The sequence below is a fragment of the Rudaea cellulosilytica DSM 22992 genome (assembly GCF_000378125.1).
GTDB classification, from domain to species: domain Bacteria; phylum Pseudomonadota; class Gammaproteobacteria; order Xanthomonadales; family Rhodanobacteraceae; genus Rudaea; species Rudaea cellulosilytica.
The window spans coordinates 806122-1036807 of the sequence record NZ_KB899242.1; the positions used below are offsets into that span (position 1 = coordinate 806122).

At 63.0% G+C, this 230686-nt stretch carries 185 protein-coding genes and 1 tRNA gene (2 of these 186 running past the window's edge); 92 read left to right on the plus strand and 94 right to left on the minus strand.

The features are described from left to right. From F455_RS0113380 to F455_RS0113410, 7 genes are all read left to right on the plus strand, one after another. Nucleotides 1–119 carry the final stretch of a response regulator gene (locus tag F455_RS0113380; protein ID WP_018973810.1) on the plus strand. Its footprint begins 586 nt before the window's first position, so 119 of the gene's 705 nt are visible here — the last part of the coding sequence; its start codon lies beyond the left edge, outside the window; it ends in the stop codon at nucleotides 117–119. Between the two features lie 379 nt (nucleotides 120–498). Further along, on the plus strand, nucleotides 499–2643 hold the full coding sequence (gene fusA, locus F455_RS0113385) for an elongation factor G (RefSeq protein ID WP_018973811.1): 2145 nt from the start codon (nucleotides 499–501) through the stop codon (nucleotides 2641–2643). A gap of 145 nt (nucleotides 2644–2788) precedes the next feature. Further along, nucleotides 2789–3505 (plus strand): YebC/PmpR family DNA-binding transcriptional regulator, encoded by a 717-nt coding sequence (locus F455_RS0113390; protein ID WP_018973812.1) that lies wholly within the window; start codon nucleotides 2789–2791, stop codon nucleotides 3503–3505. 32 nt (nucleotides 3506–3537) lie between these two features. Continuing rightward, nucleotides 3538–3614, plus strand: a tRNA-Arg gene (locus F455_RS0113395). 165 nt (nucleotides 3615–3779) lie between these two features. Next, a complete protein-coding gene (locus tag F455_RS0113400) occupies nucleotides 3780–4625 on the plus strand; it encodes a cyanophycinase (protein ID WP_018973813.1) in 846 nt (281 codons plus the stop codon). A gap of 83 nt (nucleotides 4626–4708) precedes the next feature. Then, nucleotides 4709–7501, plus strand: a complete 2793-nt coding sequence (gene cphA, locus F455_RS0113405; protein ID WP_018973814.1) for a cyanophycin synthetase — start codon at nucleotides 4709–4711, stop codon at nucleotides 7499–7501. 152 nt (nucleotides 7502–7653) lie between these two features. Further along, entirely contained in the window at nucleotides 7654–9429 is a 1776-nt protein-coding gene (locus tag F455_RS0113410; RefSeq protein ID WP_018973815.1) for a Mur ligase family protein, read from the plus strand. On the opposite strand, the gene F455_RS20880 is transcribed toward F455_RS0113410, so the two are convergent. Beyond that, nucleotides 9424–11472 (minus strand): PD40 domain-containing protein, encoded by a 2049-nt coding sequence (locus F455_RS20880; RefSeq protein WP_018973816.1) that lies wholly within the window; start codon nucleotides 11470–11472, stop codon nucleotides 9424–9426. The genes F455_RS0113410 and F455_RS20880 overlap by 6 nt on opposite strands. 220 nt (nucleotides 11473–11692) lie before the next feature. Between F455_RS20880 and F455_RS22130 the strand changes: the two genes are divergently transcribed. Continuing rightward, nucleotides 11693–12301 carry a cupin domain-containing protein gene (locus F455_RS22130; protein ID WP_157578795.1) on the plus strand — a complete coding sequence of 203 codons (609 nt, stop codon included), beginning with the start codon at nucleotides 11693–11695 and terminating at the stop codon, nucleotides 12299–12301. Nucleotides 12302–12447: 146 nt separating this feature from the next. On the opposite strand, the gene F455_RS20890 is transcribed toward F455_RS22130, so the two are convergent. Then, a complete protein-coding gene (locus F455_RS20890; RefSeq protein WP_169337344.1) occupies nucleotides 12448–13956 on the minus strand; it encodes a glycosyltransferase family 39 protein in 1509 nt (502 codons plus the stop codon). Between the two features lie 128 nt (nucleotides 13957–14084). On the opposite strand from F455_RS20890, the gene amaB reads away from it, so the two are divergent. Continuing rightward, nucleotides 14085–15620 (plus strand): L-piperidine-6-carboxylate dehydrogenase, encoded by a 1536-nt coding sequence (amaB, locus tag F455_RS0113430; RefSeq protein WP_018973819.1) that lies wholly within the window; start codon nucleotides 14085–14087, stop codon nucleotides 15618–15620. A 72-nt stretch (nucleotides 15621–15692) separates the two neighbouring features. Here amaB and F455_RS0113435 read toward each other — a convergent pair whose 3' ends face one another. From F455_RS0113435 to F455_RS0113445, 3 genes are all read right to left on the minus strand, one after another. After that, on the minus strand, nucleotides 15693–18089 hold the full coding sequence (locus F455_RS0113435) for a heavy metal translocating P-type ATPase (protein WP_018973820.1): 2397 nt from the start codon (nucleotides 18087–18089) through the stop codon (nucleotides 15693–15695). Continuing rightward, on the minus strand, nucleotides 18089–18493 hold the full coding sequence (locus F455_RS0113440) for a heavy metal-responsive transcriptional regulator (protein ID WP_018973821.1): 405 nt from the start codon (nucleotides 18491–18493) through the stop codon (nucleotides 18089–18091). The genes F455_RS0113435 and F455_RS0113440 overlap by 1 nt, the downstream gene beginning before the upstream one ends. Before the next feature lie 99 nt (nucleotides 18494–18592). Further along, a complete protein-coding gene (locus F455_RS0113445; protein WP_018973822.1) occupies nucleotides 18593–18823 on the minus strand; it encodes a GDCCVxC domain-containing (seleno)protein in 231 nt (76 codons plus the stop codon). Between the two features lie 97 nt (nucleotides 18824–18920). Between F455_RS0113445 and F455_RS0113450 the strand changes: the two genes are divergently transcribed. From F455_RS0113450 to murB, 5 genes are all read left to right on the plus strand, one after another. After that, entirely contained in the window at nucleotides 18921–19211 is a 291-nt protein-coding gene (locus F455_RS0113450) for a DUF4190 domain-containing protein (RefSeq protein ID WP_018973823.1), read from the plus strand. A 134-nt stretch (nucleotides 19212–19345) separates the two neighbouring features. Beyond that, nucleotides 19346–19630: a plasmid mobilization protein gene (locus F455_RS0113455; protein ID WP_169337345.1), complete on the plus strand. Its 285-nt coding sequence runs from the start codon at nucleotides 19346–19348 to the stop codon at nucleotides 19628–19630. Next, nucleotides 19630–19830, plus strand: a complete 201-nt coding sequence (locus F455_RS0113460) for a hypothetical protein (RefSeq protein WP_018973825.1) — start codon at nucleotides 19630–19632, stop codon at nucleotides 19828–19830. The genes F455_RS0113455 and F455_RS0113460 overlap by 1 nt, the downstream gene beginning before the upstream one ends. Before the next feature lies 1 nt (nucleotide 19831). Then, nucleotides 19832–20854: a quinone-dependent dihydroorotate dehydrogenase gene (locus tag F455_RS0113465; protein ID WP_018973826.1), complete on the plus strand. Its 1023-nt coding sequence runs from the start codon at nucleotides 19832–19834 to the stop codon at nucleotides 20852–20854. After that, nucleotides 20851–21930: a UDP-N-acetylmuramate dehydrogenase gene (gene murB / locus F455_RS0113470; RefSeq protein WP_018973827.1), complete on the plus strand. Its 1080-nt coding sequence runs from the start codon at nucleotides 20851–20853 to the stop codon at nucleotides 21928–21930. Before F455_RS0113465 ends, murB begins: the two co-directional genes overlap by 4 nt. 25 nt (nucleotides 21931–21955) lie before the next feature. Here murB and F455_RS0113475 read toward each other — a convergent pair whose 3' ends face one another. Then, nucleotides 21956–22942 (minus strand): SLAC1 anion channel family protein, encoded by a 987-nt coding sequence (locus tag F455_RS0113475; protein WP_051084191.1) that lies wholly within the window; start codon nucleotides 22940–22942, stop codon nucleotides 21956–21958. 11 nt (nucleotides 22943–22953) lie between these two features. Next, entirely contained in the window at nucleotides 22954–23295 is a 342-nt protein-coding gene (locus tag F455_RS0113480) for a carboxymuconolactone decarboxylase family protein (RefSeq protein ID WP_026293361.1), read from the minus strand. A 113-nt stretch (nucleotides 23296–23408) separates the two neighbouring features. Here F455_RS0113480 and F455_RS0113485 point away from each other — a divergent pair, with 113 nt between their 5' ends. Further along, a complete protein-coding gene (locus tag F455_RS0113485) occupies nucleotides 23409–24347 on the plus strand; it encodes an AraC family transcriptional regulator (RefSeq protein ID WP_020684084.1) in 939 nt (312 codons plus the stop codon). 64 nt (nucleotides 24348–24411) lie between these two features. Here the strand turns inward: F455_RS0113485 and F455_RS0113490 are convergent, their stop codons facing one another. The 8 genes from F455_RS0113490 to F455_RS0113525 form a co-directional block, all read right to left on the minus strand. Continuing rightward, on the minus strand, nucleotides 24412–24828 hold the full coding sequence (locus tag F455_RS0113490) for a P-loop NTPase family protein (RefSeq protein ID WP_018973831.1): 417 nt from the start codon (nucleotides 24826–24828) through the stop codon (nucleotides 24412–24414). Nucleotides 24829–24921: 93 nt separating this feature from the next. Continuing rightward, nucleotides 24922–26223 carry a serine hydrolase domain-containing protein gene (locus tag F455_RS0113495; protein WP_169337346.1) on the minus strand — a complete coding sequence of 434 codons (1302 nt, stop codon included), beginning with the start codon at nucleotides 26221–26223 and terminating at the stop codon, nucleotides 24922–24924. 294 nt (nucleotides 26224–26517) lie between these two features. Continuing rightward, the gene (locus F455_RS20895; protein ID WP_018973833.1) at nucleotides 26518–27411 is read right to left on the minus strand and encodes an adenylate/guanylate cyclase domain-containing protein; all 894 of its coding nucleotides are present in this window, start codon (nucleotides 27409–27411) and stop codon (nucleotides 26518–26520) included. A gap of 83 nt (nucleotides 27412–27494) precedes the next feature. Next, nucleotides 27495–29765: a thiamine pyrophosphate-dependent enzyme gene (locus F455_RS0113505; protein ID WP_018973834.1), complete on the minus strand. Its 2271-nt coding sequence runs from the start codon at nucleotides 29763–29765 to the stop codon at nucleotides 27495–27497. A gap of 76 nt (nucleotides 29766–29841) precedes the next feature. Further along, a complete protein-coding gene (locus F455_RS0113510) occupies nucleotides 29842–31005 on the minus strand; it encodes a hypothetical protein (protein WP_157578797.1) in 1164 nt (387 codons plus the stop codon). A gap of 2 nt (nucleotides 31006–31007) precedes the next feature. Beyond that, the gene (locus F455_RS0113515) at nucleotides 31008–31610 is read right to left on the minus strand and encodes a glutathione S-transferase family protein (RefSeq protein WP_018973836.1); all 603 of its coding nucleotides are present in this window, start codon (nucleotides 31608–31610) and stop codon (nucleotides 31008–31010) included. A 60-nt stretch (nucleotides 31611–31670) separates the two neighbouring features. Next, nucleotides 31671–32213: a GNAT family N-acetyltransferase gene (locus F455_RS0113520; protein ID WP_018973837.1), complete on the minus strand. Its 543-nt coding sequence runs from the start codon at nucleotides 32211–32213 to the stop codon at nucleotides 31671–31673. 4 nt (nucleotides 32214–32217) lie between these two features. Further along, nucleotides 32218–33390, minus strand: coding sequence for an acyl-CoA dehydrogenase family protein (locus F455_RS0113525; RefSeq protein WP_018973838.1), 1173 nt, complete (start codon nucleotides 33388–33390; stop codon nucleotides 32218–32220). A gap of 167 nt (nucleotides 33391–33557) precedes the next feature. On the opposite strand from F455_RS0113525, the gene F455_RS0113530 reads away from it, so the two are divergent. Next, on the plus strand, nucleotides 33558–34379 hold the full coding sequence (locus tag F455_RS0113530) for a polysaccharide deacetylase family protein (protein WP_157578799.1): 822 nt from the start codon (nucleotides 33558–33560) through the stop codon (nucleotides 34377–34379). Between the two features lie 9 nt (nucleotides 34380–34388). Here the strand turns inward: F455_RS0113530 and F455_RS23230 are convergent, their stop codons facing one another. Continuing rightward, nucleotides 34389–36266: a hypothetical protein gene (locus F455_RS23230; protein WP_018973840.1), complete on the minus strand. Its 1878-nt coding sequence runs from the start codon at nucleotides 36264–36266 to the stop codon at nucleotides 34389–34391. Between the two features lie 124 nt (nucleotides 36267–36390). On the opposite strand from F455_RS23230, the gene F455_RS23235 reads away from it, so the two are divergent. The 3 genes from F455_RS23235 (at nucleotide 36391) to F455_RS0113555 (ending at nucleotide 38357) form a co-directional block, all read left to right on the plus strand. Further along, entirely contained in the window at nucleotides 36391–36915 is a 525-nt protein-coding gene (locus tag F455_RS23235) for a hypothetical protein (protein WP_018973841.1), read from the plus strand. A gap of 26 nt (nucleotides 36916–36941) precedes the next feature. After that, on the plus strand, nucleotides 36942–37517 hold the full coding sequence (locus F455_RS23240; RefSeq protein ID WP_018973842.1) for a cytochrome b: 576 nt from the start codon (nucleotides 36942–36944) through the stop codon (nucleotides 37515–37517). Between the two features lie 183 nt (nucleotides 37518–37700). Beyond that, nucleotides 37701–38357: an ECF-type sigma factor gene (locus tag F455_RS0113555; protein ID WP_018973844.1), complete on the plus strand. Its 657-nt coding sequence runs from the start codon at nucleotides 37701–37703 to the stop codon at nucleotides 38355–38357. A gap of 26 nt (nucleotides 38358–38383) precedes the next feature. On the opposite strand, the gene F455_RS20900 is transcribed toward F455_RS0113555, so the two are convergent. Beyond that, nucleotides 38384–39724, minus strand: coding sequence for a hypothetical protein (locus tag F455_RS20900; RefSeq protein WP_169337347.1), 1341 nt, complete (start codon nucleotides 39722–39724; stop codon nucleotides 38384–38386). A 151-nt stretch (nucleotides 39725–39875) separates the two neighbouring features. Here F455_RS20900 and F455_RS22135 point away from each other — a divergent pair, with 151 nt between their 5' ends. From F455_RS22135 to F455_RS0113580, 4 genes are read left to right on the plus strand one after another with little or no spacing between them, the layout of a single operon-like run. Beyond that, a complete protein-coding gene (locus F455_RS22135; RefSeq protein WP_018973846.1) occupies nucleotides 39876–42461 on the plus strand; it encodes a serine/threonine protein kinase in 2586 nt (861 codons plus the stop codon). Between the two features lie 57 nt (nucleotides 42462–42518). Next, nucleotides 42519–43364 (plus strand): SDR family NAD(P)-dependent oxidoreductase, encoded by an 846-nt coding sequence (locus F455_RS0113570; RefSeq protein WP_018973847.1) that lies wholly within the window; start codon nucleotides 42519–42521, stop codon nucleotides 43362–43364. A 3-nt stretch (nucleotides 43365–43367) separates the two neighbouring features. Then, complete coding sequence (gene dbpA, locus F455_RS0113575) at nucleotides 43368–44756, plus strand: ATP-dependent RNA helicase DbpA (RefSeq protein ID WP_018973848.1); 1389 nt, start codon at nucleotides 43368–43370, stop codon at nucleotides 44754–44756. Nucleotides 44757–44760: 4 nt separating this feature from the next. Then, entirely contained in the window at nucleotides 44761–45354 is a 594-nt protein-coding gene (locus tag F455_RS0113580; RefSeq protein ID WP_018973849.1) for a DUF1415 domain-containing protein, read from the plus strand. A gap of 305 nt (nucleotides 45355–45659) precedes the next feature. Here F455_RS0113580 and F455_RS22990 read toward each other — a convergent pair whose 3' ends face one another. The 3 genes from F455_RS22990 to F455_RS0113600 form a co-directional block, all read right to left on the minus strand. After that, a complete protein-coding gene (locus tag F455_RS22990) occupies nucleotides 45660–45830 on the minus strand; it encodes a hypothetical protein (RefSeq protein WP_157578805.1) in 171 nt (56 codons plus the stop codon). Nucleotides 45831–45938: 108 nt separating this feature from the next. After that, the gene (locus F455_RS0113595; protein ID WP_018973852.1) at nucleotides 45939–46424 is read right to left on the minus strand and encodes a hypothetical protein; all 486 of its coding nucleotides are present in this window, start codon (nucleotides 46422–46424) and stop codon (nucleotides 45939–45941) included. A gap of 141 nt (nucleotides 46425–46565) precedes the next feature. Next, nucleotides 46566–47285: a pseudouridine synthase gene (locus F455_RS0113600; RefSeq protein ID WP_026293364.1), complete on the minus strand. Its 720-nt coding sequence runs from the start codon at nucleotides 47283–47285 to the stop codon at nucleotides 46566–46568. 117 nt (nucleotides 47286–47402) lie between these two features. Between F455_RS0113600 and F455_RS0113605 the strand changes: the two genes are divergently transcribed. Further along, nucleotides 47403–48176, plus strand: a complete 774-nt coding sequence (locus tag F455_RS0113605; protein WP_018973854.1) for a nuclear transport factor 2 family protein — start codon at nucleotides 47403–47405, stop codon at nucleotides 48174–48176. Nucleotides 48177–48201: 25 nt separating this feature from the next. Here the strand turns inward: F455_RS0113605 and F455_RS0113610 are convergent, their stop codons facing one another. Both F455_RS0113610 and F455_RS20910 read right to left on the minus strand, forming a co-directional pair. Further along, on the minus strand, nucleotides 48202–49575 hold the full coding sequence (locus F455_RS0113610; RefSeq protein WP_018973855.1) for an alpha-L-fucosidase: 1374 nt from the start codon (nucleotides 49573–49575) through the stop codon (nucleotides 48202–48204). Continuing rightward, complete coding sequence (locus F455_RS20910) at nucleotides 49572–51056, minus strand: alpha-L-fucosidase (protein WP_018973856.1); 1485 nt, start codon at nucleotides 51054–51056, stop codon at nucleotides 49572–49574. The genes F455_RS0113610 and F455_RS20910 overlap by 4 nt, the downstream gene beginning before the upstream one ends. Before the next feature lie 234 nt (nucleotides 51057–51290). Between F455_RS20910 and F455_RS0113620 the strand changes: the two genes are divergently transcribed. The 10 genes from F455_RS0113620 to F455_RS0113665 all read left to right on the plus strand — a co-directional run bounded on the left by F455_RS0113620 (nucleotide 51291) and on the right by F455_RS0113665 (nucleotide 70102). Beyond that, nucleotides 51291–52016 carry a copper homeostasis protein CutC gene (locus tag F455_RS0113620; protein WP_018973857.1) on the plus strand — a complete coding sequence of 242 codons (726 nt, stop codon included), beginning with the start codon at nucleotides 51291–51293 and terminating at the stop codon, nucleotides 52014–52016. A 47-nt stretch (nucleotides 52017–52063) separates the two neighbouring features. Then, complete coding sequence (locus tag F455_RS0113625; protein WP_018973858.1) at nucleotides 52064–54514, plus strand: GH92 family glycosyl hydrolase; 2451 nt, start codon at nucleotides 52064–52066, stop codon at nucleotides 54512–54514. 31 nt (nucleotides 54515–54545) lie between these two features. Beyond that, nucleotides 54546–55595, plus strand: a complete 1050-nt coding sequence (locus F455_RS0113630; RefSeq protein ID WP_018973859.1) for a LacI family DNA-binding transcriptional regulator — start codon at nucleotides 54546–54548, stop codon at nucleotides 55593–55595. Continuing rightward, nucleotides 55592–56620 carry a carbohydrate kinase family protein gene (locus tag F455_RS0113635; RefSeq protein WP_018973860.1) on the plus strand — a complete coding sequence of 343 codons (1029 nt, stop codon included), beginning with the start codon at nucleotides 55592–55594 and terminating at the stop codon, nucleotides 56618–56620. Before F455_RS0113630 ends, F455_RS0113635 begins: the two co-directional genes overlap by 4 nt. Continuing rightward, nucleotides 56607–57857, plus strand: coding sequence for an AGE family epimerase/isomerase (locus F455_RS0113640; RefSeq protein ID WP_018973861.1), 1251 nt, complete (start codon nucleotides 56607–56609; stop codon nucleotides 57855–57857). The genes F455_RS0113635 and F455_RS0113640 overlap by 14 nt, the downstream gene beginning before the upstream one ends. Next, the gene (locus tag F455_RS0113645; protein WP_018973862.1) at nucleotides 57854–60514 is read left to right on the plus strand and encodes a beta-glucosidase; all 2661 of its coding nucleotides are present in this window, start codon (nucleotides 57854–57856) and stop codon (nucleotides 60512–60514) included. The genes F455_RS0113640 and F455_RS0113645 overlap by 4 nt, the downstream gene beginning before the upstream one ends. A gap of 288 nt (nucleotides 60515–60802) precedes the next feature. Then, nucleotides 60803–63670: a TonB-dependent receptor domain-containing protein gene (locus F455_RS0113650; RefSeq protein WP_018973863.1), complete on the plus strand. Its 2868-nt coding sequence runs from the start codon at nucleotides 60803–60805 to the stop codon at nucleotides 63668–63670. Nucleotides 63671–63860: 190 nt separating this feature from the next. Beyond that, entirely contained in the window at nucleotides 63861–66077 is a 2217-nt protein-coding gene (locus F455_RS20915) for a family 20 glycosylhydrolase (protein WP_169337348.1), read from the plus strand. Nucleotides 66078–66079: 2 nt separating this feature from the next. Beyond that, the gene (locus tag F455_RS0113660; RefSeq protein WP_018973865.1) at nucleotides 66080–68689 is read left to right on the plus strand and encodes a beta-mannosidase; all 2610 of its coding nucleotides are present in this window, start codon (nucleotides 66080–66082) and stop codon (nucleotides 68687–68689) included. 33 nt (nucleotides 68690–68722) lie between these two features. Beyond that, the gene (locus F455_RS0113665) at nucleotides 68723–70102 is read left to right on the plus strand and encodes a glycoside hydrolase family 47 protein (protein WP_018973866.1); all 1380 of its coding nucleotides are present in this window, start codon (nucleotides 68723–68725) and stop codon (nucleotides 70100–70102) included. An 84-nt stretch (nucleotides 70103–70186) separates the two neighbouring features. Here the strand turns inward: F455_RS0113665 and F455_RS0113670 are convergent, their stop codons facing one another. Both F455_RS0113670 and F455_RS0113675 read right to left on the minus strand, forming a co-directional pair. After that, nucleotides 70187–71134, minus strand: coding sequence for a Dyp-type peroxidase (locus tag F455_RS0113670; RefSeq protein ID WP_033410128.1), 948 nt, complete (start codon nucleotides 71132–71134; stop codon nucleotides 70187–70189). A gap of 115 nt (nucleotides 71135–71249) precedes the next feature. Continuing rightward, the gene (locus tag F455_RS0113675) at nucleotides 71250–72203 is read right to left on the minus strand and encodes a LysR substrate-binding domain-containing protein (protein ID WP_157578809.1); all 954 of its coding nucleotides are present in this window, start codon (nucleotides 72201–72203) and stop codon (nucleotides 71250–71252) included. Nucleotides 72204–72327: 124 nt separating this feature from the next. Between F455_RS0113675 and F455_RS0113680 the strand changes: the two genes are divergently transcribed. From F455_RS0113680 to F455_RS20925, 9 genes are all read left to right on the plus strand, one after another. Continuing rightward, complete coding sequence (locus F455_RS0113680; protein ID WP_018973869.1) at nucleotides 72328–73833, plus strand: ribulose-bisphosphate carboxylase large subunit; 1506 nt, start codon at nucleotides 72328–72330, stop codon at nucleotides 73831–73833. Between the two features lie 16 nt (nucleotides 73834–73849). After that, nucleotides 73850–74284, plus strand: coding sequence for a ribulose bisphosphate carboxylase small subunit (locus tag F455_RS0113685; RefSeq protein WP_018973870.1), 435 nt, complete (start codon nucleotides 73850–73852; stop codon nucleotides 74282–74284). 10 nt (nucleotides 74285–74294) lie between these two features. Beyond that, nucleotides 74295–75230 (plus strand): CbbX protein, encoded by a 936-nt coding sequence (gene cbbX / locus F455_RS0113690; RefSeq protein WP_018973871.1) that lies wholly within the window; start codon nucleotides 74295–74297, stop codon nucleotides 75228–75230. A gap of 69 nt (nucleotides 75231–75299) precedes the next feature. Further along, nucleotides 75300–76379, plus strand: a complete 1080-nt coding sequence (locus F455_RS0113695; RefSeq protein WP_018973872.1) for a class 1 fructose-bisphosphatase — start codon at nucleotides 75300–75302, stop codon at nucleotides 76377–76379. Nucleotides 76380–76391: 12 nt separating this feature from the next. Continuing rightward, nucleotides 76392–77273, plus strand: a complete 882-nt coding sequence (locus F455_RS0113700; RefSeq protein WP_018973873.1) for a phosphoribulokinase — start codon at nucleotides 76392–76394, stop codon at nucleotides 77271–77273. A 25-nt stretch (nucleotides 77274–77298) separates the two neighbouring features. Continuing rightward, nucleotides 77299–79350, plus strand: a complete 2052-nt coding sequence (tkt, locus tag F455_RS0113705) for a transketolase (RefSeq protein WP_018973874.1) — start codon at nucleotides 77299–77301, stop codon at nucleotides 79348–79350. Then, on the plus strand, nucleotides 79347–80069 hold the full coding sequence (gene gph / locus F455_RS20920) for a phosphoglycolate phosphatase (RefSeq protein WP_018973875.1): 723 nt from the start codon (nucleotides 79347–79349) through the stop codon (nucleotides 80067–80069). Before tkt ends, gph begins: the two co-directional genes overlap by 4 nt. A 28-nt stretch (nucleotides 80070–80097) precedes the next feature. Further along, nucleotides 80098–81135 carry a class II fructose-bisphosphate aldolase gene (fba, locus tag F455_RS0113715; protein ID WP_018973876.1) on the plus strand — a complete coding sequence of 346 codons (1038 nt, stop codon included), beginning with the start codon at nucleotides 80098–80100 and terminating at the stop codon, nucleotides 81133–81135. Then, the gene (locus F455_RS20925) at nucleotides 81135–81872 is read left to right on the plus strand and encodes an HAD-IA family hydrolase (RefSeq protein ID WP_018973877.1); all 738 of its coding nucleotides are present in this window, start codon (nucleotides 81135–81137) and stop codon (nucleotides 81870–81872) included. Before fba ends, F455_RS20925 begins: the two co-directional genes overlap by 1 nt. A 264-nt stretch (nucleotides 81873–82136) precedes the next feature. Here F455_RS20925 and F455_RS22595 read toward each other — a convergent pair whose 3' ends face one another. From F455_RS22595 to F455_RS0113775, 12 genes are all read right to left on the minus strand, one after another. Continuing rightward, nucleotides 82137–82337, minus strand: a complete 201-nt coding sequence (locus tag F455_RS22595) for a DUF2188 domain-containing protein (RefSeq protein WP_083918953.1) — start codon at nucleotides 82335–82337, stop codon at nucleotides 82137–82139. A gap of 164 nt (nucleotides 82338–82501) precedes the next feature. After that, nucleotides 82502–83872 carry a hypothetical protein gene (locus F455_RS22995; RefSeq protein ID WP_157578811.1) on the minus strand — a complete coding sequence of 457 codons (1371 nt, stop codon included), beginning with the start codon at nucleotides 83870–83872 and terminating at the stop codon, nucleotides 82502–82504. After that, nucleotides 83866–90492: an FG-GAP-like repeat-containing protein gene (locus F455_RS22600; protein ID WP_083918954.1), complete on the minus strand. Its 6627-nt coding sequence runs from the start codon at nucleotides 90490–90492 to the stop codon at nucleotides 83866–83868. Before F455_RS22600 ends, F455_RS22995 begins: the two co-directional genes overlap by 7 nt. A 772-nt stretch (nucleotides 90493–91264) precedes the next feature. Then, entirely contained in the window at nucleotides 91265–92299 is a 1035-nt protein-coding gene (locus tag F455_RS0113735; protein WP_026293367.1) for a DUF4365 domain-containing protein, read from the minus strand. A gap of 136 nt (nucleotides 92300–92435) precedes the next feature. Continuing rightward, nucleotides 92436–93278: a phospholipase D-like domain-containing protein gene (locus F455_RS23590; RefSeq protein ID WP_018973881.1), complete on the minus strand. Its 843-nt coding sequence runs from the start codon at nucleotides 93276–93278 to the stop codon at nucleotides 92436–92438. Then, nucleotides 93262–95487 (minus strand): hypothetical protein, encoded by a 2226-nt coding sequence (locus F455_RS0113745; protein ID WP_033410136.1) that lies wholly within the window; start codon nucleotides 95485–95487, stop codon nucleotides 93262–93264. The genes F455_RS23590 and F455_RS0113745 overlap by 17 nt, the downstream gene beginning before the upstream one ends. Nucleotide 95488: 1 nt before the next feature. Further along, nucleotides 95489–99298 carry a helicase-related protein gene (locus F455_RS0113750; RefSeq protein ID WP_018973883.1) on the minus strand — a complete coding sequence of 1270 codons (3810 nt, stop codon included), beginning with the start codon at nucleotides 99296–99298 and terminating at the stop codon, nucleotides 95489–95491. A gap of 393 nt (nucleotides 99299–99691) precedes the next feature. Continuing rightward, complete coding sequence (locus F455_RS0113755) at nucleotides 99692–102400, minus strand: hypothetical protein (protein ID WP_018973885.1); 2709 nt, start codon at nucleotides 102398–102400, stop codon at nucleotides 99692–99694. A gap of 71 nt (nucleotides 102401–102471) precedes the next feature. Next, entirely contained in the window at nucleotides 102472–104229 is a 1758-nt protein-coding gene (locus F455_RS20960; RefSeq protein ID WP_083918956.1) for an Eco57I restriction-modification methylase domain-containing protein, read from the minus strand. Between the two features lie 125 nt (nucleotides 104230–104354). Further along, nucleotides 104355–104873 carry a hypothetical protein gene (locus F455_RS0113765; protein ID WP_157578813.1) on the minus strand — a complete coding sequence of 173 codons (519 nt, stop codon included), beginning with the start codon at nucleotides 104871–104873 and terminating at the stop codon, nucleotides 104355–104357. 377 nt (nucleotides 104874–105250) lie between these two features. Continuing rightward, nucleotides 105251–106444 carry an SseB family protein gene (locus F455_RS22140; protein ID WP_018973888.1) on the minus strand — a complete coding sequence of 398 codons (1194 nt, stop codon included), beginning with the start codon at nucleotides 106442–106444 and terminating at the stop codon, nucleotides 105251–105253. A gap of 1 nt (nucleotide 106445) precedes the next feature. Continuing rightward, nucleotides 106446–107240 (minus strand): hypothetical protein, encoded by a 795-nt coding sequence (locus F455_RS0113775; protein WP_018973889.1) that lies wholly within the window; start codon nucleotides 107238–107240, stop codon nucleotides 106446–106448. Nucleotides 107241–107353: 113 nt separating this feature from the next. Here F455_RS0113775 and F455_RS0113780 point away from each other — a divergent pair, with 113 nt between their 5' ends. Further along, complete coding sequence (locus F455_RS0113780; protein ID WP_018973890.1) at nucleotides 107354–107644, plus strand: helix-turn-helix domain-containing protein; 291 nt, start codon at nucleotides 107354–107356, stop codon at nucleotides 107642–107644. A gap of 139 nt (nucleotides 107645–107783) precedes the next feature. Continuing rightward, nucleotides 107784–108035 carry a hypothetical protein gene (locus F455_RS22605; RefSeq protein ID WP_083918957.1) on the plus strand — a complete coding sequence of 84 codons (252 nt, stop codon included), beginning with the start codon at nucleotides 107784–107786 and terminating at the stop codon, nucleotides 108033–108035. A gap of 216 nt (nucleotides 108036–108251) precedes the next feature. Here F455_RS22605 and F455_RS0113785 read toward each other — a convergent pair whose 3' ends face one another. From F455_RS0113785 to ssb, 5 genes are all read right to left on the minus strand, one after another. Beyond that, nucleotides 108252–108656 (minus strand): hypothetical protein, encoded by a 405-nt coding sequence (locus F455_RS0113785; protein ID WP_018973891.1) that lies wholly within the window; start codon nucleotides 108654–108656, stop codon nucleotides 108252–108254. Then, on the minus strand, nucleotides 108656–110677 hold the full coding sequence (locus tag F455_RS23000; RefSeq protein WP_033409827.1) for a hypothetical protein: 2022 nt from the start codon (nucleotides 110675–110677) through the stop codon (nucleotides 108656–108658). The genes F455_RS0113785 and F455_RS23000 overlap by 1 nt, the downstream gene beginning before the upstream one ends. After that, nucleotides 110670–112229 (minus strand): site-specific integrase, encoded by a 1560-nt coding sequence (locus F455_RS0113795; protein ID WP_018973893.1) that lies wholly within the window; start codon nucleotides 112227–112229, stop codon nucleotides 110670–110672. The genes F455_RS23000 and F455_RS0113795 overlap by 8 nt, the downstream gene beginning before the upstream one ends. Beyond that, a complete protein-coding gene (locus F455_RS0113800) occupies nucleotides 112226–113515 on the minus strand; it encodes a tyrosine-type recombinase/integrase (RefSeq protein WP_018973894.1) in 1290 nt (429 codons plus the stop codon). Before F455_RS0113800 ends, F455_RS0113795 begins: the two co-directional genes overlap by 4 nt. 127 nt (nucleotides 113516–113642) lie before the next feature. Next, nucleotides 113643–114152, minus strand: a complete 510-nt coding sequence (gene ssb, locus F455_RS0113805; RefSeq protein WP_018973895.1) for a single-stranded DNA-binding protein — start codon at nucleotides 114150–114152, stop codon at nucleotides 113643–113645. A gap of 184 nt (nucleotides 114153–114336) precedes the next feature. On the opposite strand from ssb, the gene F455_RS0113810 reads away from it, so the two are divergent. Next, nucleotides 114337–114903, plus strand: a complete 567-nt coding sequence (locus F455_RS0113810) for an ECF-type sigma factor (protein ID WP_051084213.1) — start codon at nucleotides 114337–114339, stop codon at nucleotides 114901–114903. Between the two features lie 13 nt (nucleotides 114904–114916). Here the strand turns inward: F455_RS0113810 and F455_RS0113815 are convergent, their stop codons facing one another. Beyond that, a complete protein-coding gene (locus F455_RS0113815; protein WP_018973897.1) occupies nucleotides 114917–117739 on the minus strand; it encodes a serine/threonine-protein kinase in 2823 nt (940 codons plus the stop codon). Between the two features lie 171 nt (nucleotides 117740–117910). On the opposite strand from F455_RS0113815, the gene F455_RS0113820 reads away from it, so the two are divergent. From F455_RS0113820 to F455_RS22155, 6 genes are read left to right on the plus strand one after another with little or no spacing between them, the layout of a single operon-like run. Next, entirely contained in the window at nucleotides 117911–119212 is a 1302-nt protein-coding gene (locus F455_RS0113820) for a hypothetical protein (RefSeq protein WP_211212324.1), read from the plus strand. 34 nt (nucleotides 119213–119246) lie between these two features. After that, the gene (locus tag F455_RS0113825; protein ID WP_157578818.1) at nucleotides 119247–120089 is read left to right on the plus strand and encodes a fibronectin type III domain-containing protein; all 843 of its coding nucleotides are present in this window, start codon (nucleotides 119247–119249) and stop codon (nucleotides 120087–120089) included. Nucleotides 120090–120117: 28 nt separating this feature from the next. Next, on the plus strand, nucleotides 120118–121149 hold the full coding sequence (locus F455_RS23005) for a hypothetical protein (RefSeq protein ID WP_157578820.1): 1032 nt from the start codon (nucleotides 120118–120120) through the stop codon (nucleotides 121147–121149). Nucleotides 121150–121195: 46 nt separating this feature from the next. Continuing rightward, nucleotides 121196–121615, plus strand: a complete 420-nt coding sequence (locus F455_RS0113835; RefSeq protein ID WP_157578822.1) for a hypothetical protein — start codon at nucleotides 121196–121198, stop codon at nucleotides 121613–121615. Further along, nucleotides 121612–122187, plus strand: a complete 576-nt coding sequence (locus F455_RS0113840; protein WP_020684087.1) for a jacalin family lectin — start codon at nucleotides 121612–121614, stop codon at nucleotides 122185–122187. Before F455_RS0113835 ends, F455_RS0113840 begins: the two co-directional genes overlap by 4 nt. Before the next feature lie 45 nt (nucleotides 122188–122232). Beyond that, on the plus strand, nucleotides 122233–123600 hold the full coding sequence (locus F455_RS22155; protein WP_018973902.1) for an LGFP repeat-containing protein: 1368 nt from the start codon (nucleotides 122233–122235) through the stop codon (nucleotides 123598–123600). A gap of 244 nt (nucleotides 123601–123844) precedes the next feature. Here the strand turns inward: F455_RS22155 and F455_RS0113850 are convergent, their stop codons facing one another. Both F455_RS0113850 and F455_RS23650 read right to left on the minus strand, forming a co-directional pair. After that, nucleotides 123845–125770, minus strand: a complete 1926-nt coding sequence (locus tag F455_RS0113850; RefSeq protein ID WP_018973903.1) for a CocE/NonD family hydrolase — start codon at nucleotides 125768–125770, stop codon at nucleotides 123845–123847. Nucleotides 125771–125863: 93 nt separating this feature from the next. After that, a complete protein-coding gene (locus F455_RS23650; protein ID WP_018973904.1) occupies nucleotides 125864–128728 on the minus strand; it encodes a pseudouridine-5'-phosphate glycosidase in 2865 nt (954 codons plus the stop codon). 76 nt (nucleotides 128729–128804) lie between these two features. On the opposite strand from F455_RS23650, the gene F455_RS0113860 reads away from it, so the two are divergent. Both F455_RS0113860 and F455_RS0113865 read left to right on the plus strand, forming a co-directional pair. Next, entirely contained in the window at nucleotides 128805–129812 is a 1008-nt protein-coding gene (locus F455_RS0113860) for a polyprenyl synthetase family protein (RefSeq protein WP_026293371.1), read from the plus strand. Between the two features lie 15 nt (nucleotides 129813–129827). Continuing rightward, nucleotides 129828–130349, plus strand: a complete 522-nt coding sequence (locus F455_RS0113865) for a molybdopterin-dependent oxidoreductase (protein WP_018973906.1) — start codon at nucleotides 129828–129830, stop codon at nucleotides 130347–130349. 90 nt (nucleotides 130350–130439) lie between these two features. Here F455_RS0113865 and F455_RS0113870 read toward each other — a convergent pair whose 3' ends face one another. Further along, on the minus strand, nucleotides 130440–130901 hold the full coding sequence (locus tag F455_RS0113870) for a low affinity iron permease family protein (protein ID WP_157578824.1): 462 nt from the start codon (nucleotides 130899–130901) through the stop codon (nucleotides 130440–130442). A 32-nt stretch (nucleotides 130902–130933) separates the two neighbouring features. Next, the gene (locus tag F455_RS0113875; RefSeq protein WP_018973908.1) at nucleotides 130934–131725 is read right to left on the minus strand and encodes a dienelactone hydrolase family protein; all 792 of its coding nucleotides are present in this window, start codon (nucleotides 131723–131725) and stop codon (nucleotides 130934–130936) included. Between the two features lie 120 nt (nucleotides 131726–131845). Here F455_RS0113875 and F455_RS0113880 point away from each other — a divergent pair, with 120 nt between their 5' ends. Then, on the plus strand, nucleotides 131846–132328 hold the full coding sequence (locus F455_RS0113880) for a c-type cytochrome (protein WP_245539991.1): 483 nt from the start codon (nucleotides 131846–131848) through the stop codon (nucleotides 132326–132328). A 72-nt stretch (nucleotides 132329–132400) separates the two neighbouring features. Here the strand turns inward: F455_RS0113880 and F455_RS0113885 are convergent, their stop codons facing one another. The 5 genes from F455_RS0113885 to F455_RS0113905 all read right to left on the minus strand — a co-directional run bounded on the left by F455_RS0113885 (nucleotide 132401) and on the right by F455_RS0113905 (nucleotide 139531). Continuing rightward, the gene (locus tag F455_RS0113885) at nucleotides 132401–133093 is read right to left on the minus strand and encodes a cytochrome b/b6 domain-containing protein (protein WP_018973910.1); all 693 of its coding nucleotides are present in this window, start codon (nucleotides 133091–133093) and stop codon (nucleotides 132401–132403) included. An 8-nt stretch (nucleotides 133094–133101) separates the two neighbouring features. Further along, entirely contained in the window at nucleotides 133102–133998 is an 897-nt protein-coding gene (locus F455_RS20990; protein ID WP_033410159.1) for an N-acyl homoserine lactonase family protein, read from the minus strand. Nucleotides 133999–134212: 214 nt separating this feature from the next. Beyond that, a complete protein-coding gene (gene murD / locus F455_RS0113895) occupies nucleotides 134213–135580 on the minus strand; it encodes a UDP-N-acetylmuramoyl-L-alanine--D-glutamate ligase (protein WP_018973912.1) in 1368 nt (455 codons plus the stop codon). Further along, on the minus strand, nucleotides 135567–136943 hold the full coding sequence (gene murL, locus F455_RS0113900; protein ID WP_018973913.1) for a UDP-N-acetyl-alpha-D-muramoyl-L-alanyl-L-glutamate epimerase: 1377 nt from the start codon (nucleotides 136941–136943) through the stop codon (nucleotides 135567–135569). The genes murD and murL overlap by 14 nt, the downstream gene beginning before the upstream one ends. Beyond that, nucleotides 136940–139531 carry a bifunctional aspartate kinase/diaminopimelate decarboxylase gene (locus F455_RS0113905; protein ID WP_018973914.1) on the minus strand — a complete coding sequence of 864 codons (2592 nt, stop codon included), beginning with the start codon at nucleotides 139529–139531 and terminating at the stop codon, nucleotides 136940–136942. The genes murL and F455_RS0113905 overlap by 4 nt, the downstream gene beginning before the upstream one ends. Before the next feature lie 223 nt (nucleotides 139532–139754). Between F455_RS0113905 and F455_RS0113910 the strand changes: the two genes are divergently transcribed. The 4 genes from F455_RS0113910 to F455_RS0113925 all read left to right on the plus strand — a co-directional run bounded on the left by F455_RS0113910 (nucleotide 139755) and on the right by F455_RS0113925 (nucleotide 147378). Then, nucleotides 139755–142994: a TonB-dependent receptor gene (locus tag F455_RS0113910; protein WP_018973915.1), complete on the plus strand. Its 3240-nt coding sequence runs from the start codon at nucleotides 139755–139757 to the stop codon at nucleotides 142992–142994. Between the two features lie 138 nt (nucleotides 142995–143132). After that, nucleotides 143133–144458, plus strand: coding sequence for an APC family permease (locus tag F455_RS0113915; protein WP_018973916.1), 1326 nt, complete (start codon nucleotides 143133–143135; stop codon nucleotides 144456–144458). Nucleotides 144459–144559: 101 nt separating this feature from the next. Beyond that, nucleotides 144560–145111, plus strand: coding sequence for a (2Fe-2S)-binding protein (locus F455_RS0113920; RefSeq protein WP_018973917.1), 552 nt, complete (start codon nucleotides 144560–144562; stop codon nucleotides 145109–145111). Beyond that, complete coding sequence (locus tag F455_RS0113925; protein ID WP_018973918.1) at nucleotides 145108–147378, plus strand: xanthine dehydrogenase family protein molybdopterin-binding subunit; 2271 nt, start codon at nucleotides 145108–145110, stop codon at nucleotides 147376–147378. The genes F455_RS0113920 and F455_RS0113925 overlap by 4 nt, the downstream gene beginning before the upstream one ends. Nucleotides 147379–147481: 103 nt before the next feature. Here the strand turns inward: F455_RS0113925 and F455_RS22160 are convergent, their stop codons facing one another. Next, nucleotides 147482–147976: a glycine zipper 2TM domain-containing protein gene (locus tag F455_RS22160; RefSeq protein ID WP_157578826.1), complete on the minus strand. Its 495-nt coding sequence runs from the start codon at nucleotides 147974–147976 to the stop codon at nucleotides 147482–147484. 130 nt (nucleotides 147977–148106) lie between these two features. Then, nucleotides 148107–148853 (minus strand): alpha/beta hydrolase, encoded by a 747-nt coding sequence (locus F455_RS0113935; protein WP_018973920.1) that lies wholly within the window; start codon nucleotides 148851–148853, stop codon nucleotides 148107–148109. A 241-nt stretch (nucleotides 148854–149094) separates the two neighbouring features. On the opposite strand from F455_RS0113935, the gene F455_RS22165 reads away from it, so the two are divergent. Next, nucleotides 149095–149448, plus strand: coding sequence for an EF-hand domain-containing protein (locus F455_RS22165; protein WP_018973921.1), 354 nt, complete (start codon nucleotides 149095–149097; stop codon nucleotides 149446–149448). A gap of 161 nt (nucleotides 149449–149609) precedes the next feature. On the opposite strand, the gene F455_RS23010 is transcribed toward F455_RS22165, so the two are convergent. Beyond that, nucleotides 149610–149963 carry a hypothetical protein gene (locus tag F455_RS23010; protein WP_157578828.1) on the minus strand — a complete coding sequence of 118 codons (354 nt, stop codon included), beginning with the start codon at nucleotides 149961–149963 and terminating at the stop codon, nucleotides 149610–149612. Here F455_RS23010 and F455_RS23370 point away from each other — a divergent pair. The 4 genes from F455_RS23370 (at nucleotide 149928) to F455_RS0113960 (ending at nucleotide 155021) form a co-directional block, all read left to right on the plus strand. Continuing rightward, entirely contained in the window at nucleotides 149928–150464 is a 537-nt protein-coding gene (locus F455_RS23370) for a hypothetical protein (protein WP_157578830.1), read from the plus strand. The genes F455_RS23010 and F455_RS23370 overlap by 36 nt on opposite strands. A 93-nt stretch (nucleotides 150465–150557) precedes the next feature. Beyond that, nucleotides 150558–151616, plus strand: coding sequence for an NADH:flavin oxidoreductase/NADH oxidase (locus tag F455_RS0113950; protein WP_018973923.1), 1059 nt, complete (start codon nucleotides 150558–150560; stop codon nucleotides 151614–151616). Nucleotides 151617–151796: 180 nt separating this feature from the next. After that, on the plus strand, nucleotides 151797–153839 hold the full coding sequence (gene fusA, locus F455_RS0113955; protein WP_018973924.1) for an elongation factor G: 2043 nt from the start codon (nucleotides 151797–151799) through the stop codon (nucleotides 153837–153839). An 87-nt stretch (nucleotides 153840–153926) separates the two neighbouring features. Continuing rightward, complete coding sequence (locus F455_RS0113960; RefSeq protein WP_211212325.1) at nucleotides 153927–155021, plus strand: GGDEF domain-containing protein; 1095 nt, start codon at nucleotides 153927–153929, stop codon at nucleotides 155019–155021. Here F455_RS0113960 and F455_RS0113965 read toward each other — a convergent pair. Together F455_RS0113965 and F455_RS0113970 are read right to left on the minus strand one after the other, a co-directional pair. Further along, entirely contained in the window at nucleotides 154976–155866 is an 891-nt protein-coding gene (locus F455_RS0113965) for a TIGR01777 family oxidoreductase (RefSeq protein WP_018973926.1), read from the minus strand. The genes F455_RS0113960 and F455_RS0113965 overlap by 46 nt on opposite strands. Before the next feature lie 68 nt (nucleotides 155867–155934). Further along, the gene (locus tag F455_RS0113970; RefSeq protein ID WP_018973927.1) at nucleotides 155935–156612 is read right to left on the minus strand and encodes a hypothetical protein; all 678 of its coding nucleotides are present in this window, start codon (nucleotides 156610–156612) and stop codon (nucleotides 155935–155937) included. A 136-nt stretch (nucleotides 156613–156748) separates the two neighbouring features. Between F455_RS0113970 and F455_RS0113975 the strand changes: the two genes are divergently transcribed. Beyond that, nucleotides 156749–157432 (plus strand): YceH family protein, encoded by a 684-nt coding sequence (locus tag F455_RS0113975; RefSeq protein ID WP_018973928.1) that lies wholly within the window; start codon nucleotides 156749–156751, stop codon nucleotides 157430–157432. Between the two features lie 35 nt (nucleotides 157433–157467). On the opposite strand, the gene F455_RS0113980 is transcribed toward F455_RS0113975, so the two are convergent. Next, complete coding sequence (locus F455_RS0113980; protein WP_169337355.1) at nucleotides 157468–159414, minus strand: outer membrane protein assembly factor BamB family protein; 1947 nt, start codon at nucleotides 159412–159414, stop codon at nucleotides 157468–157470. A gap of 201 nt (nucleotides 159415–159615) precedes the next feature. Between F455_RS0113980 and F455_RS0113985 the strand changes: the two genes are divergently transcribed. Next, nucleotides 159616–160746 (plus strand): prephenate dehydrogenase, encoded by a 1131-nt coding sequence (locus F455_RS0113985; RefSeq protein WP_018973930.1) that lies wholly within the window; start codon nucleotides 159616–159618, stop codon nucleotides 160744–160746. Between the two features lie 46 nt (nucleotides 160747–160792). Here F455_RS0113985 and F455_RS0113990 read toward each other — a convergent pair whose 3' ends face one another. Next, a complete protein-coding gene (locus F455_RS0113990) occupies nucleotides 160793–162250 on the minus strand; it encodes an MFS transporter (protein WP_018973931.1) in 1458 nt (485 codons plus the stop codon). A 392-nt stretch (nucleotides 162251–162642) separates the two neighbouring features. On the opposite strand from F455_RS0113990, the gene F455_RS22620 reads away from it, so the two are divergent. Next, nucleotides 162643–162792 carry a DUF3096 domain-containing protein gene (locus F455_RS22620; protein ID WP_018973933.1) on the plus strand — a complete coding sequence of 50 codons (150 nt, stop codon included), beginning with the start codon at nucleotides 162643–162645 and terminating at the stop codon, nucleotides 162790–162792. Between the two features lie 215 nt (nucleotides 162793–163007). On the opposite strand, the gene F455_RS0114010 is transcribed toward F455_RS22620, so the two are convergent. Next, entirely contained in the window at nucleotides 163008–163475 is a 468-nt protein-coding gene (locus F455_RS0114010; RefSeq protein WP_018973935.1) for an SET domain-containing protein, read from the minus strand. A gap of 151 nt (nucleotides 163476–163626) precedes the next feature. Between F455_RS0114010 and F455_RS0114015 the strand changes: the two genes are divergently transcribed. Then, on the plus strand, nucleotides 163627–164316 hold the full coding sequence (locus tag F455_RS0114015) for a ribonuclease T2 family protein (RefSeq protein WP_018973936.1): 690 nt from the start codon (nucleotides 163627–163629) through the stop codon (nucleotides 164314–164316). Between the two features lie 430 nt (nucleotides 164317–164746). Here the strand turns inward: F455_RS0114015 and pgm are convergent, their stop codons facing one another. The 8 genes from pgm to grxD all read right to left on the minus strand — a co-directional run bounded on the left by pgm (nucleotide 164747) and on the right by grxD (nucleotide 176405). After that, entirely contained in the window at nucleotides 164747–166405 is a 1659-nt protein-coding gene (gene pgm, locus F455_RS0114020; protein WP_018973937.1) for a phosphoglucomutase (alpha-D-glucose-1,6-bisphosphate-dependent), read from the minus strand. Continuing rightward, a complete protein-coding gene (gene tal / locus F455_RS0114025; RefSeq protein WP_018973938.1) occupies nucleotides 166402–167496 on the minus strand; it encodes a transaldolase in 1095 nt (364 codons plus the stop codon). The genes pgm and tal overlap by 4 nt, the downstream gene beginning before the upstream one ends. A 114-nt stretch (nucleotides 167497–167610) precedes the next feature. After that, nucleotides 167611–168981: a nucleotide 5'-monophosphate nucleosidase PpnN gene (gene ppnN, locus F455_RS0114030; RefSeq protein WP_026293379.1), complete on the minus strand. Its 1371-nt coding sequence runs from the start codon at nucleotides 168979–168981 to the stop codon at nucleotides 167611–167613. 193 nt (nucleotides 168982–169174) lie between these two features. Further along, entirely contained in the window at nucleotides 169175–172591 is a 3417-nt protein-coding gene (locus F455_RS0114035; RefSeq protein WP_026293380.1) for a TonB-dependent receptor, read from the minus strand. Nucleotides 172592–172838: 247 nt separating this feature from the next. Further along, nucleotides 172839–174545, minus strand: coding sequence for a bifunctional ornithine lipid synthase OlsF (gene olsF, locus F455_RS0114040; protein ID WP_018973941.1), 1707 nt, complete (start codon nucleotides 174543–174545; stop codon nucleotides 172839–172841). Between the two features lie 96 nt (nucleotides 174546–174641). Continuing rightward, nucleotides 174642–175244, minus strand: a complete 603-nt coding sequence (locus tag F455_RS0114045) for a YhgN family NAAT transporter (RefSeq protein ID WP_018973942.1) — start codon at nucleotides 175242–175244, stop codon at nucleotides 174642–174644. A gap of 61 nt (nucleotides 175245–175305) precedes the next feature. Continuing rightward, the gene (locus tag F455_RS0114050) at nucleotides 175306–176088 is read right to left on the minus strand and encodes an SDR family NAD(P)-dependent oxidoreductase (protein WP_018973943.1); all 783 of its coding nucleotides are present in this window, start codon (nucleotides 176086–176088) and stop codon (nucleotides 175306–175308) included. After that, nucleotides 176085–176405, minus strand: coding sequence for a Grx4 family monothiol glutaredoxin (grxD, locus tag F455_RS0114055; protein ID WP_018973944.1), 321 nt, complete (start codon nucleotides 176403–176405; stop codon nucleotides 176085–176087). Before grxD ends, F455_RS0114050 begins: the two co-directional genes overlap by 4 nt. A 131-nt stretch (nucleotides 176406–176536) precedes the next feature. Between grxD and F455_RS0114060 the strand changes: the two genes are divergently transcribed. Together F455_RS0114060 and F455_RS0114065 are read left to right on the plus strand one after the other, a co-directional pair. Beyond that, nucleotides 176537–177115, plus strand: a complete 579-nt coding sequence (locus tag F455_RS0114060; protein ID WP_018973945.1) for a superoxide dismutase — start codon at nucleotides 176537–176539, stop codon at nucleotides 177113–177115. A 135-nt stretch (nucleotides 177116–177250) separates the two neighbouring features. After that, nucleotides 177251–178630, plus strand: a complete 1380-nt coding sequence (locus F455_RS0114065) for an aspartyl protease family protein (protein WP_018973946.1) — start codon at nucleotides 177251–177253, stop codon at nucleotides 178628–178630. Between the two features lie 33 nt (nucleotides 178631–178663). Here the strand turns inward: F455_RS0114065 and F455_RS0114070 are convergent, their stop codons facing one another. Together F455_RS0114070 and purE are read right to left on the minus strand one after the other, a co-directional pair. Continuing rightward, entirely contained in the window at nucleotides 178664–179788 is a 1125-nt protein-coding gene (locus F455_RS0114070; protein ID WP_033409830.1) for a 5-(carboxyamino)imidazole ribonucleotide synthase, read from the minus strand. Continuing rightward, nucleotides 179785–180288, minus strand: coding sequence for a 5-(carboxyamino)imidazole ribonucleotide mutase (purE, locus tag F455_RS0114075; protein WP_018973948.1), 504 nt, complete (start codon nucleotides 180286–180288; stop codon nucleotides 179785–179787). The genes F455_RS0114070 and purE overlap by 4 nt, the downstream gene beginning before the upstream one ends. 61 nt (nucleotides 180289–180349) lie before the next feature. Here purE and F455_RS0114080 point away from each other — a divergent pair, with 61 nt between their 5' ends. After that, nucleotides 180350–180616 carry a Trm112 family protein gene (locus F455_RS0114080; RefSeq protein ID WP_018973949.1) on the plus strand — a complete coding sequence of 89 codons (267 nt, stop codon included), beginning with the start codon at nucleotides 180350–180352 and terminating at the stop codon, nucleotides 180614–180616. A gap of 4 nt (nucleotides 180617–180620) precedes the next feature. Then, the gene (gene nadC / locus F455_RS0114085) at nucleotides 180621–181481 is read left to right on the plus strand and encodes a carboxylating nicotinate-nucleotide diphosphorylase (RefSeq protein WP_018973950.1); all 861 of its coding nucleotides are present in this window, start codon (nucleotides 180621–180623) and stop codon (nucleotides 181479–181481) included. 19 nt (nucleotides 181482–181500) lie between these two features. Here the strand turns inward: nadC and F455_RS0114090 are convergent, their stop codons facing one another. Next, a complete protein-coding gene (locus F455_RS0114090) occupies nucleotides 181501–182964 on the minus strand; it encodes a M61 family metallopeptidase (protein WP_018973951.1) in 1464 nt (487 codons plus the stop codon). Nucleotides 182965–183034: 70 nt separating this feature from the next. Between F455_RS0114090 and uvrD the strand changes: the two genes are divergently transcribed. From uvrD to F455_RS0114105, 3 genes are all read left to right on the plus strand, one after another. Beyond that, complete coding sequence (gene uvrD / locus F455_RS0114095) at nucleotides 183035–185227, plus strand: DNA helicase II (RefSeq protein WP_018973952.1); 2193 nt, start codon at nucleotides 183035–183037, stop codon at nucleotides 185225–185227. A 102-nt stretch (nucleotides 185228–185329) separates the two neighbouring features. Then, nucleotides 185330–186385, plus strand: coding sequence for a hypothetical protein (locus tag F455_RS0114100; RefSeq protein WP_018973953.1), 1056 nt, complete (start codon nucleotides 185330–185332; stop codon nucleotides 186383–186385). Between the two features lie 3 nt (nucleotides 186386–186388). Continuing rightward, nucleotides 186389–187453 carry a peptidoglycan -binding protein gene (locus tag F455_RS0114105; protein WP_018973954.1) on the plus strand — a complete coding sequence of 355 codons (1065 nt, stop codon included), beginning with the start codon at nucleotides 186389–186391 and terminating at the stop codon, nucleotides 187451–187453. 31 nt (nucleotides 187454–187484) lie between these two features. On the opposite strand, the gene mazG is transcribed toward F455_RS0114105, so the two are convergent. The 7 genes from mazG to bioA form a co-directional block, all read right to left on the minus strand. Next, the gene (gene mazG / locus F455_RS0114110) at nucleotides 187485–188339 is read right to left on the minus strand and encodes a nucleoside triphosphate pyrophosphohydrolase (protein ID WP_018973955.1); all 855 of its coding nucleotides are present in this window, start codon (nucleotides 188337–188339) and stop codon (nucleotides 187485–187487) included. Next, nucleotides 188336–189148 (minus strand): 3'(2'),5'-bisphosphate nucleotidase CysQ, encoded by an 813-nt coding sequence (gene cysQ / locus F455_RS0114115; protein ID WP_018973956.1) that lies wholly within the window; start codon nucleotides 189146–189148, stop codon nucleotides 188336–188338. Before cysQ ends, mazG begins: the two co-directional genes overlap by 4 nt. A 2-nt stretch (nucleotides 189149–189150) precedes the next feature. Continuing rightward, the gene (nudE, locus tag F455_RS0114120; protein WP_018973957.1) at nucleotides 189151–189711 is read right to left on the minus strand and encodes an ADP compounds hydrolase NudE; all 561 of its coding nucleotides are present in this window, start codon (nucleotides 189709–189711) and stop codon (nucleotides 189151–189153) included. A gap of 75 nt (nucleotides 189712–189786) precedes the next feature. Further along, nucleotides 189787–192237: a beta strand repeat-containing protein gene (locus F455_RS0114125; protein ID WP_169337356.1), complete on the minus strand. Its 2451-nt coding sequence runs from the start codon at nucleotides 192235–192237 to the stop codon at nucleotides 189787–189789. Nucleotides 192238–192483: 246 nt separating this feature from the next. After that, nucleotides 192484–193218 (minus strand): 16S rRNA (uracil(1498)-N(3))-methyltransferase, encoded by a 735-nt coding sequence (locus F455_RS0114130; protein ID WP_018973959.1) that lies wholly within the window; start codon nucleotides 193216–193218, stop codon nucleotides 192484–192486. A gap of 69 nt (nucleotides 193219–193287) precedes the next feature. Then, on the minus strand, nucleotides 193288–195147 hold the full coding sequence (locus tag F455_RS0114135) for an alpha-amylase family glycosyl hydrolase (RefSeq protein ID WP_051084214.1): 1860 nt from the start codon (nucleotides 195145–195147) through the stop codon (nucleotides 193288–193290). 122 nt (nucleotides 195148–195269) lie between these two features. Next, nucleotides 195270–196703: an adenosylmethionine--8-amino-7-oxononanoate transaminase gene (bioA, locus tag F455_RS0114140; RefSeq protein ID WP_020684089.1), complete on the minus strand. Its 1434-nt coding sequence runs from the start codon at nucleotides 196701–196703 to the stop codon at nucleotides 195270–195272. Nucleotides 196704–196750: 47 nt separating this feature from the next. Here bioA and F455_RS0114145 point away from each other — a divergent pair, with 47 nt between their 5' ends. Further along, a complete protein-coding gene (locus tag F455_RS0114145; RefSeq protein WP_026293383.1) occupies nucleotides 196751–197530 on the plus strand; it encodes an inositol monophosphatase family protein in 780 nt (259 codons plus the stop codon). A gap of 240 nt (nucleotides 197531–197770) precedes the next feature. Here the strand turns inward: F455_RS0114145 and F455_RS0114150 are convergent, their stop codons facing one another. The 7 genes from F455_RS0114150 to tldD form a co-directional block, all read right to left on the minus strand. Beyond that, nucleotides 197771–198544: a class I SAM-dependent methyltransferase gene (locus F455_RS0114150; RefSeq protein WP_018973964.1), complete on the minus strand. Its 774-nt coding sequence runs from the start codon at nucleotides 198542–198544 to the stop codon at nucleotides 197771–197773. 153 nt (nucleotides 198545–198697) lie between these two features. Continuing rightward, nucleotides 198698–199450 carry a class I SAM-dependent methyltransferase gene (locus tag F455_RS0114155; RefSeq protein ID WP_018973965.1) on the minus strand — a complete coding sequence of 251 codons (753 nt, stop codon included), beginning with the start codon at nucleotides 199448–199450 and terminating at the stop codon, nucleotides 198698–198700. After that, nucleotides 199447–199998, minus strand: a complete 552-nt coding sequence (locus tag F455_RS0114160; RefSeq protein WP_018973966.1) for a pseudouridine synthase — start codon at nucleotides 199996–199998, stop codon at nucleotides 199447–199449. The genes F455_RS0114155 and F455_RS0114160 overlap by 4 nt, the downstream gene beginning before the upstream one ends. Nucleotides 199999–200060: 62 nt before the next feature. Continuing rightward, a complete protein-coding gene (locus F455_RS0114165) occupies nucleotides 200061–200909 on the minus strand; it encodes a class I SAM-dependent methyltransferase (protein ID WP_018973967.1) in 849 nt (282 codons plus the stop codon). A gap of 31 nt (nucleotides 200910–200940) precedes the next feature. Next, nucleotides 200941–202731, minus strand: coding sequence for a bifunctional isocitrate dehydrogenase kinase/phosphatase (gene aceK, locus F455_RS0114170; RefSeq protein WP_018973968.1), 1791 nt, complete (start codon nucleotides 202729–202731; stop codon nucleotides 200941–200943). Between the two features lie 21 nt (nucleotides 202732–202752). Next, nucleotides 202753–203988 carry a hypothetical protein gene (locus F455_RS0114175; RefSeq protein ID WP_033410177.1) on the minus strand — a complete coding sequence of 412 codons (1236 nt, stop codon included), beginning with the start codon at nucleotides 203986–203988 and terminating at the stop codon, nucleotides 202753–202755. A gap of 11 nt (nucleotides 203989–203999) precedes the next feature. Then, on the minus strand, nucleotides 204000–205439 hold the full coding sequence (gene tldD, locus F455_RS0114180; protein WP_018973970.1) for a metalloprotease TldD: 1440 nt from the start codon (nucleotides 205437–205439) through the stop codon (nucleotides 204000–204002). 197 nt (nucleotides 205440–205636) lie between these two features. On the opposite strand from tldD, the gene F455_RS0114185 reads away from it, so the two are divergent. After that, nucleotides 205637–206224 carry a BPSL1445 family SYLF domain-containing lipoprotein gene (locus tag F455_RS0114185; RefSeq protein ID WP_026293384.1) on the plus strand — a complete coding sequence of 196 codons (588 nt, stop codon included), beginning with the start codon at nucleotides 205637–205639 and terminating at the stop codon, nucleotides 206222–206224. Between the two features lie 161 nt (nucleotides 206225–206385). Further along, on the plus strand, nucleotides 206386–208422 hold the full coding sequence (locus F455_RS0114190) for an NADPH-dependent 2,4-dienoyl-CoA reductase (RefSeq protein WP_018973972.1): 2037 nt from the start codon (nucleotides 206386–206388) through the stop codon (nucleotides 208420–208422). Between the two features lie 96 nt (nucleotides 208423–208518). Here the strand turns inward: F455_RS0114190 and F455_RS0114195 are convergent, their stop codons facing one another. Next, nucleotides 208519–209643, minus strand: coding sequence for a TIGR03118 family protein (locus F455_RS0114195; RefSeq protein ID WP_018973973.1), 1125 nt, complete (start codon nucleotides 209641–209643; stop codon nucleotides 208519–208521). 121 nt (nucleotides 209644–209764) lie between these two features. Then, nucleotides 209765–211138: an MBL fold metallo-hydrolase RNA specificity domain-containing protein gene (locus tag F455_RS0114200; protein WP_018973974.1), complete on the minus strand. Its 1374-nt coding sequence runs from the start codon at nucleotides 211136–211138 to the stop codon at nucleotides 209765–209767. 219 nt (nucleotides 211139–211357) lie between these two features. Between F455_RS0114200 and F455_RS0114205 the strand changes: the two genes are divergently transcribed. Further along, the gene (locus tag F455_RS0114205) at nucleotides 211358–211996 is read left to right on the plus strand and encodes a M15 family metallopeptidase (protein WP_211212326.1); all 639 of its coding nucleotides are present in this window, start codon (nucleotides 211358–211360) and stop codon (nucleotides 211994–211996) included. A gap of 335 nt (nucleotides 211997–212331) precedes the next feature. Here F455_RS0114205 and prpC read toward each other — a convergent pair whose 3' ends face one another. The 3 genes from prpC to prpB are packed head-to-tail and all read right to left on the minus strand — an operon-like array spanning nucleotide 212332 to nucleotide 215004. Then, nucleotides 212332–213489, minus strand: a complete 1158-nt coding sequence (gene prpC / locus F455_RS0114210; RefSeq protein WP_018973976.1) for a bifunctional 2-methylcitrate synthase/citrate synthase — start codon at nucleotides 213487–213489, stop codon at nucleotides 212332–212334. A 58-nt stretch (nucleotides 213490–213547) separates the two neighbouring features. Then, complete coding sequence (locus F455_RS21005; protein WP_018973977.1) at nucleotides 213548–214114, minus strand: hypothetical protein; 567 nt, start codon at nucleotides 214112–214114, stop codon at nucleotides 213548–213550. Further along, nucleotides 214111–215004: a methylisocitrate lyase gene (gene prpB / locus F455_RS0114220; protein ID WP_018973978.1), complete on the minus strand. Its 894-nt coding sequence runs from the start codon at nucleotides 215002–215004 to the stop codon at nucleotides 214111–214113. Before prpB ends, F455_RS21005 begins: the two co-directional genes overlap by 4 nt. A gap of 192 nt (nucleotides 215005–215196) precedes the next feature. Between prpB and F455_RS0114225 the strand changes: the two genes are divergently transcribed. Next, on the plus strand, nucleotides 215197–216003 hold the full coding sequence (locus tag F455_RS0114225; protein ID WP_018973979.1) for a hypothetical protein: 807 nt from the start codon (nucleotides 215197–215199) through the stop codon (nucleotides 216001–216003). 65 nt (nucleotides 216004–216068) lie between these two features. Here F455_RS0114225 and prpE read toward each other — a convergent pair whose 3' ends face one another. Further along, nucleotides 216069–217970 carry a propionate--CoA ligase gene (gene prpE / locus F455_RS0114230; protein ID WP_018973980.1) on the minus strand — a complete coding sequence of 634 codons (1902 nt, stop codon included), beginning with the start codon at nucleotides 217968–217970 and terminating at the stop codon, nucleotides 216069–216071. A 174-nt stretch (nucleotides 217971–218144) separates the two neighbouring features. Here prpE and F455_RS0114235 point away from each other — a divergent pair, with 174 nt between their 5' ends. The 5 genes from F455_RS0114235 (at nucleotide 218145) to F455_RS0114255 (ending at nucleotide 220384) form a co-directional block, all read left to right on the plus strand. Beyond that, nucleotides 218145–218369: a hypothetical protein gene (locus tag F455_RS0114235; RefSeq protein ID WP_018973981.1), complete on the plus strand. Its 225-nt coding sequence runs from the start codon at nucleotides 218145–218147 to the stop codon at nucleotides 218367–218369. A gap of 114 nt (nucleotides 218370–218483) precedes the next feature. Further along, nucleotides 218484–218816: an ArsR/SmtB family transcription factor gene (locus F455_RS0114240; protein ID WP_018973982.1), complete on the plus strand. Its 333-nt coding sequence runs from the start codon at nucleotides 218484–218486 to the stop codon at nucleotides 218814–218816. Further along, nucleotides 218813–219271 (plus strand): SRPBCC family protein, encoded by a 459-nt coding sequence (locus tag F455_RS0114245; protein ID WP_018973983.1) that lies wholly within the window; start codon nucleotides 218813–218815, stop codon nucleotides 219269–219271. Before F455_RS0114240 ends, F455_RS0114245 begins: the two co-directional genes overlap by 4 nt. 23 nt (nucleotides 219272–219294) lie before the next feature. Continuing rightward, nucleotides 219295–219750 carry an SRPBCC family protein gene (locus tag F455_RS0114250; RefSeq protein ID WP_018973984.1) on the plus strand — a complete coding sequence of 152 codons (456 nt, stop codon included), beginning with the start codon at nucleotides 219295–219297 and terminating at the stop codon, nucleotides 219748–219750. Nucleotides 219751–219811: 61 nt separating this feature from the next. After that, nucleotides 219812–220384, plus strand: a complete 573-nt coding sequence (locus tag F455_RS0114255) for a dihydrofolate reductase family protein (protein WP_018973985.1) — start codon at nucleotides 219812–219814, stop codon at nucleotides 220382–220384. 131 nt (nucleotides 220385–220515) lie between these two features. Here the strand turns inward: F455_RS0114255 and F455_RS0114260 are convergent, their stop codons facing one another. After that, complete coding sequence (locus F455_RS0114260; protein WP_018973986.1) at nucleotides 220516–221502, minus strand: malate dehydrogenase; 987 nt, start codon at nucleotides 221500–221502, stop codon at nucleotides 220516–220518. Between the two features lie 50 nt (nucleotides 221503–221552). Next, on the minus strand, nucleotides 221553–222752 hold the full coding sequence (locus F455_RS0114265; RefSeq protein ID WP_026293387.1) for a pyridoxal phosphate-dependent aminotransferase: 1200 nt from the start codon (nucleotides 222750–222752) through the stop codon (nucleotides 221553–221555). A gap of 216 nt (nucleotides 222753–222968) precedes the next feature. Between F455_RS0114265 and F455_RS0114270 the strand changes: the two genes are divergently transcribed. Further along, a complete protein-coding gene (locus tag F455_RS0114270; protein WP_018973988.1) occupies nucleotides 222969–223226 on the plus strand; it encodes a GlsB/YeaQ/YmgE family stress response membrane protein in 258 nt (85 codons plus the stop codon). A gap of 67 nt (nucleotides 223227–223293) precedes the next feature. Here the strand turns inward: F455_RS0114270 and F455_RS0114275 are convergent, their stop codons facing one another. Next, a complete protein-coding gene (locus F455_RS0114275) occupies nucleotides 223294–223812 on the minus strand; it encodes a peptidylprolyl isomerase (protein ID WP_018973989.1) in 519 nt (172 codons plus the stop codon). Nucleotides 223813–223920: 108 nt separating this feature from the next. Beyond that, a complete protein-coding gene (locus tag F455_RS22170; protein ID WP_157578838.1) occupies nucleotides 223921–224628 on the minus strand; it encodes an SEL1-like repeat protein in 708 nt (235 codons plus the stop codon). Nucleotides 224629–224767: 139 nt separating this feature from the next. Here F455_RS22170 and typA point away from each other — a divergent pair, with 139 nt between their 5' ends. From typA to F455_RS0114310, 6 genes are all read left to right on the plus strand, one after another. After that, nucleotides 224768–226600: a translational GTPase TypA gene (gene typA, locus F455_RS0114285; protein WP_018973991.1), complete on the plus strand. Its 1833-nt coding sequence runs from the start codon at nucleotides 224768–224770 to the stop codon at nucleotides 226598–226600. A gap of 193 nt (nucleotides 226601–226793) precedes the next feature. Next, nucleotides 226794–227201: a cupin domain-containing protein gene (locus F455_RS0114290; RefSeq protein ID WP_018973992.1), complete on the plus strand. Its 408-nt coding sequence runs from the start codon at nucleotides 226794–226796 to the stop codon at nucleotides 227199–227201. Nucleotides 227202–227209: 8 nt separating this feature from the next. Further along, entirely contained in the window at nucleotides 227210–227617 is a 408-nt protein-coding gene (locus F455_RS0114295) for a hypothetical protein (protein ID WP_018973993.1), read from the plus strand. A gap of 13 nt (nucleotides 227618–227630) precedes the next feature. Continuing rightward, nucleotides 227631–229223, plus strand: a complete 1593-nt coding sequence (locus tag F455_RS0114300) for an amidase (protein ID WP_018973994.1) — start codon at nucleotides 227631–227633, stop codon at nucleotides 229221–229223. A gap of 285 nt (nucleotides 229224–229508) precedes the next feature. Continuing rightward, nucleotides 229509–229706, plus strand: a complete 198-nt coding sequence (locus tag F455_RS0114305) for a hypothetical protein (protein ID WP_018973995.1) — start codon at nucleotides 229509–229511, stop codon at nucleotides 229704–229706. Between the two features lie 76 nt (nucleotides 229707–229782). Then, nucleotides 229783–230686 carry the 5' portion of a carbohydrate porin gene (locus F455_RS0114310; protein WP_033410192.1) on the plus strand. 434 nt of this gene lie beyond the right edge of the window, so 904 of the gene's 1338 nt are visible here — the first part of the coding sequence; it begins with the start codon at nucleotides 229783–229785; its stop codon lies off the right edge, out of view.

Below are 230686 nucleotides of genomic sequence, written 5' to 3' on the forward strand. Positions count from 1 at the left end.
CGCCGCACTACCTGCGTATCTATCTGCGCGCGCTGCGGCACAAGATCGAGGCCGACCCGGCCCAGCCGAAACACCTGCTGACCGAGGTTGGCGTCGGTTATCGCTTCGCCGACGACTGATTTTGGCTGAACGCCTGCCACGGAAAGCCGCCCCGCAAGCAAAACCCCATCAAATCCGGTATAATCAGCGGGTTGTGCGGCCGTGTGGCCGCGATTTACGCACCGCAGCGGCCTCATCGCCGCAGATTTCGTGTCGCGTCAAACGACTTTCATCCGCCTCCGGCATCCTTGATCGGTTGCCGCGGGCGATTGCATTTTCGCAAACGTTGAAAGAACCAAATCGGCACATGGATGTGCCGACGCAATGAGCGCTTTTTGCTCATTGCGACAAACGTGGCGCGGCTTTGCCGCGACCGTTTGTGAGCCCGATTCTAATCAAGATCGGGCGGCAGGATGCCCAGTTTTGCACTCCAATTACTTAACCTTACGAGTTACGACCATGGCCCGTACCAAAGACCTCAAGTTCTACCGCAACATCGGCATCATCGCGCACATCGACGCCGGCAAGACGACGACGACCGAGCGCGTGCTCTATTACACCGGCAAGAAGCACCAGATCGTCGACGTGCACGACACCAAGGATGGCAAGGGCTCGACCACGACCGACTACCTCGAGCAGGAACGCAAGCGCGGCATCACGATCCAGTCCGCCGCGGTGTCGACCGAGTGGAAGGGCTACCAGATCAACGTCATCGACACCCCGGGACACGTCGACTTCACGATCGAAGTGAACCGCTCGCTGCGTGTGCTCGACGGCGCGGTCGTCGTGTTCGACGGCGTCGCCGGCGTGGAGCCGCAGACCGAGACCAACTGGCGCCTCGCCGACCAGTACCGCGTGCCGCGCATGTGCTACGTCAACAAGATGGACCGCATCGGCGCCAACTTCGCCCATTGCGTCAAGGGCATCCGCGAACGCCTCGGCGCCAACGCCCTGCTCTGCCAGGTTCCGCTCGGCAGCCATGACGAGTTCTGCGGCATGGTCGACCTCGTCGCCGGCGTCGGCTACAAGTGGGATTCGCACGACAAGGATTCGACCTGGGAAACGATCCCGCTCGACCAGATCAAGGACAAGGTCACGTTCGCCGCCACGGCCGACAACGAGTGGGTCGCGAACCTGCCGAAGCTGCGCCAGGATCTGCTCGAATCCGCGCTCGCGATGGACGACGAAGCGTTCGAGAAGCTGCTCGAAACCGGCGAATTCGACCCGGCCGTGCTCAAGAAGTGCATCCGCAAGGGTTGCATCGAAGGCAAGCTCGTACCGATCTTCTGCGGCTCGTCCTATCGCAACAAAGGCGTGCAGCAACTGCTCGACGGCGTCATTGACTACATGCCGGCGCCGGGCGAGAACGGTGGCATCGCGATGGTCGACGAGGACGGCAAGGCGATCGGCATGCAAGAAGTGACCGACGACGCGCCGGCGCGCGCGCTCGCGTTCAAGGTCATCAATGACCAGTTCGGCACGCTCACTTTCGTGCGCGTCTATTCGGGCGTGATCAAGAAGGGCGACACCCTGCTCAACGTCACCCGCGACAAGAAGGAGCGCATCGGCCGCATCGTCGAAGTGCAGGCGAACGCGACCAAGGACATCGACGAAGTGCGCGCCGGCGACATCTGCGCGTTCGTCTCGATGAAGGATACCGAGACCGGCGATTCGCTCAGCGATCCGTCCAAGCCGGCCCTGCTCGAGCGCATGCGCTTCCCGGATCCGGTGATCTCGGTTTCGGTCGAACCGAAGTCGCGCAACGACATCGACAAGATGTCGACCGCGCTGTACAAGATGGCCAAGGCCGACCCCAGCCTGCGTCTGCAGGTCGATCCGGCCACCGGCCAGACCGTGCTCAAGGGTATGGGCGAGCTGCATCTCGAAGTCACCATCGACCGCATGCGCACCGAACTCGGCGTCGAAGCGGTGATGGGCAAGCCGAAGGTCAGCTTCAAGGAGAAGTTCGGCCAGACGGTCGAGCACATCTACACGCACAAGAAGCAGTCCGGCGGTTCGGGCCAGTTCGCCGAGGTGAAGGTCCGCTTCGAGCCGACCGAGCCGGGCACCGGCGTCGAGTTCGTCGACGAGATCGTCGGCGGCCGCATCCCGCGCGAGTACATTCCGTCGGTCGACTTCGCGGTCAAGACCGAGTCGAAGAAGGGTCAGATCGCAGGCTATGAAGTCGTCGACTTCAAGTTCACCCTGCTCGACGGCAAGTATCACGACGTCGACTCCTCGGCGCTCGCGTTCGAAATCGCCGGCAAGGCCTGTTTCCGCGAAGCGCACAAGATGTCGAAGCCGAAGCTGCTCGAGCCGATGATGAAGATCGAAGTCGTGACCGAAGCCGAGTTCCTCGGCGACGTGATCGGCGACATCAACCGTCGCCGCGGCCAGGTCAGCGACCAGGGCCAAAAGGGTCCGCAGGCGTTCGTCCAGGGCTTCGTGCCGCTGGTCGAAATGTTCGGCTACATCAACTACCTGCGCTCCGCCACACGCGGCCGCGGCAACTTCACGATGGAGTTCGACCACTACTCCGAAGTGCCGGCGAGCATGGTCGACAAGCTGATGGAAGACGAAAAGAAGGACAACAAGGCCGCCTGATTTTTCCGGCCATGTCCACAAGCAAGGCCGGGCCCAGCCCGGCCTTTCTTTTTGCCCGCCGCCTGCCCTTTTCCGAAGCCGAGGCGCAGGCAATGGCGAGCATCGCTGATAAAATACCCACACCAGTCAATCTGCAGGTATCCCCATGGGCAGAGGCCCCAGCATCGCAGGCCGCAAGAACGCCGAAGACGCGCGCCGCGGCAAGATTTTCACCAAACTGATCCGCGAGATCACGATCGCCGCGCGTACCGGCGCCGACCCCGCAAGCAACGGGCGCCTGCGCGTCGCCATCGACAAGGCAAAAGCGGTGAGCATGCCGAGCGACACGATCGAGCGTGCCCTCAAGCGTGCGAGCGGCGCCGATGCCGCCGACATGCACGAGCTGCGCTACGAGGGCTACGGCCCGGCCGGCGTCGCCCTGATCATAGACTGCATGACCGACAACCAGCAGCGCACCGTCGCCGATGTGCGCAGCGCGCTGACCAAGCATGGCGGCAATCTCGGCACCTCGGGCTCGGTCGCGTTCCAGTTCAAGCACCTCGGTGAGATTGTCTTCGCGACGCCGGATTCGGCGAGCGAGGAAAAAGTCCTCGAAATCGCGCTCGAAGCGGGTGCCGACGACGTGCAGGCAGACAACGGACAGAGCACGGTGCTGTGCGCGCCGGAGAGCTACGAAGCGGTAAAAAAGGCACTCGTCGACGCCAAGCTCGAACCCGTGCGCGCCGATATCGTGTGGCGCCCGGAGAACCGCGTCGCCGTTTCGGGCGAGGCCGAGGAAACCCTGCTCGACCTGCTCGATCGTCTGGAAGACCTCGACGACGTGCAGGAGGTCTATCACAACGCGGCGCTGAGCGAAGCGTAGGGTTGTGTTGTTTCGCTATACTTTTATCCAAGGGCCCCGTAGCTCAGCTGGATAGAGCGTCCCCCTCCTAAGGGGAAGGTCGCACGTTCGAATCGTGTCGGGGCCGCCAATATCTGTTTGGTTGCCTTTGCGTTCGTCTTCGAACGCAAAAAGCAGCCATCCTCGGCTGCATTTCGGTTTGTTTTTGTGTTCATCCCTGAACACATGGACCAAAAAGCGACCATCGCTGGCCGCACTTTTCAATCAACATCTTCCAAGGTCGTGTTCTCATCCAATGCCGAGTAAAGTCACCGAAGGGGCCGAACGCGGCTGGATCGTGCCGATCGGCGGTGCGGAAGCCAAGCACAACGACGCACGCATCCTCGAGCGCTTCGTTGCGCTGTGCGGCGGCCGCGACGCGGACATCGTCATCATCCCGACCGCAAGCCAGCTCGCCGACACCGGTGCGCGCTACGAGGGCATCTTCTCCGAACTCGGCGCCGCGCGCGTCACCGCGATCGACTTCGACACGCGCCGCGATGCCGAAGAGAAAAATCGCCTGCAACGCATCGAACAGGCGAGCGGCATCTTCTTCACTGGCGGCAACCAGCTGCGCATCTCCACCCTGCTCGGCGGCACGCCGATCGCGCAGGCGATTCGCGCGAGCAACGCACGCGGCGTGCCGGTCGGCGGCACGAGCGCGGGCGCGAGCATCCTCTCCGAGCACATGATCGCGTTCGGCAAGGAAGGCTCCTCGCCGACCGCGGGCAGCGTGCGTCTCGCGCCCGGCCTCGGCTTGACCAACCGCTTCGTCATCGACCAGCATTTCCGCCAACGCGACCGCCTCGGCCGCCTGCTCGCCGCGCTCGCCTACAACCCGTTCCTTGTCGGCATCGGTCTCGACGAGGACACCGCCGCCTTCATCAACCCAGACAACACGCTCGAAGTCGAAGGCTCCGGCGCGGTGACCGTGGTCGATGCGAGCGAAATGCAGTTCTCGTCGATGGACCAGGTCAGCGAAAACGAGCCGGTCTGCCTGCTCGGCCTCAAGGTGCATATCCTCGTCGCCGGCGCGACATTCAACCTCGCCACGCGCACGGCGTCGGCCGGGTCGCTGGTGTCGCCGAAGCAGACACACTGAGCTTTTCCGCCGATTGGCGAATTGCGCTTTTTGTGCTTTCCTTGCAGGCATGGGGCCGGTTGCCCTGACCATGGGGATTTGACATGCGCATACTCGACCGTTCCGTCTACGTCGGCCCTTCGCTGTACGCGCACTTCCCAGTCATCAAGCTCGAACTCGATCTGGGCGAACTCGAGAACTGGCCGACCGCGAAGCTCGGCGCGGCGTTCATCGACGGCCTCGTCGCCGCGCTGCCCGGTTTGCAGGAACACGGCTGCTCGTACCGCGAACCCGGCGGCTTCATCCGCCGCATGCGCGAGGGCGAAGGCACCTGGCTCGGCCATGTGCTCGAACACGTCGCGATCGAACTGCAGAACGTTGCCGGCGAGGACGTCACTTTCGGCAAGACGCGCAGCATCAGCGACGCACGCCCCGGCGTGTACACGGTCGTCTACGAATACGCACAGCGCGAGGAAGGTATCGCCGCGGGCGATCTCGCCCTGCGCCTGGTCTGCTCGCTGCTGCCGGAGAACCTGCGTCCGAAGGACAGCGTACCCGCAGGCTGGAATTTCGCCGAGGCGCGCGACCAGTTCATCCGCTACGCACAACGGCGCGCGCTCGGGCCGTCGACGGCTTCGCTCGTGCGCGCGGCCGAACAGCGCAACATCCCGTGGCTGCGGCTCAACGAACAGTCGCTCGTGCAACTCGGTCACGGCAAGTACCAGCAGCGCATCCAGGCGACCGTGACCGGCCGCACTTCGCACATTGCAGTTGAACTCGCCAGCGACAAGGAAGAGACGAACAAGATCCTCGCCTCACTCGGCCTGCCGGTGCCGAAACAGGAACTCGTGCGCACGGAGGAAGCCGCGCTGCGCGCTGCGCGTCGCCTCGGCGGGCCGGTCGTGACCAAGCCGTACAACGGCAATCACGGCCGCGGCATCACCATCGCGATCAGCAAGGACGAAGACGTGATCGCCGGTTTCAAGGCTGCGCAGGAACATTCGAACTCGGTCATCGTCGAAACCTATCTCGCCGGCGACGACCATCGCCTGCTCGTGGTCAACGGCGAACTCGTCGCCGCGACCAAGCGCACGCCGGGCCATGTCGTCGGCGACGGCACGCGCAGCGTGCGTGAACTCGTCGACATCGTGAATTCCGATCCGCGCCGCGGCGTCGGCCACGAGAAGGTGCTGACCAAGCTACAACTCGACCGCGAGGCGACCGTCATGCTCGAAGGCGCCGGCCTCAGCTTCGATTCGGTGCCGGAGAAGGATCGTGTCGTGCCGCTGCGCAAGACCGCGAACCTCTCGACCGGCGGCACCGCGACCGACGTCACCGACATCATCCATCCAGACAATCGCGACATGGCTGTGCGCGCGGTGCGCGCAATCGGGCTCGACGTCGGCGGTGTCGATTTCCTTTCGCCGAACATCGCCGAAAGCTACAAGAGCGTCGGCGGTGGCATCTGCGAGATCAATGCGGCGCCGGGTTTCCGCATGCACGTCAGCCCGAGCGAAGGCACGCCGCGCGACGCTGCCGGCCCGGTCATCGACATGCTGTTTCCGCAAGGCGCGCCCGCGCGCGTGCCGATCGCCGCGATCACCGGCACCAACGGCAAGACCACGACTTCGCGCATGCTCGCGCACATCGCCAAGATGGCCGGCTACACGCCCGGACTGACCACGACCGACGGCGTCTATATCGATGGTCAACGCACGGTCGAGGGCGACATGACCGGGCCGGTGTCTACGCGCATGGTGCTCGCCGATCCGAACATCGATATCGCCGTGCTTGAAATCGCGCGCGGCGGCCTGCTGCGCGCGGGCATGGGCGTGCCCGAGGTCAACGTTGCCGCCGTGCTCAATGTGCAGAGCGACCATCTCGGACTCAAGGGCATCGACACGCTCGAACAGCTCGCCGAGGTGAAGCGCGTTCCGATCGAAGTCGCCACCGATTGCGCCGTGCTCAACGCCGACGATCCACACGTTTTGAAAATGTCGGCGTATACCGAGGCGAAAGTCATCTGCTACGTGACGATGAACCCCTCGCACGCGCTCGTGCGCGAGCACGTGCGCGCGGGCGGCCGCGCCTGTGCGCTCGAGGCCGGCGTCAACGGCTCGATGATCACGCTGTACGACAAGGGCAGCCACATCCCGCTGATGTGGACGCATCTGATTCCGGCCACGCTCGAAGGTCGCGCGCTGCACAACGTGCAGAACGCGATGGTTGCGGCCAGCCTCGCGTTCGCGCTCGGCATCAAACTCGACGCGATCCGCCAGGGCCTGCGCACATTCGATACCACGTTCTTCCAAGCGCCCGGGCGCATGAACGTGTTCAACGAGCATCCGTTCAAGGTGCTGATGGACTACGGCCACAACGCGCACGCGGTCGGCGTGATGGCCGATCTCGCCGGGCGCCTCGACGTCAGCGGACGCCGCATCGTCGTCGTCGCCGGCCCGGGTGACCGCCGCGACGAGGATCTCGTCGAGATTGCGGGCGCCGTTGCCGGCAAATTCGACCATTACATCGTGCGCCGCGACGACGCGCTGCGCGGCCGCGACGGCGACGAGGTGCCGCGCATCATCGCCAAGGCGCTGAAGGAAAAAGGCGTCGCCGATGCGGCGATCACGATCATTCCCGATGAGCAGGAAGCGATAGCCGCTGCGCTGAAGATGGGCCACCCGGGCGACCTGTTGCTGGTCTTCGCCGATGCGCTCGCGCGCTCGTGGAAGCAGATCACCAAATTCCATGTCGAAGGCACGCCCGCGCCGGCGGTCAAGCGCGTCGAGCCGGTCGCGGCGATCGAACCCGCGATCGAGGAGCGCGCTGTGGTCGAGATGGATGGCCTGATCCGCGACGAGCGCGGCATACGCTTTGCGCGCGAGACCGAAGACTAGAACCTATCTCAAAACTGCTGCGCTCGACATTTCGCGCGCCGGCGGTGCTCGGAATCCTCTTTTACTGTAAGTAAACTCCGGTTCCTGCGCTCCGGCGTCGCGCGAACTGCCTTCGCTCGCTACGCTTTGAGATAGGTTCTGGAAAACACCGCATGACGATTCCGTTCGAAGATTCGCGCCGTCTGACCGGCGCCAATCTCTATTTCCCCGTGCCCGGCGCCGTGCTTGAAACCGCACCGGGTATACTTGTGGACAATGCAGCCGTTGAGCGCTGGCGTGCCGAGGTCGAACGCTTATGCCGTGAACTCGGCTGGTCGGAAATCGAAACCGCAGCACGATTGCGCGATGGCGCTGGCTCACTCGCGATCACTGCCTCCATCGACCAATTGTTCACCGCCACCGAAGTCAACGAATACGCGCTGGAACGAGCCCTGCTTCCCTTCTCCCACCGGGAAAGGGAAGAATGGTTCCTCGCTCCAGCGTACCCCGCGATCTGGGACGAGGAACTCGCACTACAGACGCTGCGCCTTGCAGCCGCAGGCGAACGTCGGTCCGATCTCGTCGCCTTGATTGACGAAGCGCATCGGCGCGATCTTCCCACTCTGCTCGACGATATTGAATTGACACTCGGCGAAGGTGCCGGCGCGCGAACGTGGCCGCTCGACGCATTGCCCTCACCCGCTGCGGTCGAATGGAAACCGTTGCACGCCATTCCGGTCGCGCTCGTGACCGGATCGAACGGCAAGACGACGACAACGCGTCTCGTCGCCGCGATCAGCGAGCGAGCGGGACGCCGCACAGCATTCAGCAGTACCGACGGCGTCGTCATCGGTGGCGAACTCGTCGCGAGCGGCGACTACTCCGGTCCCGCCGGCGCGCGCGCCGCATTGCGCGACGTGCGCAGCGAAACTGCGATCCTCGAGACCGCGCGCGGCGGCATTCTGCGCCGCGGGCTTGCGGTCGAGCGCGTGCAGGCAGCGATCGTCACCAACATCAGTGCGGATCATTTCGGCGAGTACGGCGTGCACGATCTCGACGACCTCGCCGACGCCAAGCTCGTCGTCGCGCATGCGCTGGTCGCCGAGGGCACGCTCGTGCTCAACGCCGACGACGACATGCTCGTGCGCCGAGCGGCCGGCCTGAAGTGCCGCATCGCCTGGTTCGCGCTCGACGCGGATCATCCGCTATTGATCGAACACCGTGCGCGCGGCGGCGCGACCTGCGGCGTGCACGCTGGACAACTCGTGCTGCACGCTGACGGCATCGATCGCGCGCTCGGCCGCATCACCGACATGCCGCTGAGCGCAAACGGCGCGGCGAAATACAACATCGCCAACCTCACCGGCGCCGCCCTGCTCGCCCACGTGCTGGGCATCGAGGATGCGGTCATCGCGCAGGTCTGCGCGCAGTTCGGCGCGAGTAACAACGATAATCCTGGCCGCTTGATGCGCTGGCATTTCGGCACGACGACGGTGATCGTCGACTATGCGCACAACCCGGAAGGACTGCGCGGCCTGCTCGACGTGGCGCGTGCGATCTCGCCGCAAGGTCGTCTGGCCCTCGTACTCGGCCAGGCCGGCAATCGCGAGGACACGGACATTCGCGGACTCGCCGCGGTCGCCGCGCGCCATCATCCCGACCTCGTCGTGCTCAAAGAACTCGCCAGCCACGCGCGCGGACGCGCGCCGGGTGAGGTTGTCGCACTGTTGCACGACGGACTGATCCGCAACGGCATCGCCGAAAATTCCATCGTCGTTTGCGACAGCGAAATCGGTGCCGCGCGCGCCGCCCTCGCGTGGGCGCGCACAGGCGACTTGCTCGTGCTACCGATCCACGATAAACAAGGCCGCAAAGAATGCGTCATGCTGCTCGATGGTCTTGAGCAAGCGCAGTGGCGCCCCGGCAAGCCGTTTCCGAGCCTTTTATAGTTTGCGTTCGATCAGCGCGATGTGCGAGTTGTTCTCGATGCGCTCGAATACGACTTCCGTTCCAATGGCCGAAATGTCGAAATCGTGAATCACGAAATCGGCGGGCAATTCTGCGAGAGTGCGCTTGGCACCCGTTTCAAGATCCAGCATGGCGAGGTTCTTGTGACCGATCTGGCCGGCGAGAATGACCAGCTTCTGCGAATCGGGCAGGAAAGCAAAGCGCCGCGCCCCGCGGGTAAGCATGATTCCAGCCAGCGGATGAGGGCGGCCGTCGGTGGCGGCAGCACGCAAGGGGAAAGTCGTGCCGACATCGGCGCCCGAATAGACGACGAGACGCCCATCCGGCGACCACACCGGATCGATCGAATATTCCGACGTGAACGGCACGGGCGCATCGCCGTTGATGAAAATGCGTGTAAGCCGCGGCGCTTCGTCGCGCATCGCCGCGATCAGGATCGAGCCGCCGTCCGGCGACCAGGCCGGGCTGCCGCGCAACGCAAGCGTGTCGGCGATGACGCGCGCATGCGAGCCATCGCTGTCCATGACGTACAGCCGCATTTTTCCGGCCTCCTCAACCGAGAAGGCCAGCGAACGATGATCGAAGGACAATGCCAACGCGCCGACGATGCGACCGCGTGCGGTACTCCACAGCTCCGAGCGTTGATCATCGTGCAGACGCCATATGCTCTGCCCTGCCCTCGCGATGAAGATGACACCGGTATCGGCGAAACGCGGGCTTGCACCGTTCGCTGTCATTGGTGTTGGCACGGCAGGCGTCGTCGCCTGATCCGGTTCAAGCGCCAGGTGCCACAGGCTCGTCCGCGGATTGGCCACCGTTGCCGCAAGATGCGAACCGTCGGCGCTCGCCGCAAGCGAGGTGAATGTCTCGACGCCAAGGCTGACCCGGTGCGGAACGCGGCGTTCCAGATCCATCGCGTAGATCCACGGACCGGATCGATCCGCGTCGTCGGCCAGATACAAGAGCGTATGCCGATCAAGGAATACGGGGTAGGCAACGCGCGATTCGTGCTGCGTGATGCGTTCGAGACCCTCGCCCGTCGTCTTCACGCGCCAGACGTCCCAGTCGTTCGGCGGAACGCCACGGACGAAGTAAATATACTGATCGTCAGGCGACCAGACGGGAAAGTGGCAATGGACGCCGTCCTCCGCGCCGTAGAGGCGGCGATCGGCTGTCCCGGGCGCCGCATCAAGATCGCGAATGAACATGGGATCGCCCGGTGCAGTCGTGTGGTAGACCAGATGTCTGCCATCGCGCGAGACATCGACCTCTGCGGCGTGCGCAAGATACAGAGACAACGGACCTTCCTCGACTGGCGTGGTCAGGATATTGACGTCGTCGGGTCGGAAACCTTCAGCACGCCGCGCCCAGACGTAGACGGATTGCCCATCGGATGAGAACAGCAGCGTCCGCGTCGCCGGGTTGATCAGCTCGCCGACTTGACCGCGGGTGAGGTTGCGGTAAGTACCGCTGTCGATCGTGCTCAACCAAGCATCGACTCTGCCTTGTTTCGTTGCAACGAAGGCCAGGCGCCGGCCATCGCGCGAAATCGCGGCAGCCTCCTCGTCGCCGTCGAAGTCGAGCAGCGGCGTGAATTTTGCGTCGGCGAGCGGGCTGCGCCAGAAGAAGTCGTTGCGCCGCGCATAGTCGATCGCGGCCACGACCGCCAACAGCACGCCCACGAGCATGGCGATAGCCAGACGTGATCGCGATGCGGGAGACTGCGCGAGCGCGGGCGGCGGCAGCGAAGGCGGGGATGATTCAACGGCTGCCCCGTCGCCATCGCCGGCAAGGTCGCCGCGCCGACTCGTCCACCACACGTCGAGTTCGGAGCGAAACGCGAACACCGAACCGAGCTTGTCGTGCTGATGGCGATGCACCGGCATGGCTTCGCGCCGCTCCCAGCGCTGGACCGTGCTCACGTCGCGTTTCAGGTAGGCGGCGATCCGCTTCCACGAATCCAGGCGATCTTCCGCCTCGCCGCGTGTCGTGGCGCCCTGCCGGTCAGTCGTGGGTTCGTCCAAAATACAAGCTCCGATGACACGAGCCCGGTCTGGATTCTTTCATCAACGCGTGCGTGATGCAAATCGCTGCATTGCGCGGGGAACTGCGGCAAGTGGCTTCGTGCCGCGCTTTGCAGCTTGCGGATCCGCGCCGATGGAGGGACTTTCACCACCGCTGGATTCTCGGCGAAAACACACGCAGAGAACCCTCCAGCCTATTCGCACCCCACCAGGAGCTCCCATGAACACACCACAAGCACGCATTTCCGCCCGCTTCCAGCTGCGTCCGCGTACCCTGAGATGGACGCTCGCAAACTTAGCGCTGGCGACCATGCTAGGTTGTCCGGCTGTGACACAAGCGACCCCGTCGCTGAACTTCGTCAGCGATGTGACCGAAGCACATTTCGATCCATTGCGTATCGTCTACCCGGATAGTGACATCTCGCGACACCATGGCGACGATGACGACTTTCGCCACCGCCATTTTCGCGACGACCCGCTGATCATCATCAATGTCGAGAACGCGTCGGACTACTACATCGTCACCAATACCGTCGCCGCCATAAATGCCCAAGGCACCGTTGTCGGCTACAGCGGATGGCATACGCATCCGGGACCGAGCGTAGTCCTGGTCAAGTCTGGCGTCGCGACGGTCTACGACGGCGACGATCCGACCTGCACGCCGAAAACCTATGCCGCCGGAAGCGGCTTCGTCGATCCCGGTGACGGTCACGTCCACATGGTGCGCAACGAGGGAACGGCTGTGTTGGTGACGCAGGCGTTCCAGATCATCCCGACGGGCGATGCTCGGCGCATCGACGCACCGAGTCCGGGCAATTGTCCGTTCTAATCCAAGCAAGCGAACCGAAGAGACGGACATCCGCGCGATCGCCCAAGGCCGCAGTCGCGTTGCGCTCGAGGAAATTGGAACCGGGGCTTGGCGTTGCCTGTCGGCGTCGCCGCGTAAAGCGCGCGGAGCTTCATGCCTTCCGGCATCTACATGAACTCGGCCAGCTTCGGCCACAACTCCTCGAGCGGCTTGCGTACGCCGCGGCAGAGAAAAATGTCCGCATGCCACTTCGTCTCTTCGTTTTCCACCTTGGCCTCGTTGCTGGTATGGCCGACGAGTTCGACCGTCGTGCACGGCTGATCGAGGTCCTTGCGATCGGCGCCGACGACGATCATGTTCTGCGGCGTCGGGCCGTACGGTCCGCGCAGCCAGAACGAATTGGCCGCGCTCCACGCCTGCGGCAGGCCATATTGCGGACCGTACAGATCGAGCGCGCCGGCTTCGCCGTAGTTGCTCGCCCAGATGCCGGTTTGTGTGCGTTCCTCCGCCGTCAGACCATCGCGGATGCGCGCGACTTCGCGCGCGAGTTCCGGCCAGCCTAATTCTTCACGGAAATCGCCGTTCAATTCGTTGACCCGCGCCCACGCCGGCGAATTCACCGGCACCAACGGCAGGCAGATGCGCAACATGATCGCTCCGCACAAGACGATGACGAACGATGCTGCCCACGCACCGCGCCGCCATGTCGGCGCACGCATCGAATCGATGAACGCTTGCAGTTGCACCGCGCCCGCAGCGAGCAGCATCGGATACAAAGGCGCGGCATAGTAACCGCGGCCGCGCGCAGCAACGAGGATGACGAACGGCACGAGCGCCATCCAACCGAGAATGCGCCAGCGCCTGCCCGCTTCTGTCACGAATACGAACCAGAGTCCGAGCAACCACAGCGGCACCGTGACGAAATTGCTCGCGATGTAGAGCTGCTCCAGCCAGAAACCGTCGGCGCGACCGATGCGCACGTCGCGCGCATGGATCTGCTTCAGCATGTCCAGCGTGACGAAGTCGTGACGGAACTGCCAGACCAGATTCGGCAGGAAGATCAGCAACGACAAGGCAACGCCGCACCACAGCCACTTGCTGCGCAGGTCGGCGCGTAGCGGAGTAAGCACAACGCCAGCAACCAGCCCGGCGGCGAAGAACGCCGCGGTGTACTTGGTCATCATGCCCAGCCCGACCATCGCGCCTATCGCGAGCCACCAGCGCGCGTCACCCGATTCGATACGGCAGACGACGAAGTAGGCGAGCAGCACGAACCAGAGGAAATCGAAGGTGACATACATGAACAGCGCGCTGCCCGAAAGGGACACCGGAGCAAGCGCAATGGCGAACGCCGCGAGCAACATGGCCGCACGGCCGCCGCCAAGCCGGCGGGTCATCAGGCCGGCGACGACGAAAACGATGCTCTGCGCGAGGGCGGGAAAGAAGCGAAATCCAGCCAGCGAGGCACCGAACAACTCCCACTCGATGCGACCGAGAAACGGCGTCAGCGGCGGATAAGCGACGAAGCCCCAGTCGAGACGGCGCGCATCGCTCAGGAACTGCAGCTCATCGCGATGAAACCCGTACTGCCCGTTCGTCGCGACATGGAAAATCAGCTTGGCCGCGGCTAGCGCGAGCAACAGGGCCAAGTCCTTGTCAAAACCTCGTTTTTCCACGTGTCTCGCCCTTTGTACGGTGCACAAGCATAACGTATTGGCCCCATTCGATTGCCACACCCCGGTTCCGGACAGGGCCAATCACCGGTTTATAATTGGCGGCTATCTTTAGCCAAACTGGAACACCCATGTCCGACAAGATTCTCGCGGCCCTCGGCCTCACCGGCACCGTCTCCGGTACCTATCTCGGCAACGGCGAATGGTCGAAGACCGACGATGCCGGCACGCTCGAAGTGGTCAACCCGAGCACGCACGAGGTGATCGGCCGCGTGCATTCGGCTTCGGCGAGCGACTACGAGACGATCGTGCAGCGCGCACAGGCCGCGTTCGCCGTGTGGCGCACGACGCCGGCGCCGCGGCGCGGCGAAGCGATCCGCCTCTGCGGCGAAGCGCTGCGCAAGCACAAGGACGCGCTCGGCTCGCTGGTCGCGCTCGAGATGGGCAAGATCAAGCCCGAGGGCGATGGCGAGGTCCAGGAGATGATCGACATCGCCGACTTCGCCGTCGGCCAGTCGCGCATGCTTTACGGCAATTCCATGCACAGCGAGCGCCCCGGCCATCGCATGGGCGAGCAGTGGCATCCGCTCGGCCTCGTCGGCATCATCAGCGCGTTCAATTTCCCGGTCGCGGTGTGGGCCTGGAATTCGTTCATCGCCGCGGTGTGCGGCGACATCTCGATCTGGAAGCCGTCGCCGAAGACGCCGCTGTCTGCGATCGCCTCGATGAAGATCTGCAACGAAGCGCTCAAGGCCGGCGGCTTCCCCGACCTGTTCTTCCTGTTCAACGATGCCGGCGTGGAACTCGCGCAGACCTTCGTCGACGACTATCGCATTCCGCTGATCAGCTTCACCGGTTCGACCGCAGTCGGCCGCACGGTCGGCGAGCGCGTCGCGCGGCGCATGGGCCGCTCGCTGCTCGAACTCGGCGGCAACAACGCGATCATCGTCGACGCGAGTGCGGATCTGAAGCTCGCGATCCCGGCGATCGTGTTCGGCGCGGTCGGCACGGCCGGCCAGCGCTGCACGACGACGCGGCGCGTGTTCATCCACAAGTCGATCTTCGCCGACGTGATGGGCAAGCTCGTTGCGGCGTACAAGCAGGTCGAAAAGAAGATCGGCGATCCGACCCTGGCGACGACGCTGATGGGTCCGCTCAACTCGAAGGCCGCGGTCGACGGTTTCGTCGGTGCAGTCGAGAAGGCCAAGGCCGCCGGCGGCAAGGTCGAGACCGGAGGCACAGCGCTCAGCGACAAACCTGGCAACTTCGTCCTGCCGACGATCATCAGCGGCGTGAAGAATGCCGATGCAGTCGTACAGACCGAAACCTTCGCGCCGATCCTTTATGCAATGCCGTTCGACACACTCGACGAAGCGATCGCGTTGCAGAACGGCGTGCCGCAGGGCCTGTCGAGCTCGATCTTCACGCGCGATATGCAGACCGCGGAAAAGTATCTTTCAGCGGCGGGCTCCGACTGCGGCATCGCCAACGTCAACATTGGCACCTCGGGCGCCGAGATCGGCGGCGCGTTCGGCGGCGAGAAGGAAACCGGCGGCGGCCGCGAATCGGGCAGCGATGCGTGGAAGGCGTACATGCGCCGCCAGACCAATACGATCAACTACTCGGATTCGCTGCCGCTCGCGCAGGGCATCAAGTTCGAGTTCTGAGCTTTCTCCCGCTTGCTGGAGACACCGCAAGCGGGATAGGTGACAGCGCTTGCGGTCGCCTTACGAGAACCCCTAAACGCGCGTTGCGCGCAGGCGCAACGCGTTGCCGATCACCGATACCGACGACAGGCTCATCGCCAGCGCTGCGATCATCGGGCTCAGCAGCAGGCCGGTGAACGGATACAGCACACCCGCAGCGAGCGGCACGCCGAGCGCGTTGTAGACGAAAGCAAGACCGAGATTCTGGCGCATGTTCGTCACTGCGCTGCGCGAGATCGCGAGCGCGCGCACGATCCCGCGCAGATCGCCTTTGACGAGTGTGACCTGCGCGCTCGACATCGCCACGTCGGTGCCCGTGCCCATCGCGATACCGACGTCGGCAGCGGCGAGTGCGGGCGCGTCGTTGATGCCATCGCCGGCCATCGCGACACGGCGCCCTTGCGCTTTGAGCGTCGCGACGAGTGCCGCCTTGTCCTGTGGCCGCACCTCGCCGTGCACCTCGTCGATGCCGAGCCGTGCGGCGATCGCCTGCGCCGTGGTCTTGCCGTCGCCCGTCGCCATGATCAGGCGCCAGCCCGCGGCATGCAGCGCGGCGACCGCCTCCGGTGTCGAATCCTTGATCGGATCGGCCACGGCGATCAGGCCGAGCGCGCGACCGTCCGCGGCGAGGAAGACCACGCTGGCGCCCTCCTGGCGCAGGCGTTCCGCCTCGTCGCGCAAATTCGCGATGTCAACGCCTGCCTCGCTCACCAGTGCCGCGCTACCGAGTAAGACGCTCTGCGCAGCGACACGCCCGCGCACGCCGCTGCCGGTCGCCGACTCGAAATCGGCGGCGGCTTGCAGCGCCAGGCCGCGCCGTCGCGCTTCGGCGACGATCGCCGCGGCGAGGGGATGCTCGCTGCCCTGCTCGATGCTCGCGGCGAGACGCAGCACCTCATCCGCGCTCGTGCCGGCCATCGCGACCACGTCGCGAAACGCGGGCCGGCCTTGCGTCAGCGTGCCGGTCTTGTCGACGATCAGCGTGTCGATCGTGCGCAGACGCTCGATCGCCTCGGCGTCGCGGAACAGCACGCCGGCATGCGCGGCGCGGCCGCTCGCGACCATGATCGTCATCGGCGTGGCGAGGCCGAGCGCGCAGGGGCAAGCGATGATCAACACGGCGACGGCATTGACGATCGCGTAGGTCCACGACGGCTGCGGGCCGAACACGCCCCAGACGAAAAACGTCGCGAGCGCGACCGTCATTACCGCGAGCACGAACCAGACACTGACCTTGTCGGCCAGCCGCTGCATCGGCGCGCGCGTACGCTGCGCCTGCGCCACGAGACTCACGATCTGTGCCAGCGCGGTTTCCGCGCCGACCTTTTCGGCGCGAATCACCAGGCTGCCCGTGCCGTTCAGCGTCGCGCCTATCACGGCGTCGCCCGGTTTCTTTTCGACCGGAATGGGCTCGCCGGTCAGCATCGATTCGTCGATGCTCGAGCGGCCCTCGACGACGACACCGTCGACCGGCACTTTTTCACCCGGGCGTACGCGCAAGCGATCACCGACTTGCACTTGGTCGAGCGCCACATCTTCCTCGGCACCGCCCTCGCGCACGCGGCGCGCCGTCTTTGGCGCCAGGCCAAGCAATGACTTGATCGCCGCCGACGTGCTCGAGCGCGCCTTCAGTTCCAGAATCTGTCCGAGCAAGGTCAGCGAGACAATGATCGCCGCCGCTTCGAAATACACGCCGACACGGCCGTGCTCGTGGAACGATTCAGGGAACACCTGCGGCGCCACGGCCGCGACGACGCTGTAGCCAAATGCGGCGATCACGCCGGTGCCGATCAGCGTCCACATGTTCGGGCTGCGGTTGGCGATCGACTGCGCCCAGCGTTCGGCGAACGGCCAGCCGGCCCAGAGCACCACGGGCGCGGCGAGCGCGAATTCGAGCCAGGTGCGCACCGTTGCCGAAAGCGCGGTAAACGCGTGGCCGAACATCGCGAGCGCAAACACGGCGATCGACAGCGGCAGCGTCCAGAGAAAACGGCGGCGGAAATCAGTCAGTTCCGGATTCTCGCCGTCGTCGAGGCTCGGCATCATCGGCTCGAGCGCCATGCCGCAGATCGGACAGGTGCCGGGCGCATCGCGCACGATTTCCGGATGCATCGGGCAGGTATATTTCGTGCCCGGCACCATGGGCGGCGGCGGCTCGGCGCCCTTTTCCGGCGCAAGATAACGCAAAGGATCGGCAACGAACTTGGCGCGGCAACCCGCTGAACAGAACAGGTATTCGTGGCCCGCGTGTTCGGCGCGATGCGCCGAATCGGGTTTGACCTTCATCCCGCACACGGGATCGATCGCGGTCGCTGTCGAATCGATTGCGGCCGTAGATGTATGGCTTTGCTTGTGCGCGTCGCAACAGCCCGGCGCGGCCGGCGCTGCGTCGTTGTGCTGGTGCTCTTGCGAATGCGTGTGCGACGCCATCAATGCAATTCCTCATCGGTCAGCGCGTTGAGGATCGGACATGCCTCCGCCCGCCCGTGCCCGGGACAGGCGGCGATCAGCTTGCGCAGGCCGGCGCCGACACGTTCGAGCTCGGCGATGCGCGCCTCGATGTCAGCGAGCTTGAGCTGCGCCACGCGCTTGACCTTGGCCACGCTGCGTTCCGCGCTCAGTTCCAGCAGCGTGCGGATGTCCTCGAGCGAAAACCCGAGCGCCTTGGCGCGACGGATGAAACGCAGGCGCCTGAGTTCCGCCTCGCCGTAGCGCCGGTAACCGGAAGCGAGGCGCCCCGCCGGCTGCAGCAGGCCGTTGCGTTCGTAGTAGCGCACCGTGTCGATGGCGACGCCGGCGCTCTCGGCGAGTTTGCCGATGCTGAAATTCGACATGTGATCCTCCAGTGGCGCACAGTCTAGAGTCTAGACCCAGGTCCAGAGTCAAGCGCGGGAGACGGGGAATTTGCCGCCGCCCCCATGCCTACGGCCGGATCACGACGCCGATGTGCAGCAGCCGCCGTCGCGGCCGTCGGCCTGCACGGGCGGACACGGCACATCGCCCCACGAACAAAACACGCAACAATCGCCGGGCTTCGGTTTGAGCAACGCGCCGCAATGCCGACAGTCGTAGAACCACTGGCAGGCATCGGTCGGCATCGTTTCCGTGCTTGACTGCCCGCAGTCGGGGCAGGTCAGCGTCGATTCGGTGATGATCGCGTTCATGCGCCCATCATAGTGAGCGCGCTGTGCATTACCATCGATACAGGTAGCGGACATATGACCCGGGTATGATGGCGGCGGCCGGCGTACGGAGTGCAGCATGAACACACCAGTGCAGAACACCACCAGCGTCAGTGCGATCCTCAGCCTGATTTTCGGCGTCGTGAGTTGGCTCGGATTGCCGTTCTTCGGTGCGATCATCGCGATCGTCTGCGGCCACGTCGCGCGCGGTGAGATCCGGCGCGCCCCGCCAGGGGCAATCCAGGGCGACGGCCTGGCGCTGGCTGGGCTCGTCCTCGGCTACCTGCACCTCGCGCTGTTCATGCTCGCCACATTCGCCCTGCTCACCTTCTTCGGCGGCTTCGCCTGGCTGGCCGCGCACCTGCACTGAGCGGGGATTCAGCTTGGCCGACATTGAATCGGCATGCACATGACATTATCATGTGTGTGCATGATCGTTGCGATCGTCCGAATCGCCCGGATCAGAAGCAGCCATTCCGGCTGCGCTTCTCAAAAGATGACGCCATGAAAACGCAGCGCCTCACCCTGCTCGTCTCGCCCGAAGACAAGCGCAACTATCGCAACCTCGCCAAGGAACGCGGCATGAACATGAGCGAACTCATGCGCGAGGCCGTACGCGCCTACGGCGTCAGCACGATCGACGACCCGCGTGAACTCGTCGCCCTGACCGCCGAACTGCGCGAAGCGCTGCCGGCGATGCGCCGCAGCGTGCGCGCGGCCAATGCTTCGGTCGAGCGCGCGCTCGCCAGCATCGCCAGCCGCCAGGCCAAGCCCTCCAAGGCCGGCTGATGGGCGCCCTGCTCGACGCGGTGAAAGTGCTCAAGGATGTGCTGCGCATGCGCGATGATCTCGATCGACTGGCGAAAAACGTCGACAAGCTGGCCAACGTCGCCAACGAAATCGACAAGCGCCTGATCCGCATCGAGACGATGGTCGAGATCGCGGAAAAGCGCAGTGCGCGCCAGGCCAAGCTGCCCGCGAAGCAGTAGCTTGTACGCCCTCGCCCGCCCCTTCCTGTTCTGCCTCGACGCCGAGCGAGCGCACGATCTCGCGCTCGCGTCGATCGAAGCCGCCTACCGCACCGGCCTCAACCCGCTGCTCGCGCTGAAATCGGCGCCGTTGCCGACGCGCGTGTTCGGCATCGACTTCGTCAATCCGGTCGGGCTCGCCGCTGGGCTCGACAAGAACGGGGCCTACGTCGACGCGCTCGCCGCGCTCGGCTTCGGCTTCATCGAAGTTGGAACGACCACGCCGCGAGCGCAGGCCGGCAATCCGAAGCCGCGCATGTTCCGCCTGCCCGAGCACGAGGCGGTGATCAACCGGCTCGGTTTCAACAACGGCGGCGTCGAAGCGCTCGTGCGCAACGTTGAGCGGGCGAAGTTCAACGGTGTGCTCGGTATCAACATCGGCAAGAACAAGGACACGCCGAACGAACGCGCGGTCGACGACTACCTGCACTGCCTCGAGCGCGTCTACGCGCGTGCCAGCTATGTAACGGTCAATATTTCCTCACCAAACACGCAAGGTTTGCGCGATCTGCAGGAAGAAGAAACCTTGAAGCGTTTTGTCGGCACGCTGCGCGAGCGCCAGGAGCAGCTCGCCGCGCAACACAGCACACGCAAGCCGATGCTGCTCAAGATCGCGCCGGACCTGAGCGAGGCCGAGCTCGACGGCATCGCCGCCGTGCTGCTGGCCGCAAAAATCGACGGCCTGATCTGCACGAACACGACGATCGCGCGCGACGCGATCGCGGGCGCGCGCCATGCGCAGGAAGCCGGCGGTCTCTCCGGCAAGCCGCTGATGGCCAAGGCAACCGCGGTGCTGCGCGGCATGGCGCAGCGGCTCGGCAGCGCGATTCCGCTCATCGGCGTCGGCGGCATCACGTGCGGTACGGACGCAGCGGAAAAATTCGCCGCGGGTGCGAGCCTCGTGCAGTTCTACTCCGGCCTGGTCTTTCGCGGGCCGTCACTGATCGGCGAATGCGTCGAAGCGCTGCGCGGCAAAGCCAGATGAACGACCACCACGCCACTTCGACGCTGCCTTTCGTCACCGGTTACGGCTATACGGTGCACGAGAACGCTTCGATGCTCGATCGCACGACGTTCCGCGTGCCCGCGCGCGCGGCGATGCTGATCGACGTGCACGAATTCGACGCGATCCCGTGCCTGCTGGACGACGCCGCTAAGCAGCATCGCGAGGTGCTGATTCTCGGCGGCGGCAGCAACGTCTTGTTCACCCGCGACTGGCCGGGCGTCGTGCTCGCCTTGCGCACGCGCGGCCTCGACATCATCGAGCAACACGTGCCCGGCACGCCGGGCGATGCCGCGCTCGTGCGCGCCGCGGCCGGAGAAGTCTGGGACGACTTCGTCCACTGGACACTGGCGCATGGCTTGCGCGGACTGGAGAATCTCGCCCTGATTCCGGGTAGTGTCGGCGCCACGCCGATCCAAAACATCGGCGCCTACGGCGTCGAGGTCGGCGAGTTCGTCGATGCCGTATATGCATACGACCGCACGACGAGTTCGATCGTGCGTCTCGACCGCGCCGCCTGCGCCTTCGCCTACCGCGATTCGCTGTTCAAGCGCGATAGCGGGCGCTATCTCATCACCGCAGTCGATTTCCTGCTGCCGCGCGAGCGTGCGCTGCGCCTCGACTACGACGGCGTGCGCGAGGAACTCGCCGCGATGGGCGTGGACTCACCCGACGCGCGCGCGGTCGCGCACGCGATCTCGCGCGTGCGCACGCGCAAACTGCCCGATCCGGTCACCACCGGCAACGCCGGCAGTTTCTTCAAGAACCCGATCGTCTCAGCCGACCTCGCCACAGCGCTCGAGGGCGAGCATGCGCGGATGCCGCTCTGGCCGCTGGCGGACGGCCTGGCGAAGCTGTCGGCCGCCTGGCTGATCGAAGCCTGCGGGCTCAAGGGATTTCGCCAGGGCGATGCGGGCGTTTCCGATCAACACGCGCTTGTGCTGATCAACTACGGCGGCGCGAACGGCGCGCAGCTCTGGGCGCTGGCGCGGCACATCCAACAGACTGTACTCGCGCGCTTCGGCGTGGCGCTGGAACCCGAGCCCCTGGTGATTTGAAGCAGCGTTGCAGCGGCTCGTTGCTTTAACTCGACAACTGCTGCATTTCGCTCCGCACAATTCCAATCAAGGTTCGGATCAACAGTCCGCCGATGACGGCTGTGGCCAGCGCGAGCAAGAGCAGCGCAAGTCCATCCGCCCACAGCGTCTTGGAATAGGCGGCATAACGCAGTCCGGCGCCGGCCGTCGCCGCCAGAGGGAAGCTGACCGCCCACCAGGACATGCGGAACGGGCAACAACTCGGCAGATGGCGCAAGCGCGTCAACAACACCGCGAGCAGGAATACGTTCAAAGCAAACAATCCTTCCGCGAGCGCGTCGACCTGACCCAGCGTAATCACGTAGGCGGAAAACCCCACCGCAAACGGGGCCAGCAAGATCATCAGCAAAGGCGACATCGCTGGCGGCAACGGTTCCTCGAACATCAACCGCGAAAAGATCATGGTAAAAAGAGGCACGGCGAAGAAAAGACCCACCGCCAACCCCAACATCATTAAGGCATGCGGCGGTTCAGCGAAACCCAACGCAGGCACCGCCAGCGGTATGTCGAGCATGCCCACCAGCGGAACGATCCAGGTCGGCGTGGCATGCGCCGGCTGTTGGCGGGCTCCCAACCAGCGGCTGGCCATGTGCCAAGCGAACATGGTCATGCCGAGAGCCGATGCCGCCCACAAGCCCCGCGCAAACGGCAGGCTGTAGTCAGCGAGGACGATCGGCAGTAGCAAGGCGCTGATCAGGGGCGTGCCGAACAAGGCACCGGTGACCGGGTGCAGAAACTCGGCCTTGACGTGGACAAAGCCAGTCGCAGCCTTGATCGCATAACCCGCGACCATGGCGACAAACGCAGCGACGCCTGCCGCACCAATGCCGTCTGCCACCCAAAGCGGTACTCCGAAGCGGGCGTGCGCCAGACGCCAAGCCAGGCTCAATCCGACAAGCCCCATCACCGATCCAAACAACGCGACCGGCAACCACCGCGCCGATGCCGTATCAACGACATTCACTGCAGACATTGTGATCGCCCTCAAACAGCCGAAACGGCAGACATCGCATCTAAAGCGCGCGCGGAATACACCATTGCAGCGCCCGCATTGAGCGCGATCGCCACACCTAGCGCCTCGGCGACTTCTTCACGGCTGGCGCCCAGCTTGCTGGCCTCGGTCGCATGGACCACGATGCAGCCGTCGCAGCGGCTGGTTACCGCCACCGCCAGCGCGATGAGTTCGCGGGTCTTTGCGTCAAGGTGGTTCGTCTTCTTGCCGGCAGCGGAAAGTGTTTGATAGCCAGCTAGCGAATCGGGGGACAGTTTGCCGATTTCACCGATGCGGTCCATCAATTCACGACGATATTCAGTCCAGTTGAGCATGTTTCTTCTCCAGATAGTGGGCGCGCCACGCGCGGTTGTTTCGACGCGTATTATTCTGGATTGAAATGATTCAATCACTAGCCAAAAATCTCATTATTTAGCTTATTCGTCTCATGGATGCACTCAGCCAACTTCTTAGCCTCAGCCGCATGAGTGTGCAAATGGACGTTCACTGCCTGCTTGCCGGCAAATATGCCGTTGCGCATGAAACATCGGCGCCCGGCGAAGCCCCGTTTCACCTGGTGCTGGCAGGCAAATGTCGCGTGCGTAGCGTCACCGGCTGGACCGACTTGAACGCCGGGGACTTCCTGTTACTGCCGCATGGCGATGCCCACGATGTCCTTCCGCCGCGCTCCGTGCAATCGAAGACAAGTCGGCCGGTGCACCGTTTGCGCTTGAGCCAGGACAGCACCCTGCCGATCAAGGGCAATGTGCGCAGTCCCTCCAACGCCGATCTAGATCTGCTTTGCGGGCGATTCATCTGCGCTTACGGCGCGGGCTCCATGCTGCTCCGAGCACTACCGCCTAGAGTGCACGTGAATCTGCAGGATATGGCCAGCGGAGAATTGCTCGGTTCCCTGATCGCCCTGCTCCAACGCGAAGCAACGCTCGCGCAGGCAGGAGCTCTTGCCGTCGTGAATGCGCTGGGTCAGGCCATTCTGACCTTTGCGCTTCGACATCATGGCGTAGACGGAAGCGCGCCTCCCGGCCTGCTGACGATCATGGCGGATCGACGGCTCGGCTCGTCGGTCAGCGCGGTGCTGCAGGACTCGTCGCGCGACTGGACAATAGCTTCACTCGGCGAAAAAGTGTCCATGTCCCGAGCGACCTACGCGCGCCAGTTCCGCGCGAAAGCCGGCATGGGAGTCGGCGAATTCTTATTGACCGTTCGCATGATGCGCGCGTGCGATCTGATCCAGCATACGGATCGAGGTCTTGCCGAGATCGGCCAAGCGGTGGGCTACGCTTCGGAAGCAGCATTCGGCAAGGCGTTTCAGAAGATCGTCGGCGAGACGCCCGGTAGATGGCGCAGGAAACAGAAATCGGTTTAGCCAAGCCAACGGGCGTTGCCCGAACAACTTACGCGTTCGCACTGGCGGTACTTGCAGTCGATACTCAAACACCATCACCGTCTGCTTTGGCCATGGTCATGCTGATCCTTACCGGCACTGCATGCGCAGCACGACGCTGAGGGCGCGAGCGCGCGTCGGCCACCGCAGCGGAATGCGCGCCGGCGGGATGCCCGTTCTGCGCATCGAGCAGGGTTGCGCTGAACGTTTCGTTCCTGCGCAAGGACTCGAGCATGGCGGGATCCGGACCGCGACGCCGCTTCCAGTACCAACAGATCGGCAGCGCAACGATCACGAGCACCGCGACGATGGCGGCATTGCGCGGATTCGTCATCACGTTGTTGGCGATACTTGCGAGTAGCACGCCGGCACGCAGCGCCGGTGGCGCGAGCTTGCCGAGCTCGGACGCTGCCGAAACGGGCGGGCGCGTGAATTCGGATTTGAATGTGCATTCGGCGGACATGATCGCTTCCTCGGCTCCTGCAGCGGCGTCATCGCTTGTCGCCTGCTTCTGCTACAAGACGAACGGGAAAGCGTGGAATCGACAACGCAAGACTCAGCGTTCCGAAACTCGCTTCAGCGGCCGTGGCGGGCCTTCGCCGCCCTCGAAGTAGTCGAGCTCGACCACTTCGCCGGCATCGTTGCGGACAGGCGAGAAGTAACTGAGTTCATCCGGCACGAAATGAAGTCTCCGGCCGGCAGTCATCTGCAGCGGGATCGTCTTGCCGTCGCCGCGCCGCGCGTAGATTCGATGATCCTCGATCGAAAGCGTTTCGACGACGCCGTCGCCGCCACGGTAGGTACCCTGCAAGGCCTGCGCGATCTCGTCTGTCACGCGCACGCCGACCGGCACCGGGAACGGCTCGCCCAATACGATTGCCGCGAGCCGCTTGCCGAACGTGCGCGCATCGAAACTATCGTCATTGGCGAGGACCACGATCGTCGCCTGCCGGGCGGGAAGGTAGCCGACGAACGAGGCAAAGCCGTTTATCTGTCCGGTATGCCCGACCATCGTGCTGCCGCGGACGTGCCACAGGTACATGCCCATGCCATAGCCGTATGCAGTAGCCACGCCGGGAAGATCCGGCGTCGGCGCGATCATCTGGCGGAATCCGTCACGGCCGATCACACGACCTTCGGCCAGGGCGCGCATCCAGTGCCGCAGGTCGTCCGCGTCGGAGACCAGGCCGCCCGCAGCAGACACCGCGGCCGAATTGATGAATTGCGCATTGTCGACCCGCTGCGTTTGCGCATCCGTGGTGTAGCCGGCGACGCGTCCCGCGATCAACGCGGAATGGGAGCCGAAGCGCGTTCGTTTCAATCCGGTCGCGCCGAACAAGTCTTCCTGCATCGCGGCATGCCACGATTTTCCGGTCACCTTCTCGATCACCGCACCCAGCAGGATATAGCCGGCATTCGAGTAGGCCCAGCGCGAGCCCGGCGGAAAATCGGCAGGACGCTTGCGAATTTCGGCGATCAGCGCGGCAGTGTCGACATCGCGTCGCGAGAAGCCCGGTTGCACGTCCCTTACCAGATCGGAGACACCTGAGGTGTGATTGAGCAGCTGGCGCAGGCTGATCCGGTCTGCGCCGGGAAAATCCGGAAGGTATTTCGACAAGGCATCGTCGATCGACAATTTGCCGAGTCCGGCGAGCTTCAGCACCATTGCCGCGGTGAACATCTTGGTCACGGAAGCGATGCGAAACACCTGGCCTGGTGAAAGCGCCACGCCGAGCTCGATATCGGCCCTCCCCCTCGCTGCGCTGAACGCGACGCGATCACCATTGGCGATCAGCACCGCGACCCCGGGTCCATCGCGGGTCACGGCATGATCGAGCAGCTCCTGTACTTGTGGCACAAGTGGGGAAGCCTGCGCCGATGCCACCGAAAAAATGCAGGTGTAGAACGTCAGGAAAATCGCCGCAGGGCGGAATTGACAGCACATATACCGGCTCGGCAGCGAAAGAGAATCTCTTGCCGCGCGCTACAGCGCGACGACATCGCCAATACGGATTCCGCCCGGTGCAAAAGAGTTGCGAATCAGCTGAAATTGCGCCCGGCCGAATCGCCGGCTGGCGCAAATCGGCGACTGGGCCGTGCAGCGCAACGTTCAGGGAGCCGGCTCAACAGCGAGCCTGCAGCTTGGAATCGTCTATTCGCTGCACTGGAAGTACAGCAGATGCTCCGGATTGTGCGCGGCCGTCTGGCCGAGGCTGATCGTGCCGCTGCGCAGCAGGCGCACTTCGTCGCGGTGGAACGACAATTCGTCGTCGTCGCCGAACTTCACCCATGAGCCGTTCGTGGAACGATCGGAGACGACGAAGTAGCCGCGCTTGTACTCGATGAGCGCATGATTGCGCGATACCCATTCGGCATCGATGACGAGGCTCGACGAGAGATCGCGACCGAGCGTGAACGGTGGTGCGAGTTCGTCAAGATCGATCGCGCGGCCGCGGTAGCGCAGATGCAGGCGCACGCGCGGCACAGCGAAGTTCCCGGTCGAGATCGCCCGCTGCACCATGGTGAGATTCGACACGTCCTCCTGCCAGAGCACGTCGACGATGTCGATCGGCAGCATCTTTCCGGCGACGCGCGTCTGTCCCATCGAGCGCACGCGCAGCATGCCGGCGTTGGTCAGCAGTTTCACCGTCGAGGCGGTCGCGATGATCTGCTCGCGTTTGGCCAGCGCGGTCATGCGTGCCGCGGTGTTGACCGCGTCGCCGTAGACGTCGCCGTCCTCGACCAGTGTTTCGCCGTGATGCAGGCCGATGCGGATCGCGAGAAATTCGCGCGCGCACTCCTCGTCCGCGGCAATGCGCTTCTGCATGTCGACAGCAGCGAGCAGACCCTGGATCGGCCCGGGAAAGGTGCACAGGATCTCGTCACCGATGTTCTTGATCACGCGCCCGCCGTGCTGGCGCGTCACCTCGCCGAGCGCCGCCAGCATGGCCGCAACGAGTCGCCGCGCCTCGATATTGCCGCGCGTTTCGAACAGCCGCGTGCTGCCGCTGACGTCGGCGAACAGGATGGTCAGTTGCTCGCTCATCGACGTGAAGTTTAGCCGGAAACTCGACGCGAGGGGCGCGACCTGCGCGCGCCTCGCGCGCAAGACATCAGTACGACCAAGCCCTACGACAGCGACTGCGCCGCCGCGACGATATCCGCCTCGCCCGGCAGAACGAGGAAGGCTGCGCCGGCGAGCGGCGTGTAAGTGTCGGCGCCGACGACGCGCTTGAACGGCGTCGCGCCGAATCCCGCCTCGGCGATCGCGGTGATGACGCCCTCGCCGACGCCGGCGCTGTGGCGGCCTTCGTCGACGATGAGGATGCGTTTCGCCGTCTTCGCCTGCGCGGCAATCTGCGCCTCGTTGAGTGGCACCAGCCAGCGCAGGTCGACGACGCGCACTTTCCAGCCCTGCGCCTTCTCGATCTCGCGCGCGGCGCGCAGGCTCATGGTCACGCCGTTTCCGTAGGTGAAGATGATGAGATCGTTCGCCGCATCGTTGTACACGCGAGCTTCGCCGAGCGGCATCGCCTGATCGGGCGACGGATACGCGAACGACCATTCGCCGTCGCCGGCCGCGTACAGGTCTTTGCTCATGTACATCGCGATCGGTTCGAGGAAGATCGCGACGCGGCCGTCGACCTTGGCCAGCGCGGCGAGCGTGCGCAGCATCATCGCCGCATCGTCACCCCGGCTCGGGCAGCCAACGACGAGGCCGGGAATGTCGCGCAGCGCGGCGATCGAATTGTCGTTGTGGAAATGCCCGCCGAAGCCGCGCTGGTAGCCGAGTCCGGCCATGCGCACGAGCATCGGATTCTTGTACTGGTTGTTCGAGAAGAATTGCAGCGACGCCGCCTCGCCGCGAATCTGGTCGCCGGCGTTGTGGAAATAGGCGAGGTACTGGATCTCCGGAATCGGCAGCATGCCCATGTTGGCGAAGCCCTGCGCCAGACCGAAGATCATCGTCTCGTCGAGCAGGGTGTTGAACACGCGCGCGTTCTTGAACGCCTTGTGCAAACCTTTCGTAACTGTGTACACACCACCCTTCTGCGCGACGTCCTCGCCGAACAGCAGGCTCTCCGGATACTTCGCCATCAGGTCGTGCAATGCGTTGTTGATCTGGATTGCCAGATGCCGCGGCGGTTGCTTTTCCGGCAATTTTTCCGCGCCACCGAATGCCTTGACGCGCTGCGTCTCGTAGTCGGCGCGCTGCGCTTCAGCCTTCACCTTGGCTGCCGAGTACGGCGCCAGTGGCGCGACGACCTCGGCGAGCGAAGTCAGCTTCGGCGTACGATCGGCCTGCTCGGCAGCGGCGAAGCACTTCGCGCGGAAGTCCTCATAGCGCGCGAGCAGTTGTTCCTTCGTGTACACGCCCGACGCGAGCGCGATCGCCGCGCTGCGCAGCAATGGATCGGTCGCTTCGACCGCCATCAACTCCTCGAAGCTGCGCCATTCAATTTCGAAGTCGGTGCCGGCGTGACCCATGATGCGCGTCGTGCGCAGATGCAGGAAGGTCGGCCGGCGCGTCGTGCGGCAATGATGTACTGCGCGTGCGACGCCTTCGTAGCCCGCCGCGATATCGAGACCGTCGGCGTAGAAATAGTCGAGATCGCGGCGGCCCGAGAAGCTCGCGGATATCCAATCGGTCGGCGTTTTCACCGAGATGCCGATGCCGTTGTCCTCGCAGACGAACAGCACGGGCGCAGGCAGCTTCTGGTACGCCGTCCATGCCGCTGCGTTGAATGCGGTCTGCGCGGTGGCGTGGTTCGCGCTCGCATCGCCGAACGAGCAGATCGCGATCGAGTCCGCGGGCACCGGCAGCGTATGGCCGATGCGCCGTGCCTGCTCGATCGCGACCGCCGTGCCGAGCGCCTTCGGCAGATGCGAGGCGATCGTCGAGGTCTGCGGCAGTACCCACAGCGGCTTGCTGCCGCAGACCTTGTGGCGACCGCCCGACGCGGGGTCTTCCGCACTCGCCGCGAAGCTCAGTGCCGAATCCATGATCGGGTCCATGCCCGGCAGCTTGCGGAAGCGCTCGGCCATGAATCCGCCGCTGCGGTAGTGCAGGAACGCTGGATCGGTATGCCTTGTGAGCCGCGCGACCATCGCGTTGCCTTCGTGCCCCGACGAGCCGATCGTATAGAACACCTTGTTCTTCACGCGCAGCACGCGCGCCATCAGATCGAGGTGACGGCTGATCAGCTGCGAATCGAACAACTGCACGAAATCCTCGCGCGTGCACAGGCTGTCCGGCGTGATCGGCGCCGAAGGATGCGCACCGGGAGCCGCAGGCGTGCCGTTCCAGTCGCGCACGAACTCGATGAAGTTCGCATCGCAGACCTCGGCGCGGTTGACGTTCTTGTGGCGGGCGGGAATCGGGTTGGCGACGGCGTTCATAGCGCGCTTTTCGGGAAAGATTGGCGCGTATTTTATGGCAATCCCACGCCAGCGCGCAGGGCCAATTTCGCCGGATTCAGAAGCCGTAGTGGCCGTAGACGCTCCAGACGAACGGCGGCGGCACGTTGGTCGCAGCGCAATTGCCGCCGGTCGGGGCGCCGCTGCCGCGGTCGAGCGGCCATTGAGTCAGGAACGGCACCTTGCGGCGGGTGCTGTTCATCGCCGCACGCAAGTTTTCCGCGGCGACCGGGTCGTCGTAATACGTTTCGGCGACGATCACAGGAGCGTCGCGCCAGCCGAGCGCACCGCTCGAATCTTCCTGCCGCAGCGCCCGGTCGAACTGGGTGAACTTGATCGTCTCGTTTGCAGCCGTGTCGCCGTAGACATCGATCGCAAACGTCGCCGGATAACGCGGGTTGCCGCCGCCGATGTCGTAGACGTAGCGCATGTGGCGCACGCGCGAACGCATGACGTCAGGGTCATCGTCGGTCAACGACGAGAAGCCGATCGTGTCGGCGCTGCCGAATGCCGCGTAGTAGTCCTGCCAGAGCGTGCGCACGGCGCGGCTCCAATCCGTGTTGCGCGGGTACTTCCATGGATCGGGGATGAAGGGCAGATCCGAATCGCGCGGCAGCGATTCGACACCGAGATCGATGAGGTATGCGAGCCCCGCTCCCGCCACCGCCGGGCGAATGGCATGAATGAAATTCCAGTATTCGCCGACCAGCGACGGATCGAAGTTGTCGTTAGGCGGATAAATCACGCCGACCGGAAAGAAACGAAACAACACAGCGTGAAACCCCGCAGCTCTCACGTCGGCGAGCAGATCCGCCACGTTCTGCGCCGCCTGCGTAACCGCGGCCGGATTGCTCGAATCGATCGCCGTTCCCGTCGGCACGCTATGGGCGAAATAGACGCCGAGGCTCAGCCGCGCCTGGCCGGAAGCAAACATTGCCGCGAGTTGCGCGCGTACCTGGGTGCGTACTTCGGCATGGTGATAGTTCGGCACGATGCCGTAGGGCTCACGATCGCAGCCCGGCCCCAGCGTGTACCAGAGAAAATTGCTGCCACCGCGCAGTGGACCGACATAGGGAAACTGGCGCGTCGGCGGGGTGTCGCGCGGCCCGATCGGCAGACGCGGCGGGACCGCGGCGGCGAATGCCGAACACGCGGCCAGCGCCAACGCCAGCAGCGTCGCCGCGCGCCGCAGCAAACCGCCTGCGCGCCTGCCGACGAACACGATCACCCCTGCATGCGCACGAACCGCGGCCGCGCCTGCACGCGCGCAAGCCAGGCGCAGATCGCCGGATATGCGGCAAGATCGAAGCCGCCATCCGCCGCACAATGGGTGTAGGCGAACAATGCGATGTCGGCGATGGTGTAGTCGTCGCCGACAAAGAAGTCTCGGCCGACGAGGTGCTTTTCCATCACGTCGAGCGCCTGCGCGCCGCGCTCGATCAGACGCGGCAGGTCAGCGCGGCGTGCATGATCGGCCGGCAGCCAGCGACAGATGAAACGTGCCACGGCGACATATGGCTCATGGCTGTACTGCTCGAAGAACATCCATTGCAGCACCTGTGCGCGCAACCAGACGTCCCCCGGCAGGTAAGGCGTACCCTCGGCCAGGAAGTTCAGGATCGCGTTCGATTCGGACAGGCGTCGGCCGTCGTCGAGTTCGAGCAGCGGCACTTTGCCGTTGGCATTCTTGGCGAGGAATTGCGGCGTACGCGTCTCGCCGTTCGCGCTGTCGATGTCGATCCAGCGGTAGGGGCTCTGCAATTGTTCGAGCAGCAACTGCACCTTGTAGCAGTTGCCGCTGGATTTCATGCCGTAGACGGTGACCACGCCAAGTCTCCTTTGCGACCCATTACTGTGCGCGGCGCGATGTGTCGTCGAACGTCACATTCAGCGCTTGCGTGCCCGCCACTCCTCTCGCGACTGGCCCCAGATGTCGCAAACCTTGTCGCTGAACGGTGGCGGCAACGCAGTCTGCCGCAACAAGCGTGAACCGAGCCTTGCCGCGACGGCAGCCGAATTCACGTTGGCCGACTCGATACAGTGGATCACGTCGTTCCAGCCGAGGTGGTCGAAAGCCCAATCGATCGCGGCGCTCGCCGCCTCGGTCGCGTAGCCTTTGCCGGTCGCTTCGCGCGCGAGGCCCCAGCCGACTTCGGTGCCGGGCCAACCCTCGGGCATCCATGGGCCGATGCGACCGATCCAGCGACCACTCGCCTTCTCGATCACCGAGAACATGCTGAAGCCCTGCATCGTCCACGCCCCGGCCATCGTAAGGAATCCGCGCCACGCCGCCGCACGCGGCTGTGCGCCGCCGATGAAACGCGCCGACTCCTCGTCGGCCATGAACGCGGCCCAGGCGTCGAAATCCTCGCGCGCGATCGGACGCAGGATCAGACGCGGGGTTTCGATACGGATCGTTTCGAGCGACACGCGATCAGAACGCGTTGATGCCGGTCACCTCACGCCCAACAACGAGCTGGTGTACGGTCTCGGTGCCTTCGTAGGTGATGACGGATTCGAGGTTGAGCGCATGGCGGATCGGGCTGTGCTCGGTCGTGATGCCGGCTGCGCCGAGGATGTCGCGGCATTCGCGCGCAATATCGATCGCCATGCGGCAGTTGTTCCATTTCGCCAGGCTGACCTGCGTCGGCTGCATCTTACCCGCGTCCTTGAGGCGGCCGAGCTGCAGCGACAGCAGCTGCGCCAGCGTGATCCGGCGCGCCATGTCGGCGAGCTTGATCTGCACCGCCTGCGTCGCCGCGATCGGACGCTTGAACAGCATGCGGTTCTTTGCATACTCGGTCGTCTCGGCGAAACAGGCGATCGCCGCGCCGATCGGACCCCAAGTGATGCCGTAGCGCGCCTGCGTGAGGCAGCCGAGCGGGCCCTTCAGCCCCTTCACGTTCGGCAGGCGGTTCGCGTCGGGCACGCGTACGTTGTCGAAGAACAGGCCGCTGGTCACCGACGCGCGCAGGCTCATCTTCTTGTGCACTTCCTGCGCGGCGAAACCTTTGCTGTCGGTCGGCACGATGAAGCCCTGAATGCCGTCGTCGGTCTGCGCCCAGACGATCGCGATCTGGGCGAGATTGCCGTTCGTGATCCACATCTTCGCGCCGTTGATGACCCAGTCGCCGCCATCTCTCTTCGCGTGCGTTTTCATGTTGGCCGGGTCGGAACCACCGTGCGGTTCGGTCAGACCGAAACAGCCGATCACTTTGCCGGCCGCCATCTGCGGCAGCCATTGCTTCTTCTGTTCCTCGCTGCCGTAGGCGTAGATCGGATACATGCACAGCGAGGACTGCACCGAGGCGAAGCTGCGCAGGCCCGAATCGCCGCGCTCGAGTTCCTGGCAGATCAGGCCGTAGCTGACCCCGTTCATGCCGGCGCAACCGTATTCGGCCGGCAGCGTGGCACCGAGCAGGCCGAGCTCGGCCATCTCGGCAATCAGCTCGGTCGGAAAGCGCGCCTTGTCGAAGCAATCGCCGATGATCGGCAGCACGCGCTCGTCGGTGAAGCGCGCGACGGTGTCCTGCACCATGCGCTCCTCTTCGGTGAGCAGCGAGCGGACGTCGTAGAGATCGACGGGATTGAGCGCAACAGCGGCCATGTATAACTCCAAAATTTCAAGAATGCGGGCAACTCGCGCCGGCGTTGAGCGGCGGCAAAGCCGCCGACTGCAACGGCGGCAGTTATTGCTGCGGCCGAGCCGTCGGCAATAACAGGCTATTCTATGTGGCCGCCATTGGTCGAGTCACCAGCCAGATTTATCGCAACATGAAGGTACCAATTCTCACCTACCACTCGAGCAACATCGACGGCAACGACTACGTCACCAACAATCACGTCGCGCTCGCCGAGGACCTGCACACCATCGCGCGACTGGGCTTGCGCATCGTGCCGGTCGCGCGTGTCGTCGACGTGCTGCTCGGCGAGGCGCCGCCTGCGAGCGTGAAAAACGCCGTCGCGCTGACCTGCGACGACGGCTCGTACTTCGACTGGCACGACATGAAGCATCCGCGCCATGGCCCGCAGCGCGGCTTTGCCGGCATTCTGCGCGATCACACGGCGCGCACCGGCCAGCCCGCGCAAATGACCAGCTTCGTCATCGTCTCGCCCGAGGCGCGTGCGGTACTCGACGTCACCTGCATGGCCGGCCGCGACTGGTGGCGCGATGACTGGTGGCGCGACGCGGCGTCGGAAGGCGTCATCGCGATCGAAAACCACAGCTGGGACCACAACCATGCAACCCTGCCGCGCACTGTGCAGCGCGAACAGAACAAAGGCACTTTTGAGACGATCGACAGCTACGCCGACGCCGATGCGGAGATTCGCGCCGCCGCGGACTGGCTCAATGTCCACCTCGCCCCGAATCGCAGCACGCTGTTCGCCTACCCCTACGGCGAATGGAACGACTACCTCGTGCGCGAATATCTGCCGCATTACATACACGAACACCGCCTGCGTGCCGCGTTCACCGGCGAGCCACATCCGGTCGAGGCGAACACCGATCGCTGGCTGCTGCCGCGCTATGTCTGCGGCCCCCACTGGAAAACGCCGGACGAACTGGAGAGCCTGCTGCGCGGGATGCGCGTTTAACTACCGCACTCACTGCACGCGGTCTTTCTCCAGCACGACGAGATCGAGATTCGCCTCGACGCCGTCGAGGCGCAGCTGCCAGTTGGCCTCCGCCGCATCTGAGCACGCGGTACAGCGATAGATCAGCAAATTGCCCTCGTCGTACAGAAGCTGCGCGGGCGCGTCGTTCGCACGCACGACCTTCACGTTCATCGCCGCGGCGGCGGGAATGCGGTTGGTCAGCACGATGACGTCGCCCGCGCCCGCGATGAAGTCGAAGGCGAGCGGCGACGGCGCCGCGTGCGCCGCATCGATGCCGACCTGCATGCGCGCCAGGCGTGTCGCACGCGCGCCTTCGGCGGGCGCGATCGCATGGACATGCGAATACAACGCCAATCCGCCGATGTCGCGGTCCGGCGCAATACCTACGGCTTTCGCGACACGCGCGGGAATACCGGCGAGATGCGCGCCGGGACGGGTGCCGCCGAAACGCAGGTCCGGCCAAGCACCGCAGGCATTGCGCACGCTCGTCGCCAGCGACCGCTCGATCGCGGTCGCCAGCCGTGCATGCAATGTCGCCGGTTCGCACAGCACCGTGCCGAGCGCATCGATCTGGCGCATCGACAGCGGCGATCCCGGCACGACGATGTAGCCGTCTTCGCTCTGCACGATGTCGCGGAACGGATTCGCATGCGGCATCGCGCGCACGCCGTGCAGATCGCGCAGGAAGAAACCGAACGGCACGATCGAGAGCAACGCGCACGCGGCGAACGCGACCAGTGCGGCCGCGCGCCATCCCTCGCGCGGGCTGGTGAACCCTTCGTACCAGCCCGCGGCAACGATGAAGGCCAATGGCGGCAGACAGGACGGCACCATCCAGATCGGCGTCCACGCGCGCGCGATGACGACGAACACGATCTGCGCGACGAGAAACAGCGCTGCCGCGAACGTCCAGCGCCGCAACGGCGTCACGCGCATCGACAGCGAGGCAATACCGCCGATCGCCAGCGCGATGCACAGACAATAGAGCCACCAGGCAAGCTTGGCGCTCGCGAGCTTCCACGGCGTCAACAGCAACAATCCGACCCAGGCGCCGCCGACAAACAGCGCCGCGATGAACTTCGGCACGCGCATGACGATGCTGTTGCCGAGATCTTTCGCTGCGTAGTCCCCCAATGTGCGCCGCCACACGTCGTTGATCGGCTCCGGATCGAGCCAGGGCGGCAGCAGGCTCAACAACACGACCGCCACCGCAATGGCAAGCAACGCCAGCGCGGAAACGGAACGATTCCGCCACAAGACGGCGCCGCCGGCAACGGCGAGATACGGCAACGTCGTGGGATGAGCGTGCACGCACGCCGAGGCAGCGAGGCCGAACAGCAGCGCGTTGCCGACCGAGAGATGGGTACGCAAGCGCCATGCGGCGAGGCCGAGCAGCAGCACGGTCGTCTCGACCAGCGCGGGATGGCTTGGAAACATCATTGAGGCGGTCGACCATCCGGCCACCGCCAAGCTCACGGCGAAAGCGAGCCCGAAGCGTTCATCGACGAGGCGGGTGCCAATTCGCCAAGCGAGGAAGTACTTCAGGGCCGCAAGGATCTGGATCGTCACCGCCGCCGCGGCAAGGCGCCCGGTCAAAGCGATCGGCAGCGCGAGCAGGTAGTGCCACCACGGACCCAGCTCGGCGATCTGGTTGATCGGCGGACCGGCGCGCGGAAAATGCTCGCCGTGCGCGATCAAGGTCGACCAGTACATATCGCGCCAGAAGTCGGTGACGCCGGCGGAGTGCAAACCTGCCGCAACGTGCAGGGCAAGCATCAAGTAGCAGAATGCCGCAGCCGCGATGCGCCAATGGCGCGGGTTCGGCGCGGCAGCGAGCGACGGCGGGCGGGCAAGCGATTCGGACATCGGTCGGCGGCGCAAAAGTTGCCGCATCCTAACCGATTCCGCGCGCCGCGCCGTCGCGGCAGACGTTGGGATTTGGCGCCAACTCCGCTACCCTTCGCCTCCCCCTCAGATCGTTTTCGCGACCATGCTACGTCCTGCCCTGCACACCTTGCCCGAAGCGCTGCGCAGCTTCATCACGATCACCGAGGTCGACGATGCCGAATTCCTCGTCGGCGCGCTGTTCCAGCGCAAGTTCGGCCATCCCGCGCCCGATTTCCCGCGCCACATCGTCGCACTCTACCGCGACGCGGATGGCGCAACGCACGTGCTCGGCTACTCGCACATGCGCCCGTTCGGCGACATCTACCTGTCCGGCGGCTCGTGCAGCAACGGCGAGATGGTCAAGCGCATGCAGGCGCACGAGCGCGACGCGTTGTATGCGGCCGGCGGCACCTGGTTCGTCATTCTCAAGTACGCGTTCGAGCGCTATGCCGACTGCTGCGACGCGTTCTTCGGCTACACCGGCGATCCGCGCGCGCGCGAAGTCGCGGTCGCCGCGGGCTGGATTCCGACCGAATACGAAAACCTCTACGTCAACTGGCACAAGCCGCTGCCCGATTCGTTCCGCCGCGCGCTGCTGGCCAAGGCGCACGCGGTCGGCGAATTCTGACGCGCGGCATTCCCGGGGAGATCACGATGAACCTGCAGACTCGATCCGTTCCTCAGCCACAGTCCGACGCGCGCTACGACCGCACCACGATCGTGCTGCACTGGATCGTAGTGGTGTTCGTGATCGGGCTGTACGCTGCGGCGATCATCTGGGGCGAGTTGCCGCGCGGTACGCCGATGCGCAAGCTGCTGCAGGCACTGCACATCTCGTTCGGTCTTCTGTTCATCGTCGTGCTGGCGTGGCGCGTCTATTGGCGCCTGTTCCGGCGCCGGAAACTGCCCGCCGCAAGCGGCACTGCCGCGCAGCGCCTCGCCGCTGCAGTCGTACAGAATGGCTTGTACGTCATGCTCGTCGCTCAGGCGGTGATCGGCGTGTGCTGGCGCATAGCCCAGCAAGAGCCGCTGGCATTCTTCTGGATGTTCGAATTTCCCGAGCCGCAGATCTTCGACAAGGCAACCAAGCAATTGCTCGGCGTCGCACACGAATACCTGGGTCACGCGATCATTATCGTTGCTGGCGTCCACGCGCTCGCCGGGCTTTACCGTCACTTTGTGCTCAAGGACGGCGTGATGCGCCGCATCCTGCCAGGCGCGTCCTCCTGACAGCGCTGACCGTTCACGTGATGCAGTCGTCGTTTGCCGCGTGAGCAATCTCGCGGTGCCTCGCCGCGAGAGCGTGGAAGATGCGCGCGTGCAAACCGAAAACCCTATACTGCGTGTCCATCCGCCGCATTCGAATGGCGAAGCCTGTCGCTGTTCGCGATTCCCGCAGCCAGACGCGTCACGATGAACGACTCCGCCCGCACTTCCCAGCTCGCTCCCGACGAAGCCCTGACGACGCTGCTGCACCGCTATGCCGCGGGCGAATCCGGGGCAATGGCGCAGTTGATGCCGCGCGTCTACGACGAACTGCATCGCGCGGCACGACGCCAGTTGCAACAGGAACGCGCCGATCACACGTTGCAGCCAACCGCGCTGGTCAACGAGGTCTTCCTGCGCCTCGCCGACCGCCGCGAACTGGAACTCAACGACCGCGCGCATTTCATCCGCCTCGCCGCGCAGATCATGCGCCACGTGCTCGTCGACCACGCGCGCGCACAGCGCGCGCAAAAGCGCGGCGGCGACGTCGCGGTGACCAGCCTCGATCGCCTCGAGCAAGACTCCGGCGTGCCCTCGGTGCGCGATGCCGGCGCCGACGACGAAGGCGGCGCGCTGCGCGTGGAGATGGATTTCCTCGCCCTCGACGCTGCACTCGACAATCTCGCCAAACTCTCCGAACGCCAGGTCCAGGTCGTCCACCTGCGCTACTTCGGCGGCCTGTCGATCGAGGAAGTCGCCCAAGCGCTCGACCTTTCGCCGGCCACGGTCAAGCGTGACTGGACCATGGCACGGCTGTATCTGCGCCGCGAACTCGAAGCGGCGCAGGTCGAACCACCGGCCTGACGCTGCGCCAACACCAGTGTTTCGCCTCAGTGCCCGAACAGGCCCTTGAGCGCATCAACGGGGCCCTTCTTTTCTTGCTTGCCGCGGCCTTCGCCATCGCCGTCGCGGCCACTGTCCTCGTCGCGTCCGCGGCCATTCATCGACGCTGCGTTCTCACCAAGCATGTTCATCGCCACCGACTTGTTGCGCACGCGCGCGACCCAGTCCGGCGACCACGTCGCCGGCGCATTGGCCGGCTTCGGCGGGTAGGAAAAATTCGCCTCGTTGCCGTAGGCGATACCTTGCAGCATCGCGTTCTCGGCCTTGGCAAAGATGCCGGCCGGCACCTCGCACTCGGTCTGCGTCGGTGCGAGCAGCACCTTCTCGCGCAGCCATTTGTCGACGTTCGCGTTCGAGGCGTAGTTCATCAGGCCCGTGCCCGGATCCGGCAGCTCGGATGAACTCCACAGCACGAGATCGGGCGCGCCAGACTTGTCCTCGCTCACGCTCATCGCAGTGAGCAGGTAGGCGCGCGCCTGCTCGATCGATTGCCAGTGCACGCGGATCGAATCGGCGAGCTTGCCACCGGATTCGATGCGGAAGCTCGGCATGAAATCCTGGTCGCGCGACAGGGTGAATTTCAGATTGTCCGGCACGCCCTCGCCGGTGACGACGTGCTCGCCGGCGACCGAGGCGCTGCGCGCGACGCGCGAATTTTCCCTGTCGTTCGGCCAGATCGCATAACCCGGTTCGGCGCGCGCGCCGCGGTCGGGTACGCTGCGACCCTGCATGAAGCCGGCGTAGTCCTGTGCCGAGAATTTTGCCATGTCGATCACACGCGGCTGGCCCGGTTTCACGCTCGCACTGCAGCCCCAATAGAACAGGATGCGGCCGCGCGGACGCTCGGGATAGGTCGTCTCTTCGCCGCTGCCGCTCGTGCCTTCGCGCGGCGGCGTGAGCAGATGCAGCGGCTCGGCACCGACGTCGGCGCGCTGCGGGGTTTCCTGTGTTGCGCTCGTGCCGGCCGGCTTGTTCGCCGTGTACAGTGCGATGTCGATCTGCCGCCCCGGCATACCGCCATACTTGGTCATGCCGAAATTGCCGACGCCCTTGGCGTGGCGCCCGTCGCGGCCCTGCGCGGCGCGCGTACCGATCATGCCGCCCATCATCGAGCCGGCGATACCGCCCGGCATCTCGTCCATGCCCATCATGTTGTAGGTGGCGAGGTCCATCCAGTACTGCGCGATCGGTCCGCGCGCAGCGGGCTTCGGCGTGTCGGCGGCGCCAGCCGTCGCGGCGATGACGAGTGCGATGGCGGCGCTCAGCGCGGGCAAGCGGCGCGACGAAACACGCGCGACGGACGTGCGGGTATGCATAAAGACGGACATGACAATCTCCATTTTTCGGGTTCGCGGCCTCGGACGAGACCACCTGCATTCCTTTGAGCGTAGAATCGAAAGAACCGGCTCATCGGGGTTCATCGTGGTCAGCTGCCACGGTGCGATGAGCCGTTCGGGGTCGTATTGCGCTTTTGGGGTTATGGAATCCGCACGCTGGCAGAAACTCACCGACATCGTAGGTGAATGTCTTGACTTGCCCGTCGCCGAACGCGACGCGTTCGTGCGCGCGCGCTGCGACGACGACGAGGCCTTACACCGCGAGGCCCGGGCGTGGCTGGCCAGTGCTGCCGGTGGCGAGGATTTCCTGCAGCAGCCATTGCAGGTGGATACTCAACTGCTGCAGTCGGCGGCAGTGACCGCGGCGATGCCGGGCTGGGTCGGACGCCGACTCGGCCCGTACCGCATCGTCGGCGAGGTGGCGCGCGGCGGCATGGGTAGTGTGTTCCGCGGCGTGCGCGACGACGACGAGTACCACAAGATCGTCGCGATCAAGCTGATCCGCCCCGATCTCGGCGGCGATGCGATTGCCAGTCGCTTCCGCATGGAACGCCAGATCCTCGCCGGACTCGACCATCCCAACATCGCCCGCCTGATCGACGGTGGCACGACCGAAGACGGCTTGCCCTACCTCGTCATGGACTACGTCGACGGCGAGCCGATCGACCGCTACTGCAACCGCACGGCGCTCGGCGTGCGCGAGCGCCTGCAACTGTTCTGCGAGGTCTGCGCGGCGGTGCAGTTCGCGCACCAGCGCCTGGTCGTGCATCGCGACCTGAAGCCGAACAACATCCTCATCGACCGCGACGGCAAGGTGAAGCTGCTCGACTTCGGCATCGCGCGCCTGATCGATGCCGATGCGGACAGCCCGACCACGCTCACCGCGTTCACGCCAGAGTACGCCAGCCCCGAGCAGGTCAAGGGCGAGGCGATCACGACCGCCAGCGACATCTACTCGCTCGGCGTGCTGCTCTACCGTCTGCTCGCCGGACGCAGCCCGTATCGTTCCGACAATTCGCAGTTGCACGCGCTCGTGCGCGAGATCGTCAGCACCGACCCGGCACGGCCAAGCGCAAGTGCGGGCGAATCGGGCCGCGGCGGTGCAGCGACGCCCACGCTCGATACCGAACGCCTGCGCCGCGCGCTGCGCGGCGACCTCGACACGATCGTGCTCATGGCACTGCGCAAGGAACCCGGGCAACGCTACGCCTCGGTCGAGCAGTTCGCCGACGACGTGCGTCGCCACCTCTCCAACCGGCCGGTGCGTGCGCGTGACGGCGCGCTCGCCTATCGCGCACGCAAGTTTCTCGTGCGCCACCGTCTCGGCGTTGCGCTCGGCTCGCTCGCCGTCGCCGGCCTGCTCACACTGTCGGTCTACGCGCTGCAGCAGGCACGCGTCGCGCGCGCGGAAAAAGCACGCGCCGAACGCCACTTCGATGGCGTGCGCGACCTTGCCAACCGTTTTGTCGGCGACGTGTTCCTGCAGATCGTCGACATCCCCGGCACGGCGAAAGCGCAGCAGACCCTGCTCGATACGAGCATCGAATACCTCGATCGTCTCGCCGCCGATGCAGGCGAAAATCGCGGGTTGCTGCTCGATGTCGCCAGAGGCTACATCAAGCTCGCGCAGATTCAGGAGCGCGGGCTGATTCCACCCGCGCAGCGTGCGGCGAGCGCGAACCGTGCCCTCGCCGCGCTCAAGCGCGCCGATGCACTCGCGCCGCCCGACGCGCGTTCGTCCGAACTGCGCCTGTTCGCGCAAACCCTGCTCGCTGGCAGCGAAAGCGACGCGCAGCACTTCGACACGGCCAAGGCTCAGTTCGAAACGGCCGTGGCGCTTGCGCGCACGGCACCCAGCGCCGACGAACCCTCGGCGCTGACCCAGGCGCGTGCGAACGCGCTCGCCGAGTTCGCCAAGGCACCCGGCATCGACATGCCCACGAGCCAGCGCCTTGCGCTGATGCGCGAAGCCTATGCGGGCTATCAGGCCGCGCAACGCACCGCCACAAACGACAAGGAGCGCGACGACGTCGCAAATGCTCTGGCGACGACCTCGCTCTTCCTCGCCCGCGCCCAACTCGAGGATCGCGACGACGCGCAGCGCATCGCGAAGGCATTGGCCTATGCCCAGGACGCCATCCGCGAACAGGAAGCTGCGTACGCGAAGAATCCGCGCGACATCAAGAACCTCATCAACCTCGTGCTCGAGTCGAGCACTGCCGCATCGATCGCCGCACGTAGCGGCGACTACGACCTGGGCCGCGCCTACTACCGCAAGTCACGCGACTACGACGAAGAGATGCAGCGTCAGGATCCGGGCCAGCCGACCGCGATGGTCAACCGTATCGCCACCCGTCTGGAACAAGCGGAGATGGAGCTGCGCGCCGGTACCTCGGTGCGCGCCCAACTCGAAGAGCTCGCCGAAGTTGAGCGCATGGTGCAGCAATTGCCCGACTATCTCTCGGGACAACGCCAGATGATCGCCGTACGCGCGTGGGTCGACGGACTCAGGGCCGAGTTCAGCCTGCGCCGCAGCGAGGAAACCGATCTCGCGCACGAACAGCGCATCGCGCTCAAGCGCGAAGCGATTGCGTTATTCGAGAATTCGAACAAACTGGTCGCGCAGATTCCGGAAATGATCGACGAAGAGACCCAGGACATCGTCGAACTGGTCCGTACCGGCGCCACGCGATCACGCGCTTCGCTGGCGAATTTGCAGGCACGCTGACTACCGGCGTCGCGCAGCACGCGGCGGAACCGGGACGACAACTGATATCCTGCGGGCATGAACCCCGATTTTTCCGCACCCGTACCCGGCGTACGCCGCGCATTGGTGACCGGTGCCTCCGCCGGCATCGGCGCGGAATTCGCGCGCCAGCTCGCCGCATCAGGCCATGCGCTCGTGCTGACCGCGCGCCGTGCCGATCGTCTCGCCGCGCTCGCCGAAGAACTGAAAGCCGCGCACGGCGTGCAAGTCGACTGCATCGCCGCCGACCTTGCCGATCCACACACACCGGCCGCCCTCTGCGACGAGCTCGCGCGCCGCGGTCTCGCCATCGACGTGCTGATCAACAACGCCGGCTACGGCGTGCCCGGTTCGCTGCTCTCGCAGCCATGGCAGGTGCATGCTGATTTCATCCAGGTGCTGATGACCGCACCGGTCGAACTCGCCTGGCGCCTGCTGCCCGGCATGCGCGAGCGCGGCTACGGTCGCATCGTCAACGTAGCCTCGCTCGCCGGCCACGTCCCCGCGCCGGCCGGGCACACGTTGTACGCGGCGAGCAAGGCCTACCTGATCAAGTTTTCGCAGGCGCTCGCGCTCGAAAATCGCGCCAGGGGCGTGCACGTCTGCGCGCTCTGCCCCGGTTTCACTTATTCCGAATTCCACGACGTCACCGGTTCGCGCGCGCTGGTCTCGCAGATGCCGAAGTGGTTGTGGATGCAGGCCGACCGTGTCGTGCGCGAGGGTCTGGCCGCGGTCGAACGCGGCGATGCGGTGTACATTCCCGGCCGTGTGAACCGCACGATCAAGGGCCTGATCAAACTGCTGCCCGATTCCGTCGGCCTGCGCATGGCCGCGCGCGAGGGCCGCAAATTCCGCGTCGCCGACGACGCTTCGCCAAGCACCTGACGCATGTCCGATTTTTCCTCGCTCGATCTCGCCGCGCCGCTGCTCAAGGCGCTGTCCGCACAGAACTTCACCACGATGACGCCGGTGCAGGCGCAGAGCCTGCCGCCGATGCTCGCCGGTCGCGATCTGATCGCGCAGGCGCCAACCGGCAGCGGCAAGACCATCGCGTTCGGTCTCGGCCTGCTGCAGCGCCTCGATCCGGCATTCGTCAAACCGCAGGCGCTCGTGCTCTGCCCTACGCGCGAACTTGCCGACCAGGTCGCAAAGGAAATCCGCCGTCTCGCCTTCGACATCCCGAATCTGAAAGTGCAGACCTTGACCGGCGGTGTCGCACTCGCGCCGCAGCTCGCATCGCTGCGCAAGGATTCGCATGTCGTCGTCGGCACGCCCGGGCGCGTGCAGGAGATGCTGCGCAAACACGCGCTCAGCCTCGCCAAGCTGCGCACGCTCGTGCTCGACGAAGCCGACCGCATGCTCGACATGGGTTTCGAGGAAGCGATCCGCGAGATCGTCGGCAAGACGCCGCCGTCGCGACAGAGCCTGCTGTTCTCGGCGACGTTTCCCGACGCGATCCGCGAGATCGCGCGCAACACCTTGCGCGATCCGGCGGAAGTGACGATCGCCGGCGAAGTCGAGCAGCCCGAGATCGACGAGCACTTCTTCGAGATCGACCTCGCGCGCAAGCCGGCCGCGCTCGCCGCGCTGCTGTTGCAGCACCAGCCCGAGTCGACTGTCGTGTTCTGCAATACACGCCGCGATGTCGACGACGTGACCGAAGCGCTCGGCGACGACGGCATCGATGCGCTCGCGTTGCACGGCGACATTGACCAGCGCGATCGCGACGAGGTGCTCGTTCGCTTCGCCAACCGTTCCTGCCGCGTGCTTGTCGCCAGCGACGTCGCTTCGCGCGGACTCGACATCAAGGATCTCGCCGCGGTGGTCAACTATGAACTGCCGCATGACATCGACAGTTATCGCCACCGCATCGGTCGCACCGCGCGCGCGGGCAAGACCGGGCTCGCGCTCAACCTGGTCACGCCGCGCGAAATGCATCGCGCGCATGAACTGGAAAAACTCGAGTTGGAAAAATACCCCGACGCAAAGCTGCAGTGGTCGAAATTGTCTGCACCGAATGCGAAGGCAAAGGACGGTTTGCCGGCGACGATGGCGACCCTGCGCATCGACGGCGGCAAGACCGACAAGCTGCGCGCCGGCGACATCCTCGGCGCGCTTACCGGCGACGCAGGCTTGAAGGGCGATGCAATCGGCAAGATCGACATCTTCCCGACGCGTTCCTACGTCGCCGTTGCGCGCAGCCTCGCCGACAAGGCGCTGAGCCGGCTGCGCGCGGGCGGAATCAAGGGACGCAAGTTCCGCGTGGTACGGATTTGATCCGATGAACACCCCTGCGTCGCAAACGAATTCAACCGACGCGAATGCGGACGCGGACGTCATCCGCGTCACCGAACAATGGATTGCGCGCGCCGTGATCGGATTGAACCTGTGCCCGTTCGCGCGCGCCCCCCTGGCGCAGCAGCGCGTGCGCTTTTGCGTCAGCCATGCGGACAACGAAGATGCGTTGCTCGATGATTTATGCGAGGAACTGGTCGCATTGCAAAATGCCGATCCGCAAATTTGCGAAACGACGCTGCTGATTCATCCGCACGTGCTGACCGAGTTTCTCGACTACAACGATTTTCTCGGTGCGGCAGAAACAGCGGTGCAGGTGTTGGGACTGGAGGGCGAATTGCAGGTCGCCAGCTTTCATCCCGGCTACCAATTTGCCGACACCGATGCGGATACGATCGAGAATTGCACCAATCGCTCACCCTACCCCATCCTGCATCTGCTGCGCGAATCGAGCATCGAACGCGCGCTGGAATCGATCTTCGATCCGGACGAAATCCACCGTCGCAATATCGCTACCTTGCGCAAGCTCGGCCGCGCCGGCTGGCAAGCGCTGATGGGCAATGACAGTGGCGCGAAGTGAGCGGCATTCGCTTCGCTGCGACTCGCGTTGCATGCTGTCACGACCTGGCGCAAGCTTCGCTTTCCGACATCCGCCGCGTCACCCATGACAACCCAAGGAGATCGACATGAGCAAAGGCATGAACCAGAAAAAAGACGCGAAGAAAAAACCGGCCAAGACCATGAAGGAAAAAAAGGCCGAGAAGGACGCTAAGAAGTCGGCGAAACGCTAGCGCGTTGATTCTGCGTGGGCTCAACGCGAAGCCCGGCCCACGCGACCTCGCGCGCAGCGCAAGATGCCGCGCGCAACGACGCTGCCCGAGCTGATCAATTCGGTACGGATTCCTTGTTCTCGTCCGCGGAGGAATCTGCGGGCTTTTCCTGCGCGGCGTCCGCATCGTTTTTCGCGCGTTTCTTCAGACGCTTCTCGTCCTGCTGTTTCTTCTTGGCCAGATCGCGCTGGCGCTTGTCGTACTGGTAGTTGGGTTTCATTGCCACGCTTGAGATCGCTCGCTCAGCTCAACGGAATGGCAAGTGTGCCCGAAATGCCGCGCAATATCTCCGGATCGCGAGTGGCAACGACTCGACCTACAGAAACAAGAAGGCTCAACCCTGCGCAAGCAACTTCTCCACCTGGACCAGCACCGTGTCGGCATAGTCAGCGCCCTTGCCCTTCGCGACCAGTTTGCGGTAGTCGGGGAACAGCGCGCGCAGTTCGGCGGCGGTGTAGCAGTGCTCAATCTTGAGCGTGAAGCGGAACGCGGCGATGCCGCCGAACACGCCGACCGATCCGACCGCAGTGTCGTTGAGCAGTTGCCGCGCCTGCTGCAGCGGCGTGATGCCCTCGCCGACGACGAGCTTGGGCATTTCGACCTGCGCCTCGGGAATGTCGACCAGGCCGAGCGCATGCAGCTCGTCGAGCGCGGCGACCGTCGCCTCGTGGGTTTTGAATACATGGGTCAGCTCGGCCACGCTGCGTTCGCCGTTGGTTTCGATCAGCAGCGCGCGCAGTTGCCAGGAGAGCTTGTGCGCACGCGAATCGATTTCGCGCCGGCCGGCGTCGGTTTTCTGCGGAACCTGGTTCGACAGCATCGATCGCCTTCCCTTTGACTTGCTCTTGTGGGCACGAACACCGGGCGGTTTTCCGCCGAGCCAATCTCCTTCTGCATTATGTTGCGCGGCGCGCCCATGCGCACGAAAAAATCTGCGGAATAGCTCACGCTTTCGCCAAGCTCACCACTCCGTGCGTTGCGGCAGCAGTCCGCGCAGTTCCTGCTCGGTCAGGTTGCGCCACTGGCCGAGCCTGAGCGCGCCGAGCTTGACGTTGACGATGCGCACGCGGCGCAGCTGCGTCACACGGTAGCCGAACGCTTCGCTCATCAGACGGATCTGCCGGTTGAGCCCCTGCGTGAGCACGATGCGGAAGCCGAACTTGGCGATGCGCGTGGTCTTGCACGGACGGGTCATCTGTCCGTGCACGCGCACTCCGCGCGCCATGCCGGTGAGGAACTCGGGCGTCACCGGCTTGTTCACGCCGACCAGGTATTCCTTCTCGTGGTTGTTTTCCGCACGCAGGATCTCGTTGACAATGTCGCCATTGCTGGTGAGCAGGATCAGGCCTTCGGAATCCTTGTCGAGGCGGCCAATCGGAAAGATGCGCTCGGCGTGGTCGACGAAGTCAACGATATTGCCCTTGACCTCGCGCTCGGTCGTGCAGGTGATGCCGACCGGCTTGTTGAGGGCGATATAAACGTGCTTGCGCCCGCGCGCGCCGCTGCGCCGCTGCAGCAGCGGCTGGCCGTCGATCAGCACTTCGTCGCCTTCCTCGACCTGGCTGCCGATGCCGCCGGGGCGGCCGTTGAGCGTCACGCGTTTTTCCGCGATCAGGCGGTCGGCTTCGCGCCGCGAGCAGTAGCCGGTCTCGGCGATGTGTTTGTTCAGGCGCTTCGACAGCGGTTTCGTCGGCGCGGAATCGGTTTCGTCGGAAATCATGCTTCAAATGGGTGCCGGGACCGTATGCGAAGTATAGGATGCCGCGGCGTTCGATCACGCAAACTGGAGCCCACTGCCATGAAAACCGTCCCCGCTTTTCTCCTGTCGTTGCTCATCGCGTCAGGCGTGCGTGCCGACCCACCATCGGGCGATGTCGAAGCGGCGGTACGCGCTGCAGACGAGGCGTTCTGGAAGACTTACAACACCTGCGACCTCGCCACGACCGGCGACTACTTCACCGACGACATCGAGTTCTATCACGACAAGGGTGGGCTGACGAAGTCGCGCGCAGCGCTGGTCGAATCGATCAAGAAGAACATCTGCGGCAACCCGGACCAGCGCGTGCGCCGCGAAGCGGTCGCCGATTCGGTAAAGCTTTATCCGATGGCCGGCAATCGCGCGCTGCTGGTCGGTGACCACCGCTTTTACATCACCGAGCCAGGCAAGCCCGAGTACGTCACCGGCCAAGCCAAGTTCGACGATCTGTGGGAATACGTCGACGGCCGCTGGCGCATGAGTCGCGTCTTCAGCTATTCGCACGCAAGCGTGCCGTATGCGCCGCCCACCGCGATCGAACTCCCCGCCGCGGCGCTGACAAAACTCGCCGGCCGCTACGCGAGCAAGCAAAGCGGCGAGCTCGACATCGCCGTGGACGGATCGCATCTCAAGCTGTCATCGGGCACGCTCACGCTTGCGCTCTTCGCGCTGTCGCCGACGCAATTCTTCGCCAAGGAACGCGATCTGCGCTTCGAGTTCTCGGCGCCGAAAGGCGGCGCGATCGACCGTATCTTCGTGCGCGAGAACGGCAATGTGGTCGACGAAGTCCGGCGCAAGGCGGGCGGATCGAAATAGCTTCCCGTTCGTGCACCAGCGCCGCTCAGCCCGTGGTCGGATACACCGCGACGCGCAACGGCAACGGTGGCGAGATCGCATCTTCAATCGTCACGCGCAGCCGGCGCAACGATGACGAGGCGATGCGGTCGAGCTTGCAGGCGCCGATCGTTTCGCCCTGCGTGAGTTCCTTCCAGTCACCGTCCGCCGCGCCATGCAAGACATACTTCGACACACGCTGGCCCCGTTCGATGTCTTCACTGAGGCGTACGATGCCGACTGGATGTGCCTTGCCGAGATCGATTTCGGCGACCGCACTGCGCTCACCCGTTTTTCTCCACACGACCGTCTTGTCCGCTGCAAGATCGTGCGCGAACAAGGCATTGCGCGACTCGCGCCACTCGCGCAGGCGCGCGACATCGTTGGCGTGGAACAAACCTTTGCGCGTCGGCGGCACGTTGAGCAGCAGTTTCGAATTGTGCCCGACCGAGTTGAACCAGATGTCGTTCAAAGCGTCGACGCTCTTGACCTTGTCGTCCTCGGCTGCGTGATGAAACCAGCCCGGCCGGATCGACACGTCGGCTTCGGCCGGACGCCAGACGCGACCCGCGGGATCGCCGTGCAGCAGCGCGTTCGTCACTGCCGGACTGTCCACGCCCGGATATGGCACCGCGGCGGGATCGACGCTCGCCCAGTTCGGATAACCGGCCATGCCCTTCTCGTTGCCGCACCAGCGCACGTCGGGACCGGCATCGGAAAACATCACCGCATTCGGCTGCAGCTTGCGCACGAGCGCGTGGATGCGTGGCCAGTCGTAGCTCTGGCGCTTGCCGTTCGGGCCTTCGCCGTTGGCGCCGTCGAACCACATCTCGTGGATGTCGCCGTAGCGCGTGAGCAGCTCGGTCAGCTGGTCGCAGTAGAAATCGTTGTAGCGCTCGCCGCCGTAAGTCGGCGAGTTGCGATCCCACGGCGAGCAATACAGGCCGACGCGCAGGTTCTCGGCACGGCAGGCGTCGGCGAATTCGCGCACGACGTCGCCTTTGCCGCCGCGCCAAGGGCTGCTCTCGACCGAGTGCTTCGTCGTCTTGGTCGGGAACAGGCAGAAGCCGTCGTGATGCTTTGCGGTGAGGATCATGGCGCGCGCACCGGCCGCGCGCGCACTGCGTGCCCATTGACGCGCGTCGAGTGCGGTCGGGTTGAAGATCGCCGGGTCCTCGTTGCCGAGACCCCACTCGCGATCGGTGTAGGTGTTGACGCCGAAATGCACGAACATCGCCAGCTCGTCGCGCTGCCAGAGCAACTGGCTCGGCGTCGGCCGCGGCAGCACCACGTCACTGGCAACAACGCGTGCGCGTGCCCACGGCGACGCCGCGCCGGCAATCACGATGGAGGCGAGAAAACTGCGACGGGAAACATTCATGGTGTGGATTCTTTCCTGGTCGAAACGGGCAGCAGTTGTACGGCGTCGAAATCCAGCCCCAGATCGTCGGCCGGGAATGCCGGCCGGGCCAGGCGTATCGTCAATGCCACGGTTTGCGCGGCGGGCAGCGTGAACGGACCCAAATCGTTGGACAACCCTTGCGCCTCGCCCTGATCGCGCACCTGGCCGCCAACCGCGACGCGATAGCGCGCGCTAGCTGGGGACCTGCCGCCTTCGAAGTGCAGCATGACCGTGCGCGCCGTTGGCGAGGACACCGCGGCCGACAGCACGACCGTGGTCTGATATTGCGTCGAGTAGCCGTTGCGGAAGCCGAAACTCGTTCCCGCGGACCATTCACCGCGTGCGATGCGTATCGATCCGTTGGGCGCGGCGACCACGGCCTTGCTCGGCATCGTCGCTGCACCGACATCGAGTGCCTGCGGATGCGCGCGCAGCCACGCGCCGATCCCGCGCAGCACCTGTGCCTCGAACGGCACGACCGAGCCGTCGCCCATCGGTCCGATATTGAGCAGGTAACTGCCTCCGTGCGCACGCGCCTCGACGAGGCCATGCACGAGCTCGCGCGTCTTGCCTTCGGCATCCTCGCGCTTCTGCCAGCTGCGATAGCCCCAGGTGTCGTGGTAGATCGACGCCGGCACCTCGAACGGCGGCTGCAAGCCCGGCGGCGGCGCCTCGTTGTCGCCGAGCGCGACGAAGTCGCCGACATTGTTCCAGATGCGCCCGTTGATCACCGCTTGCGGCTGCAATTCGCGCACGATCGCCGCGAACTTGCGGCTCTGCTCGGGCGTCGGCGAGGACATGTCGAACCAGACTTCGGTGATGGTCCCGTAGTTCGTCATCAGCTCGCGCAGTTGCTTCTCGATCAGCGGCTCCATCGAGGCCGGGATAGGATTGTTGTTGTCCGGATCGAACGCATGCCCCGCGTGCCAGTCGACGAGCGAGAAGTACACGCCGAAGCCGAGGCCGATCTTGCGGCACGCCGTCGACAGCAGCTTGAGCGGGTCCTTGCCGAACGGCGTGCGCTTGACGATGTTGTAGTCGGTCGACTTCGTGTCGAACATCGCGAAGCCGTCGTGATGCTTGCTCGTGACGAGGATGTAGCGCGCGCCGGCGTCCCTGGCCAGAGCGCAGATCGCATCGGCGTCGAACTTCGCCGCGTCGAAGCGTTCGGCCACCTTGGCGTAATCCGCGCGCGCTATGTTCGCGAAGCTCTGGATCTGCTCGGAATAGCCCTTCGTCACCGGCTTGCCCTGCCAGACGCCGCCAAGCTCGGAGTACAGGCCCCAATGGATGAACATGCCGAAGCCGAGTTGGCGCCAGGCCTCGATGTTCGGCGCGAGCGCAGGCTGGACGGGATCGACGGCGGCTGGCTGCGAGGATGGCGCTTTCTGCGCGGCGACGGTCGATGCCGCTAGCGCGATGAACAGCGGAATAAGGACCAGTATCAACTTCAGGCGCACAGTGACTCCACGGATGGATTCCTCTTCGTTCGAATCGACCAGGCTGCTTTGTCACTCCGCGAATGGTGCAATGCAGTGTTTACCTGCATCGCGAAAATGATAAAGTCCATCGCGTCCTTTGGATCGATCCAAATTAAGAAATAACCGATTTCCCGCAAAGATGCACGCCGCACGACGGCATGCACACGTCCGACGACCGCTCTTCCTACCGACCTGCCGCCTCCTCGATCAACCATGCCCCTGCTCGAAATCGCCGCCGCCTCGATCGCCTCCGCTCTCGCCGCACAGGAAGGCGGCGCCGACCGCATCGAACTCTGCGCCAACCTGCGCGAGGGCGGTACGACGCCTTCGCACGGCACGCTGGTCGAGGCACGCAAACGGCTGCGCATTCCGATTCATGTGCTGGTGCGCCCGCGCGGCGGCGATTTTCTCTACGACGAGGCCGAAGCTGCGGCCATGATCGGCGACATCGAAGACTGCGTGCGCAGCGGTGCCGACGGAGTCGTGATCGGCGCGCTCGACGCGGACGGCAACGTCGATGTCGCGTTGTGCCGGCGCCTGGTCGCGGCGGCCGGCAAGCTCGATGTCACTTTCCATCGCGCCTTCGATGCTGCACGCGATCCGGCCGCGGCGCTCGAAGACATCATCGCGCTCGGCTGCGCGCGCGTACTCACTTCGGGTGCGGCAGCGAGTGCGCTGCAGGGCGCCGAGGCGATCGCACACCAGGTGCGTCAGGCGAACGGCCGCATCGCGATCATGGCCGGCGGCGGCGTCAGTGCCGACAACGTGCGCGAACTGGTGACGCGCACAGGTGTGACCGAATGCCATTCGTCGGCCGGCGCCGCGCGTCGCTCGGGCATGCGCCTGCGCCGCGAGGACTTGCCGGGACTGGAACCGGATTTCGTCCAGACCGACGTCGCGCGCGTGCGCGCTCTGGTCGCGGCACTGCGCGGGAGTTGATCGATGGCGCCCAACATAAGCTCGTCAGGAAACTACGCCCCGGGATCATGATGAACGGAAAAAGTATATTTTTTGCATCGCTGCTCGCCGGCGCATTCGTGCTGCCCGCCGTTGCTGCCGATGCAGGGGGCGCGGATCCGATCGATCAGGTCAACACCTTTATCGGCACGCAGGACGAAGGCAATACATTCCCGGGTGCCTCCGCACCGTTCGGCATGATCCAGGTCAGCCCGATCGGTTCGCATTACGCCGGCTGGCAATACACCGACAAGAAGATCCGCGGCTTCGGCCACTTCTTCCTGTCCGGCGCGGGGTGCTTCGAGCAAGGCGGCCTCGTTTCGGTGCTGCCGGTGACAGGCACGATCGGCGCCGGCGCTAAATCCACGTTCGACATAAACAATCCGGAAGCCTTCGATCAGACGCGCTATGCCGCCGCCTTCGATCATCAGGGCGAAATCGGCAAGCCCGGTTACTACAAGGTGCGCCTGACCGCCGATTCAAATCAGCACGTTGGCGGCATCGATGCGGAAACGAGCGCGTTGACCCGCGTCGGCGCCGAACGCTACACCTTCGCCCAAGGCACGCAGGCGCACGTGCTGGTCAATCTCGGCCAGGCAACGGTGCGCCATCGCGTGATCCACAGCAACCTCAGGATCGTCGACGACCACAGCGTCGAAGGCTCGCTCGAAGTCATCGGCTTCTGCGGCGGCAGCGCGTACACGACCTGGTTCCGCCTCGAATTCGATCGGCCGTTCAAGGCCTATGGCACCTGGAACAAGCTCAAGGGCACGCCCGGCGCCAAGGAATCGAGCGCGGCCGAGGCGCCGAACGGCGCCTGGTTCGACTTCGACACGAAAGACTCGCGCGAAGTGACCATCGTCAGTGCGGTCTCGCACGTCGACGCCGATGGCGCGCGCAACAATTTGCGCAGCGAAGGCTACGTCGACGGCAAGCCGCTCGGTTTCGACGCGATCAAACAACGCGCGCAGGACGCCTGGCGCAAGGAACTGGCCAGTGTGCGCGTGCGCGGCGGCACGGCGGAAGATCGCGTCGTCTTCACCACCTCGCTCTACCACACCCTGTTGCAGCCGCTGACCGCCAGCGACGTCGACGGCCGCTACCGCGGCTGGGACGACGCGATCCACCAGGCCGACGGCTGGACCTACTACGAATACTTCTCCCTCTGGGATACCTACCGCGCGCAGAACCAGATGCTCGCGATCCTGCGTCCACAGCGCGCGCGCGACATTGCCCGAACGGTGGTGACGATCGCCGAACAGGGCGGCTGGCTGCCGCGTTGGGGTTATGCCAACTACGAGACGAACACGATGACCGGCGATCCGGTCACGCCATTCCTCGCCGATCTGTGGAAGTACGGCGCGCTCGCGGGCGACGACGCCAAGCGCGCCTACGCCGCGCTCAAGCGCAATGCCGACAGCGTACCGCCAGCGTCCTGGCGCGAGGAGGGCCGCGCGGGCAACGCCAACTACATCGCCAAGGGTTTCATCGAATACGAGAAATCCTCGAGCAAGAAGAAGGCGATGGATGTCGACCAGGAGCACGCAGCCTCGGCGACGTTCGAATACGCGCAGGCTGATTGCTCGCTCGCGCTGATGGCCCGCGGTCTCGGCGAGAAGGCCGACGCGCAACGCTGGTCTTCGCGCAGCGGCAACTGGAAAAACCTCTGGGACGCCTCGATCGTCGACAACGAACACGGCGGCTTCAAGGGCTTCCCGCGGCCGAAGACGCTGGACGGCGCCTGGTTCTCGCCAAAGGACAAGCCCTATTCACCAGCCAGCGAGGACGGTTTCCACGAAGGCACCGCGTGGCAGTACCAGTGGCTCGAACAGCAGGATGTGCCGTCGTTGATCAAGGCGATGGGTGGTGCCGACGAGACGCATAAACGTCTGGACGTCTTCTTCGCGCTCGACAAGCTGCTTGCCGATCCGCTTCATGCCGCGCGCAAGGAATGGGTCATGGGCGCGTACGACTACTACAACCAGTTCCGCTACAACCCGAACAACGAACCTGACCTGCACAGTCCGTGGATGTACACGCTGACCGGCGCGCCATGGAAGACCGCGGTCGTGCTGCGCGCAGCGCAGACATTGTTCACCGACGGTCCGAATGGGGTCACCGGCAACGACGACCTCGGCACAATGTCGGCGTGGTACCTGTTCAGCGCGCTCGGCCTTTATCCCGGCATGCCGGGTACGGGCCAGCTGCTGCTGCACACGCCGCGCTTCGAGCATGCCGAGATCGACCTCGACGGCGGCAAGACGCTCGTGATCGATGCGCCCGGCGCGGACGGCAGCAAGCTGCAGTACATCGACGGCGCGCAAATCGACGACCATGCGCAGGCGAAAGTCTTCGTCGACTGGCCTACGCTGCGCCGTGGCGCGACGATCCGCTACGCACTGACCGTCAATGCACCGGCTTGGGGTACGCATCCCGCCGATCTGCCGCCGGCGGCTTGCCCGGGCGTCGCGACGCGCTGATGCGAACACGCCGGGCCAGGGGGAACAGGACATGAAAAAGGCTGCAACCAAAGTCCGCAACGCGCAACGCACGCCGACGGTCAGCGACATCGCCGCCGGTGCGGGCGTCTCGCGCGCGACCGTCTCGCTCGTGCTGCGCGAAAGTCCGCTCGTTCACCCGGACACGCGCGCGCGCGTGCAGGCGGAGCTGAAGAAGCAGAACTACGTTTACAACCGCGGCGCGGCGAACCTGCGCCGGCGCACCTCGAGCGCGATCGCGCTCGTGATCAACGACCTGTCCAACCCGTTCTTCGCCGAGTTTGCCACCGGCGTCGACGAGGCCCTCGGCACGAGAGGCTATGTCACTCTGCTCGGCAACACCGGCGAGTCTCCGCAACGGCAGCAGGCCGTGCTCGCCTCGCTGATGGAGCACACGCCCGCCGGCCTGATCCTCTCGCCCGCCGAGCACAGCGACGCGGAGCAACTGCGCCAGGTGCTCGGTGCGCATCTGCCGGTGCTCGTGTTCAACCGCAAGCTCGAAGGCGGCGATTGGAATTTCCTCGCCCTCGACAACGCGCGCGGCGCGGAAATGGCCGCCGCGCACCTGATCGAGCGTGGCCACCGCCGCATCGCGTTTTACGGTGGTCATGCCGACTCGAGCTCGTGCCGCCAGCGCCGCGCCGGCTTCGAGAAGGCGCTGCGTGCGGCCGGCCTGCGCGTACGCGAGGAGTGGATGATCGAAACGGCGCCGAGCCGCATCGACTCGGCGAAGAACACGCCGGCGCTGTTCGCAGGCAAGGACCATCCAACCGCAGCGGTGTGCTACAACGATGCCGTCGCGCTCGGCCTTATGCTTGGTCTCGCCGCACGCGGCATGCGTCCGGGGCGTGATTTTGCCCTGACCGGCTTCGACGATATTCCCGAGGCCGCGCTCGCCTCACCGCCGCTGACCACGATCGCCACGCAGCCGCGCGAACGCGGACGCCAGGCGGCGCAGCTGCTGCTCGCCCAGCTCGGCGCAGCGCGGACCAAGTCCCACCAGACCACTGCGCCCGCGCAATTGCAGGTGCGCGAAAGCACTCCCCCGCCGACACATACATGACCCCACGACGCACACGCATCGCCTGCTTCGGCGAGGCCCTGATCGATTTCCTCGCCAAGCCCGCCGACGGTGTCGACACGCCGCGCGCGTTCCATCAATTCGCCGGCGGCGCACCGGCCAATGTCGCCGTTGCGGTCGCGCGACTCGGCGGCGACGCGCAATTCGTCGGCATGTTCGGGCGCGACATGTTCGGCGATTTCCTCGTCGACAGCCTGCACCGCGCCGGCGTCGGCACCGACCACATCGCGCGCACCGATGCGGCGAACACCGCCCTCGCCTTCGTCGCGCTCGACGAGCGCGGCGAGCGCCATTTCAACTTTTATCGTCCGCCTGCGGCCGACCTGTTGTTTCGCCGCGAACATTTCCACGACGCTTGCTTCAACGGCCTCGCGAGCTTTCATGTCTGTTCGAACAGCCTTACCGAGCCCGAGATCGCGGCGGCGACCGTGCAGGGCATGCGACTCGCGCGCGCTGCCGGTGCGATCGTCAGCTGCGACCTGAACTGGCGGCCCGCGCTGTGGGACACGCGCGTCGATCCGCATCCGCGCCTGTGGGCCGCGCTGGATGAGGCCGACGTCATCAAACTCGCGCGCAGCGAACTCGAACTTCTCGCCGCGCCGCTACGCAACGCACAAAACACGGGCGACGAGGATGCCGTGCTCGCACGCGCTTGGCAGGGCCACGCCCAGCTCGTGCTCGTCACCGACGGCGACGCACCGGTGCGCTGGTTCACGCGCGCCGGCCGCGGCAGCGTGCCGAGCTTCCATGTGCGCGCGATCGACACGACCGCCGCCGGCGATGCTTTCGTCGGCGGCCTGCTGTTCGATCTCGCGCGGCGTGGCGTCGACGCTGCGGGTCTCGCCACCTTCCTGCAAGATGCGCACGCGCTCGAACAATCGCTGCGCTTCGCCGCAGCGGTCGGCGCGCTCGCCGTTACGCGCCACGGCGCATTCGCCGCGATGCCCGATCTCGCCCAAACCCAAGCCCTGCTCGACGGCAACGCCGCCAGACATGAACACGCCTAACCCACCGAATTTCCGCAGCACGGAATTCCTGCTCGCGCACATCCGCCAGACGATGACGTTCTACCATCCGCATTGTATCGACCCGGGCGGCGGTTTCTTCCACTACTTCAAGGACGACGGCACGATCTACGACCGCTCGCACCGACACCTGGTGTCGAGCACGCGCTTCGTCTTCAACTACGCGATGGCGTTGCGTGAATTCGGCCAGGCGGAATACCGCGACGCCACGCTGCACGGCCTGCGCTACCTGCGCGAGGTGCATCGTGATGCGAACACGCGCGGTTACGCGTGGACGATCCGCGACGGCAAGCCCGAAGACCGCACCAACCACTGCTATGGCCTCGCCTTCGTCCTGCTCGCCTACGCGACCGCCTACAAGGCCGGCATCGCCGAGACGCGCGCGTGGATGGACGAGACCTGGAACCTGCTCGAAAAACATTTCTGGGACGAGACCTTCGGCCTCTACCGCGACGAAGCCGACGCGCAGTGGAACTTTTCCGACTACCGCGGCCAGAACGCGAACATGCACATGTGCGAGGCGATGCTCGCCGCCTACGAGGCGACGAACGAAGTGCGCTATCTCGATCGCGCGCTGACGCTGGCCGACCACATGACGCGACGCCAGGCGAAGCTCGCGAACGGTCTCGTCTGGGAACACTACGATGCGCAGTGGCGCATCGACTGGGATTACCACAAGGACGACCCGAAGCACCTGTTCCGCCCGTGGGGCTTCCAGCCCGGTCATCAGACCGAGTGGGCGAAGCTGTTGCTTATCATCGATCGCCATCGCCCGATCGATTGGCTCGTGCCGACCGCCAGACACCTGTTCGACACCGCTCTCGCGCATTCATGGGACGAGGCGCGCGGCGGCATGGTCTACGGCTTTGCGCCTGACTACTTGTTGAAAAGCCCGGCCGGGAATGGCCGGGTTCTTGCGGAAGGATCCACGTATACGACTGTTGACGACGACAAGTACTTCTGGGTGCAGGCCGAATCGCTCGCCGCGGCCGCGCTGCTCGCGTCCCGCACCGGCGAGGAAAAATACTGGACCTGGTACGACAAGCTCTGGGCCTACTCGTGGCAGCACTTCATCGACCATCGCTACGGTGCGTGGTATCGCATTCTCGATGCCGCGAACCGCAAGTACAGCGACGAGAAGAGTCCCGCGGGCAAGACCGACTACCACACGATGGGCGCGTGCTACGAAGTGTTGCGCACGCTGCCGCACAGCCCATGAGATTGCGCGCGCTACTGCTCGCCGCGGTTATCGCGACGCCGGTGAACGCTGGCCAGGAAGGCGCCGCGCCGCCGTATAAGGACGCAAAGGTGCCGATCGACGCGCGTGTCGCCGATCTGCTCGCGCGCATGACGCCCGAAGAAAAGTTCTGGCAGCTGTTCATGGTCCCGGGCGAAATCACGCCGGCGAATCGCGCGCAATTCGCCCACGGCATCTTCGGCCTGCAGGTCGGCGCCGAGGCGCAGGGCGGTGCCGCGCAACAGATGCTGAGCTACGACACGCACGAAAACGCCGAGTCGCTGGCGCGCCGGATCAACGCCATGCAACGCTACTTCGTCGACGAGACCCGGCTCGGCATTCCGATGCTGCCGTTCGACGAAGCGCTGCACGGCCTCGTGCGCGACGATGCTACCGCCTTCCCGCAGTCGATCGGCCTCGCCGCGAGCTTCGACGCAAAGCTGCTGGCCGCGGTCGGCAAGGCGATCGCCGTCGAAGCGAAGGCGCGCGGCCTGCGCGACCTACTCGGCCCGGTCGTCAACATCGCCGACGACGTGCGCTGGGGCCGCGTCGAGGAAACCTACGGCGAAGATCCGTATCTGACCACGGTGCTCGGCAGCGCCTTCATGCAGGCGATCGAAACCGAGAATGTCATCGCCACGCCCAAACACTTCATCGCCAATGTCGGCGACGGTGGCCGCGACAGCTACCCGATCGAGAAAAGCGTGCGCTGGCTCGATGAAGTGCACTTCCCGCCATTCAAGGCGGCGGTGGAGCAGGCGCATGTGCGCTCGCTGATGACTTCGTACAACAGCGTGAACGGCACACCGGCGAGCGCGAATCCGTGGCTGCTCACGCAGACGCTCAAGGACGACTGGAAATTCCGCGGCTTCGTCATCTCCGATGCCGGCGCCGTCGGTGGCGCGAACGTACTGCATCACACCGCGCGCGACTACGCGCAGGCGACCGCCATGGCGATCGGCGCCGGCCTCGACGTGATCTTCCAGACCCAGGTCGAACAGGCGGCGTTGTTCATGCCGCCGTTTCTCGACGGCTCGATCGCAGCGTCGCGCATCGACGATGCCGTCGCGCGCGTGCTGCGCGCGAAATTCGAACTCGGCTTGTTCGAGCATCCCTATGTCGATGCAGCAGCGGCGCGCCGCCCGCTACAGAATGGTGCGCATCGCGAATTGGCCAGGCAGGCGGCGTTGCAGTCGTTCGTGCTGCTCAAGAACCGCAATGGCACCTTGCCGTTGGCGAATCCGAAAACCGTGCTTGTCCTCGGCGAGGATGCAACCGAAGCCCGCCTCGGCGGCTACAGCGGCAAGGGCATCGACCCGATCAGCATTCTCGACGGCTTGAAGCAGCGTGCAGGCAAGGCGACGAAGATCCTCTACACCCAGGGTGGCGCCCGCAACACGGACGACTGCGTGACCGTCGATGCCGCGCATCTGCGCCACGATGGCGCGCCGGGACTGCAGGCTGCCGTTTTCGATTCCGCCGAACTCTCCGGCGCGCCGGTGGCGCAGCGCGTCGATTCCGCGGTCGACTTCCATTGGATGCTGGCGCCTCCCGACGCCAAGGCGGCCGCAGACAACTACTCGGTACGCTGGCGCGGCGAGCTGCTCGCTCCGGCCGCGGGGCGCTACCGCGTCGGCCTCGAAGGCAACGACGGCTTCCGTCTTTATCTCGACGGCAAACTGGTCGTCGATCGCTGGACCAAGGCATCCTTCCATCGCGATCTCGTCGACGTCGACTTCACCGACACCGGCCGTCATCCAATCGTCGTCGAGTTTCGCGAAATGCGCGGCGGCGGTCGCATCCGCCTGCTGTGGAACGCCGGAACGCGCGACGACGGCGAGACGCGGCGCGCGCAGGCGCGCGAACTCGCGCGCGACGCGGACGCGATCGTCGTCGTCGCCGGCATCCACGAAGGCGAATTCCGCGATCGTGCGAGCCTCGATCTGCCCGGCGACCAGGAAGCGCTGATTCATGCCATGCATGCGACCGGCAAGCCGGTCATCGTCATTTTCGTCGGCGGCAGCGCCGTGACGATGCAACACTGGCATGACGACGCGGATGCGATCCTCGCCGTCTGGTACCCCGGCGAAGCCGGCGGTACGGCAGTCGCGCAAACACTGTTCGGCGATGCCAACCCCGGTGGCCGCTTGCCGATCACCTGGCCGCTGGACGCCGCACAACTGCCGCTGGTCTACAACCACAGGCCGAGCGGGCGCGGTGATGACTACAACAATCTCAGCGGCGAAGCACAGTTTCCGTTCGGCTACGGGCTGAGCTATACGACATTTGCGTATTCCAATCCGCTGCTGGACAAGACGCAGATCAAACCGGGCGAGTCCACGACGCTGCACGTCACCGTACAGAACACCGGTGCGCGCGACGGCGACGAAGTCGTGCAACTGTATGTGCGTCCCCTGCAGTCGAGTCTCGCCCAGCCGGTGCTCGCGTTGCGCGGCTTCCAGCGCGTTCACCTCAAGCACGGCGAGCGACGCACGCTTGCGTTCACTGTCGCCGCGCAGACACTCGCCACGCTCGATCGCGACCTTAGCTGGACCGTAGAACCGGGCAGCTACCGGCTCATGATCGGCGCGTCGAGCCGCGAACTGCCGCTCAAACAGACCCTGGACGTGAGCCCGTAGCGCCCAGGACCAGAGCGACTCGCTTCGTAGCGTGGCCATCGACCAGCGGACGGCGGCGATCTTTGCTTTTTACGTGTTCTGCGTCACAAAAAAATGAAGCGCCGAACGACCTTGGCGGCTCGCGAACGACGTTAAATGGGTTGCGCTGGCAAATCTGTGTTTCATATATAATGCTGCAATGCGGCATGCGCAGACGGAAAAAAAGGCGTACATTGCCGTCCCGTTAGATCGATCCAAATCACGACTACTCGACCCGAACATCCATCACTCGCGCATCTGGGGAAAAGAATGCATACGAAGCTGATCCGCAACACCTTGGTGAACAGCATTGCCCTGGCCCTGTTCCTCTCGACGGGCGCTCATGCTCAGAACAACGGCAGCGGGACGGCGCCGTCGGATACTCAGAAGGACGGCACCAAGACTGAGCTGGAGAAGATCGTCGTTACCGGCTCGCGCCTCGCGCGCAGCGAGGCCGAAGGGCCCGCGCCGGTCACGGTGATCACCGGCGACGAAATGAAGAGGCAGGGCTTCACCACGGTCTACGAACTGGTCGGTTCGCTGACCCAGTCGTTCCCGACCCAGACCCCGCCGAGCTGGGGCAGCACCACGGTCAACGCGCGCCAGGCCGACCTGCGCGGACTCGGCGCGAACCGCACGCTGATCCTGCTCGACGGCCGCCGCATCGACGACTACCCGCAGCCGGCCGCCGCAAGCCGCAATTTCCAGAACCTCAACAACATCCCGACCGGCATGATCGACCGCGTCGAGATTCTCGCCACCGGCGCATCGGCGATCTACGGATCGGACGCGATCTCGGGCGTGATCAACATCATCCTCAAGCATCAGTACGACGGCTACAACCTCGATTTCAAGGTCGGTCGCGCCGAGCGCGGCGGACGCAACTACGGCGACTTCAATTTCACCGGCGGCAACAGCGGCGACAATTGGCATATCGTGTACAACTTCGAGGCGCAGCACCGCAGCGCGCTGTGGGGGCATGATCGCCCCTACACCGATTCCGAAGCCGATGCCGGCTACGGAGCGTGGAACAAGAACGCCCGCGCCTTCGGTTGGAACCTGTATCCGGCCATGTCGCTCACCGGCGGCGACGGCAACTACATCTCGCCGCCGAGCGGCGCCTGCACGCAGTCTGGCTTCCAAAACTACTACACGTTGCGCGACAACAAGTTCTACAACAGCGACGGCAGCGTCGGCAGCTCGGGCCTATACTGCGCGCAGAAAGCCCTATTCCGCGATTGGGTACTGACGCCGGGCCGCGACGACAAGAGCGGCTACGTCTATGGCTCCTACGACCTACCGAACGGCATGCAAGCCTACGGCGCGGTGGGCCTGTGGCGCACGACTGGCATTTCCAACACCCAGTTGCCGTTCCTCTATGCGATGGGCGGCCTGCCGAACGGCTTCTACGACAAGACCACCGGCCAGGTCATCAACAACTACTTCCGCCAGTTCATCCAGCCCGAGATCGGCGGCACCGGCAACACCTACGATCGCGAACAGAACTGGGATATTCATGGCGGCCTGAAGGGCACGATTTTCGACGGCCGCTTCAGCTGGGATGCGAGTGTTGGCCGTTCGGTGTACTGGGTGCACGAGTCCTACGCCGGTCTCAACGAACAAGGCATGTTCGATTTCTTCTTCGGCCAGCAACAGGGCACGAAGACGATCGATGGCACGGACTATCCGGTCTATCAGCTTGACTCGAACCGCTTCTGGAATCCGATCACGCCGCAGCAATACGCCAGCTTCGGCGTATGGGGCGAGAATCGTTCGATCTCGTGGATGAACCAGGCGCAGGCCACGGTCACCGGCGATCTGTTCGACATGTGGGCGGGCCCGCTTGGCTTCGCCGCCGTCGTCGAGGCAAACCATCAGGGTTTCCAGCTGTATCCCGATGCACGCGGCAACGATACGCATTTCGGCGACCCGTTCCAGGACTATACGACCGGCGGCGGCGAGCGCACGCGCTATTCGGGTGGTGTGGAATTCAAGATTCCGCTGCATTCGACGTTCACGGCGAGCCTCGCCGGACGCCTCGACAAATACGACGACGCGAGCATCGCCAACATTGCGCGCACGGGGAACGTCAAACTCGAATGGCATCCGATCGAGGGTCTGTTCCTGCGCGGCACCTACGGCACGAACTTCCACGCGCCGGACATGCAGTACATCTACAAGAACCCGTCGGTGCAGCAGGTCGGTATCTATGCCGATCCGTACTACTGCATCACGCATAACGACACGGTCTGCACCGCCACCCAGCACAACACGTATTTCCAGGGTTATACCGCGGGCGGAAAGAATCTGCTGCCCGAGGAAGGCCACGGCTGGACCTATGGTTTCGTCTGGGACATTCCGAAGGTCGAAGGACTGTCGGTGTCGGCCGACTATTGGCATCTCGGCATCGACAATGCGATCGACAATATCGGCATTGACGACGTGCTCAAGGACGAAGGCGGCTGCCGCACCGGCAAGAATGTCGACGGTTCGCCTTACACTGCGCATCCGCAGGGTTCGGAATATTGCTCGCTGGTGATAGCCAACGTGCATCGTGACGCCAACGGCAACATCCTCGCCGTTTATTCCGGACCGATCAACCGCAGCAAGCTGTATGTGAGCGGCATCGACGGCACGATATCGTACCGGGTGAAGACCGACCGCTGGGGCGACTTCAATGTCCTCGTCGAATGGTCGGACAACCTGCGCCACTACCAGCAGACGCTGGCCAGCGATCCGCTCGTCAACGACAACTACAACAACCCGAAGAGCAAGGTCCGCGCGACCGTCGCCTGGCATCGCGACAACTGGAGCGCCACCCTGCTCGGTACGCGTACCGGTGGCGTGCGTCTCAACAACTACGGCGGCTGCCAAACCCTGTCGGACGGCACGCAACCTTCGGTAGGCGACAGCAATTGCGTGCTCCACTACGGCAACACCGCGCCGTGGATCATCTACAACGCCTCGGTCGGATATCAGCTCAACGAGCATGCGAAGCTGACGTTCACCGTCAACAACCTGTTCAACAAGTTGGCGCCGATCGACTACTACGCCGGCGGGTTTGAGTTCGTCCATACCAACACCGGCGCCGATTACGTCGGTCGCGAACTGTTCATGGACTTCAACTACAAGTTCTGATTTTGCGGATATTCCGCCCTCTCCAAGCCCGGCTCGTCCGGGCTTTTTTTCCGTGCTGCGAACGAACCGTTGAGCATTCCGCTACGCTCGACACCCCGCCCCCACGAGGTCACCGCGCATGCGCTTTCCGCTCCTCCTCGTCTTGCTGTGCCTGTCCACTACGCTTCGCTCCGAACCGCTACGCAGCGTCGTGCCGCTGCCCCGCTCGATCCGCGCCGGATCAGGCGCATTCGCGCTGAACGCTCAGACCCGAATTTTCGCCACTGGTGATTCCGCGCGCGCGGCTGCGGCGATGCTCCATGACTGGCTACGCGACACGCAGGGCCTCGATCTGACTGTCGGCGACGGCGTACCGCGCAAGGACGAGCGCAATTTCGTCTGGCTCGAAACGACGAAGACGAAGCGCAGCGCCTCGTCCGAAGCGTATCGACTGACTGCCGACGAGCGCCGCATCCATGTCGTCGGTGCCGACGCCGGCGTGTTCTACGGCATGCAGACGCTGACGCAACTGCTGCCCGCAGCGAAACAGGACAAACTCGACGTCGCCGCGGTCGACATCGACGATACGCCGCGCTTCGCCTGGCGCGGTTTGCACCTCGACACCGGCCGCCACTTTTTCCCGATAGCCTTCATCAAGAAATATCTCGACGTGATGGCGATGTACAAGCTCAATACCTTCCATTGGCATCTGACCGAGGATCAGGGCTGGCGCATCGAGATCAAGAAATATCCGCGCCTGACCGAATTCGCCTCGAAGCGCCGCGAAACCGTCGTCGACCACAAGGTCGATCCCTACGTCGGCGACGGCATTGCGTACGATCCCGGCTATTACACGCAAGACCAGGTGCGCGAGATCGTCGCCTATGCCGCGGCGCGCCACATCACGGTGATTCCCGAAATCGAGATGCCAGGTCACGCGCAGGCTGCGCTCGCCGCCTATCCGCAGTTCGCCTGCACGCCGGGACCGTTCGAGGTGTGGACGAACTGGGGCGTCAGCGAAAACATCTTTTGTCCGAAAGAAGAAACCTTCGCATTCCTTGACGACGTGCTGACTGAAGTCGCCGCGCTGTTCCCCGCACCGTATATCCACATCGGTGGCGATGAGGCACCGAAGGACGCATGGAAGAAGAGCGCATTCGCACAGGATCTGATCAAACGCGAAAAACTGAAGAACGAAGAGGAACTGCAGAGCTGGTTCATCCGCCGCGTCGAGAAGATCGTCCACGCCAAGGGCAAACGCATCATCGGCTGGGACGAGATCCTCGAAGGCGGCATCGCGCCCGATGCGACGGTGATGTCGTGGCGCGGCGAGCAAGGCGGTATCGCCGCGGCGAAACAGAATCACGACGTGGTGATGTCGCCCGGCGAGTACTGCTACCTCGATCATGCGCAGGGGCCGGCGGAAAGCGAATTGTTTCCACTCGGCGGCTATCTGACCATCGAACAGGTTTACGCCTACGATCCGCAGCCGGCGGTGCTTTCCGCGCGCGAACGCGCACACATCCTCGGCGTGCAGGGCAATGTCTGGAGCGAGCACATGCCCAACGCGGAAGTGGCCGAGTACGCTGCGTTCCCGCGTGCGCTCGCGTTGGCGGAGGTCGGCTGGTCGGCGCAGTCCGCGCGCGACTACGCGAATTTCGAGCGCCGTCTTGCCAACCAATATCCGCGCCTCGATCGTGAAGGCATCCGTTACCGCATCCCCGAACCGCAAGGGCTGGCTGATGTGCTCCAGGTCGACCAATCGCACTATCGCCTGCTACTCGCATCGGAACTGCCCGAGGCAGTGATCTATTACACGCTCGACGGTACCCTGCCGGATTCGAAGTTCTCGCCGCGATTTACCGCGCCGGTCGACGTCGAGCTTCCGCTCGAGCAGAAGCGCGAGCTGCGCACGCTCGTCATCGCCGCCGATGGCCGGCGCAGCGGTGTATACAATGCCACATTGTGGAATCGCCATCTGAAACCCGCCGTCGCCACGCTGGGCGGCAGCCTGGGGCTGACCTACGCCTACTACGAAGGCCGTTTCCCGACCCTGCTCGAATTCGAAAAGGCCGCCGCAGGCGAACCGGTCAAACGTGGCGAAGCCCGGTCGTTCGCATTGAAAGATTTCAAAGACAAGGAGAATTTCGGTCTCGTCTTCGACGGTGAATTCGATGCCCCCGTCGACGGCATCTACCGCTTCGTGGTGCGCGCGGACGACGCCGCCGCGATCGCGATCGATGGCGAAACCGTCGTGCTCAACGAGGACTACGAGCAGCCGCGCGAGGCCCGCGTGCCGCTGCAACATGGCACCCATCGCCTGCGCGTCCACTACATGCAACGCGGTGGCGGCGCAGACCTGCGCCTGCAGTGGGCCGCCCCGGGCCAGGCGCTGCGCGACCTCGACACGGCGAAACCGAGGCACTGACGATGAAAGCGCTTTTTCTTGCCGCGCTGTTCGTTTCCGCCCCGGTCTGGGCCGACGTTCCGGCCACGCGTGATCTTGGCAATGGCGATTGGCAGATGCGCCTTGCTCCCGGCGAACAGGCCAAGGCACATCCGACCGCGTCAACCTGGCAGCACGCGACCGTGCCGGGCAGCGTGCACACCGACCTGCTTGCCAACGGCGCGATCGTCGATCCTTACGTCGGCGCGCACGAGGCCGAACTGCAGTGGATCGGTCTCGCTGACTGGGAATACCGCACGCGCTTCGACGTCGACGCGGCGACGCTGGCACGCGCGCACAACGATCTCGTCTTCGACGGCCTCGACACGTTCGCCGACGTGTTTCTCAACGGCCGCAAGCTGGCCTCGACCGACAACATGTTTCGACGCTGGCGTTTGCCGGTGCACGGCAAGCTCAAACCCGCCGGCAACGAGCTGCGCGTGGTCTTCCACTCGCCGATCCGCCAGGTGCTGGCGCAGGTACAGGCGATGCCGTACAAGCTGCCGGCGAACTACGACTGGGGTTTCGGCGACGAGCCCAAGGGCGTGCTCACGCAGAATTTCGTGCGCAAATCCGGCTACCACTATGGTTGGGATTGGGGTCCGAGGTACGTCACCTCCGGCATCTACAAGCCTGTTCGGCTGGAAAGCTGGGACGTGCTGCGCGTTGCCGACTTGCATATCGCGCAGGATCGGATCGAGCGCGATGTCGCGGCGTTAACCGTCCAGGTGGAAGTCGAATCCGACCGTGCCGGCGATGTCTCGTTCGAGTTGCGCTACGGACGGAGCGGCTCGGCCGATGCGCAAACGTTGACGAAAACTGCGACGCTCAAGCGCGGCATGAATCACATCGGTATTCCGCTGCGCATCGATCATCCGCAGCTCTGGTTCCCGATCGGCTACGGCGCGCAGCCCTTGTATGCTTTTTCGCTGACGATCGACGATGCGCACGGCAAGCAGGCCGAAGCAAGCCGCCGGACCGGACTGCGCCATCTCGAACTGCGCCACGAACAGGACGACAAGGGCCGCGGCTTCGCCTTCGTTGTCAATGGCGTGCCCGTATTCGCCAAGGGTGCGAACGTGATTCCGTTCGACATGTTCCCCGCACGCGTGACGCGCGCGCAGCAGTTGAGAGTGCTCGAGTCCGCGCGCGACGCGCACATGAATCTGCTGCGCAACTGGGGCGGCGGCTACTACGAATCCGACGAATTCTTCGATCTCGCCGACGAAATGGGCCTGATGGTCTGGCAGGATTTCATGTTCGGCGGCGGTCTCTCGCCCGCCTACGATCCTGCGTTCCGCGCCAACACGCTCGCTGAAGCGCGCGAGCAGGTGCGGCGCCTGCACGATCATCCGAGCCTCGTGCTCTGGTGCGGCAACAACGAAGTCGAAGCCGGCTGGCAGACCTGGGGCTGGAAGACGAAGCTCGAAAAGGAAGCGCCTGCACTGGCGAAGAAGGCGTGGGATGAGGGCTACGTGCCGCTGTTCGGTCACGACCTGCGCGCCGTCGTCGCGGAGAACGGCGGCGGGGTGCCGTACTGGTCGAGCACGCCGAGCAACGATCTCGAAGGCCGACCCGATGTCGACGACAACGGCGACCGCCACTACTGGGAAGTGTGGGGTGGTCCGGCGAAACCTGCCACGGCCTATCTCGAGGTGACGCCGCGCTTCATGTCGGAATACGGATTGCAGGCGTGGCCATCACTGCGCACGGTCGCCGCGTTCGCACAGCCCGACGAAATGAAAATCGACGGGCCCGTGATCCGGGCGCACCAGAAATTTCTCTACGGCGACGGCAACACACGGCTGCTGAAATATGTGCACGAATACGGCGAGCCGAAGGATTTCGCCGACTTCGTCTTCCTCAGCCAGGTCGCGCAGGCCGAGGGCATCGAACTCGCCGCCCTGCACCACCGCGCCAGCCGGCCGCGCACGATGGGCACGCTGTACTGGCAACTCAACGATGTCTGGCCCGGCGCGTCATGGTCGAGCATGGACTGGTACGGGCGCTGGAAGGCGTTGCAGTTTCATGCGCGGCGCTTCTACGCTGATGTTGCCGTCGCTGCGCTGCGCAGCCGCAGCGAGACTACGGTGAGCCTGATCAACGACACGCAGGAACCTGTCGCAGCCGAATTGCGCCTGCGCGTGCTCGATGTCGACGGCAAGCTGCTGCGTGAGGAACGCAAGCCGGTGACGCTGGCCGCGGCCGGCGTGACCGCGTTTGGCAAATTCACCGACGCCGAGCTGCTGCACGGCGCCGATCCGAAGCGCACCTTCGCCGCCTTCGAACTGCGCACGCACGACACAACGCTGTCGCGCGGTGTGATCTATTTCGAAGCGGCGAAGGATCTCGCCCTGCCCGATCCCGGTTTGCACGCCGACATTGCCGCGGACGGCGATGCTTTCCGCGTGACGGTCAGCGCACAGAAGCTCGCGCGCGCGCTGTGGCTCGACTTCGGCGACATCGATGTCGAGCTTGCCGACAACGCGCTGACCTTGCTGCCGGGAGAATCGATCACGCTGCAGCTGCAGAGCAAGGCCACCCTCGCAGAATTGAAAGAGAACATGAAACTGCAGAGCCTGCGTACGCGCTAACCGCTTTGTGCTGTGCTTCCAAGAGTGCTGAATATGTCGCTGACCAAATTGCTTGCGTCGATGTTGCTCGCCGCCTGCTTCACGCTTCACGCCGCGGCGGCGACGAAACCGGACGTGATCAGCGCCGCGCAATCCGGCGAACTCGCCGCACGCGTCAAGGCCGAAACGCAACGCGCCTGGCAGGGCTACATGAAGTACGCCGCGGGCCACGACGAGATTCGTCCGCTGAGCAAGCAACCGCACGACTGGTACGCACAGCCGCTGCTGATGACGCCGGTCGACGCGCTCGACACGCTGATCGTCATGGGTCTCGACGACGAGGCGAAGCAGGCGCGCGAACTGGTCGAAACCAAGCTGTCGTTCAACCAGGACATCTACGTCAAGACGTTCGAGATCACCATCCGCCACCTCGGCGGCCTGCTGTCCGCGTACCAGCTCACTGGCGACAAGAAACTGCTCGCGCTCGCCGACGATCTCGGCACGCGCCTGCTGCCCGCGTTCGACTCGCCGAGCGGCCTGCCCTACGTCGACGTCAACCTGCGCACGGGCAAGACGCGCGGCACGGACAGCGGTCCCGCGGAGTCCGGCACGCTGCTGCTCGAGTTCGGCACGCTGGCCAAGCTCACCGGCAAGCCGATCTATTACGACAAGGCCAAGCGCACACTGGTCGAGACCTACAAACGCCGCTCCAAACTCGGCCTCGTCGGCGCGACGTTCGACGTCACCAGCGGCAAATGGACCAGCCCCGATAGCTCGGTCGCCGGCGGCATCGACTCGTACTATGAATATCTCTACAAATGCTGGCGCCTGTTCGGCGACGCCGACTGCAAGGCGATGTGGGAGACGAGCATCAAAGGGCTCAACGCGCACGTCGCCGACGAGGTGCGCAAAAATGAATTATGGTACGGCCATGTCGACATGCACAGCGGTGCGCGCCGCGCCTCGCAGTGGGGTTCGCTCGACGCCTTTTTCGCCGCGCTGCTGGCGGTCAGCGGCGACATCGATCGCGCCAGGCGGTTGCAGCAATCGAACATGAAGATGTGGCGCCTGCACGGCATCGAGCCCGAATCGCTCGACTACCGCACGATGAAGGCGCTCGATGCGAGCTATTCGCTGCGTCCGGAAATCGTCGAATCGGCCTACTACCTGCGCCGCCTCACCGGCGATGTGCGTTATCTCGGCGAAGGCCGCGAAATGTTCGAGGACTTCGAGCGCTGGTGCCGCACCGACACCGGCTTCGCCGCGCTGAGCAGCGTGGTGACGAAACAGCAGAAGGATTCGCAGGAAAGCTTCCTCTACGCGGAGACGCTGAAGTACTTCTACCTGCTATTCGCGCCCGACAGCGCGCTCGATTTCGACGCGGTCACCTTCAACACCGAAGCGCATCCATTGCGCAAGACGTGGAAGGACTGAAGCACGCGGTTCGATTCACGCCGGGTGCGCGCCGCAAACCGATACGATTCGATTCATCACGCCGCGAAGACGGGCCGTATGCCCTCAAGAAGCAGCGTTGTCGGCCCCGACGTTGTCCAGGAACGTCGCCGAGGGAACGAAGAATAGCGTCCCGGTTACGGCATGGCTGAAATCCAGTAGACGATCGTAGTTGCCCGGCGGCGAACCGACGAACATGTTCTCCAGCATTTTCTCGGTCGTCGACGGCGATTTGGCGTAGCCGATGAAATACGTGCCGAATTCGCCCTTGCCGATATCGCCGAACGGCATGTTGTCGCGCAGGATCTCCAGCGAATTACCGTTCTCGTCGACGATGCTGGTCAGCACGTTGTGCGCGTAGGACGCTTTCTCGCTGTCCTTCTGTTCGATATCGGACAGCTTCGCCCGGCCGATCATTTTTTCCTGCATCTCGACCGGAACGGCATTCCATTTGCCCAGATCGTGCAGGTATTTCTGCACGATGACGTAGCTGCCGCCCGCGAAGGTCGCGTCTTCCGCGCCGATCAGCGTGGCCGTGGCCGCGTCGTCCCCCTCGGGGTTTTCCGTGCCGTCGACGAAACCAAGCAAATCGCGATCGTCGAAGTATTTGAAGCCGTGCACTTCGTCGACGATCGACACCGCGTCGCCGAGACGGCTGGTGATCTGCGTGGCGAGCTCGAAGCACATGTCCATACGCGAAGCGCGGATATGCAACAGGATATCGCCCGGCGTCGAAACGGCATGGTGCACGCCATGAATCTCGCGGAAAGGATGCAGCTCCTTCGGTCTCGGCGCGCCGAACAGGCGATCCCAGGCATCCGAGCCGAACCCGATGATGCAGGACAATTGCGCCGTCGTGTCGCGAAAGCCCACCGCGCGCCGGAAGGCCGCCGCGTCCGCGCAAAAATCGCGCACGGCATTGCAACTCGCCTCGCCATCGTTCATACGCACGACGAGAAACATGGCTGCACGCGTCAATCCCGAAGAGACTGGCTGGCTTTGAACGGACGACACGACTCTCTCCTTGCTGGTGGCACATGTTCCGGAATGTGCGCGGCGATCTTAGCACCCGTCAGCGCACTGACCACGATCGTCGATCGATCGTTTTGTCGAAGACTGCCGTACCCTGTTACGGCTTCGCTGCGATACGGCGATATCGGGAAAAAGTCTTTTCGAGATGGGAACGCGTGTTTGCGAACAGGAATTCGCGAAACGCGGCGGCCGCGGGCGGCAATTTCTTTGCACTCATGTGGACGATGTGCCAATTGCGCAAGACCGGCGTGCCGATTACGTCGAGCAGCGCGATTTCACGCGTGCGCAATTCGAGTTCCAGCGAATGCAGCGAGAGCAGGCTGACGCCCATCCCGGCCATCACCGCCTGCTTGACGGTCTCGTTGCTGCCCAGCGTCACCATTCTCTTCGGCGTGAACAGGTGCTGCTTGAACATGGCCTCCATGACCAGTCGCGTGCCCGAGCCCGGCTCGCGCATGAGGAATGTGTCTTCGCGCAATTCATGGAAGTCGAGCCTGCGCGCACGTGCGAGCCGATGCGACTTGTGCACGGCCAGCACATGCGGGTTCTCCGCAACCGCCTCGTAGATCGCGTCGAGCATCGAAGGCGGCTGGCCCATGATGGCGAAATCGATTTCGTTGTCGCGCAACGCGTTGATCAGGATCTCGCGGTTGCCGACGAGAAACTGGATGTCGACCTGCGCATGGCGCTTGGCGAACCGGGCGAGCAGCTTCGGCGCGAAATACTTCGCGGTGGTGACGACGCCGACGGTTGCCGAGCCGCTGCGCAAACCCTTGAGCGAGCCGAGCACGCGCTCGGCATCCTGCAATTCACCGAGCACGCGCGCGGCGTGATGGCGGAACAATTCGCCGGCCTGGGTCAGCGCGAGCTTCTTGCCTACGCGCTCGAACAACGGCAGGCCGACAGCGTCTTCGAGCTGTCTGATCTGCATTGAGATCGCCGGCTGGGTGAGGTGCAACGATTCCGCGGCACGCGCAAAGCTCATCTGCCGCGTCGCTTCGAGGAACACGGTCAGCTGGCGCAGGGTCAGGTGACGCAGCATCGATTGCATGGCGTGGCGCTCCATTGCGGACACAAATCAATCATAAGCTTTTACTTAAGTCACGAAAAGAATATTTGAATTTTCCTTTTGCAGTAGTTGGCCTAGCCTGCAAGCACACTTCGGGAGGCAAGCCATGAACGCAGTGATGAAAGACGTCGCGAACGAAGCGGATATCGAGATCAAGAATTCCGCCAAACGCTACAAGTCCGGTGTATTGAAGTACAAGCAGATGGGCTACTGGCAGCCCGACTACGTTGCGAAGGATACCGACCTCATCGCAATGTTTCGCATAACGCCGCAGGAAGGCGTGCCAGCCGACGAGTGCGCCGCAGCCGTCGCTGGTGAATCCTCGACCGCGACCTGGACCGTGGTCTGGACCGACCGCCTGACTGCCTGCGAACTTTATCGCGCCAAGGCTTATCGCGTGGATCCGGTGCCGAATACCGGTCCCGGCACGAAGACCGAGCAGCAATACTTCGCGTATATCGCCTACGACCTCGACTTGTTCGAGCCCGGCTCGATCGCCAACCTGACTGCATCGATCATCGGCAACGTCTTCGGCTTCAAGGCCGTCAAGGCGTTGCGTCTCGAAGACATGCGCATCCCGGTCGCGTATCTGAAGACGTTCCAGGGCCCGGCCACTGGAATCGTCGTTGAACGCGAGCGCCTGGACAAATTCGGCCGGCCGCTGCTCGGCGCGACGACCAAACCCAAATTGGGTCTGTCGGGCCGCAACTACGGCCGTGTCGTCTACGAAGGGCTGAAGGGCGGCCTCGATTTCATGAAGGACGACGAGAACATCAACAGCCAGCCATTCATGCACTGGCGCGACCGTTTCCTGTATTGCATGGAGGCGGTGAACAAGGCGTCTGCGGCTACCGGCGAGGTCAAGGGCCACTACCTCAACGTCACCGCGGGCACGATGGAAGAGATGTACGAGCGTGCCGAATTTGCCAAGCAGCTGGGCAGCGTGATCATCATGATCGATCTGGTGATCGGCTATACCGCGATTCAGTCCATGGCGAAATGGGCGCGCCGGAACGACATGATTCTGCACCTGCATCGCGCCGGCAACAGCACCTATTCACGCCAAAAGAATCACGGCATGAACTTCCGCGTCATCTGCAAATGGATGCGCATGGCCGGCGTCGACCATATCCACGCGGGCACCGTCGTCGGCAAGCTCGAGGGAGACCCGCTGATGATCAGGGGCTTCTACGACACCTTGCGCGAAACTCATACGCCGCAAAGCCTCGAGCACGGCTTGTTCTTCGAGCAGGACTGGGCGAGCTTGAACAAGGTGATGCCTGTGGCATCCGGTGGCATCCACGCCGGCCAGATGCATCAGTTGCTGACCTACCTCGGCGAAGACGTGATCTTGCAGTTCGGCGGCGGCACGATCGGCCATCCGCAGGGCATCCAGGCCGGCGCCGTCGCCAACCGCGTCGCGCTCGAAGCCATGGTGCTGGCTCGCAACGAAGGCCGCGATATCTGGAACGAAGGCCCGCAGATCCTGCGGGAAGCGGCCAGGTGGTGTTCGCCGCTCAAGGCGGCGATCGATACCTGGGGCGACGTCACCTTCAACTACGAATCGACCGACACCGCTGATTTCGTACCCACCGCCACCACCAGCGTCTGATCTCGGGAGATACGCCATGATGACCAACACCAACCAGCGCCTGACCCAGGGCCAGTTCTCGTTCTTGCCCGATCTGACCGACGCGCAGATCACCAAGCAGTTGCAATACGCGCTGAGGCAAGGCTGGGCGGTCGGTATCGAATACACCGACGATCCGCATCCGCGCAATACCTACTGGGAAATGTTCGGCAATCCGATGTTCGACCTGCGCGACCCGGCCGGCATCCTGCTCGAAATCAACAATTGCCGCAAAACGTTCGCCAGTCACTACGTCCGCGTCACCGCATTCGACGCCACGCGCGGCGTCGAGTCGCCCAAAATGTCCTACCTCGTCAACCGGCCAGCGAACGAGCCCGGATTCGGCCTGGTCCGCCAGGAAGTCGACGGCCGCAATATCCGTTACACCATCCACTCCTACGCCACCGACAAGGGCGAAGGGGAGCGGTACTGAAGGCATTGCCATGAATGCCGAAGCGAACACGAGCTGTGCCGAAGCGATGTCTGATCTCGCGTTGTTGTACCGTGAGAGCGGCATCGCGGAGGTTTTCGAAAAACTCGATCGCGAGCTCGTCGGCCTTGCGCCGGTAAAATCGCGCATACGCGAAATTGCCGCATTGTTGCTGGTCGACAAGGCGCGGCGTGCAGTCGGCCTCGCCGCGAGTGCGCCGAGCCTGCACATGAGCTTCACCGGCAATCCGGGCACGGGCAAGACCACGGTCGCAATGCGCATGGCCGACATCCTGCACCGGCTCGGCTATACGCGCAGCAACCACGTCATCGCGGTGACGCGCGACGATCTCGTCGGCCAGTACATCGGCCACACCGCGCCGAAGACCAAGGAAGTGCTGAAGAAGGCGATGGGCGGCGTGCTGTTCATCGACGAAGCGTATTACCTCTATCGGCCGGAGAACGAGCGCGACTACGGCCAGGAGTCGATCGAGATTCTGCTGCAGGTGATGGAGAACCAACGCGATGATCTCGTCGTCATCCTCGCCGGCTACAAGAATCGCATGGAGACGTTCTTCCGCAGCAACCCGGGCATGGCCTCGCGCGTCGCCCACCACATCGATTTTCCCGACTACAGCGAGGCGGAACTGCTCGAGATTGCCCGGCTCATCGCCGCGCAGACGGACTACCGCTTCGACGAGGCCGGACTCGCCGCGATGCGCGACTACATCGCGCATCGCCTCGCCCAGCCGCACTTCGCCAACGCGCGCTCGATCCGCAACGCGCTTGACCGCGCGCGTCTGCGCCAGGCGCAGCGCTTGTTCATGAACGCGGACAAGCAGTCCGCACCGGACAAGGAAGCGCTGATGACGATCACCGCGGGAGATATCCGCGCGAGCCGTGTGTTTCGTGGTGGATTGGATGGAGAAAGAAAACAGGAGAGCTCTTAGTTCGTCGTTTCGGCCTTCGCCGGAATGACAGGGAAAAAGTGACGCAGTGGATTCGTACCGGAGGCTCTTATGTTCACCCGCCGCACTACACTCTCGAAATTCCTGATCGAACAACTCAAGGGCTCGAAGGAGAGCAATGATCTTGCCGCCCTGCTCGTCGACGTCGCTGCGGCGATCAAGGCGATCAGCGCGGTCGCGGCGAAGGGCGCGCTCGAAGGCAACACCGGCTCGCTCGAAACGGTCAACGTGCAGGGCGAAACGCAGAAGCCGCTCGACGTGCTGACCAACGAGATCATGCTGCGCCACTGCGACTGGGGCGGGCTCGTCGCCGGCATGGCCTCGGAAGAGATGGAGGAACCGTTCGCGATCCCCGCCGAATACGAACGCGGCCGCTACCTGCTGCTGTTCGATCCGCTCGACGGCTCTTCCAACATCGATCTCAACGTCGCTGTCGGCACGATCTTCTCCGTGCTCGTGCACGATTCCGCGCAGCCGCCGCAACTGCAGGACTTCCTGCAGATCGGCAAGAAGCAGGTCGCCGCGGGCTACGCTATCTACGGGCCGTCGACCCTGCTCGTGCTGACCGTCGGCCGCGGCACGCACGGCTTCACCCTCGATCGCGAGATCGGCAATTTCATCCTCACCCATCCGAACCTCAGCGTGCCGAACGAGACCAGCGAGTTCGCGATCAACACCTCGAACGAGCGCTTCTGGGAACCGCCGATGCAGCGCTACGTCGAGGAGTGCAAGGCCGGCAAGACCGGTCCGCGCGAACGCGACTTCAACATGCGCTGGATCGCATCGATGGTCGCCGAAGTGCATCGCATCCTGATCCGCGGCGGCGTGTTCATGTATCCGCGCGACAGCAAGGCACCGAACAAGTCCGGGCGCCTGCGCCTGCTCTACGAGGCCAACCCGATGGCGATGCTGATCGAGCAGGCCGGCGGTCTCGCCTCGACCGGACGCGGTTGCCTGCTCGAAAAACAGCCCGAGCAACTGCACCAGCGCGCGCCGGTCATCCTCGGCTCGCGCTGCGAGGTCGAACGCATCGAACGCTACCACCACGAGTACGACAAGGGCGAAGACCAGCCGTTCGTCTCGCCGCTGTTCAACGAACGCTCGCTGTTCCGTCCGGAAGCCCGAGCCTGAGAGGGGAACGCGATGTCCACCAAACACCCGATCCTCGTCATCACCGGCTCCTCAGGTGCAGGTACGACCACGGTGATGTCGAGCTTCATCAACATCTTCCGCCGCGAAAACCTGACCGCGCAGCTCGTCGAGGGCGATGCATTCCATCGCTACAACCGCCTGGAGATGCGCCAGCAGATGAAGGAGGCCGAGGCGCGCGGCGATCGCCACTACAGCCATTTCGGTCCCGAGGCGAATTTGTTCAAGGAACTCGAAGACCTATTCCGCGACTACGCGGAGAGCGGCGGCGGACGCACGCGCAAATACCTACACGATCCGGCCGAGGCTGCGCCGTACAAACAGGATCCGGGCACATTCACGCCATGGGAAGACGTCAAGCCGAACACCGACCTGCTGTTCTACGAAGGCCTGCATGGCGCGGTCGTCGACGGCGACGTCGACGTGGCAAAGTATGCCGATCTCAAGGTCGGCGTCGTGCCCATCCTCAATCTCGAATGGATCCAGAAACTGCATCGCGACCAGCGCATGCGCGGCTACTCGCAGGAGGCGGTGACCGACACGATCCTGCGCCGCATGCCCGACTACGTCAGTCACATCTGCCCGCAGTTCTCGCGCACGCACGTGAACTTCCAGCGCGTGCCGACCGTGGACACGTCCAATCCGTTCATCGCGCGCAGCATCCCGACCGCCGACGAGAGTTTCCTCGTCATCCGCTTCGCCAATCCGAAGGGCATCGATTTTCCGTACCTGCTCAGCATGCTGCACGATTCGTTCATGAGCCGGCCGAACACGATCGTCGCGCCGGGCGGAAAAATGGGCCTCGCAATGGAACTGATCTTCACGCCGATGATCCTGCAGTTGCTGGATCGCAAACGCCGCGCGCTTGCTGCCTGAGCACAACCATGGAGACGCAGCAGAAATGAATGCCGAACTGAAAACGAGTGCAATTCCCGAACGTGATCTGACCAACGCGATCCGCTTCCTCGCTGCCGATGCGGTGCAGGCAGCGAATTCGGGCCATCCCGGCGCGCCGATGGGCATGGCCGAAATCGCACTCGTGCTCTGGCGCGGTCACCTCAAGCACAACCCGGGCAATCCCGCCTGGCCCGATCGCGACCGTTTCGTGCTCTCGAATGGCCACGGCTCGATGCTGCTCTATGCACTGCTGCATCTGACCGGTTACGACTTGCCGATCGAGGAGATCCAGCACTTCCGCCAACTTCACTCCCGCACGCCGGGGCATCCCGAATACGGCATGACGAGCGGCGTCGAAACGACGACCGGGCCGCTCGGTCAAGGCCTGACCAACGCGGTCGGTATGGCGCTGACCGAGGCGCTGCTCGCGCGCGAGTTCAATCGCGACGGGCACACGATCGTCGATCACCACACCTACGTGTTCCTCGGCGACGGCTGCCTGATGGAAGGCATCTCGCACGAAGCCTGCTCGCTCGCCGGCACGCTCGGACTCGGCAAACTCATCTGCTTCTACGACGACAACGGCATCTCGATCGATGGCCACGTCGAGCACTGGTTCGCCGACGACACGCCGCGGCGCTTCGAGGCCTACGGCTGGCATGTCGTGCGCAACGTCGACGGCCACGACACCGCCGCGATCGAACGCGCGCTGCTCGAAGCGAAAACGACCGCCGACCGGCCGAGTCTGATCTGCTGCAAAACCGTCATCGGAAAAGGCGCGCCGACCAAAGCCGGTACGCACGACGTGCACGGCGCGGCCCTGGGCAACGACGAGATCGCCGCCGCGCGCAAGGCACTGCATTGGCCGCACGCGCCATTCGTCGTGCCCGCCGAAGTCTACGCAGGCTGGGATGCGCGCCGCGAGGGCGCGCAGCGCGAAGCGCAATGGCAGCGAGCGTTCGACGCCTACGCAAACGCGCATCCCGAACTGGCAGTCGAGTTCCTGCGCCGCATCGCTGGCGAGCTGCCGCGCAGCTGGCAGGGATACGCGCAGGAAAAACTTCACGCCGTGCAGCAGGCCGCGCCGAATATCGCCACGCGCAAGGCCTCGCAGAACGCGCTCGACCTGCTGCAGCCGCAGCTGCCCGAATTGCTCGGCGGCTCGGCCGACCTCACCGGCTCGAACCTGACCAACTTCAAGGGCGCCGTCGCCGTGCGCAAGGGCGATACGGGTCCGGGCTACGGCAACCACATCAACTACGGCGTGCGCGAGTTCGGCATGAGCGCGATCATGAACGGTATCGCGCTGCACGGCGGCTACATTCCCTACGGCGGCACCTTCCTCACGTTCTCGGACTACAGCCGCAACGCGATCCGCATGTCCGCACTGATGGGCCTGCGCGTGATCTACGTGTTCACCCACGATTCGATCGGCCTCGGCGAGGACGGCCCGACGCACCAGCCGATCGAACACGTCGCGAGCCTGCGCCTGATTCCGAGCTTGCACGTGCAGCGTCCCTGCGATGCGACCGAAACGCTCGCCGCCTGGATCGCCGCGCTCGAACACAAGAACGGTCCTACCTGCCTGATCCTGTCACGACAGAACCTGCCGAGCCAGCCGCGCACGCCGGCGCAGATCGCGGCGATCGCGCGCGGCGGCTATGTGTTGGCCGATGCCGAAGTCGGGCGTCCCGATGCGGTCGCGATCGCGACCGGCTCGGAAGTCGCACTCGCAGCCAAGGCACGCGAGATTCTCGCGCACGAAGGCATCCGCTTGCGCGTCGTGTCGGTCCCCGATCTCAAGACATTCGACGCGCAGCCGGCCGAGTATCGCGCCAGCGTGCTGCCCGCAGGCGTGCCGCGCATCGCGATCGAAGCCGGCGTCACCGGCTCGTGGCATCGCCTCGTCGGCGACAGCGGCCGCGTCATCGGCATCGAACGCTTCGGCGAATCCGCGCCGGCCGACAAATTGTTCGACCTGTTCGGCCTTACCGCGGCCAATGTCGCCGCGCACGTGCGCGAGCTCGTTGCCGTCGCAGCGGGGGCCGATCGATGAGCGGCATCCGTATCCGTGCCGTACTGTTCGATCTCGACGGCACCCTCGTCGATTCCGCGCCGGACATCGCCGTGGCGATGAACCGCGCGCTCGAGGAATTCCACCTGCGCAGCCTGTCGCTCGCGGAAATCGCCGCGCGCATCGGCAAGGGACCGCGCGTGCTCGCCCAGCGCGTGCTCGCCGTGCAGCCGGGCCTGCTCGACGAGGCCGCGCGCGAACGCCTGATTGATCCGCTGCTCTCGACTTACCTAGACCACTACAGCGTGGCGATCGGCAATCACGGTCGATTGTTCCCGCACGTGGCGGAGACGCTGCACGCGCTGCGCACGCGCGGGCTCAAGCTCGCCGTGGTGACCAACGCGCTACAGCTGCCCGCGCAGTCCATCCTCGAACGTTACGGCATCGTCGATGCAATCGATCTGCTGCTCGGCGGCGACCGCGTGATCAATCGCAAGCCGCATCCCGAGGCGCTCGAAACCGCCTGCCAGTGGCTCGGGGTCGATGTCGACGCAACGGTGATGGTCGGCGACTCGAACAACGACGTTGCCGCAGCGCGCGCCGCGGGTTGCGAGATCGTCTGCGTGCCCTACGGCTACAACGAAGGCCGCTCCATCGCTGCGCTGGATTGCGACATCGTGGAAAATTTCGCCTTCCTGCCGGGCTGGATCGCGACGCACGAGAGCCGCTCGCTTGCGCTTTGCCGCGAAGACACACATTGAATTCCGATCGACTCCATGAGGTAACCCGATGGCCTTTGTCAGTCTGCGTCAATTGCTCGACCACGCCGCCGAACACGGCTATGGCGTGCCTGCGTTCAACGTCAACAACCTCGAACAGATCCACGCAATCATGCAGGCTGCGCAGGAAACCGACAGCCCGGTGATCCTGCAGGCTTCGGCCGGCGCGCGCAAATACGCAGGCGAACCTTACTTGCGCCACATGGTGCTCGCTGCCGTGGAAGCGCATCCGGACATCCCGCTCGTGCTGCACCAGGATCACGGCGCCTCGCCGGGCGTCTGCCAGGCCTCGCTCGTCTCCGGTTTCACCTCGGTGATGATGGACGGCTCGCTGCTCGAAGACCAGAAGACGCCCGCGAGCTACGACTACAACGTCGACACTACGCGCTTCGTCACGCGCATGGCGCATCCGGTAGGCGTTTCGGTCGAGGGTGAACTTGGCTGCCTCGGCTCGCTCGAAACCGGCATGGCCGGCGAGGAGGACGGCGTCGGCGCCGAAGGCAAGCTCGATCATTCGATGCTGTTGACCGATCCCTACCAGGCCAAGGATTTCGTCGAAAAAACGAAGGTCGATGCGCTCGCCATCGCGATCGGCACCTCGCACGGCGCCTATAAGTTCACGCGCAAGCCAACCGGCGACATCCTCGCGATCGACCGCATCCGCGCGATCCACGAGAAGATCCCGAACACGCACCTGGTCATGCACGGATCGAGCTCGGTGCCGCAGGAATGGCTCGCGATCATTCGCGAATACGGCGGCGACATCAAGGAAACCTACGGCGTGCCGGTCGAGGAAATCCAGCGCGGCATCAAGAACGGCGTGCGCAAGATCAACATCGATACCGACATCCGCTTGGCGATGACCGGCGCGATGCGCCGCGCCTTCGCCAAGGACGCCAGCGAATTCGATCCGCGCAAGGCACTCAAGGCCGCGACCGCCGCGGCCAAGGACATCTGCAAGGCGCGCTTCGTCGAGTTCGGCTGCGCGGGCCAGGCATCGAAGATCAAGCCGGTAGCGCTAGAGAAAATGGCCCGGCGCTACCACTGATGAATGCGTTCGCAAGCGTCGCGAGCGGACGCAGCTTGCGCGCGCTGATCTTTGATGTCGACGGAACCCTGGCCGACACCGAGCGCGACGGCCATCGCGTCGCGTTCAACCGCGCCTTCGCCGACGCGGGTCTGGATTGGCATTGGGATACCGCCCGCTACGGCGAATTGCTCGCCGTGGCCGGCGGTCGTGAACGCATCCTGCATTTCATCGACAGCGATGCCGCGCATATTCCCTGCGCCGAGCGCGAGGCGCTCGCGCGCGACCTGCACGCGCGCAAGACCACGCACTATCTGCGACTCGTCGAATCCGGCGAGGTGCGCCTGCGCCCCGGCGTGGCACGCCTGATCGACGAAGCACATGCCGGTGGACTGCGACTCGCGATCGCGACCACGACATCGCGCGCGAACGTCGATGCGCTGTTCGCGCACTCGCTGCCCGACGCAGGCGGCTGGTTCGAGGTGATCGCAACGGCGGACGAAGCGCCGAACAAGAAACCCGACCCGCAGGTATACCGCTACGTCCTCGATCGGCTCGGCCTGCATGCGGACGAATGTCTGGCTGTCGAGGACTCGGCGCCGGGACTGCGCGCCGCGCGCGCCGCGGGTATAGCGACGATCGCGACCGTCAACGACTACACGCGCGATCAGGATTTCAGCGGCGCACTCGTCGTGCTCGACGATCTGACTGCGGTCGGCCTGCCGCAACTTCGCGCCTGGCACGCTTCGATCCGATAAGCCGCGTCAGCGGCGCGCGCATTCCGACGATGGTCGAAAAGAAAAACCCGCATTGCTGCGGGTTTTTCGAACGATATCGCTGCAACCCGCAGATCAAAAAGGTTCCTTCCACCACGTCTGGCCGAGACACCCGCTTAACAATTTGATCTGCATGGATTTTGATCACGAAATCGCAACAAACGCAGAAAATTTTTGTTTCATTTGATGCTCTTTCGGCTGACAAACGCAACACCAACTGGCCCCGCGCCCAGGAACTGTTCCGATTTACTGGCCGCGCCATTTGTCAGGCTTCCCTACGCTCGTATGCCGCACCCGCTCGATATCTGGATGCTCACTACCAAACTGTTTTGCGAGACGAATAGCCTCAGCCTGCGTCGCCGCCAAAGCGCTGGCACGTTTGGCATTCGGCTTCAGTACAGCATATTCGCCAGCGCCGCGCTTCTCTACGAAGTATTTCTTGTTCATAGTTCCTCCGTTCTTAAACCATTATTCGCCTTGTCTATTGAGCAGTTCCTTACCTGCAGTTTCGCAGCTCAAACGAGCATCAATTGTCGCCTTTTGGCGATCGTGTGATACCTCCCCAACGCCGGGAGATTGTTTCCATCAACGAGGCAGCAAACTCCGCCAGACTACCGGGGTGCTCTCCCTGAGGAAATATCTTGTACAAGTTCGAGAAGCCGAGCGGCATACGCTTCCGCGGCCAAGGTATTTTTTTCCTCACGACCGCTAAGAATCGGCGATACCTTCACCCGATAGGCTCCCCGCACGACGCTGGTTCGGTAGGTATAGACTAGGAAAAACTCATAGGCAGCTCTACGCGCCACAGCAGCGCTCACATTTGCAAGAAATTCACGAGCTAGAAGCTTCGTTTGCTCGTCGAAGCTCGCAGACGAATCAATTTCCAAGCCACTTCCAGACCTCATAATCTCAGATAATTTTATTCTGGCGTGCGCTCTCGCTAGCTCACCCATGAGGAAGACTGCTCTTATTTCCAGATCTGTGATGCCACAAACAGTTGAATCCTTCGCAAGCTCTTGGTTATCGACGAAGCCCAGCTTTTCCGCCGACGGGCGATTCGCACCAGCACCGAAGTAGCCGCGCGTTCTTGTAGAACTTGCGACTCGATTGGAAAGCCTCTTGGAAAGTGCTTGCTCTTCAGCCTTCCTAAGATCATCGAGACTGAGTTGTAGGTCCGGAATCCCCAATGACTTTATGGCGTCCTGCGAAATTTTGAAGCCAGCAAATTCTCCTGTCCCATTCGCTAACCGAGCAAGCGCGTCTACGGTGCGTGTATGTGAATACTCAAGATACGATCTGACATCGTCTGCGCTTGGCTGTTTAGCCAAGTAAGCCGGTACCGGAAACAAAAAATCCCCTAGCGCACTGGACAAGGCGATCGCCGCTCGATCTGCAAGGTTTGTCTCGTTTGACCGATCTTGCTTAATTGTCAATCCAAGTCTGTCCACATACCCATCGCCAGATACCAACTCAAATACACTCCTAGCCACCTGTGGCGGTGCCGGCAACACATACTGGATAGTCGTCGAATCGCTCAATAGCGTTGTTGGCTCTGAGAGCCAGTCCGCAAAGCCCAGTGCAATTGCCACGAGCCGATTGTCGGATTCGCCAATCTCGAATGCTGGGTGAGCGGACTCCAAGGGGTGATAGGCATACCCGCTCTGCTCCAGCGATACGCGCCCAATCCCTTTTCCGAGGAAACGCAACAGCTTCTTCCAATCTTTACCCCAGCGCTCGTCTAGTCCCACTGAAACAGGTGAATCGGCTAGGCCCTGCACGCGAGGATCATGATAAATCTGCGAGGCGCGTTTTTGACGTGGCCCAAACGAGCACGACAACGCAGCGGAATCGCTGTATGGGATGCTGAAGACGTATGCTCCACGGGCATCGTGAAAGACATCGAATGAATTGGCAAGCGCCCTGGAGCAGAAGAAGTCCGAACCAATAAACGCCATCGCTACGAAATGCTTGGCAGTCAACACGATGCACCTCCCCCAAGTTGCCGGGTTGTGTACCTGCATCCCCAAACTGCTTGATTTCGAATCGTATAAATTTCATGCGCCATAGCGGAATACGTCACCACGCCCGCGGGCAAAGTAGACAGCACGAAAGAGTTTTCGAATGTAAATCCGAGTCCCGCAAAAGATTGATATTGAGCCATCCACGAATCATGCAAATAAGCAGTGGGATTCTGGCCAGGAATAAGGCTCATGAACGTCGAAAATCCGCCGCCTTCCACTGGCCCTGCATGCAGTCCTGCGGCCTGACCCCAGTTGTTAGCTCGATACGACGGAAGATCCTTATATTTGCCGGACCGAAACTTCGCGACGCCTTCCTCATTTGAGCCTTTCAGCCCGTCCGCCGGCTCACGTGCCACGTCTGACAGGTGCGGACGTCCGTCCTTATATTCATCGAAGTCCATTGGTTCACCGTCTGGGTCCCGTTCGCCATTTGGTCCAAGACGCCCTTTTTGCATTGTTCCTCTATAGAGCGCTGAACCGGCTTCGCTAACCGCCGAAAAGAAAGCAGCTTGCTCAAAACCATGCTTGAAGTCGCCACCAAGCGCTTCGTTGGTCACTCCGCCAGCAATTCCTTGTGCACCCACGGTGAACGTACTGCCGAGAAGCCCTGAATTTGTCGTTCCTGAAATGTACGTTGCCCCCTGGGCAATTCCGAAGCTCGCTGCGCCTGAAACTCCGCCCACGACCGCACCGACCACAGCCGACCCGAGCACATCGGAGACAGAACCGCCAGATAACGCAGTATATGTACCCCCAGCTGCTGCTCCAGCCGCCATGCCGCTCAACATCGCAGCACCAACCGTTCCTCCAGACCCCCCCGTACCCACGGTGACAGCAACTGCGACGCAGACAGTGATCGCAACGCGAAGGGTTTCGTTGTGCTCCGCCTCATGGACCAGAGCTAGCCCGATTGCTCCACCAATGGGCCCGCCAATGAATACGCCTATGACACCACCTAAGGCCTCCCCAAAGGAAAGTTGTCCCGCAGGGTCGATCGTGCCCAGAGAGTTGAACGACGCATAACCGTATGGATGGTACTCAAAGAATGACCCTCCGGTTGGAACCAGCGGATCCGCGGAAGTAAAAAGACCTAGCTCAGGGCTATACAGCCGCCCACCAGCATAGACGAGCCCGAAATCCCTCATCCCCGAATGGCCGGCGAAGCCAACATCTATCGGCAATTCAGAAGAAATGACAACTCCACGCTGCGAGACGTCTCTAGGGTTTCCCCACGCGTCGTAGCGACGTTGTTCGACTAGGTCTCCATGTTCACTCGAAATGGCAATGACGGAGCCGATTCGATCCCTATGAAAGTAGCGAATGAACCGTTCTGGGACACGACTTCCTCGCCGGAACTGATCGATGACGACTCCGTAAATCCCCGACCCGGCCGCAAGATAGTTGTACTTTAGGGTTTTATCAGCGTACCGCCTCTCTTGATAGAGGCCGTTTATGTGAATTACGTCTCCGACAGGCTTTAGCGTATATGGCCCAACAACTGTCCTATCGCCCAAATTCTCAATGTGCTCAGACGTAAGCTCGTACTCGTCGTCGTACTTTAGAGAAACCTTGTAGCCCTCCCTTCGCATAAGGATCGGCTTCCCGTGCGAACCGTAGTCGATGATGCCGCCCTCCCACTTCTTCAGGCGGCCGGCTTCGTCGAAAGAAATTTTGCGGCTATCCAAATTTGATGGTGCGAAGCTAAATTTATTAGGGTCATAATCGACATTCTCTACCGACGGGGTTGACGTGGGTCGCCCAAGCCTGTCGAAGGTTTCATTTTGCGTCCTTCCACCTAAAGGATCCGCCAGTACAAGGCGTCGCATTTCGTCGTATTCGAATCTCTCTGTCGAATTCAAATAAAGGTCATCGATTTGGTGAACAAGACCGTACTTGTCATACGTGTACTTGAGCCCGACGATACTGTCGTTACGTGGGCCCTTAGAGGCCCTTATCTCAGTAAGCCTACGGCCGCTATCACTAAAGATGTATTCCGCTTTCAAAGAATTTCCGTACACCACGGAAGACACTTGCCCTCTCGGACTAATCGCAACTGCTTCCGATAACAATGCTCCTCCGGCACCCCTTTGACTCTGTAAAAACCCAGAAGCATCGTAGCGGTTGTCGACCGCGAACCCATCCGGATACGTCGTTTTCGAGATCAGCCTCGCGTCATTGTAGCTATACCGAAAAGTAAACATTTCGCCACCAATAGTTTTGGTTCGCGATTGCAGTTGCCCGTCCGGCTCGTACACATAGGATTCCCTATTTCCGTCGTTGTCGCTTATAGAAGTCAACAATCCAATGGCATTTGGCTGCTTGTCGTATGTCCAACTGGCATGGACACTGCCGCTGATACGTTCGACAAGTCGATCAAGCTGATCGTACTCAAATGAGTAGGTTTGCTCTGTCTTGGAATTGGACTGGTGCGCAATGCGTCCAAACCCGTCGTAGTCGTAAGTCGTCGTTCCTCGATCAACTGCGCTGGAAGAGATCAATTTTCCCATTACATCATATAGATTGGTGACAACCACATGATCTCCGAGAGCAATAGACAGCAAATTACCCCAAGGGTCGTAAGCTACATGCACTTCCGCACCGTTTGGTGATGATCTCAAAATTGGCAGGCCTCTCGGATTGGTACTGACTGTTTCTTGGCCTCCTCGATCATCACTCACGCTCGTTACCAGCCCATCAAACCCGAAGGTCTTGAGGACTCCCTCTTCGTTGGAGATCTCGGCAACTCGACCTAAGTCGTCGTACTTGTACTCCCTGTAAGGATGCGCTGCTCCGGCATGGGCAACCTCAAGATCTCTGTATACACGGCCGGCCGCATCATATCTTGAGCCACGAAGATTCCAACCCTTACCGAACGCTCGCTCGGCTACCCACACCTGCCGCTCCAATGAGTCGTAAAACACAATGGAATCTGGCGCTCCCGCGCGAGACGTTATCACTGCGCGTGTGGAGTGTTCTGGACAACTTAGTCTCGGGAGACACACGATGTACCGCATCTGCTGTCGGTTTCCGCCGGCGTTTACTTCTCCAATCTCACGGCCACTCCCATCATATTTCCATGACCAAGTCCGACTCGCGGGGTCGATGCGAGAAACCTTGTGACCGAACAACGTGTCGTAGGAAAAAACTTCGATATGCCCGAGTGGATTGACCAGCCGGGACACATTTCCAGTGGAGTCGTATTCCTGACTCGTTGTTCGCGCCAATCCCTGCGGTGAGGATTCCGTGACACGCCTAACGTGACCGAGGGCATCGTACTCATAACTTTTAAGGGACTCACTTTCCGAGTACCGCTCAATCCATTCCGATTCAAGAAGTCCAGAGAAAGAGTACTGAAAGGCCGTGGTTCTCTTGAGTTCCGTTCCATTGATGGATGCCAACATTGAAACTTCAGTAACACGGCCGAATTGTCCTCTCGACGAATCGTACTCAAGTTTCGAATCGGTTCTCGTTCTTCGACCATCCGCTTCGAGCTTCTCGACGCTGACCACATTCCCGAACTCATCGAATGTGTAGGTACCGTGGACACCACTCAACTGCTTACCACCAAGATCCCATGTTTGACTATCGCTTTCCTTTACGAAGGAGAGATACGAAGGATTAAGCGCCTGGGATGGCCTTGTGCCAGCGGCAATTGCTTGGCTGCTAGCTAGCTTGTCAACTCTGACGCGCCCACGTACCAGCGCGCCACTTTGCCTGGCGAGGTCACATGCAGTGTCTCGTTCGCTCGCACTCTGGGAGTCTGACGTGACATCAACCCAGGTCGCCGATGGTGCATAAAATTGCTCACAGTTCTTCGTGTACACATATAGTCCCCAAGCATTCGTTGCCCTACCGATCAATACTTGCGAAGCCGCGATACGCGTCTCGACGCCCCGCACCAACCCAGCGTATGGAAAGTCTTGGAAGTACGTGGTTGTCGTCTCGATCCCTGTGCCGTCGTCAAATGCAGTAGCCTCGCGAAATCCGAGTGAACGATGGGAGTCACGCGCAACCTTCAGACCAGCATAGCGTAGGGAGATAGTTCGCGTACCTCCAGACCCATCCGTTGTACTGTACGAGGAGGCAAGCAAACCACCTACGACTATGTCTTGTATGGGATATGCGGCGTCGTTGTCTTTCTTGTAGACATTCTCATCACCCAAAGACGAATACGACACTGAAGTCGAGTACCCATGTGTGTTCGAAATTTTTGTTAGCACGTCCGTTCCGCCATCAATTACCATCCTACGCATAGTTGGCGGGTCGGCATCATTCCTTGAAATGCACGCGAGCATCGATCGACCATGGCCTTCGAAATCCGAAAGCGCGAAACTACACCTGTTCTTGGGAAAGTCCGAATCACTGATGACTTCAGTCAGATATGACCAAGTTACGTAGCCGACCGCTGTAGAATACGCGACCGAAACACGCGATCCGTTCGGCAGGTTCTCCCAGCAAAAAATGTCAGCGCGACCGTCGTGGTTCACATCAACAAGCTGCAAATATCCACATCGGGCAACGTCTACTTGCGCTGTTTTCAACGGCGTGCCGAATTTCGACCACGGCTCGTAGCCCTTGCCGTTGGCAATCTGGACCAACACCTCGAACCCGTCTCGTATAGACCTGATACATACGAAATCGTTGAGGCCGTCTCCATTTACGTCAGCTTCGTAGGAGAATGAACAAGCGTCCATGCCGATCCCGCCGTTTAGTGGCTCCTCAGATGCCTTGATCCATGAGCCAAACACATTTTCTTCGCTGAGCTTCGTGACCCAAGTCGAATACTTGGGTCCTTGAATGCAGTACAAGCACGTAGAAGCCGCTTTCGCGTGGCATACAAATGCAGCCTTTCCACTCCCGTCTATGTCAGCCGCTTGCAATTGCGATCCGCTAATGGATTCGCAAGATGCGAGCGACAGATCACCAGCACCGTTCAATTCCGGCAGCTCATCCCATAAAGCAAACTTGGCTCCATCGGACAGCGCGTAGGAGGCGACTACGGTTGTTTTCCTCTCGCCATGCGCCGAGTTCTCTTCGTGGCTATGCACACAAAGCAAATCGCTCCTGCCATCGCCATCCAAATCCGGCGTTGTCAGCTCTGAGCACGGATGTGTAGGCAGGCCGAATGCTGGTGCATCAATGGGAAATTCACCCCACTTCGTCCACGGCTGCAACCCTTGAGCCGATCCAAGGCTGATCCAGAATTGAGCCAATGATTGCCCATCTTGCCGGCTTGAGTTAATGACACAAACAAAATCTGTATAGCCGTCTCCATTGAAATCTCCGGCTGTGGTCTGCAAACAATCCGATAGCCCGACTACCGGTCCGCTTGCAGTACCCCATTTCGTCCAATCTTTTAGCGCCTTTCCGTCTGAAATGCTCGAAAGAGCGCTTGGAAGATTCGCGTTTGGGTGGGTAATGCAAAGCAAATCGGCTTTGCCATCGGCATTGACATCGACTGGGAGTAGGTCCATACAGTCGCGGCTGTGCAAGGTTTCTGTCGCGCCGGGTGGCGTATTTTCATTCCAAGGCTTAGATGCAATAACTCGCCCGGAGTCATACTTGAAAGTCAGCGGGTCTAGACAGTCGGTTACTGATGTGCAGCGCGTAATCGATGAAATCAGGCTTCTGGCAGTCGTGCTAGAAGTCTCGTATGCTATTCGATATTCCAAGAACCTGCCGTCGTTTGTGTTTGATTTGATACTACTGAGTCTTTGTGTATTACTCAGTTTGATACCGGCGATCCACGCATCAATTGGATCCGGCCTATTTTCGTATAAAAAGTTCACTTTAAACTCAGCAGCAGAGGCAATGCTGACGTTCCCGCCATACGTAAGCTCACTCGGAAGAATGTCTCCGATAGACTCATCTTTTGAGTAAGCGATGCTATAAAAGTTGCCAAGTAGATCTTGTACGTGATCTAGGTGCCAGGACAAGACCTCGGTGCTCTTCGTTGAAGTGCGCCGCGATGTGGCGTCGGACCCGTAAGTACTTACAACACCGTCTTTTGCTTTCAGCGTGAAGAAAGTAACGCCAGCTGGGTCTGTCGATGCCGTGACTTTGCTAAAGGTCTCGTTCTCGGTTTTGTACTCAGCATTCAGGCCCCAGTATTCGCCGGTCTGCAAAACCAACGGATTACCATCCAAACAGAGGCGATCGTCTGATCGAAGTGTGAGCACCCCGGGGCGTTCCCCCACAGTCGATGCACACCTAGTTATTGTTGAAAGACCAGAAACCGACCACCCATATCCAAGCTGAGTGGTAGGCGCTCCGCTGGTATATACGAGCTTCAAGACGGGAGCGAGCGAGCTGGGACTCGGGGCGATGGATACGGGCAATTCATACTGAACAGCCCCCATTCCGGAGATGCTCAACCCACCTAGCAGCACACCGTGATCAGCCGCGGCCTTCTCCCGGAATATCTGCTCTAGCTGGGTATCTGAAATCGTGCCTGGATCGAAATTCAGTGCTGCCGCGACTGGCAAGGCGATTAGCGCTGAAAGCGCTACCCCTATCGAGCACATGCGATACCACACATCGCGACTAAGCCAAACGCGCGAATACCTGGTCCCGTGCGACATAGGAGTGCCCCCGGTTGATTGGTGTTCTATTCAGTCATTGTTTTGTAAAGACTTTGGTTCCAGTGTCGATGCGAGATGAAAGCTTTCCGACACCGTTGAAGCCGTAGGCACGTCGCATCGAGTCACCATGAAATGGAACGCAGTCGATCGCCGCGGTAGCGGAATTTGAATCTTCTCGATGCCCCTGAATCACCGTCCGCCTTATGTGCGGCCGGGCGCCTGTTCGCGAATCGTCACATACCTACCTAGAGCCAACAGTGACTTGCCGCACAAATAACGAGCGTGAGGTGCCGGAATTGAAGATCGGACGACAGGCAGTAGCTAGATGAATAACGCTGAAAATCCGCGCAGCGAAGTGCGATAGTGAACGAAGTATTTGGAAGCCAGTCGCCGTAGACGACCGCGTTCGGCCGAGGCTGTGTGTCAGCTTCTGCGTTTACAAACGCTGACCGATTGTGGGCTTCCAGCGTCCGGTTTGGACGCGTTCGACTACCGAAGCGCGCGTTAGATCAACGTACGACGCCCAACGTTATCAAGCGGTTGAGGTTTTCACACAGCCTCGACCAAAAGCGGCCCTTCTGCACTCGGCTCCGCAACTGTAAGTCCGGCCGAGCTAGGGGCTAGTAGTCTGAGGCACGCTCTGGTGCGTGTGGATGTCGTAGCCTTCGTTGGTGACTGACTCAGCCTTGTCGAGCGCGAAGTAGACCATTGCTCCACTCTCGTTCGGGGCTGTCGCCCACCCAGCCGTCGCCAGGTTCGTCAGCTTCGAGCCTCAGAAATAGGGATTGATCTCACCAAATTCCTCGATGTGCTTTCGAATCTCCGCTGCGTACCACGATCCAGCATTCTCCAAGCGGATTAATTCAGGAATCGCACCTTCGGCCTCATTCATCGCAACAATGAGTGCTGCAAACTCCTTCTGGGACGTGTCGGAGGCAGGGGATTCGATTACCTGCCGAAGTAAGGCACTTGAGCCAGGCAATGACGACACGATCGCTTCGACCGACTGTCCTAGCGTGCCTCTAGCGATCTGCTCTTCCGGATCAATAAACGAAATGAGCTTTAATACCTCACTGACTCCAAACTCTGCCAACAGCAATCGGCCGTACTCGCGGGTAGCTGGAGAGGCAGTCTTCCCGAAGGACATAATGTCTCCATGCCACGGAATGTGCGCCAACCAATAGATAAGAACCGACGGAAGTTCACTCGAAGGGAAGGTCCGAAAGACCCTCACGAGCTCGTCCCATGTAGCAGTCTCGTCAGGATATCTGCGAAAAAGAGTCAGCAACCCAAGGTATATTTCGTCGGGATGTACTGACCTCGCAAGGCGGAGCGATTCTTCGAACTCAAGCGCGGGGACCGCACCGACAGCGTGCGGCAGAAAGATGCTTGAAAACGTTTTCGCATCAAACTTCGTCGCCTCACAGGCGGGAAATCTCAAAACTGTCGCTTCCGCAGCCGTTTTCAGCAGCCCCTTGATACTCGCCCAGTACGCGACGCCATGGGCCGGCAGATAGACCACCCCCACAACCGGCAAGGGATGCTTCGCCCAGTAGTCTCTATGTTCGCCGATCGGGATCAAGCACTCCCTCGTTCTCTCTGAGTAGTAGGAAGCACCTGACTTAATCTGCACGGCAACCTGCTTGTTCAGCGGCACCTCGTTTTCGATGAATTCGATCAAGGCATCGATGCCAAGGTCGTTCTCATGATCGATTTTTATGAACATCGATCCCGCACTCTCCGTTGCACTCCGAATGTGATTGATGCCTTCCTTTGCAGTGATCGCTGATCGCTTGTACTTGGGCATGCTTGCTCACCTCATTCGCTGAAACGACGTAATCGAACTTCGGGGAATCTGTAGAGCACTGGGAATAGATCTCGCCGACTTCGTCAAGGCGCTAGAACGTCAGCCAGAAAGGCCACGTAGAACAACCTTGCTGCAGTCACAAGGCAAGCGGGCTCGAAACATTAACGACGGCGTCTAGGATGCGCGAAACTTGTGCCGCCGCTTTGCCGCTTACGTGAAAGCCGAGCTCGAGCGAGTAGTCGAAACTCCATCGGGTCATGTTCGACGAACCCACGTAACACTCTCGATCGTCAATTCTCACTACCTTTGCATGGAACGTCTCCGATTCTCCGCTGCCTGTTCGCGGCAGCCGAAAATCAAAGACCTTTACTCCAAGCTTTCTGAGCGCCCTGGTCAACTCGACTAGCGCAGATGGCATGCCGTCCCTGACGATCAGTTCTCGCTCGACTGCCTCTTTCGTAGCGCCGAATAGCTGAACAATTCGACTGGCTCCATTCGCATCGACGAACGGAGTCATGATCGTCATGCGTCTCTCGGCACGGCCCGCCATCTCACCGAGTAGATCGCTAGTCGCTAGCAACCCCCAAGCCCCTTCAAGCGTGCCCTCCAATTCAGTTACAAATCTACTTGGCCGGGGCGGCTTCGATAGCACCACGTGAACGCGGTCGAGATCCCGGTGCACTCGCTCTCGATACAGGGCCGCTCCCTTCAAGAGCAGACCTAATCGGTAGCATTCCTGCATGCCCAAGGTGAATCGCCAAGCACCCGAAACCTGCTCCATGGCCCCACTGCTCTCCGCGGCTGTGAGAGCATCGACGATGTCGGGTAAACGAGCTGCACCGACACCGACGAGTCTTGCGATCTCCCTGCTGCTGTGTGATCCATCAAGCCTACCTTGACCGGCGAGTTCAAAGACTCCGCCTAGCACCGAAGCGTGCGGAGCCAGCTGCAGAAAAATCCCCTCAATTTCCCGAGACATCCGAAGCGACGTCCAGATAGCCTTGGATTACTTGTCCCGAATGACCCTGATCCTCTCTAGGAGCCGGACCCGTTCGTAGTACAGATCTGGACAGTAACTGGTTCGCTGCGACGCATGACGTCTCGGGAATTACGATGCAACTCGGGCACGCTCCCCCCGAGAGAGAGTCGCAAAGACTACCCGCCCCGCACATCAGCGTTCGTGGCGCGAGCAGGTGCTCAAGAAATATCGTGTTGTAGTTTCTCCAAAGCGCCGAAAGATTCCCGAGATCCATAGTCGTGCCATTCCGATACACGACGAACGCCAGGTCGGCAGGGAAGAGATACTCACCGAGGCTCCCGACATCAAGTCCCGAAAACTCCGCGACAGCTTTCATTACGGCGTGCGAGTAGGTATGCAGCAGTGTGTAGACGTAACGGTACGTGTCGGGAGGCCCCGGCGTCAGGTTCGCAAAGAACTTTCCGAAAGGAGCAGCGGACTCCAGTACGTGAGCTCCAAGCTTCAGCGACTCTGCTCCTTCCCACTCCGGGAGATCACCAACTCCCACGCTGCGCAGCCACTGGTAGACCGTTTCCGGATGGAGACGAACGTAAATCGCCTCGTTCGATTGATTGACGACGTAGATGGGAATCTTCTGATTACCGAGCTCTTGGAATAGGTTTAGGCGGACTGGCAGCCGAAGGGTTTGCTGATCCGATTTTTCGATCAACGGGTCAGTCGACATTCGAGTGAAGCCATGAGTGAAACGACAAAGGTCGAACTCGCGAACCAGCCCCATGTCTGCGATTCCCAAAGCGCCAAGGAGATCTATGGTCTTCGAAACTTGGGTGTTGAGCTCCAATCTCGTTCTCGGCGCGAGGTCCTTGTCGGGGCGTACAAATCTAACGAACGGGGACCGACCGTCGACAGGCGTGGTCGCGCGAAGCTTGCTCCGCGAAAGCGCCTCGTGCTCCACCGTCAGAACCAGAGGATCGTACCGACTTCCGAATTCGATTCGTCTGCCGATCAGCTCCATGAGCCAAGCCGGTGACTCATGCTCGATTGGAACTAGACCCGGTGTTACCTTCCAATCCGCAACCATGTCCCTGATTTGCGCATCAACTTCTTCGGCCATAGGAGTCCCGCTCAACCTGGCCTTCATACCGATGAGGCGCTCGTACTGCGAAACCTTGGCGGAGTGCCCTGCCTTCCTCAGCACCTCGACAATCTCTTCGTCGCTAGGCGGCCTCTCGCCTACACCGAAGCGCTCGGCAGCAAACCCAGCGAGCTGCTCCTCACTACCCTCCTGCAGCATCGTCAACAAGTCGCGCTGGTCAGAGGCAAAAACAATGAACTGCTCGGAGTGCGGGTAGAACGCAGGAGTAGCACGGTACGAGATCGGCTCCATGCGCCGCCAACGGGGAGGCCGCTTCGTGGTGTCATCGCCAAGAAGCTTCGTGGTGGTCGGATCATTCTGCAGCCAGCTATCGCCGTGCTTGTGTCCCTTCTCACACTCGAAAACCCATTCACCGATTCGTGGCGATTTGTCGATCAGGTAGAAATTGCGACTTTGGCAAATCGGGCATGAGTCGATCGGCTTGAGCAGCCTTTGCTCTGAAACGCTCCACTCCCAGCGGCCAGGGGTTGGCGCCTCCCAATTGCCTGACCAATGCACAAAAATCACATCAAGCTGACGCCAGCGGCATTTTCCTTTCAGTTCCTCTGATCTGGAGTCGCAGTTCTCACGCTTCAGTTCATCCAAATGGCCAGAGGCATCTCGAACCGTATCGAACTTCCGAAACCGCCCGCACGTGTTGCACACGAAATCCATAGGAGCCGGCACGTAGCACATCGCCTTCGGATCGACGAGTTCAAATCGCGAAGCAGGTGGCGCGTAGAATGCCCCGTCCCGGAGAAGGGCTTGATCCAGGCACAAGGTGGGGACGGCGGGGTGATCCGGAGTTCCCCCCTGCATTGCTCGAGTGAACCAGCTCTGCCAAACCTCCCGCAATCGCAGGTGGATCTGTATGGCCGTTTCCGGCGACACGTCTGCCTTGGCGGGATGCTGGCTTTGATCCGCAATCGATAGGCAAGCACCAAGTCCGCCTTCAAAGGTGAACAGCGCCCCCGGAGCGTAGACGGTGGCTAGTTGCCCGCGTGAGCGTGACATCTTCGCGGCGGTCTGCTCAGGCGGTTCATCGGGGCTACGGAATTTCTTCTTGAACGCCATATCACTCTCCGTCGTTCCCACCATCAGCAACACCGCCGCGGATCAGTTTCATAACCCTCCTCGCCGCGCGGTCGTCGATTTTTCCCCGAGCACCATCTAGGTCGCGGTATCCAAAGGAAATAAATCCAGCCTCGTCAACATCTCGGAGTGAGGTCATTGGCCGTTTCATGACACTACTTTGAGCGCGGAAGTAGTCTCCGAGCCCCCGATGCTCACCCAACATGTCCCGAGCCCACCCGGTCAACATCGCCTCGACGCGATCCTTGATCAGCTCCTGGTAGTGCTGCTTTCCGCCCGGCGCGAATGTTTCGTTGTCTAGTCCGATTGCCTTCTCAACAAAGCCGCATAGATTTGCGACCAGCGGACCTCGAGTTGCATGTCCGTTGTACAGGCTGACAATGTTTGGGATCCACGAGAGATCCCGCACGCTGTGCTTCTTGTCGGCTGGAGCCGCGTGCACCTCGCTGACGTAGGCGACACCAGCAAGATAGGCCTGAATGAGGCTTGGAAGGACTCGCTCCACAGCGCGACCCGCCCATCTATCGATCGCGGCTGGAGAGACCATGCGCTCCAGGAATCGGTGATAGCTGTCAAATACCTCAACCACGTACCTGTCTCGCCTTCGCTGCGGCGTTGGCACTAGGACCACAAAGCCGACGTGGGTACGACCGACGCGAGAAGAGGCTTGAATGTACTCCGCGATATCCGACGGCAGACCGGCGAAGAACATGGAATTGAATTCTTCAACATCCACGCCATGGGACACGGCGGAAGTGGCGATCACGGAACGAAGCACTGTCTCCAAGTCAGGAAACGGTTCGCCCGGTTTCGGCCTCCGCTGGGCATCCTGGACAGTCTTCTGAATATCACCCTGGGAAACAGAACCAGTAATAAGGTCCGTACGTAGATCCCTTAAGGGCAGGTTGCGTTCAACGTGGCGCTTTCGCGTCTCCTCAAACTCGGCGGCCATGATCTGGTCCCCGCCCTTCTTGTTGGTGACGTATGTAAGCGCGATCCGATGAAGATCTACGAGCGTAGCTAGTTCAGCAGGTGTCGCCTTTCTTAGCGCCTCCGAATAGGAGCCCTTCATCTCGCCTTCGCTCACCGCGCCAACGAGCATTTCTCGTGCCGCCTGATGGCGACGCTCGTCATCGGACGTGAAGGACAGAATTAGCTCGGAAATTGCAGCATGAAAATTGGAGAGCACCGCCACCGTGGTCGCCGTATGGGCGCGACCGTTGGTCATGAAGCCGACATAGACGCGCGCCCAATTCGCCCGTTGCTCAATGTCGGGAAGGCTGGAACGCCGCAAGTCAGTAGGCTCTGCAGGCGCGGCGTAGAAGGAGGCGTACAGACTTTCCCCAGGGTAGGGAAACTGCATCGCCGGTACCGGCCGCTGATAGAGGTGCTCTAGCTGGCGATCGGGATCCGAAACCGTGGCCGATGCCGCTACAACCTTGGACCTCCGGCGGGTTTGACCTCCCGGCTCATGTGCAACCAGCTGCTTCAGCGGCTTCGATAGCTCTCCATATACGGCGTCCAAGGCGGACTCAAACAAGCCCGCAAATGTGCCGAGCGACTCGTCCAGAAGGTGTGCTTCGTCTTGAATGAGCAAGCTCGGAAATGGATCGTGAAACAATCGCTTTCCATTCGGATAGGCGGGAAACAGACCTACGCAGCCAGCAGCCTCAGGCCCCTCTTCAAAAGCCCGCGGTTCGTTTGGGATTCTCAGGCGGCCCGTCGCGTTTTCCTGCCACGGGGCGGCGCCGAACATTGCATAGATTTTCCGGATAGTTCGCGATGACTGCCCGATGAGCGCGAGCTTGTCGACGGTACCCAAGAGAACCGACGGAGCGATGTCATAAATATCTACGTCACAGATGAAAAATGGAAGGGGCCTGAACTCACCTTCGTTCGCGGCGCAATCTAGGCTTGAGCAAACGTGTGCAACCGTTCCTCCCAATGTCGAGAAGCGCCGCAGGACCGTTTCTTCACCGCAAAACGGACAGGACGGAATCTTGTTCCACGCAGCCTTCTGGAGTTCATAGTTGATTTCGCGGCCCAATAGCGCCGATTCGGTCTTCAGATCAGCGCTTTGATCCTTGATGTCGGGAATGTCGGCGACGCCGGGCGCAAAGTGATTGTTGGGCGAGCCTCCGCTACCTACCCAAAACCCAATCGAGAAGGGTCCGCCTCCAATCTCATGTCGTCTGCGAACTAGCTCTGCCTTCGCCAGCACCTTCGAACAGCGCTGGGCCTGCTGAATTGTAAGAAGACGTAACGGATAGCGAATCATCGCCGTCACGCCGACGGCCTTCCCCCTCAACCGATCCAGAAATAACGCAAGAACCAGCAGGCCAAAGAATGCCTCAGATTTCCCACCGCCTGTAGCGAAGTAGAGCAAGGTCACGGTGTCGTCGCGCTCACGCTCGTAGCGACTCGCAAATGAGTCCATGCGACTTGCGATAGACGGGATGTGAGCGATGACGAAGGCAAGTTGAAACAGGCGCCACTCGCCTTCGTCATTCTTGAATCGGCTCCGTAGCAAATCTGCCATCGTTTCGTTCATGGACAGCCAAGCTTCGAACACGGTAGCTCGCTCGTCGGACTGACGCCCTCGCTTACGCGTCAATTTCCAAACACGTTCTGACTCCGTGAGGATTTCGAGGCCAGCCCGAACAGCATCTATTTCTTTTCGCCAACCGCGCTTGTCTTTGGCAAAACCGCTCGTCTCTCTCGCTCTTCCGGCCTCGTCGTCGGCGCTGAGTCCGGCAAAGGGATCAACCCGCTTATCTAGTGATGCGTACCAATCCTCCAGCACATCCACGAGTGGCAGAACCGATGCAAGGCTGTTCTCTCCGCTCAACAGCCGCATGTTTGGCTGGAGTCCTGGGTACTGGCGCGGAATGACTCTCGGTTGAGTGTAACGAGGGGCCCAGGTGGTTCGAATCCTTAGTTCGGCGGATGCACCGCACTGGACACGTTGTACGCCGCCATTGAAGCCCATGGCGGGGTAGTCCAGGTACTCGTTGTAGCGATACGACGGCTCGACCCTGCCCAATCTCAGAGAGCGATGCATCGCGACCGGCATCGAGACATCTAGATGAACTCGAAAAACACTTTGGTCTACGGTGTCGTCGTTGCGCTTCGGCTCGGCGGACGCATTCTCCAGGCTAATGTGCAGATTGGACCTTGATGGATCCGACCAGTCCGGGACAATTCTTACCTGCCAACGCAGTGTAATGTCTGGTAGGGCGAGCGTCTTGGTGGCATCTGCGCGAACTGATTCGAGAAACGTCTCCCAACCCTTGTACTGCGACGGCAGAACTCGTACGCCCTTCCGGTAGCACCATGCCTTACCAAGTGCTGACTCCGCCCAGCGCTTTATCGCGTCGCCCAGTGCTCGAGTTAGCTCTGCAGAGGCCTGATCGACGATATCAATCAGGTTAGCTCGAGACAGCGAGGGGTCGAACTCAAGAAGAGGAATCTCTTCAGGGCTTAGGTCGATGCGGAGCCATTTGTGGGGGACATCCATTGGCCGAAAGTGCGCATCGTTCAGAGGCGGAAAGGCTTCTTCTCGTGCCACGACACCTTCGGCCGCCCCATCATCCGCCCCTGCGTCATCGATACTATCGTCGGTGGCAAAAATGGTCGTGATCTTCGGCGGCAATCCAAGCTTCACCAAAACGTCAGCCCGCACCGAATTCTCAATCTCAGACCAATTCGGCTGCTTGAATCGCTCCTTGTACGCCTTGCCAGAAAATTCCGCCTCCCATCGATTCTTCAACGCCGCGTCCGTCTCGTCCTTCAAATGCTTACGAATCGAGTCATCTAGACGAAATCGTGGTCCGCAATCAGGCCTCTGCAGGTCCGCCAGAGACGGAAAGACTCGAACGTAGATGCTAAAGCTTGGGCGAACCTTAACCGTGCCACGCGCAGCTCGCTGGAACTGCAAGTCCAGCCCGTGCGCACTTATTCGAATCGGCTGAGTAACTTCGTCACCCGGCCCCTGATCCAATAGCGGGGGCAGTAGAAATCCCGATGCAAAGACGGAGCGAGGCCTTGCTCCAAAAATCCGGCCTCCCTCTGCTCCATGACCGCTGATTCGCGAATACGTGAGGTTGATCAAGGAGTCAACAACCGCCTCTTTGAGGGTCATCGCGATGGTGTTCGGGTCTACCCTAGCTATTGGAATGGCCACTAATCACGCCCCCTGAGGCTTGTTGATTGCCTCGATCAAATGAACGTTATCCTTCGCTCGCGCGTAAAGGTCCTGAACCACAGAATGACTTAGCCGGCCGTGCACCTCGATCGACTCGGGCTCAAGCAACAAATCTGAGTATGCGTCAGAGACTCGTCGACCATCGGCTCTTCGGACGCCTCGTAACGGCTGAATCACTACTCTCCAGAAATACGTCGTCTCGAAGGCATCCAGGCCAATGGCCTGGGCGAGGGCCTTGAAGTGCGGCTCAATACGAGGGGCGCCTGGTCTAGCGTCCTCAAAGCTACGACCGCGATATCTGTCGACATCCAACCAGCTTCTAAGCGTGCCTTCGGCCGGCATATTCATCGCGTCACCCAAAGCTTCTTCCAAAGATCGCTGGATTCTTCTCGCTTTATCAATCAGCGTGACGCCTTGGATTTGTGCGACGAGCTCACCGACTCGGTCGTGATATTTGCGCAGGTCGTTCTCGAAGTGCTTATCGTTTGATATGGGAGCGCCAACTGCCTTCAGGGCAGACTCTGTCAGCTCGCGGAGCTCAAATGACATTATGAATACATGGTCACCTGGCTCTAGCGTGCTGACGTCGACAGCTCTGAATCCTCGAGTCACAGTGTGTGATTGGGAGGGGTCATAGAGGTAGAGCTTTGAGTTGGGACTGCGGCGAACGGCGATGCCGCTATCAAGAATGAGTTCCCACGCGGCTTCGTCGTGCTCGTCACTATCGGCGAACGTTGTGGCTAGTCCTTGCTCGAACGAAAACGTTGGGAGGACAAAGTCTGCTCGGGTGAAAATTGCCTTCTCGTTGCCAATTGGAAACTCGGGCAGTTGACGCAGAATCGCTTCGACTCGCGGTCGAAGCGACTCAAATCCCGCCGTCCTATCGACTGCTCGGAGAGTCGCCTTCAAGTAGGCAGCATTCCGGCGGGTTAGAAGTACGTAAGTTGGCGAGGAAATGCGTTCGCTAAGGATTAGGGTCCGAAGCGACTCCTCGTCTAGCCCGGCAAAGATCAGCGTGTCACCGGATGCGTTTACAAGCTCGATGTCCAGCTCCCGAGAGACCATGAACCTAACGCAGTCACGGAGCACTTCGAAGCCGGCGCCCTCCGGATAGCCGTCGTACTCCTCAAAGTACCGCTCCGCCAGACGCCTAGCCGTTGGCCTTGTAAAAACCACCCTGCATTTCTCACGGCCTCGCGTGTGCTCTTCGATTAGGTCCGCGAGCTTGCGAGCTAGTGGCGTCCCATTGGAGTAGTTTTCCCAAAGCGAATTCCCACGATCGATGATCAGCTTCAGGGCCGCTCGTTTCCGGAACGTCGGATCATGGAAGATCTGTTCCAGACGAGATCGATAGACTGGCCAGGCATAGTTCTGCCTGATCGCCATCGGAACGTCTGCCTCGCCAAGCCATGCCACGAGCATCTTCGTGCTCGACGGCAGAGCGGCGAGCGTCTCCACGTAGGACGAGGTGGCCTCTAGAGCCTCGACCCACTGAGCCTCTACAAGCCCGGAGGCCAGCTTCTCGATTTGTGCGACAACTTCCGCAGCCTCGGTATCTGTAATAGCTACTTGTATCTTCTTGGCCGAAGGCTCATTCATCTCCGGTACGCGACATTCAAGCAACCCGTCCATACCGAGCGTGCAGATCTCGCCATATAGAGGTAAGTCCGCTTCATTTAGCCAAGTGTGGATCTCGCTCTTCTTGGCAGAGGCTTTAAGCAACTGACGTTGCAGTTGGCCGCGTACCCACGGCTCATCGGAAACAAAAACCACGGGCGGGGTATCCACCGGCCATGCCTTACGCGCGCACTCAAGAAACATGACGGCGTTGGTCTTCCACCCCGGATTCTTCTTGCGCAGTGCCCTTGTCAGATCAACCAGCAGTACGTCTGGCCTCCGCGCCTTCTCCAAGGCGCGCAACGCATTTCGGACGTCTTGGCGCGTCGCCTTCCAACTCAGAGCGAAGACGGCGTCTGGCGCTGTATTTGGGTCGGTCAGACTTTGGGTCGCCAAACTACCCAGCAAACGCTTGTCCTTTACAGATTTCAGACTGCTCTTGACGTGGCGCAGCATGTCACCGTCGCACGACCGCCATTCTTCGAAACCAGAATCAGCGAAGAAGTGTGGGATCAGCTCTGCAAGGCTTGGGTGAACTCGCTCCGCATCGCTGGCTTTGATGTTGTTGAGTGAGAGCCAAAGCGCATCCTTCTCTCGGAATGAAACAGTGACCCTCGGATTCGCCTTTTGGGTGTCTTCGTATAGCTCGAGCGCCAACTTCACTAGGTCAGATTTGTCCAAGTGCGCGTGGTTTAGCGAATGCAGGAAATTAGCCTTTGCCGGATAGATCATCGTCCGGAGCCCTTGCTTATTTCCTGATTGCCACAGCGATGCAGTACCTACGGCATGCGCCAAAGTCAGAGAACGAAGCGAGCCAGGCCAAAGCAATAGAAAGGAAGAGTGGCGCGTCCGGGACGAATTGATCAGATGCCCGGCCACGCCTTCGATCGCGATTACTGGGCGAACCTCAACGTCAACGTCGTCCTTTCTCAACCTCAAGCCTAGGGTGGCGCGGTCCACGACGGGTAGCCGGTCGGCAAGCTTGGGACTTTCATTTCGCTTAGGCTCCAACCTCCGACTCTCTTCGGTAGGCGACTCCGGGTTCTTGGCTTTGCTCAACAGGCTCGCAACCATTTTTGCCTTTCGCTCTTGAGCCAAGCGAATGCTTTGTAGCTGCGATCCTCCCGGAGAGCCCCGGCCACTTTTCACGGCTTCACCCTACCCTTCGCCAAGGAAGCAGTGCCCTCATACGCGACTCTCGCAGCCATTTCGAAGTCCGTCGTATTTTCGGTTGCCGCAATCCACGCCTTAGGGGCGGGAAGGAGCAGAGCATTTAGCTCCGACACGGCAACGTTTGTAGCGCTCGAGATCGTTCTGAAAATGCGGTCGACGGCCTTCGTATTAAGCAATGCGGCCATATGCTCAACTGAAATGGACGCCTGTTTCGTCGGCTCAAGCACGATGACATGATTCTCGCAAACATACGCCTCGTTCTTCTTCAGCCAAGCCGGCGAAATAGGAGCTGCAACCAGTCGACTGCGCTGGTCACTCGAGGTAAGCCGCTGCAAGAGAACCGATCTGATCTTGACTACACCTGCCTCATTGAACCCTTTTATCTGCACATAGGGCCTGCTTTTTCTTGACCGATGCTGCCGCCCATGGTCAAACACTCCATTGGGAGCAATATCAGTGGCCCAGATAAGGGGAACAATTAGACGGTCTTTTGGATCTACAGGGCGTTTGGCAAAGCGTGGGCGCTTGTCTCTGTAGGCAACTAGGCTGCCGATACGAGCCACGTACCCATAGTCCGCGAGTGTAAATTGCCCACGCTCGGCAGCAGCTACTAGTGCGGCGTCGTCTGCGCTCCTGGGAATCGGCCAAGGGCTTCCGGAGTTTGGCAGCGGAAATTTTCCGACATCTCGGTATTTTCCGTCGTCCGTTAGGACCACAATCTGTGTCTTGGCGTTGGCGTCGTCGCGATCAGCCTCTGTGGGCCTGAGTAGCGTGATTGCTGTCTCTTGGAGAACGTCGATGAACATCGACTTCCTATTTCCAAGCATATCGACGCTCAGCACGCTAGCTTCCCTAAGAAGCTTCGCTCTTAGTTTCGAAAACGAGTTGCCGGACAAGAAGCTTGTCGGCGTTAGAAGGCCAATCAAGCCGTCCCGCTTTGCGAGGCTCAAAGAACGGTTGATGAAAAGCCCGTAGATATTGGGCTGACCTTCGATGACATCGCCATGCGCTTCGCGATAGGCATGAACTTCGCTGGCTTTCAACTTGCGATAAGGGGGGTTGCAAATGACCGCGTCATACGTTGCTGATCCGGCAGCAATCAGGCCGTCCCCTATCGTCAGATTGAATGTTGGCGTGTAGCGCGACTCCCTGATGAGTGGAAATGTCGCCATCTCAAGAAGTGCTGCCGATAGATGGAGCAATTCTGCGTCAATGTCATTCCCACTAATAGCATTCTCGATCGCGATCAGCTTTTGCTTGGCTGTGAGCTTGGTCCCCTCGAGACCCTTCATCATGCGAAGAGCGAGTGGGACAAGAAATGCGGAACCTCCGCAAGCAGGGTCGTGCCAAGTATTTTTTACTAGCTCGACGCCTGCGCTAACCAAGTTGCTGATCAACCGGTCCGCCAGAATCGGAGGCGTGAAAAACAGTGCGCGTTCTGATCGAGTGCCCCTGTCGACCAAAAGTGCGTACGTCGTTGCAATCCAGTACGCGGCATCTCCAAACGGCTGGCGACTAACCCAGTCCGCAAACTCCTCGACAGCAGGATCGGCGACGTAAGCTGCCGTACCCCAAGGGACACGCGCAGATCTCAATTCAGGAAACTTGCGTGCCTGCCAAAGATGAAGAATCGCTCGAATGATCTTACCGGCGTCAATATCGTCGCCCGTCGAGGTTCTGACTGACTTCACACGTCGAAAGAATTTGAGGCGAGCGTCAGGGATGATCATGGCGCTAGATCACAGCCTTCCAGCTATCCGGCAAGCCCATGGAAAGCCCGATCTCTTCCATGGACGTCGCTGCTGCCGGCACCGAGCCTGTCGAAAGCCGAGAGCCAAAGGGGCGAAGCTCAAGGTCACTGCAAAACTCGCCGGACGTGGGTATGCCGGGAATCAGACGACCGATCGATCTCACGAAGTGAGACTGCCATCCAAAACAGCCCATCAGCGGTTCCCCGAGGATCGCCGACCCTTGCTCTTGAAGACTCCGAAGACCCTCCTATCAGACAGGACCAGAGGCTTGACAGCTCTTCTGGGTCAATCCCCAGCCGCTTGGCGTTTCCCTCAATCAAAGCGAGGCGGGTGAGCAGAGCATTCGACTGGGTCTCTAACTGCTTGTTCTCAAGGTGAACGACGTCCAGCCGCTCCTCCATCGACCTACGCTTTTCATCGGCGCCAGTCCGCAAGATCTTCACTCTTTTCTTCTCCGCCGCGGCGATTACCCGGTCTTGTCCATACTTCTTCAGAACTCGCCTGTCATGGCCGCCAGCAACTGAGACAGCAAGCGTGCAAATCAACATCCAGTAATTCGATTCGGACACGCTCCAGCTTTTCAGCGAGCGGCAGATTGCTTTGGAAAATGACGCGATCTTCAACTGGCGCAGACGCGCCTCTCCGCTCTAATTCCACGCAGTGTTCCCCCTTCACCCCGAACGGCGAGCCCCTAAGAGACTATACGCTTGGACAGCATGGACGACTAGCGGCTACCGCCAACCGAAATCTCCATAGCTGACTGCAACAAAACCCGCACGTCGGCGGCTTGGCATCCCATGCACAGCGTGTGGCGCCTGACGTGCAGGCCGTAAAAGTGTGCGCACGCTCCCTCTTCGGCGATATGGGCGAACTGCTCGGCGTGCAGTAGGAAAATTCCTACGCTACGCTAATTGACGATGATCGGTATCGGGTCGATAGCAGCCCTTCCCTACCCGCGATAAGCCTCCCTAGTGGTTCTTCCCCCAGCTACTTGAGGAAACTACTTCGCTGATCCTTTCAGCAACACGCTTACCAGAGATGGTTTGAATTCCCGACTCCCCTGAGAATGCGGGTTCAGCCAAAAATGCATATCCGGCCGGCTCTCAAAAAGTTCTCTGACGGTGAGAAGAACACACTGCTCGCCCCTAGGTTCCCACTGATACAGCCGATCTGAAGAACTGAAAAAAGGAATTACATCGACCCCATCGGATCGGCTCAACGTAATCACATTCAGGTCGGAGCCCGGGGGGATCATCCGACGATGAACTTCGTGCGGTTGGATCTTCACCGGCACCAACACCTCGGATTCGAGCAACTGGTTGTGGAATCGCTTGAGCCACGCCGCATCCCTGGGCACCTCTTGAAGCATCTGCTCCAACGTGCTCTCGACGAATCGGACTGCGTGCTGCGAGCGTTCATACACTGGTTCCAACCCCAGGTCACGTCCCCACTGCCTCATCTCCCCCTGCGGATCGTAGGACTGCACATCGAGGGGAGCCTTGAGTTCCTGGATATGCGGTTGGAGTAACGCGGCCATAGCTCGCTGCGCCCACTCAGCATGCTCAGGAGCGACAGCCAAGACGATCATCAAAGTCACGTTAGTGGGCGCTTCAGGACGGCAGGCGTCGACGAGATACGCCTTTTCGACATACGGAAGCCGAGGCAACGAGGTCCTCAGCCATTCCACCAGCCAAGCCGGCGCGTGCTTAGGGGGACAAAAAGCCATCGCAGTCGACTCCTGGACACTTTCCATCCCGACTTCCGCCACCTGACCCGTTTCCAACAATTCGTGGATCTCCTCGGGATACATCATCACCGCGTCGCGGTTGGGATTAAGCACCAAGAAGGCACCGAGCGTGAGCTCGAAGAACAGTCGCCCAGACATCGCAAGGACCTTCACGTGGCCTTGTGCAGCTTGGTGCGCCTGTTCGACGTCAGTGAAAAAGGGCAACGTGTCCTTCCCGGTGTCTGGATGCGGGAACTGGATGAAGCGAACTCGGCCGGTATCGTCGGAAAGCGGTGCGTGCGCATACAACGTTGCATCGAGCAGCGCACGAAAATAGGGGGCTTCATCGCGTCGCTCGATTGCCCGCTCACGCAGTCGTTCCAATTCTTCAACGGATACCTTCGCTATCGGAAGATTGGTAGCCGCAAACGGCGGCACTTCGTAGATCGGGATCTTCTTAGCTGTCATTTCAGTGAACCGCTCGCGCCCGAGTCATGGCATCAAGCAATGCCGCCTTCGAGGGTGCGCGCGTCACGTAGTCGTCGTTCAATCGCGTCGCCTCTGCGGCGAACACCACGGCGATCGCGCTGATGGGCAGTTGTGTCGGACGGGCCACCTCCCGGATTGCCCATTTCTCCAGTTTTGCGCGCCGGGTAAAGTAGCTCAGTGAATCTGCGAACACCTCGCCTAGCTGGCTAGAGGAGACTCCGCCCCGTTGATGTGTACTAGCCAGCGAGCGCATCGCCAGCTGAATCAGGTACATGACCTGGGTGATGCTGAAGGTCCTGAGCGCTTCACGCAGATTCGATATCGCGCATTCAGCCCAATGCGGGTTGCACCCGGATTTCGCGAGCGTCCAGCCCGCATATCGCAGAACCTCGGCGAGCGCCAAGTCCTCCCAAATGCCGAGCAGTGCATCCAGGGCGCTTTCAGAAGGTTCGATCCTGCGCAGCAGCTCGCTGGCGAGCGCCGTTCGTTCGCGACAGTCTTGCTTCGTCCAGCGGATGCGCCAGGCCAGTGTCCCCAGCCCAATCTCGCCCCAGCCCCTAGCGGTTAGCCAATCCTCGACGTTCACTAACGATAGCTCGGGTTCGATCATGCCGAGCGCCTGCAGCGAAAACAGCATGCGCTGCGAGAGCTTCTCGTGCGGTGACAAAGGCTCTTTCTGCAGCTCCAGCGGCAGCAATCGGGTAAGAGAGCTATCGGCTGCGACGCGCACCGCGGCAGTGAAATAGAGGGCAGCCCTAAGATCGGTTGATTCCACCGCTCACCTTCGAAATTGGCTGCACAACGGCAACCGTTTGAAAATGAACACTATAGATTGTAGCCCTTTAGGGTTCAATCCGCTTTCATCCGCGAATTCCCGGAAGTTCACGGATGCCGAGCAAACGATCCCTCCCCGCAGCGCTCAAGATGGCCCGCAAATCGCGCGGCTTGAGCCAGGAGGCTTTCTCCAATGTATCGAGCCGCACGTACATGAGTTCGGTCGAACGCGGCATTAAGAACCCTACACTGAACAAACTCGCGGAAATCAGCCAAGTTCTAGCTGTTCACCCTCTGACGCTGCTGATGCTCGCCTACACGGGCGGAAGTCCCGCAGAAATGGAGAGCTTAGTCACCCGGGTACGGCGCGAAGTGGCTTCGCTGACTCGTCCGAAATCGCGCTGACCAGTTCACACACGCAATTCTTCTCGTCGAGAGACGATACGACCAGTCGCGCACTTCTCGGCTTGCGCTGGCATACGCCTTGCGTCTACCTTGCACGTGGCAATCCTGCCCCGATGTGTGAACAGCCTACCCTTCCGAGATGAGCGACCTGGTTGAAGAATTCGAAGCGCGTTTGACCGATCGATACGGAGAATTCGTTCCTCCAACTGCGCTATGGAAAGAACTAGGCTTCGCCACGCCCGCATCGTTCCGGAAAGCCTTAGCTCAAGAACGCGTTGAGGTCGAAGTGTTCGACATCCATGGACGCCGCGGATCTTTCGCGCGGGCACTTGATGTCGCACGGTGGCAGGCCACGGTCTATTCTGGCCGCCGGCGCCACGCGAAAGTATGACGCACTGCCGCTAGACGATTGTCGGCAACGCTTTAGATTTGAGATCTCGGCTTGCATCGACAGCGAGCCTATGGCGCAACGGCCAGTCCGAAAGCTACCAAACGAAAGTACTTGCGCTTTGAGACAATGGGCACTCCACGGCAGACCACACAATCGGCTACGGAATCACAATCTTCGCAGATGCGTGAGCTTTAAACCCCCGGGGAGGAAATCCGGCTACTCCGTTTTTCTCAAATCCACGCGCGGAAGCGCCTTGTTGAGATCACGATCACTTAGGCCACGGACGTGAGCGTTATACTGCCAGACGATAAATTGCTCGAGCAGCATCGAATTCTCTTTAACGAGACGCTCATTTTCTTGTGTGAGGCGCGCGATTCGTTCAATAGCCACCTGCATATTGGGAGGCGCCTTTTGGACCTGCATTCCGTCCTTCAGACGTGTTTTTACCAGTTGAAAAGCTTCCTTGATCCGAACCACTCGATCAAGCGATTGGCGCGCAGGTGATCGCCCAATAACACGTTTGCAGGCAGACTGTGACGCGGACCATGTGAGCTTACCCCGCCATCCGTCCAGCAGCTCGACAATCCGGAGGGCTTCTTTGTCCGTTAGGTGCTTAGCCATTACTTGCCACTCTCGATAAGCGGCAGAGATTCTTCGCGTTCAACTTGATGTAGGCGCCGAGTATCTTTTCGCGAAGAAAGCGCACGTTTAATCGGACTGAACTGCTGCTCGTTTCTGAGCCGCACGATTGCTCCGTCCGGCACTTTCGAGTCTTCGAGAATTGCTATCAGCTCTGCAACGCGTTTTTCCGTCAAACTGTGAATCTCATACCAACGATCCGCACCTGCCGTTCCCTCAGCGATCTCGTATTCGGCTCGTTCTTTAAGCTGCCTGACTTGTTCGTACTCCGTCTTGATGCGCCCCAACCTCGCATCGCCTTTGATGCAAATCTGCTCAGAACAGTTCAGACAGTCGCGGAACATCTGGCAAGGAGACATAACATAGTCGTGAACGCAGAAGCCAAACTCTGTCACGTGCGCCGTCGGCATAGTCAAGCTGTTGAACTCCTGCCGAGTGATTGGAATGACACTAGCAATATTTTCTGCGATTTCCGTTAGAGGTCGGTCAAGTGTTAGGGCGGGATCCTTATCGCGAAGCATCTCCACAAGCTCGAATTCCGTCATGTGGTTGTAGACTCGATTCTCCCTAACATCTGTCCGGCCGGACCATCGCGCAATTTCGGACTGACTAAGACCACCGCGCTGTGCCATCGTGTTGAGCAGGTGCCTGAACTGATGAGATGTGACCTTGAAGGATCTTCCTTCACAGTCTTTTAGATCATGTCGATCGAAAACTGTCGTGGACGTATAGCCTGGCGCAGTCCCCCGTGGTCCGAGATCATTGTTGAAAACATTTATCGTAGGCTTCCAAAGCTCGCAAGGACTTGTAGAAAAATCTGTCCGCAATTGCTTGTCCCTCATGCAGAACAGAGCTTTTGAGTACCGAAGGCCCTTCTCCTTATCGAACCAAGGGAACCCGACTGGAAGACGCGCGTGAACCCACCTATTCAAGCTCGATAGCGTTTCGACCCCGTCTTCAGGGCTGAGGCCAAGCCGACGCATCTCCGCACGTAGGGAAGTTCTGTCTTCTCGGTTGATGCCAAGAGCTAATGCAACCTGCCCCACCGTCAAAGGTGCGTCATCAGCGACATGTGGACAATTTTTGTGCCGATAAAACTTATCCGGATGAGTTTCCAACCAAGACGCGAGTTGTCGTGCCTCATGCGTCATTCTCCGCACCCTTGTTATTGCCTCTCGAGACAAGGCCACCATGGCTTCAGGAATCCACTTGATCATTGGTGGCGCCCCTTTCCCAGGCATGAAGCGCCAGCCATAGGATTGCCCGCCATCGCGTTTCGCCTCAACGACCTGACAATCTTCCATTAAAGCAAGAACCTCGCTTCCGCGCGATGGAGCGCTCAGAAGCATTGCAGCCGTCGAAGTTGTGAAGATGTCTCGATCAACCGTTGGGCTTGATGCAAAGATTTGAGCCAACGCGTCCAACGCCTCCATCGACGGCAATTTCTTTTCGCGATCTTCTCGAGCTTTCTTGCCCGTGCGAACTGTATCTTGCGGCCTACCAATTGGATTTTTCCAATCGAGAGCGGTTGGTACCAAACGCTTCTCAGATACGAATCGTGCTAGCTCCTCAAGCTCGCGACCGGCATGATAGGCAGCTCCTGGGGAGTATTGATTCCGAGCCAGTACGGCTGCGCGATCTAGCACATCGCCTCGAATGCCCGCGATATTGGGCCCTGATGCACCCTCATCTAGAGCACGCTCGAGGCATTTCAAAGCGCGCATCTCTGTTTTGCTTTTGTTTGGCCTGATACCTTGTTGATATCGGAAATACGCCTTGGCAAACTCGGCGAAGGGTTCCTTCATCGCGTTTTCAGGACGCAGCTTTCGAGTGGTCTGCTCGATGTTGCCAAAAGCTACACCTGCGCTATGCCAGCTATAGCTCTCCCAATCGAGATCCGCACCAAATATAGTCAAGTCGTACCGACATACACGGATAAACTCGGCGAAATTTTCCTTCGCGGAAAGATCATGACGAGGGGTGAACAAAACCATGTTAGACATTGGCGGCAACCTTTATCTCGTCTCTTCGCAATTCGCAGCGCCGGATCACTTCAGCCACCGCAAATATTGTGCGATCGTTGATCGACGCTATGGTTGGATCATTTGTTATCTCGCGCATTCGATCTCGATCTGCTATCAGTTGGGCAAGCACCTCTTCATGCGGGCCATCGAGCCACGGCTGAAAGAAACGGCACGTGTAGCAAGCGATCGGCGCCAAAGCACCGCAAAACCCAAAGTGGCCACAGGTGCCCGCGCATTCGCCTCGCCGCGTGCGGACTCGACTCGCTAAATCGCTTCCCCGGACAGCATCGCGCTCGTTTTCGACAAGAACACCAGCGAATGCCTGAGCCAGGGGCGCCAACTGCATGGCGACAGCTCTGTCGATCGCTTCCACGTTTTCCGGTACGTTTTGCGTGTACACACGCGCATTCTGATCGTCGGAATGGTCAAGCAACTCCGCTATCACCAACGACCCATAGCCTTCACGCGCTGCACGCGTTGCTAGCGTACGCCGAAGACGTGTTGGGTAAACGGTTAAAAACTCACCCGTACGTTCAGACGTAATCTCTAACGCCCTGATCGCCTTCATAGTGAGACTGCGTAACTCATTTGTTGGCCGGTGAAATATCTCAGTCCCAGCAAATGCGATCGTATTCATTTCGGTCATTCCGTCGTTCAGTGCTCCCCAGTCGGGAAAAATCGGCAGCTCCCTGAATACTTCATCACGAATGAATGGATGGGCTTGATCCACACGTCTACGGTTTTCTTCGAGAAGTAGATGCACCGCTAAACCGATTTCGGACGAGATCGATACAGGCTTGAATTCGGAGCGCCACGCAACGCCGCGTTGCTTTCGCCGCGGCACATTGAGTACGTACTCCTGCAATCCATCGGAAGCGGTTGCGACAATAAAATCCTTGACTCTCAGGTCTCCAATTTGCGCCGGTCGCCTTCCCGTGGCCATGAACAGTGTGACTAAAGTAAATACGTCGAGATCGATCGCTCCACTCTCAAACTTGCTAAGCAAATGATCTTGCAAGGCTTCATATTCGAGGTCGCTCAACGGCCCATCGTTCGGACAGGCAATCTGTACCGCTAGACCCTTCTGATTTCCCTTCAGTCTCCAACTGGATAAAAGTGAGATCACATCTTCATCGATACCTTCCAGCCTAAGTTCATGCCATTTCTTGAGGAACCCTGAAAGCGCGCCTAAATAGTGCTCTGAGGCGCTATCGAGAGTGGCCCGGTAACTAATGATTGTGGCACTCATAATCCTGGAAACGGGCGACGAGATGTCTGCCGAAAATAGGGCAAAATGCTTAAACCTATCCGCCATGTTCGCCGTATGTGCCGCGGAGTATGTCGTGGCATACATCTGAAGAATTTTTCGCGCACTTATCTCAAGGATCGTATCCAAGAGGCCACGCATCCAACCAAGCTTGACGGTCTTGTCTCGCGAGAGAACCCAGATGTCCGAATGTGGGTCGAATTTATGACCATCGAGCGAAGCACATTCAACAATCGTCGTTAACTCTCTTCGGTCAAAATTCATGTCATGTCCTTGCGTTTGCGCTGCTGGAGTTTGAGAAACGCTTCACGTGCCTTTCGTTGGATATGCCGCCGCGTATATGTGGCGGAAGTACCGGAGCCTTCCTTCCAGCCCATCAAATAGGACCTCATTTGCTCCTCCTCGGCTGCCGTAGCGTTCGTCGTATCCATCAGTTCTGAGAATCTGTCGTTGTTCGTATGCCTCATGATGTGGCAGCAGAGCCCAGCGAGGCGTTTAGGATCTCGTTGCTTGAGCGTCGACAAAACCTTGCTTAACCCCTTCGCCGAAAGGGGGTGACCAAAATGCTTGCCTTCTTTGTGAACGACGAATAGAAACCGGTGGCGTCGTGCGGGAAAAGCCGATCGACGGTCTGTGAGCACGTAGTTCGACGCCATCTTCCCGAGCTCACTTGACAAGGGAATTCTGCGGTCCAATGTTTTGGCGACCGGCTGTTTCACTCTGGGGTCGTCAGGATCCCCGTGCCGCCGTGCGATAACCACTTCGTTCTTTTGAAAATCGAAGTCCGTTACTTTGAGCGCAAGCAACTCCCCGGCGCGAATTCCCGTTTCGTCCAGTATCCGCACGATGACCTCGTTTCGGTGCTGGACAGCTGAACCGAATGGATTGTCTTCGGCGCCTATTTCGGCGATCTGAAGTAGCCGCTCACGAGCAACTTCAGACAACCCGGATCGGGAAGACAGGCGGCTACGCGGGCCCTTTTTCGGCCGTTTAAGCTTCAACGCGAGTGCCATTTCTTTGATTTCAGCTCGAGAACTGTCGCTGACCTTTTTGGCGGTTTTCTCGATGAATCGTGTCGCCAGCCACGTGAGGTACTTCGCGATGTAGCTCAATCTGGCATGTTGGGTCCCGGCCGAAACTCCGCGATCAGACGCCTCGATTTGCGCTCGTGCACCTTCGACTCGGCGCAATCTAGGTAGGCTAATTACCACCTTGCCGCCGCCCTCAGGCGATCGAAATGACGAGCGCGCATGGTTTGCTAGCGACTCGATTTCCGCCTCGGTCAGATACTCACGGCGGGCAAACCGTTCCTCGAGCTGCACACCGCGCTTATCGGCCCAGGCCAAGAGACTTCTGACAGCACCGAGCGCGGCAAAGGTTGTGTTGGGTGCCTTGCCCGCGTTTCGTATCTGAGTGACCGAAAACAGTGTTGCGGACCAATGCGGGTTTCCCGCCTGGTCGGTCAAAACGGGAACGCGCTCCCCGTCGGAGAAGATCACGAAGAAGAGCCGGAATTGATTCATCGCCAGATCAGCCTGCCGCAAGAACACGGCAAAATTGTCTGGTAGGACTTATCCGAATACCACTCTCTTTTTCGCAACAATCTTCAGATAAAGAAAGAGCCAGCAAAAATGCTGGCTCCAGAAGAAAACGCAACGAAACCCGTGATGGTAGCTGTCAGAACGGAATCTCGTCGTCGTCGAAATTATCGGCAGGCGTCTGCGCCGGCGCACTGCGCGGCGCGGGTGCGGACTGCGGGCCACGTGCGGGGCCGCGCTCGCGTTGCGCGCCGTAACCGCCACCGCCACCACCGCCTCCGCCACTGTAACCGCCACCCTCGCCGCCTCCGCCTTCACGGCCACCGAGCATCTGCATCTCGTCGGCGACAATCTTGGTCGAGTAGCGCTTGACCCCGTCCTTCTCGTATTCGTCGGTGCGCAGGCGGCCTTCGACATAGACCTGGCGGCCCTTCTTCAGGTACTCGCCCGCGATCTCGGCGAGACGGCCGAAGAATTCGATGCGATGCCACTCGGTGCGCTCCTGCTGCTCGCCGGTCTGCTTGTCCTTCCACGACTCGCTGGTCGCGATGCGGATCGAAGTGACCGCGTTGCCGTTGGGCATGTAGCGCGTCTCCGGATCAGCACCGAGATTGCCCACGAGGATGACTTTGTTGATGCCGCGTGCCATATGTTTTCTTCTCCGATCCGGCGCGATTGTATGGGCCAAATCATAACACGCGCGGGGGCGCCGGCTTCGTCCGAAACCGACGTCGCTCCGTGTACGAAAAAGCCGACGCGGGGATGTGGGCAGCCGCCGATTTGGCGCTATCATGCCCGAGCTGGACGAAGGCTGCCCGCCGCTGCGAGATGGCATGAACGACTTGGCGATCGACTTCCTCGACGACTGGAATGCGCAATTGCCGGCCGACGCGCGCGCGCTCGCGGACCAGCTTTTCCCGCTGTTCTACGACGACCTGCGCCGCCTCGCCCACCGCGAACGCCATCGCGTCGGCGCCGGCGCCACGATGCAGACGACCGCGCTGGTCAACGAAGCCTACCTGAAGTTGCGCCGCGGACAGGCCTGGGAGACCGACTCGCATTTCCTGCGCGCGGCGGCGCTGGCGATGCGCCACGCACTGGTCAACCACGCCGAGACGCGACAGGCCGCCAAGCGCGGCGGCGGCTTGGAGGCATTGCCGTTGACCGCGGCGCTCGACGTGGCGACTGATTCGGATGCGTCCATTCTCGCATTGAACGAAGCACTGAGCCGGCTGGCAAAGGAATCGCTGCGCCTCGCCCAAGTCGTCGAGTGCCGCTATTTCGCCGGCTACAGCGACGTCGAGACCGCCCACGCGCTCGGCATCTCCGAGCGCAGCGTGCGCGGCGACTGGACGCTGGCGCGCGCGTGGCTGCATCGCGAGATGGCCGGCAAAGGATGAAGCGCCACGATTATCACTTGGTCGCCAATCTACGCAAGTCGCGGCGGTGCGTGGTTGGGCTGGAAGGATCGTCGTAGCGCAGGCTCGCGGTCGCGGCTTCGTCTTCAAATTTCTGAGCGGCGTCGAAATCGCCGGTCGCCATCAGTGCATCGGCACGGATACGCTGCAGGTACGGTCCCATGCGCGCGTCGCGGGCGCCGGTCACTTCGTTCCAGATGGCGAGTGCCGTCTCGCTTTCGCGCAGCGCGGCAGCGTGATCGCCTTGTGCGAGCGCAGTGCGCGCGAGACCCCCATGCGCGAGCGCGATGTGCGCGAGCTTGCGGCCTTCGGCAGCACCGACAATGACAGCGAACTGCTCCTTCGCCGCGCCGAACTCGCCATCCTCGATCAGCAGACGGCCATAGCTTTCGCGTGCGGCCATCGTCTGCGGGTTGCGGTCCACGTCGTGGGCGAGGTAATCGTCGAGTGCGAGTTTGAGCTCACGCCGCGCATCGTCGCGGCGGCCCGCGCGCAGATAGGCTTCTCCGAGAATGCGGCGCGCCTGCCGCGGCTGATGCGCGTAGGCGTGTTCAATCTGAAGATAGCGGGAAACCGATTCGAGTTCCGGGATCGCTTCGACGGCACGTCCTTCGGCCCGCATGCGGTCGCCGTGAAAGAGCCGAATGAGTGCGGTGTCTTGATTGAGCTGTGCGAGCGGCGGCAGCAACGGGATCAGCCGCGCGTATTCGCGCGAGGCCGCCTCGCGGTCGCCGGCAAGGTGCAGGCTGACGGCGGTGAAGCTGCGCGGAATGAGGGCGATGAGCGAATCAGCGCCCATCGTGTGCTCGGCCAAATCGACGGCACTCGCATATGCTTTGGCCGCTTCGATGTAGCGTCCAGTGGCCTGATAGATCAGGCCGAGGTTGTTCCACAGTTTTATCAGTTCGACGTCGTCGCGCTCGGGTAGCGTCTCAGCCAAATTCAACGCGCGATGGTAAGCAGCGATGGCCTCGTCGTATCGCAGCCGCCACCCGAGAAAATTACCCAGCTTGATCAGCGCCGTCACATGGTCTCGCGTGCGTGGCGCGCCCGCCTCGAACAAGCCTATCGCCTTCTTCAGTGCAGCTTCGGCGGCGGGCGCTTGGGTGTCGTCGGTTAGCAGGCGCACGCTCTCGGTTGTCCACCAGATGCCGCGCCGCTGCGCATCGGCATCGTGCGCCGCATCGAGCAGCGCACCAGCGTCCGCTTGCGCCTTGGCGCAATCCTTCGCGCTTTGTGTTTCGTTTGGCGCGATACAGACGCGTTGAGCAGCTTGCACGGCCGCGTCGAGCAGGTCGGCGTGGTACGGACCATAGCGCTGACGCGCCAGTTCCAGTTCCCGCGCCTCAAGCTTGTCCGCGGTAGTGCCTTCGTCGAGCGCGCGATAGATTTCGGAAGTGGTGCGCAACAGATCGATCCGTGTGTCGGGGTCGTCGGCGAAACGCCCATCGATGCGGCCGGCGGAGATGTCGAGCAGCTCGCGCGCCGTGATCTGGCCGCGCGGCTTGTCGCTGGCGATGCGTGGATCGCTGGCCTTGAAGATGCCGAGCAGAAAGTTCTTCGCTGCCTCTGCGCGCGCGGCCTGCATCTCGGCTTTACGCGCCTGCCACAGCGTCCCGGCCAATCCCGCTGCCAGTGCAAGGACCAACGCAGCAGCCGCCGCAACCGCCCAACGATAGCGTCGCAGCACACGCCCGAACACGTACATGCGCGCACCCTCGCGTGCGAGCACGGGCTCGCGCGCGCGATGACGCTGCAGGTCGAGTTTGAGACCGTTGACCGTGTCGTAGCGATGGGCGCTCTCGCGGCGCAGGCATTTGCCGACGATCGCATCGAGATCTCCGGTCAGGGCGCTCGCCGGCACCGGCGCGTCGGCTTTGTCGCGAACCACGCGACTTGGCGGCGGCGCGTCGCGATCAAGCAGCGCCAGTGCCTGCGGCGAAGGCAGACCGCTCTTGCGCAACGGGCGTTCGCCGGTCAGGAGTTCGAACAGCAGCACGCCGAGTGCGTACACGTCGGTCGCCGTCGTCACGGGCTCGCCGGCGAGTTGCTCGGGCGCGGCATAATCGGGGGTGAACGGCGCAATGGTCATCGTCGGATCGGCCGCATTCGGCGATGCGCTAGCATCGATCAGCTTGGCGATGCCGAAATCGAGCAACTTGACCTTGCCCTCGGCGTCGACCAGCGTGTTGGCCGGTTTCAAGTCGCGGTGGATGACGAGGTTGCGGTGCGCGTAGGCGACGGCATCGCACACTTGCGCGAACAGGTCGAGGCGCTCGTACAGCGTCGCACGGCGCGCGTTGCAATATTCGATCAGCGAAGCGCCTTCGACGAATTCCATCACCGTGTAAGGACGACCATCCGGTGCGACGCCGCCGTCGAGCAGGCGCGCGATGCCGGGATGATCGAGCCGAGCGAGGATCTGTCGCTCGGCGTGAAAGCGTTGCAACTCGCCGATCGCCTCGAAGCGCAACAGCTTGAGTGCACCACGCTGCGTGAATCCGGCCTCGGCACGCGTCGCCGCATAGACCTCGCCCATGCCGCCGCGACCGACCAGTCGATCGATGCGCCAGGCGCCGAGAACCGTGCCCGCAGCGAGCGAGGGCGCGACAGTGACAACCTCCATCGTTTCTGCAGCGAGCGGCGGCGTGTCGAGCACACCCTGCGCCGCATTGGCGCGCAGCAATTCCTCGACTTCGCGGCGCAGCGCCGCGTCGTCGGCGCAAATGCGAGCAAGCCAAGCGGCTCTCTCGGATTCCGCCAGTTTCAGCCCCTCGGCAAACAGGTTCGCAAGACGTTCCCAACGTTTGTGTTGCACGACCGTTCCCCGATGTCGATGCGTTGCCGGCGGCGATATTGCGCTTTTCCGCGTGACTTGCAAATGACCGCGCTCGTACGACGCGTTGCCGGATTGCGCGCCGTTTTCTGTAACTCCATTGCAGGCAGGCACCCGACGATCACGACACATCGCACAGAGAGGCTGATGCAAATGTCCAGAACTGACATGTTGAAAGCGGGGCTCGGTATAGCGCTCGGTTTAGCTGTCGCAATCGGCGGCGGCGTTCGCTCGGCGGCGGCCAATAGCCCAGGCACGCCTGCCAATACGGACACCTGCGATCAGGATCCGAACACCTCCCAGCAGCACACCCAGTTGCCTGGTCCGTTCCATGGCGATTGGAACGTCACCACGGGTGACGGCACGACGATCGCCATCAAGTTCCACCAACTCATGGGTGGATTGCGCAATACCGTCACGGGCACGGTGACGCCGCAGACGCTCAAGATCGTGAACGGTCATGCCGCGAACAAAACCTCCCTTCACCTGACCGTCTCGGTATCGGGCCAGAAAGGCGACGTGGTGTTGAACCTAGCGCCCAATGGCAGGAGCTTCACCGGCAGCGGCCAGTTAGCCGACGGCACGGCGATCACCTGGATCGGCCGGCAGGTGTCGTCCGGCACCATCAGCGCAGCGCCGCCGCAGACCCAACAGATCTATGCACCGTCCCAGAGTCGGCGAACCTACGCCGCGCCCCAACAGACTGCGTCGACCGACGAAGACATGTCGGCGCAGCAGACTGAGCAGAACGACACACCACCCCAGCAAACTCGGCGAAGCCACGCCTCGGCTCAGCAGTCTGAGTCGAGCGACGACGACATGTCGGCCCAACAGACTCAGCAGACGTCGCCCAAGCGGACTCGACAGGCGCACGCGCCAGCGCAACAGTCTGAGTCCACCGACGACGACACAGCGCCCCAGCAGGCTCAGCAGACTGAGTCGACTGACGACATGTCGCCTCCGCAAACCCAGCAGGCTTACCCGCCTCCGCAGCCGGCTCAATCGCCGCCGGTGCGCTCGCTGTCGTCCGATTCATTCCATGGCAATTGGAGCGTAAGTGCGAGCGATGGCACGACGTTTGCGATCAACTTCCGTCAAGGCAAAAGCTCGTTGGGAAAGAAGCTGCTTCACGAAATCACAGGCGGAGGGCAGAACAACATCACGGGCACGGCGATGCCAGCAGTGTTGAAGATCGTGAACGGCTCCGTCATGAACAAAATCTACCTTCACCTGACCGTCTCCATGTCAGGCCAGAAGGGCGACGTGATGCTGACGCTGGCGCCCGACGGCAATAGCTTCACCGGCGCGGGCCAACTGGCCGATGGCACGGCGATCGCCTGGACCGGCCAACGGGCGTCGTCCGCTGCGCAGACTCAGGCGACCGACGCTTCTCGCCCACGCAACAAGATCGATCGCTTGCGCAAAGAGATCTCGCAGAACGATCAGCCGACCTGACGGCGCGTGCAGGTACGCACTTTTTCTTGCCATCTTGAAAAACGAGGAGGTTCAAATGTGTCATGCAATTCGTGCAATACCTGTCTGCGGGCGCCTGTGGGTGCGGAGCACTGCCTTCGCCGCGCTGACGCTCGCCGCGGTCGGGTCCGCCCATGCGGGTTGCGGCGATCGGCCCGGGACACCCAACAACGTCACCATGGTCGCGACGTCGCCGCACTCGGTCGAGGTCAGCTGGCGCAATACGACCTTCAAGGGGATGAACCGCTCAGGTTCGACCAGCAGCGATCCCACCGGCAACATGTATTTCGACATGTATTTCCGCAACGGCCAAAAGCAAAACATCGGCAAGGACCTCACCGGAACCGGACCGTACCAAGTCAATTACGGCATGGTGTCGTCGCACGTATTTGACAACCTGTCGCCAAACTCGGCCTATTGCTTCGCGCTGCGTGCACGAACCCGCGGCGGTACGCAGGGTTGCATCTCGGCGGTGACGTCGAACTGGGCTTGCGCGACGACGCTGATGGCCAATGCCAAGCCGATAGCTTCGCCCCCGAAACCCGGACAGCAACAACCGGTCATCTCGCTGCAGGGCGGCGCGAACGGCACCGATCGCATCACCGGACACGGCTTCCTGCCCAACGCGCCGGTCACGATCCGGGTGACCAACCGCCAGCTCAACCAGGTCTTCGTCGAGACGATCGGCGGCCGGCGAATCACGTCGACGCCATCGGGCACGCTCGATGTGACGTTGGCCGGCTTCTGCAAAATTCAGGGCGACGAGTTGTTCTTCACCGCCAATGACGGACGCCCCAATCCTGCCGACAAGGCGACCGGGACGCTGTGGAGCAATGCAGCCACGACCCGTTGCAACTGACCCGCGGATTCGCACGAGGCTGAGCGAAATGTCAAAGACCAACAGACGAGAGTTTTTGCTTGAGAGCGTTCCTTTGATCGCCGCGCCATTGTTGATTTCTTTGTTTCCGGAAAAAGCCCTGGCCGGCCCCACGGTCCAGGGAGATTGGCGCTATTGCGGCAAATGCAGCTCGATGTTCTGGAACGGAACAACGAACAAGGGACGTTGTTCGGCCGGCGGTGGCCATCAGGCACAGGGATACGATTTCGTTCTCCCCTACGGCACTCTCGCCGAGACACCGACGGCACAAGTCAGCTGGCGTTTCTGCGACAAGTGCTACGCGATGTTTTTCGACGGCTTCGCCGACAAGGGACGCTGTCCGGCCGGCGGTGGTCATCATGCCCAGGGATTCGTGTTCCGATTGCCGCACGACATCAATGCGGATGGCGGCAACCAGGGCAACTGGCGTTACTGTCAGAAATGCAAAGCCATGTTCTACGACGGCTTTCCGGGCAAGGGCAGTTGCCCGGCGGGTGGCGGCCATCAAGCGCAAGGCTATGCGTTCGTGCTTCCCCACGGCGCCGAGCCTTCTCGAAACGTGGCCGCGGACCTACACCTGCGGTCCGGGCTCAGCACGGACGGATGGGCGCCGATCAGCGGCTGGGTGGACATCGTGATGAAGCCGAACGGCGACTACGTGTTCTCCGGACACGTGCATAACGCCGGCGCTGTGAACATCCGATACAGCCTGGCGGCGGTCGTGGCCACACCATCGGGGCAATCGTTCGGCTTCGGCATCAAAGGCCATCGCGTGGACGGCACCGAAACGGTGTTCGGGCGCAATCGCGACCACAACTGGAGTCAGGCCAAGAACGATCCGCGGATTGCCAGGAACTGGGACTCGGTCGCCCAGGGGACTCTCAGTTGGCGCCTGGCCGCCTCCGCGACGATCACTTCGACGATCGAAAAATTCATCGACGACACGGCCAGGGAAGCATTTCAAAAGTTGGCACAACGAATGAATGCCTCGCCCGGCGGCCAGGCCGCGAAATTCTATATGAACCTGCTTTTGACATTGTAGGAGTGTGCTCATGGATTCGTTGGCCCAAGTTCCCAGAAGAATGTTCATGCGTCGCGCCGTCACAGTCGCCTTCGCGCTGATCGGTTTCGCCCTGAATGCAAGCGCCGCCGAGCCGCAAAAATCGGAGGTGAAGCGGCGCCCCGATCTCGCCGACAGTGCGGCAGGCACCTACTTCGGCGACGTCATTTCCGATTCGCGCGGCGCTTCGCAATCCGGCGTAACGATCACGGTCGAGAGGACGGCACCGAACACCATCCGCGTGACGAGCAGTTATCCGCGACTGCCCGAGTTCACGACTCGGCTGACGCGCGCGATGCACACCATCCAGCACAGCGGCAGCGACGCATCGATCGTGTTCCTGCTCGATCTGTCGAAAAGTCCCCATCATCTGGACGTGACCGTCGACGACGCATCGTGGTCCGGAGACAAGCAGCAAGACGCCAATCCGCCAGGAGACGAACAATGACGACAAAGCTCATACGGTACGCCGCATCGCTCGCGACAGCGGCAGCGATGATGTTGCTGACGACGCCAAGCCAGGCGCGGCATGAGCTCACCGTGGTCGGCGGTTCGGGCAACGCCTCGGCAAAAGCGCAATGTCCGTCGGGGCAGAAGCTCGTCGGCTTCTCGGGTCGCACGGGGCTATGGATCGACCAAATCCAGATGGTCTGCGCGCGCCCGGGTGCGCAGCCGGTCGCGATGGGCGCGCGCTACGGCGGCGCGGGCGGAGGCGCAAAAGATGGTTTCTGCCCACGCAACTGGGACATGACCAATCATGCCGCGCTGAACATGACGACGCGAGAAAGGCAAGTCGCCGCGATCAATTTTGAGTGTCGTTCGCGGGCGACGGGGGAAACGATGAGCATGTCGTTCGGCAACGCGGCCTATCTGGCGCGCTGCCCGGGAATCGGCGTCGGCAATTGTCCCTCCGACCCTTTCACTTTGCAGAACTGTCCGGCGGATGAAGTTCCGCTGGGCTTCAACGTGCGCTACGGCAAGGACGTCAATGCGATCGGTTTGATCTGCGGACGGTTGTAGCACGCGCTACTAGTCATGTCGAAATTCTGTTCGGGGAGACAAGCCATGAAGCGATTCAATTCGTACCTGCTGGGTATCCTCGGCATTGCGCTGTGCGGTAGCGCACAGGCGGCAGAGCCCTACGGAAAAATCGGCGAGAAATACGCCGCTCTCGGCGGACACAACAGCGCGTTGGGTTTGCCGATCGGCGACGAAGCGAATGCGCCGAACGGCGGCCGTTTTCACGACTTCAAGGGGGGATCCATTTACTGGCACCCGCAAATCGGACAAGCTTTTGCGGTGTGGGGCCTGATCGGCGCCAAGTTCCATCAATTGGGCAATGCGCAATTCGGTTATCCGATCACCGACGAAAGCACGACCCCGGACAGGCGTGGCCGCTTCAACCACTTCCGTGTCATGCAATTGTCTGGCAAACCGGAGGTGTCGATCTATTGGACGCCGGAGACCGGCGCACATGAAATCCAGGGTCTGATTCGCGACGCGTGGGCGAAAAGCGGTTGGGAACGCGGCGAACTCGGCTATCCGACCAGCGACGAATTCCAGGACGGCGCATTCCGCCGCAGCAATTTCGAACACGGCTACATTCAGTGGTCGCAAAAATCCGGCGCGCGAATCGTCAAAGCGGGCGCGGCGATCACGGCCCAGGCGCCGCCGAAAACGTTCGGCACTCTGCTCGTCAACGGCATGGAAGTCTCGGTCAAAGGCCGCGTGCTCGCCGGGGACCCGCTGTTTCTCAGCGAGAATGCGGTCTGCAGTCAGTGGAATGCGCATCTGGGCGAACTCAATGCATGGGTGCAAGGCCAGGCGATTGCACGCATCAACGCACTTATCGCGACCAAGCTGCACAGAAATGACGTCGGTATGCGCACGACCGGCACGCATGTCAATTTCAGTGCTGCCTGCAGTTTCCGCGCGGAAGTCGCGACGGCGTGCCAGGACAGCATCACGCTGCGCCTCTTGCTGCCCGGCAATTCGTTCCAGGCCTACCTAATGACGCCAGTAACCGCCAAGAACGGCGTGTTCGGCGACTCCGATCCGAAATTCATTGTGCGCGCCGACTTTGAAGTGACCACCGGCGTTCGCATTCCGACGACGCCGGGCGGCGCGCTCGGACTCGGGCCCTCCAATATCCGCATCTTCAACGCCAAGCTCGAATCGCACAACGTGACCGCCGATTTCATCAAGGCGGCGGTCGAAATCGGTTCGCAATTCTTCACCGGCAAGGACATTCTGGATACGTTATTGCAAGACCGCATGTTCAAGTTCGATGCAATCGGCACCTCGCTCGGCAAACTCTCGCCCGCGCTGCGTTCGATCCCGCCCAACTACCACATCGACGCCTGCCTGCGCAGCCCGGACGTGTTCCGGCTCGACGGCACCGATGTCGTAGACCGCGGCCCGATCGTGCACTGATCGCACGACTCCATCGTTGCGATGACGCAACGACCGCTCGGACCGGAAAAGCGCGGCAGCGCGATCGCCGCGGCCCCAGCGGCAGCGTCACGGTCTTCGACGATGCTGGCACGCTTGGCAGTGCGCCGCTGAGTGCCGCCACCGCGACACTTGCCAGCGCCAGCTTCGCTGGTCGGCACGCATCGCATCACCACACAGTATTCAAGAGAGGGGCGCCACGAATCGAGCCTCTCTCTCAGCCATGTCAATTCGCCGGCACGATCGGTAGTTCGATGTAGCTCGCATTCGCGCCGCCACGATAGACGCGCTGCGTCGCCTTGACGTAGTCGCCCGGCTTGGCGAAGAACATGTTCGGCACGAAGCTCTGTGGGTTGCGGTCGTAGAGCGGAAACCAGCTCGACTGCACCTGCACCATGATGCGATGGCCCGGCTCGAACACATGGTTCGCGGTCGGCAGGCCGAACTTGTATACCAGCGGCTGGTTCGCGGCGATCGCTTCGGGCTTTTCGAAGCTCGTGCGGTAGCGGCCGCGGAAGATGTCCATCGAAACGCCGAGTTCGTAGCCGCCCATTTCGGCGCGCGACGGCACCGTTTCGGGATAGACGTCGATCAGCTTCACGACCCAGTCGCTGTCGGTGCCGCTGGTCGAGGCGACAAGATGGACTTGCGGCGCACCGCCGATGTGCAGCGGCTGCTTGAGCGGCTCGCTGACCCAGGTCAGTACGTCGGGCCGGCCGTCGACGAAGCGTTGGTCGACGACGAGCCAGCGCGTCCATGCGTCGTGGTCGGCAAAGTGCACCGGGCGCGGCTGGTAAGGCACGGGCTTGGCCGGGTCGGAGACGTATTCGTCATAGGCATTCGCATCCGTCGTCGGAGCGTCGAACGACAAGCCTTGCTTCGCGGCGAGGTAAAGCGGCTTGGATTTCGCGTTGCAGCCCTCCGCACAGCTCAACGGCCACGAAGCGTAGCGGTCCCAGTGATTTTCGCCGGTGTTGTAAATGTATACTGGCGGCGTGTCGACCTTCGCTGCGCCGTCGAGAAGATACTGGTCGAAGAACGGCTTGAGCACATCGCGGCGGAACTGCAGTGACGTATCGCCGTCCCATTGCAGGGAGCCTAGCGAAGTGCCGTCGTAGTTGACCTGGCTGTGCCGCCACGGACCCATGACGAGGAAATTCTTGTCGTTGTGCTCGTCCTTCGCTTCCATCGCCGGATAGCTGTGGATTGCGCCCCACATGTCCTCCTGGTCCCACAGGCCCTGCAGCCACATCGTCGGCACCTTGAGCGGCGTGCTCGCCATCACCTTGTCCAGCGCCTGCCCGCTCCAGAATCCGTCATAGGCCGGATGCTCGCTGATCTTGCGCCAGAAGCCGAGCTGGTCGAGCCCCGCCGCACGCGCGAAATCGCCCGCCGAGCCGGCGCGCAGGAAATTGTCGTAGTCGTCGAAGCCGGCGCGGACGATCTTCTTGCCGTCACCGCGCGCCGTGGTTTGCCCTGAAATGTAGTCAAAATTGGTCTGTCGGAATGCGCCGTAGTGGAACCAGTCGTCGCCCATCCAACCGTCGACCATCGGGCTTTCCGGTGCGGCCACCTTGAGCGCCGGATGCGGATTGACCAGCGCCATGACGACGGTGAAGCCTTCGTATGACGAGCCGAGCATGCCGACCTTGCCGTTCGACTCCTTGACGTTCTTCACCAGCCAGTCGATCGTGTCGTAAGCATCGGTGGAATGATCGACCTTGCTGTTGTTGAGCGGCCCGATCAGCGGCCGCGTCATCACGTAGTCACCCTCGGAGCCGTGCTTGCCGCGCACGTCCTGGAACACGCGGATGTACTGACCGCCCTGCACGAATACCTCGTCGCCCTGCGGCAGCGATGCGAGCATGCCGCCACTGACCTCGCGCTCGGCGCGCTTGGCTGCGTTGTACGGCGTGCGTGTGAGGATCATCGGCGCGTTGTGCGCACCCTTCGGAATCATGATGACCGTGTACAGCTTGGTCCCGTCGCGCATCGGAATCATCGCCACGCGCTTGACGTAGTCGTAGCTCTGCGTCGGCATCGTGAAGCTTTTCGGAATGTCGGGGGACAGCGGCGGCGTGTCGGCCTGCGTCGAAACGCTGCCGAAAAGAAACGGAAGCGCGGCCAGGCAAGCGGAGCGGATCGGACTCATCACGGGGCCTCGTGCAGAAATGACACGCGATACTAAACGTGAACCAGCCACGCGCATAGCGCCAAAAGTCAGGTTCGGGGATGCGCCAAACGGCTAGGCCTCGGCCTGCCGCTGGCGCACGATCTCGGCAGCGATCTGCGCAGCCAGGCGCGCGTTGTCGAGCACCAGCGCGATGTTCGCCCCAAGCGAACGCCCCTGGGTCAGCTCGAACAGGCGCTGCAGCAGGAACGGCGTCACTGCCTTGGCCGCGATGCCCTGACGCGCGGCATCGGCCAGCGCTTCCTCGATCGCCGGCACGATCAGCTCGCGCGGAATCTCGGCCTCGTGCGGAATCGGATTGGCGACGAGTTGGCCGCCGGGCAGGCGCAGGCGCGCGCGCATGAGGTGCGCGGCGGCGATCTCACCCGCGCCGTCCATCCGCAGCGGCGCAGCCAGTCCCGACGAGCGTGACCAGAACGCCGGGAATTCCTGCTGCCCGACCGCTATCACGGGCACGCCGAGCGTTTCCAGCACTTCCAATGTCTTCGCCAGGTCGAGGATGGCCTTGGCGCCGGCGCTGACCACGGTGACGCGGGTCTGCGCGAGTTCGTGCAGGTCGGCGGAAATGTCGAACGACGATTCCGCGCCGCGATGCACGCCGCCGATGCCACCCGTAGCGAACACGTCGATGCCGGCGAGCGCGGCCGCGATCATCGTCGCGGCGACCGTGGTCGCGCCGGTGCGGCCGCTGGCGAGGCAAACCGCGAGATCGGCGCGCGACAGCTTCATCACCTCGCGTGCGCGGCCCAGCGTTTCGAGTTCGTCGTCGGACAGACCGATGCGGATGTGCCCGGCCATCACCGCGATCGTCGCCGGCACTGCGCCCGCGGCGCGTACCTGCGCCTCGACGCGGCGCGCCGTCTCGACGTTCTGCGGATACGGCATGCCATGCGTGATGATGGTCGACTCGAGCGCGACCAGCGGCCGCGCGTCGGCGCGCGCGCGGCGCACTTCCTCGGAGAAGGCCAGAGGCGCGGTCATGCTGTGAGCTCGAGAAGCATGCTCAACGATACCCGCCGCCTGCAACTCGAACAGTTCTGCGTAATGGCCCTGCCGCGCGAGCAATTCCTCGTGCGTCCCCGCCTCGATGATGCGCCCGTGCTCGAGCACGACGATGCGGTCGGCCATACGCACGGTCGAGAAGCGGTGCGAGATGATCACCGCGCTCTTGCGTTCGGCCAGGTCCTTGAAGCGCTGGAACACAGCGAACTCCGAACGCGCGTCGAGCGCCGCGGTCGGCTCGTCGAGGATCAGCAGCTGCGCATCGCGCATGTAGGCGCGCGCGATCGCGATCTTCTGCCACTCGCCGCCGGACAGTTCCACGCCGTCGCGGAACAGCTTGCCGAGCATCTGCGCGTAACCCTTGGGCAGCTTTGCGATCACGCCGTCGGCGAGGCCGCTCTGCGCGGCGGCAGCGATGCGCCCGGCGTCGCCGCGGCCTTCGATGCGGCCGACAGCGATGTTGTCGGACGCGGTGAAGTAGTAGCGCACGAAGTCCTGGAAGATCACGCCGATGTTCGCGCGCAGATCTTCGAGCGCGTATTCGCGCAGATCGCGGCCATCGAGCAGGATGCGGCCTTCGTCGGGCTCGTACAGGCGCGCGAGCAGTTTCACGATCGTCGTCTTGCCCGCGCCGTTCTCGCCGACGAGCGCGATGACCTCCCCGGCGCCCAATGCGAAATCGAGATTGCGCACGGCCCAGCGCTCCGCACCCGGATAACGGAAACCGACGTTCTCGAAAACGAAGCCTTCGCGAATCGGATGCGGAAACGGCAGCGGATTTTCGGGCGAGACGATCTCGGGCTCGATCTCGAAGAACGAAAACAGGTCGTCGAGATATAGCGCCTGCCCGGCGACGTTGGAAAATCCGTAGAGCAGGCCTTCGAGCAGGCCGCGCAGGCGACGGAACGAGGCCGAGAGGAAAGTCAGATCGCCGATCGTGAACGTGCCGTTGACCGTGCGCCAGGCGATCAGCGCATAAGCCGAGTAGTAGCCGACCGTGCCGACCGTCGTGAACACCCCGCCCCATCCCGCGCGGCGCAGCGCGATCGATCGGTTTGCGCGGTAGATCGCCTGCGACAAGGTCTTGTAGCGTTCGACGAGAAACGCGGACAGGCCGAAACTCTTGACCTCCTTCGCCATCGTCGCGCTCGCGCCGACCATGCGCAGGTAGTCGAGTTCGCGCCGCTCCGGCGTCCACTGGTAATTGACCGCATAGCTTTCGGCGTTGAAATGCAGTTCGCTGACGAATACCGGCACGAGCGCGACGAACAGCAACAGGATCAGCCACGGCGTGTATACGAGCAGGCCGATCGCGAAGCTGACGATCGTGACCACGTCCTGCGCTTGGCCGAGCAGTTGCGACATCAGCGCGTTGCGCATCGCGACCTGGCGGCGTGCGCGGTCGAGGCGATCCTGCAGGTCCGCATCCTCGAAATCCTCGAGGTCGAGCGAGGCCGCATGTTCCATCAGGCGCACGCTGGTCGCGTTCGTATATAGCTCGCCGAGCAGCGAATCGACCAGCGAAACGATGCGGCCGAGGATGTCGGCGATCACCGCAAGGGCGAATTCGAGCCCGAGCAGCCACCACAGGCGGTGCAGCTCGCCATTCGCGAAGCTCGCGGACAAATCCGCATGCCCGCCCGCCTGCACGAAGCGGGCGACCTCGTCGACGATCAGCTTGCCGACATACAGGGTGACGACGGGGAGCAGCGCGCGCAGCAGCCGCAGTGCGATCGTGGCGACGCTGAGCCGCCGGCTCGTCTGCCAGATGCTGCGCAGGTACGGCGGCACATTGCGCAGCGCCGCTAGGCGCTCACGCAGGCTCTGCTTCGGCGGCAGCTCGGCGAAATGCCCGCGCGCGGCGCCGGCAGCCCGGCCGCGAGTGGCACGGCCGCCCATGTCGTATTGCTTCGGCATGTGCGCAGAATAATGCCTGCGAAGCGGCGCGGACAGCCTGTTACAATCCACGCATAATTTTGCCTGCGCCCCGCACATGTCCAGCGTCCGCGTCCTGCCTACTGAATCCGCCGTCACCCGCTTTGCCGACGCCCAGGCGCTGGCCGCATCGGGGATGGCCCAGGTCAACGCGCTGATCCGCGCGCGGCTCGCCTCTGATGTGATCCTGATCAACCAGATCGCCGAGCACATCATCGGCGGCGGCGGCAAGCGCCTGCGGCCGATGCTGCATCTGCTTGCCGCGCAGGCCGCGGGCTACGCCGGCAAGGACCATGTGCAACTCGCCGCGGTGATCGAGTTCATCCACACCTCGACCCTGCTGCACGATGACGTCGTCGACGAATCCGACCTGCGCCGCGGGCGCAAGACCGCGAACGCGCTCTGGGGCAACGCCGCCAGCGTGCTCGTCGGCGACTTCCTCTATTCGCGCTCGTTCCAACTCATGGTCGAGCTCGATTCGATGCCGGTCATGCGCATCCTCGCCGACACGACCAACCGCATCGCCGAGGGCGAAGTGCTGCAGTTGCTCAATATCCACAACCCCGACACCGACGAGCGCGCCTACTTGCAGGTGATCGAGCGCAAGACCGCCGTGCTGTTCGCCGCCGCGACGCGCCTCGGCGGCGTGCTCGCCGGCGTGCCGGCCGCGCAGGAGGAGGCGCTGTACGCCTACGGCATGAACCTCGGCTACGCGTTCCAGATCGCCGACGACGTGCTCGACTACGTCAGCGACGCGGGCACGCTCGGCAAGAACATCGGCGACGACCTCGCCGAAGGCAAGGCCACGCTGCCGCTGATCTACGCGATCGAGCGCGCGCCGGCCGAACAGGCGGCGTCGCTGCGCCGCGCGATCGAAACCGGCGGCCTCGACTCGCTCGACAACATCATCGCCGCGATCCGCGACACGGGCGCGATCGAGCGCGCGCGCGCGATGGCGCAACGCTACGCCGACGCGGCCCAAGCCGACCTCGCCGCGCTGCCGCCGTCGGCCGCGCGCGATGCACTTTCGGCCCTCGCCGACTACGCGCTGCAGCGCGATCACTGAATCCGGAGCCTTGCGATGACCCGTTCGCGCCTTGGCACGCTGTGCGCCTCGCTCGCATTCACACTCGCATCTTGTATTGCAGCGCAAGCGCAGGCGGCTCCGGCTCAAGCGACGGCGGCGACCGTCACGCTCACCGGCGAGAATGGCAAGACGCTGGCATTGGATTTCGCCGCGCTCGACAAGCTGCCGCAGCGTCGCGTCCAGGCCGAAGCGCACGGGCACAAGGTCGACTGCCGCGGCGCGAGCCTGGCCGACGTGCTCGCCCAGATCGGCGCACCGGGCGGCGAGAAGCTGCGCGGCAAGGATCTCGCGCTCTATGTGCGCGTGCGCGCGGCCGACGGTTATCAGGTCGTCTATGCGCTCGCCGAACTCGACCCGATGTTCCGCGGCGATGATGTTCCGCTGCTCACGCACGAATGCGAGGGCAAGCCATTGGCCGCCAAGGATGGTCCGTTTCGTGTCGTCGCGCCGGGCGAGAAACGTCCGGCACGCTGGATTCGTCAGGTCACCGCGATCGACCTGCTGCGTGCGCCTTAGATAGCAGTCACGCTGCCGTCGACCATCGCGATCAGCTGCAGCTTGCGCCACGAGCGCGAACAGCACCTGCGATGACGCGCAGACGATCAGCTACGCACTACCGCCCTCGTCCTTACCCATTTCTCGCTGCGAATCGCCGTCGATATCGTCGCAACCGATATCGAGACCGCCGGCTTCGATATCGACGCGCGCCTTCTCTGCCAGCTTGCGATAGCGCTCGCGCACAGCGTCGAGTTTGTCGTCGTCGAGTTCCTCGAGATCGAGCAGTGCGTTGTGCGCGCCCTGCAGCGCGCGGATCAGTTCGTCCATCTTCACATGCATCGCTTCCGAATCGCGGTTCTGCGTGCTCTGGATCAGGAACACCATCAGGAACGTGATGATCGTGGTGCTGGTGTTGATGACCAATTGCCAGGTATCGCTGAAACCGAACAGCGGACCGGTCAGTGCCCATGCGACTACCACGGCCACGGCGAGCACGAAGGTGGCCGGTTTGCCGGTTGCACGTGCGGCGCCGGTCGCAAAGCGCATGAACCATGGTTTCCTCGATGCCATGTGCGGATATCCCGTGCTGATGGCGAACCGACCTACTTCGCTGCGAAAACCTCCGCGAAGAACTCCTTCATCTGCGCAAACGCGCGCTTGGCCGTACGTGCGTCGTACTTGCAACCCGGGATCTTGCCGTCGGCGCTCGGAATCGCGAAGCAATGCACCGCGCCGCCGTAACTGAGGAATTGCCAGTCGACGTTGGCGTCACGCATCTCCTGCTGGAAACCGGCGATCTGCTCGGGCGACTCGAACTTGTCGTCGGCACCGTGCAGCACCAGCACTTTCGCCTTGATGTTCTTCGCTAACGTCGGATCGTCGGTAGCCAGATTGCCGTGGAACGAAACGACGCCCTGCACGTCGGCGCCGCTGCGCGCGAGGTCGAGCGTGGTCGCGCCGCCAAAGCAAAAACCGATCGCGCCCCAATGCGCACCGTCGAGCGGCGCCATGGTGCCCTGCGCTTTGAGCTGGGCGAGCGCGGCGTTGATGCGCGCGCGCAGGTCGCCGCGGTGCGCGTACATGTTCTCGGTCGCCGCGCCGGCTTCTTGCGGATTCTTCGGCCGCGAATCGACCCCGTAGACATCGGCAACCAGGATCACGTAGTCGCGGCCCGCGATCTGTTTGGCCAGCGCGACATTGTCGGCGTTGATGCCAAGCCAGTCCGGCGTCATCACGATGCCCGGCCGCGCCGTCTTCACCGCGTCGTCGTAGACGAGTACGCTCTGCATCTTCTTGCCGCCGACGTCGTAGTCGAGATTTTTTGTCACCATCGCGGCATGTGCGGCGTTTGCCGCGAGGCAGGACAACAGGCAAAGCGAAAGCAGGTTTTTCATCGCAGGGCTCCTCGAAGCAGTGCAGGATAAAATCGATGTCGGCACGCCTGCCGACCCACTCCGTCATGATAGCGCGGCCGTGGCGCGCTCCGAAGTTGTTGCGTTTGCTACACTCGGCCGATGTTCCGCAACCCTCGTGAGGCCGCCATGCCCAAGTTCCGCTTTCTCGCCGCCACTTCCGTCCTCGCCGTTTCCGCAATCGCCTTCGCCCACGACAGCGCAAAGCCGGAAGACGTGATCGACTACCGCCAGGGCCTGATGACCGTGATCGGCTGGAACTTCGGCCCGCTCGCGGCGATGGTCAAGGGCAAGCATCCGTTCGACGCCGCGGAATTCGCCAAGCACGCGGGTCGCATTGCCAACCTGAGCGACCAGATTCTCGAAGGGTTCGCCAAGGGCTCCGACAAGGGCAAGACCGATGCCAAGCCCGATGTCTGGGCGAACTGGGACGACTTCCAGTCCAAGGCCAAGGATCTCGACACGCAGGCCAAGCTGCTCGCCGAAGTCGCCAAGGCGAACGACGAAGCCAAGGACAAGGAACAGTTCAAGAAAGTCGCTGAAGCGTGCAAGGCCTGCCACGACAAGTACAAGAAGAAAGATTAGTGCGGCTGGTGCCGCACTAATTGTCGCCGTTCGAGCGGCCTTCCGGCCGCTCAACACCGACGGCTTGACGCGCTATTCGCCGTAGCGGCTCAGCGCAATGGCTGCGAGCGCAACGACAGCAAACAAAAACAAGGCCAGCCAGTTGTTGGCGAAGCGCATCGGCGCTGGCGCATCCGCGCGCTTGTGGCCGGTGATCATCGGCAGGATCAGATTGTCGCGCTTGAGCGCCTTATGCAACAGCACGGCGCCGATGTGCAGGGCGATCAGAGCGATCAGCACGGTTTCGCCGAGGTGATGTAGTTTCGTCGCGAGTTTCACCGTCGCGCTCGACACCGAGGCGACGAACGGGCCGTCCTCGTCGATGCCATCACTCGTGAACAGGCCGCTGATCGCCTGCGCGAGCAGGCATAACAGCATCGCCACGACCGACCAGCCGCCGAGCGGATTGTGGCCGATATGTACTTTTCCACTTGTGGGATTCGCATCATCCGCAGCGCCAAGCCAGTGCGTGCGCACATAGCGCACCACAGCCTTGGGGCCGCGCACGAAATCGGCGAAACGGCTGGTCTGCGACCCGACGAAGCCCCAGAGTACGCGGAACACGATCAACGCCAGCGTCGCCCAGCCGAAGCGGTAATGCCATTGCATCGACAGAAAACCGAAATCGGCCGTGGCGAACTGCAGCGCGATCAGCACGACCAGCGCCCAGTGGAACAAACGCGTCGGCAGATCCCAGACGCGTATGCATTTTTCTTCGGCACCCATGGCGCCGCTCAATTCAGGTACGCCGGAAACTTCGGCAACGCAGCGAAGTCGGCCATATCGTGCTGGATGACGAAACGCGCGTGCAGATTCTTGACGATGGTCTCGATGCGGTCCATGTAGGCCAGCGTGTCGGCGCGGCTGTCGTTGAACGCCGGCACGCGGCGGAACTGGCGGCTCTCGCGCGCATGGTACAAGTCGCCGGACAGGACCACGGCGCCTGCCTTCTTCAGCCGCAGCAGCAACACTTGATGGCCGGGCGTGTGACCAGGAGCCTTGAGGATCAGGACGCGGCCGTCGCCGAACACGTCGTAGTCGCGCTCGATCATCTGCTTGTTCGCCGACTCGTAGACGCTGAACGTGGACGGATCGACGCCGAGTGGCGTCGGCGTCGCGCTCGCCCAGGCAATCTCCTTCGAATTCATCAGGAAGGTCGCGCGACCGAACAGGTCGGCGTTGCCGGTGTGATCGGCGTGGAGGTGGGAGAACGCGACGTAGCCGACACCGGCCGGAGTCAGGCCGATCGCCTTCAACTGATCGACGAGGCGCACGCTCACGCTCAGATGCGTGCCGGAATCGTCGACGCCGCCTTTGACCTCGGCATACTTGTCGCCCAGACCCGTGTCCCAGATCAGCACGCCCTTGGGATGGCGGATCACGAAACACGGCGCACTCATCGTGCGCGGCTTGCCCTCGTATTCGCCGGTGTCGGAATAGCCGCCGAAGCTGCTCTCGTCGATGCGCCCGCAGTCGAGCGCGTAGAGTCGCACCTCATCGGCCGCCAACGCGTCGGCAACCTTCGCTTCCGGCGGCGACGCCGGAGTAGTAGCGGCAGGCGGCGGTGCCGCCGACACGGCAGCGGCGAACGCGAACAACATCGAAGCTGAAATCTTCTGCCAACCTGCCATGCGCAAACTCCTGTAGCGAAACCTGCCCTGCGCCGCGCCCTTTGGAACCTCTGATTGACCGTCGCGAGCGAAGAAAATTTGCGCGTCGCCGGAGCGCAGGAACCGGAGCATACCGACATGTATGCGAGGATTCCGAGCAGCGCCGGCGCGCAAATTATCGAGCGTAGTAGGTAAATCAGAGGTTCATTCTGCGACCGCGATCGGGCCGCCGAGTTCACGCAATGCCCAGGCCCTCGATCTGCGCGATCGCCGCGGGATCGAATCCGGCGAGGCGCGCGAACTCGCGGCCGCGTTCGGCATAGTCCTTGAACTGATCGAAACTCGGCGCGCCGGGCGACAGCAGCACGGTCGCAGGCACCAGCGCGCGTGCACGCGCGAATGCCTGGACCAGCGTTTGCGCGGACACAAGCTCGAATTCGCGCTGCCCGACTTTGGCCAACGCCGCGGCAATCGCGTCGCCGTTTGCGCCCATCGTGACGATCGCCCGCGGTGGATGCCGCGCAACGAAATCGACGAACGGCTGCCAGTGCACACCGCGGTCGAAACCGCCGACCAGGATCGCAGTCGTCCTGGCGTCGACGCTGCGCAATGCCTCGATCGCCGCATACGGCGTCGTCGAGATGCTGTCGTTGACGTATTCGATGCCGTCGCGCACGCCGAGCCGCTGCAAGCGGTGCGGCAACGCCTTGAACGTGGCGACATGTTGCGCCAGCGCGCGCGCATCGATGCCGGCGGCGTCGATCGCAGCTAGCGCCGCACAGACATTCTGCGCATTGTGCGGACCCGGCAGCGGGATTTGCGCGAGCGCAAGGACTTTTTCTCCACTGCAGAAGATCGAGTCGTCGCGTGCGTGCCAGCCGTCGTTGGAATTGAACCAAACGATCTTGTGCGGCACCCGGATCGAACCGACGACGCGATCAGCCGCGTTCAACACGGCAATGCCAGCGGCAGATTCGCCGAGGATTTTTAGCTTGTCGGCGTGATAGCGGGCCGTATCGCCGTGCCAGTCGAGATGTTCTTCGAGTAGGTTGTTGATCACGGCGACCGTCGGCTCGCCGCCGAAATCGCGCGTCTGGAAACTCGACAGCTCAATCACCCACCAGTCCGGCTCGACTTCGGGTTCGAGCAGTTCGAGCAGCGGTAGGCCGATATTGCCCGCGAGCGCGACACGCGTTCCGCCCGCACGCAGCAGGTGCGCAATCAGGGCGGTCACCGTGCTCTTGCCCTTGGTGCCGGTAACACAGATCGTCTTCGCGCCCGCATGCTCGGCGAACCAGAGTGCCGTGCCCGAGGTAAAGCGCACGCCGGATTTTTCGGCGGAAGGATACGGCTCGCGGTACGGGCTGATACCGGGTGACTTGATCACGATGTCGAAGGCCGACAGCTTCTCCGCATCGGGTGCAGTCGTCACGATGTCGACGCCTTCACCGTCCCGACCGATTGTGGCCGCTTCGGCCGCGCTGCAAAACAAGGTGATCGACTGGCCCGCAAACTTCCGTCGCAACACGGACAAAGCCGCCCTGCCCTCGCGGCCGTGGCCCCAGATAGCGACGCGCCTGCCTTCGAGTTCAGCGAGGCGCATTCAGCAGCGAAGCGAAACGCGCCGGCAGAAAATGCTCGCCCGCGGGCGCGAGCAAAGGCTCGAACGCGAGTGAGGCACGGTCGATCTGCGGCAGGATTTCCTTGGCAAAACGCGCGACCAGCGCATCCTCGCGCCATTCCGCACGCTGGGTCAGTGCATACATCGCCGCGCGCGATTCGCCGCCTTCGCCGACGCACTCGAACGGTTTGTGGTCGCGGTACTCGAGCAGCGCGTCGAAACCCGGCACCAGCGCGGCGTCATCGAGCAGATTGCGGCCGAAGATCCGCAGCAGTCGTGGCTTGGCGACGAACGGTGCCAGCGCGAGGAATACGAAGTGGCACTTCGGGCACTGCCCGCACCAGCGGTCCTGCGGATGCTCGCCGAGAATGCGGAAGTTGCGGTTGCAGCTGGAAAACGCTGCGTCGTACTGCGAGTGCTTCGCGAACTCGCGCGCGACGGCCAGTTCCGACCACGGCCGCAGCAGAGAGAAATAATCGAGGTCGGCGGCGACGTGCGTGCGGATCTGCTCGCGCAACAGCTGTTCGAACGCGAGCGACTTGCTCCATTGATGATTGACCTGTTGGCCCTGGTATTCCAGGGTCGCGCTCGACGCGGAGCGTTCGTTGGAAAATACGATCGCATCGAAGCCGTACAGGATCGCCGCACAGACGAGGATCGCCGAATTGATCGCGGTGACCGGCACATGGCCGTTCCATGCGCCCTGGCGGTTGTACTCGAACAGCTCCGGCGCGATGTGGCGCTTGATGTTGAGCAGCGGCAGACCGGTGCGTTCGGCGCAGGCGGCGATCAGCGCGGAATCGCCGATCCAGACCGCCGTCGCCGGCTCGTTGATGCTTTTGCACAATTCCACGCTGACCAGCGAATCCTTGCCGCCGCCGATCGGCAGCAGCGTGCGGCGCGGCAGATCCAACGCCTGCGCCCGCTCGCCGGCTTCGCCGCCGCCCGATTGGATCGGCGCGAAGCGCAGGCGCTCGCCAAGATCGAGCTTGTTCTGGTAGGCGAATTCGGCCAGGCCATGGAAATACAGTTGGTGCAGGAACGCCGCCGTGCTCGCATCGAACGCGCCGGTCTCGATGCGCAACTCGAGCGGAATGCCGGCCTTGTAGTAGCTGACGCCCGCGATCAGATGGAGCAGGCGCAATGCCCGCGCGAACGCGGCTGCGCGTTGCGCCGGCAACGCGGGCGCGCCGGGAAAGACGATGCGTTCGATCAGCAACGGGCCATTGTCGAAGGCATAGGACAGGCTCGCCGTGCCGCTCGCCGCATCGAAATCGCAGGCGACGAAACGAAATGCCTGCGCGCTGCGCGGATCAGCGAGTTTGTCGGCGGTCGTCGTACTCACAACACGGTCTCCACCGCACGTCCGCGCAGATTGTAGTCCGACGACATGACCGCACCATAAGCGCCGGCCTGGGCGATCAGGATCACGTCGCCCTCCTGCGGCGCAGCGAGGCGGCGATGGTTGCCGAGCACGTCACCCGACTCGCAGATCGGACCGACGACCTGCACAAGCTCGGTCGCCGGTTCGTCGATGCGCGAAAGGTTGACGATCTCGTGATAGGCCTCATACAGCGCGGGGCGGATCAGCGTGTGCATGCCGGCGTCGACACCGACATAGCGGAACTCGCCCTTGCGCTTGAGCTGGGTAACGCGCGCGAGCAGCACGCCGGCGTCGGCGACGAGATAGCGGCCCGGCTCGCTCCATAGCTCGAATTGCGGATAGGCAGCCTTCACCTCGGCGAGATTCGCGGCCACGGCTGCGAGATCGAGCGGTGCTTCGTCCGCGCGTGCGGGCACGCCGTAACCGCCGCCAATGTTGAGCGCGCGCACCGTGCCGATCTTCTCGGCGATGCTCGCGAGCTGCACATGCACTTCCTTCCAGTGTTTCGCGTCGAGGATGCCCGAGCCGAGATGCGCATGTAGGCCAACGATGCGCACGTCGTGCTGCGTGGCGAGGCGACGGAATTCGTCGAGCTCGTTCAAGCTGAGGCCGAATTTCGATGCGGCGCCGCCGGTCTTGACCTTGTCGTGATGGCCGCGGGTGAAGTCGAGATCGAGGCGCAGTTCGATCTCCTGCCCCGCGAACAGTTCGCCCCAGTGTTCGAGCGGATGCAGGTTGTCCAGCGTCATGCGCGCATGCGCAGCGATGCCGGCGGCGTAGTCTTCGCGCGCGGCGAAATTCGGCGTGTAGAGCAGGTCGACGTTCGCGTCGACCTCGCGCGCCCGTGCCAGTTCGCCCGGCGAGACGCATTCGAGGCCGAAGCCCTGCGCGATCACTTCACGCAGGATCGCCGGATGCGAATTCGCCTTGATCGCGTAGAACCAGCGATCGACGGCGCTGATCGTGCCGCGCAGCGCCTGCGCCTGCGCGCCGACGGTGGCGAGGTCGTAGACGTAGTGCGGCGTCGCCTGCTGCGCCAGCTTCAGCAATTCATCGCGGCGTGCGCGCCACCAGGGCGCGTTCTGCACTTGTTTCTTTTTATACAAGTCCACCCAGCTCGGGCCGAACACGGCCGCGTCTTCCACGCGCATCGCCTCGGCCTTGATCAGCAGATCGTGGAGTTGCGGCACGAGATCGGAAGCGGCGCTCTCGTCGACGACGAAGGTGAGATTGAGGTTGTTCGACGATTGCGAAATCAGGTGTACGCGCAGCGAGCCGAATTCGGCGAGGATCGTCGAGAACTTGTGCAGCATCGAACGCATGCCGCGCCCGACCAGGGTGATCGCCGCGCACGGCGCGATCACTTTCACGCGACAGATCGCGGCCAGATCGGTGCACAACGCCGAGAGCACGTCGGTGTTGACCAGATTCTCGCTCGGATCGAGCGAGACGGTGACGTTGGTCTCCGCCGTACCGACGAGATCGATCGACAGGCCGTGACGCTTGAAGATCTCGAACACGTCGGCGAGGAAGCCGACCTGCTGCCACATGCCGATCGACTCCATCGAGATCAGCGTGATGCCGCTGCGCGAGGAGATCGCCTTCACGCTCGGCAGCGCATCGGCGACCGCGGCACAGATTTCCGTGCCGGCGAATTCGGGGTAGTTCGTGTCCTTGATCGCGAGCGGCACGCCGGCCTCGCGCACCGGATTGATGCAGCGCGGATGCAGCACCTTGGCGCCGGTCGTGGCGATTTCCTGCGCTTCCTCGTAGTCGAGCCGCGACAGCAGGCGCGCGTTCGGCACGCTGCGCGGGTTGGCGCTGAACATGCCGGCGACATCAGTCCAGATCTCGACGATCTCGGCGTCGAGCAGCGCGCCGAAGTAGCTTGCCGAGGTGTCCGAACCGCCGCGGCCGAGAATGACGGTTTCGCCAGCCGCGTTGCGTGCCATGAAGCCCTGAGTGATGAAGGTCTCGCCGCGTGTCGGCAGCTTGGCGATCAGCGCGTCGTCGCGCGCCGTCGGCACCTGCGCGGAAAGATAGCGGCCCCACGCACTTTGATTTGGCAGTGCCTCGCTGAGCAGATGCTGGCGCGAATCCAACCACTGCGTCGGCAGACCCGATGCGGAAAGATACGCTGCGCCGAGAGTCGACGACATCATCTCGCCGAGCGCCAGCACTTCGGCCTGCCAGGTCAGCGCGCCTTCCGCACGGCGCGGGTCGGCGAGCAATTGTTCGAGTTTCGCCAGCCACGCGTCGAGGCCGCCCGAGTCCTTCAGTTCCAGCTCGGCGAACATTGCGCGGTGGCGCGCGATGATCTCGTCGGCCACGGCCCGGCACTTGCCGGCGTCGGCGTGACCGTCACAAATCGCCTTCAGTTTGTCGGTCGTCCCCGACAACGCGGAGACGACGATAAGAACGTGTTTGCCCTGCGTCCGTTTTCCCTTGGCGATCGCCGCGATCTTGTCCCAGCGCGGCCGCGTCGAAACGCTGGTGCCGCCGAATTTGAGCACAACCCAGTTGGCGCCAGATAGGGGCGCGGCATTCACACTCACGATGGTTCCCGTTGTTGAGAGACGAAAGCGGACAGCGCAATTCACGCGCAATGAACTGGCAATAGTAAGGCGAAATGCTGCATCCGCACAGGCCGTGCCAGGGCCGAGCAGTCGAATCCCCGTTGCGACGGCCCGCGGAAATTTTTTCGCAGTGCACCAAACAACTGAAACAAATGTAAAATAAGATTAACATTTGTCCTCAGATAATGGATTGCCGATGCTCTCTTACGTTCGCGCCAAAGCCCTCCCGATCGCCATTGCCGCACTGCTTGCAGTCTCTGCGGCCCACGCCCAGAACATCACGACCTCCGGCATCAACGGCCGCGTGCTCGACCCGGCGGGCAAGCCGGTTGCCGGCGCGGTGGTGACGATCGTGCACCTGCCCTCGGGCACCTCGAAGGAAGTGACGACCGACGCGGAAGGCCGCTACTCGGCGCAAGGCCTGCGCGTCGGCGGTCCGTTCGAGGTCAAAGCGAGCGAAGGCGGCAAAGCCGTCGCCGAACAGCACGACGTCTATCTGCAACTCGGCCAGCCGGCCTCGATCAACCTCGGCGCGGCCACAGGCCCGGCGCAGCTCGAGGGCGTCACCGTCACCGCCTCGGCACTGGCGACCACGTTCGCCGCCGACAACAAGGGCCTGGCGACGACGATCTCGCAACGCCAGCTCGACGCCACGCCGAAAGGCAACCGTTCGATCGACGACATCGTGCGCCTCGACCCGCGCGTGAACGTCACCGACCAGGGCGTCGGCGCGATCTCGGCCGTCGGCCAGAACAACCGCTACAACAACATCGCGGTCGACGGCGTGACCCAAGGCGACCCGTTCGGCCTCAACGCCAACGGCCTGCCTTATCTCAAAACGCCGATTTCGCCCGAGACGATCGCCGAATACCACATCTCGACCGCGAACTACGACGTCATCGCCGACACCGTCGGTGCCGACGTCAACGCGGTGACCAAGTCGGGCACGAACCAATTCCACGGCGCCGCGTACTACGCGTACCGCAACGCCGACAAGCTCGTCGGCGATGCCGGCTGGCTGCCGAAGGACAACCACAATTACCCGTATCGCAACTACTTCCAGGACTGGACCGGCGGCTTCAACGTCGGCGGACCGATCATCAAGGACACGCTGTTCTTCTTCGTTTCGGCCGAGCACGAGAAGATGTCCGGCCTCGGCGCGGACTCGGCCAACGGCCTCGATCCCTCGCTCGGCAACGGCGCCTCGACCAGCGGTAAGATCTCGCCCGGGGACCTGCAGAAAGTCATCGATATCGCCAAGCAGCTCGGCCTGACGCCGGGCACGTTCGGCGGCACGATCGGCGGACTCACCTTCGACGACAAGCGCTATCTCGGCAAGATCGACTGGAACATCTCCGATCGCCATCGCGCGAGTTTCACCTACCAGCAGACCAAGAACGTGCAGCCGGCGATAGCGGGCAACACCACGAACAGCGTCGGCCTGTCGAGCTACACCTACACCAAGGCGATCAAGACCGACAACTACGTCGTCCACCTGTTCGACGACTGGACCGACAATTTCTCGACCGAAGCCAAGGTCGGCTACCAGCATTTCGTGCAGGACACGACCGCGCCGTGGCAGCAGCCGCAGGTGGCGGTGAACCTCTCGCCCACCGGCAACGGCCCGACCGTCAACCTCGGCGAGGAACAGTTCCGCCACTACAACCACATCGACACGAAGAAGACGAGCCTGTTCTTTGCCGGCACCTACACTCTCGGCGACCATGCGATCAAGGCCGGCGTCGACTACACCAGCACCAAGATCTACAACCTGTTCGGCCAGACCGAATTCGGCGCGTACACGTTCTGGGGCCTCGACAACTTCTCTAAGGGCATCTATAACCGCTACACGCTGTTCCATCCGGCTCCGGGCTATTCCCTGCCCGACATCGCCGGCGCCTGGACCTACACCCAGACCAGCCCGTTCATCCAGGACACCTGGCAGGCCACCCCGCAGCTGTCGCTGCAGTACGGCATCCGCGTCGATATTCCTGACGCGAACAAGAAGCCGGTCTACAACGCCGCGTTCGAAAAAGCATTCGGCTATCCGAACAACTACATGATCAGCTCCAGCGCCGCGGTGATCGAACCGCGCGTGTCGTTCAACTACAACTTCGAGACCGAGTACAAGACCCAGCTGCGCGGCGGCGTCGGCGTGTTCCAGAGCTCGCCGCCGGCGGTGTGGCTGACCAACCCGTACCAGAACAACGGCGTCACCCTGCTCTCGTACGTGAATACCGACTACACCAAGGCGGCGTTCAGTCCGGATCCGTTCCACCAGAACATCCCGGCCGGCGGCGGCGCGGGTTCGGTGGACACCGTGTCCAAGGACTTCAAGCTGCCGACCTCGCTCAAGACCAGCATCGCGTTCGACCGCGAACTGCCATGGTGGGGCCTCGTCGCGACGGCCGAGTACGAACACATCCAGGTGATGAACGCCATCCTTTACCAGGCGATCAACTTCGGCGCACCAACCGGCACGCTGCCCGACGGCCGCAATCAATACTGGAAGATTCCGGGCGAAGCGCCGAAGACCGCCGACGCGCTGGCCAACCAGAACCGCAGCTTCGCCACGTCGTCGACGCTGCTGACCAACACGCATGAAGGCAAGGCCGACTCGATCACACTGTCGGGGGACAAACCCTTTACCGACGGCCTGTCGGGCAACGTCGCGGTGACCTTCAGCCATGCCACCGACGTCGATCCGGGCATCGACACGATCGCGTTCAACGGCTACCAGCGCGTCGCGCGCGTCAATCCGAACAGCAATGTCCCGGGCACCTCGAACTACAACGTTCCGCGCGCGTTCAAGGCCTCGCTGACCTGGCAGCACGCCTTCTTCGGCGACTACAAGAGCACGATTTCCGGTTTCTACAGCGGCCGCGACGGCAACAACTACACCTGGGTGTTCGGCAACGACGTCAACGGCGACAACATCTCTGCCTTCGATCCGGTCTATATCCCGGGCGCGAACGATTCCAAGGTGGCCTTTGCCGCCGGCACCACGGCGGCGCAAATCCAGCAGTTCAACGACTTCCTCGCCTCGGACAAGTATCTCAAGGACCACCGCGGCCAGATCGCCGGCCGCAACGGCGCGAAGAACGCGTGGATCAACCAGTTCGATCTCAGCCTCGCGCAAGAAGTGCCGGGCCTGTGGGGCAAGGGCGAACTGCGCCTGGATATCTTCAACTTCCTCAACCTGCTCAACAAGCATTGGGGCGACACGCAGGTCGTCAGCACGACGGGCTACCCGACGCGCATCCTCGCCAATTACGCCGGTGTCAATGCGCAAGGCCAGTACGTCTACTCGTTGCCGACCGACAAGAACGGCAACTACCAGCCGCAGCAGAAGGTGTACTACGACGGCGGCTTCCTCGATCCGAGCCGCACCGTGTCGCGCTGGTCGATGATGGCGACGCTGAAATACACGTTCTGATCGAGCGTCACGCATGAACCGAAAAGCGGCCCGCCAAGTGCGGGCCGCTTGCGTTTTGTGCACGCGTCGACGCACTGCACCTCTCGACAGCCGTGTGCGACTTCGCCATGCTCGGGCCTTCGATTGGGAGGCCAGCGCATGTCCGACGAGACCGTGACCGCATCCGCACCGGGTTACCTGCGCCGCCTCGGCGTCTGGGACGCGAGCATGATCGTGGTCGGCGGCGTGATCGGTTCGGGCATCTTCCGCGTGCCGGCGGCGGTGGCCAAGCAGACTGGATCGGGGAGCGAACAGCTGATCGCCTGGGTGATCGGTGGCGTCATCGCGCTGATCGGCGCGTTGTCCTACGCCGAACTCGGCGCGCGGCGGCCGAATGCGGGTGGCGGCTACGTTTATCTGCGCGAGGCGTTCGGCCTGATCGTAGCTTTCGTCTATGGCTGGAACCTGCTCATCGTCAACCACTCCGGCGCGATCGCCGCGGTGTCCACCGTGTTCGTCGAATATCTCGGCGCCGCGCTCGGCCTGAAGATCGCCAACCCGGCGCCATGGGCGGTCGGCACGATTGTGTTCCTGACCGGGATCAATTGGTTCGGCATCCGCGCGGGATCGTGGCTGCAGAACGTACTGACCGTGCTCAAACTGCTCGCGCTCGCGATCTTGATCGCGGTCGGCCTTTCCTTCGGCGGAGCACCCGCACCCGCTGCCCCGCCGCCATCTTTCCAACCATTCACGTTTATCGGCGCGCTGATGCCGGTACTGTTCTCGTACGGCGGCTGGTACTACGTCAACGACATCGCCGGCGAGATCAAGGATCCGCGGCGCAACCTGCCACGCTCGCTGCTGCTCGGCATGCTGCTGGTCGCCACGTGCTACGTACTTGCCAACGCGGCTTATCTCGCCGTGCTCGGTCACGCCGGCCTCGCCGCGAGCGCCGCGCCTGCGGCCGATGTGATGCGCGCAGTGTTCGGCGAGCCCGGCGCGCGCCTGATCGCGCTCGGCATCGCGATCTCGACCTTGGGCTTCGTCAACATCTCGCTGATCGGCGCGGCGCGCGTGTTTCAGGTCATGGCATCCGACGGCGTGTTCTTCCGCTCCGCATCCGCACTGCATCCACGCTGGCATTCGCCGAACGTCGCCCTGCTGATGCTCGCCGCGTGGGCCTGCGTGCTCGCGCTGACCGGCACGTTCGAGCAATTGCTCAACTATTCGACCGTCGGCGACTGGATCGGCATCGCCGCGGTGATCGCCACGCTGTTCTGGTATCGCCGCGCGCGCACCGACGATGCCGCGGCTCTGACATTCCGCGTGCCGATGTATCCGCTGCTGCCGATCCTGTTCCTCGTCGTCGTTGCCTGGGTCGTGGCGACGACCGTATGGGAGAGCCCGCGCGACGCCGGCATGGGCGTGCTAATCACGCTCGCAGGGATTCCGGTGTACTGGTATTGGACGCGCAGGCGCAAATGATACCGCGACGCAACGATGAACCGCCTCGTCGCGCCACGGACTCGCGGGTATTCGTCGCGCGCCGGTAATGCGAAAATAACCGCCTCCGATGCGAGACAGCCATGCAGACCACTCCCGCCCATCCCGCCAAGCCACCCGCCGCGCCGACCGCCAGCAAGGCCGACGACGAAAAAGCGGTCGCGCTGCGCATCAATGGCCGCCCCTATAGTTTCGACGGCGACGACACGATGCCGCTGCTCTGGTACCTGCGCGACGTACTGCGCCTGACCGGGACCAAGTTCGGCTGCGGCATCGGCGCCTGCGGCGCCTGCACGGTGCTCGTCGACGGCAAGGCGCAGCGCGCCTGCCTGATGCCGATGAAGGCGCTGGCCAAGCGCGAGGTGACCACGATCGAGGGCCTGGCCAACGGTGAGCTGCATCCGGTGCAGCAGGCCTGGATCGAGATCGACGTGCCGCAGTGCGGCTACTGCCAGGCCGGACAGATCATCGCCGCGGCGGACCTGCTCAAGCGCACGCCGAATCCGAACGACGACGATATCGGCCGGATTTCCAATCTGTGCCGCTGCGGCACCTATCCTCGCATTCGCAAGGCGATCAAGCGCGCGGCGGAAATCACCAAGGAGCGCGCTGCGCACGAAGGCGGCAAGTCGTGAGCAAAGACAAGACGATCGCCAATCCTTCGCGACGCAGGTTTCTTGTCGTCGGCGCGGCCGCGTCGGGTGCGCTGATCGTCGGCTGGCGCGCCGCAAGCGCGCAGGCGACGCTGCCCTACCTCGGTGCGCGCATCGAACCGGCCTCGCTCGGTGCCTTCGTGCGCATCGAGAAGACCGGCGAGGCGATCATCGGCGCGCGTGGCTGCGAAATCGGCCAGGGCGTGAAGACTTCACTGCCGATGCTGATCGCCGAAGAACTCGACGTCGACTGGAACCGCGTGCGCGTCGAGCAATTGCCCTACGGCTACATCGACACCGAGAAGGGTCCTGGACTCAAGTACGGCGACCAGGGCGCCGGTGGCAGCACGAGCATTCCGACCGCTTGGAAGGACCTGCGCCAGGCGGGCGCCGTGGCGCGCTGGCTGCTGCTCGTCGCTGCATCGGCGAAGCTCAACCTCCCGGCCGGGCAGTTGCATACCGAGTCGGGCAACGTGATCGCGCCGGACGGCACGAAACTGTCCTACGGCGAGCTCGTCGACGCCGCCTCCAAGCTCGATCCGCCGACCGAGCCACGCGCACTTAAGAAGCCCGAGGAATTCAAGGTCGTCGGCAAGCCGACGCCGACGGTCGACGCGCGTGAGATCGTCACCGGGCAGACGCAGTACGGCATCGATGCCTATCTAGCCGAGGCGTTGGTCGCCGTCGTCGCGCGCTCGCCGTGGATCGACGGCGAAATCGCCAGCCTCGACGATGCGGAAGCGCGCAAAGTGTCCGGCGTGAAAGACGTCGTGCGCATCGCCGGCCCAAAGCCTGGCGATGTATTCGACGGCGTGCTCGTCAACGGCGTCGCCGTGCTCGCGACGAGCACCTGGGCCGCGCTCAAGGGCCGCGAGAAACTCAAAATCGAGTGGAAGCCCGGCCCGTTCGCCGACGAATCGACCGAAGCTCTGCGTAAACAGGCCGACGAATTGCTCAGGCCAGCGAACGCGGACAAGTCCATCGTCGTGCGTCGCGACGGCGATGTCGACAAGGCGCGCAAGACCGCGCGCAAGACGATCGAAGCGCGCTACTCGGTGCCATTCCTCGCCCATGCGACGATGGAACCACCGGCCGCACTGATCCATGTCGAGAAGGACAAGGTCCTGCTCGTCGCCTCGTTGCAGGATCCGGATGGCGCCTCCGAAGTCATCAATGCGGTCACTGGTGTGCCACGCGCCAAAATCGAGATCCGCATGACCCGTGCCGGCGGCGGCTTCGGTAGGCGCCTGAAAAACGACTACATCGCCGAAGCCGCGCTGATCGCCAAGCAGACCGACAAGCCGGTCAAGCTGCTGTGGACGCGCGACGACGATCTGCGCCACGACTTCTACCGCCCGTTCTGCGTGTTCCAGATGGCAGCGAGCCTCGACCGCAAAAACGAGATCAGCGCTTGGTCCGCGCGCTGCGCGGCGACACCGCGCAACCACCGTGACAAGGGCATGAAGGATCGGCCGCTGTGGAACGGGACGCTCGCTCCCGATGATTTCCCCGCAGGCCTCGTACCCAACTTCGATTTGTCGCTGTTGCCGCTCACCTCGGGCCAGCCGCGCGGCTGGTGGCGTGCGCCCGTGAGCAACGCGACCGCGTTCGCCGTGCAGAGCTTCATCGACGAGGTCGCCGTCGCACTCAAGCAGGACCCGCTCGCGCTGCGCCTCAAGCTGCTCGGCGAGCCGCGCGAACTGCCGTACAAGGGTCACGGCGGCCCCGTGTTCGATACCGGCCGCATGGCGGCGGTGCTCAACGCGGCGGCGGAAAGGATCAGTTGGAAACGCAAGCTCGACAAGGATCGCGGCCTCGGCATCGCCGGCCATTTCACCTTCGGCGGTTACGCCGCGCATGCGCTCGAAGTTTCGGCGATCGACGGCAACGTCGTCGTCCATCGGTCGGTCTGCGCGATCGACGTCGGCCACGTAGTCAACCCGCTCGGTCTCGAGGCGCAGGTGATCGGCGGCACGATCGACGGACTGTCGACCGCGCTCAACCTTGGTATCACGCTCAAGGATGGAAAGGTACAACAATCCAATTTCGGCGATTATCCGCTGTTGCGCATGGGCCAAGCGCCGGTCGACGTCGAAGTGGTCATCGTCGATTCGGGCAAGGAACCGTCCGGCGCCGGCGAGATGGCATTGCCGAGCGCGCTGCCGGCGCTGACCAACGCTATCTACGCCGCGGCCCAGGTGCGCATCCGCGAATTGCCGATCGGCGACCAGTTGCGCAAGATTCTGTAGGCGCGAGCAAAAAACGCCCCTCCCCCGCAGACGCGGGAGAGGGACCACTTACGCCAAGCGACTGCTGTTCCGGTCCTTCGCTGACCCGGAGCCAGCCGGTCGATCACTCGGCCACTTCGACGTAGCCGTTCTCGATATGGACGCGAACGCGCGCGCCTGGATCGTGGTTCATGCGGTCGTGATAGTCCTCGCCGCGATAGTTGTAGACCACGTCATAGGCAACCACACGCGAGTTTGTGTCGAAGTCGGTGCGCGTGCGGCACTGCTGCTCGTAGGTCTGCGTGTAGTACCCGCCGCTCTCGACGACATCGCTGTGCACGACCGTCGTGCCATCGACATTCGTCACCACCGTAGGCGCTACCTCGTCCCGCCGATAGGCCGCCGACGGATGGTATTCGCTGCGCGGCTCATTCCAGCACTCGCGCCGGTTGACTGGTTCTCTGACTGTGTCGACCACGCGGTCGACTCGCTCGACCTTGGCGTAGTCGAAGAAGGAATCGCCGCTGTTCTCGTAACGGACATAGTGGTCGGACGCGCAGGCTGTGCCAAGCAGCGCCAGTCCAAGGGTAGCAACGACCGATTTAGTCATGCTTTTCATATCAACCTCCAAAGGGCCGATGGCCCTCGTTGAACCCTGCTGCCACGCTAGGCGCGGGCGCGTGAATTCGCTGTGAATTCCGCCGTTGCAGCGATTCCGGTTCAGCAAATGTTTCGCAGTTTGTATATTTTTATTTTTTTATACTACAAATATTACACGCACACCAATCGGCGGCGCTTTGGGCGACGGCGCTCGCGATGCGCCCGAACAGCGGCGACAGGTGGCCAGCACCGTGCAGCAGGCGAAACTCAGCTCCATGCATTTCGGCGAGCGCGCGACTCGCAGCAGGCGCAACGTCCGCATCGCATTCGCCGGCGAAGACCAGCGTCGGACAAGTGACGGTATCGGCGACAGTGGAGAACGCCGCCTCGCGCAGCACGCCGCCGGACTCGTCGCGCCAATGACGGAACGCAAACCAACGCGCCGCATCGTCGGCATCGGGCATCGCGCGGCATGTGGAAGCGAACGAACGCGCACTGCCCCAGGCGACGATATCGGGCCATAGCCTGGATTCGCTCCGCGGTTCGATTCCTGCGGGAGGCAGAGGATTGACCAGCACGAGTGCGGCTGGCACGGCGCGCTGGGCAACGCTCAAGGCGAGCAGGCCGCCGAGACTGGCACCGACGAGAACACTGCGCACCGATTCGCCCTGGTCCCCTTCGCCCGCGCCGGCGCGCATCCAATCTTCGACCTGACCCGCATAATTCTGCAGGCGCGTCTGCGCCAAGCCGCATTCGGCAGGCTGCAGATCGCGTGCGATTACGTTCCAACCCTGCGCGGCAAAAACTCGGCGCCAGATCGCCCACTCCCACGCACCGCCGCCGGCGCCGTGCACGAAGACGACGCGACCTTTCACGTTCTCGTAACGACTACGCATGCCGCATTATCGCGAAACGCCGGCGTATTAAGCCGAGGTTGCGTCGGCGCAGGTAAGGTCGACATGTCGGCATCTGGCCGATATTCGAGTTCGACTCTCGAGCTCGTGTGCGGCGCCCGCGCCGCAAGCAGCGATCCAATCCCGGACCGCGCCGTCGGAGGTGTTCGCGCCTTCGGCGTTCCGTGAAGACCCGCTTGGGCAAAGTCTGGTCTTCATTCTCGCCAAAGAGAAGGAGCTTTCCATGAAATCCCGCACCCTCATCATCCCCACCGTTTCCGCAGCCATCGCCTTCGCCTTGGCCAATGCGGCGGCCTTCGCAGCGCCACCGCCCGACCCGACCGACCCCACCCAACCGTCCACGCCGATGCAGCACTCCGGGCAGGCGGATTCTCCCGCCAGCCTGCAGGCGCGCTTCGAGGCGCTCGACCTCAACCATGACAGCTACATCGACAAGACCGAAGCTTCGGCCAACAAGATGCTGAGTGCGCAGTTCGATAAACTCGACGCGAACAAGGACGGCAAGCTTTCCCCGGCCGAGTTCGCCAAGGCCAAGGGGTTGGCCTCGCCGACCGGCTCGAGTACCGATCAGCCATAACAACAACATAGCGTGTTCGATCCTTCGGGCGGGCCTCGCGCCCGCCTGTTTTTCCGCACATGCGCTGCGCACGCGACGCGGTGCGGCACAAGGCCGACGCTCTTCCGACCCGGCTTGCCCCGCGCTCCGCCCGTCTCGCTCCTTGGACAAGAATGGAATGATTATTTTTCGTCCAGCACCGTAGCCGGTTTCCATTTTTCCGCAGGCGGCTCATAAGCCTTCGGCGGAACGTCAACGCAGCCGCCGCCTGCCATGACGATCATGAAAGCGGCCTTGCACTTGATCTTCCCCAGAGGCGTGTCGAATTCCTTTTCGACGCTGAGATTCTTGTCTACGAATTCGGCGGTCTTGCGCAACGCTGCGCCGAGCAGGTTTTCATTCTGCGGCGCCTTCCATGCGCTGGCGAAATGATTGGGTCGAATTTTCACCGGTCGCTTGAGCATCATCAGGGGCGACGGCTCCGTCGATTTGGGAATGAAATGCAGTTGCTGTCCAGCGTCGGTCTGATCGGCCACTTCGGCGGGAATGTCGATGCTGCCGTCGCTATTGAAGACGTGCGGTCGCGCCATCGATTCGACCGGCGCAACGGAGGGCGGTACCGGGTTTCCCGTCGCGACCCGCGCACGCTGAACGACCGCGGCGGTCGATACCGACGCAGGCGGTCGTGTCGACGGCGGCGGTTCCGGCAACGCTGGCTCGACCGGCGTCGCATCGAACAGACGCACTTCGATACGGTCTTGATCGAGCATCGGATGCGGCCGCATCAGCAAGTACAGACACAGCGCCGCGATCAGGTGCAGAAGGATCGCGGTGGATATCGCTACAATGCGCAGCGAAAGCGGCCCACGCGTCTCGTGCGCGCGCGCATGTGCGAGGGCGCGCGCACGAATGCCTTCGCTGCAGTCGTCGACGGCCTCCCCTTCAGGCTGGAGCATCTCGGGCACCACTGGGCTCATCTGCGGGAAAGCGGCAATCGGTCGTACGACCTTATCGCGTCCGGACTAAATCGCCGCTGAGTGCGACTTGTCGTCGCGCGAAGCCCGCAGGCTCTTGAGTTCCGAATCGTTCCGCCCCACCTCGCATCATTCCGGATTCCGCAGGACGAACGCATGGCTCTGTTCACACCGCTCGAGATCGGCAACGTCACCCTGCGCAATCGCATCGCCATCTCGCCGATGTGCGAATACTCCGCGCTCGATGGGGTGCCGAACGACTGGCATCTCGTCCACCTCGGCAGCCGCGCCGTGGGCGGCGCCGGGCTTGTCTTCACCGAAGCCTCGGCGATCTCACCCGAGGGGCGCATATCGGCGGGTGATGCTGGCATCTGGAACGAAGCGCAGCAGACGGCATGGGCGCGCATCGTGCGATTCATCAAGACGCAGGGCGCCGCCGCCGGCATCCAGCTCGCCCATGCCGGGCGCAAGGCATCCACCGAAGTGCCGTGGCAAGGCGGCAAGCCGCTCGTCGGCGTGGCCGGCGCATGGATCCCGGTGGCACCGAGCGCAATCGCGTTCGACAACGGCTACGCCGTGCCGACCGCTCTCGACGACGCCGGGCTGCGCAAAGTCGTCGCCGACTTCGTCGCGGCGACCGAACGCGCACGCGATGCTGGATTCGACGCCGTCGAAATCCATGCCGCCCACGGCTACCTGCTGCACGAGTTCCTGTCGCCGCTGTCGAATCGACGCACGGACGCCTACGGCGGTTCGCTCGAGAATCGCGCCCGCCTGCTGCGCGAAGTCGTCACCGCCGTGCGCGGCGTATGGCCGCAGCCGCGGCCGCTGCTCGTGCGTGTCTCGGCGACCGACTGGACCGAAGGCGGCTGGGACATCGGCGAATGTGTCGAACTCGCACGCTGGCTCAAGGCCGACGGCGTCGACCTGATCGACACATCCTCGGGCGGCAATGTCGCCCATGCGAAGATTCCCGTCGGGCCGGGATACCAGGTGCCGTTCGCGGCGCGCATCCGTCGTGAGGCCGATATCGCGACCGGCGCAGTCGGCTTGATCACCACGGCGGCACAGGCGCAGCAGATCATCGAACGCGGCGACGCCGACTTTGTCCTCATCGCGCGCGAGTCGCTGCGTGACCCCTATTTCCCACGCCGTGCCGCGGCGGAACTGGGCGTTAAAATGCCTGCGCCCGAGCAATATCTGCGCGCCTGGTAAAACCCTCCTCGAACATCGCCGCCGCGACGCCCTGCGGCGGCGCGCCTTGACCGACGCGGATAAAAGGAGAACTCTTGCAACATCACCTCACGAAAGCAGATTCGTGAAAAGTGCGGCCATGGATGGCCGCTTCTTGATCTTCGCGATCAGGGACGAGCGCAAAACCAAAGGAGGCGCATCGTGGGCTACACCACTGAAGGCATCCGAAACATCGCGCTCGTCGGCCACTCTGCCGCGGGCAAGACCACGCTGTTCGAAGCCCTGCTGCATGCGGGCGGCGCGATCCAGGTTCCCGGCACGATAGAGCGCGGCACTACGGTCTCCGACCACGATCCTCTCGAAAAGCAGCGCCAGCACTCGCTCAACGCGAGTATCGCCTCGATCGACAGCGGCGACTGCCACATCAACCTGATCGACACGCCGGGCTCGCAGGATTTCCGCGGGCCGACGCTGACCGCGCTCGCCGCGGTCGAAACCTGCGCGATCGTCATCAATGCGCACGCCGGCATCGAGTACGGCACCCAGCGCATGATGCACCACGCCAAGCAGCGCGGCCTCGCACGCGTGATCGTGGTGAACAAAATCGACGGCGGCAATCCACGCGCAATCGTCGAGCAGATCCGCGAGGCCTTCGGCCCGGAATGCCTACCGGTCAACCTGCCCGCGCAGGGCGGCAAGGCCGTCGTCGACTGCTTCTTCAAGCCGGACGGCATCGCCGATTTCGACAGTGTCGCCGCCGCGCATCAGCGCATCATCGACCAGGTCGTCGAGATCAACGAAACCGTCATGGGCCACTATCTCGACGAAGGCGAGGCGGCATTGAGTGGCGCCGAACTGCACGACGCATTCGAGCAATGCCTGCGCGAAGGCCATCTCGTGCCGATCTGCTTCGCCTCCGCGCGCACCGGCGCGGGTGTGCGCGAGTTTTTGCAGGTTATCGAAAAACTGCTGCCGAATCCGCTCGAAGGCAACCCGCCGCCGTTCGTCAAAGGCACCGGCGCAAACACGACGCCGATCGAGGCCAAGCCCGATCCCGCGGCGCACGTGATCGCCGACGTGTTCAAGATCGTCAACGATCCGTTCGTCGGCAAGCTCGCCGTATTCCGTGTGTATCAAGGCACGATCAAGAAGGATTCGCAGCTGTTCATCGACGACGGCAAAAAACCGTTCAAGGTCGGCCATCTGTTCAAGCTCCGCGGCAAAGACTACGTCGAAGTCGACCAGGCCATTCCGGGCGACATCGCGGCCGTGGCGAAGGTCGAGGAAATCCATTTCGACGCGGTGCTGCACGATTCGCACGACGAGGACCAGATCCACCTCGCCCCGCTCGCATTCCCGCAGCCGATGTTCGGCCTCGCGGTCGAGCCTGCGCACAAGGGCCACGAACAGAAACTCGCCGCCTCGCTGCACAAGCTCGCCGAGGAGGACCCGTGCTTCCGCTACGAGCACAACAAGGAGTTGAACGAGTCGGTGATCCGCGGCTTGAGCGATCTGCATCTGCGCCTGATGCTCGAACGCCTCAAGGAACGCTACGGCGTCGAGGTGAAGACGCGACCGCCGCGCATCGCCTATCGCGAAACCGTCGGGGCCAAGGCCGAAGGCCATCACCGGCACAAGAAGCAGACCGGCGGCGCGGGCCAATTCGGCGAGGTCTACCTGCGCATCGAGCCGCTGCCGCGCGGCAGCGGCTTCGAATTCGTCGATGAGGTGAAAGGCGGCACGATTCCCGGCCAGTTCCTGCCCGCCGTGGAAAAAGGCGTGCGTCAGGTGCTCGAGCACGGTGCCGTCGCCGGCTATCAGATGCAGGACCTGCGCGTCATCGTCTACGACGGCAAGTACCACACGGTCGATTCCAAGGAAGTCGCCTTCGTCGCCGCGGGCAAGAAGGCATTTCTGGACGCGGTCGCCAAGGCGCAGCCGCAGGTGCTAGAACCGATCGTCAACCTCGAGGTATTCGTACCCGACGCGCACGTCGGCGACGTCACCGGCGGCCTCGCCGGCAAGCGTGCGCAGATCAACGGCACCGACGCGCTCGGCAGCGGCGAGCTCGTCATCCGCGCGCTGGCGCCGCTCGCCGAAGTCGCCGACTATCAGACCGAGCTGAAATCGATGACCGGCGGCAAGGGCCGCTACGCGATCGAGTTCAGCCATTACGACGCGGTGCCGGCCCAGGTGCAGAAGAAGCTGGTCGAGGCGTACAAGCCGAAGGTGGAGGAAGACTGAAAACCCCGCGTCTGTGCGCTATTATCCCCGGCAGCGCTTCGTTCGGGGGGACGTATGCAAGCTGCGATCAAAACTTTGCTCGAGCAAATGCGGATCACCGATACGGCGATCTCGCAGCGCATGGAGCTGTTGAATTTTTCCACGCACGACGCCGAACTGCTGTCCAGCTTTGCGCCGGTCGTGGCGCAAAACCTCGACGTGCTCGTGGACGAGTTCTATCGCGTACAGACCTCGATTCCCGAGATCGCGTTGTTGATCGGCGATCTCGACACGTTCAATCGCCTGCAGGCTGCACAGCGCAAATACGTGATCGACCTGTTCGCTGGCATCTACGACCTGGAGTACGTCAACAATCGCCTGCGCATCGGGCTCGTGCACAAGCGCATCGGCGTCGAACCCAAGCTGTACCTGTCGGCAACGCATTTGCTGAAGAGTCAGCTGAACGATCTGATCAGCCAGCATGCGCCCGAGCCCGGCACCGCCAACGCGATCATTGCCTCACTCGACAAACTGTTCTATTTCGACGTGACGCTGGTCGTGGAAACCTATATCCGCAGCATGCTTTTCGAGATTGACGCGGAGAAGCAGAAATCCGAACAGTATGCGCTGCACCTGGAAGAGCGCAGTCGCCAGTTGGAGCATCTCTCGCGCAAAGACCCGCTCACCGGCCTGCTCAACCGGCGCTCGATGACGGGGCTGCTCGCGCGCGACCTGATCACCGTGCAACGCGAATCGCGACCGCTTTCGGTCGTCTACATCGACGTCAACCAATTCAAGCGAATCAACGACAAGGGCGGACACAAGCACGGCGACGAGGTGCTGAAGATCATCGGCGAAATCACCCTGTCCACCGCCCGCCACGGCGACACCTGCTTCCGTGTCGGCGGCGACGAGTTTTGCGTCGTGCTGCCGCATTGCGACGAGGAGGCAGCGATTAGCGGATTCTGTACGCGATTCCGGCTGAAATTGCTCGAGCGGCTGCCTGAAGTCGGTGTCAGCATCGGCGTGCACACGACCGGGCCCGAGAAGTACCTCACCGCGCCGGACCTCATCGAACGCGCCGACACGGCGATGTTCGCGGCCAAGCGGGAAAACACGCGTCTCACCGCCGAACGCGATGCAAAGGCAAATCCGAGTTATCCGTCGACGATGGTGCGCAGAGCCGAAGACAGATCGAAATAGCGGAAGCGAAACCCCTCAGCCTGCGCACGCACCGGTATTACGCGCTGCCCGCTCAACAACAGCTCGGCCATTTCGCCGAGCATCAGGCGTAACGCGAATGCGGGCGCCGGCAGAAGTGCCGGGCGATGCAACGCCGCGCCGAGCATGCGCGTGAAGTCGGCATTGGTCACCGGCGCAGGCGCGGTCACGTTGTAGGCGCCTTGCGCGGACTCGCTGCCAATCAGCCAGCGGATCAGGCGCACTTCGTCTTCGCGCGCGATCCAGCTCATCCATTGCCTGCCGTCGCCGAAGCGTCCGCCGAGGCCGAGACGGAACGGCAGCAGCATCTTCGCCAGTGCGCCGCCGCTGGCGTCGAGCACGATGCCGGTGCGGATGCGACAGACGCGCACGCCTAACGCACCCGCCTTCTCCGCCTCGGCTTCCCAGTCGCGGCAAAGCTGTGCGGCGAAATCCGAGCCGGGCGAAGCATCCTCGCCAAGCTCCTCGTCCCCGCGCGGACCATACCAGCCAACCGCGGAGCCCGACACGAGCACATGCGGCCGCTGCGTCCGCCCGGCCATCCAGTCGATCAGGCCGTGCGTAGTGGCGAGCCGCGAATCGCGCAGCGCCTGCTTGCGTGCCGCGGTCCAGCGACGATCGGCGAGATTTTCGCCGGCGAGGTTGACGACAGCGTCGACGTCACCGACATCAGCCAAGCGCTCAACCAGTATGACTTGCGCAGGCAGACGCCTTTGTGCCCGCTGCACGTCGCGCGTGAGCACGACGACGGAATGTCCGTCGGCAATCAGGGACCGGCACAGCGCGCTGCCGATGAAGCCGCTGCCGCCGGTGATCAGATGGCGCATGGCCGCCTCCGCGCGGAACGATGGGGACAAGTCTACGCGCCTGCGCGCGAGCGCGCGATTGGTCCGGTCTAGTCCGCGGCGCGCATGCGCTGGATGAATACCGCCGCGCCGCCTTCGAAGCGCAGTTTCATCTGCGAGCCGTCGTGCTCGCTGGCGATGACCTTGACCGGCCCTTTTTCCTGCGCCGCCTTGACGTTGCATGCGCGGAACTGGTCCGGAGTGCCGATCGGGTTGAGGACAAGCGGAGGACTGAACGGCTCGAACCCGGTAAATCCGCTGCCGTGATCGGGAACACCGGTTATCGCATTCTCCGGTCCACCCGCGCCCGACATCGGAAAGCGCTGCATGAACATGAAGATCTTGCCTTCGTGCGGAATCCAGAAGCGATTCGGGTCACGGCTGGTCTGGGCGAGCCCGCCGTTCTTCGTCCACACCTGCAGGATATGACCCTGCGTGCAGTTGGCCGACGCGCACTCCTGCAGGACGAAATATTCGTCGTCGCTCATGCGCACGGTGCGGAAATCGAAGATGTCGCCCTTCTGGAACGGCTCGGCCGGATAGATCACCGCCGACATCTTCGGGTCGACGTTGAAGTTGCTCGAAATAACGTAGCCGCCGCGCCGGGTTTCCCATTTCGGCCCAACCACGTCGACCTGGGGCAGCGTGGTCTGCGCTGCCAACGCACCCGCGAGCAGACTCGATAGTGCCACGACGGCCTGCAGCACTGGGTGAATCCGACGCTTCATGCAGGACTCCTCTCGCCGACTAACGTGATCTTGGAATGCCGCGCGCGGAGCGGCAAGTGCCGATGGGTAAAGCTTTGTAACCGCGGCCCATTTGCCGCAGAATCGCAGCCCATCCACCTTCCGACAACAGCACGAGATGAGCGACACCGCGATTTTCGAAAACTCCGACCATGCCGCAGCCGAGCCGGTTCCGCAGCTGAGCGCGATCGAAGCGCGCATTCTCGGCAGCTTGATCGAGAAGGCCGCGATCACGCCCGACATCTATCCGCTCACGGTCAATGCCGTCGTGCAGGCTTGCAACCAGAAGACCAGCCGCGAGCCGATCATGCACCTCGACACGGGCGAGATCGGCCACGCGCTGCGCGAGATGGAAGCGAAGGGTTTGGTCAAGCTCGACCCGTTCGCGCAGCGTGCGGCTCGCTACACCCATTGCCTCGACGCGGTCTACGGCGTGATGCCGCGCCAGCGCGCCCTGCTCTGCGTGATGCTGCTGCGCGGGCCACAGACGCTCAGCGAATTGCACACGCGCTGCGAACGGCTCGCGGATTTTCCGGCACTCGACGACGTACGCGATTCGCTCGACCGCCTGCTCACACGCGAACCTGCTCTCGTCGTGCGCATCCCGCGCAGCGGCGGCCAGCGCGAGGATCGCTATATGCATCTGCTCTGCGGCGCGGTCGATGTCGACGCCTACGCCGCAGCCGCCGCAATACATTCGCCCTCTTTCGGTGCCTCGTCCGAATTGGTCGATCGCGTGGCGAAACTCGAAGAGGAAGTCGCCGCGCTCAAGGCGCAGCTCGAGACGCTGATCGGGCCATAGGGGCGCGATGCGCCCTGTGCTTTTCGTCGAATCCGTTACGGCAGCCCGAAGACGACGATCGTCGCGTTGCCGGTGCCACCGAAGAAACCGGAGACGACGCCCGAGGTCGTCGCGACATACTGCTTGCCGTCGATCGCATAGCTGAGCACGCCGCCACCGACGGAGCCGCCGGTGTTGAACTTGTACAACGTCTCGCCGCTGGCCGCGTCGATGGCAAGGAAATTGTTGTCGAAGTCGCCCGTGAACAACACGCCACCGCTCGTGACGGTGACGCCGGCGACGAGCGGCGTCGGCCACTTCTGCACCCAGCGTTCCTTGCCCGTGGCCACATCGACCGCGCGCAGCCAGCCGCGTGCCTGGTCGCGCGGATCGGGTGTGACCGCGCCGCCGTAGTAGTGGGCGTTCTGGGCAAAACCCGGCGGATTCGGCTGGCGCGTGAACGTGCCGCACCAGTCGACCGTCGCGACATAGATCGTCTTCGCCGTGGGGCTGTAGGCCGGACCGTTCCACTCCATGCCGCCAAGCAGGCCGGGGCAGCCGTGCGCGCCGGCGACAGTCGGTTTTTCTTCCCAACCCGTCCGCGTGGTGATCGGCAACTCATAGAGCTGTTTGTGCGTGTTGCGGTCGAGCACGCGCAGCAGGCCGTCCTTGCCACTGACGGTGACGAGGTCACGCGGTTTGCCCATTACGGTCTCGCTGAACAACGGACTGACTTGCGACAAATCGCGATCGTTGACGTCGTTCGGCACGAACTGGTGATACCAGAGCAGTTTGCCGGTCTTGACGTCGAGCGCGACCAGCGAATCGGTATACAAATTGTCGCCGGGTCGCGCCTGGCCGTAGAAATCCGGTGCTGGATTGCCGACCGGAACATAGAGCACGCCCTTGGCTGCATCGAGCGCTAGCGGCGTCCACAGGCTGCCGCCACCGTGATCGCGCGATGCGGGGTTTTTCCACGATTTCGCCCCAGGTTCACCCGCATCGGGAATCAAATTGAATTTCCACAGCGACTCGCCGGTCGTCAGCTTGAACGCACCGATCCAATTCTTCGCGCCCCAGTCCGCGCCGGCGGGGCCATAGATGATCGTGTCGCCGACGATCAGCGGTGGCATCGACAGGTATTGGCTCTTCGATGCGTCGGCAATCTTTTGCTTCCACACGAGCGAGCCGTCGGCCATGTTGAGCGCGATCAGGTAGCCGTCGGGCGTGCCGCGCACGAAGCGGCCGTCGGCAATCGCACCGCCGCGGTTGGATTTCGACAGCGGCGAGCCTTCCATCTTCCACGTGTTGACCCACTTCTCGCGGCAGGTGGCCGCGTCGATCGCGATCGTCACGTTGTCGACGGTGAAGTACATCGTGCCCTTGTAAACGAGCGGGCTGGACTGAAACGAACCCGTCGTCGCCGCGCGATATATGCAGGACGCACGCAGCGAGTGCGCGTTGGCGGCCGTGATCTGGTCGAGCGCGACGAAACGCTGGCCGGCGTAGTCCTTGCTCGCATAGAGCCAACCCTGCGTATCGGTAGCGGACTTGAGCAGCTCCTCGCTCGTCGGCCCCGCGGGCAGCGGCGCTGGCGGCTTCGGCGCCGGCTCGGCAGTGGCCACGGCAGCGGGCGCGCCAAGTGTCGCCAGGTAGGCGACGATATTCTCGCGCGTCGTCGCGTCGGCGACCTGCACCGGCATCGAGGTTCCCGGCACGAAGGCGGTCGAATTCGCGATGAACTTGTCGATGTTGGCCGCGTCCCAGGTCAGGCCCGCGTTCGCCATCGCGGCCGAATAGTTGTAGCCGGTGATCGACCCGGAATGGCGACCGACCACCCCTGCGAGCGAGGGGCCGAAGCCGTTCTTGCCAGCCTCGACGGTATGGCAGGACGCGCACTGGTTTGCGAACGCGGTCTTGCCGGCCGCGGCGTCGCCCCCCGCATGCGCCTGCGCGCCGAACAACAGCGCTCCGATCATTGCAACGCTGCTTGCGATTTTCATTTCCATGATGCTCACTTCGGCCAAAGAATGACGATAACGAATTCGGTAACGATGGCACCCCGGCAGCCCTGCTGCATAAGCTAGCGCGCGATGGTTACGAATATCTAAACACTGCCGTTACACTGAACGCTACCCCTTTCGAGTGGCGTTGTCGTTGCCCGCGAGGGTTTTTCCACCAATGCCCCGTTTCAGTGCCAGCCCATGCCGCAGCCGCCAAGTTCCACCAAACCCACGATAGGCATCGTCGGCAGCGCCGGCGCCTTCGGCCGCTGGCTCAAACAATTCTTCGAGCAACGCATGGGCCTTGCGGTGATCGGCCGCGATCCGAACGGCGACGATGCGTTGTCGCCGGACGAGTTGATCGAACGTGCCGACGTGCTGATCTTTTCCGCACCGATCCGCGCGACGGCAGCGCTGATCGCCGAATACACGGCGCTCGCCGCGGGCCGCGCGCGGGGCAAGCTCTGGCTCGACCTGACCTCGATCAAGGCAGTACCGGTCGCGGCGATGCTGCACTCGCAAGCCGAAGTCGTCGGCCTGCATCCGATGACGGCGCCGCCGAAGACGCCGACGCTCAAGGGCCGCGTGCTCGTCGTCTGCGAGGCGCGTGTCGATGCCTGGCGTGCGTGGCTTGCGGAATTCCTCGCCGCGACCGAAGCCGACTGCGTGCGTGCAGAACCCGAGCAACACGACCGCATCATGGCCGTCGTGCAGGGCATGACCCACGCCACGCACATGGCGCAAGCGGCGACGTTGCAGGAACTCGCGCCGGTACTCGGCGGCCTCGAGGCTATCCATCCGTTCCGCACGATCGGTTACGAACTCGACGGCGTGGTCACGCGGCGCATGCTCGCGAGCAATCCGGCGATCTACGCGGACATCCAATTCGAGAATCCGCACGTACCACCCATGCTCGAACGCCTCGCCGCGCATATCGATTTCCTGCGCGACCGCGTGCGCGAGGGCGGCGAGGACGCGCGCGCGTCGATGCGCGCACAGTTGCTCGCCCAGCCGCGCGAGTTCTACGGCGGCAAGTCGCTCGCCGAAGGCAGCTACGGCTTCGAGCGACTGGGCTATCTGCTGTCGGACCTCGCCTCGCCCGCGCACATCAGCGTGTTCCTGCCGCTCGACGAGCCAGGCTCACTGCGCGCGCTGCTGCAGGTGTTCGAGGAATGCAGGATCAATCTCGACTCGATCCATTCCTCGCGTACGCCCGAGGGCGAGCTGCATTTCCGCATCGGCTACGATCCGGCGAGCGATGCGGAAAAGGTCAAAGCCGCAATCGCGGCGATCGGCGAACGCGGCATCGGCCGCGTGCTCGCGGCGGACTGACCCCGCTTGCGCAAGCCGCCGCATCGCGACGGCTTGCGCGGGATTTTCAGTGCCCGCTCTGGGCAGCGAGCTGATCGAGATCGATGCCCTGCTTTTTCAGGATCGCCGAACTGCGCCAGGCGTAGAACGCGAGGTAGGCGAAGCAGGCGACGCCGACGATGTAGCTCGCGTGGATGCCGACGCCTTCCGAAACGAGGCCCTGGAACCAGCTGACGAAGCCGCCGCCGCAGATCATCATGATCAGGAAGCTTGAACCCTCGTTCGTGTTCTTGCCGAGGCCGGCAATCGCGAGCGCGAAGATGCACGGCCACATGACGCTGCAGAACAGGCCGACCGAGATGAACGCGAACGTCGAAATCATTCCGCTCGTCGACATGCCGATCAGCAGCGCAATGATGCCGCCCGCGGCGAAGTTGAACAGCATGCGCGCCGGATTGCCGCGGCTGAGCAATGCGGCCACGATCATCGCGATGATGACGACGGCGTAGACGAGGAACTGACGCACGTCGTGCTGGGCGATCGTGTTGACCAGCAGGAACACGCCGAAAGCGAGGTACGGAAGGATGAAGGTCAGGATCTTCTTCGCCGATGCGCCGACGTCGAACGCACCCGCGGCGCCCGACCAGCGGCCGATCATCATGCTCGCCCAATACAGCGAGACGAACGGCGCGATGTGCGCGGTCTGCATGCCGAGGCCTTGTTCGAGATACGCGGGCAGGTTGGCGACCGTGGACACTTCCACGCCGACGTAAACGAAGATGCCGATCATGCCGAGCACGAGCTGCGGATACTTGAATGCGGCGAACATCGAGTCGCTGTGGATCAGCTTGCTGCTATCGCCGGCCTCGTCGGCGGCGACGTGGTCGAGATCGATCTTGTTCGGCACCGGCGAGAAATACAGGAACACGGCAACGAGGATGAATACGATGCCGAGCACGAGGTACGGCGTCTTCACGTTCTCGATGCTCGCCTCGGTGCCGCCCGCGGCGACGGCGCCGAAGATCGCGATGCTGACGATCAGCGGGCCGATCGTGGTGCCGAGGTTGTTGACGCCGCCGGCCATGGTCAGGCGCTGCGCGCCGGTGCTCGGATCACCCATCACGATCGCGAGCGGGTTGGCCGCAATCTGCTGCAGCGAGAAGCCGAGGCCGACGACGAACAGGCCCGAGATCATCAGCGTGAACGAACCCAGGTTCGCCGCCGGATAGAACAGCAGCGTGCCAAGCGCCGAGATCACCAGACCCAGGCAGATGCCGTTCTTGTAGCCGATGCGGTTGAGCACATCGGCGCCGATCAGCTTGGAAACAAGGAAGTAAATGATCGAACCGACCGTGTAGGCGACGTAGAACGCCACCGAAACGAGCTGGCTCTGCGCCTGGGTCAGACTGAACGCCTTCTTGAAGACCGGGATCAGGATGTCGTTGCTCGCCGCGACGAATCCCCAGAAGAAGAAGACGGTGATCAGGGCGCCGAATTGCGACCACCGGGTTTGTTGTGTCGTCATGAAAATATCCGCCGTAGTGATGGTTGCCCGGCATGCCGGGGCGTGTGCGGATTGCGGGCCACAAGACGTCTCCGGCGTGCGCAGCGGACGACGCCGCTGGGCTATCGCGTTTCGGTGCGGGCGGCGATTCTTGTGGAGCGATCGCCTGCCGGGGTGCGCCGTTGCGCGAATACAACCGTCTTGCCGCCCACGAATCCTCCCTCGTGGGGCGTGCAGACTCTAACATCGGCCGGGCGTTCGTGGAAACGTTACCTTGCGCGATGGCACTGTACCCCGACGAGATGCAGTTGGCCGCGGCGGACCCACGCCTGATTCGCCGCGTTCAAGCACTTTTCATCGGCGTCCGGCTAGGCTGTCACTGACGCAGCCTCGCGTCGTCGCGGAGAATGGCCATGTCCGTTTCCATCCATCTGCTGTCGCCGCTGATCGCGCTGATCGCCGGCGTACTGATCCTCGTCATGCCGCGCCTGCTCAACTACGTGGTCGCGCTGTATCTGATCCTGATCGGACTGATCGGCCTGTTCGGCCACCAACTCGTCTAGCAAACCCGCGAATAAGCGTCGCGAGCGAAGGCGGGTTGCGCGTCGTCGGGGCGCAGGAACCGCAGCATGCTTTGGTATGTGAGGATGACTCGCCGCATCCGCGGCTCATCCTGCTGGCCATTCGTTTCGCGAATGTTCGCTTCGCGTCCTGCCTACGCAGTCCGAGCACCGCCGCTACGCAACTTGCCGAGCGCAGCAGCTCGATTCATGGGCTTCTAGCGTTTTGGCTTGAGCAACGTGCCCGTGCAGTTCTTCGCGCCGCACTTGCACGCCCAGATCGCCTTGAGGCGTGCGGTGTGGCGCTCCTCGAGCTTGATGCCGTAGTCGTAGGTCAGCTCCTCGCCGGCCTTGATCGCGCGCTTGGTCTCGATGACGACCTTGTCGCGGCGCTTGTCGCCGCCTTCGTCTTCGACCATCCACGCCTCACAGTTCGGAGCGCAGCTGTGGTTGATCCAGCGCGCGTCGTTGCCGCCGTCGCCGCCGTCGATCAGGTACTTCTCGTTGAGCGTAAACAGGAAGGTGTGGCCCGAGTCGGTATCGTTTGCGTAGGTGCGGTTGGCCTGCGCGTGCGTCAGCAAGCGCCCCTTGTATTCGATGACACGCACGCCCTTCTCGAGGTCCTGCGCGGCGAACACGCCGTTGCCGTGGATCGGAGAGGAACGGCGGACAAAACGTTTGGCCATGCGACGACTCGGCACTCTGGAAAAAGGAAGCGCGCATGATAACGCGATCGGCGGCCGCATGCGCCGGTTCGCGCCGCCGAATTGCCGCTGCGCGGCCCTGCCCTTATCATCCGCGACGTTCGTCCATTCGCGCATGTGCCCAAGGAATCCCATGTCAGGCAAGTCCAAGTTCATCCCGTTCTGTACCGTCGCACTGGGCCTCATGCTCGCATTCGCCGCGGCGACCGGCGCGGACGCGCGCAGCAAGGGCAAGCATGGCAACTCCGGCGAAGGCCGACCCGGCCGCTTCGACTACTACGTCGTCTCGCTGTCTTGGTCGCCGAGCTACTGTGCCGTGCATCCCGACGAGGCGCAGCAATGCGGCAAGGGCTACGGTTTCGTCCTGCATGGCCTATGGCCACAGTACCGCAACGGCGGCTGGCCGCAGAACTGCTCTACGAGCCGCGAGCCCGACGAGGCGACGGTCACGCAGATGCTGCCGATCATGCCGAGCCGGCATCTGATCGAGCACGAATGGCAGACTCATGGCGCCTGCTCCGGTCACGATCCGAAGGAATATTTCGCCCTCGCCGAGGACGCGTTCTCGCGCGTGACGATCCCGCAAGCATTGAAGACGCCGGCAACCTCACCGCAGCTCAGCGCCGACGACGTGACCAAGGCCTTCATGGACGTGAACCCCGGCCTCGAGGACAACATGATCAGCGTGCAGTGCAAGGACGGCGGTACGCTCGAGGAAGTGCGCATCTGCGTCGACAAGGACAATCTCTCGGTCAAGTCCTGTGGCGGGCGCGTGCGCAATTCCTGTCGCGTGGGCAAGTTGACGATACCGGCGGTGCGCTGACGCTGGCTGCTCTTGTTCGTCATTCCGGCAGGATTGCTGGACTGCGAAGGCAGAATGCGAAGCGAACATTCGCGCAGCGAATGGCCCGCAGGGCATGCCGCAGGAGCGGCATGTAATCTGCAAGATGCTGTTCAGTAAATGCCGTTTCAGGTCGCTGTCGCGTCCGTTCGCCTTTCCGCGCGCATCCCGCGCGCGGGTCACTTTTTCTTCTCCAGCGAAGAAAAAGTAACCAAAAAGACGCCGCCCCGGATGCCGCGCCGCCTGCGGCGGTTCGCGAGGCCATGCCGGGGTTCGTTGAACGCACGTCCCTGTGCGTGCAACGAACTCGCGCGCATCGTGCGCGCGATCCTTACGGACATTTCCGGCCCGCCCTCGCCGCGGCAAACGGGGACCCGAAGATCAAGGGCAAAATCAAGAGCAGAAAAGCGCGCTAGCTTGCGCCGATCGTCTTGTCGACTACGGCCTGCGCCTCGGCCAGCACGCGTTTCAGGTGCGCTTCGTCGATGAAGCTTTCGGCGTAGATCTTGTAGATGTCTTCGGTGCCCGAGGGGCGCGCGGCGAACCAGCCGTTGGCGGCCATGACCTTGATGCCGCCGATGCGACCGTCGTTGCCGGGCGCGCGATCGAGTACCTGTTCGACTTTTTCGCCGGCCAGTTCGGTGATGTCGATCTTGTCGGGCGTGAGCTGCGCGAGTTTCTTCTTCTGCTCCGCATTCGCGCGCGCGTCGACACGATTGGACAGCGGCTCGCCGTATTTCTGTGTCAGATCGCGATAGTACTCGCCCGGATCGCGTCCGCTGCACGCAGTGATCTCGGCGGAAAGCAAGGCCGCGGCGATGCCGTCCTTGTCGGTCGTCCACACGCTGCCGTCGATGCGGCTGAACGTGGCGCCGGCGCTTTCCTCGCCGCCGAAGCCGAGCGAGCCGGCGAGCAAGCCGTCGACGAACCATTTCAGGCCGACCGGCGTTTCATACAGACGACGGCCCAGTCCTTTCGCCACGCGATCGATCATCGCGCTCGACACGACGGTCTTGCCGATGCCCGCGTCGGTGCGCCAATGCGGTCGATGACGGAACAGGTAGTCGATCATCACGCTCAGGTAGTGATTCGACGGCATCAGGCCTGCGCTGCGCGCGACGATGCCGTGGCGGTCGTGGTCGGTATCGCAGGCGAAGGCGACGTCATACCTGTCCTTGAGATGGATCAGGTGCTGCATTGCGAACTTCGACGACGGATCCATGCGGATGCGGCCGTCCCAGTCCAGGGTCATGAAGCGGAAGGTCGGGTCGACCGTTTCGTTGACGATGTCGAGATCGAAGCGGTACGTGTCCGCAATGCGCCGCCAATAATGCACGCCGGCGCCGCCGAGCGGGTCGACGCCGAGTTTCAGGCCCGCGCTGCGGATCGCATCGAAGTCGATCGCGTTACCGAGGTCCGCAATGTAGCTACCGAGAAAATCGTGGTCGTGCGTGGTCGCCGCGGCGCGCGCGCGGGCGTACGGCACGCGTTTCACTTCGGCGAGACCGCCCTCGATCAGGCGGTTGGCCTCCTTCTCGATCCAGCCGGTCACGTCGGTATCGGCCGGGCCGCCGTTCGGCGGGTTGTACTTGAAGCCGCCGTCTTCGGGCGGATTGTGCGACGGCGTGACGACGATGCCGTCGGCCAATCCCGATGTGCGGCCGCGATTGTATACAAGTACAGAATGCGACACCGCCGGCGTCGGCGTGTATTCGCCGCCCATGGCGATCATCGTCTCGACGTCGTTTGCAGCGAGCACTTCTAGTGCGGTCGCGAACGCCGGTTCGGACAAGGCATGCGTGTCGATGCCGAGGAACAGCGGACCGTCGATGCCCTTCGTCTTGCGATAGGCACAGACGGCCTGCGTGACCGCGAGGATATGCGTCTCGTTGAAGCTCGCGCGCAGCGAGGAGCCGCGATGGCCCGAGGTACCGAAGGCGACACGCTGGGTCGGTTCTTTCGCATCGGGCGCAATCGCAAAGTACGCCGTGACCAGGCGCGGGATGTTTTCCAACACGGACTCGGGCGCCAACTGCCCAGGCGTCGCGGCCGTGCCCATCTTCGGCGTCATGCCGCCGCGAGCGCGGCGCTCTTCGTCGCGATGCGCTGCATCAGTTCGTTCCAGGAATCGACGAACGCCTTTGCGCCGTCAACCTGCAGCTTCGTGGCCAGAGCATCGACATCGACGCCGGCACGCGCGAATTGCGCGAGCAGCGCTTCGGCATCGCCGCCATCCGCGGCCATCGCCGCGCCGAGCTTGCCGTCCTTCGCGAACGCGAGCAGGGTCTTCTCCGGCATCGTGTCGACCGTGTCGGATGCGGCCAGCGCCTCGACATAGAGGTTCGGCGAGAGTTTCGGATCCTTCGTGCCGGTGCTCGCCCAGAGCAGGCGCTGCGGATGCGCGCCCTGCGCCGCGAGTTTCTGCCAGCGATCGGATGCGAGCAGATCGAGATATGCGCGATACGTGCGTCCGCTCGTTGCAATGCCGAGCCGGTTGTGCAGTTCGGCGGGCACATCGGCGCCGAGCGCGCGATCCCAACGACTGACGAACACCGAGGCCACCGATTCGACCACCGGACTCAAGCCCGCCGCCACACGCCGCTCGATACCGCGCATGTACGCATGCGCTGCCGCCAGATACTGCTCGCGCGAGAACAGCAGCGTGACGTTGACCGGCACGCCGGCAAAGATCGCCTCCTCGATCGCCGGAACGCCTTCCGGGGTGCCCGGAATCTTAACGAACAGGTTGGAGCGTTGCGCGGCAGCGAAAATGTCCTTCGCCGCCGCGATCGTGCCGGCCGTGTCGGCGGCGAGCAGCGGCGAGACTTCCATCGACACCCAGCCGTCGACGCCACCGGTCTTCTCGTGAGTCGGCGCGAACAGGTCGGCGGCACGACGCAGGTCTTCGAGCGCGATGTCGATGAACAGCGCCTCGCCCGACTTGCCGGGCAATCCTGACTTGGAGCTGGCCTTCTCGCGGATCGCGGCGTCGTAGTAGCCGCTGCCGATCGCTTCGTTGAAGATCGTCGGGTTCGAGGTCAGGCCCGTCACCGACAGCTCGGCGATGTAGCGCTGCAAGGTGCCGTTGTCGAGGATCTCGCGCGTGATGTTGTCGAGCCAGAGGCTCTGACCAAGATTGTGGAGTTGTTGTGTCGCTTTCATTTCGCTTGACTCGTTTGTGGGCATGGGAAGCACGAGGAGCGCAGGCGCCGGCCCTGTAACTTCCGCCGCGTTCGCCCGGTCTTGTCTACATAGATCCGTATCGAACCGCAGTTTTCAAGTCTTCACGCGATAACACGGCACGTAAGCCGTGCCCGGCAGCTTCATGCGCTGCTGTTCGACGAAACTCGTGAGCATCCGGTCGAGCGCGCGCATGATCTCGGGATCGCCGTCGATCACGAACGGGCCATTCTCGGCGATCGCGCGCATGCCCTCCTCCTTGACGTTGCCCGCGACGATGCCGGAGAACGCGCGGCGCAGGTCGGCGGCGAGCAGATGCTTGGGCTGCTCGCGGTGCAGGTTCAGCGCGGCCATGTTCGCGTGGGTCGGCTTGAACGGCTGCTGGAACGGCAGTTCGATGTGCAGGCCCCAGTTGAAGAAGAACGCGTCCTGGCTCTCGATGCGGTATTCGCGCACCTTCTCGATGCCCCGCGCGACTTGCTTCGCGGTCTCCAGCGGATTGTCGACGACGATGCGGTAGCGCTTCGCAACTTCCTCGCCGAGCGCAAGGCGCAGGAACGCGTCGATCTGCTCGAAGTACGCGGCCGATTCCTTCGGTCCCGCGAACACGAGCGGGAACGGCACGTTGGCGTTCTGCGGGTGCAAAAGTATACCGAGCAGATAGAGGATTTCCTCGGCCGTGCCGACGCCGCCGGGAAATACGATGATGCCGTGACCGAGTCGCACGAACGCTTCGAGGCGCTTCTCGATGTCCGGCATGATCACCAGTTCGTTGACGATCGGGTTCGGCGACTCCGAGGCGATGATGCCCGGCTCGGTGATGCCGATGTAGCGCTTGCGGCGCAGGCGCTGCTTGTCGTGAGCGATCGTCGCGCCCTTCATCGGCCCTTTCATCGCGCCGGGACCGCAGCCGGTGCAGATGTCGAGCCCGCGCAGACCGAGGTCGTAACCGACCATTTTGGTGTACTTGTACTCGGTGCGGTTGATCGAATGCCCGCCCCAGCAGACGACGAGGTTCGGATCGGTGTTCGACTTGAGCACGCGCGCGTTGCGCAGGATCTCGAACACCGCATGGGTGATGCCGTGCGAAGTGTCGAGGTGGAAACGCCCCGCATCCATCTGCGTCGCCACGTAGGCGATGTCGCGCACGACCGCGAACAGCAGCTCGTTGATGCCGCGGATGATCCTGCCCTCGACGAAGGCGCGCGCGGGCGCGTTCTTGAGCTCGAGCTTGACGCCGCGGTCCTGCTGCAGCACCTGGATGTCGAAGTCGGGATAGCGCTCGAAGATGCTGCGCGGGTCGTCGCCGACCGTCTCGCCGGAGACGAGCACGGCCAGCGCGCAACGCTGCAGCAGCGTATGCAGCCCGCCCTGGCTCGCGTCGCGCAGGCGCGTGACCTCGTCGCGCGAAAGCACGTCCATGCCCGCGACCGGGGAGATGCGCGCGTTTACCGTGGGTTGTGACATTGTATATTTTTCCTCATACCGGACTTGCCGCCCGCGACCGGCGCGGCGGCTGATATGCCGCGAGCCGCGGAGCGACCTCGTAGTATCCGAGCGTACACAGTTCCACGCAAGTTCCGTCAAAAGAAAAAGGCCGACGCCCTTGCGGGCGCCGGCCTGATTTTCACGAAGGCCGTCCTGGCGTTTTTAGCTGCGATCAGAACGTATATTTCGCCGTCATCATGACCGACCAGCGCTGGCTCGGGATCGGCGCACCCGGCGTCTGGCCTTCGTTGACCACGAGCTGGCCCGGCTGGTAGTTGCCGTTCTTGTCCTTGTACGCCGTGGTGTTGACGTTGTAGATGTACTTGCCCGTGGCCGTGTCGTAGCCGCTCACGTCGGCCAGGGTACGGATCAGCGGGAAGGGAGCGCGGCGCTCGACGCCCCACTTCGAATTGAGCAGGTTGCCGAAGTTGAAGAAGTCGAAGCGCAGTTCGCCCTTGTTGCCTTCGAAGATGCCCGGGATCTGCTGACGGAACGACAAGTCGATCTGGTTCACCCAGGGCGAACGCGTGCCGTTACGGCCGGCGATCTCGCCCATGTGGTCGCGCAGATACGGGTTGTTCTGGATGTAGGACATGAACTGCTGCTTCTGCAGGTCCGTCGTGCCGGTGGCCCACTGGACGTCGGTCGCCGACTTCGGAATGTAGACGAGGTCGCGCGAATAGCCGTCGCCGTTGGTGTCGGTACCGGAAACCCAGCTGTACGGCGCGCCTGCATGCAGATCGGCGAACGCGCTGATCTGGGTCAGGTAGTCGCCGAAGAACTTGTGCTGCCAGGTGAGGCTGCCGAGCACGCGCTGCGGCACGCTGTAGTTCGAGGTTGCCGCGGCGTCGGTGTTCGGGTTCTTCCAGACGTTGCCGAGGATGTTGGAGTTGGCGACGCTCGAAGTACCGGGGTTGACGTCCGTGGCGTGACCGACGCGGAACGCAACCATCGCACTCCAGTCGTCCGCCATCGGCTTGCGGAACGACAGGGTCAGCGTGTTCGACTGGCCCTGATGCGTATTGGTCAGCTCGGTCACGTTGCCGAACGACGGGTTGGCGCCGGCCTTGGTGCTGGACGAGCAGGTCTTCGCGTTGGCAGAGCTGCAGAAGAACTGGCGGCCGTCGGCACCAACGAACTGGGGCGCACCCAAGTTCAGGTTCTTGTAGAAGATATCGTCGTTGGTCTTGGTGTAGTTGAACTCCAACGAACTGATGATGCCCATCCACGGCAGTTCGCGGTCGAGACCGAGCGCGAACTGGGTGGTATTCGGCATCTTGAAGTTCGGGTCGACCGTATCGACCGCCATCGCCGCCACGCTCGAGCCGAGCACCAGCGTGCCGGAGTTCGGAATCAACGGATTGGCGGCATTGTAGACCGGAGCCTGCTTCACGTAGGAAACCTGGCCGGCCGCACAGGAACTGCCCGTCGCCTTGGTGAAGTTCTTGCCGTTGCTGCTGCAGAGCAAGGTGCCGGCGGGATTCGCGGACGCGTCGATGATGTCATAGGTGACGATCGTCGTACCCGGATTGCCGTAGAAGTTGGAGTACCACACGGTCGGAACGTCGGACACGAACACGCCGACGCCGCCGCGCAGCTGGGTCTTGTATTCGGTGTCGAAGTCATAGTTGAACGACACGCGCGGCTGCCACGCCGGGGCCACGCTCGGCAGCGAATTGTTGGCGTAGCCAAAGCCGCCCTTGGCAACCGAACAAACCGTCGTACCGTCGGAGTTCTTCGCAGTGAAGGCCGTACCCGGCGCCGCGGCGAAGCAAGGGTTGAAGTTCGGCGTCTCGGGGAATCGCGGCGCATCGAAACGCAGGCCGTAGGTCAGCGAAAGCCGATCCGTCGCCTGCCAGGTGTCTTGCAGGAAGGCGCCATACTGTTGCTTCTTGAAGTTGGCCTGCGAGTTCTGCAGGTTGTAGCCCGGTGCCGGCTGCTTGATCGTGTACTCCTCCCAGTTGCCGGCAGTGAAATTGCCCAGCGTCTGGTAGGTATAGCTGCCGACCGCGCCCTGCATGAACGCGTTGTAGACCTTGTCCTGAGCACCGTTGAGTCCGGCCTTCACCGTGTGTTCGCCGAGGTGCCAGGTGCCGGAGAGATAGGCGTAGTCCTGCTTGATGTCGAGCAGGTTCACCTGGCTCGAAAATTCGGTACCGAACGTCGTGCTCGGCGTGAAGCCGGTCGGATTCACGGTGACCTGCACGGACGGCTGATAGCCGCCGGCCAGCGGACCGCGCAACGCGGAGATGTCCGAATGCTGCACGTCCAGTTCGGTCGAGAACACGTCGCTCCAATCGCTGAAGACCTGGACCAAGTAGCTCTTCGTGTCGCGATTGTTGTAGTACCAGTTGCTGTTCGGCGTGACCGAGGTGCTGCTGCCGGTCGGAACCGGCTGCACTTCCTTGGTCTCGCTGTAGCGGAACACGGCGCGGTGCTGATCGTTGATGTTCCAGTCGATCTTGGCCAGGTAGCGCTTGTCGGTCAGGTTGGCGAGCGTGCGATCACCGGTGTTGAAGCCGAACGTCTTCGCCTGCGCGAGCACCGAGTTGAAGAACGCGCTATTCAGACCCGTCACCGGCGTGCCGCCTGTGCCGTCCGACGGCGAGGAAGTCGCACCGATGCCGACGCGCTCGCTCTTTTCGTAGCCGAGGAAGAAGAACAGCGTGTCCTTGATGATCGGGCCGCCAGCGGTGAAGCCGGCCGTCCACTCGCGCTGCCAGCCGTTGTAAGGCTGCTCGATGCCGCCCTTGGTCAGAGCGATGTCGCCCATGAACGTGTCGTTCGCGGTGCGGTAGGCGTAGTACACCGAGCCGTGGAAATCGTTCGTGCCGCTCTTCGACACTGCGTTGATGTTCGCGCCGACGCAGCCGCGCGTCGAGACATCGAAGTTCGAGGTGGAGAGCTGGTACGAGTCGATGACGTCCGGCGAAATCGGCGTACCGACGCTGAACAGGCCGTTCGAAGCGAGGCCGAACGGGTCACCCGCGTTGACCTGGTCGACGGTCGTGCAGTTGTAGCGGAAATTCTTGCCGTTCGCCGAGATCGCGCCGGCGTCACGGTCGGTGATCGAGATGCGCGGATCCATGCGCGCGATCGCCTGGAACGAGCGGTCGGCGTTGACCGCCGCTTCGAGCTGCGAGCGCGAGATGTTCGTGGACAGGCCCTTGTTGTCCGAATTGAACACCGCAACCTGGGTGGCGTTCGCGGTCACGGTCACGCCTTCGAGCTGGGCCGCGGCCTGGGCCGCTTCGGTGAGGTTGACCGTCGAGGTCTCGCCGAGGTTCAGGAACACGTTGTCGGCGTCGACTTCCTTGATGCCCGTGCCCTGCGCCTCGATGTGATACGGACCACCGACGCGCAGACCCTGCGCCTGGTAGCGGCCGCTCGCATCGGCGGTGGCGTTCGACGTGGTGCCCGACGGCACGTGCACGATCTTGATCTTGGCGCCGGCGACGGGCGCGCCCTTCGCGTCCACGACGCGGCCGGTCAGGGCCGACGTGGTGTCCTGCGCATAGACAGGCGCGGAAACGGCCAACGCAGACGCGATCACACCCGCAAGCAGCTTGACTCTCAACGGATTCTTCATCTCGATCATCTCCCGAACTATAGAGCTCTGTTCTCTAAACCCAAAAGCCACGAACCATGCGCACGCGCACGGCATGATTGTTCGCCTTAACCCCTATGGTTTGCCCGGTCCGGCGCTCGGCCAGAACGACGCGTCTTGCACATCGTCCGCGACACGCGCAGGACGAGTTAACACGAGCTTAACTACACTTTATGACAGTTTTCTAACAGATGCCAGCCTCGTCGCAAAATTTACGTTGCTGAACTAATCAGGCAGCTTCGAGGTAGCGCTGGCGCTTGGCCGCGCGTAGAAAATTCAGGTCCAGGCGGATCAGGCCGTCGACGCAATGGCCGAACGCCGGATCGGTACCGAACGCGAGGAAACGCACGCCTTCGGGCTCGCACAAATCGACATAGTGCTTGTAGAGCGTGGGAATCGCGCACTCCATCTGCGCAAGCTGGCGCTTGAGCTGGATCAGACCGGCCTTGGCATCCTTGTCGGCCCAGGCGTGCGCGGCGGCCGCTTCCACGTGCGGCGAAATTTTCAGCGGATTGCGCGACGCGGCCAAGCCTTCGCCATCGCCGAAATAGTGACGATGGCAATGCACGATCCATTCGCGCGCCGCCGGCGGCAGCGCCGCGCTGATCGACACGGGGCCAAACAGGTAGCGCAGGTCGGGACGATGGCGCAGATACGCGCCGATGCCCTGCCAGAGATAGTCGAGGCTGCGCGAATTCCAATACGCCGGCTGGACGAAGCTGCGGCCGAGCTCCACGCCTTCGGCGATGAATTCCCGCGCCGGCGGCGCGTAGTCGAACAGGGTCGACGAATACAGTCCGGGCAGGCCCTGTGCGGCGAGGATGCGTGCGCCCTCGCCGAGGCGATACGCGCCGACGATCGCCAGCGCCTGCTCGTCCCAGAGCACGAGGTGGCGATAGTGCGTGTCGAAACGATCGAGGTCACGGCGCAGGCCGGAGCCCTCGCCGACGCGGCGGAACGACAGCTCGCGCAGGCGGCCGATTTCGCGCAGCACCGGGCAGTCGGGCTGTGCGTCGATCAAGAGGATGCGTTTGCCGTCCTGGGTCGCGCCGAGCTCCTGCGCGCGCTTCAACGCGTGGCGAATCGCGAGCGGCGATTCGGGATGGGCGATCGTGCGCGAAGTCACGAACACAGTCGGCCGGCGTTTGGCGAGCTCGTAGACGTGGCGGCGCATCGCCTGCGCCACCGGCTCGGCCTGGTCCGTTCCGAGTTCGCTCGCCGCGACCGGCTCGCCGACGCTGATGCCGAGCTGCTGCGGGACGAACATCTCGCGCGGAAGCAACAACGAGGATAAAGGCTTGGCCAGCATCGATACGCCGTAGAACGTTGGCGAGTTGTGCGCGGCGATATGCACGGGCAGTACCGACGCGCCCGCGTGCCGCGCCATGCGCACGAAACCGGACGACCAGCGCCCGTCACGCACGCCCTGCGGGCCCATGCGCGATACTTCGCCCGCGGGGAACACGATCAGCGCCTGTTCGTTTTCCAGCGCGCGATAGGCGTCGCGCAGACGTCCTGCGGACGCACCGCTGCCGAACACATTGACCGGCAGCAACAACGAAGACAACTGCGCGAGCTGCGACAGCACGTCGTTGGCCAAGATGCGCACATCGCGGCGTACACCGCCGACCAGATGCACCAGTGCTAACGCATCGAACGCGCCGAGCGGATGGTTGGCGACGATGACGATGCGGCCCTCGGCCGGGATGTTCTCGCGGTCCGTGTGCGCAATGCGATAGCTGACGCCGAACTTCTCCAGCGCGCGCTCGACGAAATCGAAGCCGGTCAACGGAGCCAGATCGGCGAGGACGCGGTTGATGCGCTCCTCGCAGGCGATCTTGCGCAACAGTTCGACGACCGGCTGCGAGAAACTGCGCGCGCGGCCTGCGGCAAGACGCGGAAACTTCTCGAAAAAACTGCGTTCGACGCTGATCATGGTGTCGCCCTCTCCCCGTGGGCGACACGCTAGCGGCGCATTGTTACAAACCGGCGAAATCCGCGTCCCTTCTCCGTTGGGAGAAAGGACACGAGATCAACTCAGTTTCATGTAGGCGGTAAAGCCGTCGAGGAACATCTGCACCGACAACGCCACGAGCAGCATGCCGACGAGGCGCTCGATCGCACTGAGCACACTCTGGCCGAGCAGGCGGAACAGCCAGGTCGATGCGAGCAGAATCAGCGCCGTGGCGAGCCAGGCGCAGAACAAGGCGATGCTCCAGTCTGCCGTGCGGCCGGGTTCCGAGTTCGCCATGAGCATCAGCGCGGCCATCGCCGACGGCCCGGCCACACCCGGTATCGCCATCGGCACGATGAACGGCTCGCCGCCTTCGGCGTTGCCGAACACGCCGCCTTCGCGCGGAAACACCATCCTCACACCGATCAGGAACAGCACGATGCCGCCGGCGATGCTGACCGACTCGATGCGCAGCTGCATCAGCTTGAGCACGGTGCTGCCGCAGAACAGGATGGCGAACAAGGTGACGAGGGCGATTACGAGTTCGCGGATCAAAACGTAGCGGCGCCGCTGTGGCGCGACGTTCTTGAGCAGGCTGAGGAAGATCGGGATGTTGCCGAGCGGGTCGAGGATCAGGAACAGCATGATTCCGGCCGACAGCGTGGTGATGCTCGTACCCATAGCTCCCCCTAATGAAGTTCGACCGCCGTTCCGACTTCCGCAGGATCGACGGGCGCGAGCCTCAGCGCAAGTCCAACACCTTGCCGCGCGCGGCCGCTCCTTCCGCACCGAGCAGGTAAATCACGGCCTGCGCCGCAGCGTCGGCCGTCGGCAGTTCCATCGTGTTCTCGCCGAAATAGGCCATGCGCCGCAGCGCGCTGCGCATCGGCGCGGGCAACAGCGCGTGCACGCGCGCGCGGCTGGTTTCCCATTCCTGGTGCAGGGTCGAGGCGAATCCGATCAGCGCGTGCTTGGCCGTTCCGTAGCCACCCCAGAACGCCTTGCCGATGCGCTCGGGATCGTCGAGCACGAATACCACGCTGGCATTCGCGCTGTCCTCCTGCGCACGCAGAAGCAACTCCGCGCACGCCTGCACGATCAAAAACGGAGCGTTGAGATTGACGTGCAGCGTCTTCAGCCAGGCTTCCGCTTTGGCATCGACCGCGGGCTGCAGGCCGTCGAACTGCGCGGCGGCGAAGACGACGCCGTCGAGCCGGCCGAACTCGCGTTCGATCGTCGCAGCAAGATCGTCATAGTCCTTCGGCGAGGCGCCGGCAAGGTCGAGCGGATAGATGGCCGCCGCGCCAGGATGCGCGGCTTCGATCTCGTCGTAGAGTTTTTCCAGCGGGCGCACCTTGCGTCCGAGCAGGATCACTTTCGCCCCGGCCTGTGCTGCCGCTTTCGCACTCGCGCTGCCGAGCGCGCCGACGGCGCCGACGATCAGCACGACGCGGTCGCGCAGGGAATCCGGTTTCGCTTTCCAGTCCGCAGGCAGGCGCGCGGTGTCGCGCAGTTCGATCCTCATGCCGCTTTCTGCGCTTCCTTGGCCATGCGCGCGAGCTCGCCGCTTTCCTGCAATTCGAGAGTGATGTCGCAACCGCCGATCAATTCGCCGTTGATGAACAACTGCGGAAACGTCGGCCAGTTCGAGTAACGCGGCAAGTTGGCACGGATATCGGGGTCTTCGAGCACGTTGACCGAGGCGAACTGCGCGCCGCACGACTTCAACGCCTGCACCGTGCGCGAGGAAAACCCGCACATCGGAAACTGCGGCGTGCCCTTCATGAACAGCACGATCGGATTGTCGTCGACGATTTTCTTGATGCGTTCTTCGGTATTCATGGACCTTGTCTGGCTCAAGCAACGGCGCCGTGGCGCGATGCGCCATTGTAGCAGGCGCGGCTTGCTTTCCTCGTTCGCCGACCCAATCCCTTATACTCGACACCCCTTCCAGCCCCAGCCAGGAGACGACGATGGCGATTGAACTCCCCCCTCTTCCGTACGCGCGCGACGCGCTCGCCCCACACATCTCGGCCGAGACGCTCGACTATCACTATGGCAAGCATCATCAGGCCTACGTGACCAACCTCAACAACCTGATCAAGGGCACCCAGTTCGAGAATTCCAGCCTTGACGATATCGTCAAGAACTCGCAGGGCGGCATGTTCAACAATGCGGCGCAGATCTGGAACCACACGTTCTACTGGAACTCGCTCTCGCCCAAGGGCGGCGGCGATCCGTCCGGCAAGCTCGCCGATGCGATCGTGAAGACGTTCGGCGGCATCGCTCAGTTCAAGGAAGAGTTCACCAAGACCGCGGTCGGCACGTTCGGTTCCGGCTGGGCTTGGCTCGTGCAGCGCGCCGACGGCAGCCTCGGCCTCGTTTCGACCAGCAACGCGGCCACGCCGATCACCGGCACCGACCGCCCGCTGCTGACCTGCGACGTGTGGGAACACGCCTATTACATCGATTACCGCAACGCGCGACCGAAGTACGTCGAGGCGTTCTGGAGCCTGACCAATTGGGAATTCGCGGCGAGTCAGCTCGCCTAGCATCCAGGCAGGCAATGCGAAAACAGGGGCGCGAAAGCGCCCCTTTTCACACCTGAAGCGAACGCACTGCGCAAATTGTTTGTGCTAAACAAAATGGTCTCGCTATCCCGGCGAAACCAGTTGAAAGGAACGTCTATGCGAGACTCGAAGTTCGGTCGTTGGACTTTCGCACTGCTTCCCTTGCTGCTGTTCGCAATCGGCACACAGGCGACGGGCGGCGAACGTCTGGCCGACCCGGCTCCCTCGGCAGACCGTCGTTCCGACTCCGACTCGGAAGGCGCCGGCAGCGACGATCTGCGCGAGGTCTACACGGCGATGGGCAAAGCCGACTCTGCTGCTCTGTTCGCTCTATACAAGTCGAAAGATCCGATCGTTCACGTCCTCGCCGCAATGGCAATTGAACGCACGCATTTCAACCTTGACGCGGCGAGCAAGGACGCGCAGATCTGCGAAGACAATCTGTTCCAGAGCAAGCCGGCCATCGCTATGTTGTGCGGCCAATTCCGGGCGGGCAACCTTCGTCTTTCCGGAAAATGGCGGGCTGCTATAGATGCGGAAGCTGCCCTTGTGCGCCGCTATCGCGGCCGTAGTCCGGAAATTGACCGCCATGTCGCCGATCTGCAGGAATTTCTCGACCACGAAGCCGACATCCCACAGTTCTCGATCGACACCCCGTCCACGGATGTGTCCCTTCCCATCAAGAAACGGGCGACCGAAGACGAGTTTGACAAGACGAGTCTCTCCGCCGGACGCAGCGAGCGCGACGTCGCGCAACCAATCCTCTCCGCCAGGGCCAACGGGCGAGATTTCGATCTTCTGCTCGACACTGGCGCAAATGATCTGATTCTCGACGAAAGCAAGGCACGCGACCTCGGCGTCAAGTTGCTCGACGAGCAGGGCGTAGCTAGCGGCTGGTTGAGTACGGGCATCAAGACTCAGCGCGGTGTACTCGACTCATTACAAATCGGTTCGATTACGTTGCACAACGCGCCGGTGACGATCGTGCCGCGCAGGAATGCACTCATCGGCATCAACTTGCTTGCGCCACTCGGCGCCTTGCGCCTGACCGACAAGACGCTAACGGTCTATGCTAAGCCGGACAACGTTCCTTCTTGCGACCGCGACATGCAGGTCGGCACCGACCCACAGGGCCGCCGGTTGCGTATCCTTCCCGAGTTCCTCGTCAACGACCAAGCACATCATGTGATGGTCGATACAGGTGCTTCCAGTTTTCTGATCGGCACCCAGGCCGCGCTGCAGCAAGTGACTCACTTGGTCAAAGGCAATGTTTCGATCGACGATATCGGCGGCCGCCATAGCTCTGTCGGCGCAGAAGGGGCGAAAGTCAGAATGCAGATCGATCGCCAGCCGTTCAACATCTATTTCATCGTCTACACAGGATCTACGTTTCCCTTCGACATTGCGCTGGGCGCTGGCGCGCTGAAGGACATGGATTTTGTTTTCGACTTTCGCCGGCAAAGTCTCTGCTTCCCGATGCACCCCAACGCGCGCTGAGCGCGGATCGGTATCGGACGCTAGGGATACCACTCAGAGCGCCTTGAGTACTTGCACGACCTGCTCTTCGCGTCCCAGGGCGCGTGCAACACGCGCGAGGCGTTCCCGCATCTCCGCCTTCGTGTTCGCGCACAACGTCGCGTGGCCTACCTTGCGCCCTGCGCGTGGCGACTTGCCGTAGTCGTGCCAATGCGCACGCGGCTCGGCAAGCACGGGCAGCGCATCAGGCAGCTCGCCGATGAAGTTGAGCATGACCGCGGTGCCGAGCACCGAGGTGTCGCCGAGCGGCAGGCCGAGCACGGCGCGCACGTGGTTCTCGAACTGGCTGCACGGCGCGCCCTCGATCGTCCAATGCCCCGAGTTGTGCACGCGTGGCGCCATCTCGTTGCCGAGCAGCTGGCCGTCCTTGACGAACAGTTCCAGCGCGAACGTGCCGACGTAGTCGAGATGCTCGGCGATCGCGCGCGCGTGGCGTGCAGCCGGTTCGATCAACGTGTCGGACTCCGGTGCCGGTGCGAGCGTCGCCGAGAGAATGCCGTCCTCATGCCAGTTTTGCACAAGTGGATAAGTGGAAAATGCGCCGTCGCGGCCGCGCACGGCGACCAGCGAAACTTCGCGCTCAAAGGGAACCCAGGCTTCGAGGATCAGCGCGGCGCCGCCGAGTGCAGCCCAGGCCGCGTCGATATCGGCCGGCGACTTGATGCGAAACTGGCCCTTGCCGTCGTAGCCGAGTCGGCGCGTCTTCAATACGGCCGGAGTGCCGATCGTGCCGAGCGCGCGTTCGAGATCGTCGCGGCTGTCGACCGCGGCGAACGCCGGCGTGGCCAGGCCGAGTTCGCGGAACAAGGTCTTTTCGACCAGGCGATCCTGCGTCGTCGCGAGCGCGCGCGGATTCGGGAACACGGCGACGTGTTCGGCGAGCCAATGCGCCGTGTCGGCCGGCACGTTCTCGAAATCGAACGTGGCCACGTCGATGCGCTTGGCGAAGTCTTGCAAGGCTGCAAAGTCACGCCAGTCGGCGGTGATCTGCGGCGCGACCTGTCCCGCGCACGCATCGGCAACGTTGTCGACGACGAGAAAGCGCACGCCGAGCGGCGCACCAGCGAGGGCGATCATGCGGGCTAGCTGCCCGCCGCCGAGGATGCCAATGGTTTTCATGCGCGCGGATCGGGCTTGTCGAGCACCGCTTGCGTCTGCGCGGCACGGAATTCGCGCAACGCTTTGGCGACCGTCGAATCTTCGAGAGCGAGCAGGCTCGCGGCGAACAGCGCCGCATTCGTCGCACCGGCCTTGCCGATCGCGAACGTGGCTACCGGGATCCCGGCTGGCATCTGCACGATCGACAGCAGCGAATCCATGCCGTTGAGCGCATGCGACTGCACCGGCACGCCGAGCACGGGCAGCGCGGTCTTCGCCGCGAGCATGCCGGGAAGATGCGCGGCGCCACCGGCACCGGCGATGATCGCCTTGAGGCCGCGCGAGGCCGCCTTGTGCGCGTAATCGAACAACAGATCGGGCGTGCGGTGCGCGGAAACGACTTGCACCTCGTGCGCAACGCCGAGCTTGGCCAGCATCTCGGCGGCATGAGTCATCGTTTCCCAGTCCGAGCGCGAACCCATGACGATGCCGATGCGCGCTGCCGCAGTGTCTGTGTTCATGGCGGGGCCGGAGCAAAAACGATATTCTACGGGCACTTCCGCATTCACGCATCCTCAGCGCATGGACAAACGTCTACTGGACATCCTCTGCGATCCGGTCACCAAGACGCCGGTCAAGCTGCTCAGCCGTTCCCAGCTCGACGCGCTCAACCGCGAGATCGCCCAGGACGGCGTGAAAACTGTGGCTGGCACGAACGTGGCCGCGGCTCTCAAGGCCGGCTTGATCACGACCGACGGCAAGGTGATCTACCGCATCGACGACGACATTCCGGTGATGCTCGCCGACGAGGGCATAGGCACGACGCAGCTGCACGATTTTCCCGCCTGAGCCGATGAACGACCTGCTTCCGCCGGACGCTGCCGTAGTCGCGCAAGACGTTGCGCGCGCGCTGAGCGAGGATTTCGGCAGCGGCGACGCGACCGCCGACCTGTTGCCCGCCACCGCCATGGCCAGCGCTACCGTCATCACGCGCGAGCACGCCGTGCTCTGCGGCACGGCCTGGTTCGACGCCTGCTTCCGTGCACGTGATGCGAACCTCGTTATCGAATGGCAGGCACGTGACGGCGATCGCGTCGCTGCGAATTCGACGCTGTGCACCCTGCGCGGCAACGCGCGCGCGCTGGTCGGCGCGGAGCGCTCGGCGTTGAACTTTCTGCAAACCTTGTCGGCAACCGCGACCGTCGCAGCGCAATTCGCCGACGCCGTGCGCGGCACGCGCACGCGCATCCTCGACACGCGCAAGACCCTGCCCGGCCTGCGCTACGCGCAGAAATATGCGGTGCGCTGCGGCGGCGCGACGAACCATCGCATCGGCCTGTTCGATGCGATCCTGATCAAGGAAAACCACATCGCCGCGGCGGGCTCGCTTGCGGCCGCAGTGGCGGCGGCACGTGCAGCCCATCCGAGCCTGCTGCTCGAGGTCGAAGTGGAAAATTTCGACGAGCTCGAGCAGGCGCTCGCGGCCAAGGTCGACCGCATCATGCTCGACGAATTCTCGCCCGATGACATGCGCCGCGCGGTCGCCCATGTGGCCGGGCGCGTGTCGATCGAAGTGTCCGGCAGCGTGACGCTCGAGCGCGTACGTTCGATCGCCGAAACCGGCGTCGATTTCATTTCGGTCGGCTCGCTGACCAAGCATGTGCGCGCGATCGACCTGTCGATGCGCATTCGCATGGAACCTCAGGCAGGTTGATCGCAGCGATCGGTGCCGATCACTTCGGCCGCATGATCGCCTCGCGTATCGCTGCGTCGCGCGCCGCGTCGTCGAAATTCAGTCGGTCACCGGTTTCGCGCACGCCGAGATCCGCATACAGCGCATTCCAGTCGGGAAAGCCGCGCATCGCGGCGAACTCGCGATAGCGCGCGGCAATCAGCGTCGTGCCGGCCAGCGCATCGAGTCGCGCGACGAAATCCTCCGGCCGCCACGCGTGATAGGCCGGCAGACAGCAGTCGCGGAAGCGCGACAGCGCAGTATCGAGGCCGACCTTGCCACCACTTTCGCGGCGCAAATCGCGATCGACCGTGAGCCAGAACGCCGCGCCAGCCCAGTACACGCGCTGGAACGCGTGCGAGCGATGCATGTTTGCCGCAGTCTGTTCCAGCGTGCCGTCGCCGCGCGCCGCCGCGCCGCGCTTGAAGCCTTCGGCGAGACGATCCCAACCCTGCGCTGTCGTAAGCAACCCGCCGCGCGCGCGCAACACGTTCTGGTAATACGTGGCGAGGCCCTCCGCCAGCCACGACCCGCGATCGCCGAGATAAGGGTGCATGAGGTGACTCAACTCGTGCACGGCCATCCAATCGTCGCCGAACTCGGCCTCGGGCCGGCTCGGATCGATCAGCAGCTGCAGCGCATTGCCCTGCCCGCGCACGGACTGGCCGAACACGACCGCCTGCCCGCGCGCGCGCGCTCCGACAGGCAGCATCAGCACTTGCACGTCGGCCAACGGCAGGCGACCGTAGGCGCCAAGCACGGCATGCGCGACGCGATCGAACCAGTGCTCGAGCTTGACGCGTTGCGTCGCATCGACGCCGGCGAGGATCGACAAACGCAGTACGCCGCCCGGCAGCTCGATTCGCTTTTCCTTGAAATGGCCGAGCGCGATCGACGCCGACCAAGTCGCCGGCGTGTTCGGAATGACAAAGTCTTTGAAAAGTGCAGTCGTGGACGGTTGTTTTTCGACTTTCGCCGCTTTCGACGATGCCGGAAAGCTTTCCTGCCATGGCGCCGACAGCGACCAACCCTCGGGCAGCTCCACCTGGATGCGTGCATCATCGTCCTGCACGTCGGCGCGCAACAGCCACAGCTGCGGCGCGACGACGATGTCGTCGCCCATGCGCCAGCCGACATCCGGCTTGTCCTGCGCCGCGATCGCGGCCAGGTCGGCGCGCCAGGTCAGGCACTCGCCGGCGCACCAGTCGCGTGCGTTCCAGCCGTCTTCGTCCTGCGCAAGCGGATGCGCATCGCTGCGCGTGACTTCGGCGACGAAGCGCTTCGCCCATGCCGAATCCGCGGCGAAGCTTACCTGCGCGTGCGCCTCGCTCAGACAGAGGCGAACGCGCATGCTCTGCGATGCCGCGTCGAAGGCTGCGCGGTACTGCGGCCCTTCTCGTGCTGCGGCGAACGCCGGCGGCAACAGCATCGACAGGAATACGGAAAATATCAGGCTACGCAGCACGGCATCTCGCCCATCTTCGATTCGACGAAGAGCTGACCCGGATGGTGCCCGCGCCATTACAATTCGAGCAATGGATGTTTCGTACCTGCTCGACGATCTCAACCCGGCCCAGCGCGAAGCGGTCAGCGCGCCGCCCGGTCACTACCTTGTACTCGCCGGTGCCGGCTCGGGCAAGACGCGCGTGCTCACCCATCGCATCGGCTGGCTGCTCGAAGTCGAGCGCGCCTCACCGTGGTCGATACTGGCGGTCACGTTCACGAACAAGGCCGCCGGCGAGATGCGCACGCGTGCGCAGACGCTGCTCGAGAGCTCGTCGCTGATCAATACGCGCGGGCTCACGGTCGGTACGTTCCACGGCATCGCCCATCGCCTGCTGCGCCAACATTGGCGCGAGGCGAAGCTGCCGGAAACGTTCCAGATCCTCGATAGCGACGACCAGCAACGCCTGATCAAGCGCACGATCGCCGCGCTCGGCCTCGACGAGTCGCGTTTCCCGCCGCGCCAGGCCGCTTGGTTCATCAACACGGCCAAGGACGAGGGCAAGCGGCCGGCGGCGTTCGAGCGCGAGGGCAACCCGCTCACGCGCACGCTGGTCGACATCTACAAGGCCTACGAGGAACAGTGCCAGCGCTCGGGCCTCGTCGACTTCGCCGAACTGCTGCTGCGCTCGCACGAATTGTTCCTCACCGACGACCGCCTGCTTGCGCATTACCGCGAACGCTGGCGGCATCTTCTGATCGACGAATTCCAGGACACGAACACGCTGCAATATGCCTGGATCCGCGTACTTGCCGGCGATACCGGGCAAGTATTCGTCGTCGGCGACGACGATCAGGCGATCTACGGCTGGCGCGGCGCACGCGTGGAGAACGTGCAGCATTTCCTGCGCGATTTTCCGAGCGCGAAGACGATCCGCCTCGAACAGAACTACCGTTCAACCGGTACGATCCTCAAGGCCGCGAACGCAATTATCGCGAACAATCCGCAACGCCTCGGCAAGCAGCTATGGACCGCGGGCGAGGCCGGCCAACCGATCTCGCTGTATGCCGCGTACAACGAACAGGACGAGGCGCGTTACGTCATCGAGGCGATCCGCGAACACATGCGCCAGGGCGGCAACGCGCGCGACTGCGCGATTCTGTACCGCTCGAACGCGCAATCGCGCAATTTCGAAGAGCAGCTGATCCAGCATGACATCCGCTACCGCGTCTACGGCGGTTTGCGCTTTTTCGACCGCGCCGAGATCAAGGACGCGCTCGCCTACCTGCGCCTCGTCGCCAACCGCCACGACGACGCTGCGTTCGAGCGCACAGTCAACACGCCGCCGCGCGGGATCGGCGAACGCACGCTCGATACGCTGCGCCAGCGCGCGCGCCGCGATTCGAGCTCGCTCTGGGACGCGGTGCTCGCCGAGTTCATCACCGGCGACCTGGCCGGGCGCGCGAAGAACGCGCTGCGCGGCTTCGTCGATCTGATCGAGGCGTTGGCCAAGGATTGCGCCGGCATCGACGAGTCCGCGATGGCGCTCGCCGAACAGATCGACATCGCGATCCAGAAATCCGGTTTGCGCGATTTCTACGAAGCCGATGCGCGCGGCAGCGCCGAGTCGCGCGTGGAAAACCTCGACGAACTGGTCAATGTCGCCAGCCGCTTCGAGCGAACGCCCGAGGATTTCGATGCCGGCCTGAGCGAACTCGCCGCGTTTCTCGCCCACGCTGCGCTCGAAGCCGGCGAATCGCAGGGCGAGGCCTGGGAAGACTGCGTGCAGTTGATGACGCTGCATTCGGCCAAGGGGCTCGAATTCCCGATCGTGTTCCTCGTCGGTCTTGAAGATGGCCTGTTCCCGAGCCAACGCTCGCTCGACGAACCGGGCCGGCTCGAGGAGGAGCGCCGCCTGGCCTACGTCGGCATCACGCGCGCGCGCGAATCGCTGATGCTGTCCTATGCCGAATCGCGCCGGCTGCACGGCATGGAAAGCTACAACCGCCCTTCGCGCTTTCTGCACGAGCTGCCGCGCGAACTGCTGCACGAGGTGCGCCCGCGCGTGCAGGTCTCGCGACCGCTGTCGTCGAACCACTATGCCGCCGACGCGCTCGAAGTCACCCAATTGAAACTCGGCCAGCGCGTGCGCCATGCCAGCTTCGGCGAAGGCGTGGTCATGGACGCCGAAGGCTCGGGCGCGCACGCGCGCGTGCAGGTCAATTTCGAAGATGCCGGAGCGAAATGGCTCGTTCTGGCCTATGCGAATCTGACGCCGCTGTAGCTTCCCTTCTCCCACTGAGAGGCGGGTGCAACGGCGGAACCATTTCTGCTGCAACCTGTCAGAGCCCCGACGCATCCAACGAACAGGCCTGGAGTACTCTGCATGACCAAACCGACCCAAGTGCTCGTCTGGATGGGGGGATTTCTTGTTGCGGTCGCCGCACTGGCCGGCATACTCGCGCCGAAGCTGCTCGCGAATTTCCAGGCGAATCCGTTCTTCAACGGGGTGATCCTGCTCGTGTTGCTGTTCGGCATCGCCTGGAACCTACGCCAGGTGCTGCAGCTTTCGCGCGAGGTCGAGTGGATCGAGACGTTCAAGCGTTCCGATCCGAACCGACCGCTCACCCCGCCGAAGCTGCTCGCGCCGATGGCGCGCATGCTGTCCGGGCGCGAACGCTCGAAGTTTTCACTGTCGGCGACCAGCCTGCGCTCGCTGCTCGATTCAATCTATCTGCGTCTTGAGGAATCGCGCGACCTGTCGCGTTACCTCGTCGGCCTCGCCATTTTTCTCGGCCTGCTCGGCACGTTCTGGGGCCTGCTCGTCACGATCCGCTCGGTCGCCGACATCATCGGTTCGCTCGGCGTCGGCACCGATCCGGCAGCGATGTTCAACGACCTCAAGGAACATCTGAAGGAACCGCTGTCGGGCATGTCGACGAGTTTCTCGACCTCGCTGTTCGGTCTCGCTTCCTCGCTCGTGCTCGGCTTTCTCGACCTGCAGGCGGGCCACGCACAGAACCGTTTCTACAATGAACTCGAGGAATGGCTGTCGGGACAGACGCGACTGTCGTCCGGCGCGTTGCAGGGCGATGGCGATGCAAATGTGCCGGCCTACGTGCAGGCGCTGCTCGAACAGACGGCCGACGGTCTCGAACGCATGCAGCGCGCGCTGATCGAGTCCGAGCGCGAGCGGCGCAATTCGTCCGAACAGCTCGGCGAACTCAATACCCAGCTCGCGCGCCTGACCGACCTGCTCAGCCGCGAATCGCGCGAGATGCGCGGCATGAGCGAGACCCAGGAAGAACTGAAGAACGTGCTGAAGACGCTCGCCGCCGCGCCGAACCAGGGCGCGCGCCTGACCGATGACCTGCGCAGCGAATTCCGCCTGCTCTCGCGCACGATCGCCGCCGCGGTCGACGGCAAGCGCAACGGGGTCTGAGCGATGAACTCGCTCGCGCGCCGCCGCCGCGGCCTCGACATCTGGCCGGGGTTCGTCGATGCGTTGACGAGCCTCATCCTCGTGATGGTCTTCGTCCTGCTGCTGTTCGCGGTCGGCCAGTTCGTGCTGTCGCAGACCCTGGTCGGCAAGAACAAGGCCCTGGCCGATCTCAATGCGCAGATCGCGCAACTTGCACAGACACTGTCGCTCGCGCAAGACGCGAAGGCCAAGCTCGATACCAAGGTCAACGAATTGTCGGCCTCGCTCGGCCAATCCAACACCGCGCTCGATGCGGCGCATGCGGAAGCGGCCAAACTGAGCGCCGATATCGCCGCGCTGACCGAGCTGAAGACCCAGCTCGAACAGCAGGTCGCGCAGATGGCCGCGCAGCTCGACACGTCGAAGAAGGACCTCGTCGCCGCGACCGACCTCAATGCCAAGTCCGCCGCGCAAGTCGAACTGCTCAACCGCCAGCTCGCCGCAGTGCAGGACCAACTCAAGCAGATTACGGCCGCGCTCGAGATCGCCAACAAGAACGTCAAGGACAAGGACGTGAAGATCGCCGAGCTCGGCAAGGAGCTGAACATCGCGCTCGCAAACAAGGTCAACCAGCTCGAGAAGTACCGTTCGGAATTCTTCGGCAAGCTGCGCGAGGCGCTCGGCAATCGGCCCGATATCCAGGTCGTCGGTGACCGCTTCGTCGTGCCCACCGATATTCTGTTCGATACGGGCTCGGCCGAGCTTTCGCCTGATGCGCAGGCGTCGATGGCCAAGCTGGCGAAGACGCTCAATGAAGTCGCCGCCGAAATTCCGTCCAGCCTCGACTGGGTGCTGCGCATCGACGGCCACACCGACAAGCGCCCGATCCATACCGACCAGTTCCCCTCGAATTGGGAACTCTCGACTGCGCGCGCCACCGCGATCGTCAAGCAGCTCGCCGTCCAAGGTATCCAGCCGCGGCATCTCTCCGCGAACGGTTTCGGCCAGTTCCAGCCGCTTGATCCCAAGGACAGCGAAGCCGCCTACGCGAAGAACCGGCGCATCGAGATCCAGCTGACCAATCGTTGATGTGCGCTGCGGGCGCGACGAGCCACGTCCGTCAGAGCAGGCCTGCTTTGTCTTCGGCTTTGGCGCGTTCCCAGTACGCGTCCTGCACGGTCAGCGATTTGCCGTCGAGCTGTGTGTTTTCGGCTTGGGCCAACGCCTCCATGCGGCGGAAGCGGCGCTCGAATTTCGCATTCGCCGCGCGCAGCGCCTGCGAGTAATCGACCTTGGCCAGGCGCGCGAGATTGACCGCGACGAACAGCACGTCGCCGATCTCGTCTTCCAAGCGCGCGCGATTGGCCGCCTTCGCCGCGACGTCGTGCGCATCGATTTCCGCCGCGGCAACGAGTTCGCTGCGCACCTCGGCGATTTCTTCCTCAAGCTTGTCGAGCACCGGCCCCGGGTCGGACCAATCGAAACCGATCGTCGATGCGCGCTTCTGCAGCTTGTAAGCACGCTGCCATTCGGGCAATCCGCGTGAAACACCGGCGAGCACGCTCGTGTCCGCATCGCCCTTGTCCTGGCGTTCGCGGCGCTTCAATTCCTCCCATGCTGCGGTTTGCGCGTCGGCGTCCTCGACGCTGAGCAGCTTGCCGGCGGCGTCGGGGAACACGTGCGGATGTCGGCGCAGCATCTTCGCGCAGATCGCATCGACCACGTCGGTGAAGGCGAAATGCCCGGCCTCCTCGGCCATGCGCGAGTGGAACACGACCTGCAACAGCAGATCGCCGAGTTCGTCGCGCAGGTCGGCATAGTCCTTACGGTCGATCGCGTCGGCAACCTCGTACGCCTCTTCGATCGTGTACGGCGCAATTGTGGCGAAGTCCTGCTTCACGTCCCACGGGCAGCCGCGCACGGGATCGCGCAGCGTGGCCATGATGCGCAGGAGATCTTCGATGGTATGACTCATTCGTCGGCGCTTCCGTCGCGCAGCAGCGCCGCCCAGTCGACTGCCTTGTCGCCGAAGGCGAGGAAATCGGGATTGAGCAGCGATTCCTTCGTGTTGTAGGTCAACCGCGAACCGTCGAGCCGGGTCACGCCGCCGCCGGCCTGCTCGAGCACGCATTGCCCGGCGGCCGTGTCCCACTCGCTGGTCAAGCCGTAACGGACGTACAGATCGGCCTCGCCTTGCGCGGTGCGACAGAACTTGAGCGAGGAGCCGAGAGAAATCAGCTCGTGCGTGCCGAGCTTGTCCAGCGCGGTAAGCATGCGCGGATCCGCATGCGAGCGGCTGCCAGCGACGATGAGCGGGGTCATACGCGCACGCGTGGAGATTGCAACGATTCCATGCTGCGGCGTTTGAGCATATGCATGCCCGCCTTGCCAGGCCAGGTACATCTCATCGAGCGCGGGCGCGTAGACCACACCGAGCGTCGGCGCGCCATCCTCGATCAAGGCGATGTTCACCGTGAATTCGCCGTTGTGCTTGATGAACTCGCGCGTGCCGTCGAGCGGATCGACCAGCCAATAGCGCGCCCAGCCGCGACGCTCGCTCCACGCCGCCTGTTCGGCGGATTCCTCGGATAGCACCGGAATCTGCGGTGTCAGTTCCGCGAGGCCGTCGACAATCGCATGGTGCGCGGCAAGATCGGCCGCGGTCAGCGGCGAGGCATCGTCCTTGCGCGCGATCGTGTAGTCGGCGTCGTAGATGCGCATGATCGCGGCACCGGCGGTGCGCGCAATCGCGGCGCATTCGCGCGCCAAGTCGGCATGATTCATTGTCACACTCGGGGTTGGTAGCGGCCGGCGAGATACTCGCGCGCCATGAACAGCGCGGCGATCGAACGACCCTCGCTGACTTCAGGATGGGTGAGCAGTGTGTGCAGCTCGGACAGTTTCCACGGCACGACTTCGAGTTCCTCAGGCTCGTCGCCGACGAGGCGCTCGGGATACAGGTCGCGCGCGAGGACGACGTGAGTCATTGCGCTCATGTACGAGGGCGACAGCGACAGCGTGCCGAGGATGTGCATTTCGCGCGCGCCGTAGCCGATCTCTTCCTTCAGTTCGCGATCCGCGCCCTGCTCAACCGTTTCGTCCTGGTCGAGGCGACCCTTGGTCAGGCCGAGTTCGTAGCGCTCGATCCCCGCACCGTATTCGCGCACGAGCAGCACCGTGTCGTCGTCGAGCATCGGCACGACGATGACCGCACCGAGCCCGGAACTCCTGAGCTTCTCGTAGGTGCGGCGTTCGCCGTTGGAAAATTCGAGGTCGAGCTGCTCGACCTTGAGGAAGCGGCTGCCGTCGACGCTGCGACGGGCGTGGATGATGGGCGGGATGCGCATGACCTTATTCTAACGCGCGCAGCCGCCAAGGCGTCCAATGCAAACCGGGTGCTGCGCGCGGCCCGAAAGTGACGCCTACGCCTGCGAGCGCGGGCGCAGCAGCATCGCACCGATCAGCGCGATCAATCCTGCGAGCGCGGCGAGCATCCAGGACGACGACGCCGGTGCAGCAACCGGCGGTGCCGGCGCAACATTGACGGCGAGAGTGATCGAGCTTGTCGCCGGCGCGGTATCCGCGTCGCCCGCGTATGTGGCGGTGATCGTGTGCGTGCCTAGCGACAACGTTGCCGTCGTGTAGCTCGCAGCGCCTCCCGCAAGTGAAACCGTGGCCAGCAGCGTGCTTCCATCGGCGAAGGAAACATTACCGGTCGCAGCGATAATTACCTTGGATTCGAGCGTCGACTGAATACCGGAATCATGCGTCACTGCAACGGTAGCAGGCGTTGCCGCATTGACCGTGGCCGAGAACGTCACCGGAGCGCCTTGCGTGGCCGGATTGGGCGTCGCGGTGAGAGTCATGCTGCTCGACGCTTGCGCGATCGTCACCGCAAGCGTCGCCTGTGTCGCGGCAGAATAGTCAGGATTGCCGGCCTGATCGGCGAGCACGGTGCAGGTGCCACCGCTCAGCATCGTGACGGTCGCGCCATTCGTATCGCCCGCACTGCAGATACCGCTGCTGCTCGCGGCGATCGTGAACACGACCGCATTGCCGGAGACGCCGCCGTTTGCGGAAACCGTGAACGTACCGCCGACCGAGAACACGGGACTGGCCGGCGTCGCCATGAAGGCAGTGATCGTCTGGCTCGCCATGGCAATGCTCAAGGTCTGATTCGCGGAGGCAGGCGCATAGGTCGCGTCACCCGCCTGGCTCGCGGTGATCGTGCAGTTGTTCGTGCCGGCATGGATGCCCGTGACGACTCCGGACGTCGCGCCGACCGAACAAGCGGTCGACACGGTGGAGAAGGTGATCGGATAGCTGGCACTCGGCGTTGCGCTAGTCGATGCGGTGACGCTGCCGGTGCCGCCGACAACGACACTCGGCGCCGCCCCGAACGTGATCGTCTGTGCCGTGCCGCTGCTCGTTACCGTCAATGTCGCAGCGGTGGTCGTGGCGCTGCCGATCGTGTTGGTGAACACGGCGCGATACTGGTTGCCGTTCTGCGAGGCCAAGGTTGTGAACGACAGCGTCGTCGATGTCGCACCGGCGATGTTGGCGAATGTCGCACCGCCATCGGTGCTCTGCTGCCACTGCACGGTCGGCGTCGGATTGCCGTTGGCCGCGGCGGTGAACGTCGCGGCGCCGCCGGCCGAGACCGACTGGCTGCTTGGGTTGGTCGTGACCGTCGGTGCGAAGTTCACCGTCAGCGTCGCCGCCGTGGTCGTCGCGCTGCCCGAGGTGTTGGTGAACACGGCACGGAACTTCGTGCCGTTCTGGCCAGTGGCCACGTTCGGCACGGTCAAGGTCGTGGTCGTCGCCCCGGCGACGTTCTGGAACGTCGCGCCGCCGTCGGTGCTGAACTGCCATTGCACGGTCGGCATCGGCGTGCCCGATGCCGCCGCGGTGAACGTCGCCGTCTGCCCGGCGTTGACCGTCTGGTCGGTCGGGTTCTGCGTGATCACAGGTCCGGCTGTTACCGTCAAGGTCGCAGCCGTGGTGGTCGCGCTGCCAACCGTGTTAGTGAACACCGCGCGATACTGATTGCCGTTCTGCGAGGCCAGCGTCGTGAACGATAGCGTCGTGCTCGTCGCACCGGCGATGTTCTGGAACGTCGCGCCGCCATCGGTGCTCTGCTGCCACTGCACGGTCGGCGTCGGATTGCCGTTGGCCGCGGCGGTGAACGTGGCGGTGCTTCCGGCCGAAACCGACTGGCTGACCGGATTGGTCGTGACCGTCGGTGCGAAGTTCACCGTCAGCGTCGCCGCCGTGGTCGTCGCGCTGCCCGAGGTGTTGGTGAATACCGTACGGAACTTCGTGCCGTTCTGGCCGGCCGCCACGTTCGGCACGGTCAAGGTCGTGGTCGTCGCGCCGGCGACGTTCTGGAATGTCGCGCCGCCGTCGGTGCTGAACTGCCATTGCACGGTCGGTGTCGGCGTGCCGGTCGCTGCGGCAGTGAACGTCGCCGTCTGCCCAGCGTTGACCGTCTGGTCAACTGGGTTCTGCGTGATCACCGGTCCTTGCGTCACCGTCAACGTTGCTGCTGTCGTCGTGGCACTGCCGACGGTGTTGGTGAAAACGGCGCGATACTGATTACCGTTCTGAGATGCCAACGTTGTGAACGACAGCGTCGTGCTCGTCGCCCCGGCAACGTTCTGGAACGTCGCACCACCGTCGGTGCTCTGCTGCCACTGCACGGTCGGCGTCGGATTGCCGTTGGCCGCCGCGGTGAACGTCGCGGTACTGCCGGCCGAAACCGACTGGCTGCTTGGGTTAGTGGTGATCGAGGGGGCTTGTGCCGACGCCGAATTGGCAAAAAGCAAGCCGAACGCGAGCAGAAAGACCGCTGTCGAGAGCCTGACAATGTTCATGCCGTCCGCCTTGGTCAAAGACAAACCTTGCCGGCCGCACCTCTGCCCCAGGTGCAGCAAGAGACTGAAGGCACTATCCCCTGCCTTGACGCAATGAGCGGGCCCTGTATAGAGGAACGCTAGCCCATTTGCAAGAAATCCAGGAGAACCAGGAGATCTAAGCGCAATGGGCATTCGCAGGGCACCTCATCCGCGTCGATCGTTCCTTGATCCAACCCCATCCGTGGCGAACTTTTCCTGCGGGCCTCAGAAGTCGCCGAAAAATGCCTGCAGTGCCGCAACCGCGGCGATGCCGGCCGTCTCGGTGCGCAGGATGCGCGGGCCGAGGCGCAGGCCGTGGAACCGGGCGTGGTGCAGCTGAGCGACGTCGTTGTCGGAGAAGCCGCCCTCGGGGCCGACACAGAGGACGACGCCGTTTTCCATGTCCGCAAACTGGCGCAAACCCGCATCGCCTTCCGGCAGCAGCGCCAGGCGCAGCGCGGCACCGTCGCCGAGATCGCCGAGCCAGCGGTCGAGACGCAACGGCGCGACGATCTCGGGCAGGCGCGTGCGTCCGCTCTGCTCGCAGGCGCCGGCAACGACGCTGCGCCAGTGCGCGACACGGCGCTCGGCGCGCTCCTCGTCGAGTTTGACCTCAGTGCGCTCGGTGACCAGCGGCACGATGCGCGCGACACCGAGCTCGGTCGCCTTCTGCAGAATCCAATCCATCTTCTCGCCGCGCGCGACGCCCTGCGCGAGCGTGATGTCGAGGGTCGATTCGCGATTGACCTCGCGCGCCTGCCTGACCTCGGCCGTCACCGCACGCTTGGCAAGCTGCCCCAGTGCCGCGTCGTATTCGCAGCCGTCGCCGTTGAACAGGATCAGCGGATGCCCGCGCTCCATGCGCAGCACGCGCGCGACGTGCTCGCCAGCCTGTTCCGGCAGCAGCACTTCGATGCCGGCGCGCAGTGGCTGGTCGGTATAAATTCGTGGAATGCGCATCGCCAGATTGTAATGAAAGAGCAACGGACGCGGGATAGGCGAACGGCGAGTCGCGCCTCTCGCGCCGCATTATTTCCCTTGCGAATCGCTCCCAGCCGCTTTGCAGGCGACGAAATCGAGTGCCGGCACTTCGACCGCGTAGCTGCCGGTTGCCACGCTGCGCGGAGCGCAGGCGCCGTGCAGTGCCGTCCATCGAACGGACGTCGGCCCAACGGATATGCGTGCCGATATCGCAGTCGCGCTTGTGTTGAACACGGCGAGCACTTCGTCGCCTGCCGCCGAAATCCGCGAGATAGCGAGCAGCCCCGGCTTGTCGCCCGAAAGGCGCGTGATCTGGCGTCCGCGCCGCAGCGCTTCTTCCCGGCGGCGGATGCGGACCATCTCGGCGATGTCCCGATACAACGGATGGGTCGTGTCGAAGTGATCGGACTCCACACTGGAAACCGGACTCAGCCGCTCCGCGGCGCGGAAGCTCGGCACTTGGCTTGCGAACATGTCCTCGCGCGAATCCTGGTCGCTGTGTCCGGCGCCGGTAAAACCCTGCTCGTCGCCATAGTAAAGAACCGGAACGCCGCGCGCGAACAGGATGACGGCGTGCGCGAGACGCACGCGGCGCAGGACTTCGTCGGACGGCGCATCCGGCCGCGCCTCGCGCACGGCATGGGCGAAACGCTTGACGTCGTGATTTCCGGTCAGCGTCGCCAGGCGCGCAGCGTTGCTCTCGCCGCCTTCGTAGAGCACATCGGCGGCGAACACTTCGGCGATGCGATCGGTCGGACCGTCCTTGGCGATCGCGTCGACCAATGCGCCCTGCAGCGCGAAGTCGTTCACCCCGGGCAGGCCGTCGACGCGCGTGTGGCGCGCGAGCATCGCCGGCGAGAACTCCATGACTTCGCCGAAGATATGGAAGTTGGCGATGCCCTTCGCCTTCGCCCGGACCAGCATCGCCGGTACGAACACCTGCCAGAACTCGGGGTTCACGTGGCGCGCGGTGTCGATGCGGAACCCGTCGAGGCCGAAGTCGTCGATCCACTGGCCGTAGATGTCGATGAAACCCTGCACGACGCGCGGGTTCTCGGTGAACACGTCGTCGAGACCGAAGAAGTCGCCGAACTGCGAGCTTTCGCCTGCGAACGTCGACTCGCCGCGGTTGTGGTAGTAGATCGGATCGTTGAGCCAGTCGGGCTTCTTCGCGTGCTTCTCCGCCTCGGGCACGTAGGGCGTATAGGCGTAGTCCGCGCGGGTCAGGCGGGCGAAGTTCTGCGCGTCGAGACGGGGTGCCTCGTCGCCGAGGAAGCCCGGGTTAATCGCCTCGCCGGAAGCCGCGCTGCGCACGTACGGGAAATCCGCGCGCGAACGATAGGTGCATGCCGTACCTGCGCATTCGCGATATTTGATGACGTCGGCGGTATGGTTCACGACGAGATCGAAGTACACCTTCATCCCACGCGCATGCGCAGCGTCGACGAAGGCCTTGTAGTCGGCCTTCGTGCCAAGATGCGGATCGACGTCGGTGAAGTCGAGTCCCCAGTAGCCGTGGTATCCGGCCGATTCGTTTCCGTCGAGGCTCTGCACGGCCTTGTTGCGCAACACTGGCGTCAGCCAAATCGCAGTCGCGCCCAAGCCTTGGATGTAGTCGAGCTTGTCGAGGACGCCCTTGATGTCGCCGCCGTGATAGAACGCCTTGTCGCGCGGATCGAATCCGGTTTTCGATCGGTTACCGGACACGCCGCCGCGATCGTTGCGGCGATCGCCGTTGCTGAACCGGTCCGGCATGACGAGGTAGATGATCTCGTCCTCGGGCAGGCGTGCGCGCAGCGCCGCAAGCGCCTGCGTCGCATGCGAACCCGATGCGGCAGGCGCCGCCGCAGCACTGATCGCACAGGCGAGCGGGAACGCCAGACGCACACCCCGGCGCTTTGCTTGCATAAACGCGCTGCTGCGAATCATCGCCGTCCCCGTCATTGTCGATACGCGGCGATTCTATTGTCCGTGCGATCGTGGCAGACCGTTGCCCGCATACGTATTCATGCGGCCGCGACGTTCGACGGTTATGGAGTTGTCGCCGCGTCGATGCTTTTGACAGCCACCTCGACCATGAAATCGATCTCGTCCGGAGCGATCACGTACGGCGGCATGAAATAGATCACGTCGCCGAGCGGACGCAGCAGCACGCCCAGTGGCAGCGCATGCCGATATGCGCGCAGGCCGCGGCGCTCGGCGGCAGGAAACGGTGTGCGCGTCGTCTTGTCGCGCACGAGTTCGACCGCGGCGATCATGCCGGTCTGGCGTACCTCGGCGACGTGCGGATGATCGGCGAGTGGTGCGAGCCGCTCGCGCAGGCGTTGCGCGAGCACGCCGTTGCGTTCGATGACGGGCTCGTCGCGGAAGATCGCGAGCGTCTCCAGGGCCGCGCGGCAGGCGAGCGCATTGCCGGTGTAGCTGTGCGAATGCAGGAACGCCTTGCCGGCCGTGTACTCGGCGTAGAACGCGTCATAGACGCGCGCCGTCGTCAGCACCGCGGAAAACGGCAGGAAGCCGCCGGTGATGCCCTTCGACAGGCAGAGGAAGTCGGGCGTGATATTTGCCTGCTCGCAGGCGAACAGCGTGCCGGTGCGGCCGAAGCCGACCGCGATCTCGTCGGCGATCAGGTGCACGTCGAACTCGTCGCAGAGCCGACGCAGGCCGGTGAGATAAGCCGGGTGATACATGCGCATGCCGCCGGCGCACTGCACGAGCGGCTCGACGATCACCGCACTGACCTCGTGTGCGTGGTGTTCGAGCGCCGCGCGCATGTCGGCGAGCTTGCGCAACGAATGCGTTTGCCAATCCTCGCCCGCTTCGCGCTCGTGGCAGTCGGGCGAGGCGACGAAGATCGGCTCGCCGAGCAGCGGCGCATAGGTCGCGCGGTACAGCGGCACGTCGGTGACGGTCAAAGCGCCGAGCGTCTCGCCGTGATAGCCGCCGCTCAGCGCGATGAAGCGCGTCTTGCCGTCGCGACCCAGGTTGCGCCAGTAGTGGAAACTCATCTTCAGCGCGATTTCGATCGCGCTCGAACCGTTGTCGCCGTAGAACACGCGTGCGAGGTGTCGATCTTTCTCGCCCTGCGAAACAGAGCCGGGGTTCGGCGCGACGCGGAGCAATTCTTCGGCGAGCAGGATGCCCGGCTCGTGGCTGAACCCGGCGAAGATCACATGCTCGAGCTTGTCGAGCTGATCCTTGATCGCCGCAGCTATACGCGGATTGGCGTGGCCGAACAGATTCGTCCACCACGAGGAAACCGCGTCGAGATAGCGCTTGCCGTCGTGGTCGATCAGCCATGCGCCTTCGCCGCGCGCGATCGGGGTCAGCGGCACGCGCGCGCCGTCGAGGTCGGCGTGGTCGCGCATCTGCGTGCATGGGTGCCAGAGCACGGCGAGGTCGCGCGCGGTCCAGTCGGCCTTGAGCGAGCGGAGGGACGGATCGGACGGAGGTACGGAAGTCATTTTGTTATGATCTGCGCCCTCCCCTCGCCACACAAGACTTGCAGTTCATGCCGACTCCTGCCTTCCTCGATTCCGCGCTCGATGTCGCCAGGCAGGCCGCGCAAGCCGCCGCGGAAGTGATCGCGCGGCATTGGCGCGCCGGTACCGAGGTCGAAATCAAATCCGACCAGACTCCGGTGACGATCGCCGACCGCGAAGCCGAAGCGGCGATCAAGCACGTGCTGCGCGCGGCGTTCCCCGAGCACGCCTACTACGGCGAAGAGGAAGGCCGCGAGGGTGACGGCGATTTTCTGTGGCTGATCGACCCGATCGACGGCACGCGCAGCTTCGTACGCGGCTATCCGATGTTCTCGACCCAGATCGCGCTGATGCATCGCGGCGAACTCGTGCTCGGCGTGTCGAGCGCATCCGAATTTGGCGAACTCGCCTGGGCGCGCAAGGGTGGAGGTGCGCTCCTCGGCGGCAAGCCGATCCGGGTCGCGGCGACGAACGCATTCGATGCGCAGACCGCGATCTCGTTCGGCAACGTGAAGACGCTTTCGCGCGGCCCCGGTTGGAACGCGCTCGCGGGACTGGTCCAGCGCTGCGGTCGCACGCGCGGCTACGGCGATTTCTACCACTATCACCTGCTCGCGCGCGGCAGCCTCGATCTGGTCATCGAATCCGACGTCAATATCCTCGACATCGCCGCGCTCGCCGTGATCGTGCGCGAAGCGGGCGGCACGTTCACCGATCTCGGTGGACATGCGTTGTCGCTGGCGACGACGAGCGTGCTCGCCGGCACGCCGGCGCTGCATGCGCAGGCGCTGCAGCTCGGGCTGACTTAGCCGGCGACAGAAAACTAGAACCTATCTCAAAACGTAGCGAGCGAAGACAGTTCGTGCGTCGCCGGAGCGCAGGAACCGGAGTTTACAGACGGTAAATGAGGATTACATGCCGCTCCTGCGGCATGCCCTGCGGGCCAGCTTCGCTGTTCGCTTCGGCATCCTGCCTCCGCAGTCCGAGCGCCGCCGGCGCGCCCGATTTTGGTTTGAATCGGGTCGAGCGCAGTAGTTTTGAGACAGGTTCTACACCAGCGCCGCGACCATCACGCGCTTGCCGTGACGCAGCTGCTCGTAGCCATCCGCCGGCACGGGCAGCACATAGGCTTCGCGGAAGCCGACTGCACGCAGCAACCACAGCAATCCCTCGGTGCTCGGCGCGAGGCAGACGCCGGTGACGCTGGCTTCCGGCGCATGCGTTTCGTCGACCTCGTCGATGATGCCGAAGCAGCCCTTGAGCGGACGCACGTATTCGTACGAGCCCCAATCGACCATGCCGGACATGTGCGGCACGACCTGGGTCTCGATCACGCAGGCGCGTCGCGCGAGCGCGCGCGCGACGCGCAGCGCACCGATCGGATTCTCGAGGTGATAGAGCAGGCCGAACATCAGCACGAGATCGTGCACCCCGTCGGTCTCGGGCTTCAGCGCGAACACGTCGCGCTGGCGCGTCTTGATCGCGTCCAGTTCGTAGATGCTCGCGAGCAACGCGGCGTCTTCGACATGCTCGTCGCGCGCATCGACCGAGGTGACCTGACCGAAACCCGCGCGCGCGAGCTGCAACGAAAACCAGCCCTGGTGGCAGGCCAGATCGATCGCGCTCAGCGCGCCGCGATCGCCGGCGAACCTGTCGGCGAGGAATTTATCGAGCATGCGCGCGCGCGTGTGGTGGATCGCATCGACGCGGCCGTCATGCGTGCTCGTCAACGTGCGTCCGTCCGGCAACGCCAGCGGATAGAACCAGGATTTTGCCAACGCGCGCGCATACAGCGCTTCGCGGTCGGGGGTGGCTGTCGACATTACTGCTCCGTCTGAGGGTCTGCGGATCGATCGGCGCGGCGCGCTCTAGGCGACAGCCGGTGCCGGGGCAGTTCATGCTTCGATCCGCTGCGGGCTGCGAATCATAGCAAGCAATGCGCATGCCGGCACGGCAGTGCGATGCTGCAGTGTTGCTCAGACGCGCCCGGCAAGCAGATGGAACTGCCAGCACACCTCGCGTACGCGCGGCGGATCGCCCCAGGCCACTCGCAGGTCGGGCTCGACGATGCCGACCGGGTCTTCGCCATTGGCCTTGATGTAGCGCTGCGTCGCCGACCATGAGCGCAGATAGGCGAGCAGTTGATCGACGTTCCAGCGCATGATCATCGGAAATTCGGGCGCGTCGATCGCTGCGAAAGGAAACGGAATCGTGCGGTAGCCCGCGTCGACATAGGCGCGCTCTTGCGGCCAATGCGGGCCGGTGAGCGCATCGCCGTAGAGATGCTCGATCACACCGTCGATCGCCGCTTCGCCGGTGCCGCAGGCGGCGTAGGCCCACGCTGCGAAAACGCCGCCCGGCTTGAGCACGCGCCTCACCTCGGCGTAAAACGCAGCGAAATCGAACCAATGCAGAGCCTGCGCGACGGTGACGAGGCTCGCGCTCGCGTCGGCGAGCGAAGAGCGTTCCGCCGGCTCGACCCGGTAGTCGATATTCGCACGCGGCTCCGCGTCGGCAATCTGGTTCGCGCTTGGATCGGTGGCGACGACGCGATCGAAGTGCCGTGCGAGCGCGACGCTGGCCTGGCCGTTGCCGCAACCGCAATCCCAGGCGAGCGCACGGTCCGGAGCCTGCGCGGCGAGCCAGTCGAACAGCGCGTCCGGATAGGTCGGCCGCGCTTCGCGATACAAATCGGCATGGCCGGAAAAGTGATCCTTGAATTGGCTCATGGCGGATCTTCCTCGTTTCTCGTTTCGCCGGGTTTCAGTGCGCCCAGATCAATCCCGCCGATGCGTACCCGGACCAGCCGCAGAGTCGGCAAGCCGACCGCCGCGGTCATGCGTCGCACCTGGCGATTGCGGCCTTCGCGGATCGTCAGTTCGATGAACGCGTCTGCCACCGACTTGCGAAAGCGCACGGGCGGATCGCGCGGCCACAGCCATTCGGGTGCATGTGCCAACAGCGTCGCGCGGGCGGGCAAGGTCGGGCCGTCGTTCAAAAGTACACTTTTTCGCAATTGCGCGAGTTGTTCCGCACTCGGTGCGCCTTCGACCTGGACGAGATAGGTCTTCTCGACCTTGAACTTCGGATCGGTCAGGCGTTGTGCCAACTTGCCGTCGTCGGTCAGCAACAACAGTCCCTCGCTGTCGTAGTCGAGACGGCCGGCGGGATAGACGCCCGGCTGGGCGATGAACTCGGCCAGTGTCCGCCGCGGCGGCGAGCTTTTGTCGGTGAACTGGCAGAGAACGTTGAACGGCTTGTTGAACGCGAGCAGCATGCACGGATTGTCCCTTCCCCGGGCCGGCAGGGGAAGGGACGGTCGCAAGTTCCTCGATGAACCTACTTCTTCGGCTTGACGAACTTCAGCGTCATCCGGTCCGACTCGCCGATCGCGGCGTATTTTTCACGATCGACGTCCTTGAGCGCATACGTCGGCGGCAGCGTCCACACACCCTTCGGATAGTCCTTCGTGTCCTTCGGATTGGCGTTGATCTCGCTCTGCGCCTCGAGCTTGAAGCCGGCGTCGGTGGCGAGCTTGACCACGGCATCGACCGGAAGATAACCCGATTCCTTGTCCTGCTCGAGCGTCGTGCCCGGCTTGGCGCGATGGTCGACGACGCCGAGCGTGCCGCCCGGCTTGAGCACGGCGAACATCGCCTTGAATATCGGTTCGGCGACGCTGTCGTCAGTCATGTTGTGCACGTTGCGAAACGTCAGCACGACATCCGCGCTCCCCGGAGGACCGAGCACCGCCGTCTTCGGCACGAACTCGACGACCTGGGCCGCGGAATACCGCGCCGGGTCCGCCGCCAGCTTGGCCTTGATCCCGGTCTTGTTGAGCGCTTCCTCACCGCCCGGCTTATCCGGCTTGATGATGGCGGCGACGTAGTGGCCGTGCTCCTTGAGGTACGGCGCCAGAATTTCGGTATACCAGCCGCCTCCGGGATACAGCTCGATCACGCTCTGGTTCGGCGCAACGCCGAAGAACGCGAGCGTTTCCTTCGGGTGGCGGTATTTGTCGCGCGCCTTGTTCTTGTCCGAGCGCCAGTCGCCGGCCAGAACCGTGTCGATCGATGTTGCCTGCGCGAGTGCGCCCGGCGTGACTGGCGCCTTGGGCTGATCGGCGAAGGCGGAATTCGCGGCCAATGCGGCCGCGAGTGCCAGGGTCAATGTTGCGATATTGCGCATGAAACTGCTCCCTCTTGTGGTGATAACCGGCCTAGAGACCGGCATTCGGTGAAAAAGATTCCACGCCGACGCGCACCTGCAGCGGATACGGCGGCAGATCGGCGACGAGGCCGCGGGCGAGGCGCTCCTGCAGCTCGCGCCACCAGCGCACGCTGAAGATGTCGCCGTGCGCTTCGAGCAGGGCCGCGCGCTGCGCCGCGTCCATGCCGAGAAAGCGCGGGAACTGTTCGGGAAACACGTCGAACGGGCCGACGTAGAACGATTCGCCGCGATCGTCGTCCTCGGGCAATTCGCGAAAGCGGCATTCGCTGACCAGGCAAAGCTCATCGTAGTCGTAGAAGATCGCGCGACCCGTGCCGGTGACGCCGAAGTTCTTGAACAGCAGGTCGCCCGGGAAGATGTTGCTCGAAGCGAGATCGCGGATCGCCTGGCCGTAGTCGACCACGGCACGGATCCCGGCGTCGGGCTCGGCCTCGCGCACGTAGAGGTTGAGCGGGCGGACGCGGCGCTCGACATAGCAATGCGCGACGACGAGATCATCGCCGTCGATCTTCACCGTTTCGCTGCAACTCGCCAGCAACTCGTCGAGCAGCGCGGGTGCGAACTGGTTGCGCGGAAAGCGCAGGAAGTGGAATTCCTGTGCATCGACGAGGCGCCCACAGCGGTCGTGGCGGAACACGAGCGTGTATTTCTGCATGACTTCGGCACGCACGCTCTCCTTCGGAAACGCGAACTTGTCGCGGATCAGCTTGAACACGAGCGGATACGAAGGCAGCGTGAACACGGCCATGACCATGCCGCGCTCGCCATCGGCATGCACGAACTGCTCGTCGCGATGTGCGGCGAGATGGCGGAAGAAATGTCGGTAGCGCTCGGTCTTGCCTTGCTTGGCGCGGCCGAGCGCGGTGTACAGCTCGTCGATCGGCTTGAACGGCAGCAGCGTGCGCAGGAACACGACCGCGTCGCCCACGGTCGGCAGATCGGCCTGGAAATAGCTGCGCGTGTAGCCGAACACCTGGGCCACATGCGCGCGCTCGGTCAGCACCGCATCGACGCGCAGACCCGCGTCCTCGTTGACCAGCGCGATCACGAGCGGCGCAATGCGCTCGGCACCGAAGATGCGGCCGACGAGATAAGCGCGGCGCTCGCGGTAGAACACCGTATCGAGCAACTCGATCGCGCGGATCGGATTGGCGTTCGCTGCGTCCGTGCCACCCCATTCTTCCAGACGCTGGGCCAACGTCTCGGCGATGCGCAGCGCACACAAGCTCTGGTGCGCGTACGCCACGTCGAACGAATAATCCTCGAGCATGCGCTGGCAGACGCGCGGCAGTTGCCCCCACACCGCGTAGCTGTGGCGTTCGACCGGGTGGGTGATGCGGTCGGTCGGTTCGATGTCGAGCGCGACGAACTCGATCTGCGCATCGACGCCCGAGGTGCCGAAGAAGCGCCGTGTGAGCGTGTTGTAGAAGGTCTTGTTGAGTTCCTGATCGAGCAGCGGGGCAATCAACTCGGCGAAGCTGCCGCGGATGTCGACCCACAGCGCGCGCTCGCGCACGCGCTCGCGCAACAGACGCTCCAGGCGCGACGTGGTTGCGCGCACGCAGATGTCGTAGAGGTCCATGCGCTCGACGTTGTCCATCTGCGCCGAGATGAAGTCGCGCGCCTCGAAACGCTGCTTGGCGCGGCGCGTGACCGCGCGGAAGCGGTCGTTGTAGTCGGCGAAGCCGTTACGGATGTCGACAGCCGCCGCCGCGGCCAATGCCGCGCGTTCTTCGGCCGGCGCGCTCGATTCGACGGTGGCGGCGTCTTCGGAACTCATCGCGCCCTACCATACCGGAAATCAGCGTTCTTTTTTCGCCTTGCCCGGTGCAGGCATGAACGGGTTGCGATCGAGCGCGGCCAGTGCCGCCCATGCCGTCGCGCCGAGGTGCGGACGGCGGTAGTAGTGAAAATCAGCCGAGGTGCTGTCAGCACCGATGGCGAGGCCGGTCGTGATGCGCGGCTCGCGCGTGGCGTAGAGGAACCCGCCCGTCGAAGCCTGCTGTGCGATTGTCGCAACCAGCATCGAAGCGTCGTTCTTGCGACCGGACCTATGATAGACCAGCGCCGCCTGCGCCGTGCCTTCGGTCCACAATCCGTCGCGGTCGTCGTTGAAATCGAAGCCACCGGCCACGCCATGCTTGCGCTCGACCCAGGCCAGCGCTCGCTGCCATCGCTTGTCCGCATTCGGCAGCAATTGCGCCCACAGTTGCACGTCGAGTCCGGACACGCCGCGATTCGGAGTGTGGCCATCGGTCAGCGTGCCGATCCAGAAATGCGCAGTCGTTTCATCCCACTGCGCGTCGACGAAGCCGCGTGCCTGTTGCTCGTATCGTTTCCACTCGCCTTTCGCATCGGTGCGATCGAGCCAGGCGAACAGCGCGACGAGATCGATGTTGTGCTCGGTCGATTTCCACGAAATTTTTCTCGGTGCCGCATCGAAGCCTTCGGTGCCGCCGCTGAAACCTCCGGCACCACGCATGTCCGAGGTGTTCGCGATGATCCAGTTCGCCAGCTTCACCGCGGCATCGCGCCAGCGGACTTCGCCGGTAGCGTCATGCATGGCGAGCAGGGCGAGCGCGGCCCAGGCGACATTGCCGGTCGCGGTGCCGTCCTGATACGCGTCTTCGAACCAGCGGCTTGCTTTCCGGTCCCACCAGCCGTTCGGCAGCGGCCTGCCATTTTCGAGCACACCGGCGCGATACGTGTTGCGCAAGCGCACATCGCTCACCGCAGCGAGGCGCAACGCTTCGCCGATGCGCGCCGCCTGCGCGGGCTTGTCGCAGCCGAGCAGCGCGATCACCGCCAGCGCGTTGTCGTAGGTGAACGCCGCCGTGCGCAGCGCTGGCTCGTCCGACTCGCCGGTGCCGCGCTCGTGGTCGTAGCTGCGCAGGAAGACCGCTGCATTTCCCGAAGTGGCATCGACGCGCGACGCAAGCGCATTGCAACTCGTCGTCGCAACGTTTTTCGCATCACCCGCCGCGTGGACTACGCTCGCGGAAAACAGCAGCGCTAAACCGAAAATGCCGAAACGCATGTCGGCGCGCCTCACGCCGCCGTGCCACCCACCGTCATCGCATCGATACGCAACGTCGGCTGGCCGACGCCGACCGGCACGCTCTGCCCTTCCTTGCCGCAGACGCCGACACCTTCGTCGAGCTTCAAGTCGTTGCCGATCATCGATACGCGCGTGAGCACTTCGGGGCCCGAGCCGATCAGCGTCGCGCCCTTGACCGGCCGCGTCACCTTGCCGTTCTCGATCAGGTAAGCCTCGCTCGCCGAGAACGTGAACTTGCCATTGGTGATGTCGACCTGGCCGCCACCGAAGTTTACGGCGTACAGTCCGCGCTCGACCGAAGCGATGATCTCGCCCGGATCGTGCTGACCTGCAAGCATGTAGGTGTTGCGCATACGCGGCATCGGCAGATGCGCGAACGATTCGCGCCGGCCATTGCCGGTCGAGCGCTGGCCCATCAGCTGCGCGTTGAACTTGTCCTGCATGTAGCCCTTGAGGATGCCGTCTTCGACCAGTACCGTGCGCTCGGTCGGCGTGCCTTCGTCGTCGACGCTGAGCGAACCGCGCCGATTCGCGAGCGTGCCGTCGTCGACGACGGTGACGCCCTTCGCCGCGATGCGATCGCCATAGCGGCCCGCGAATGCGCTCGTGCCCTTGCGGATGAAATCACCCTCGAAGCCGTGACCGATCGCCTCGTGCAGCAGCACACCGGGCCAACCAGGGCCGAGCACCACAGTCATGCTGCCCGCAGGCGCCGGCACCGATTCGAGATTGACCAGCGCCTGCCGCACCGCTTCGCGCGCGAACGCGTGCGCGCGCCCGTTCGCGAGCAGTTCGCGATAACCGTAGCGGCCGCCGCCGCCCGAGCTGGCCGATTCGCGCCGGCCATTCTGCTCGGCGATCACGTTGACGTTCATGCGCACGAGCGGGCGCACGTCGGCAGCGAGCGTGCCGTCCATCGCCGCCACGAGCACCGTATCGAGCGTCGCCGACAGGCTCACGATCACCTGCGTCACGCGCGGATCGAGCGCGCGCGTGAACTTGTCCACTTCGCGCAGCAGCGCGATCTTCTCCTCGTTGGCGATGCTCTCGACCGGATCGATCGCCGGGTACAGCGACTGCGCGTTGCGCGCGGTGAGCGCATGCGCAGCGCGATCGTTGCCCGACTGCGCGATCGCGCGCGCACTCTTCGCTGCAGTCAGCAGCTCGGGCAGCACGATCTCGTCCGAATAGGCGAAGCCGGTCTTCTCGCCGCTCATCGCGCGTACGCCGACGCCCTGCTCGATCGAATGATTGCCCTCCTTGACGATGCCGTCTTCGAGCATCCACGACTCGCTGCGCGAATGCTGGAAATACAAATCGGCCGCGTCGATCGACGGCCCGGCAAGCTGGCCGAAGACGCGGTCGAGGTCGGTGGAGGCGAGGCCGCCGGGGGCGAGCAGGCGCTGTTCGGCGAGAGCAAGTACAGACATGAATTTTCCTTTAACGAGCCGCCGCTGGATTCACGGCGGAAATCTCATAGCAGATCAAAGATCAACGATTTATTTACATGGGATCGACGAGGCGAGCTTGCAAGCTCGGTGTCCGTTCAGGTCATTGTGATATAAAAAAACCGGCGAATCATGTGTCGATGCCGATTCACTTCACCATCACTCGAAGGAGAAGGATCATGCAGATACGCAAACTCGTAGTTATGCTCGGCGCGGCGATCGCCGTCTCCAGCTTCGGACTGACCGGCTGCACGACCACGCCGGACAAGCCCAACTCCGCCGCGACCAACGCTTCCAAACGCACCGCGCTCGATGCCGAGGTAGACGCCACGCTGTCGCGTACGCACTCGGTCGTGCCCGGCTCGCGCGAGCTGATGGCCAAGGCCGCCGGCGTGCTCGTATTTCCGAAGGTGATCCAGGCAGGCCTGGTCGTCGGCGGTGAGCACGGCAACGGCGCGCTGCATATCGGCGGCAAGACCACCGGCTACTACAACACCACTTCGCTCTCGGTCGGCCTGCAGGCCGGTGCGCAATCGAAGTCCGTCGTATTCCTGTTCATGACCAAGGATGCGTTGGACAACTTCCGCAGATCGTCTGGCTGGTCGGCCGGTGCCGATGCGTCGGTCGCGGTGGTCAAGGTCGGCGCAAATGGCTCGGTCGACACGACGACTGCCACCGCACCGGTCGAGGTTATCGTCCTGACCAATGCCGGCTTGATGGGCGACCTGTCCGTCGACGGTACCAAGATCTCGAAGATCGACCTGTAACCAGCGCGACTCGTTGCAAGCAAGCCCCGCCAAGCGGGGCTTGCTTGTTGTGTGGAGGGTTCTAGGCGACGCGGTCGCGCCACCGAGTACGATGCGCAACGCTTGTACCGCAACGCGATTCAAGGCATCGTAGCGGGATTCAAACGACCGTTCGATTCTCGATGTCTGCCACTGTCGCACCGAATCCGCACTACCCGCATCTCTTCACCCCTCTGGATCTCGGCTTCACCACGCTGCCGAACCGCGTGCTCATGGGTTCGATGCATACCGGACTCGAGGACCATGCGCGCGACTTCGACAAGCTCGCCGCGTACTTCGCCGAACGCGCACGCGGCGGCGTCGGCCTGATGGTGACCGGCGGCATTGCGCCGAACATCGCGGGTTGGCTCACGCCATTCGGCGGGCGCTTGTCGCTGCCGTGGCACGTCGCGCGCCATCGCAAGGTCACCGCAGCAGTCCACGACGAAGGCGCAAAGATCTGTCTGCAGATCCTGCACGCCGGTCGCTACGGCTACCAGCCACTCTCGGTGGCGCCGTCGAGAATCAAGTCGCCGATCACGCCGTTCACGCCTCGCGCGCTCTCCCACCGTGGCGTCGAACGAACGATCGACGCCTTCGTCGCCTGCGCCAAGCTGGCCCAGGACGCCGGCTACGACGGCGTCGAGATCATGGGATCGGAAGGCTACCTGATCAACCAGTTCCTCGCGGCGCGCACGAACACGCGCACGGATGACTGGGGCGGCAGTGCCGACAAGCGCCAGCGTTTCGCTGTCGAGATCGTGCAGCGCACGCGCGCTGCGGTCGGGCGCGATTTTATCATCGTCTATCGCTTGTCGATGCTCGACCTCGTCGACGACGCGCAGAGTTGGGGCGAGATCGTGCAGCTCGCGAAGAAGATCGAGGCCGCCGGCGCGACGATCATCAATACCGGCATCGGCTGGCACGAAGCGCGCGTGCCGACGATCGTCACCAGCGTGCCGCGCGCGTCGTTCGCCTGGGTGACGAAAAAACTGAAACCCGAAGTCTCGATTCCGCTGATCGCGACCAACCGCATCAACATGCCCGAGGTCGCGGAAAAAATCCTCGCCGACGGCGGCGCCGACATGGTATCGATGGCGCGGCCGCTGCTCGCCGATCCGGAGTGGGTCAACAAAGCGCGCGCCGGGCGCAGCTCGCGCATCAACACCTGCATCGCCTGCAACCAAGCCTGCCTCGATCATATCTTCGCGGAAAAGCGCGCTTCGTGCCTGCTCAATCCGCGCGCCTGCGCCGAGACCGAACTCGTCATCGCCAAGACTGTGGCGCCGAAGAAGATCGCCGTGGTCGGCGCGGGACCGGCCGGCCTCGCCTGCGCATCGACGCTGGCCGAGCGCGGCCATGCAGTGACGCTGATCGATGCCGCGGCCGAGATCGGCGGCCAGTTTAACCTCGCCAAGCGCATCCCCGGCAAGGAAGAATTCTCCGAGACGCTGCGCTACTTCGGCCATCGCCTCGAGGACACGGGTGTCGAACTGCGCCTCGACACGCAGGCGACCGTCGAATCACTGGCCGGCTTCGACGTCGTCATCCTCGCCACCGGCATCGTGCCTCGCGCACTGGATATCCCCGGCGCCGACCATCCGATGGTGCTGAGTTACGGCGACGTGCTGCGGCAACGCAAGTCGGCGGGCAAGCGCGTCGCCATCGTCGGCGCGGGCGGCATCGGCTTCGATGTCGCCGAATTCCTCACCCAGGACGCACCGTCGCCGACGACGGACGTCACGCGCTGGTCGCACGAGTGGGGCGTGGACATGGCGTACACGCATCGCGGCGGCCTGGCGAAGCCCCAACCCGAGCCTGCCGGGCGCGAAGTCTGGCTGTTGCAGCGCACGCCGGGCACCCCAGGCAGGCGCCTCAACAAGACCACGGGCTGGGTGCATCGCGCCGCGCTCAAGATGAAGAACGTCAAGATGCTCGGCGGCGTCGGCTACGAACGTATCGACGACGCCGGCCTGCACGTCAGCATCGACGGCGTGACGCAATGTATACAAGTGGACAATGTTGTCGTCTGCGCGGGACAGGAGCCACGTCGCGATCTTCAAGTCGGCCTCGCCGCGGCCGGCATCGCCGTGCACCTCATCGGCGGCGCCGATGTCGCCGCCGAACTCGACGCCAAGCGTGCGATCGCGCAGGGAACCCGGCTGGCCGCCGAACTCTGAGAACCTGTCCCAAAGCTACTACGCTTTGAGGACAGGTTCTGAATCCGGCGGGCCGGCGGCAGCCGCTGCGCGTCGCTCCATCGGGGCGTCTGCTCTTCAATCGTCGCTCGAGTCGTCGCCGCTGCTAGTCGCCACAGCATCGATGCGTCCGTACGCGCCGTGCGCCTCATCACCCGGTCCCGCGGCGAAAAACAGCGTGTCGACAGGCTGGCTCGCGGAACCGCTGCCGAACGCGATCCCCCACAACCCGTCGATCTCAATCGGCCGGTTCTGAATGTCGCGCAGAGTACCCAGCGGCTGGCCGGACGCGATATCGTAGGCGTTGATACGTCCGTCGCCGAAATTGCCGACGAGCAGCTTGCCTCCTACGCGGCCGAAGCCGGCCGGTGCAACGGCCAAGCCCCAAGGCGCATTGAGCAAACCGCGCGTGGCAATACGGTGCAGCAATTTACCGTTCGGATCGTACACGTCGACGTAACCGAGGCCGGGCCCGTGCACGTCGTCGTGCATTTCAGCATCCTGCTTGGCGTAGGTGACATAGACATCGCCGTTGATCGCCTGGATGCCGAACGGCGCAAAGCCCGACGGCACATGCGGATCGACGAACGCGCCTGCGGGCAGGCTGACTGGGGCGAACTTGCTGTCGAAGACGTCGATCTTTGCGTTGTGAAAATCCGTCGCGTAGAGCAACTGGCCACTGCCACCCGCACTCAGTGCCAGCCCCTTGTAGGCCGCGCCGCTCGCCGAGTTGTCGACCGCACGCAGCGCGTGCGTCACGTCCACATTCGGTGCCCAACCTGCAATCAGGCCATCTTCCGTGGCGAAGAGGAAGCGGCTCGGCCCGGTCGTGGTGCCGTTGCCGACCGTGAATCCGCTCGATGCGTTGAAGACAATGCCGGTCGGATTGCCGCCGCTCACGTCGGTCGGGCTCGGAATCATGACGACGAGCGACTGCGGAGTACCCGTCCCGTCATAGAGGGTCGACAGTCCTGTGCCATTGTCCGCGACCCAGACGACGCCGAACGGATTGAACGCGATGCCCCAGGCGTTGACGAGGTTGGGATCGGTGTGATCCGCTGCGATCGAACCGTCCGAGACAAGGGTGTGCTGCTGATATACGCCGAGGTCCTTCGCCAGCGCCGGCGACGAAATTCCGGCAAGGGCGACCCCGGCAGTGAAGAACGCGATGATGAAGCGGTCGAGGGGCTTTGAACTGCGCATAGCAATCTCCGGTTGGCTGCCCCCTGATTGCGATCCCGCAGCGCTGCCGCAGGACCGTGATCAGTTCATTCCTTGTCGAGCACCACCGGTTCAATCGCCGGCAGGCCGGCTTCCGGAAAAATCACATTTCCCGCACTGCACCAGGCCGCGCCAGCTCCGCCGACATGCCGAACCGTTCGCGTATTTCGCCTGCCAGCGCTTCGCGCGCGATGTCTTCGCCGTGAACGAGCACGACCGGAGGATGTTGTGGAATGCCGCCGTACCAATCGAGCAAGCCATTCTGGTCGGTATGCGCGGAAAGACCACCGACGGTGTGGCATTGCGCATTGACGCGATAGTCCTCGCCGTACATGCGCACCCACTGCGCACCGTTGACGAGGCGCCGCCCGAGCGTGCCTTCGGCCTGGTAGCCGACGAACACGACGTGCGCCTCGCGCCGGCCGATGTTGTGGCGCAGGTGATGGACGATACGGCCGCCGTTGGCCATGCCGCTGCCGGCTATGATGATCGCGCCGTTGCGAATCTGGTTGATCGCCATCGATTCCTGTAGCGACTCGGTCGCATGCAGATTCGGCAGGCGGAACGGATTGGGCGTCCCCTTCCACACTTTGCGCGCGTCTTCGTCGAACAATTCGTGGTGGCGATCGTAGATTTGGACCACCTTCGCCGCCATCGGGCTGTCGATGAAGATGCGCCAGCGCGACAGGTTCCATTCGTTCCAGTATCGCGCGAACCAATACAGAATCTCCTGGGTGCGACCGACCGCGAATGCAGGAATGAGTACGTTGCCGCCGTCGCGCCACGCCGTGTCGAGGATGCCGCCGAGTTCGCGCACCGTGTCCGCGCGGTCCTTGTGATTGCGGTTGCCGTAGGTCGACTCCATCAGCACCAGATCGGCAACGGGCGGGGTTTCGGGATCGTTCAATATCGGCGTCCCCTTGGGCCCGAGGTCGCCCGAGAAGACAAGCGTGCGTCCGTCGGCGAACAGCTCCACGATCGCCGAACCGAGAATATGGCCGGCATCGCGCAAATTCACCTCGATGCCCGGGAACAACGACGTGCGCTGGTGATACGGCAGCGGCCGCGTCTGCTGCAGCATTTTTTGTACGTCTTCGCGCGTGTACAGCGGCGCCACTGCGTCTTCGCCGCGCGCGCGCCTGCGATTGCTGCGTTCCGCGTCGCTTTCCTGCAGCGAGGCGGAATCGAACAGCATGACCGGCAGCAATTCGACCGTGGCTTGCTGCGCATAGATCGGGCCGCGATAGCCACGCGCCGAGAGCAGCGGCAGTCTGCCCGTGTGATCGATATGGGCATGACTGACAACAACCGCGTCAATGCTGCTCACATCGAACGGAAACGGGTCGACATTGCGCGCCTCTTCCATCGCGCCACCCTGGATCATGCCGCAATCGAGCAGGATGCGTTTGCCCGCCGCTTCGACGAGATGCATGGAACCGGTTACCGTACCTGCCGCGCCGAAGAAATTCACTTTCATGCAGTTTTCCCCATTACATGTCCGATCCAATCTACGCGAGTCTGCCGACGCTCGCAAAGTTCGCGCATGTACACTTGCCTGCACTCGAACGACAGGATCGATCCGATGCCTCGCCCGATACCCATAATATTGATCGCACTTATGTTGGCGGCATGTCAGTCTGCTAGCCCGTCGCATGCGGTTACGGCGGATGCGCCGGCATTTTTCCACATCAATCCCGTGCGGCCCGTGGCCGAACTGCTACCTGACGCGTTGGCCGCAACACCGCCGGCCGAAACAGGCGAATTGCGCAAAACTGATCTCGTCGAATTGGTTACGCTCGATCCGGTGATCAAGCTCGACATCCGCTATGCCACGACACGCAACTTCCTCGGCACACCGCTGTACAGCCAGGCGCGCGCGTTCTTGCAGCGGCCGGCGGCGGAAGCCCTCACCCGGGTCGATCATGCGCTGGCGAAAGAAGGCTACGGCCTGCTTGTGCACGATGCGTATCGCCCCTGGTACGTGACGAAAATTTTTTGGGACGCGACACCGCCCGGCAAACATCAATTCGTCGCCAACCCTGCGACCGGTTCGCGCCACAATCGCGGCTGCGCGGTCGACCTGACGTTGTACGACTTGAAGACCGGCAAAGCCATCGAAATGCCGAGCCTGTACGACGAGATGAGCGAGCGCGCCTACCCGAGCTACACAGGTGGCACCGACGCCGCCCGCGCGCGGCGCGATCTACTGCGCCGCCACATGGAGGCCGAAGGCTTTACCGTCTACGAGTACGAGTGGTGGCATTTCGATTATCGCGACTGGAAATCGTATCCGATCGGCAACGTGCGCTTCGAAGATATCGCTCGCGCTCGATAGGGTCGCGCGAGCCTCAGCAACCCGGCCCGTTGGCGACACCTGCGAGCTTGTGAAGATTCCAGCTCATATTGCCGGGGGCGAAGGCAGAACCGCTCAATGTTGCCGCAGCCAGCTTGCAGTCGAAGAACGTCACTTTCAGCGAGCCGGAACACCCGCGCCGGCAATGATGAGCGGCGCGCCCACGACGATATCCGCATGGACGCTTTGTCTGCCCGCGACGAGCGGCGCGGCAAGAAGGTGCAGAAACTTGCGCTGCGAACATCGACTCTGAAGGATGCCACCCTGCCTCTGCCTGGACGAATATCCGGGTGGGAGCATCGCAAGTCGGGCCGGGTTTACGTCCGTTTGCTCAGCGGCACGAACTTGAGATCTTCCGGACCGACATAGTTCGCACTCGGACGGATGATCTTGCCGTCGATACGCTGCTCGATCACGTGCGCGCTCCAGCCCGAAGTGCGCGAGATCACGAACAGTGGCGTGAACATCGCCGTCGGCACGCCCATCATGTGGTAGCTCACCGCGCTGAACCAGTCCAAGTTCGGGAACATCTTCTTGATTTCCCACATCGTCGATTCGAGGCGCTCGGCGATGTCGAACATCTTGGTGTTCTCGGCTTCCTTCGACAGGTCGCGCGCAACTTCCTTGATCACCTTGTTGCGCGGATCGCTGACCGTGTACACCGGATGGCCGAAGCCGATCACGACTTCTTTGTTCTCCACGCGCTTGCGGATATCGGCCTCGGCTTCGTCCGGGGTGTCGTAGCGCTTCTGGATCTCGAACGCGACCTCGTTCGCACCGCCGTGCTTGGGCCCGCGCAGCGCGCCGATTGCGCCGGCGATGCACGAGTGGAAATCGCTGCCGGTGCCAGCAATCACGCGCGCAGCAAAAGTCGAGGCATTGAATTCGTGCTCGGCGTAGAGGATCAGCGAGGTATGCATCGCGCGCACCCACGAATCGCTAGGCACCTTGCCATGCAGCAGGTGCAGGAAATGGCCGCCGATCGAGTCGTCATCGGTCTCGACGTCGATGCGCTTGCCGTTGTGGCTGAAGTGGTACCAATACAGCAGCATCGAGCCCAAAGAGGCCATCAGCTTGTCGGCGATGTCGCGCGCGCCGGGGTGGTTGTGGTCGTCCTTCTCGGGCGAGACGCAGCCGAGTGTGGAGACGGCCGTGCGCATCACGTCCATCGGATGCGCCGACGGCGGCAGTTGCTCGAGCGTGGCCTTCACTGCCGCCGGGATTCCACGCAGCGCCTTGAGCCTTGTCTTGTATGCGGCGAGTTCCGCTACCGTGGGCAGCTTGCCGTGCACGAGCAGATGCGCGATTTCCTCGAACTCGCAGGCCGTGGCCACATCGAGGATGTCGTAGCCGCGATAGTGCAGGTCGTTGCCGCTGCGGCCGACCGTGCACAACGCGGTGTTGCCCGCGAGCGTGCCGCTCAGAGCGACGGATTTCTTAGGCTTGAAGGGGGTAACTGGGGCGTTGTCGCTCACGTCTGTCTCCTTGTTGCAAGTGCTGCCTACGTGCAGTGGCGTGGATGCCGCTGCCGCATCAATCTTTGAATTGCTGATCTGCCGGCCAGGCCGGGCAGGTATCGACCTGCGTGGTGTTCTGATCGCGCACCTTGCGATCGCGAATCCAGCATTCGCCAAGAGTGGAGCAATAGCAGATGCTGATCTTCAGGCGCTTTTGTGCGGCCAGCCGGAAGCGCTCGTAGCTCGCATCATCGAGCATCTGCATCGCCTCAACCTTCTCGCCGGCCGACAATACGTTGCCGCTGATCGTCGATTTGCCGAGATTGTCGCTGTCGAGGCCGAGTGCCTTCACCACGTCGCTCCAGCTTCGCTGCGGCTTGTCGTCGACCAGCACCTGCATGGCGCGCACCTGTGCCGGGCCGACGCCCTTGTTCATGACGATGATCGAGCGTTCGGGATCGGCGTAGCCGATCAGCAGGTACGGCCACACCTGTGCACTCACCTGCTGACGCTGGATAAGCGCGGTATAGCCGGACACGAGCAAGGCCATGAAACCGATCAGCGCGGCGACGACCGCGGCGACGCCGCTCCAATCGCGCGCCTCACGCCGTTCGCCCACGGTCTGGGGAGAAATTTCGTTCATCCGTTCTTCGACGAAGCGGCAAACAGGGTATCGAGCTTGTTCTCGTAGTTGTGGTAGCCGATGCGCTCGTACAGTTCCTCGCGCGTCTGCATCGTCTCGAGCACGTTCTTCTGGTGGCCGTCGCGGCGGATCGCGTTGTAGACGTTTTCCGCCGCCTTGTTCATCGCGCGAAACGCGCTGAGCGGATACAGGACGATGCCGACACCGGTCGTGCGCAACTCGTCGACCGTAAACAGCGGCGTCTTGCCGAATTCAGTGATGTTGGCGAGCACGGGCACCTTTACCGCGTCGACGAATTTCCTATAGGTCGGCAGATCGTAGGCCGCTTCGGCGAAGATGCCGTCGGCTCCCGCCTCGACACAGGCGAGTGCGCGCTCGATCGCGGCGTCGACGCCTTCCATCTGGATCGCATCGGTGCGCGCGATGAGGAAGAAATCCGTATCCGTCTTCGCATCGGCAGCAGCCTTGACCCGGTCGGCCATCTCCTGGCGGCTGACGATCTCCTTGCCGGGGCGATGGCCGCAGCGCTTTGCGCCGACCTGGTCCTCGATATGGCAGGCGGCCGCGCCGAACTTGATCAGCGACTTCACCGTGCGCTCGATGTTGAACGCCGACGGGCCGAAGCCCGTGTCGATGTCGACCAGGAGCGGCAGGTCGCAGACATCGGTGATACGACGCACGTCGGTGAGCACGTCGTCGAGCGTATTGATCCCCAGGTCGGGCAGGCCCAACGAGCCGGCCGCGACGCCGCCCCCGGACAGGTAGATCGCGCGATAGCCCGCGCGCTTGGCCAGCAGCGCATGGTTGGCGTTGATCGCGCCGATGACCTGCAGTGGCGATTCGGCGGCGAGCGCGGCGCGGAAGCGCGCTCCTGCGGAAGCGATGCTCATGGGGACCTCCTGGCTAAGTTACATATTTTAGCACCAAGCCCCTCATACACTGGCTGCGTCCAGCCGACCCGCGCGGCCGGCATTCCAGCCGCGCAATCCGGCTCGGCAGGGATGAATTGCATCCGGACAGAAGACAAAATACCGTCGCGGGGGAAAATCGCAGACAATTGAATCTCGAATGGAGCAGCCGACATGAAGAAGCATTCCCTCGCCGATTTCCGTTCTTTTGCATGGATGTTCGTTGCCCTGATCGCACTGATTGGTCGCGAGGTGCACGCCGACTCGATCGGAGTAGGCACTTACACTGGTATCTACACGGGCGGCGACTACGGCACGGTTACGATCGTCGTCGACGCACAGGGTAATGTCAGCTGCGATTTTTTCAGCTCGCCCGGTTTCACCCACCACCAAGGGACCGGTACGGTGAACACCAACTCGTCGTGGTATCTCGTCAACTGCGTGACACCCGGTACCGACGCGTATTATTGGTCCGCAAGCAGCAATCCAAGCAGCGTCGCGGGTAGCGCCATCATTGGCTTTTGGGGCGGAGGCGCAGGTAACACTCAGATCAACGGCGATTTCACCGCCTACTATTCATCTATCGGCACCGACTACGCCGGCTCGATCGCCACGGGTTCCTTCGCCGGACTCTGGTACGACCATACGTTCACCGGAACCGGCTTCAACATCCTGCCCTCCTCCGCCGTCGGCCTTATCGTCACCTATTATGGCGTCAACGCAAGTGGCGGCCCGCTGTGGCTAATTTCCGATTTCGGCCCAAAGACGATCGCGTTAGGCAGCCCGATCACGCTGAACATGAGCTATTCGAACTCGGGCACGTTCCAGGCCCCGCTGCGCGTTCCCGTCACTTGGGGTCAGCTCACGATCACGTTCACCAGTTGTACCACCGCGACGGCAACACTGACCGGAACCGATGGCCACGTATCCGAGAATCTCACCATGCTGACCGGCGTGATCGGCATGCCGGGCTGTACCTGATCGATGCTCCACGGCGCAGGACATGGGCAGCCGAATCCAGGTTCCGTCAGCGCTTCGGCGGAGTCTCAGTTACTCACATCCGGTCCGCGCCTGAGCGCATTGCGCACCTCCTCGAGCGAATTCGGATCGTCGAGCGTGGAGAGATCGCCGGGATCGCGATCCTCGGCGAGCGCCTGCAGTGAGCGGCGCAGCAACTTGCCCGAGCGCGTCTTTGGCAACGCGTTGACGATGTAGACGCGCGCCGGCTTGGCCACGCCGCCGAGCATGTCGACGACGCGCTGCTGCATGCCAGCGGCCGCTTCGTGCTTGTTCGCCGCATCGGCGGCAGCCGACTTCAGCGTCGCGAACACGATCGGCACCTGCCCCTTCAGTTCGTCCTTGACACCGATCACCGCAGCTTCGGCGACGCTCGCATAGCTTGATATCGACTCCTCGATCTCGCGCGTGCCGAGGCGGTGGCCGGCGACGTTGATCACGTCGTCGGTACGGCCGAGGATGTAGGTGTAGCCGTCCTCGTCACGGATCGCCCAGTCGAGCGAGGAGTACAGCAGCTCCTTGAAATGGGAAAAGTAGCTTTGTATAAACCGCGCATCGTTATGCCAGATCGTGGTCATGCAGCCCGGCGGCAACGGCGGTACGGCGACAAGCACGCCCTTCTCGTTCGGCGCGCAGTCGAGGCCAGTGGTCTCGTTGATCACGCGATAGCGATAGCCGAAATTCGGCAGGCCCGGGGAGCCGAACTTGATCGGCTTGAGGTCGAGCCCGGGATGCAGGCACAGCGCGGGCCAGCCCGTTTCGGTCTGCCAGTAGTTGTCGATGACCGGCTTGCCGAGCCCTTCGGAGATCCACTTCGCGGTCGGCTCGTCGAGCGGTTCGCCGGCGAGGAAAAGATACTTCAGCGAGGACAGATCGTACTTCCTCAGGAACGCCGCATCGTGCTTCTTCAACACGCGGATTGCGGTCGGCGAGGAGAACATTGTACGCACGCGGTACTTCTCGCAGAGCTGCCACCAGATGCCCGCATCGGGGCTGATCGGCAACCCTTCGTAAAGCAGCGAGGTCGCGCCTGCCAGCAACGGGCCGTAGATGTTGTAGCTGTGGCCGACTGCCCAGCCGACATCGGAAGTGGAGAACATCGTCTGCCCGGGACCGACGTCGAAGATCGCGCGCATCGACAACGCGAGCGCGACGAGGTGGCCGCCGACGTCGCGCTGAACCCCCTTGGGCTTGCCGGTCGTGCCCGAGGTATACAGGATGTAGCTCGGCTCGTTCGCCTCGCACCATGTCACCGGCACTTCAGCGCCTTCATGCTGCCTGCGCAGCTCGGCGTAGTCGAGATCGCGATCGGCGACGCGTTGCATCTCCTTGTCGATGCCGCGCGACACGATCAAAACGTGCGGCGGCGGACTTTTCGCCTGCGCGAGCGCTGCGTCGACAAGCGGTTTGTACGCAATCGCCTTGCCACCGCGCATGCCCGCATCGGCCATGATCAACAGCTTCGGCTCGGCGTCGTCGATGCGCACGGCGAGATTGTGCGAGGCGAAGCCGCCGAACACGACCGAGTGGATCGCGCCGAGTCGCGCGCAGGCGAGCACCGCGAACACCGCCTCGGCGATGTTCGGCATGTAGATCACGACGCGCTCGCCCTTGTTCACGCCGAGCGAGGCAAGGACCGCGGCAAACGTGTTCACTTCGCGATAAAGTTCGCGATAGGTGATCTCACGCGTGACGCCGGTCTCGGTCGATACCGCGACCAGCGCAAGCTGATCGCCCCGCGCCTGCAGGTGCCGATCGACCGCGTTGTAACACGCGTTGGTTTCGCCGTCGACGAACCATTTGCGAAAAGGCGGATTCGTGTACTCGAGGATCTTCCGCGGCGGCTTGTGCCAATGAATCAGCTTGGCCTGCTCGGCCCAGAATTCCTCGGGCTGTTCGATCGAACGACGGTATTCGGATTCGTAGCTCATGCCTGTGTCTCCCCTCCATTGCGCGCAATGTAGCGGGCTTGGTTCGATCCAGCCATGCGACTTTAGCTGAATGCCCGCGGCAGCTGAATGTTTGCTGCATGCGTCGGCGCGAATCGTAAACGCGCATCGCGGTGATTCGTTCTTGTGAGTGAAGCCACTCCTTCGGATACCACCATGAAAACGTTTCGTCGCTTTGGCCTCATCGCAATTGCTTTGATCGGCACCGCTGCCACAGGCGGCTGCGTCTACTATCCGACGCGGCCCTACTATGGCGCCGAGTTCTATCCCGACGGCTACACGCCTTACTACACCAACTATTACGCCCGTCCTTATGTAGGCGCCGTTTGGGTTGGCGGCTACTACCGCTACAACCATTGGGTGCGCCCACACTGGCGTTGAACGCAGCGTCTGGTTCGAATCCGGCCGGACAAACCGGGTTGTTCGCACGCCTTCTGCGAAAAAGCATTTGCATCCGTGCTTGACATATTCAACCATTTAGTTGAATATAAAGGCATGCCCAAACTCGACCTCGCTTTCGCCGCCCTTGCCGACCCCACGCGCCGCCGCATCGTCGCGCGCCTGGCACGCGGACGCACGCGCGTGACCGACCTCGCGCTGCCGTTCGAGATGTCGCTCAATGCCGTGTCCAAGCACATCAAGGTGTTGGAGCGCTCCGGCATCGTGAAGCGCGAACGGCTCGGCCGCGAGCACTACCTGCAACTGCATGGCTCGCCGCTGCGCGAAGTCGTGCAATGGGTGTCGCGCTACGAGCGCTTCTGGAACGAAAAACTGGACTCGCTTGAAGAATTTCTTGCCAACCAACCCGACGAGGAGCAATCGTCATGAACGCCGCAATGAAAAATCCGCTGATGCAAGGCCGCAACATCAAGGTAATGGGCCCGCATTCCGTCCGCCTCACGCGCACCTACGCCGCCAAGCCGGAGAAAGTGTTCAAGGCCTGGACCGATCCGGCCAGCATCGGCGCCTGGCTCGCCAAGGGCGAATACTTCAGTGCCGACGTGCGTGTCGGCGGCCTGTTCTATCTCGAGATGCGTGCTCTGGAAAAAATCAATCCGCACTACGGCCGCTATCTGCGCGTCGACGGACCGCGCGCACTCGAGTTCACCTGGGTCAGCGAATGGACTACGGGCAAGGAATCGGTCGTGCTGATCGAACTCGCCGAGCGCAACGGCAAGACCGAACTGACGCTGACCCACGACGGACTGCCGAACGAGATCCTTGCCGGCGCGCATCAGCAAGGCTGGAACCAGTTTCTCGAAGAACTCGAGCCGCGCCTGTAGCGCATCCGAACGGGAGAAATTTCATGAGCAGACAATCCTTCAACAGCCGTTTCCTGGTCGACCGAAGCCCGGAAGAAGTGTTCGCCGCAATCAACGACGTGCGCGCGTGGTGGTCGGGAGAAATCGAAGGCGACACCGACAAACTCGGCGCCACGTTCCGCTATCGCTACGAGAATCTGCACGACTCGACCCAGACGGTGACCGAACTCGTCCCCGACAGGAAAGTCGTCTGGCGCGTGATCGACGGCCATCTTGCCTTTGTTGACGATCAGAGCGGATGGAAAGGCACGGACATCGTGTTCGAGATCATCCGCAAAGGCGGCAAGACCGAACTGTGCTTCACTCACGTCGGTCTCGAGCCGAACTGCGAGTGCTACGCCGCCTGCTCAGAAGGCTGGGATGCCGTCATCAACGGCAACCTGCGCCAGCGCATCGTCACCGGCGAGGCGCAGCCGAATCCGTTCGACGAAGCCGCTTGAAGCTTCGGCATTCGCTGGGTGCGTGTGCCCCGGCGATTTAACCCTCGCTGTGGAGATTTCGATGCGCAAAATGATTGCCGCGATGAAGATCTCGGCGGACGGAAAATTCGGCAACCCGGACGGCTACGCGGACTGGGTGGAAGCATGGTCCGAAGACTACGGCCTGACTTCGCAAATCGATGCCTGCGTGCTCGGCGGGCGCATGTATCCCGGCTATGAGCAATACTGGACCGCGATCCAGAACGCGCCCGATCAGCCCCTACCGATGACTGGCAGATTGGCGGCGCCGGCCGAGGTCGAATGGGCGCGTTTCGCCGCGCAGACCACGCACTACGTGCTGTCGAACACGCTTGCGTCTGCCGCCTGGCCAAAGACGCGCATCCTGCGCCGAGTCGAAGAAATCACCGCACTCAAGCAGCAGCCCGGCAAGGACATCTACTTGATGGGCGGTGGCCAGATCATCTCCAGCTTGATCGAAGCCGGGCTCGTCGACGAACTGCGCCTGATCGTGCATCCGTTGCTCGCGGGTAACGGAAGGCCGTTGTTTACGATGGGCGAACGCCGTCTGCTTGAATTGCGCAATGCTCAGCCGCTCTCGCAGGGACGATTGAGCCTGGTCTACGCAATCAACTGAGCGCTGAGACTGGCCAGGCCGCTCCCGCGTCGCGCTACGGAACTCACATCAATCGGCGTGGGAAACGACAAGGCCGCCGCCCATGCAGGCGGCCTTGTCATGTACTCCATTCCGCGCGCATGCGCGATGCATCACTTCTTCGCGAACAGGTGTTCGACGCCAGCGCGCTCCTCGCGCAGTTCCTTGTCGGTCGCATCCATGCGCGCACGCGAGAAGTCGTTGATCGCAAGACCCTGCACGATCGCGTACTTGCCGTTCTTCACCGTGACCGGATAGCCGTAGATCACGCCCGGCGCGATGCCGTAGCTGCCATCGGACGGAATGCCCATCGACACCCAGTCACCTTCGTCGGTGCCGAGCGCCCAAGAACGCATATGGTCGACCGCAGCCGACGCCGCCGAGGCCGCCGACGAGGCACCGCGCGCCTTGATGATCGCCGCGCCGCGCTGCTGCACGGTCGGGATGAAGTCCTTCTCGTACCAGTTTTGGTCGACGAGGCTCAGCGCCGCCTTGCCCTGCACCGTCGCGTGATGCAGGTCGGGGTACTGGGTCGAGGAATGGTTGCCCCAGATCGTGACCTTCTTGATCTCGGTCGTATGCACGCCGGTCTTCTCGGCGAGCTGCGACAGCGCGCGGTTATGGTCGAGGCGCACCATCGCGGTGAATTGGCCCGGATCGAGATCCGGCGCGTTCTGCTGCGCGATCAGCGAGTTCGTGTTCGCCGGATTGCCGACGACGAGCACCTTGACCGTGCGCTTGGCGTGGTCGTTGAGTGCCTTGCCCTGCGGGCCGAAGATCGCGCCGTTCGCTTCGAGCAGATCCTTGCGCTCCATGCCGGGACCGCGCGGGCGCGCGCCGACGAGCAGTGCGTAGTCGACGTCCTTGAACGCGACGCTGAGGTCATCGGTGGCGACGATGCCGGCGAGCGTCGGGAACGCGCAGTCGTTGAGCTCCATGACCACGCCCTGCAACGCCGGCAGCGCAGGCGTGATTTCGAGCAGGTGCAGGATGACCGGCTGGTCCTTGCCGAGCATGTCGCCCGAGGCGATGCGGAACAGCAGGGCGTAACCGATCTGGCCGGCGGCGCCGGTGACTACTACACGGACGGGGGATTTCATCGAACGATCTCCTTTCACAATAGTTTGTTTGTTTCGGCGCCGAGCAAAATTCAACTCAACTCCGCGAAGAATTCCTTGATGCGCCTCATGCCCTCGTCGAGCTGCGCATCAGGACAGGTATACGAAATGCGCAGCGCGCGCGGTTCGCCGAACGCCGAACCCGGCACGCAGGCGACGCCCTTGGCCTCGAGCAGCGCATTGCACAGATCGACGTCGTTGCCAATCACAGTCGAGCCGTGCTTCTTGCCGAACGCGACCGAGATGTCCGGGAACACGTAGAACGCGCCTTGCGGCCGCGGGCAGTTCACGCCGGGAATCGCACTCAACGCCGCGAGCACGCGATCGCGCTTGGCGGCGAATTCGATCGCCTTGCGCGCCGGAAGGTCCTGCGGACCCGACAGCGCAGCGACCGCCGCGGCGGTGACGACTTCGGGCAGGTTGGTGATGTGGTTCGAGTTCAGCGTGACCAGCGCCTGCGCCACTTTCTCGGGCGCAGCGATCAAGCCGACGCGCCAGCCGGGCATGCCGTAGGTCTTCGAAATCGAGTCGACTACGATCGTGCGCTCGCGCAGCTCGGGCCGGACGTGCAGGAAATTGTGGTAGCCGACGCCGTCGAAGACGAGGCGGTTGTAGATGTCGTCGCAGATGATCCAGGTGTCGGGATGCGCGGCAAGCACCTCGGCGAGCGCGGCGATCTCGGCCTTCGAATAGACCATGCCGGTCGGGTTCGACGGATTGTTGAACAGGAACACCTTGGGCTTGCTCGCCAGCGCCTTGGCCAGCTGCTCGGGCTTGAGCTTGTAGTCCTGCTCCGGCGGGCACGGCAGCAGCGTCGTCTTCGCACCAACGATGTCGGCGATGTCGGCGTAGCTCGTCCAGTACGGCGTCGGGAACACGATCTCGTCGCCCGGATTCAGCAGCGCCTCGGCGAGGTTGTACAGCACTTGCTTGGCGCCGATGCCAACGACGAGGTTCTTGCGCTCGTAGCCGTTGAAACCGCCGTCCTGCAGATGCTTGAGGAACGCGTCGAGCAGCGCTTCGCTGCCGCGGTTTGAACCATATTGACCGCTATCGTGCGCGAGCGCCTCGCGCGCCGCGGCGTAGACATGTTCGCCCGGCAGGAAATTCGGCACGCCGATCGAGAAGCTGATGATGTCCTTGCCCGCCGCCTTGAGCTGCTTCGCCTTCTCCGCCACGACCATGATGGCGCTGGGCTTGGCCCGGCTCATGCGTTCAGCCAGCAAAGGCATTTCAGTCTCCTGGGTTAGAGGTAGGAACAGCGCTCCAGTTTAGCATATTTGCTGCAGCGCAGCGGCGCGTACAGCCGGCGGCAGATGCATCTACATCACGCATCTCAGAAGCGTTTTTAAGCTTTTGCGAACAAACGTATTTGCTACACTCGCATCGCCCTGCCTGCGGCACATTTCGGCAGAACCGCTGTTCCGGACACGTCCTAAGGAGATCGCATGCTGCACATCATCTGGTCCATCATCATCGGTTTCATCGTCGGCTTGCTAGCGCGTTGGTTCTATCCGGGGGCGATGCACCTGGGGTTCATCCTGACCGTACTCCTCGGCATCGGTGGCTCGATCGTCGGCGGCCTGATCGGCAGCCTGTTCAACAAGCCCGCTGACGGCCAGATGTTCCACCCCGCAGGTTTCATCATGTCCGTCATCGGGGCGGTCATCCTCCTGTTCATCGTCAAGCAGCTCGGTTACATGTAAACCGACCCGCTTTACGCAAACAAAAAGGCCGCCCTCGGGCGGCCTTTTTTTGTGCTCTGTTCCCGCGTCAGCGCGAAGCGAGCGTCTTGTTCCACTGTTCGAGCAGCGGCACGACCTTCCGGTTGGCGAACAGCGCCGCGGTGTCGCCAACGATCGTGATCGATTCGATCTGGTCGCCCTGCTTGATGCTGTCGATGACCTTCTGGTCGTCCGCGCTCAGCACTTCGCCGAACACCGTGTGCTTGCCGTCGAGCCAGGGCGTGACCACGTGGGTGATGAAGAACTGCGAACCGTTCGTGCCCGGCCCGGCATTCGCCATCGACAGCACGCCCGGCTTGTCGTGGCGCAGGTGCGAGACGAACTCATCGCCGAAGCGATAGCCCGGACCGCCGCGACCCGAACCTTCCGGGCAGCCACCCTGGATCATGAAATCCGGGATCACGCGGTGGAAACTCAGCCCATCGTAGAACTTGTGCTGGACGAGATTGACGAAGTTCGCCACCGTCACCGGCGTGTGCTCGGGCGTCAGGCGGATATGGATCGTACCGCGCGAGGTCTTGATATGGGCTTGCAGGTCTTGGCTCATGCAGAAAAATCTCCGGGGAAAACGCTATTTTTGCATAGCCAGCGCATCAGAACACCCCACAGGCGACTCGCGCGTCCGCGAAGTCGGCTTCGCTGGCAATTGCCAGCATCAGGGTTTGTCGGAGCTATCCGATTGTTTGGGCGCGGTCGCTGGAGGGTCAACTTCCTCGACCGGACCCACGGTGACGCTGTTCTTCCATTCGCGATCACGCGTGGCGAAATACAACGCAGGGTCCCAATCCTTCTTCGGATACTTGCCGGCGGCATCGTATCCAGCCAGCGAGCCAGTCATCTGCATGATCGCTTGCTTCAGCTCGAACACCATGCGCGGCTGGGCGACTTCGTCCGCATAGCGCTTGGCGAGTTGAGTGCGCTGGCTCTCGGCGCGAGCCAGCTGCGCCGGTGTCAAGGTCTCTTTCAGTTCGTCGCGCGTGGCGACAAACTGCGGATAGCCGCGCTCGCAAGCCAGATCCATCCATGCGTAGGCCATTACGGGATCCTTGGCAACGCCCTCGCCGTTCTTGTACATCAAGCCGATGCTGAGCTGGGACAGCTTGTCCGCATACTGTGCTCCGACTTCGAAATATTTCATCGCGTCGCCATAGCGGCGATGGGCATAGGCGCGCATACCAGCGGTCATGCCCCACTGGTCGGGGTGATGCCAAGTGGACATCTTGCTCATTGCGAGCAGCGTTTTCATTACCTCCGGGTCTTCGGCAGGATCGCCTGCACCTCGGGCATTAGCGGCCAACAGACCAATGCCCATGAGCATGCAGAAAACGGTCCGGGCACTTCGCATACCTGTCACCTCGATCATGCCGTGGCCGGTAACGACTTTCAGGTCATTCGGCGCGCCATCAGCCTAACTATTGCTGCGCCGCAGTATCAAATTAAATCGGGTATAATCTTGTAAATCCTTGTCTCATTCAGCCTGCCGCGAGGGCGGGCTTATCACCATGTCCATCGAAAATCTGCGCAATATCGCCATCGTCGCCCACGTCGACCATGGCAAGACCACCCTCGTCGACTGCCTGCTCAAGCAGTCCGGCACGTTCAGCGAACGCACGGTGCTCGCTGAGCGCGTGATGGACTCGAACGACCAGGAAAAAGAACGCGGCATCACGATCCTGGCCAAGAACACCGCGATCACCTGGCAGGGCAACCGCATCAATATCGTCGACACGCCGGGACACGCCGATTTCGGCGGCGAGGTCGAGCGCGTGCTGTCGATGGTCGATTCCGTGCTGCTGCTGGTCGACGCGATGGACGGTCCGATGCCGCAAACGCGCTTCGTCACCCAGAAAGCGTTCCAGATGGGCTTCAAGCCTATCGTCGTGATCAACAAGGTCGACCGCCCCGGTGCGCGCCCGGACTGGGTGCTCGACCAGACCTTCGACCTGTTCGACCGCCTCGGCGCGACCAACGAGCAGCTCGACTTCCCGGTCGTCTACGCCTCGGCCCTGCACGGCTATGCGGGCCTGACGCCCGACGTGCGCGAAGGCGACATGACGCCGCTGTACGAGGCGATCATGAAGCACGTGCACGCGCCCAAGGTCGACCCGGATGGTCCGTTCCAGATGCGCATCTCGCAGCTCGACTACAACAGCTATGTCGGCTTGATCGGCATCGGCCGCATCCAACGCGGCAAGGTGCGCACCAACATGCCGGTCGCCGTGGTTGACCGCGAAGGCAAGAAGCGCAACGGCCGCGTCCTGCAGGTGCTCGGCTTCATGGGCCTGGAGCGCCGCGAAGTCGCCGAGGCAGAAGCCGGCGACATCGTCGCCATCAACGGCGTCGAAGACTTGGGCATTTCCGACACGATCTGCGCGCCCGACGTGCCGGAACAACTGCCCGTGCTGACGGTGGACGAACCGACCATCAGCATGACTTTTCAGGTCAACAACTCGCCGTTCGCCGGCAACAAGGAGCTGTCCGGCGGCAAGTTCCTGACCAGCCGCCAGCTGCGCGAGCGCCTCGATCGCGAGCGCGTGCACAACGTTGCGCTGCGCGTCGAGGAAGGTTCCGATGCGGACAAATTCCTCGTCTCCGGCCGCGGCGAGCTGCATCTGTCGGTGCTGATCGAGAACATGCGCCGCGAAGGCTATGAACTGGCCGTGTCGCGCCCGGAAGTCATCATCAAGGAAATCGACGGCCAGTTGATGGAGCCGATCGAGCAGCTCGTCGTCGACGTGGAAGAAATCCACCAGGGCGGCGTGATGGAAAAACTCGGCGCGCGCAAGGCGCAGTTGAAGAACATGGAGCCGGATGGAAAAGGTCGGGTGCGCCTCGAGTATCAAATCCCGGCGCGCGGCTTGATCGGTTTCCAAAACGAATTCCGCACTCTCACCCAGGGTTCGGGCCTGCTGTTCCACGTCTTCGACCATTACGGCCCGAAGGAACAGGGCACGATCGCCAAGCGTCTCAATGGCGTGATGATCGCCAACGCGCCGGGCGCCACGCCGGCCTACGCGCTGGGGCCGCTCGAAGAGCGCGGCAAACTGTTCGCCGCCGAAGGCGACCAGGTATACGAAGGCCAGCTGGTCGGCATCCACTCCAAGGACAACGACCTCACCGTCAACGCGATCAAGACCAAGCCGCTGACAAACATGCGTGCCTCGGGCAAGGACGACGCGATCAAGCTGACCCCGGCGATCAAGTACTCGCTGGAGCAGGCGCTCGATTTCATCGAGGACGACGAACTGGTCGAAGTCACGCCGAAGGAAATCCGCCTGCGCAAGAAGCACCTGACCGAGAACGATCGCAAGCGCGCTTCGCGCCAGGCGGCGTAAAAGCTCGAGCAATAGTTTTGTCCCGCACGCCGCAATGGCGTGCGGAGGCTGCAACCCTTTACAGGGTTCCGGGCAAGTCTCCCGGATCGCTCCAGCCGACTTCCATTCCGGCTATCCTTGCGGCCGCGGCTACCCGTCGATCGAGGCTAGTCATAGCTCGGTCCGCTGTCGCTTCCAGCTCTAAGGGATACCGATGAACGCAGCGGCGAATATTCTCGGCGCCTATCTTCACGCCCACGACGGAGGCAGGATCGACGCGATTCCGCCGTCCGAATCGTTTTGGCAGGATGTCGCCAGCGGCGCCTATCCCGACCTGGACCAGGGTCGGCTGATGTCAGCGTTCACGTTCTCCGAGCCATGGGCAACCTGGGAGCGCCATCCCGTCGGCGAAGAGGTGGTCATGCTGCTCTCCGGTGCGGCGACTCTGGTCATCGAGGAGTCGGGCAGTGAATGCGAGGTGCATCTGAACTCGCCCGGCGACTATGTCCTCGTGCCGCAAGGCGCCTGGCACACGGCAAAAACGCATGTCCCCACCACGATGCTGTTCCTGACTCCGGGCAAGGACACCGAGCATCGGCCGGTCGGATTCGTTGCCGGCTAACCCCTGACGTGCGCCCATTCCTGCACGTGATCAGTGTTCTCTGCCTGCTGCCCAGCGTGCTGCTCGCCTCCGCCTTTCTCGCGCTGGGGCACGCCATCGCAGCCGGCACGCTGCTCGGTTTCTTCGAGCAGTTGTTGGTCATGGCGACCTGGCTGATTCCTTGGGGTCTGCTGGCCAGTCTTGCAGCTTTCCTTGTGCTGCTGTCGGCGGGTTTTTCACAACGCCTGCGCTGGCTGGCGGGCTCGTGCGTGGCTGCCTTCTCTATCGGCAGCGTCGCGGTGATCCTCGCGTTCGACAGCCAGCCGCTGTCGTTGGGCCAACTGACGTTTTTCGTGCCTGCGCTGTTCTCGACATGGATCGGCCTCTGGCTGGCCGTGAGCGAGGGTCCGCACACCAAGATCGCCCGGCCAACTTGAATGGAGACTCGCCATGATCGATCTCGCCATGCCGCGATTGTTTGCGTTTCTCATCGCCACCGTTTGCGTACCCATGGCCACGTCGGCGGCGGAACCCGTTTCGCCACCAGCAGAGGAGCTCTCGATCCGCGACTTCGCGCAGAAATTGCAGCATGGGGAATGGACTGCACATGCATTGGCGCAGCAGTATCTCGACCGCATCGCCGCGATCGACAGGGCCGGCCCTGCGATCAACGCGGTGATCGAACTCAACCCCGATGCGCTCGCGATCGCCGACGAGATCGACGTTAGCCGGAAAAGTGGAAAAGTGTACGCATCGTTGCGCGGCATTCCGGTGCTGATCAAGGACAACATCGACACGGCCGACAAGATGCACACGACCGCCGGCTCGCTCGCGCTGGCCGATTCGATCGCGGCGCGCGACGCTACCATCGTGGCGAAATTGCGCACGGCCGGCGCCGTGATCCTCGGCAAGACCAACCTGTCGGAATGGGCCAACTTCCGCTCGAATCACTCGACCAGCGGCTGGAGCGGACGCGGCGGCTTGACGAAGAATCCCTACGCACTCGACCGCAACGCCTGCGGCTCAAGTTCGGGCACGGGCGCGGCCATCGCGGCGAATCTCGCCGTGGCCGGCATCGGCACCGAGACCGATGGCTCGATCGTCTGCCCCGCGTCGGCGAACGGGCTGGTCGGGATCAAGCCGACGCTCGGCCTCGTCAGCCGCGCCGGCATCGTGCCGATCGCGCATAGCCAGGATACCGCCGGACCAATGGCACGCCGCGTCGCCGATGCGGCCGCCTTGTTGACCGCAATCGCCGGCAGCGACATACGTGATCCGGCGACGAAAGACGCGGACAAGCATCGCGCGGAATACACGAAATTCCTCGACGCGAAGCGCCTGCGTGGAGCGCGTATCGGCGTCGTGCGCAAGCTGGCCGGCGTCGGCCCCGAGGTCGATCGCGTGTTCGATGCGAGCATCGCCGCGTTGAAGGCCGCTGGCGCCGTGATCGTAGATCCGGTCGAACTGCCGAACCAGGGCAAATACGACGACGAGGAAAACATCGTGCTGCAATACGAATTCAAGGCCGATCTCGATGCCTATCTCGCCACGCTCGCGCCCGATGTGAAGACGCGCAGCCTCGCCGGCCTTATCGAGTTCGACAAGGCGCATGCGGATCGCGAAATGCCCTGGTTCGGCCAGGAGACGTTCGAGCAGTCGCAGGCGCGCGGCGGCCTCGACGAAAAAGTATACAAAGACGCTCTGACGAAATCGAAGCGCCTCGCCGGCGCCGAAGGCATCGACGCGGCGCTGGCCAAGGACAAACTCGACGTGCTGATCGCACCGACCGGCGGCCCAGCCTGGGTCACCGATCTCGTCAACGGCGATCACTACACAGGCGGCAGCTCGACGCCGGCCGCGGTGGCCGGCTATCCCGCGATCAGCGTACCGATGGGCTTCGTGCATGAGTTGCCCGTGGGCATCACATTCTTCGGCGCAGCCTGGAGCGAGGCAAAACTGATCAGCTACGCCTACGCATTCGAGCAGGCTACGCGGGCGCGCAAGCCGCCACGATTTCTTGAGCACGTCGGCACGTCGGATTGAAACCGATGTCGCGCCGGGCATCCCGGCACAAAGAAGTTTTTCGTTGACATCGAAGCGCCCCGCGCCTACCCTTCGCCGCGCTTCAGTCCGCCGAAGCATTTCCTCCAGCCAACCACTGACATCAATGGACAGCTATCCGAGTACCAACGCAGCACCGGGCCTTCGCGGGCCATGGGCTGCCTTGGCCGCACAAACCCTGCCGCTCCGCGCGGATACGGGCCGTCTCGCGATCTAGCCGATAGCTGGTCGTGATTCACCCGTTCCGTCATGGAATCGAGGTGAATCATGAAAATGCAGTTCCTGCTCTCCCTGTTCCCGCACGATCGTCGTTTCGGCGTGCGCGATGCCTATTGCGCGACCTCGCGCGCCCTGCCCTACGTCGCCGCGAACGATGCCTCGTTCGCGCGCCGGAAGCTCGTCTGCCGCTGGCGGCGCAGCCCGACCAGCGGCAAGCTCGAAGCACGCTGGACGACACAGGATTGAAACCAAGCCCGCCCATGCTGCGCAATCAATGCGCGCAGCATGGGACCATGTTCACGTGCTCATGGAAACCGGAATCATGAAACTCAAGCCAGCCTTCGCCATCTTTGGCGCACTCGTCCTTGCGGTCCCTCCAGCCTCGGTCCTCGCCGTCGACGCGCCGACCGAATTCGTGCCGCAGCTGCTCGGCGCGCAATACACCTTCGTCGACCAGCATCAGGATGCGTTGCGTTCGCCCTATTCCGGCCCTTTAAGTCTGCGCGCGAGCGGCGACACGGAGCGTTCGCACACCTTCGGCGCCTACTTCGGCGTGGCGTTGCCATGGCACTTCCAGTTCTATCTCGATGCGGAAATGTTCAAGGGTGCCGGCGTCAGCAATGCCACCGGTATGGCTGGGTTGAGCAACGGCGACGTGATCCGCTCGGGCACCGCAAACCTCGGCAAGCGCCCGTACATCGCGCGCCGAGTGCTGCGCTACGCGCTGCCGCTCGGCGAAGAGACCTACGATGTCAAAGCCGCGCAGGGCCAGCTCGCGGGCAAGGAATATGCGAGCCGATTCGAGGTGAAGCTCGGCAAGCTCGCAGTCAGCGACGATTTCGACAAGAACCGCTACGCGAATTCGACGCGCACTCAGTTCATGAACTGGGCGCTGTTCAACAACGCCGCCTGGGATTTCGCCGCCGATACGCGCGGCTACACGGGCGGCGCGATGCTCGCCCTCGTGCAACCGGCGTGGACGTTGCGTTACGGCATTTATGAAATGCCGCGCGAGGCGAACGGACAGGCGCTGGAATGGCCGATCTCGCGCGCGCGCGGCGAGCAGATGGAGTTGACCTGGCAACCGCAGAAGGACGGCTACGCAGTGCGCGTGCTCGCGTTCCGCAACATCGCGCGCATGGGCGTGTATCGTGACGCGATCGCTGCCGCGCAGGAATCGGGCGCGACGCCGGATATCCGCGCCGATGATCGCGATGGCCGTCGCA

Excerpts from the sequence above, each read along its gene's own strand:
- fusA (WP_018973811.1), top strand. The coding sequence starts at position 499 with ATGGCCCGTACCAAAGACCTCAAGTTCTACCGCAACATCGGCATCATC.
- F455_RS0113390 (WP_018973812.1), top strand. The coding sequence starts at position 2,789 with ATGGGCAGAGGCCCCAGCATCGCAGGCCGCAAGAACGCCGAAGACGCG.
- F455_RS0113400 (WP_018973813.1), top strand. The coding sequence starts at position 3,780 with ATGCCGAGTAAAGTCACCGAAGGGGCCGAACGCGGCTGGATCGTGCCG.
- cphA (WP_018973814.1), top strand. The coding sequence starts at position 4,709 with ATGCGCATACTCGACCGTTCCGTCTACGTCGGCCCTTCGCTGTACGCG.
- F455_RS0113410 (WP_018973815.1), top strand. The coding sequence starts at position 7,654 with ATGACGATTCCGTTCGAAGATTCGCGCCGTCTGACCGGCGCCAATCTC.
- F455_RS22130 (WP_157578795.1), top strand. The coding sequence starts at position 11,693 with ATGAACACACCACAAGCACGCATTTCCGCCCGCTTCCAGCTGCGTCCG.
- amaB (WP_018973819.1), top strand. The coding sequence starts at position 14,085 with ATGTCCGACAAGATTCTCGCGGCCCTCGGCCTCACCGGCACCGTCTCC.
- F455_RS0113435 (WP_018973820.1), bottom strand. The coding sequence starts at position 18,089 with ATGGCGTCGCACACGCATTCGCAAGAGCACCAGCACAACGACGCAGCG.
- F455_RS0113440 (WP_018973821.1), bottom strand. The coding sequence starts at position 18,493 with ATGTCGAATTTCAGCATCGGCAAACTCGCCGAGAGCGCCGGCGTCGCC.
- F455_RS0113445 (WP_018973822.1), bottom strand. The coding sequence starts at position 18,823 with ATGAACGCGATCATCACCGAATCGACGCTGACCTGCCCCGACTGCGGG.
- F455_RS0113450 (WP_018973823.1), top strand. The coding sequence starts at position 18,921 with ATGAACACACCAGTGCAGAACACCACCAGCGTCAGTGCGATCCTCAGC.
- F455_RS0113455 (WP_169337345.1), top strand. The coding sequence starts at position 19,346 with ATGAAAACGCAGCGCCTCACCCTGCTCGTCTCGCCCGAAGACAAGCGC.
- F455_RS0113460 (WP_018973825.1), top strand. The coding sequence starts at position 19,630 with ATGGGCGCCCTGCTCGACGCGGTGAAAGTGCTCAAGGATGTGCTGCGC.
- murB (WP_018973827.1), top strand. The coding sequence starts at position 20,851 with ATGAACGACCACCACGCCACTTCGACGCTGCCTTTCGTCACCGGTTAC.
- F455_RS0113475 (WP_051084191.1), bottom strand. The coding sequence starts at position 22,942 with ATGTCTGCAGTGAATGTCGTTGATACGGCATCGGCGCGGTGGTTGCCG.
- F455_RS0113480 (WP_026293361.1), bottom strand. The coding sequence starts at position 23,295 with ATGCTCAACTGGACTGAATATCGTCGTGAATTGATGGACCGCATCGGT.
- F455_RS0113485 (WP_020684084.1), top strand. The coding sequence starts at position 23,409 with ATGGATGCACTCAGCCAACTTCTTAGCCTCAGCCGCATGAGTGTGCAA.
- F455_RS0113490 (WP_018973831.1), bottom strand. The coding sequence starts at position 24,828 with ATGTCCGCCGAATGCACATTCAAATCCGAATTCACGCGCCCGCCCGTT.
- F455_RS20895 (WP_018973833.1), bottom strand. The coding sequence starts at position 27,411 with ATGAGCGAGCAACTGACCATCCTGTTCGCCGACGTCAGCGGCAGCACG.
- F455_RS0113505 (WP_018973834.1), bottom strand. The coding sequence starts at position 29,765 with ATGAACGCCGTCGCCAACCCGATTCCCGCCCGCCACAAGAACGTCAAC.
- F455_RS0113525 (WP_018973838.1), bottom strand. The coding sequence starts at position 33,390 with ATGGCCGCTGTTGCGCTCAATCCCGTCGATCTCTACGACGTCCGCTCG.
- F455_RS0113530 (WP_157578799.1), top strand. The coding sequence starts at position 33,558 with ATGAAGGTACCAATTCTCACCTACCACTCGAGCAACATCGACGGCAAC.
- F455_RS23230 (WP_018973840.1), bottom strand. The coding sequence starts at position 36,266 with ATGTCCGAATCGCTTGCCCGCCCGCCGTCGCTCGCTGCCGCGCCGAAC.
- F455_RS23235 (WP_018973841.1), top strand. The coding sequence starts at position 36,391 with ATGCTACGTCCTGCCCTGCACACCTTGCCCGAAGCGCTGCGCAGCTTC.
- F455_RS23240 (WP_018973842.1), top strand. The coding sequence starts at position 36,942 with ATGAACCTGCAGACTCGATCCGTTCCTCAGCCACAGTCCGACGCGCGC.
- F455_RS0113555 (WP_018973844.1), top strand. The coding sequence starts at position 37,701 with ATGAACGACTCCGCCCGCACTTCCCAGCTCGCTCCCGACGAAGCCCTG.
- F455_RS20900 (WP_169337347.1), bottom strand. The coding sequence starts at position 39,724 with ATGTCCGTCTTTATGCATACCCGCACGTCCGTCGCGCGTGTTTCGTCG.
- F455_RS22135 (WP_018973846.1), top strand. The coding sequence starts at position 39,876 with ATGGAATCCGCACGCTGGCAGAAACTCACCGACATCGTAGGTGAATGT.
- F455_RS0113570 (WP_018973847.1), top strand. The coding sequence starts at position 42,519 with ATGAACCCCGATTTTTCCGCACCCGTACCCGGCGTACGCCGCGCATTG.
- dbpA (WP_018973848.1), top strand. The coding sequence starts at position 43,368 with ATGTCCGATTTTTCCTCGCTCGATCTCGCCGCGCCGCTGCTCAAGGCG.
- F455_RS0113580 (WP_018973849.1), top strand. The coding sequence starts at position 44,761 with ATGAACACCCCTGCGTCGCAAACGAATTCAACCGACGCGAATGCGGAC.
- F455_RS0113595 (WP_018973852.1), bottom strand. The coding sequence starts at position 46,424 with ATGCTGTCGAACCAGGTTCCGCAGAAAACCGACGCCGGCCGGCGCGAA.
- F455_RS0113605 (WP_018973854.1), top strand. The coding sequence starts at position 47,403 with ATGAAAACCGTCCCCGCTTTTCTCCTGTCGTTGCTCATCGCGTCAGGC.
- F455_RS0113610 (WP_018973855.1), bottom strand. The coding sequence starts at position 49,575 with ATGAATGTTTCCCGTCGCAGTTTTCTCGCCTCCATCGTGATTGCCGGC.
- F455_RS0113620 (WP_018973857.1), top strand. The coding sequence starts at position 51,291 with ATGCCCCTGCTCGAAATCGCCGCCGCCTCGATCGCCTCCGCTCTCGCC.
- F455_RS0113625 (WP_018973858.1), top strand. The coding sequence starts at position 52,064 with ATGATGAACGGAAAAAGTATATTTTTTGCATCGCTGCTCGCCGGCGCA.
- F455_RS0113630 (WP_018973859.1), top strand. The coding sequence starts at position 54,546 with ATGAAAAAGGCTGCAACCAAAGTCCGCAACGCGCAACGCACGCCGACG.
- F455_RS0113635 (WP_018973860.1), top strand. The coding sequence starts at position 55,592 with ATGACCCCACGACGCACACGCATCGCCTGCTTCGGCGAGGCCCTGATC.
- F455_RS0113640 (WP_018973861.1), top strand. The coding sequence starts at position 56,607 with ATGAACACGCCTAACCCACCGAATTTCCGCAGCACGGAATTCCTGCTC.
- F455_RS0113645 (WP_018973862.1), top strand. The coding sequence starts at position 57,854 with ATGAGATTGCGCGCGCTACTGCTCGCCGCGGTTATCGCGACGCCGGTG.
- F455_RS0113650 (WP_018973863.1), top strand. The coding sequence starts at position 60,803 with ATGCATACGAAGCTGATCCGCAACACCTTGGTGAACAGCATTGCCCTG.
- F455_RS0113660 (WP_018973865.1), top strand. The coding sequence starts at position 66,080 with ATGAAAGCGCTTTTTCTTGCCGCGCTGTTCGTTTCCGCCCCGGTCTGG.
- F455_RS0113665 (WP_018973866.1), top strand. The coding sequence starts at position 68,723 with ATGTCGCTGACCAAATTGCTTGCGTCGATGTTGCTCGCCGCCTGCTTC.
- F455_RS0113675 (WP_157578809.1), bottom strand. The coding sequence starts at position 72,203 with ATGCAATCGATGCTGCGTCACCTGACCCTGCGCCAGCTGACCGTGTTC.
- F455_RS0113680 (WP_018973869.1), top strand. The coding sequence starts at position 72,328 with ATGAACGCAGTGATGAAAGACGTCGCGAACGAAGCGGATATCGAGATC.
- F455_RS0113685 (WP_018973870.1), top strand. The coding sequence starts at position 73,850 with ATGATGACCAACACCAACCAGCGCCTGACCCAGGGCCAGTTCTCGTTC.
- cbbX (WP_018973871.1), top strand. The coding sequence starts at position 74,295 with ATGAATGCCGAAGCGAACACGAGCTGTGCCGAAGCGATGTCTGATCTC.
- F455_RS0113695 (WP_018973872.1), top strand. The coding sequence starts at position 75,300 with ATGTTCACCCGCCGCACTACACTCTCGAAATTCCTGATCGAACAACTC.
- F455_RS0113700 (WP_018973873.1), top strand. The coding sequence starts at position 76,392 with ATGTCCACCAAACACCCGATCCTCGTCATCACCGGCTCCTCAGGTGCA.
- tkt (WP_018973874.1), top strand. The coding sequence starts at position 77,299 with ATGAATGCCGAACTGAAAACGAGTGCAATTCCCGAACGTGATCTGACC.
- gph (WP_018973875.1), top strand. The coding sequence starts at position 79,347 with ATGAGCGGCATCCGTATCCGTGCCGTACTGTTCGATCTCGACGGCACC.
- fba (WP_018973876.1), top strand. The coding sequence starts at position 80,098 with ATGGCCTTTGTCAGTCTGCGTCAATTGCTCGACCACGCCGCCGAACAC.
- F455_RS20925 (WP_018973877.1), top strand. The coding sequence starts at position 81,135 with ATGAATGCGTTCGCAAGCGTCGCGAGCGGACGCAGCTTGCGCGCGCTG.
- F455_RS22595 (WP_083918953.1), bottom strand. The coding sequence starts at position 82,337 with ATGAACAAGAAATACTTCGTAGAGAAGCGCGGCGCTGGCGAATATGCT.
- F455_RS22600 (WP_083918954.1), bottom strand. The coding sequence starts at position 90,492 with ATGTCGCACGGGACCAGGTATTCGCGCGTTTGGCTTAGTCGCGATGTG.
- F455_RS0113735 (WP_026293367.1), bottom strand. The coding sequence starts at position 92,299 with ATGCCCAAGTACAAGCGATCAGCGATCACTGCAAAGGAAGGCATCAAT.
- F455_RS23590 (WP_018973881.1), bottom strand. The coding sequence starts at position 93,278 with ATGTCTCGGGAAATTGAGGGGATTTTTCTGCAGCTGGCTCCGCACGCT.
- F455_RS0113745 (WP_033410136.1), bottom strand. The coding sequence starts at position 95,487 with ATGGCGTTCAAGAAGAAATTCCGTAGCCCCGATGAACCGCCTGAGCAG.
- F455_RS0113755 (WP_018973885.1), bottom strand. The coding sequence starts at position 102,400 with ATGGTTGCGAGCCTGTTGAGCAAAGCCAAGAACCCGGAGTCGCCTACC.
- F455_RS20960 (WP_083918956.1), bottom strand. The coding sequence starts at position 104,229 with ATGATCATCCCTGACGCTCGCCTCAAATTCTTTCGACGTGTGAAGTCA.
- F455_RS22140 (WP_018973888.1), bottom strand. The coding sequence starts at position 106,444 with ATGACAGCTAAGAAGATCCCGATCTACGAAGTGCCGCCGTTTGCGGCT.
- F455_RS0113780 (WP_018973890.1), top strand. The coding sequence starts at position 107,354 with ATGCCGAGCAAACGATCCCTCCCCGCAGCGCTCAAGATGGCCCGCAAA.
- F455_RS22605 (WP_083918957.1), top strand. The coding sequence starts at position 107,784 with ATGAGCGACCTGGTTGAAGAATTCGAAGCGCGTTTGACCGATCGATAC.
- F455_RS0113785 (WP_018973891.1), bottom strand. The coding sequence starts at position 108,656 with ATGGCTAAGCACCTAACGGACAAAGAAGCCCTCCGGATTGTCGAGCTG.
- F455_RS23000 (WP_033409827.1), bottom strand. The coding sequence starts at position 110,677 with ATGTCTAACATGGTTTTGTTCACCCCTCGTCATGATCTTTCCGCGAAG.
- F455_RS0113795 (WP_018973893.1), bottom strand. The coding sequence starts at position 112,229 with ATGAATTTTGACCGAAGAGAGTTAACGACGATTGTTGAATGTGCTTCG.
- ssb (WP_018973895.1), bottom strand. The coding sequence starts at position 114,152 with ATGGCACGCGGCATCAACAAAGTCATCCTCGTGGGCAATCTCGGTGCT.
- F455_RS0113810 (WP_051084213.1), top strand. The coding sequence starts at position 114,337 with ATGAACGACTTGGCGATCGACTTCCTCGACGACTGGAATGCGCAATTG.
- F455_RS0113820 (WP_211212324.1), top strand. The coding sequence starts at position 117,911 with ATGTCCAGAACTGACATGTTGAAAGCGGGGCTCGGTATAGCGCTCGGT.
- F455_RS23005 (WP_157578820.1), top strand. The coding sequence starts at position 120,118 with ATGTCAAAGACCAACAGACGAGAGTTTTTGCTTGAGAGCGTTCCTTTG.
- F455_RS0113835 (WP_157578822.1), top strand. The coding sequence starts at position 121,196 with ATGCGTCGCGCCGTCACAGTCGCCTTCGCGCTGATCGGTTTCGCCCTG.
- F455_RS0113840 (WP_020684087.1), top strand. The coding sequence starts at position 121,612 with ATGACGACAAAGCTCATACGGTACGCCGCATCGCTCGCGACAGCGGCA.
- F455_RS22155 (WP_018973902.1), top strand. The coding sequence starts at position 122,233 with ATGAAGCGATTCAATTCGTACCTGCTGGGTATCCTCGGCATTGCGCTG.
- F455_RS0113850 (WP_018973903.1), bottom strand. The coding sequence starts at position 125,770 with ATGAGTCCGATCCGCTCCGCTTGCCTGGCCGCGCTTCCGTTTCTTTTC.
- F455_RS23650 (WP_018973904.1), bottom strand. The coding sequence starts at position 128,728 with ATGCCGAAGCAATACGACATGGGCGGCCGTGCCACTCGCGGCCGGGCT.
- F455_RS0113860 (WP_026293371.1), top strand. The coding sequence starts at position 128,805 with ATGTCCAGCGTCCGCGTCCTGCCTACTGAATCCGCCGTCACCCGCTTT.
- F455_RS0113865 (WP_018973906.1), top strand. The coding sequence starts at position 129,828 with ATGACCCGTTCGCGCCTTGGCACGCTGTGCGCCTCGCTCGCATTCACA.
- F455_RS0113870 (WP_157578824.1), bottom strand. The coding sequence starts at position 130,901 with ATGGCATCGAGGAAACCATGGTTCATGCGCTTTGCGACCGGCGCCGCA.
- F455_RS0113875 (WP_018973908.1), bottom strand. The coding sequence starts at position 131,725 with ATGAAAAACCTGCTTTCGCTTTGCCTGTTGTCCTGCCTCGCGGCAAAC.
- F455_RS0113880 (WP_245539991.1), top strand. The coding sequence starts at position 131,846 with ATGTTCCGCAACCCTCGTGAGGCCGCCATGCCCAAGTTCCGCTTTCTC.
- F455_RS0113885 (WP_018973910.1), bottom strand. The coding sequence starts at position 133,093 with ATGGGTGCCGAAGAAAAATGCATACGCGTCTGGGATCTGCCGACGCGT.
- F455_RS20990 (WP_033410159.1), bottom strand. The coding sequence starts at position 133,998 with ATGGCAGGTTGGCAGAAGATTTCAGCTTCGATGTTGTTCGCGTTCGCC.
- murD (WP_018973912.1), bottom strand. The coding sequence starts at position 135,580 with ATGCGCCTCGCTGAACTCGAAGGCAGGCGCGTCGCTATCTGGGGCCAC.
- F455_RS0113910 (WP_018973915.1), top strand. The coding sequence starts at position 139,755 with ATGCTCTCTTACGTTCGCGCCAAAGCCCTCCCGATCGCCATTGCCGCA.
- F455_RS0113915 (WP_018973916.1), top strand. The coding sequence starts at position 143,133 with ATGTCCGACGAGACCGTGACCGCATCCGCACCGGGTTACCTGCGCCGC.
- F455_RS0113920 (WP_018973917.1), top strand. The coding sequence starts at position 144,560 with ATGCAGACCACTCCCGCCCATCCCGCCAAGCCACCCGCCGCGCCGACC.
- F455_RS22160 (WP_157578826.1), bottom strand. The coding sequence starts at position 147,976 with ATGAAAAGCATGACTAAATCGGTCGTTGCTACCCTTGGACTGGCGCTG.
- F455_RS0113935 (WP_018973920.1), bottom strand. The coding sequence starts at position 148,853 with ATGCGTAGTCGTTACGAGAACGTGAAAGGTCGCGTCGTCTTCGTGCAC.
- F455_RS22165 (WP_018973921.1), top strand. The coding sequence starts at position 149,095 with ATGAAATCCCGCACCCTCATCATCCCCACCGTTTCCGCAGCCATCGCC.
- F455_RS23370 (WP_157578830.1), top strand. The coding sequence starts at position 149,928 with ATGCAGTTGCTGTCCAGCGTCGGTCTGATCGGCCACTTCGGCGGGAAT.
- F455_RS0113950 (WP_018973923.1), top strand. The coding sequence starts at position 150,558 with ATGGCTCTGTTCACACCGCTCGAGATCGGCAACGTCACCCTGCGCAAT.
- F455_RS0113960 (WP_211212325.1), top strand. The coding sequence starts at position 153,927 with ATGCGGATCACCGATACGGCGATCTCGCAGCGCATGGAGCTGTTGAAT.
- F455_RS0113965 (WP_018973926.1), bottom strand. The coding sequence starts at position 155,866 with ATGCGCCATCTGATCACCGGCGGCAGCGGCTTCATCGGCAGCGCGCTG.
- F455_RS0113970 (WP_018973927.1), bottom strand. The coding sequence starts at position 156,612 with ATGAAGCGTCGGATTCACCCAGTGCTGCAGGCCGTCGTGGCACTATCG.
- F455_RS0113975 (WP_018973928.1), top strand. The coding sequence starts at position 156,749 with ATGAGCGACACCGCGATTTTCGAAAACTCCGACCATGCCGCAGCCGAG.
- F455_RS0113980 (WP_169337355.1), bottom strand. The coding sequence starts at position 159,414 with ATGAAAATCGCAAGCAGCGTTGCAATGATCGGAGCGCTGTTGTTCGGC.
- F455_RS0113985 (WP_018973930.1), top strand. The coding sequence starts at position 159,616 with ATGCCGCAGCCGCCAAGTTCCACCAAACCCACGATAGGCATCGTCGGC.
- F455_RS0113990 (WP_018973931.1), bottom strand. The coding sequence starts at position 162,250 with ATGACGACACAACAAACCCGGTGGTCGCAATTCGGCGCCCTGATCACC.
- F455_RS22620 (WP_018973933.1), top strand. The coding sequence starts at position 162,643 with ATGTCCGTTTCCATCCATCTGCTGTCGCCGCTGATCGCGCTGATCGCC.
- F455_RS0114010 (WP_018973935.1), bottom strand. The coding sequence starts at position 163,475 with ATGGCCAAACGTTTTGTCCGCCGTTCCTCTCCGATCCACGGCAACGGC.
- F455_RS0114015 (WP_018973936.1), top strand. The coding sequence starts at position 163,627 with ATGTCAGGCAAGTCCAAGTTCATCCCGTTCTGTACCGTCGCACTGGGC.
- pgm (WP_018973937.1), bottom strand. The coding sequence starts at position 166,405 with ATGACGCCGAAGATGGGCACGGCCGCGACGCCTGGGCAGTTGGCGCCC.
- tal (WP_018973938.1), bottom strand. The coding sequence starts at position 167,496 with ATGAAAGCGACACAACAACTCCACAATCTTGGTCAGAGCCTCTGGCTC.
- ppnN (WP_026293379.1), bottom strand. The coding sequence starts at position 168,981 with ATGTCACAACCCACGGTAAACGCGCGCATCTCCCCGGTCGCGGGCATG.
- F455_RS0114035 (WP_026293380.1), bottom strand. The coding sequence starts at position 172,591 with ATGAAGAATCCGTTGAGAGTCAAGCTGCTTGCGGGTGTGATCGCGTCT.
- olsF (WP_018973941.1), bottom strand. The coding sequence starts at position 174,545 with ATGATCAGCGTCGAACGCAGTTTTTTCGAGAAGTTTCCGCGTCTTGCC.
- F455_RS0114045 (WP_018973942.1), bottom strand. The coding sequence starts at position 175,244 with ATGGGTACGAGCATCACCACGCTGTCGGCCGGAATCATGCTGTTCCTG.
- F455_RS0114050 (WP_018973943.1), bottom strand. The coding sequence starts at position 176,088 with ATGAGGATCGAACTGCGCGACACCGCGCGCCTGCCTGCGGACTGGAAA.
- grxD (WP_018973944.1), bottom strand. The coding sequence starts at position 176,405 with ATGAATACCGAAGAACGCATCAAGAAAATCGTCGACGACAATCCGATC.
- F455_RS0114060 (WP_018973945.1), top strand. The coding sequence starts at position 176,537 with ATGGCGATTGAACTCCCCCCTCTTCCGTACGCGCGCGACGCGCTCGCC.
- F455_RS0114065 (WP_018973946.1), top strand. The coding sequence starts at position 177,251 with ATGCGAGACTCGAAGTTCGGTCGTTGGACTTTCGCACTGCTTCCCTTG.
- F455_RS0114070 (WP_033409830.1), bottom strand. The coding sequence starts at position 179,788 with ATGAAAACCATTGGCATCCTCGGCGGCGGGCAGCTAGCCCGCATGATC.
- purE (WP_018973948.1), bottom strand. The coding sequence starts at position 180,288 with ATGAACACAGACACTGCGGCAGCGCGCATCGGCATCGTCATGGGTTCG.
- F455_RS0114080 (WP_018973949.1), top strand. The coding sequence starts at position 180,350 with ATGGACAAACGTCTACTGGACATCCTCTGCGATCCGGTCACCAAGACG.
- nadC (WP_018973950.1), top strand. The coding sequence starts at position 180,621 with ATGAACGACCTGCTTCCGCCGGACGCTGCCGTAGTCGCGCAAGACGTT.
- uvrD (WP_018973952.1), top strand. The coding sequence starts at position 183,035 with ATGGATGTTTCGTACCTGCTCGACGATCTCAACCCGGCCCAGCGCGAA.
- F455_RS0114100 (WP_018973953.1), top strand. The coding sequence starts at position 185,330 with ATGACCAAACCGACCCAAGTGCTCGTCTGGATGGGGGGATTTCTTGTT.
- F455_RS0114105 (WP_018973954.1), top strand. The coding sequence starts at position 186,389 with ATGAACTCGCTCGCGCGCCGCCGCCGCGGCCTCGACATCTGGCCGGGG.
- mazG (WP_018973955.1), bottom strand. The coding sequence starts at position 188,339 with ATGAGTCATACCATCGAAGATCTCCTGCGCATCATGGCCACGCTGCGC.
- cysQ (WP_018973956.1), bottom strand. The coding sequence starts at position 189,148 with ATGAATCATGCCGACTTGGCGCGCGAATGCGCCGCGATTGCGCGCACC.
- nudE (WP_018973957.1), bottom strand. The coding sequence starts at position 189,711 with ATGCGCATCCCGCCCATCATCCACGCCCGTCGCAGCGTCGACGGCAGC.
- F455_RS0114125 (WP_169337356.1), bottom strand. The coding sequence starts at position 192,237 with ATGAACATTGTCAGGCTCTCGACAGCGGTCTTTCTGCTCGCGTTCGGC.
- F455_RS0114130 (WP_018973959.1), bottom strand. The coding sequence starts at position 193,218 with ATGCGCATTCCACGAATTTATACCGACCAGCCACTGCGCGCCGGCATC.
- F455_RS0114135 (WP_051084214.1), bottom strand. The coding sequence starts at position 195,147 with ATGCAAGCAAAGCGCCGGGGTGTGCGTCTGGCGTTCCCGCTCGCCTGT.
- bioA (WP_020684089.1), bottom strand. The coding sequence starts at position 196,703 with ATGACTTCCGTACCTCCGTCCGATCCGTCCCTCCGCTCGCTCAAGGCC.
- F455_RS0114145 (WP_026293383.1), top strand. The coding sequence starts at position 196,751 with ATGCCGACTCCTGCCTTCCTCGATTCCGCGCTCGATGTCGCCAGGCAG.
- F455_RS0114150 (WP_018973964.1), bottom strand. The coding sequence starts at position 198,544 with ATGTCGACAGCCACCCCCGACCGCGAAGCGCTGTATGCGCGCGCGTTG.
- F455_RS0114155 (WP_018973965.1), bottom strand. The coding sequence starts at position 199,450 with ATGAGCCAATTCAAGGATCACTTTTCCGGCCATGCCGATTTGTATCGC.
- F455_RS0114160 (WP_018973966.1), bottom strand. The coding sequence starts at position 199,998 with ATGCTGCTCGCGTTCAACAAGCCGTTCAACGTTCTCTGCCAGTTCACC.
- F455_RS0114165 (WP_018973967.1), bottom strand. The coding sequence starts at position 200,909 with ATGCGCAATATCGCAACATTGACCCTGGCACTCGCGGCCGCATTGGCC.
- aceK (WP_018973968.1), bottom strand. The coding sequence starts at position 202,731 with ATGAGTTCCGAAGACGCCGCCACCGTCGAATCGAGCGCGCCGGCCGAA.
- F455_RS0114175 (WP_033410177.1), bottom strand. The coding sequence starts at position 203,988 with ATGCGTTTCGGCATTTTCGGTTTAGCGCTGCTGTTTTCCGCGAGCGTA.
- tldD (WP_018973970.1), bottom strand. The coding sequence starts at position 205,439 with ATGTCTGTACTTGCTCTCGCCGAACAGCGCCTGCTCGCCCCCGGCGGC.
- F455_RS0114185 (WP_026293384.1), top strand. The coding sequence starts at position 205,637 with ATGCAGATACGCAAACTCGTAGTTATGCTCGGCGCGGCGATCGCCGTC.
- F455_RS0114190 (WP_018973972.1), top strand. The coding sequence starts at position 206,386 with ATGTCTGCCACTGTCGCACCGAATCCGCACTACCCGCATCTCTTCACC.
- F455_RS0114195 (WP_018973973.1), bottom strand. The coding sequence starts at position 209,643 with ATGCGCAGTTCAAAGCCCCTCGACCGCTTCATCATCGCGTTCTTCACT.
- F455_RS0114200 (WP_018973974.1), bottom strand. The coding sequence starts at position 211,138 with ATGAAAGTGAATTTCTTCGGCGCGGCAGGTACGGTAACCGGTTCCATG.
- F455_RS21005 (WP_018973977.1), bottom strand. The coding sequence starts at position 214,114 with ATGAACGAAATTTCTCCCCAGACCGTGGGCGAACGGCGTGAGGCGCGC.
- prpB (WP_018973978.1), bottom strand. The coding sequence starts at position 215,004 with ATGAGCATCGCTTCCGCAGGAGCGCGCTTCCGCGCCGCGCTCGCCGCC.
- F455_RS0114225 (WP_018973979.1), top strand. The coding sequence starts at position 215,197 with ATGAAGAAGCATTCCCTCGCCGATTTCCGTTCTTTTGCATGGATGTTC.
- prpE (WP_018973980.1), bottom strand. The coding sequence starts at position 217,970 with ATGAGCTACGAATCCGAATACCGTCGTTCGATCGAACAGCCCGAGGAA.
- F455_RS0114235 (WP_018973981.1), top strand. The coding sequence starts at position 218,145 with ATGAAAACGTTTCGTCGCTTTGGCCTCATCGCAATTGCTTTGATCGGC.
- F455_RS0114240 (WP_018973982.1), top strand. The coding sequence starts at position 218,484 with ATGCCCAAACTCGACCTCGCTTTCGCCGCCCTTGCCGACCCCACGCGC.
- F455_RS0114245 (WP_018973983.1), top strand. The coding sequence starts at position 218,813 with ATGAACGCCGCAATGAAAAATCCGCTGATGCAAGGCCGCAACATCAAG.
- F455_RS0114250 (WP_018973984.1), top strand. The coding sequence starts at position 219,295 with ATGAGCAGACAATCCTTCAACAGCCGTTTCCTGGTCGACCGAAGCCCG.
- F455_RS0114255 (WP_018973985.1), top strand. The coding sequence starts at position 219,812 with ATGCGCAAAATGATTGCCGCGATGAAGATCTCGGCGGACGGAAAATTC.
- F455_RS0114260 (WP_018973986.1), bottom strand. The coding sequence starts at position 221,502 with ATGAAATCCCCCGTCCGTGTAGTAGTCACCGGCGCCGCCGGCCAGATC.
- F455_RS0114265 (WP_026293387.1), bottom strand. The coding sequence starts at position 222,752 with ATGCCTTTGCTGGCTGAACGCATGAGCCGGGCCAAGCCCAGCGCCATC.
- F455_RS0114270 (WP_018973988.1), top strand. The coding sequence starts at position 222,969 with ATGCTGCACATCATCTGGTCCATCATCATCGGTTTCATCGTCGGCTTG.
- F455_RS0114275 (WP_018973989.1), bottom strand. The coding sequence starts at position 223,812 with ATGAGCCAAGACCTGCAAGCCCATATCAAGACCTCGCGCGGTACGATC.
- F455_RS22170 (WP_157578838.1), bottom strand. The coding sequence starts at position 224,628 with ATGATCGAGGTGACAGGTATGCGAAGTGCCCGGACCGTTTTCTGCATG.
- typA (WP_018973991.1), top strand. The coding sequence starts at position 224,768 with ATGTCCATCGAAAATCTGCGCAATATCGCCATCGTCGCCCACGTCGAC.
- F455_RS0114290 (WP_018973992.1), top strand. The coding sequence starts at position 226,794 with ATGAACGCAGCGGCGAATATTCTCGGCGCCTATCTTCACGCCCACGAC.
- F455_RS0114300 (WP_018973994.1), top strand. The coding sequence starts at position 227,631 with ATGATCGATCTCGCCATGCCGCGATTGTTTGCGTTTCTCATCGCCACC.
- F455_RS0114305 (WP_018973995.1), top strand. The coding sequence starts at position 229,509 with ATGAAAATGCAGTTCCTGCTCTCCCTGTTCCCGCACGATCGTCGTTTC.